This is a genomic window from Curtobacterium sp. MMLR14_006, from assembly GCF_001864985.1.
Lineage (GTDB): Bacteria > Actinomycetota > Actinomycetes > Actinomycetales > Microbacteriaceae > Curtobacterium.
Window position 1 is genome coordinate 196930 of sequence record NZ_MJGU01000022.1, and the last position, 227823, is coordinate 424752.

Below are 227823 nucleotides of genomic sequence, written 5' to 3' on the forward strand. Positions count from 1 at the left end.
GCCGTCGGACAGCCAACGCCGCGACGTCCAGGACGACCCGCAGGATCCCGGTCCGGCGTGCGGCAAGCGGACACCACGGGCCGCACGCGCCGGGCGCCGGGCGCCGGGCCGTCACGGTCGGGGCGCGGCGAACTCCAGGTTGACGTCGTCCGGGTCCTGCACGGACAGGACCACCAGGCCGAACGGGGGCAGGTCGGTGACCTCGCCGTGCTCGATGCCGGCGGCGTCGAGCCGGGCGACGGCTGCGTGCAGGTCGTCGACCGAGGCGACCCGGAACGACACGTGGTCGAGCCCCACCCGGTCCGGGTCGAAGCGGTCCCCCGCCGGCGCCACCGGCCGCAGCCCGAGCGTCTGCCCGCCGAAGGTGAAGGAACAGCCCCCGTACGTCCGCCAGGGGTCGTCGCGCACGGTGGGGTCGTCGGCCTGGTCGCTGAAGTCGCTCCCCGGCGGCATGCCGAACAGCTGCTCGTAGAACGCCTTGCTCCGGTGGACGTCGGTGACGGTGAGCCGCACGTGCGAGAAGCCGAGCGGCGTGACGATGGGATCGGCCATGACGCCAGCGTCGTCCCCTGCGGCCTGGACCACCTCCAGGCCGAACCCCCGTCCGGGGGACGGACTGGTCCACCGATGCGCCGACTGCCTGAACCGACGGACAGGTCTACCGTCTGTTGCGTGCGGCAACGGAGCCGTACGCGGACGAATCGAGCATCATGCAACGACGGATGAGCACGCTCCTCGCGATGGCCGTGAGCGTCGGGATCGTCGGGGTCGTGGCCCCCGCGGGCCCGGCCCAGGCGGTGACCACGAGCGACACCCCGGACTTCGGGAGCAGCGTCACGATCTACGATCCATCGGTACCGGCGTCGACCATCCAGGCCGACGTCGACGCCGCGTTCAACGCCCAACTCCGCAACCCGAGCGCACAGTTCGGGCAGCAGCGGCACGCCTTCCTGTTCAAGCCCGGCTCCTACGGGCGCGTCTGGGCGAACCTCGGCTTCTACACCTCGGTGGTGGGGCTCGGGAAGAACCCCGACGACGTCACGATCAACGGCGCCGTCAACGTCGACTCCGGCTGGAACGCCGGCGACGAGAAGAACGCGACGCAGAACTTCTGGCGCTCGGTGGAGAACCTGGCGATCGTGCCGGAGGGCGGCACGGACCGCTGGGCGGTGTCGCAGGCCGCGCCGATGCGCCGCGTGCACGTCAAGGGCAACCTGACGATGGGGCCGTCGAACCAGGACGGCGGCCAGGGCTACTCGTCCGGCGGCTACATCGCCGACTCGAAGGTCGACGGCACGGTGACCTCCGGGTCGCAGCAGCAGTGGTACACCCGCAACTCGACGATCGGCTCGTGGCAGGGCGGCAACTGGAACATGACGTTCTCGGGTGTGCAGGGCGCCCCCGCGAACGACTTCTCGAAGAGCTACACGACGCTGGCCACCACGCCGACCACGCGTGAGAAGCCGTACCTGTACGTCGACTCGTCGAACAAGTACCACGTGTTCGTCCCGTCCCTCCGGCAGAACTCGTCCGGCGTCACGTGGCCGAACACCGGCGGCACCGACATCCCGATGCGGAACTTCTACGTCGCCCATCCGGGTGACTCGGCGGCGACCATCAACAGCGCGCTGTCGCAGGGACTCAACCTGTTCTTCACCCCGGGCACCTACCAGCTCGACGCCCCCATCGCCGTCACCCGTGCCGACACCGTCGTCACCGGCATCGGCTTCCCGACCCTCGTGCCGACGAAGGGCAACGCGGTCCTGACCTCGACGGACGTCGCCGGGGTGAACGTCTCGAACCTCGTCGTCGACGCCGGCACGCAGAACAGCGCCCAGCTCGTCCGGCTCGGCACGAGCGGCTCGCACGTCGACCACGCCGCCGACCCGCAGAGCATCCAGGACGTGTTCTTCCGCGTCGGCTCGAGCATCCAGGGCAAGGCCACCACGACGCTGCAGGTCAACGCCGACGACACCCTCGTCGACCACATCTGGGCCTGGCGCGCCGACCACGGCGGTGCGGCCACGGGCTGGACGGTGAACACCGGCGCGACCGGTGTCGAGGTGAACGGCAACGACGTCCTGGCCACCGGCCTCTTCGTCGAGCACTACCAGAAGTACGAAGTGCAGTGGAACGGCAACAACGGCCGGACGATCTTCTTCCAGAACGAGATGCCGTACGACGTGCCGGACAACGCCTCGTGGCAGAGCCCGACCGGTGCCGGCTACGCGGCGTACAAGGTCGCGTCGGACGTCACGAACCACGAGGTCTGGGGCGGCGGCGTCTACTGCTTCTTCAACACGAACCCGTCGGTGCACGCCGACCGGGCGTTCGAGTTCCCGCAGACGGCCGGCGTGAAGGCGCACGGGCTCGTCACGGTCTCCCTCGGCGACACCGGGACCATCTCGAGCGTCGTGAACGGCGTCGGCGGTGCCGTGCCGACCCCCGCGGGCAACACCGCTCCGAACCGACTCGCCTCGTACAACTGATCCCGGGAGGGACGATGACGAACACCAGCAGCAGGACGCGACGTCTGGTCGCACTCACGGTCGCCGGCGCGGCGGCCCTCGCACTCGGCGTCACCCCGGCTCTGCAGGCGGCGTCGCCGGCGAGCGCGGCCGCAGGCGACGTCGTGTGGTCCCAGGACTTCGACGGCCCGGCGGGCAGCGCCCCGGACCGGTCGGCGTGGACGAACGAGACCGGCGCCGGCGGGTGGGGCAACAACGAGCTCGAGAACTACACCGACTCGCGCGACAACTCGGCGCTCGACGGCCAGGGCAACCTCGTCATCACGGCGAAGCGCGAGTCGGACGGCTCGTACACGAGTGCCCGCCTCACCACGCAGGGCAAGTACACGCCGCAGTACGGCCGGGTCGAGGCCCGCATCCAGATCCCACGCGGGCAGGGCATCTGGCCCGCGTTCTGGATGCTCGGCGCCGACCTGCCCCAGGTGGGCTGGCCGAACTCGGGCGAGGTCGACGTGATGGAGAACGTCGGGTACGAGCCCGCGACGGTGCACGGCACCGTCCACGGCCCCGGGTACTCCGGCGGCGCCGGGCTCACGTCGTCGTACCAGCACCCCCAGGGCTGGTCGTTCGCAGACACCTTCCACACCTTCGCGGTCGACTGGAAGCCGGGGTCGATCACCTGGTCCGTCGACGGCGTGGCGTACAAGACGGTGACCCCGGCCGACACCCGCGGCAACCCGTGGGTGTTCGACAAGCCGTTCTTCATCGTGCTGAACCTGGCGGTGGGCGGCAACTGGCCCGGCTACCCGGACGGGTCGACGCAGTTCCCGCAGCAGATGAAGGTCGACTACGTCCGCGTGATCGACAACTCCTGACCGCACACGGTCCACGGAACGGGACAGGAGGCGCGGTGCCGTCGGGCACCGCGCCTCCTGTCCGTCGGGTGGTCGCCGCTACTGCGGGGCAGCGCTACTGCGGGTCGGCGGGCTCGCCGCCGGAGTCCGTGTCGCTGTCCTGCGCGGGGTCCTTGGTCGCGTCGCCCGTCGGCGACCCGTCCGGCAGGTCCTCGGTGTACTGCTGCTGTGCGTCGGTGGGGTCGCTCGAACCGTCCGGTGTCGTGTCGCTCATGCGGCGCACGCTACGCGGACCCGCACGACCGCCGTTCAGCAGGCCGTCCGGTCGGGCGGCGAGCGGGCGGTCGAGACCAGCCACACGGCGGACGGGAGGCACGGCGCGGCGCCGCCACGGGCCTCCCGTCCGGAACGGGTCGCGTCCTCGACGCGAGTCGGCCGGGAACGGAGAAGGCCCCCGGATTCCTCCGGGGGCCTTCTCCGTTCTGCCTGGTGCGCGAGGGGGGACTTGAACCCCCACGCCGTTTCCAGCACACGGACCTGAACCGTGCGCGTCTACCAATTCCGCCACTCGCGCCAGCCCCGAAACACTATCACGCACAGACGGTGCCCGACGCCAACCACTACCATGCAGTGGTCAGACGACCGAGACACTGGAGACGCATGGGCCTGTTGGACAACTTCGAGCGGGGGTTGGAGCGTGCCGTCAACGGCGCCTTCGCGAAGACCTTCCGCTCCGGTGTGCAACCCGTCGAGATCTCCAGCGCACTCCGTCGCGAGCTCGACACCAAGGCCGCGGTGGTCTCCCGCGAGCGGATCCTCGTGCCGAACGAGTTCACGGTCCGCCTCGCCCCGCCGGACTTCACCCGGATGCACGACGTCGGCCAGCCGCTCGTCGACGAGCTCACGCAACTCGCCCACCAGCACGCCGTCGCCCAGAACTACTCGTTCTCCGGCCCCGTCACGATCCGGCTGCAGCAGGACGGCACCCTGTCGACCGGCATCCTGCAGATCGACTCCACGACCGTGCAGCGCGACGTCGCCTGGATCGCCGTGCTCGACATCGGCTCACAGCGGCACCGGCTGCAGCGCGGCCGCACGGTGATCGGCCGCGGCAGCGACGCCGACATCACGATCGCCGACACCGGGACGAGCCGGAAGCACGTCGAGGTGCTCTGGGACGGCAAGCACGCGCAGGCCACCGACCTCGGCTCGACGAACGGCTCGAAGCTGAACGGGCAGCACTTCCAGCAGGCGATCGTGGAGCCGGACTCCACCATCGAGATCGGTCGTACCCGTATGGTGTTCCGGGTGATCCCCGAGAACGACGGAGGTAGTCGATGACAACAGGGCTGACCCTGCTCGTCCTGCGCTTCGCGTTCCTCGCGGTGCTCTGGCTGTTCGTCTTCGTGATCGTCTTCGCGCTCCGCAGCGACCTCTTCGGTCAGCGCGTGCGCACGATCCCCACCGATCCCAAGGCCGCCCCGTCGGGGCCGACCACCCCCACCATCCCCGCCGCGGCCGCTCCCGGCCCCGTCTCCAGCGGTGCGTTCACCGACCTGATCGGCCAGCCCGGCACCGCGCAGCAGTCGTCCGCGCCGGCCGCGACCCGGCTCGTCATCACCGAGGGCGCCCGCGAGGGCATGGAGATGCCGCTCGGCGGCGGACCGATCACCATCGGCCGCTCCAGCGAGTCGAACGTCGTCATCCGCGACGACTACACGTCCACCAACCACGCCCGCCTCGACCTCCGGGCCGACGGCTGGCTCCTGACGGACCTCGAGTCCACGAACGGCACCTTGGTCAACGGTCAGCAGGTGAGCGCTCCCGTCGTCGTGCCGGAGCGCACGCCGATCACGATCGGGACGACGACGTTCGAGCTGCGGCGGTAACCCGGCATGACCGCTCGGACGCTGAGCGCCGCTGTGTCCCACGTCGGGCGCATCCGCGCGAACAACCAGGACTCCGGCTACGCCGGCGCCCACCTGTTCGCGGTCGCCGACGGCATGGGCGGGCACGCCGGTGGCGACGTCGCCTCGGCCATCGCCATCCGGCGCATCCGTGAGGTCGACCGCGAGTTCCCCTCGGCGCACGACGCCGAGTTCGCCCTGCAGTCGGCCCTCATCGCGGCCAACCAGCTCATCACCGAGACGGTGTTCGAGCACCAGGAGCTCACCGGGATGGGCACCACCGTCTCCGCGATGATCCGGGTCGGCGACCAGATCGCGATCGCGCACATCGGTGACTCCCGCATCTACCGGCTCCGCGACGGCGACCTGCAGCAGATCACCTCGGACCACACCTTCGTGCAGCGGCTCGTCGACAGCGGCCGCATCACGCCGGAGGAAGCCGCCGTGCACCCCCGCCGCTCCGTCCTCATGCGCGTGCTCGGCGACGTCGACGCCGCGCCCGAGGTCGACACGGCGATCATGGACATCCAGCCGGGCGACCGCTGGCTGCTCTGCTCGGACGGGCTCTCGTCCTACCTCGCCGAGGAGCGCATCCGTCACGCGCTCGCCTCGACGATGGACGCCAACCAGGTGACGCAGCGCCTCGTCAAGGAGACGCTCGACCACGGCGCACCGGACAACGTCACCGTCGTCGTGATGGACGTCACCGCCGAGGACGTCGACGACGAGGACGACGCCGCGACCACCGTCGGCTCGGCCGCCGCACCGCTGACCTTCGAGGCGTCGACCGGCCGCAAGCCGATCCGCCTCCCCACGATCCTGCTGCACCCGCTCAAGGTCACCACGGCCCCCGAGGACTCGCACTTCGAGCCGGAGTCCGACCAGTTCTTCGCCGAGCTCATCGCGGAGGACCGCCGGCGGCGCATCCGTCGTCGGGTCTCGTGGACCATCGCCCTCGTGCTCGCCGTCGCCGTCCTGGTCGGCGCGGTCTTCGTCGGGTGGCGGATCACGCAGGACCACTACTACGTCGGCACCGACCGCGGGACGGTCGCCATCTACAAGGGCGTCCAGCAGTCGATCGGCCCGATCGCGTTGTCCGACGTCTACGAGGACACCGACATCACGGTGTCGTCGCTGCCCGACTACACCCGCGAGAACGTCCGCTCCACGATCAACGCCCAGTCGCTCACCGACGCCCGCGACATCGTCGACCGCCTGCGGAAGGCAGCCGAGACCGGCCAGGACCAGGCCGGCACCGGTGGTGACGGGAACGAGACGGCGTCGCCCACCCCCACGTCGTCGCCGACGTCGACCCGGACCCCGCGGCCGACCTCGACCCGGAGCCCGCGATGAGCGCCGCGACCGCGCAGTCCTTCACGCAGGCGATCACGATCAAGCTCCGCGAACCGGCACGCGCCCGCAACCTCGAGCTCGTGCTCCTGGTCATCGCGTGCGGCATCTGCGCCGGTGCGATGGTGCTCGTGCAGCTCGGCACCAAGGGCGAGCTGTTCGACACGTCCGTGCTCTGGGTCGGTGCGGGGATCCTCGGACTCGGCCTCGTGATGCACGTCGTGCTGCGGGTCGTGGCGAAGAACGCCGACCCGTTCATCCTGCCGATCGCCCTCGTGCTCAACGGCATCGGGATCGCCGAGATCTACCGCATCGACGTCCACAACGGCCTGTCCGGCTGGGACGCCATCGGCGTCAAGCAGATCGTCTGGACGATGCTCGCGATGGTCCTCGCGATCGCCACCCTGCTCCTCGTCCGGAACCACCGGTTCCTGCAGCGGTACCGCTACATCTTCATGGCGCTGACGATCGTCCTGCTGCTCCTGCCGATGCTGCCCGGCATCGGGACGAACATCGGTGGCGCCCGGGTCTGGATCAGGATCGGCCCGTTCTCGTTCCAGCCCGGTGAGCTCGCGAAGATCACCATGGCGCTGTTCTTCGCCGGCTACCTCGTCACCGCACGCGACTCGCTGTCGATCGTCGGCAAGAAGTTCGCCGGCATGACGTTCCCCCGTGCCCGCGACCTCGGTCCGATCCTGGTGATGTGGGGCGCCGCGATGGCCGTGCTGGTGTTCCAGCGCGACCTCGGCACCGCGCTGCTGTACTTCGGCCTGTTCCTCGTCATGATCTACGTCGCCACGGCCCGACTGAGCTGGGTGCTCATCGGCCTGACGCTGTTCATCGGCGGCGCCCTCGTCGCGCAGAGCGTCCTCGAGTACGTGCACGGCCGGTTCGAGCAGTGGCTCGACCCGTTCAACCAGGAGATCTTCGCCCGGCAGACGCAGGGCAGCTACCAGCTCGTGCAGGGCCTGTTCGGCTTCGCGAACGGCGGGATCACCGGCACCGGGCTCGGGCAGGGCCGGCCATACATCACGCCGGTCGCCAACGCCGACTACATCGTCGCCTCGCTCGGCGAGGAACTCGGGTTGATCGGTGTCTTCGCGATCCTCGCGCTCTTCATCGTGCTCGCCTCGCGCGGCATCCGCGTCGGCTTCATGGCCCAGGACGACTTCGGCAAGCTGCTCGGCGTCGGCTTCGGCTTCATCATCGCCCTGCAGGTGTTCGTCGTCGTCGGCGGCATCACCCGGATCATCCCGGTGACGGGTCTGACCACGCCGTTCATGGCCGCGGGTGGTTCCTCCCTCATCGCGAACTGGATCATCGCGGCGATGCTGCTGCGCCTGACCGATTCCATCCCAGCCGAACAACGCGTCCAGCAGGGCGCGATCCCCGCCGCGAGCGGGCGGACCAGGAAGGAGCGTCGTCGATGAACCGGCAGCTCCGCGGTGTCTCGACCGTCATCGTGCTCATGTTCGTCGCGCTCTTCGTGTCGACGACGTCCATCCAGTTCTTCTCGGCCGAGCAGCTCCGCGCCGACTCCCGCAACTCCCGAACCATCCTGGCCAGTTACTCGACGAAGCGCGGGGCGATCCTCGTCGACGGCAGCCCGATCGCCGAGTCGACCCCGGTGGACGACCAGTACCAGTACCAGCGCAAGTACACGAACGGTGCCCTGTACTCGGCCGTCACCGGTTACTTCACGATCGGCCAGGGCAACACCGGCATCGAGAGCGCCGAGAACACCGTGCTCTCCGGCAACTCGGACGCCTCGTTCTTCCAGAACCTCAACTCGATCCTCACCGGCCAGGACGTCCAGGGCGACAACGTCAACCTGACCATCGACCCCGACGTGCAGCAGGCCGCCTACGACGCGCTCGGTGACAACACCGGTGCCGTGGTCGCGATCCAGCCGAAGACCGGCAAGATCCTCGCCATGGTGTCGAAGCCGGCGTACGACCCCAACGCGCTCACCTCGCACGACACCGCGAAGGTCAAGGAGCAGTACGACGCCCTGCTCGGCGCCGAGACCGCGCCGCTGCAGAACCGCGCCATCGGCGGCGACCTGTACACGCCCGGATCGGTCTTCAAGCTCGTCGTCGCGTCGGCCGCGCTCAAGGACGGCAAGTACGACCTCGACTCCGAGTTCCCGAACCCGTCGCGGCTGCAGCTGCCCGGCACGAGCACGTACATCAACAACGCCGAGGGCGGCACCTGCGGCGGCGGCGACAAGGTGAAGCTGCGGACCGCCATCCAGTACTCGTGCAACATCCCGTTCGCCGAGCTCGGCCAGAAGCTCGGGTACGACGCCATCAAGAGCATGGCCGACGAGTACGGCTTCGGCGACGCCATCGAGGTCCCGATGCGTGCGACGGCCAGCCAGTACCCGGATGTCGACTCGACCGCGACCCTCATGCTCAGCGCCTTCGGCCAGGCGAGCGTCCGCGTCTCGCCGCTGCAGATGGCCATGGTCTCGGCCGGCATCGCGAACGGCGGCACGGTGATGCAGCCGTCCCTGGTGGACTCGATCACCACGAGCGACCTGAAGACGGTCGAGTCCTTCTCGCCGAGGCAGTACAGTGATCCGCTGTCGTCCTCCGAGTCGGCCGACCTGACCGAGGCGATGCAGAGCGTCGTCAGCGGCGGGACCGGGACCAATGCGAAGATCGACGGTGTCGACGTCGCAGGGAAGACGGGCACGGCCGAAGGTGGCACGGGTGCCCCCTACACACTCTGGTTCACGGGGTTCGCGCCCGCCAAGGACCCCGAGGTGGCCGTCGCGGTCGTCGTCGGGAACGGTGGCGGGCTCGGGCAGTCCGGAGTCGGCAACACGGTCGCGGCCCCGGTCGCGAAGAAAGTCATGGAGGCGGTGCTGAACAAATGAGACCCACCAGCGGACTCACCTTCGGTGGGCGGTACCAGCTCTCGTCCCGGGTCGCCATCGGCGGCATGGGAGAGGTGTGGCAGGCGACCGACCTCGTCATCGGCCGGACCGTCGCACTCAAGATCCTCAAGGACGAGTACCTCGGTGACCCAGGGTTCCTCGAGCGCTTCCGCGCCGAGGCCCGGCACGCCGCCCTCGTCAACCACGAGGGCATCGCCAACGTCTTCGACTACGGCGAGGAGGACGGCAGCGCCTACCTGGTGATGGAGCTCGTCCCCGGCGAAGCGCTCTCGACCATGATCGAGCGCGAGCACACGCTGCCGGTCGACAAGGTGCTCGACATCGTGGCGCAGACCGCGAACGCCCTGCAGGCCGCCCACGCCGTCGGGCTCGTCCACCGTGACATCAAGCCCGGCAACCTGCTCATCACGCCGGACGGCCGCGTCAAGATCACCGACTTCGGCATCGCCCGCATCGCCGACCAGGTCCCGCTCACCGCGACCGGTCAGGTCATGGGCACCGTGCAGTACCTGTCGCCCGAGCAGGCGAGCGGCCACCCCGCCTCGCCCTCGACGGACATCTACTCGCTCGGCATCGTCGCGTACGAGGCGCTGGCCGGCCGTCGTCCCTTCACGGGCGAGTCGCAGGTCGCGATCGCGATGGCGCACATCAACGAGCAGCCGCCGGCACTGCCCGGCGACATCCCGGCGCCCGTCTCCGCCCTCGTGCTGTCGTGCATCGCGAAGAAGCCCGCGGACCGCCCCGCGACCGCGGCGAACCTCGCCCGTGCCGCGCAGGCGCTCCGCCGCGGTGACGTCGCGGCCGCCACGGTGGCCGTGCCGGCGATCGCCCAGGACGGCACGGTGGCGTTCAACCCGCCGCCCGCCCAGGGGAACGACGCCGCGACCGCGCTCATCGGCACCCAGGCGGGTGCGATGGTCGGCGGCCCAGGGACCCCTCGATCGCCCGTCACCGACGACCCCGAGGAACCGAAGAAGAGGCGCGCCTGGATCTGGTGGCTCGTCGGCATCGTGGTCCTGCTCGCCATCGCCGGCGGCATCGCCTACGCCGTGACGAGCTCGGAACCGGAGCCGGAGCCCACCCGGTCGTCGGCGGCGTCCCGTCCGCCCAAGCCGACGCCCACGCCGTCGGAGACCCCGTCCCAGACGCCCGTCGACACCCGGATCACGGTGAACGCCGCCGACTACACCGGCCAGAACGCCCAGGACGTCGCGAACCAGCTGCGCGCCAAGGGCCTGCAGGCCGACGTGGTCGACGGTTCGAACGCCACCTCGTCCGACCAGGTCGGCACCGTCGAATCGCTCGGTCCGGAGGGCAGCCTCGAACCCGGCACGACGGTCACCATCAAGGCCTTCGGCGAGGTACTGACCGCCGAGACGCCCGAGCGGGCGAGCGGCGGCGACGTCAGCGCCTCCGGCCGCACGACCTTCAGCTGGCCCTCGTACGACAAGTGCCCCGCCGGGTACACCGACGTGACCTACACGTACACGATCGACAACGGCACGGTCCCGTCGACCGGCAGCAGCTCCGGCACGACGTCGGGCACGGCCGTGACGGTCGCCGCTGCCCAGCCCGGCACGGTGACCCTGTCATACAAGGTGACCTGCAAGTCGCCGCAGTCGAGCACCACCGTGGTCTCGGAGTCGTCGCCGGGAGCCCAGGTCGAGTGGACCCAGGCGACCGAGGAGCCGGCACCGACGGACCCCGAGGAGGGCACCAACCCGAGCCAGGGCGGCCCGATGGACGGCAACTGAGCGACCCCCGTTCGGGGCTGTTGACACTGTTCGGTAACGGTTCGGCCGACCCCTCGGTGGCCAGCGTTCGACCAGGTTCGGCTGCCGTACACTGGCTCGGACCGACAGACGGAGGAGTACGTGCCAGAAGGTGTGACCGCGGGGATCACGCTCCTCGCCAACCGCTACGAGATCGGTGACGTCATCGGTCGTGGCGGCATGGCCACGGTGCACCTGGGCAACGACACCCGCCTCGGGCGCAAGGTCGCGGTGAAGCTGTTGAAGCCGAGCCTGGCGAACGACCCGGCGTTCCGCACCCGCTTCCGGCAGGAGGCCCAGGCGGCCGCGCGCATGGCACACCCCACCGTCGTCCGCGTGTACGACGCCGGCGAGGAGACCGTGCGCGAGTCCTCCGGCGCCGAGGTGCAGGTCCCCTTCATCGTCATGGAGTACGTCGAGGGCCGTCCGGTCTCCGACATCATCGCCGAGGGTGCGGTCGCGCCGGCCGAGGCCGTGCGCATCACCGAGGGCATCCTCACCGCGCTCGAGTACTCCCACCGCGCCGGCGTCGTGCACCGGGACATCAAGCCCGCCAACGTCATGGTCACGCACAGCGGCCAGGTCAAGGTCATGGACTTCGGCATCGCCCGGGCCATCACCGACACCTCGGCCACCGTCGCGCAGACCACCTCGATCCTCGGGACGGCGTCGTACTTCTCGCCCGAGCAGGCCCGCGGCGAGACCGTCGACGCCCGCACCGACCTGTACTCGACAGGCGTGGTCCTGTTCGAGCTGCTGACCGGGCGTGCGCCGTTCCAGGGCGACACCCCGGTGGCAGTCGCCTACCAGCACGTCAGCGAGCAGCCCGTCGCACCGTCGACCATCTCGCCCGAGGTCTCGCCCGCGCTCGACGCCGTGACCCTGCACGCGCTCGTGAAGGACCGGACGCGCCGGTTCCAGAACGCCGCCGAGTTCCGCACCGACCTGCAGCAGGCCGCCGCCGGTCGGATCCCGACCTCGACGAAGAAGCTGCAGCAGAACGCGGCGAACGACGCGTCCACGATGCTGTTCGGCGTTGACCCCCGGACGACGACCAACGCCGCGTCCGCCTTCCGCGAGCTCGACGACGACACGGCGGAGCACCGGCCCCAGCGCACGCAGAACCGCCCGCCGGTCGCGTGGATCTGGGTCGGCATCCTGCTCACCGTCGCGGTCATCGTTGCGGTCGTCTTCTTCGTCGCCAACCTGCAGCCCGGCAAGCCGCCCGTCTCCTCATCGGTGAGCGTGCCGAGCGTGGCCGGCCAGACGTTCGACGGAGCGAAGGCCGCACTCGCGAAGAAGGAGCTCACCGCCGTCCGCGTCGAGGAGAACTCCGACGACGTCGACAAGGGCCGCGTCATCAGGACCGATCCCGGTTCCGGTGTCAACGTCGGGCGGCGCACCAACGTCAACGTCGTCATCTCGATCGGGCCGGAGCGGATCGCCGTGCCGTCCGTCGACGGCCAGTCACAGGCCGACGCCGAGCAGGCGCTGACGGCGGCCGGGTTCCGCGTCGGAGCCATCACCACCGACTACTCGAAGGACTCGCCCGCGGGCACGGTCCTCAGCGCCGACCCCGGGTCCGGCACGCTGCACAGCAAGGGCCTCGTGATCGACCTGACGGTGTCGAACGGCAAGGTCCAGTTGACCGACGTCCGGCAGAAGCCGTTCCCCGACGCCCAGAGCGAGCTGCAGCAGCTCGGGCTGACGGTGAACCCGGCGCCGGACACCTCGTGCGCGGGCAACCTGGTCACCCAGCAGGACACCCCGGCGGGCGATGTGCCGCAGGGTAGCTCCGTGACCCTGACCTACTGCGCGGCACCGGACGAGCCGGCGCAGGCGCCCACCTCGGACGGCGGGTCGGGCAACGACCGCGGCCAGGGGAACGGGCAGGGGAACAACAACAACGGTCCTGGCGACCGTGGCGGCGACGAGGACTGACCCGACCACCCGTGGGACGGTGTCCGCTCGTCGGACGCAGGGCGGGCCTCCCGACCGGAACCCGCCGGACCGGTTCCCGACGTTGACGCGGAGCGGCCGCCGAGCCTGACGCAGGCCGAGGCCGTCCCCGTCGGCTCGTCAGCCGCGGTGTGCGGCGATCAGCGGACCGAGTCCGTCCGCCCGCTCGACGGCACCGTCGAGGCCGGCCGTCTCGAGCCAGTTGCCGACCATGCGGTAACCACCCTCGGTGAGGACCGACTCCGGGTGGAACTGCACGCCGTAGACCGGGTGGTCCCGGTGCTGGACGCCCATGATGACGCCGCCGCCGGTGCGGGCCGTGACGGTGAGCTCCTCCGGCACGGTGCCGTCCACGATCGCCAGCGAGTGGTAGCGCGTGGCGGTGAAGGGGTGCGGGACCCCGGCGAACAGCACGCTGTCGTCGTGGTCGACCTGCGACGTCTTGCCGTGCATGAGTTCCTCGGCATGCGTGACCGTGGCGCCGAGCGCCTCCGCGATGGCCTGGTGGCCGAGGCAGACACCGAGCAGCGGCGTCTCGGCCTCGATCGCGGCGTGGACCGTCGCGATGGACACCCCGGCCTCCGCCGGCGTGCCCGGACCCGGGGAGAGCAGGACACCGTCGTACTCGGCGAGGCGGTCGGCGATCTCGGACTCCGGGAACGCGTCGTTCCGCACCACGTCGGTCTCTGCACCGAGTTGCTGGACGTACCCGTTCAGCGTGTAGACGAAGCTGTCGTAGTTGTCGACGACGAGGATCCTGGTCATGGTCGATCACCGTACTCGTGGGGGAATGTGTGGTCCGTCCGCGGATGGACCACGGACGCCGTCACGGTAGGATACCGGCCATGGCCAAGGACAAGGACCGCACCAAGCCCGCCCGGAGGACCCGAGCCGACTCGGTCGATACCGCGGGGGACGCCCCCAACCCGGTGTGGTTCAAGCCGGTCATGTTCGGCTTCATGCTCCTCGGGCTCATCTGGGTCATCGTCTTCTACATCTCGAACGCGATGCTGCCCGTCCCGAGCCTCGGCTCGTGGAACATCCTCATCGGCTTCGGCATCATGTTCATCGGCTTCCTCATGACCACTCGGTGGCGCTGACACCGAAGCACCACACCTCCGACGCCCGTCGCACCGCAAGGTGCGGCGGGCGTCGTCATTCTCCACAGCTTCACGAACGCTCGTCCGCCAGGTTCCGTGCCGAACGGCTGGTTGTCCCCATCTGTCCACAGTTGTGCACACTCTCCACAGCTCCCTCCACACCCGAGTCCGGGAGTTATCCACACCTGATTCCACAGTGGGGATAATCACACCGGTGTAACTCACCGGGTTGTCCCCAGTTGTGGATAACTTTGCTGGGACGTGTGGAAAGTGAGTCCGACGTACCGCTGACGACTCTGCACGCCGCCGACCGCGGCGGGAACGACAGGCGCCGCAGCCGCTCTCTTGCGGTGCGTCACCGCTGTCCGCGGTGCCGGCGACGCAGAGGGCGCCCGGAGCGCGCTGCGGCACCGACGGACGCCCGTGGACGACGAACGCCCCGTCGCGCGGAGCGACGGGGCGTTCGAGGAGCTCGAGGTGTGCGGCTCGGTGGCCGGTCAGCCGACCGTGACGGCGTACCCCATGACGGTCAGGGCGACCGCCACGACGGCCGCAGCAACGAGCAGTGCGATCTGCAGTGGTCGCTGGCGGATGTTCCGGGTCTGCGCGAAGACGAACCCGACGAGGAAGCCGCCGATGATGCCGCCGACGTGCGCCTGCCACGAGATGTTCGTGCCCGGGATGAACCCGATCAGCAGGTTCAGCCCCATGATCACGAGGAGCTGGACGGCGTTCTGCCCGAGACTGCGCTGCAGGACGAAGAACGCCGCGAACAGGCCGAAGATCGCACCGGAGGCACCCACGACCCACGTGCCGGGGGCCAGGAACGTGACGAGCATCGTGCCGAAGACCCCGGTGATGAAGTACAGCGCGACGAACCGCCAGGTACCGAGCATGTTCTCGAGGATCCGACCGAAGATCCACAGCGCCCACATGTTGAACAGGATGTGGAGGAAGCCCGAGTGCACGAACAGCACCGTCACCGCCCGCCACGGCTGCACCGGCAGCAGCAGCGAGTTGTAGGCGAGCAGGTTCGTCAAGGCACCGCGACTGAGCTCGTCGAACAGCCAGACGAGCACCGAGATCGCCACGAGGACGACGGTGCCCTTCTGGTCGAGCATCGCGAAGCGCCGTCGGGCGACCGTCAGGCCGCTCGGGCCTCCGGACGCCCGACGGTTCGCCGCGAACTGTGCGCGCTGTTCACGCACGCACTCCGGGCAGTGCACCCCGACCGCCGCCGGCGTCTGGCACTCCGGGCAGATCGTCCGCCCGCACCGCTGGCACAGCACGAAGCTCTGCCGGTCGGGGTGCCGGTAGCAGGTGTTGTTCGGGTTGTACGCCTGGTCGGTCACGTGGGGATCAGACGTCCTCGACGTCGATGCTCTGGATGACGACGTCCTCGAGGGGCTTGTCGCGGCCGTCGGTGGCCACGCCCTCGATCCCGTCGACGACCGCGCGCGACTCGTCGTCGGCGACCTCACCGAAGATGGTGTGCTTGCCCTGCAGCCACGGCGTCGCCACCGTGGTGATGAAGAACTGCGAGCCGTTCGTGCCACGGCCGCCCTGGATGCCGGCGTTCGCCATGGCGAAGATGTAGGGGTTCTGGAACGTGAGCTCGGGCGAGATCTCGTCGTCGAAGCGGTAGCCCGGGCCACCGATGCCCTGACCGAGGGGGTCGCCGCCCTGGATCATGAAGTCCTTGATGATGCGGTGGAAGATGACGCCGTCGTACAGCTTGTCGGTCGACACCTTGCCCGTGCCCGGGTGGGTCCACTCCTGCTGGCCCGTGGCGAGGTCGACGAAGTTCTTGACGGTCTTCGGAGCGTGGTTGCCGAACAGGTTGACGCGGATGTCGCCCTTGTTGGTGTGGATCGTTGCGACAGCGGTGTGCAGAGACATGTTCCGATTCTCGCATGTACTCCTGACATGCAGACGGATCCCACAGCGGAGGTTCCGTGACCTGTCAGGGAGTGTGGTGGCAGGATGGGGTCACGCCGATCCGATGGAGGAACCAGATGACGACGATCGAGATCCCGCGCAAGCGTCGGAAGCAGATCAAGAAGCTCAAGGGCCAGACCGCCACGCTCCTCGGAGAGCAGCGCAAGGTCCTCGAGCACGCGAACGCGATCCTGGCCGAGGCCCGGTCGAACGCAGCAGACGCAGCCCGCAAGGACATCGCCCCCCGCGTGCAGAACGCGATCGACAACGGCATCCGCCCGGCCGTCGCGACGGGGGTGCACGCAGCGACCTCGGCAGCGCAGAGTGCATCGCACCGCTTCCAGTCGGAGGTCGTGCCCGGCCTGGTCTCGACCGCCGGTTCGGTGCTGAGCATCGGTGACCTCGCGAAGGACCCGCGGGTGAAGAAGATCGTGAAGAACGCCCAGAAGAAGGGCAAGCAGGCCAAGAAGGCCGCGGGCAAGTACGTGCCGCAGCAGAAGAAGGGCCTCGGCTTCGGTGGCGTCGCGCTCATCGTCGTCGGTGTGGTCGCCGTCGCCGGCGCCGCGTACGCCGCGTACCAGACGCTCCGTGCGGACGACGACCTCTGGGTCGCCGACGACACGGACTCGGCGGAGAAGCCCGCCGCCTGACCTCCCGGTTCGTACGAAGGGCCCCGGCACTGCGCCGGGGCCCTTCGTCGTTCCCGGGTACTGGCGTTCGTGCACCCGCCCGCCGCGTGCTCTGAACGCACCCGTCCACCTGCCTGGAGGCACGCGGCGGCCCGCCACCGCGCCTCCCGTCCGCCACGCGGACGTGCGGTCGTGCGGTCACGCGGTCACGCAACGCGCCACGGGAACACCGCCGAGCGGCCGCAACCTGTCGCCCAGACATCGCGCAAACGACAGTTCCAGCCACCTCGGCGAACCGCACGCGGCGTGTCGTGACCACTCGACGAAGACGATGCGGAGTGGTGAGTGCCGGACCCGGCCACCGCCGAGCGGCGCGTCGCCGAAGCCGCGCAGACGAACACGGCCACCGAGACCGGCGGAGCGAGGAACGAGCGAAGCAGCGTTCGCCCTGAGGGAGTGGAGCCTGGGAGAATCGAACTCCCGACATCCTGCTTGCAAAGCAGGCGCTCTACCAACTGAGCTAAGGCCCCTGGACACCTGTGGTGCAGATGTTGGAGGGAAGTGGTGGGGCTACAAGGACTTGAACCTTGGACCTCTTCGTTATCAGCGAAGCGCTCTAACCGCCTGAGCTATAGCCCCTCAGACCGGATGAAAGCCTACCGCACGATCCCGCCGGAACGAAATCGAGCACTGGCGCCATCCGGCCCGGGTGTGTCAGTTGTTCGTGAAGCCGACGAGCAGGCCGCCGGTGATCCGCACACTGAGGTTGTAGAGCACGCTCACGATCGCGCCGAGCACGGTGCCGACGACGACGTTGAGGATGCCCACGACGATGGAGAACCCGAGGACCTGGCCCAGTGAGAACTGGTCCATGATCGAGTAACTGTTCTGCCCGGTGACGTCCTTGAGCAGGGCGTCGACCTGCGTGAACACGCCCGTCTGGTTGAGGATGACCCACACCAGGGCGGTGGCGACCACGATCACGATGCTGCCCGCGAGGGCGATGAGGAAGCTCAGCTTCACCATCGACCAGAAGTCGAGGTAGACCAGCCGCAGGCGGACCTGGCGGGTGCCGACGGGACGCTTCGCCTTCTTCTGGAGCTTCTCGGCGACACTACTCATTGCTTGACTGGTCCTCTCCGGCCTCGTCGTCGACGGGCGCGGGGTTGGTGGGCGCGTTGTCGATGGAGTCAGTGGGTTCCGGCGCCGCTTCGGCCGGGCTGACCGTCTCGACCGGGCCCGCTGGCTCGATCTCGGCGTCGTCCTGGTCGACCAGGTTCCGCTCGGTGTTCTGGGCCACGGCGATGATCCGGTCGTTCTCCGCGAACCTCGCGAAGACCACGCCCATCGTGTCTCGGCCCTTGGCGGGGACCTCGGCCACGGCAGACCTTACCACCTTGCCCGATTGCAGCACGACGAGCACCTCGTCGTCCTCGCCGACGATGAGCGCGCCCACGAGGTCGCCACGGTCGAGCGCCAGCTTGGCCACCTTGATGCCCAGACCGCCACGGCCCTGCACCCGGTACTGGTCGACCGAGGTGCGCTTGGCGTAGCCACCCTCGGTCATCACCCAGACGAACCCGTCGTCGGACACGACCCGGGCCGCGAGCAGCGAGTCGCCGTCGCGGAAGGACATGCCCTTCACGCCCGAGGTCGACCGACCCATGGGTCGCAGGGTGTCGTTCGTCGCGGTGAAGCGGAGCGACATGCCCTGGCGGGAGACGAGCAGCAGGTCGTCGTGCTCGTCGACGAGGAGCGCCTGCCGGAGCTTGTCGCCGTCGCGCAGGTTGATCGCGATGATGCCGCCGGTGCGGTTCGTGTCGTACTCGGTGAGCGCGGTCTTCTTCACCAGGCCGTGCTCGGTGGCGAGGACGAGGTACTGCGCGACCTCGTAGTCGCGGATGTCGAGCACCTGCTGGATCTGCTCGTCGGGCTGCATGGCGAGCAGGTTCGCGACGTGCTGCCCCTTCGCGTCGCGGCCGGCCTCCTGGAGCTCGTACGCCTTGGCGCGGTAGACGCGGCCCTGGTCGGTGAGGAACAGGAGCCAGTGGTGCGTCGTCGTCACGAAGAAGTGCTCGACGATGTCGTCGGCGCGGAGCTGGGCGCCACGGACGCCGCGGCCACCGCGGTGCTGCGACCGGTACTGGTCACTGCGGGTGCGCTTGACGTACCCGCCGCGGGTGATGGTGACGACCATCTCCTCTTCGGGGATGAGGTCCTCGATGGACATGTCGCCGTCGTACCCGAGCATGATCTCGGTCCGGCGGTCGTCGCCGAAGCGGTCGACGATCTCCTCGAGCTCGTCGCGGATGATCGTGCGCTGCCGGGTCTCGGACGCCAGGATGTCCTGGAAGTCGGCGATCTTGCGCTCGAGTTCCTCGGCCTCGTCGTGGATCTTCTGCCGCTCGAGGGCGGCGAGCCGGCGGAGCTGCAGCTCGAGGATCGCGCGCGCCTGGATCTCGTCGACGGACAGCAGGTCCATCAGGCCGGTCCGGGCTTCCTCCACGTCGGGCGAGCGACGGATGAGGGCGATGACCTCGTCGAGGGCGTCGAGCGCCGCCAGGTAGCCGCGCAGGATGTGCGCCCGCTTCTCGGCCTCGCGCAGACGGAACTGCGTACGGCGCACGATGACGTCGATCTGGTGGGCGACCCACGCCGAGATGAAGCCGTCGAGCGGCAGGGTGCGCGGCACGCCGTCGACGATCGCGAGCATGTTCGCGCCGAAGTTCTCCTGCAGCTGCGTGTGCTTGTACAGGTTGTTCAGCACGACCTTGGCCACGGCGTCGCGCTTGAGCACGATGACCAGGCGCTGGCCGGTGCGACCGGAGGTCTCGTCGCGGATGTCGGCGACGCCCGCGAGCTTGCCGTCCTTGACGAGCTCGGCGATCTTGATCGCCAGGTTGTCCGGGTTCACCTGGTACGGCAGCTCGGTGACGACGAGGCAGGTGCGGCCCTGGATCTCCTCGACCGCGACGACCGCGCGCATCGTGATCGACCCGCGACCCGTGCGGTAGGCGTCCTGGATCCCCTTCGTGCCGAGCACCTGCGCGCCGGTCGGGAAGTCCGGCCCCTTGATGCGCTGCATGAGCGCGGCGAGGAGCTCTTCACGCGTGGCGTCGGGGTTGTCGAGCGACCACTTGGCGCCCTCGGCGACCTCGCGCAGGTTGTGCGGCGGGATGTTCGTCGCCATGCCGACCGCGATGCCGACCGAACCGTTGACGAGCAGGTTCGGGAACCGGGCCGGCAGGATCGCCGGCTCCTGCGTGCGGCCGTCGTAGTTGTCCTGGAAGTCGACGGTGTCCTCGTCGATGTCCCGGACCATCTCGAGCGCGAGCGGCGCCATCTTCGTCTCGGTGTACCGCGGGGCGGCGGCGCCGTCGTTGCCGGGCGAGCCGAAGTTGCCCTGCCCGAGCGCGAGCGGGTAGCGGAGCGACCACGGCTGCACCAGGCGGACCAGGGCGTCGTAGATCGCCGAGTCACCGTGCGGGTGGAACTGACCCATCACGTCGCCGACGACACGGGAGCACTTCGAGAACGCGCGGTCCGGGCGGTACCCGCCGTCGAACATGGCGTAGATCACGCGGCGGTGCACCGGCTTGAGGCCGTCGCGGACCTCCGGCAGGGCACGGCCGACGATGACCGACATCGCGTAGTCGAGGTACGACCGCTGCATCTCGAGCTGCAGGTCGACCTGCGAGATGCGGTCACCGGAGACGACGATGTCCCCGCTGTCGCCGTGGACGATCTCGGGCTGCTCGTCGGCGCCGTTCTCGTTGTCGTCAGCCATGTGGCTTCGTTCCCTTTCTGGACAGCCCGGAGGCTGTGGTTCCGTTGGTCGCGCCGGGCGCGACCACAGGTGGTCAGGACTGGTCGACGCGGCGTGCGCCGCGCCTCCTGGCCGTTAGATGTCGAGGAAGCGCACGTCCTTGGCGTTCTGCTGGATGAACTGGCGACGCGACTCGACGTCCTCGCCCATCAGCGTCGAGAAGACGCTGTCCACCGCGGCGGCGTCCTCGAGCGTGACCTGCAGGAGCGTCCGGGTGTCCGGGTTCATCGTGGTGTCCCACAGCTCCTTGTAGTCCATCTCGCCGAGGCCCTTGTAGCGCTGGATCCCGTTGTCCTTCGGGATCCGCTTGCCGGCTGCCAGGCCGGCCTGCATGAGGGCATCGCGCTCCCGGTCGCTGAAGACGTACTCGTGCGCCGAGTTCGACCACTTCAGGCGGTACAGCGGCGGCTGCGCGAGGTACACGTAGCCACGCTCGATGAGCGGCCGCATGTAGCGGAACAGCAGCGTGAGGAGCAGCGTCGTGATGTGCTGGCCGTCGACGTCGGCATCGGCCATCAGCACGATCTTGTGGTACCGGGCCTTGTCCGGGTCGAAGTCCTCGCCGATGCCGGCGCCGAACGCCGTGATCATCGACTGGATCTCCTGGTTCGCGAGGGCGCGGTCGAGCCGGGCCTTCTCGACGTTGAGGATCTTGCCGCGCAGGGGCAGGATCGCCTGGGTCATCGGGTTGCGGCCCTGCACGGCGGAACCGCCGGCGGAGTCACCCTCGACCATGAAGATCTCCGACAGGGTCGGGTCCTTCGACTGGCAGTCCTTGAGCTTGCCGGGCATGCCGCCCGACTCGAGCAGGCCCTTGCGACGGGTGGTCTCGCGCGCCTTGCGGGCAGCGAGCCGTGCCTGCGAGGCCTGGATCGCCTTGCGGACGACGTCGCGCGCCTGGGTCGGGTTGCTCTCGAACCAGTGCGTCAGCTCGCTGCCGACGACGCGCTGGACGAAGCCCTTTGCCTCGGTGTTGCCGAGCTTGGTCTTCGTCTGGCCCTCGAACTGCGGCTCGCCGAGCTTCACGGAGATGACGGCCGTCAGGCCCTCGCGGATGTCGTCACCCGTGAGGTTGTCGTCCTTCTCCTTGATGATCTTGGCTTCGCGCGCGTACTTGTTCACCAGGTACGTCAGGGCGGCACGGAAGCCCTCTTCGTGGGTCCCGCCCTCGTGCGTGTTGATCGTGTTCGCGAAGGTGTGGACGCTCTCCTGGTAGGAGGTGTTCCACTGCATCGCGACCTCGAGCGCGATCTTGCGCTCCGGGTCCTCGGCCTCGAACCCGATGACGTCGGGGTGGACGAGGTCGGCCTTCTTCTGCGAGTTGATGTACTCGACGTAGTCGGCCAGTCCGCGCTCGTAGTGGAAGGAGTCCTTGCGGGCCTCTTCCCCTTCTTCCGGGGTGCGCTCGTCCAGCAGGTTGATCCGCAGGCCCTTGTTGAGGAACGCCATCTGCTGGAACCGGGTGCGCAGGGTCTCGTAGTCGAACTCGACGGTCTCGAAGATGTCGGCGTTCGGCCAGAAGGTGATCGTGGTGCCGTGGTCGTCGGACGGTTCGTCCTGCGAGACCGGGGCGACGGGGACGCCGTCGGTGTAGCTCTGGCGCCACACGTGGCCCTGGCGGCGGACCTCGACGTCGAGTTCGCTCGACAGCGCGTTCACGACGGAGGACCCCACGCCGTGCAGACCACCGGAGACCGCGTACCCGCCGCCGCCGAACTTGCCGCCGGCGTGCAGGACGGTGAGCACGACCTGCAGCGTCGAGACGCCCTCGGCCGCGTGGACGTCCACCGGGATGCCGCGGCCGTTGTCGACGACGCGGACGCCGCCGTCCTCGCGGATGGTGACGTCGATCGTGTCGCAGTAGCCGGCGAGGGCCTCGTCGACGGAGTTGTCGACGATCTCCTGGACCAGGTGGTGCAGACCGCGCGGGCCCGTCGAGCCGATGTACATGCCGGGGCGCTTGCGCACGGCCTCGAGCCCCTCGAGCACCTGGATCTGGTCCGCGCCGTAGGATGGTTCGCTCTGCGGGGTCTCCGCGTCGAGCGGGTTCTGCGGTTCGTCTTCAGATCCTGATGCCATGTCGAGCGTGCTCCTGCCTGCGCGCGGAACGCCCGCGCACTGCACCTCCCAGTCTACCGCAGGGACCCCTCTTCCGAGGCGTCATCCGGCCCTCAGACGGGCTTTTTTGGCACCGCAGGATGATTTCGTCTGGTCACCCGTAGGTGTCGCGGGGGCCGCGCCCCTGGACCGTCCTGGGACCGCGTTTCCAGGTGGGGGCGTCCGGCCCCGAAACCCGGATCGACTCGACCCCGGCCTCCGGGTGCCGCTCGGCGATCGTCGTCGTGACCGACGCGCGCATGAGTCGGAGCTGCGTCGCCCACGCGGTCGAGTCGCAGCGGATGACGAGCGCGCCGTCGTCGATCGTCACCGGGGTGGAGTGCTTCGCGAGCTCGTCACCCACGACGCTCGGCCAGTCCACGAAGAGCTCCGAGCGGGCGAGCGGCTCCGTCCAGCCGAGCTCCTGCGCGAGCGAGCCGACGATGTCGCCGAGGCCCCTCGGCTCGCGACCCCGCCCGTACGGCACGGTGTCCGCGTCGAACTCGCGCGCCCGCCGCCGACGGGCGTCGGTGCCGCGCTTCGACGGGTCGCCGAACACGGCACGGAGGTGCCGGTAGACCCGTGCGGGCTCGGTCGGCTTCCAGGGGCGGGGCATCAGGAGCCGGTCCTCGGTGCGGCCGTGTCCGGGGTCGGGGTCGGGGTCGGGCCGGCGGTGCCGGCCGCGTCCGGCGTGCCGGCCGCATCCGCGGTCGGGGTCGGGTTTGCATCCGAGGTCGAGGTCGCGGTCGGGATCGCGTCCGCGGTGCTGGCCGCATCCGCGGTCGGGGTCGTCGCGTCGGTCGCGTCCGCCGTCGGGGTCGCGTCGTGCTCCGGACGGGAGGCTCGACCCGCGTCCGCCTCGTCGGTCACGATCGTGCCCGCCTCGATGCGCACCGTGTGCGCCGCCAACTGGCCGGGCACGTCACCGAAGACGGCGGCCGTGATGAGCACCTGCTCGTAGTCGGCGACCGCGTTCCCCAGCCGTTCCCGCCGCGACTCGTCGAGTTCGGCGAAGACGTCGTCGAGGATGATGATCGGGTCGCCCAGGCTCGACTCGGCCCGCAGGATCGAGGCACTCGCCAGCTGGATGGCGAGCGCGAACGACCACGACTCTCCGTGACTGGCGTACCCGCGGGCTGGTAACCCGTTCAACTGGAAGAGCACGTCGTCCCGGTGGGGTCCGACAAGGGTGAGCCCGCGGTCGAGTTCGTCCCGCCGCCGCCGCTCGAGCGCAGCCGCGAACGCCTCAGCCGCAGCCGGGACGGACACCGGCTCGTCGGGCGTCCCGAGCACCGGGTCGGTGGCGGCCGCCGACTCGGGGTCCCCGCCGCGGATCGACAGCACGCCCGCGATCGACGCGTCGTGGTGCTCGCCCGCGACGGTCGCGTAGGCCTCGGCCACGAAGGGCGCGAGCCGCCGTGTCAGGTGGTCGCGCGCCGCGACGATCTCGGCGCCGAGCCCGACCAAGCGGTCGTCCCACACGTCGAGCGTCGACAGTGCGTTCGCCTTAGCGCCCGTCGCCCGGGCCGACTTGAGCAGCGTGTTCCGCTGCCGCAACGTGCGGTCGTAGTCCGCGAGCACGCCCTGCATCCGCGGGGCGATCTGCCCCAGCAGCTCGTCGAGCATCCGTCGGCGACCGGCCGGTTCCCCACGCACGAGTGCGAGGTCCTCCGGGGCGAAGAGCACGCTCGTGCAGTAGCGCGGCAGCTCACGCGGCTTGATCGCCGACCGGTTCACCTGGGCACGGTTCGCGCCGGTGCGGTTGATCTGCACCTCGGCCAGGATGCTGCGCTCCTCGTGCGCGAGCCGCGCGCGGACGATCGCCGCGTCGCAGCCCTGTCGCACGAGTGCCGCGTCGGTGGGGACGCGGTGCGAACCGAGGGTGGAGAGGTACCCGATCGCCTCGACCAGGTTGGTCTTGCCCTGTCCGTTCCGCCCGACGAACAGGTTCGGCCCGCGTGCGAGGTCGACGTCCGCCTCCCGGTAGTTCCGGAAGTCGGTCAGTTGGAGGTGGTCGACGTGCACGCGGGCCGAGGCCGGGTTTCCCCGGGAAGTCCTAGGACTTCTTGACGGCGTGACCGCCGAACTGGTTGCGGAGCGCCGCGACGGCCTTCATCGTCGGGGACTGGCTGCCCTGACGCGAGACGAAGCGGGCGAACATCGCCGCGGACAGCGCCGGCATCGGGACGGCGAGCTCGATCGCCTCTTCGAGGGTCCAGCGACCCTCGCCCGAGTCGTCGACGTAGCCCTCGAGCTCGTCGAGCTTCGGGTCCTCGTTGATCGCGAGCACGAGCAGGTCGAGCAGCCAGGACCGGACGACCGTGCCGCGCTGCCACCCGGCGAAGACCGCGGGGACGTCGTGGACGATGTCCTTGGCCTCGAGGAGCTCGTAGCCCTCGCCGTACGCCTGCATGATCGCGTACTCGATGCCGTTGTGGACCATCTTCGCGTAGTGACCCGCGCCGACGCCGCCGGCGTGCGAGAAGCCCTCTTCGCGGGGACCCTCGGGACGGAGTGCGTCGAAGACCGGCATCGCGAACTCGACGTCCTCGACGGCGCCACCGACCATGAGGCCGTAGCCGTTGTCCTTGCCCCAGACGCCACCGGAGACGCCGGCGTCCATGTAGCGGATGCCCTTGGCGTCGAGCTGCTTGGCGTGCACCTCGTCGTCGAGCCACTTCGAGTTGCCGCCGTCGATGACGAGGTCGCCCTCGCTGAGGACCTCGGCGAGGTCGGAGATCACGTCGTCGGTGATCTTGCCGTGCGGGACCATGACCCACACGAGCTTCTTGCCCTCGGGCAGCGCCGCGGCGAGTGCGCCGAGGTCGGCGACGTCGGAGACGGCGGGGTTGGCGTCGTAACCGGTGACCTCGATCCCAGCGTTGCGGAGACGGGCACGCATGTTGTTGCCCATGCGACCAAGGCCGACAAGACCGATGTGCATGATTTCCTCTTCTGTTCGTCGTCGCGCTGATGCAGCGGGGAGCGCGTCAGCGCAGTGTTCGGCTGTTGCGCTTACCGCAGCAGGAGATTGGGCTGCAGCAGGTACCGGTAACCGTCGGTCGCTGCGGCCTCTTGCGAAGTCTGGCCGGTGATGAGCACCGGGCCCGGCTTGTTGGGGTTCTCCGTCTTGGTGAAGGAGATGCGGACGAACTCGGAGTGCACCGCGTTCAGTCCGTCCAGGAGGAACGCGGGCTTCAACGAGACCACCGTTTCCTCTCCGGTCAGCAACGCACTGATCGACTCTGACGCCTGCGCTTGTTCGGATCCGATCGCCTCGAGCGTGAGCCCGTCGACCGAGAAGGAGAACCGGAGGGCGGCTTCGCGCTCCAGGACGAGGGAGACCCGTCGGACGGCCTCGACCAGTTCCGCGGTGTTGATCACCGCGTGGTCGTTGACGGTCTCCGGGAAGAGCCGGCGGACCGGCGGGTAGTTGCCCTTGATGAGCAACGACGTCACGGTCTTGTCGTCGGCGTGGAACGCGATGAGCTCGCGGTCGGAGCTGCCCGAGATCGACACCGACACCGTGGACGCCGAGCCGAAGGTGCGGCCGACCTCCTGCAGGGTGCGCGCCGGGACGAGCGCGTGCAGCGGGTCGGAGCCGACGCGGCCGGAGTCCCAGGCGATGGTGCGGACCGCGACGCGGTAGCGGTCGGTGGCGATGAGCGACAGGTCGTTGTCGCCGACCTCGAGCTGCACACCGGTGATGACCGGGGTGACGTCGTCGCGGCTCGCGGCGACGGCCACCTGCGAGACGGCCTCGGAGAACGCGTCGCCCGGGATGACACCGGTCTGCGGACCGATCTCCGGCAGGGTCGGGTACTCCTCGACCGGCATGGACAGGAGCGTGAAGTGCGCGGAGCCGCAGGTGACCGAGATCTTCGAGTCCTCGGTGGTGAACGACACCGGGGCGTTCGGCAGTCGGCTCGCGATGTCGTTCAGCAGGCGACCCGAGACCAGGACCGTCCCCGGGTCGTCGATCTGCGCCGAGATCGAGGTCTGCGCCGAGACCTCGTAGTCGAACGACGAGAGCGTGAGTCGGTCGCCGTCCGCGTGGATGAGGACACCCGAGAGGATCGGGAGGGTCGTGCGCTGTGGGAGGAGCTTCACCGCGAAGGAGACGGCTTCGGAGAAGACGTCCCGGTTGACCTCGAACTTCACAGCTGGAACCCCTGTCGATCGGCTTGGACTGTCCGGCCGCCCCATTGTGGCACAGGCGGACGGAGCCCGGATTTCTTGTCATCCCGCCGTCCACAAGGTTGTCCCGCGGAGATGGATCGTTAACCAGGAGTAATGGTGTTAACGCCTGTGCACACTGTGGATAACCCTGTGCATGCCGCGCTGCCGTTGGGAACTACACGATTGTGACTTGTTGACGGCCTGTGAGCGCTGTCTGGATGACGAAATCTCGTCTATCCACTTCCATCCCCAGTTTCCACAAGTGCCCCCTCAGCTGTGAACAACCGGGCGGCGTGTCCTCCACAGTTATCCACAGGCTTTCCACACTGTGAAGAGTCCGGCCACTGGAACCGTCTCAGATGGTGGACGGGGCCGCGACGGGGCCGATCTCAGCGGTACCGGCGGTCCTGCTTGATGCGGCTCGTGAGCTCGGTGACCTGGTTGTAGATCGACCGTCGCTCCTTCATGAGCTCGGTGATCTTCTTGTTCGCGTACATCACCGTCGTGTGGTCTCGGTTGCCGAACAGCTGTCCGATCTTCGGCAGCGACAGGCTCGTGAGCTCTCGGCAGAGGTACATTGCGATCTGTCGCGCGGTGGCGATCGCTTGCGACCGCGAGGAGCCGTAGAGGTCGTCGACGGAGAGCTTGAAGTACTCCGCGGTGTGGTTGATGATGTCCGTCGGCGCGACGACGTTGTCCTCGTCGAGGGTGATGAGGTCCTTGAGGACGGTCTGCACGAGGGCCATGTCGACGGCCGTCCGGTTCAGGCTCGCGAACGCCGTGACGCGGATGAGCGTGCCCTCGAGCTCGCGGATGTTGCTCGACACCTTCGAGGCCATGAACTCGAGGATGTCGTCGGGCACCTGCAGGTGGTCGGACTGCGCCTTCTTGCGGAGGATCGCGATGCGGGTCTCGAGCTCGGGTGCCTGCACGTCGGTGATGAGGCCCCACTCGAACCGCGAACGCATGCGGTCCTCGAAGCCGGTCAGGTGCTTCGGCGCGACGTCGGACGTGATGACGACCTGCTTGTTGTGGTCGTGCAGCGTGTTGAACGTGTGGAAGAAGGCCTCCTGCGTGGAGTCCTTCCCCTGCAGGAACTGGATGTCGTCGATGAGCAGGATGTCGATGTCGCGGTACCGCTGCTGGAACTGGTTCGAGCGGTTGTTCGCGATCGAGTTGATGAAGTCGTTCGTGAACTCCTCGCTCGACACGTACCGGACGCGGATCCCCGGGTAGAGGCTCTCGGCGTAGTGACCGATGGCGTGGAGCAGGTGGGTCTTGCCGAGACCGGAGTCGCCGTAGATGAAGAGCGGGTTGTAGGCCTTCGCCGGCGCCTCGGCCACCGCGACCGCTGCGGCGTGGGCGAACCGGTTCGACGAGCCGATGACGAAGTTGTCGAAGTTGTACTTCGGGTTGAGGCGGGACTCCGGTCGTCCGCTCGTCCCCGGGGAGTCGATCTGGCTCGGCACGAACGGCGCTTCGATGTACTGGCGCGGGGCGGCGCTCTGCTCGACGATCTCCTGCACGGGCTCGGCGTACTCCGGCACGTTCGGGTCGACGCGGGGCTCGGAGGCCATGTCCGGGTTCACCGTGATCGCGAAGTTCGCGACCGAGTCGTCGCCGATGCGGGTCACGGCCTCGGTGATCGGGATCCGGATGCGCTGCTCGAGCATGCCGCGGGTGAGGTCGTTCGGCACCTCGAGGTAGAGGGTGCCGGCGAGGACGCCCTTCGGCTCGACGAGGTTGAGGAAGCCGTGCAGCTGCGGCGTGATGCGGGGGTCCTCGGCGAGGAGTCCGAGTACGGATGACCAGAGGTCCTCGACGGGGTCGGCCGGCATCGTCATGCGCGCTCGTCTCCAGGTGTCGTGTCGTGCGGTCGCCGCCGGACGGTGGTGCGGCAGCGGGTCGGACAGGCCGAGGCACCGGGGCGGTCCGCGCCGGATCAGGGTCGACGCGGGCGGGTCGTCTGCGGCTCCGCGGGCTTCGTCGGCGCCTCGTTCCACCGTGGTTCCCAACAGGGTTGTCCACAGCGTTGTCCACGAGCGTCCCGCGTCGCGCGACAGGAGTACTTCCCTGTCGTACCGGGGCACGGAGCCGATCGATCACCCCACTGTAAAGGACCGGACCGACGTGCACCGAACGGAAGTTGTCCCCAATGTGGAGAATCGTGGTCGGCCACCCGTCCGTCGGAGGGGTCGCCGGCGGGGTTTGACCTGGTCGCCGCTGTCACGTACCGTTAACCAGTTGACTGCGGCCTCTTGGTCGCGCCCATCTGCGTCGTTCGACACCCGGACGGCTACACATACGTGACGGCTCGCCGCGAGCAGCCGTGTGGAGAACATCATGAGCAAGCGCACCTTCCAGCCGAACAACCGCCGCCGCGCCAAGAAGCACGGCTTCCGCCTCCGCATGCGGACGCGTGCCGGCCGTGCCATCCTGTCGGCGCGTCGCGCCAAGGGCCGCACCGAGCTCTCGGCCTGATCAGGCTCACCGCCTGATCCGGTCATCGGTCTGACCCCGGCGTCGCAGTGTTGGCCAGCGCCAACCGCGTCGTGCGCGGGGACGACTACCGGAACGTCGTGCGTCGTGGTCGCAAGAGCGCCACGGCGCACGTCGTCGTATCCGTCGTCCGTCAGCCCGGGGATCGATCCGCGCCGACGCGGTTCGGGTTCATCGTCGCGAAGACCGTGGGCAACGCCGTGACCCGGAACCTGGTCAGGCGACGGCTCAAGGCCATCGCGCACGACCTGCTCGTCGAGCACCCCGAGGGGTACGACGTGGTGGTCCGTGCACTGCCAGCCGCATCGCAGGCCGGATGGCCTACCCTGCTCGAAGACGTCACGCGCTCCTTCGCGCGCGGGGTGGAGAAGGCAGCATGAACCGCACTCTGTGGACCCGGCTGGCCTGGGTCGTCGCGTTGCTCCCACGCAACGCGTGCGTCGTCGTGCTCCGGGCGTACCGCGCGGCGATCTCGCCGCTCTACGGGAACGTCTGCCGCTACCACCCGTCGTGCTCGCGGTACGCCCTCGAGGCGATCCAGCAGTACGGCGTCGTCCGCGGATCGGCCATGGGCGCCTGGCGAATCGCCCGCTGCAACCCCTGGGCTGCTGGTGGCATCGACGACGTCACGGAACGTCGTCACCCGTTCGTCGTCAACCGGTTCGGGTTCGTCCTCGCGCCGATCCCGCAGCAGCCGCACCCCGCGGTCGGAACGGCCCGGCCGGTCCTGCTCCCCCAGCGCACTCGAAAGGCGTAGCCGTCCCCATGGACATCATCGGAACGATCCTCTGGCCGCTCAAATGGGTGGTCTCCGCCATCCTCGTCGGCTTCCACTGGATCTTCGAGAACCTCGGCATGGATCCCGGAGCGGGCATCACCTGGGTGCTCTCCATCATCTTCCTGACGTTCGTGGTCCGCGCCGCGCTCATCCCGATCTTCGTGAAGCAGATCAAGTCGCAGCGTCGCATGCTCGAGGTCGCGCCGCAGCTCAAGAAGATCCAGGACAAGTACAAGGGCAAGAAGGACCAGTTCTCGCGTGAGGCCATGAGCCGCGAGACCATGGCGCTGTACAAGGAGACCGGGACGAACCCGCTGAGCTCCTGCCTGCCGTTGCTGCTGCAGATGCCGATCTTCTTCTCGCTGTACTCGGTGTTGCACGAGGCGCAGATCAACAAGACCGGCATCGGCCTGCTGACGAACGACCTCGCGGCCTCCTTCGGCAACGCGGCGCTGTTCGGGGCTCCCCTGCACGAGACGTTCACGAACGCCTCCGGCTGGGAGGTCCGCGCGATCGCCGGCTTCATGATCGTCGTGATGACGGCCTCGCAGTTCGTCACCCAGCTGCAGCTCGTCGCCAAGAACATGTCCCCGGAGACCAAGGAGTCTCCGATGTACCGCCAGCAGAAGATGATGCTGTACATCCTCCCGCTGGTCTTCGTCATCTCGGGCCTGAGCTTCCCCCTCGGCGTCATGTTCTACTGGCTCGCTTCGAACATCTGGACGATGGCGCAGCAGTACTTCGTCATCCGCAGCATGCCGACGCCGGGCTCCGAGGCCGCCCTCGCCCGCGAGGCACGTCTGGCCAAGAAGGCCCAGCGTCGCGGCGTCGCCACCCCGGTGCTCGCCGAGGCCGGCGCCGGCGCCGGTGCGGCCGAGGTCGAGGCCGTGCGCGTCACCACCCAGCGTCAGCAGCCGGTTGGCAAGCAGCGCTCGAAGAAGAACGGGAAGAAGTAAGTGACCGAGCAGGACACCGCCGCAGCCGTCGACACCCCCGAGTCCGAGGACACGCGTGACGAGGCCGACATCGCCGCGGACTACATCGAGGAACTGCTCGACATCTGCGACCTCGACGGCGACATCGAGATCGAGGAACGTGCCGGTCGGGTCTACCTGTCCGTGACGGACGACGGTGAGGCCCTGCGGGTGCTCTCGAAGCCGGACACCGTGACCGCCCTGCAGGAGCTCACGCGCATCGCGGTGCAGGCCGAGACCGGCGAGTTCAGTCGGCTCATCCTCGACGTCGGTGGCTCGCGGGACGCCCGTGCCGGCGAACTCCAGCGGCTCGTCGACACCGCGGTCGAGCGGATCGAGGCCGGCTCGTCGTCGGCAGCACTGCCCCCGATGTCCTCGTACGAGCGCAAGCTCGTGCACGACCTGGTCGCCGAGAAGGGCTTCCACTCGGAGTCCGAGGGTGAGGGTCGGGACCGCCACACGGTCGTCACCCGATGACCGATCCGGACACCAGGACCGAGGACGCACTCGCGGTCGAGGCCGAGCCGGCGGCGGCGGTCACCCTCTTCGGTGCACGGATCGACCTCGCGCGGTCGTTCACCGCGGAACTCGCTCGTCGTGGCGAGGAGCTCGGGTTGATCGGCCCTCGTGAGTTGCCGCAGCTATGGACACGACACATCCTCAACTCTGCGCTCTTGGCACCCCTCCTGGAGGCCCGTGGCCGGGTCGCCGACGTCGGCTCCGGCGCTGGGCTCCCCGGCCTCGTGCTCGCCATCGCCCGGCCGGATGTCTCCTTCACGCTCATCGAGCCGATGGAGCGCCGTGTCGATTGGCTGACGAGCGAAGCTGCTCGTCTCGGCCTCGAGAACGTGACGGTGCTGCGCGCACGCGCTGAAGACGTCGCTGACGACGTGGTGGTCGACCAGGTCACCGCACGTGCCGTGAGTGCCCTGTCGAAGCTCATTCCGCTGACGGTGCCGCTCGTCCGCTCGGGTGGACAGCTCATCCTGATGAAGGGTGCGCGGGTCGACGACGAGATCGAGAAGGCCCGCAAGGTGATCCTCCGCAAGCGACTCTCCGACGTTGAGGTCCTCGAGCTCGGGGAGGGCGTGGTCGACGAGACCACCCGCGTCTTCCGGGCTACAGTTGACTGACGCTGCGGATCGGGTCGGGACCACCGACCGCCGGCGGCTCCGCGTTTCACGTGAAACACCGAACCGGGGAAGAGGCACTCGTTGAGTTCATCGACCGACTACGACGCGTCGACACCGCTCGCACGCGAGATCGCCGACCTGAACCGTCGTCGACGGGCCATCGCCACCCAGCAGTTCCCGCTGCCGGCCGAGACGCGGATCATCACCGTCTCGAACCAGAAGGGTGGCGTCGGCAAGACGACCACCACGGTCAACCTGGCGGCAGCGCTGGCACACGGTGGCGCCCGCGTCTTGGTCATCGACCTCGATCCGCAGGGCAACGCGTCGACGGCGCTCGGGGTGGACCACCAAGCCGAGGTCGCGAGCATCTACGACGTCATCGTCGATGAGGCGTCGATGGCTGACACCGTGCAGGCCTCCCCCGAGTCGGACACGTTGTGGTGCGTCCCGGCGACCATCCACCTCGCAGGCGCCGAGATCGAGCTGGTGTCCCTCGTCGCACGCGAGCAGCGGCTGCGCACTGCACTCGACCTGTACCTACAGTCGCTCGACGAGCCGTACCACTACGTCTTCATCGACTGCCCGCCGTCGCTCGGGTTGCTGACGATCAACGCGTTCGTCGCCGCGCAAGAGGTCCTCATCCCCATCCAGTGCGAGTACTACGCACTCGAGGGGCTCAGCCAGCTGCTGCGAAACATCGAACTGATCGAGCGGCACCTCAACCCGAAGCTCAGGGTCTCGACCATCCTGCTGACCATGTACGACGGCCGAACGAACCTGGCGAACCAGGTGGCCAACGACGTCCGTGAGCACTTCGGGAGCCAGGTGCTCACCGCCATGATCCCGCGGTCCGTCCGCGTGAGTGAAGCGCCGAGCTACGGACAGAGCGTCGTCGCGTACGACGTGAATTCGTCGGGATCGCTGTCCTACCTGGAAGCAGCAGCCGAGATCGCAGCACGAGGAGCGCAGAACTGATGGCACCGAAGCGAACCGGACTGGGCCGAGGCATCGGCGCGCTCATCCCGACGGCGAACGAGCAGCAGGACCGACCGGTCGACGTGTTCTTCCCGACCGGAGGATCGCCGTCCTCCGCACCGACCGCCGACGACCTGGTGGCCGTGCCCGGGGCTCGCCTGGCGAACCTCAACCCCCTCGACGTGATCCCGAACGCGCAGCAGCCGCGCAAGGAGTTCCGTGAGGAAGAACTCCAGGAGCTCGTCCACTCGATCCGGGAGATCGGCGTCCTGCAGCCGATCGTGGTGCGGCCGATCGCAGGTGCCTCCGGGACCGAACCCCAGTACGAGCTCATCATGGGCGAGCGTCGACTGCGAGCCACCAAGGAGCTCGGCCTCAGCACGATCCCGGCCATCGTCAAGGACACCCCCGACGACGCGATGCTCCGGGACGCGTTGCTCGAGAACCTGCACCGTGCGCAGCTCAACCCCCTCGAGGAGGCGTCCGCCTACCAGCAGCTGCTCGCCGACTTCGGCATCACCCAGGAGCAGCTGGGCCAGCGCATCGGCCGATCGCGGCCGCAGATCACGAACACGATCCGCCTGCTCCGCCTCCCCTCCCCCGTGCAGCGGCGCGTGGCGGCCGGTGTGCTCTCCGCCGGCCACGCCCGTGCCATCCTCGCGGCGCCCGACGCAGATGCGATGGAGTACCTGGCGGAGAAGATCGTCAACGAGGACCTGTCGGTACGCGCCGCGGAGGCCATCGCCCAGCAGCTCTCGTCGAAGACGCCGCCGAAGGCCGCTCCGCAGCCGAGCAAGCGCCAGGCGCACTTCAACGACCTCGCTGACCGCCTGGGCGACCGCCTCAACACCCGGGTGAAGATCGCGGTGGGCGCTCGGAAGAGCTCGGTCTCCATCGAGTTCGCGAACGGCGACGACCTCAACCGGATCCTCGGCGAGCTCGGTATCGAGGACGTCGCGGGCTGACGTCTCGCGGCGATCCGCAGCAGCGGCATCGGTGCGGCGCTGTGCGGCCGTCTGTGGGCCGATCGGCGGTGCGGTGTCCACGGATCCGGGTGACGGTCTGTTGCGTCCTGTGTGAGCCCGCTACGGCCCATCGAGCACCTCCGTCGTCTCGAGCCTGAACCGGCGGGCCGCGTTTCACGTGGAACATCGGCCGACGGCCGGAAGTGGCGGTGTTGGGCCACCATCTGCCCGATCCTGCCGATGTGCTGCCACCGCTGGCATCATCAAATCCAGCGATGCCGCCCGTGCCTCCGGCCATCAGGAGCGGACATACCCTCAAGCACTTGGTGCGGCGCACGCCGACACCGTGGTCCTTCCAGCAAGCTGCTCGCGCTCGGGGTGTCCAACGGCCGCGCCTCAGCTCACATCCCGCCCTGCTCCGAGTTGCACCTGCACACCGGCCCACGGGCTGGAACGGTCGCGTGCGCGGTGCCGAATGGTGCGCACTCCACGAGGAGGAGCTCGTCGCCGAGGTCCTCTCGTCGCTGCAGTGCATTCGATGACGGGGCGGCGCTCTGGTCGGTTCGCTCCCTCGCTGGACGTGACCCGTGCGCGTTCTCCTCGGCGCTCGGTATCGGCACCTCGGCCGGCGAACTGGTGCGGCGGTTGTCCGGTGGAGAGGGAGTGCGGAGCAAGCGGACGGACCTGCCGCATCGCGGTTCAGCGTTGTACGCGGCGACACGTGATCGATCTGGTGACGTGCGGGTTCGGGGTACGGGCTGACGCGAAGGCAGCCAGCTCGCTCTGTGTCGGTGTCCCGGCTGGCGAGTGTTCCGGGCAGATCGAGGCCAGGGTGGCGATGCCTCCTGTCTTGCTCGTCGCGCAGGCCAGGTCGAGCGTGCTGCCCGCGGACCAATGCGACGACGTTCTCCGTGAGAGCCGACGACCGACGCCGGAGAGTCCAACGCGAACACGGCACGCAGCGAGTCGCGACCGCTGACGCCGAGGGAGATACGCGCGGAGACGCCGTGGAGTCCGTTCGGGCGAAGGCGACCCAGTCCAGCGACTCAGTCCGTGGCACCGCGTCGTGAACGTTGGCCCATGTCGAACGACTTCCAGACCCGATCGATACCGGGCCGTCCCGCCCGAGGGAGCGCTCGATGGAGTCCCGCAGGAGCGCCCCCTCGGCGACCGGTCTGCGCACCGCTCCCCCGCTGCGGAGGATGGACGGCAGTGTCGCTTGTGCGGACCATGGTGCAGTGCGGACCGCTGTTCGAGCCCGCAACCGGTTCGCAACGTTGACGCGTCGCCGTGATTGCCGATCCCCAGGACGACGACGAGTCCACACCAACCCGCCTCAGTCCACGGGAGTCGTGCAGCCCGACGATCGGCCCGCCGGTGCGCGGCTCCGCACGCTTCCAATGTCACCAAGAAGACGGCTGCCGGGGCGGCAGCACGGGATGTTCCACGTGGAACGTGTGAGAAACCCGGGTGCGGGACGCCTCAGGCGTGGTGGTCCCGGATGGCCTGCTCCGCGAGCTCGGCGTACGTCCATCCGAGGTCGAAGCCGGACGCTGACAGGGCCTGCGGTAGCAGCGACGTCTCGGTGAGGCCCGGCAGCACGTTGGCCTCGAGGAACCAGGGCGTACCGGCAGCGTCGATGATGAGGTCGACGCGGGAGAGGTGACGGAGGCCGAGCGCCGCGTGTGCAGCGACAGCGGCCTCGGCAGCCGCTCCCGCGAAGGACTCGGACAGTCGCGCGGGCGTGTAGAAGGTCGTCTCCCCTGCGTTGTACCGCGCCTCGAAGCCGTAGATGCCGTTCCGGGGAACGATCTCGACGGCGGCGAGCGGAACCGGCCCGTCGCCGGTGTCGATGATGCCGACCGCGACCTCGGTGCCCCGGATGAGCTGCTCGACGACGACGTCGTCGCAGTACGTGTAGGCGGTCACCATGGCTCGCGGCAGGTCCTTGACGTCCTCGACGAGGGTGACGCCCTGGGCGCTCCCGCCCCGGGCCGGCTTCACCGCGAGGGGCACCGGGTGTTCGGCAGCGATCGCCTCGAGGACGCCGACGGCGCCGAGTTCGCGGAACACGTCGTGGGACAGCGTCACCGATCGTGGGGTGCGGACGCCATCCCGCGCGACCAGCGCGGAGGCGGTGGGCTTGTCCCAGGCGAGGCGAGCGGACGTGGAACGTGAGCCGACGAACGGGATGTCCACGGCCTCCAGGATGCCCCGCAGGGCGCCGTCCTCACCGGAGGCGCCGTGCAGCGCCGGCCACACGACGTCCGGGCGGGACTCGGTGAGGGCCGGCAGGAGCATCGCGTCGGCGTCGCGCAGGTCGACCTGCCAGCCGTACCCGGTGAGTGAGTCCGCGACACGACGGCCGGAGCGGAGGGAGACGTCTCGCTCGTGCGAGATGCCGCCGGCGACGACGACGACGTGACGGCGGGTGAGCTCGGCCATGCTGGGTCCTCAGGTGTGGAGCGGGGTTGCGCTGTAGCGCGGAAAGCGCTGGTCAGGAGATGTTCGGCGGCGGAGCACTGACCGACGACGACTCACGCGTGACGGCGTTCGGCCGGGTCGCGGGGCCGAAGGTCTCGATGAGCTCGAGCTCGTCGTTCACGACGTTGGCGAGGCGCTTCACGCCGACGCGGATCTGTTCCGGCGTCGGGTAGCAGAACGACAGGCGGATGTGTCCGCCGCCCCGACCGTCGGCGTAGAACGCGGTGCCGGGCGTGTAGGCGACGAGCTCCTTCACGGCGCGGGGCAGCATGCCCTTCGAGTCGAGCGACTCGGGCAGCGTCAGCCAGACGAAGAACCCGCCGTTCGGCTTCGTCCAGGACAGGTCCGGCAGGAACTCCCCCAGGGCGGACAACATCGCGTCGCGGCGCTCGGCGTAGAGCCCGCGGAACGTGTCCACCTGGCCCTTCCAGTCCGCGGCGTCGAGGTAGGCGTTCACGACGTACTGGCCGAACGAGTTGGGCGCGAGCACGGCGGACTCGTTGGCGAGCACGAGCTTCTCGCGGATGGCGTGTGGTGCGAGTGCCCAGCCGACACGGAAGCCCGGCGCGAGGGTCTTCGAGAAGGAACCCAGGTAGACGACGCCCTCTTCGTCGATCGACCGGATCGCCTGCGGCGCGGGCTCGTCGAACCAGAGCAGCCCGTACGGGTTGTCCTCGAGCACGAGGATGTTGTTCGACCGGCAGATGTCGAGCACCTCGATGCGGCGCTCACGGCTCATCGTGACGCCGGCCGGATTGTGGAAGTTCGGGATCGTGTAGAGGAACTTGATCCGCTTGCCCTGCGTCCGCAGCGCCGCGATGGCCTCGCGCAGGGCCTGCGGGACGAGGCCGAGCTCGTCGGTGGCGACGTGCACGGTCTCCGCCTGGTACGACCGGAAGACCCCGATGGCGCCGACGTACGAGGGCGACTCGGCGAGCACGACGTCGCCCGGGTCGATGAAGAGCCGGGTGACGAGGTCGAGCGCGTGCTGCGACCCCGTGGTGACGACGACGTCCTCGGCGCTCGCACGGATGCCCTCGAGGCTCATGACGTCGACGATGTGCTCGCGCAGGGAGCGCAGACCCTGGCCGCCGCCGTACTGCAGCGCCATGGCGGCGTCCTCGTTCATGACACGGTCCAGGGAGCCCGTGACGAGCTCTCTGGGGAGCGCGGAGACGTACGGCATGCCTCCGGCCAGGGAGACCACTTCCGGGCGCGAGGCGACGGCGAACAGGGCTCGGACCTCGGAGGCGCTCAGCCCGGCGGTGCGCTGGGCGTAGGAGTCGTACCAGGGGTCGAGGCTGTTGCCGTTCGTCATCGAGTGCTCCGTTCAGTGGGACATTCCCGCCACACTACGACATCGACCTCCGGAAGCCGGGCTGCGGGGTGGGGCCGATCGGGAACGAGTGGCATGCACGACGCCCCCCGTCACCGTGTCGGTGGCGGGGGGCGTCGGGTGGATCGGGGTGACCTACGCGAGGAACTCGGCGAGGTCGGCCTCGAGCGCGGGCTTCGGCTTGGCGCCGATGACGGTCTTGACGACCTCGCCGCCCTTGAACACCTTCATCGCGGGGATCGAGGTGATCTGGTAGTTCATGGCCGACTGGGGGTTGTCGTCCACGTTCAGCTTGACGATCTCGATCTTGCCGGCGTGCTCTTCGGCGATCTGGTCGAGGATCGGCGAGACGGCGCGGCACGGGCCACACCACTCGGCCCAGAAGTCGACGAGGATCGTCTTGTCGGACTGCAGGACCTCGTCCGAGAAGGTGGCGTCGGTGACAGCCTTGGCGTTGGACATGGGTGTCCTTTCGTGTGGAGTCGGTACAGGGTGTGCAACCGACCGGCGGGCTCCGGCATTCCGGGTGCCCGTGCGGCCGGTGCGGGTCAGGCGGAGATGGTGACCGGCTCGACCGGGGTGACGCCCTCGGCCTGGTCGGTCAGGGTGTCCTCGAGGTCGGCGAGGTACTTCTCGGCGTCGAGCGCCGCGACGGCACCGGAACCGGCGGCCGTGATGGCCTGGCGGTAGGTGTGGTCGAGGACGTCGCCGGCGACGAAGACCCCGGGGACGCCGACGGCCTTCGAGGTGCGGCCCTCGACCGCGATGGTGCCCTCCGGCGCCAGCTCGAGCTGGCCGTGCACGAGGTGCACGCGCGGGTCGTTGCCGATGGCGATGAACAGGCCGTCGAGGGCGAGCTCGCTCTCGGTGCCGTCGACGGTGTCCTTGAGGGTCACACCCGTCACGGCGGAGTCACCCTGGATGCCGATGACCTCCTTGTTCCACGCGAACTCGATCTTCGGGTCGTTGTGGGCACGGTCCTGCATGATCTTCGACGCGCGCAGGGTGTCCTTGCGGTGGATGACCGTCACCTTGTCGGCGAAGCGCGTGAGGAAGGTCGCCTCCTCCATGGCGGAGTCGCCACCGCCGACGACGGCGATGTTCTTCTGACGGAAGAAGAAGCCGTCGCAGGTCGCGCACCACGAGACGCCGTGGCCGGACAGGCGCTCCTCGTCGGGGAGTCCGAGGTGGCGGTACGCCGAGCCGGTGGCGTAGATGACCGCGAGGGCCTCGTACGTCGTGCCGGACCCGACGGTGACCTTCTTCACGTCGCCCGTCAGGTCGACGGACACCGCGTCGTCGTACAGGACCTCGGCACCGAAGCGCTCGGCCTGCTCCTGCATCTTGATCATGAGGTCGGGGCCCTGGATGCCCTCGGGGAAGCCGGGGAAGTTCTCGACCTCGGTGGTCTTGGTGAGCTCTCCGCCCGTCTCGACGCTCGAGGCGACGATGAGCGGCTTGAGCTCGGCGCGTGCGGCGTAGATGCCGGCGGTGAACCCGGCCGGACCGGAACCGATGATGATGAGCTGGCGCATGCCTGAATGCCCTTCCGTTGCGTGCTGACCGGGTCAACACATGGTACCGGCGCGGCATTCCACGCCGTACGGGAAGCGTGCGGTCAGCGGCCGAGGCGCTTGCGCAGGAGTCCGACGGCGTTCCTGATCTCGCCGTTCTTCGCGACGACGAGGACCCCGAAGTACACGACGGCCATCACCGCACCGGTCAGGACGATGGTGATGAGCGCGCCGGTGCGGTCCGACATCGCGAACCCGCTCGGGCTGAACGCGCCGAAGAACAGTGCCACGGCGGCACCGACCGCGCCGGCGACGAGCGCTGCGACGACGAACTGCAGGTGCGACCTGGTCACGACCGGTCCCTCGATGCTGCCGAGCTTCCGACGTACGAGGACGAGCGCCACGATCGTCTGCGCGGTCCCGGCGAGGGTCGTGCAGGCTGCGACCCCGATGCCGATCGCCGCGTTCGGGAGCGTGGAGGCCGCCAGTGCGCCGACCACGAACAGGACCGACTGGATGCACTGCATGAGGAACGGCGTGCGGTGGTCGTGCATCGCCCAGAACACGCGCTGGAGGATGAACAACATGCTGAACAGCACGAGCCCGGGCATGTAGGCGACGAGGACCGCACCGACCTGCAACGCGCTCTCGAAGGTCCCCTCGTAGAGCCGGCCGAAGGGGACGGCGACGACGACGAGCGCGACCGACGAGAAGACGGTGAACAGCCCGACGATGCGGAGCGACAGCGACAGGTTGCGGCGGACGGCGTCGAGGTCGCCACGTGCGGCGTCGTGGCTCATCCGGGTGAAGTACGCCGTCGCGATCGAGACCGCGATGATCGAGTGCGGCAGCATGAAGATGAGCCACGCGTTGCCGAGCACCGCGTTGCCGGGGCCGTCGTCCTGGCCCTTCCACGCGACGCTCGACTGCACGATCCCGGCGATCTGCGTCACCAGGATCATCGCGAACAGCCAGCCGGCGGCCGTTCCGGTCGACTTGAGACCGACGCCGCGCCACCGGAAGTCGGGGCGGAAGGACAGCCCGGCACGCTTCCAGAAGAGCGGCAGGAAGGCCGCCTGGGCGAAGACGCCGAGCGAGGCGCTGCCGGCGAGCAGGGCGATCTTCGCCGGCGTCCAGTCGTCCACTGCGGCGCCGCTGTTGCCGTACAGGGCGATGAAGACGACCAGGCCGGCGATGGCGATGACGTTGTTGAGCAGCGGCGCCCACGTGAACGGGCCGAAGACCTGCTTCGCGTTGAGGACCTCGCCGAGCAGCGAGTACATCGCGTAGAAGAGGATCTGCGGCAGGCACCAGAACGCGAACGCGATCGCCAGGTCGGTGGCGGCCGGCCCCCGGGAGTCCGAGGAGGTCGTGTAGAGGCGCACGAGCAGCGGCGCCAGGGCGGTCGCCGCGATCGTGATGACGATGAACGCGGAGCCGCCCAGCGTGACGATCTTGTTGACGTAGGACTGCCCGCCGTCGGCCGAGTCGCGCATCGAGCGAACGATCTGCGGGATGAGCACCGCGGACAGCAGGCCGCCCGCGATGAGCGCGTAGATGTTGTTCGGCAGCTGGTTCGCCACGGCGAAGGCGTTCGCCGAGGGGCTCGCGTTCTGCCCGATCGCGTACGCCAGCACGAAGGTCTTCGCGAACCCGAGGATGCGACTGACCATCGTGCCCGCCGCGAGCAGGGCGCTCGCCCGACCGAGACTGCGCTCGGCCACCGGCTCGGCGTCGACGTCTGGCTGGATCTGGGGGGTGCTCACGGTCGGCTCCTCGGGGTCGCGCGGCGGCGCGACGGTGCTCGTCGGGGCAGCGGCGGCCGGGAGGCCAGGCGCACCTCCGGCGCGGTCGGTCACGTCCCGCAGGTGGTCGCTCCCGGACCCCGGGGTCGGCCCGGCAGCGGTCGCAGGGGCGGTCGCATGCGCGCCCGCCACGGTGGGCTGCACCGCGAGCGGCCGGTTCGGGTCGTCGTCATCGTCGTCCGGCTCGCCGTTCCGGCGACGTGCGCGCTTGCGGATGCTGCGGAAGATGCCGAACCCGAAGATCAGGACGAGGGCCGCCGCGGCCGCCGCGGTGATGAACGTCTCCCACTGGGCCTGCACGTTGAGCTGCACGACGGCGGGGTCGGCGACGGCGACGCCGCTCGGGCTCGACAGCGACATCGTGAGCTCGACCGTGCCGTTGGCCACGGACTGCACCGGGACGGTCGCACGCGTCGACGACTTCGGCTGGACCTCGACCTCGATGTCGTTGCGGACGACGCGCAGGGCGGAGTTCGACGGCTGCACGAACAGGTGCACCGTCACCGGGTAGTCGGAGCGGTTCCGGATCGACACCGGGAGCGACGAGCGGTCGCCGAGCAGGGTGAGGCTGCTCGAGTCGACGATGCCGACCTTCTTCGTGGTCGCCGCCCAGGCTGCGGTACGCGCGTCGATCGCGGCGCCGAGTGCGTCGTCGTCGCCGCGCCAGGCGTTGGAGGCCAGGGCGAGCAGTCGGAGGCGCGCCGGTGCGGTGACCTGCTGCGGCGTCTCGAGGATGGTCGAGAACGCGGTCAGGCCCTGCTCGCCGCGGACGAGGCGTCGGAGCTGGTCGATGCGGTCGTCCCCGGTCGAGGACCCGTCGAGGGTGAGCGACCCGGCGACGGAGCCGACGGCCGTCGACAGGTCCGACGGGGCGACCCAGGCGGTGTTCTCGAGGGCGTCGAGTGCCTGGCTGAGCCGCTCGGAGTCGGAGGGCCAGTCGCGGCCGAGGGTCAGCAGGACCGGGCTGGTCGCGGTGCCGGCGCTGGCCGCGGTGGCGAGCGTGGCGGTCAGCTCGGACATCGCCGTGGCCCAGGTCTGCCGGTCCGAGGCGTTCGCGGCGGTGCGGAGCAGCCGGGACATCGTCTGGTCGGCGACGAGCACGTGGTCGTCGCCGATCTTCTCGGACGCGGCGATGGTGGTGTCCGCGCCCGCCGAGGTGTTGCCGCTGGCGACGATGGTCGTCTTCGTGCCGGCCCGGCGGAGGGCCGGCAGGTCCTTCGTCGAGACGGTGCCCTCGTCCGGCCAGGCGATGGACTGCAGCGAGTACGGGAAGTCGAGCAGGGACGCGGTGGTGGGGAGCGTGGTCGTGGCGTCGGTGGTGCCGGCGCCGGGCGTGGCGTCGTCGCCGGGGGCGGCGGTGGCGGTCGGGCTCGTGGTCGCACCCGGGGTGCCCGTCGGGGTCGGCGGCGCGGTCTCGGCGCCGGGGAAGTTCTCGTCCTTCACGGACTGGTCGAGGGAGATCGGTCCGAGGACGCCGTCCGAGCCGGCCTGCCGCAGCCCGGTGACGTCGGCGTCGGCGTACGGCAGCGCGAACGTCTCGTTGCGCAGGGACTCGAGGCGCTGCAGCCAGGTGGACGCGCTCGACGGGGCGTTCTCGCCGAGGATCCGGATCGAGGCGATGATGCGGGGGTCGACGGCGACGGCGACGTTGTGGTCCTCGGCGGCGTCGAGCTGCTGCGTCAGGGTGCCGTCGACGGAGGTCGCCGCGGCCAGGACCGCGGGGGTCAGGATGCCGTCGGTGGACTGCGGGACGGTGACGGGCATCGCGACCGAGACGCTGATCGGGGCCTGCTCGAAGTCCGGGTACCAGGTGATGGCGGAGCGGTCGACGGCGACGGTCTCCCCCGCGGTGTACTCGGCGGCGATGCGTCGTGCGCCGAACCCGGGGTACCCGCCGAGGGCGACGTTGCCGGACACGATCGACACCGAGTCGATCGTCACCGAGCGGTGCGCGGGGACGGCCGGGATGTCCACGGAGTCCATGTGCGCGCCGAGGTAACCGGCCGTGGTGGTGTCCTGCAGCCATGCGGCAAGCGCGTCCCGCGTGCTCGCGGAGCGGAAGATGTCGAACTCGGCGGTCCCTGCCGGCAGTGCCGCGTCGGTGTCGTTCGTGACCGTGACGGACAGGGTGAGGTCCTGGTCGCGCTGCACGACGCCGCGGTTCGCCGGGGCGATCGAGATGGTCGCCTTGCCCGCGTCGGCGGCGGCCGGGTCGGCGACGTGCGACTTCGGGGCCGAGACCTCGGCCGCCGAGGCGTGGTCGGCACTGACGGGCGCGACGACCAGGCCGAGCGCGACGAGGGTCGACGCGGCTGCGGCGAGCGTGGTGCGGAGGATCTGCATACGAGGAAGCGGGCCACGGGGTCGGTGCGGGCCGAGCACGAGTGTACGAGGGGCGACGATGAACACAGCCCGTGCGCGCGGGACCGGTGGAGAACTCCTGGCCTCGATCTGGGAGGATGAGGACCGTCATGCAGTCCGTTGCCCAGGCCGTCGAACGACTCGACGCACTCGCCGCCACCGAGCCCGTCGCCCTCCTCGCTCGGGTGTTCGCCGACGCCGGGCACGAGCTGGCGCTCGTCGGCGGCCCCGTGCGCGACGCGTTCCTCGGTCGCCCGGTGACCGACCTCGACTTCACGACCGACGCCCGTCCCGACGAGATCCTGGCGGTCGTCGAACCGATCGCGACCACCACGTGGGACGTCGGGCGGCAGTTCGGCACCATCGCCGCCCTCGTGCGGGGCGAGCAGGTCGAGATCACGACGTACCGCAGCGACGTCTACGACGGCGAGACCCGCAAGCCCGAGGTCGCGTTCGGCGACACCATCCAGGACGACCTGCTGCGCCGCGACTTCACCGTGAACGCCATGGCGCTGCGCCTGCCGGCCCGCGAGCTCGTCGACGTGCACGGCGGCGTCGAGGACCTGCTGGCCGCGCGCCTGCGCACCCCCCAGGCGGCCGTGGTGTCGTTCCGCGACGACCCGCTCCGGATGATGCGGGCAGCGCGGTTCACGGCGCAGCTCGGGTTCACCGTCGACGACGACGTCCGCGCCGCGATGCAGGACCTCGTCGACTCCATCGACATCGTGTCCGCCGAGCGGGTGCGCGACGAACTCGTCAAGCTCCTGAACACGAGCGACCCGGTGCCCGGCATCCGGCTGCTCGTGGACACCGGCCTCGCCGAGCGGTTCCTGCCCGAGCTGCCGGAGATGCGGCTCGAGATCGACGAGCACCACCACCACAAGGACGTCTACGAGCACTCGCTCACCGTGCTCGAGCAGGCCATCGGGTACGAGGCCGAGCGGCACGCCGGCGACCCCCCGGACACCGTCCTGCGGCTCGCGGCGCTGCTGCACGACATCGGCAAGCCCGCCACCCGCAAGCTCGAACCCGGCGGCGCCGTGAGCTTCCACCACCACGACCTCGTCGGCTCCAAGCTCGCGAAGAAGCGGCTGCGGGCACTCCGCTTCGACAACGACACGATCGCCGCGGTGTCCCGGTTGATCGAGCTGCACCTGCGCTTCTTCGGGTACACCGAGGGCGCCTGGACCGACTCCGCCGTGCGCCGGTACGTCCGCGACGCCGGGCCGCAGCTCGAACGGCTGCACGAGCTCACCCGCTCCGACGTCACCACCCGCAACCGCCGCAAGGCCGACCGCCTGGCCTTCGCCTACGACGACCTCGAGGCACGGATCGCAGTGCTCGCCGAACAGGAGGAGCTCGACGCGATGCGTCCAGACCTGACCGGCGACGACATCATGCGGATCCTCGACATCCCGCCGGGCCGTGCCGTCGGCGACGCGTACCGGTTCCTGCTCGAGGCCCGGATGGACGACGGCCCGCTCGGTGCGGACGAGGCCGAGGCCCGCCTCCGCGAGTGGTGGGCGGCCCGCGACACCGGCTGACGGGCTCGCCCGCAGTCTCCGGAACCAGGTTCCGGACTCCGAACCGCGCGATTTCACGGTGTGGTGTCCGGAACCTGGTTCCGCGAGCCGACCCACGGGCCGGTGGCGCGCCTCCAGGCAGTCCGCTAAGCTTGCGGGGTTGTGCCCGCGCTCCTGCGCACCGGTACACATGCATCAACCCTCCTGTCCCGGGAACTGCCCGGGGCCGCTGAGACCAGAGGAGGTGGGTTCCGCATGCACCAGTACGAACTGATGGCGATCCTCGACCCCGAGATCGACGAGCGCACCGTCGCTCCGAGCCTGGACAAGTTCCTGGCCGTGATCCGCAACGACGGTGGCACCGTCGACAACGTGGACGTCTGGGGCCGTCGCCGGCTCGCCTACGAGATCGCCAAGAAGTCCGAGGGCATCTACGCCGTCGTCGACTTCACGTCGACCCCCGAGGCCGCCAAGGAGCTGGACCGTCAGCTCGGTCTCTCCGAGGCCGTGCTCCGCACGAAGGTCCTCCGCGCCGAAGAGGGCATCGCGCAGGTCGCCGCCCAGAAGCAGCGTGACGAGGCGCGTGCGGCCCGCAAGGCCGCCAACGCCTCCCAGGCCGCGACCGCGAGCGCCGAGTAGCCCGTGGCCGGCGAAACCGTCATCACGGTGGTGGGCAACCTCACCGCGGACCCCGAGCTGCGCTACACGCAGAACGGGCTCGCCGTGGCGAACTTCACCATCGCGTCGACCCCTCGCACGTTCGACCGTCAGGCGAACGAGTGGAAGGACGGCGACGCGCTGTTCCTCCGTGCGAGTGTGTGGCGCGAGTTCGCCGAGCACGTGGCGGGGTCGCTGACGAAGGGCTCGCGCGTCATCGCGCAGGGCCGTCTGCGTCAGCGTTCCTACCAGGACCGTGAGGGTCAGCAGCGCACGAGCATCGAGCTCGAGGTCGACGAGATCGGCCCGTCGCTCCGGTACGCGACCGCCCAGATCACCCGCGCAGCGGGTGGCAGCGGCGGCGGCGGTGGCCGTGGTCAGGTCGGCGGGGGCAACTCCGGCGGCGGCAACGGTGGCTGGAACGGCGGCGGCAACACCGGCGGCGGTCAGTCGGACGCGCCCTGGTCCCCCCAGGGCGGCCAGCAGGGTGGCGGGAACGCACAGTCGAACGACGTGTGGTCCACCCCCGGCGGCAACTTCGACGACGAGACCCCGTTCTGATCCTCAGCGATCCAACGGACACAACTTCTTCTTCTTAAGGACACACAATGGCTGGAAAGAGCACCGGCGATCGCCGGAAGCCTCGCGGTAAGGGCGGCAAGAACGCCGCTCCCGCGAAGTCGATCAAGGTCGGCGTCATCGACTACAAGGACGTCGCGACCCTTCGCAAGTTCATCTCGGAGCGTGGCAAGATCCGCGCCCGTCGCATCACCGGCGTCTCCGTCCAGGAGCAGCGCCTCATCGCCCGTGCCGTGAAGAACGCCCGTGAGATGGCGCTCCTCCCCTACGCCGGCTCCGGCCGCTGATCGGAGGTCGACACATGTCGAAGCTCATCCTCACCCACGAGGTCTCCGGCCTCGGTTCCGCCGGTGACGTCGTCGACGTCAAGAACGGCTACGCCCGCAACTACCTCATCCCCCAGGGCTTCGCTGTCGCGTGGTCCAAGGGCGGCGAGAAGCAGGTCGAGTCGATCCGTGCCGCGCGTACCGCGCGCGAGCTCGCCACCATCGAAGAGGCACAGGACCTCAAGATGAAGCTCGAGAACGCCACCATCCAGCTGTCGGTCAAGGCCGGCAAGGACGGCCGTCTGTTCGGCTCCGTCCGTCCGGGCGACGTCGCTGACGCCGTCCAGGCGCAGGGCGTCGGCTCGCTCGACAAGCGCAAGGTCGAGGTCCCCGCGACCATCAAGACCGTCGGTGACCACGAGGCCACCGTGCGTCTGCGCGAGGACATCACTGCCGTGATCTCGCTCAAGGTCGTCGCCGCCAAGTAGCGCGACCTCGTTCCGTCGGAAGGCGGGTCTCCCCTCTCGGGAGGCCCGCCTTCCGTCGTTCCCGGGCGTCACGTCGTCGACACGGCTGGTTCTCCTGCTCGACGCACGTTCTTCTCGTGCGCGCACCGCTGGTGGAAGTTGCGGTGAACACCACGCGAACACCCCCGTTCGGGGGTCGACGAGCCGATAGCGTCATCGCGGCCTCCGAACCCGGGGGTGTCGAACACCGTGAACAGGAGCTGGCCATGCCCAACTTGAACGTGACCTACGGCGAGATGCAGGACGCCGCGACCCGCCTCGTCAACGGCGAGCAGGACATCACCTCGAAGCTGCGTGAGCTGAAGTCGCTGGTCGACTCGCTCATCTCCGGCGGCTACGTGACGGACCAGTCCTCCGTCGCCTTCGGCAACTCGTACCAGGAGTTCAACGACGGTGCGACGAAGACCATCGAGGGTCTCGAGGGCATGTCGATGTACCTCAACAAGGCGTCCGAGGCGCTGCAGCAGACCGACCAGGAGCTCGCGAACGCGATCAAGTAGTCGGTCCGCCCGGGGTCGCGCACGCGCTGCGACCCCGGGCGCCACTCGCGTCCAGCACACCGACCGGGAGCACCCATGGCAGACCTCATCATCACCCGCGCCGTCCTCGAGGACTCGGCGACCAAGCTGCAGCACATCTCCGACGAGCTCGAGCACCAGAAGTCGGACGACCGTGCCCTGACCGAGATCTACGGCCAGCACGACGTGCAGAAGGCGATGCACGACTTCTCCGGTGACTGGAAGATCCACCGGAACAAGATGAAGGGCGCCGTGAAGGATCTGCACGAGAAGATGCAGAAGTCCACCGAGCACTGGACCGGGCTCGAGCAGGACCTGACCGACAAGCTCGACACCGAAGCGCACCCGACCGACGGACAGGCGGCCTGATGCCCGCCCGCGGCGGGGACTGGGGACTGCTGCACGAGGGGTCCGACCCGATCGTGGCGGACGTGCCGACCGTGCACGAACTCGTGAACTACTACACGACGATGGCCCAGGAGATCACCTCCGAGGCGGACGTCCTCCGGAAGATCGGCGAGGGGGACGACAGCCAGTTCAAGGGCGAGTCCGCCGACGCGGTCCGGAAGAAGAGCAAGGAGGTCGCCGAGTCCCTGCAGCGGATGTCCGGCCGGTACGACGCGATCCGCGACGCCCTGACCGGCTACCTGCCCGAGCTCGAGACGGCCTTGACCGAGTCGGCCGCAGCGCTGCGCGACGCCGAGGACGCCTCGGCGGCGGGAGCCCGGGCCGGCGCGATGCCCGACCCCGGTCAGGGCCGTGCGCAGGACGCGCCGCCGCTGACCGACGACGAGCAGGGTGCGATCGACGCCAAGGCGCGCGCCACGAGCAGTGCGAAGGACGGCGCCGACGCCGCGGTCGCCCGGCTGCGGCGCGCAGTGGACGGGGTGAACGCGGCCGGCAAGGCGGCGGCGTCGACGATCCGGGCCGCGTGGGACGACGGGTTGCACGACACCCTCGGCGACAAGATCAAGGCGTTCTTCTCGAAGCTGCTGAAGATCCTCGTCAAGATCTTCACCTACATCGGCATCGCCCTCGCAGCCCTGGCGATCCTCATCCCCGGCGTCGGCATGCTCACGTTCATGGCGGCGGTCACGGCCGCGGTCACGCTCGTGCTCAACATCACGCTGGCGGGGATGGGTGAGGGGTCGTGGCTCGACGTCATCACGTCGGCGGTCGGGCTGGTCCTGGTCGGGGTCGGGGCCGGGCTCACCAAGGTCGCGTCCCTGGCGAAGACGGCCGGCCTCGGCAAGGGGATGCAGGGCTTCGCGAAGACGAACCTCGACAAGATCAAGAAGCTGCAGGACGTCCGGGCCGTCGCGATCAAGGACACCCTGCGGGACCCCGGCGCGCTGCGGACGGTCACGACGATCAACCGGCACATCAACCGGTTGACGGACGCCCGCATCGCGACGATGGGGAAGAACACGCTCGGCGGCTTCAAGGAGAAGCCGAACTGGTGGCGGCCGAACCGCGCGCTCTGGAACGACGACAAGGCCAAGATCCGCGACGTCCTGTCGAAGGACGGCAAGGGCTGGCAGTGGCAGCGCCTGATGAGCGTGGACCGGCAGATCGAGATGGACGCCATGAAGGTCGCGATGAAGCGGGACTACGGCGTCGACATCGCCGCCCTGCCGAACTGGCACAAGTACGCCGCCGGCGGCCGGGTGGTGGCGAGCTGGATGAACACGTTCTCGTACGGCCAGGGCATCAAGCCGACCGGGTGGGGCTCCGACCAGGAGCGGGTCCCGGGCTACAAGGACGCCTCGGGGCAGCTCGTCCACGGGTTCTGACGGACGTCGGGTGTCCCCCATCGGGGGGACCCCCGCCGTCCGCCGGCCCCGCGACACGCCGATGACCAGGATTTTCGTGCAACGGTGACATGTGAATACCGACGGGGATCGACCGCGCGGTGCTGCCGGAATACTGGAATGTGCACATCGGTGTGCACGGCTCCGGCACCCCCTGCTGCGAAAACGTACCCCGCGAAGTGGTTCCGGCCTGAAATAACCTCGGTCCTGTCCCTCGACCGGGGGGTGCAGACGAACAACAGGAGCAGGCCATGCCCAACTTGAACGTGACCTACGGCGAGATGCAGGACGCCGCGACCCGCCTCGTCAACGGCGAGCAGGACATCACCTCGAAGCTGCGTGAGCTGAAGTCGCTGGTCGACTCGCTCATCTCCGGCGGCTACGTGACGGACCAGTCCTCCGTCGCCTTCGGCAACTCGTACCAGGAGTTCAACGACGGCGCGACGAAGACCATCGAGGGTCTCGAGGGCATGTCGATGTACCTCAACAAGGCGTCCGAGGCGCTGCAGCAGACCGACCAGGAGCTCGCGAACGCGATCAAGTAGGTCCCACGGCACCGGTCCCGGCCCCCGTCGACAACGACGGGGCCGGGGCCGATCCGGTTCCGATCCCGTTCACCGACCAGGAGCACCCATGGCAGACCTCATCATCACGAAGGCCGTCCTCGAGGACTCGGCCGCGAAACTGCAGCACATCTCCGACGAGCTGGAGCACCAGAAGTCCGACGAGCGCGAGCTCCAGGACGTCTACGGCCAGCACGACGTGCAGAAGGCGATGCACGACTTCTCCGGTGACTGGAAGATCCACCGGAACAAGATGAAGGGCGCCGTGAAGGACCTGCACGAGAAGATGCAGAAGGCGTCGGAGAACTGGGCCTCGCTCGAGCAGGACCTGCACGACAAGCTGTCCACCGAGGAGCACCCGGCAGACGGGCAGGCCGCCTGATGCCGGCACGCGGAGGGGACTGGGCGCTGCTCGGGGAGTCCACGGACCCGGTCATCGCCGACGTGCCCGTGGTGAACGACCTCGTGCACTACTACACGACCATCGCCGACGAGATCACGAGCGAGGCCGCCGTGCTGAAGAGCATCGGCGAGGGCGACGAGTCGCAGTTCAAGGGCGAGACCGCGAACGCCGTCCGCAAGAAGAGCAAGGAGGTCGCGGAGTCCCTGCAGAAGATGGCCGGCCGCTACGAGGCCATCCGCGACGCCCTGACCGGGTACGTGCCGAGCCTCGAGCAGGCCCTCGACGAGTCAGCGGCCGCGTTGCGCGACGCCGAGGACGCCTCGGCCGCCGGCGCGCGTGCGAGCGGCATGGCCGACCCCTCGCAGGGCCGCGCCTCGGATGCTCCCCCGCTGACCGACGACGAGCAGGGACAGATCGACGCGAAGCACCGTGCGGAGTCCTCGGCCAGCGACAGTGCCGACGCGGCGAAGGCCCGCCTCCGGCGCGCGGTCGACGCCCTGAACGCCGCGGGGAAGGCCGCCTCGGCGACCATCCGCGGCGCGTGGCACGACGGGTTGCACGACACCCTCGGCGACAAGATCAAGGCGTTCTTCTCGAAGCTGCTGAAGATCCTCGTCAAGATCTTCACCTACATCGGCATCGCCCTCGCAGCGCTGGCGATCCTCATCCCCGGCGTCGGGGTCCTCGCGATCATGGGTGCGGTCGCGGCCGGGGTGAGCCTGGTCGCGCAGATCGGGCTGACGGCGCTCGGCGAGGGCAACGTCTTCGACCTGGTGATGGCGGTCGTCGGCGTCGTGACCCTCGGCGTCGGCGTCGGGATCACCAAGGCGACCTCGATCGCGATGAAGCAGGGCATCGCGAAGGGCACGGCGGGCTTCCAGAAGGTCGTCAACGCCAAGCTCGAGAAGCTCTCGACGCAGCGGTTCGCGTTGCTCGACAAGCTCGGCAAGCCGGGCACGTTCAAGAAGCTGACGGCGATCAACAAGCAGAGCGAGCAGGTCATCGGCAAGTTCGACGGCTTCGTCGACACCTTCAAGAACAACCCGAACTGGTGGAACCTGTCGAAGTTCTCGACGGTCGCGAAGAACGACTGGAAGACGATCTCGACACAGTTCGGTTCCGATCTGTTCACCCGCAAGGGCTTCACTAGCTGGGCCGAGCGGATCGGCGGCGTCGACTTCCAGGTGCACCGGAACTTCCTCAACAAGTGGGGTTCCGCCACCGGCATCGAGACCGTCTCGCAGGCGCCGAAGTGGCACACCTACGTGAACGGCGGCATGAGCGTCTGGGGTCGGAACTACTCGATCGCCGGCCTCGTCCTCAACCCGATCGGTGACGGCGCCGACACGAAGCGCCCGTGGACCGACGACTGGAACGAGACGAAGCACCCGATCTCCGTCTGAGCCGGGGACCCGCCCGGCCCGACGTCACCCGAGACAAGCAGTGGAGCACATGAGCCCGACACCCGTCCTCACCTCGCGCATCGACGTCGAGATCCCGCAGTGGCTCGTCGTCCCGGACACCGAGGGCGCGACACCCGCGTGGCGCGCCGAGGTGCTCGAGCTCTTCGCCGCCATCGTCCGCGTGGACGACGCGGCGGAGGGCGAGGACCGCGTGTTCGACGACGGCCGGCAGGTCGACCCGGTCGCGGCGCTCGACACCCTGCTCGAGTTCCGGGCGGCGCTCGGCGCCGAGGGTCGCCTCGTCGCGGGGCTCGGTGTCCCGAACCGGTGGCCGCTGCCGGTGGTGGTGTCGGTGGGCGTGGCGGAGCCGGGCGGCGAGAGCCTGCTCGAGCTCGCGGGCGCGGAGGGCGGGCTGCCGGTCGAGCGGCCGGCCGTCGACGAACTGCCGGACGACGTCGGCGGCGAGGGGCCGATCGTCACCCGCTACGACCTCGACGACAGCGGCGCGATCTGGGCCACCGTCTGCGCCGTCCGTCGCGAGACGCTCGTCGGGGCCGACGGACCGGTGGACGTCGACACCCGCGTCATGTGGCGCACGAGCGACCTCGACGTCGTCCCCGTCTTCGGCGGGGAGCTCGTCGGCCTGATCGGAGCCATCCGGAACGAGGTGCACGCATGACCGACCTGACCGCGTCCTTCTTCATGGTCGTCCCGCCGGGGTGGGCGCGCCTGCCCGCCCGCGAGGAGGACCGCCAGGAGCTCGGCGCGATGGTCCGCGAGGTCATCGCCCGCGCGCTCCCCGACGACCTGCCCCGCGACCGGGCCGAGCCCCTGCGCCAGGAGATGCGCAAGCGGCTCGTCGCCACGGTGGCCGAGGCCGGCGACAACGGTGCGACGGCGGTCTACCTGCCCGTGCAACCCGTCGACGGGTACACGCCGCCGGTGTCGATCATCGAGACCGAGGCGGAGGACGAGTCCGAGGAGGTCCCGGAGCAGGTGATCGCCCAGATCCTGGCGGACGCGCTGCCCGACCGGCGCGACGACGAGGACCCGGGGATCCGCGAGGTCGACGGCGGGATCGCCGCGCGGACCGAGACCGTGATCCGTCGCGCCGACCCGGCTGCGGAGCTCGCGGAACTCGGCGCCGGGCTGCCGGTCGTGGACGACCGGCAGGTCGTGTACACGATCCCGGTGCCGCACCGTCCGGGGCGGTGGGTCGTCCTGTCGTTCTCGGCGATCAGCCTGCCCGACGCCGACGACCGGCTCACCGACGCCCTGGTCGCACTGTTCGACGCGATCGTGACGACCTTCCGCTGGACCGACGTGCCCGGGGTGGAGCCGACCGCGCTGGAACGTCGGCTCGCCGAACTCGGGGGCGCCGCGTGAACTGGTCGTTCGTCGAGCCGCAGTCGCACCTGCTGCTGACGATGGCGGTCGTGCTGTTCCTCGGCGCGCTCGCCTTCGTCATCCCCACGATCGTCGCCGTCCGTCGGCGGACCGCGACCGACGCGCTTGCGTGGGCCGACCAGGTGCGTCGCGACCCGGCCGCGCCGTGGGCCGTCGACCGGGTGCTCCGCTCCGTCGACGCGTCCTGCGCGAACGCCGGGGTCGTCTTCCCCGGAGCGGTCCGGATGACGGTCGGCACGACGGTGCGGCTCGACCTCGCCTCGCCGACGATCGCGCCGCCGGAGCCGTGGACGGCCACGCCCGACGGACGGTCCTGGACCGCGCCGATGTGGGCGCTGCAGGCCGTACCGCTCGTGGCGGCGGCGCCGACGGAGTTCGCCACCGTCGTCTCGCTCGGCACCGACGGGGACGAGACCGTCCTGGTCGACCTGCGCCGGGTGCGCGGGGTCGTCGCGCTCCGTGGGGAGCGCCCGGCACGCGACGCGCTGATCCAGCGGGTCGTCGACCAGGTCCGGACCGATCCGTGGGCGACGGGGACGGCCGTGCTCAGCGTGGGCGGCGCGTCGGACGCGGGCACGGCGGTGTCGGTGCGCGACGCGATCGCGGCCGTCACGGCGGACGCGACCCCGGGCCTCCTGGTCGTCGCCCGCGTGCCCTCCGGTGCGGACGGCCGTGAACTCGTCCGGCTGCTCGAGCGGCCGGGCGGTCGCTGGGCGTGCGTCGCGGCCGAGCCGCACACGCTCGCGCGCTGGACGCTCGAGGTCCGTCGCGACGGGACGCACGTCTCGGACGTGCTCGGCACGGTCCAGTGGACCGGGCTGGGGCTGTCCGTGCCGCTGGCGGCATCCGTCACCGCCGACACCGTGACCGAGCGCGACGGCGCCGAGGCGGACGCCTGATGCGCGTCGTCGTCACCGTCGTCGACGACGTCACCGGGGAGTCCTCGGACGTCCTGGTCGACGCGTCCGGACAAACCCCCATGCGGGGTGTCGTGGATGCACTCGCCCGCCGGACGGGCGGTGCGCCGATGCCGGCGGACGCGCCGGACGGCGACGTGCCGTTCGCACGGAGCGGCCTGGTCGACGGTGCGGTGCTGCACGTCGGCGGCGCGGACCGACCCGAGTCCGAGCGCGGCATCGTCCACCTGCTCACCGTCGGTGGTGCGGACGCGGGACGAGCGCGCCGGCTGTCGCCCGGCACGTACCGGATCGCGGTCGCCGACGACGGCTCCCCGGTGGTCGGTGCCGACGCCGACGAGATCGCCGGTCTGGAGGCGCGGATCGCCTTCGACGGCACCGTGACCGTCCGGCGGGCAGAAGGCTCCCGAATCGTAACCGGTTCGGCAGGTTCGGTCACGCCGACCCTGGAGCAGGAGCCGGTCGGGGCGGAGTGGGTGCCCTGGACCCCCGACGCCCTCGTCCGGATCGGGGACACGGCCCTGACGATCCGCCCGGTCGCCGTCGTCGACCGCATGCTGCTCCGCCCGCCGGACTCGGGCCAGCTCGACTTCAACCGGCCGCCACGACTGCTCCCGCCGTTCCTGACGACGAACTTCCGGATCCCGAAGCCGCCGGTCCCCCCGCAGCGCTCGGCGATCCCCTGGATCATGGTCTTCGTGCCGGCGATGTTCGGCATCGTGATGGCGACGGTGTTCCACTCGCCGTTCTACCTGCTGTTCGCGGCGATGACGCCGATCATGGTGGTCGGCCAGACCGTCACCAGCCGGCGCACCGGCAAGAAGAGCCACCGCAAGCAGGTCGCCGAGCACAAGCAGCGCGTCGCCGCGCTCGAGGCCGCGATCGACGCCGCCGTGCTCGCGGAACGCGACCAGCGGAGGACCTCGGCGCTCGACGCCGGGTCGCTCCGGGTCGTGGCGAGCACGCCCGGCCGGCGCCTGTGGGAGCGGCGACCGTCCGACACCGACCACCTGCACGTCCGAGTGGGCATCGGCGACCTGCCGTCCACGGTGACCGTGGTCGACGACCGCGACCTCGACGGTCTGGCCGACGTGCCGCGCACGACCCTCGGCGTCCCGGTCACGGTGCCGCTGGCCGAGGTCGGCGTGCTCGGGATCGCCGGCGCCGGGGACGCCCCCCGTGACCTCGGCCGGTGGGTGCTCGGACAGCTCGCCGTGACGCAGAGCCCGCGCGAGGTGCAGTTCGTCGTGCTCACCGCACAGCAACACATGCCGGCGTGGGCATGGACGACCTGGCTGCCGCACGTGCGGCCGACGGCGGGCCAGGAAGCCCTCGCGCTCATCGGCGCTGACGGTGAGACGATCGGCCGGCGGCTGGCCGAGCTCACCCAGGTGCTGGCCGAACGCCGGGCGGAACGCGCGAAGAACGGGACGAACCGCTCCCGGTTCTCCCCCGAGATCGTCGTCGTGCTCGACGGCGCCCGCCGGCTGCGCGCCATGCCCGGCGTCGTCGGCCTGCTGCGGGAGGGCCCCGCGTGCGGCATCCGCCTGGTCTGCATCGACGACGAGGAGTGGCAGCTCCCCGAGGAGTGCGTCGCCACCGTGACGCACCGCACCCCGACCGAGCTCGTGCTGCGCCGCCAGCTCGCCGCCCCCGTCGAGCTCGTCCTCGCCGACCGGGTCCGCGACGACTGGTACGACGACGTCGCGCGGGCGGTGTCCCCGCTGCGCGACACGAGCGGCTCCGACGGCGACGGGCTCGTCCCGGACGCCGCCCGGCTGCTCGACGTCGTCGACCTGCCGCAGCCCGACGGGCGCCTCGTCGCCGACCGCTGGTCGGAGGGCGGCACGAGCACCTCGGCCGTCGTCGGCGTCGGCATCGACGGGGCCTTCGAGCTCGACCTGGTGAAGGACGGCCCGCACGGCCTGGTCGCCGGCACGACCGGGTCCGGCAAGTCCGAGTTCCTGCAGACGCTCGTCGCGTCGCTCGCCCTGCGCAACCGTCCGGACCGGATGACCTTCGTGCTCGTGGACTACAAGGGCGGTGCGGCGTTCAGCGTCGCCTCCGACCTGCCGCACACCGTCGGCCTCGTCACCGACCTCGACCAGCACCTGGTGGAACGTGCGCTCCGGTCCCTGCGTGCCGAGCTCACCCGCCGCGAGCACATCCTGGCGGCGTCCGGCGCGAAGGACATCGAGGACCACGAGGCGCACCTGGAACGCGGCGGCGCCGGCGAGGCGATGCCCCGGCTCGTGCTCGTGATCGACGAGTTCGCGGCGATGGTCACCGAGCTGCCCGACTTCGTCACGGGCCTCATCGGCATCGCCCAGCGCGGGCGCTCGCTCGGTGTGCACCTCATCCTGGCGACCCAGCGGCCCGGCGGGGTCGTCGGCCCGGACATCCGCGCGAACACGAACCTGCGCGTCGCCCTGCGGATGACGGACTCCGGGGAGAGCAGCGACGTCATCGACGTCGCGGACGCCGCACGGATCCCGAAGAGCGTGCCGGGGCGCGCGTACGCACGCCTCGGGCACTCGTCGGTGGTGCCGTTCCAGTCGGCTCGCGTCGGCGGTCGGTGGGCCGGTGAGGAGGACCCGGCCACGGGCCTCCCGTTCGTCCGCGTGCTCGACTGGCGCGACTTCGCGACCGCACCACCCGCACGACCGGTCCGGAGCGACCGCGCGACGGCCGCGACGGACCTGTCCGTCCTGGTGCAGGCGATGGTCGACGCCCGCGACCGGCTCGGGATCGGCAGCGTGCACAGCCCCTGGCTGCCGCCGCTCCCAGAGCTCCTGCCGCTCACCGAGGTCGCGTCGGCGGCGGTCGGCGACCGCCGTCGGGCGACCGCCGCGACCGAGAGCCTGCGGTTCCCGTTCGGCCTCGAGGACCTGCCGGACACCCAGGAGCAGCGCGCCGCCGAGATCGACCTGGCGAAGTTCACCCACCAGTTCGTCGTCGGTGCGCCCGGGTCCGGCCGGTCGTCGGCACTGCGCGGGATCGCGGCGTCGGCCGCGCGCTCGATCGCCTCGTCGGACCTGCACCTCTACGCCATCGACTGCGGCAACGGCGCGCTCGCCTCGCTGCAGCAGCTGCCGCACTGCGGAGCCGTCGTGCAGCGCACGCAGGTCGAGCGCGCGACCCGGCTCGTCGACCGGCTGACGCGCGAGATGGCTCGCCGGCACGACCTCATCGCGGCGGCGTCGGCGGCGGACATCACCGAGCAGCGCCTGCTCGCCGCGGCCGGGGAGCAGCTGCCGCACGTGCTCGTGCTCATCGACCGGTGGGAGAACTTCACCACCTCGCTCGGCGAGGTCGACGGCGGGGCCCTCACCGACTCGATCCAGTCGATGCTCCGCGACGGTGCCGCGGCCGGCATCCACGTCGTCGTCTCCGGCGACCGGACGCTGCTGTCGTCGCGCATGTCGACGCTCACCGACGACAAGATCGTGATGCGCCTGACCGACCGGCTCGACTACTCGCTCGGCGGGATCAACCACCGGAAGCTGCCCGCGTCGATCCCGGCCGGACGCGGCTTCCGCGCCGACTCCGGGATCGAGGTGCAGTTCGCCACCCTCGGCACCGACGTCTCCGGGCAGGGCCAGACCACTGCCGTGCGGGACCTGGCGAACGAGCTGCGCGCCGCCGCACCCGTGCCGCCGTCGCCGCGGCCGTTCCGGGTGGACGCCCTGCCGAAGGACCTGGACCTCGACGGCGCACTCGAACTGTCGTCGGCGCCGGAGCCCGCACCGATGGTCGCCGTCACCGGCATCGGCGGCGACGACATGGAGCTGCAGACCGTCGACCTGTCCACCGGGGGCGGCACCTTCCTGGTCGCCGGGCCCTCGCGGTCGGGCCGGTCCACCATGCTCGCCGCGATGGCGCGCTCGCTGCTCGTCGGCGGGACGACCCTCGTGGTGCTCGCCCCGCGACAGGGAGCGGTCCGGGACCTCGCCGGTCTGCCCGGCGTCCGCGCGGTGTTCACCGGCGACGACGTCACGCAGGAACAGCTCGAACCCGTGCTGACGCCGGACGGCACGCCCGTCGTGCTCGTCGTCGACGACGGGGAGCTCCTCATCGACTGCTCCGCCGCGCGGTGGCTGCGCGACTGGGGCCGGGCCGCCGTCGACAACCGACAGGGCATGCTGCTCGGCGGCAACACGACCGGGCTCGCCGCCGGCTTCGGCGGGTGGCAGGTCGACGCGAAGAAGAACCGACGCGGGGCGCTGCTCTCGCCGCAGGACACCCTGGCCGGCGACCTGATCGGCGTGCGGATCGCCCGGTCGTCGATCTCGACGCGGATCGTGCCCGGCTCGGCGCTCGTCCACCTCGGGACGGGCCTGACGTCGACGCTGCAGGTGCCGATGGTGTCGGCGACGACGCGGGCGGGCTCCGCGGCGGCCGCGGCGACGCGGTCGGAGTCGACGGCGTCGTCGTCGCTGGCGGGGTGATCGGCCGCGTCGGCGGCGGCTCCCACCGCGCCGTCGGCGTCGCGGCGGCTTCGACCGCGGGTCCTGCGACCGATGCCTGCGCGGGCTGAGGACGGTGCTGGGCGGTTACGAGCAGCGGGGGTACGCGCTCGCCTGGGAGCCAGCCGGGAAGGTTCTCCCCACGGAGCGGTTTGTCAAGTCGTTTTACACAGTGGAAACGTCAAATCGAAACCTTCAACTGCACGTTGAACTCCAGTTGTCCACACACAGTGTGGAAACGAAAACCCCAGTTCAAACGGTCGAAAGTATGTTCGCTCGACCAACTTTCCACACCTCTTTTCACAGTTGTGCACACACTGTCCCGGCGTGTTCGGCGCGTCCTCCACAGAGTTATCCACAGGGGCGTTTTGTGGGGATAACTCTGCCCCCCTACGTTGGCCCAGCGACCCGGACCAGGGGTGTGGTGTCGGACGTGGGCGGTAGAACGTCGTGTGGAGCTGGACGGTCGTGGGCCGGACGGCGTGGACCGAACAGTAGGGAGAACGTGTGTCGATCGCGCATCTGGACCCGGCGCCGCAGGACTACGCCGAGCGCGGCGGGATGGAACGCACTCCCCCGCACGACCTGCTCGCCGAACAGTCGACCATCGGCGGCATGCTCCTGTCGAAGGACGCCGTCGCCGACGTCATCGAGACCGCCCGCGGCGTCGACTTCTACGTGCCCAAGCACGAGGTCATCTTCGACGCGATCCTGTCGCTCTACTCGCACGGCGAGCCCACCGACGTCATCGCCGTCACCGACGAGCTGACCAAGACCGGCCTGCTGTCCCGCGCCGGCGGCGCCGAGTACCTGCACAGCGTCACCAGCATGGTGCCGACCGCCGCGAACGCCGGCTACTACGCCGGCATCGTCGCCGAGAAGGCCGTGCTCCGCCGCCTCGTCGACGCCGGCACCCGCATCGTGCAGATGGGCTACGCCAGCGAGGGCGAGGTCACCGACCTGGTCAACAGCGCCCAGGCCGAGGTCTACAACGTCGCCGGCGGGGTGCAGACCGAGGACTACGTCCCCCTCACCGACGCCATCTCCGCCGCCCTCGACGAGATCGAGGCCGCGAAGGGCCGCGACGGCCAGATGACCGGCGTGCCCACCGGCTTCGCGCAGCTCGACGGCCTGACCAACGGCTTCCACCCCGGTCAGCTCATCATCATCGCCGCGCGACCCGCCCTCGGGAAGTCGACCCTCGCGCTCGACCTCTGCCGCGCGGCCGCCGTCAAGCACAACGAGACCGCCGCGTTCTTCTCGCTCGAGATGGGGCGCGCCGAGATCGCCATGCGCCTGCTCTCCGCCGAGTCGAGCGTCCCGCTGCAGAACATGCGCAAGGGCACCGTCGACTCTCGCGACTGGACCACCATCGCGCAGACCCGCGGCCGCATCAACGACGCCCCGTTCTTCATCGACGACTCCCCCAACATGACCCTCGTCGAGATCCGGGCCAAGTGCCGCCGCCTCAAGCAGCAGCACAACCTGCGCATGGTCGTCATCGACTACCTGCAGCTGATGACCTCGGGCAAGAAGGTCGAGAGCCGCCAGCAGGAGGTCTCCGAGTTCTCGCGTGCGCTGAAGCTCATGGCGAAGGAGCTCCAGGTCCCCGTCGTCGCACTGTCCCAGCTGAACCGAGGCCCCGAGCAGCGAGCCGACAAGAAGCCGCAGATCTCCGACCTGCGCGAGTCCGGCTCGATCGAGCAGGACGCCGACATGGTCATCCTGCTCCACCGTGAGTCGGCGTACGAGAAGGACAACCCGCGCCAGGGCGAGGCGGACCTCATCGTCGCCAAGCACCGCAACGGGCCGACGGACACCATCACGGTGGCGTTCCACGGCATGTTCTCGCGGTTCGTGGACATGCCGCAGTAGCGGCCTGTCTGTGACTGCTCCCCGAGACGGTCGCCTGCTCTCGGAATGTGTCGCTAGGGGCCTGTTCGCGACAGCTTCATTGAGCAACGCTGTTCGGCCGAAAGCAGGACGGGGCTTTACGGCCGAAGGCAAGCCGCGCAGATTCCGCGCCGGCGGCCACATGCCGGTCCCGATCAGGGCGCGGGGCTTCATGCCTCCGCTGGAGGTGATGACGAGCATCGACCCGGCCGACTGCTCACTCTCAGGCGCCGATAGCCGAGCCGGCGCTCAACTGCACGAATGCAACTGCTCGCGCGGCACCTGCCCTCGTCGGGAACGTGCTGCCGGAACGCGCAAGGTTGAGGTGGTGACGGCATGCCCGCCAACGCCACTCCCCAATTGTATTGACGTGGACCACGGACCGAACGTTCGAGGAGACGGCTTTGAAGGTAGACGCTGCTTGTTGCGCGCCGACGAACGTATCGAACCCGGTCCCGGCGCGAGCCACCAGTTCATTTTCGGGTGAGTGCAGGCGCCAGATGTACTGCCCATTCTGCGTTGGGACCGAGGTGAATCCGTTCCGGGGTGTGCGCTTTGCGGGAGCGCATCGATAAGCCCGGAGGAACACTCCGCGCCGACCGAGTGATGCACGCAAGTTGCGGGTCTGGGCGAGGGTCTCATGCACAGGCCGTGCCGCCGCAGCGTTGGCCGACGAGCGCTGCACCGGGTCAGCGGGACATGATGATGACGTCGTGCGTGGCGGTGGCGACGGCGACTCCGTCCTTCACGATCCATGCCTGCACCCAGTGAGCGCCGGGGAAGTCGCTGGTCTCGCGGATGAGCTCGCCACGCTTGAGGACCTCGCCACGGAAGGCCTTCCTACTCGCAGCCTCAGGCCCGGCGTTGCGCACCTTCCAGTACACGTCGTAGGGGCCGTCCACCGTGCAGTCCGTGATCTGAAACTCGAGGGCTCGGCCGATGGGGACAAGGTTGCCATTCATCGCCAGCGGACGGAAACGACCCCGGCCTCTCTTCGTCGGCGACATCTTCCCGACAATTCGGAACGTCGATGCGGGATTCCGCCGCTCCGGGAAGCCGTACTGCTCCGTCAGGGTTTTCTCTCCGGGAAACATCTGATGCTCGTACGTGGGCAGGGTAGCTGCGGCGGCCGAGGCCGACAGGGCGAGAGACGATGTCGTGCTCGCACCGAACGAGACCCCGAACAGCTTCTGCCATTTGGTGACGCTGTCAGATGCTTCAGCATCGAGGGCTTCGCGAGCGAGCCGAGCCCACCGCTTCAGCTGGCTCTTGAGATTGTCGAACCCTGTCTGTGTGAGACGATCCGCGAGGTTCTGGCCGGTCCGGTCATCCACCCACGGCGGGGTGGAGTGCATGTTGAGGTAGTCGCGGAGGTCTTCGAGCAAGGCAGTGAAGGTCGTCGCGATGTTGCCGTAGTCATCGATTCCTGCGTAGCTCTTCACCCGCTCGGCCAGCAGCGCACCGAGCACGACGGAGGGGCAGTCGATGGAACTGCGGTCGCGAAGCCACTTTGCAAGGCGGATGACGCGAACGAGATGGCCGTTGGTCGTGCTGTTCTGGTCCTTGAGCCAGCGGGTGAACTCCGTCGGGTCCTGGAGCAGGAACTCGTTCTTCGTGCGATGAGTGATGTAGGTCCTGCCGTCGGCGCGTTCCACGAACGGTACGACGTCGATGTGGAAACTGTTCGCGAACTGAATGGTCACGCATCGCTTACCGAGAACGGTCTTGTCGGCGTAGCGCGGCAACACATCGAGCGCCTTCTTGAGCTCCACGGTGTATTTCTTCGGTTGCCAGTCCACCTGCTCGACCATCGGCAGGAGGACGTCAGCGTCAAAGTCGTTGCCGGAGAGCGGCTTGATGATGGTGCCGTGAGCGAACGAGCCCTGTGGGATGAGGCTTCCGTCGAGCTTGTCCTCGAGCAGCGCGCTTTCCTCCAGTGCCGAGTTCAGAGAGGACGTCCGGGTATGGAGGAGGTCGAGACGAGTCTGGTTGAGGTTGACGTGGTCGCGGAGGAAGAGGTTGAACTCCTTGATGCGCGCGGTCATTCGCCGACCTCCATAGCCGTCTCGTATGCGTCGTGTCTGAGCTGGTAGACGACGATGTTCGGCTGCGCACCGCGCATCCGATGCCGTCCCATCGTGATGGCCGCGGGCGCGGGTACGGCCGCGATCAGATGCAGGACGCGCACGCTTGGAAGTTCACTCTCGATGCGCGCGAGCGCATCCCGCCATACGAGCGCGAACGACTCCATGGCCGCGCGACTGCCCAGAAGGTCCGGACGCGGCGACTCGTCCTTCGGCGCGATGGTGACCCGGGGGAGCTCCCTTAGGCGGCCGGGGAGACGCTCTTCTTTCACCGATCCGCTCAGCTCGACGAGAACTGTGACCTCATTCGAGTCGCCAGTGTGCAAGACGATGTCGAATGCGGGGACGTCACCGTCGTCATCACTCCACGCCCAGGCGGTCACCTCATCGGTGCGCTTCCGAGCGAAGAGCCGAGTCTCCGTCTTGTCGTCGAGTTTAGAGCCCAGGTAAACGAGCGACGGGATAGGAGCGAGAGCGAAGACGCTGAGCGACTCGACGTCGCCAGCGATTACCGCCTCCCCGATGCGAGCAGCGAACCGGTCGATCTCCGTTCGATGAGCGTTCCACGCCCATCCGTCGTCGTCGTTGCCAGGGAGATGAACGGAGAAGGCCCCATTGCGCGTGTCTTCCCCCATACCCGTGTATCCGTCGGCACGTAGCGCCTCCGCAACCTGCGGAAGCGAAATTGGTGCTCTTGTCCCGCGGACGTCAGCGCTCACCGTCACAACGGAAGTCGGCCGAAGCGTCGCGAAGTCGGTGACCTGCCGCACCCGGTTCTCGTGCAGCAGCTTCTTGGCGCTTAAGAATTCGACCGTGTACTGGTCGCGGTAGGCCTTGTCGTCGATCCTCTTGTGGCACGAATGGCAGAGGAGCATCAGGTTCTTCTCGAACGCGCGCTCGTCGGCGGCGAGCGCAGAATGGCCTCGAGGAGAATCCTTGCCCGATCCTGCTCCGACGATGTGTGCGATCTGCCCGTTGGGGATCGCATGCCAAGTCCAATCGGCGGCGTCCAAGAGGTAGGTCGCACAGAGGACGCACCGTCCTGCGGCTTTGGCCCAGAGCCGCAGGCGTGTGCTCTCCGGTACAGCCGTCCGACGCACCGCGGTGTCGCAATCCCGGCCCTCGCTCGGCCCCTTCGTCGTCTGTTTCGTCATACTGCGCCGCTTCCTCGCGAATCGAAGCAGCCGGATGTCGCTTATTGAGGGCAGAACGATTGCTTTGTCATCCCAGCTGCGCAATAGACGGCTCCCTGCATCCCGGATCTCGAGATGGTGCTACTTCGGGGACCTAACAGTACAAGCGGGTACCGACACTCGCTAGCACCGGTCTCTCGCCGCCTGACGTTAGCGGCAGCGGTCGTCGAGACTGGGGTCCCTGAGCGCAGGGCTACGTGGATTCAGAACAGCAGAGGATTCCCGTAATCGTTGAGAAGCATGCTTCCCTGCTGCAGCATCCCTTCCGGATAGATCGAACGCGGCCACGGGGTCGCCCTGCCTGACGATGCGTCTGCGCCGAACATGGCTTCCAACGTTGCGAGGGACGAGGCTCCCAGCGGGAGCAGTGTCTGGCTCAGCCACGTGACGAACTGAGCCAAGGGCGCTCCGGGGAGATCTGCCGTTGCTCCGTGATAGCTGTTGAACGACGACATTGGCTGCCAATTGGCCGCGGTACCAGGAACGCCCGCCGGGGCCAATGACACGCGTCGTGCGCTGAAGAACGCGCGATCGGCGACGAGTAAAGCGTCTAGTTCCTCCCGCGGCGACCGGACCAGCGGGTCCGTCGAACTGTAGGCGGTCCTCTCATGGAAGTCCTGAATCGCAGCGCGGAAGTCTGTCGCGTTCCGGGCAAGCTCGCTACTGTGCGCGAGAAGTCCGAATGGGAACGGACCGCACAGTGCCTCGCGGACTGACGCCGGTGACGCCCCGGCAACCTCGAGCAGCCGACGTTTTTGCAGCAAGGCCTCGCCTAGGTGCCGAGGTCGCAGCGTGAGTTTCACAGAGAAGGCAGCCGCTACGCCGCTTGCGAGGACTGACGGGTCGTCCATCAAGTGCCTCGGGTAGTCGGGCTTCAGGACGAGGAGGTCAACCTCGTTTGAGTCACCGCCCGGCCCAACGATGTACTTCCGGGAAACGACGGGCCAGGACGGTCCCCAATCGCTTAGCAACCGAATCCAGGTGGCCTCACCTTCATGGCCCGACCGCTGAGGGTCGTGCTCGCGCGCGTGCTGACGAGCTTCCTCATAGTCGGCTTGCACCTGATCCGCGACGCGACGAATCAAACCCTGGAACCTGTTTTCGGACACCTGCGCGAACCCCGTTCTCTTCTTCTCCGGTGTAGCTGACTGAGCTCGGGCCGACCATATCCGAGCCAGCGAGTAGAAGCGACGCTTTTCGTGAGCAGACGCCGCGACAGTTTTGTGAGCGGGCGCGCATCTAGAGAGACCCCGGGCGACCGATTCAGTGAACAGTCATATGTCGCTCGTCAGCCGAGCAGATCGTCTCGCTCGCACGCGACGTCGCTGAACGACGGCGCCTGACTGGCTGTTCGGCAGCACCGAGCGGCTACGCGGAGGTGGGTCGGCTGACCGTGCGTTCGGCGCGAGGCGTCCGTGTGCTGTGCGTCCACTGCGGATGACAGCGGAACAGCTTTCCGAGGGGGCGTTCGACCCGCTGAACGGCTGTGGAAGGCGGGCCCGGCACTCGCACGGTCGGATGTGCACGGGGGACCGGTCTCCGAGCGGTCAGTGTGGGGCGGGGTGGTCGCTGGCAGCGGCCGTCATCAGTCCTCTGAGCCACTGGGAGGCGGGGTCGCTGTGGTTGCGCTGGTGCCAGCGCTGTTCGGCGGTCGCGTCGGGGAGCGTGGCTGGCACTCGGTACGCGCGGATCGGGACGCCGCGGTCCTGGAGGTGCGCCGCGAGCCGGGAGGGGAGAAGGCAGATGACATCGTGCTCCAACGCCATGAGGGCCCCCACGGCGTAGGAGGGCACGATGGCTGCGACCCGGCGTTGGTAGCCCTCGCGTTCCAGTGCGTCGTCGAGCGGCCCGCGGTCCAAACCGCGTCGGGATGCTGAGACGTGCGGCACGGAGCAAAGGTCTTCGAGCGTGAGGACGGGTTTGCGTCCGAGGTCCGATCCGGTCGAGACGACGGCGACGAACACGTCGGTGAACAGGACAGAACTGCGGATGTCGGGCGGGGAGGGCACACGCACCCCGACATCCAGATCGAGCGTGCCGTTCCGGAGCAGGTCCGCGTCCTTGGAGTCCTGGGCCACGAACCGGAGCTGGATGTGGGGCGCTTCTGCGGCGACGAGACGAGTCAGACGGGGCGCGAGGACCGGGGTGAGAGCGTCGTTGATGCGGATGGTGAAGGTCCGCCGCCACGTGGCCGGGTCGCCCAGGGTTTCGAGTCGCAACCTGTCCGCGTCGTCGAGAAGTGCTTTGACGCGAGCGGCCGCGCGCAACGCGAAGGGTGTCGGAGTCATCCCGCGACCCGCCCTCACGAGGACAGGGTCACCCATCGCTAATCGAAGCCGACCGAGCGCGCGACTGGTAGCCGGGACGGACAAGTGCAGGACCTCAGCAGCCCCGGACACGCTGCCGGCGTCGAGGAGTGCGTCGAAGACGCGCAGGAGGTTGAGATCGAGTTGCTCGGCCGGCATCCTCGGATTGTGTCGCACGCAACAACGGTTTGCCAATGTTGCGCTTCCCCGAGACAACGGCGTGCAGGAAGCTTCGTAGGGGCTGATCAGCTCAGCAAGCGAGGACACATCGGCGAGATGTGTCGCAGGTACAGGAGGACCGATGGCCAGGATTGTGCGTCCCCGGAACCACGGCGGGCCCGACATGCTCACCGTGGTCGACGTCGAGGTGCCCACCCCGCGCGCGGGTGAGGTGGTGGTCGAGGTCCGCGCAGCGGGCGTGAACCCGGTCGATTGGAAGCTCTACAGCGGTGCGTTCCATGCTGTCGACGACGAACACCAGGACGTGGCCGGGGTGGCGGAGTCGATGCCGGACCTCGGGATGGAGTGCGCTGGCGTGGTCACCGCGGTCGGCGACGACGTGGACGGTATGCAGGTCGGCGACGAGGTCATCGTCTACCCCGTGACTGCCGCCTACGCCGATCACGTCACCGTCCCCGCGTCCTCACTCATCCCGAAGCCGGAGCGGCTGAGCTGGGAGCAGGCAGGGGGGCTGATGCTCGCCGGCTTGACCGCCGCGCACGCGCTCCACGCAGCAGACGTGCGAGCGGGCGAGACGGTCCTCATCCACGGCGGTGCCGGTGGCGTGGGCCTGATGGCTGTGCAGCTCGCGGTGCAGCTCGGGGCCACCGTCGTCGCGACCGCTGGCGAACGGAACCACGAGCTGTTGCGCGGCTTCGGTGCAATCCCCGTCACGTACGGTGCGGGCCTCGCAGGCAGGGTCGAGGCCGCCGCACCCCAGGGCATCGACGCGGCGATCGACACGGTCGGCACCGACGAAGCACTCGACGTGTCACTGCAGTTCGCACCGGATCCGGCTCGGGTTGCTTCGATCGCCGGCTCGGACCGGCGGTTCGGCACCGGGATCAAGCTCCTCGGCTACGGACCCGGACAAGACGCCGGCACCGAGTACCGCGCCTCGGTGCGTCAGCACCTCGCAGACCTGGCCGGAGCAGGTGACATCCGGGTCATCGTGGCCGCCGCGCTCCCGCTGGCGGGTGCCGCTCGAGCACACGCCTTCGGGCAAGCAGGTGGCTTCACCGGAAAGATCGTTCTCCTTCCCTGACCGTGGTCGCCTGGGTCGCGGCCGTCTGCGCCGTCGTCATCCTCGTGAGCGCCGCGGTCGGCCACCGACGCTCTCGGCTCCGTCCGTGATCGCAGAGCGATCGGCTCTCGGACGCGATCGTCGCAAGCATGCAGTGCTCTCGTCGTGCGCTACGGCCTGATGAACGAGTACGGCGTCGATCGGCCGTTCTGGAGCGAGGACGGGCCCTGTGATCAGGGCGTCCCGTCGCTTCCGACGCGGCTCGTCGTCGAAGTACCGGCGTGGGCGGATGACTTCGACACCAACTACTCGATCGAAGCGGGCTGGCCGACCGAGGTCGCCGCGCGTTCCCACGAGCGCCGGGGCCGTCGCCCCCTCCGGCTGGTTCGACGGGGGCTGGAACCCGAGGGTGAAGTGGTGTTCGACCACTGGGAGACGAACAGGCGCACGGGCCTCTAGCGGCCTCTGTTGTGGGCGTCCAGGCGACCATGGCTCGTCGGACGTCGCTGTTGATGACCTCCGACATCGCCCGCAGCCAAGTGAGGCCTACGGACCCGGCCCGGCTCGAACGGGCAGGCACCCTCGCCGAGCTGCGGGCAGGACGCACCCGTACCGGGTAGATGCGCCTTGGGCGGGTTCCCGTGGATGCTCCAGGCCCTCGCCAACCGGTCATCGTCTCGATGGACGATCGCCTGTCGAGATGGCCTCTCGTCGAGCACCACGAGTACGCCGGCGCCGACCACGACGTCATCGCTGGACGGCACAGCGCCTGCAACGGTGGTGCGCACCACCGTTCCCGGGGTTCAGGCGCTGGGCTGACCGACCGGGGCGAGCTCGATCCCGAGCTGGCGCATCGTCTCGAGGTTGTCGTACTGCACCCACTCCTCGGCGAGCTTGCCGTCCTCGTCGTAGCGGAACATGTTGATCAGTGTCAGCGTGAACTCCCCGCCGTGGGGTTGAACCGTGCCGAACGGCGACGGCTCGAACGGCCCGTCGAAGATGCCGCCCATCTCCGTCCGGCATCCGACGAGGGAGCCCGACGAGACGATCTCGTGACGCTCGCAGTAGAAGCCGCTGAACGCCGCACGCATCTGCGCGAAGAAGACCTCGAGTCCAGCGAAGTCGAGATCGACGCCAGGGCCGTGGAACGTGAAGTCCTCGCTGAAGTACTCCCGCAGCACGGCGGGGTTCTCCTGAGCGATGGCATCGCGACCGACCTGGACGAGCGCGCGCGAGCGCTCGTCGTACCGGGTGTCATCGGGCTCGATGAATGCAGACATGTTCTTCCTCACGGTCATTGGTTGCTGGCTTCGCTCGAGGCTCGTCAGGAGCACTCGATGGCGAACGTCGCAACCGTAGGACCTGGAGTCGACTCCAGGTCAACCTCGGCAGCCGGTGCGCTCAGGAAGTCGAAGTGCACCGCTGCGACGACGCCTCGCTCCTCGCGGCGAAGTAGGCGTCATCGGCATCATCGCTGACGAACAATCCACTCGCGGTTCCCATCGACACGGCCTCGGTGTAGGCGGCCACCTTCGTGGAGATGAGATCGAGCGCGTCCTGCAAGACCGCCATCTGGGCTCGCACCTGCGCTTCGTGACGCTGCAACAGCTCCAGGCGCTCGCCCTCGTTGCCCGACCCTGCTCGAACCATCGCGGCGTACCGGGCGATCTCCGGGAGCGGCATCCCGGAGGCGCGCAGACGCTGACAGATGCCGATCCAGCCGAGGTCGGCCGCCGAGAAACCTCGACGCCCGCCCGCACTCCGCTGGGGAGGTGGGAACAGGCCCTCGCGCTCGTAGAAACGGAGCGTGTCGACGCTGAGGCCAGTGCGGGCACTGACTTCCCCGATGGAGAGCAGATCGCGGACCGGAGGCATGCGACCAGGCTACGTTCACGCCGGTGCACCCTCTCGCCCCTGAGCACGAGCCGCCCGAACGCGGACCTGGAGCAGCGGAGCCTGCCCGCACGAGCGCCCGCTCAGCTCACGGCCCCCCACGCCGCAGCGTCGCCGACGGCAGCTCGCCGAAGCGCTCCGCGTAGGCGCCGGCGAACCGGCTGACATGCAGGAAGCCCCACCGGGCGGCGACCTCGGACACGGTGACGGCGCCCGGGGCCGCGGTGAGCAGGTCCTCGCGGGCCCGTTCCAACCGGAGTCGTCGCAGGTAGCCCGTGGGCGTGGTGTCGAGGGTCCGCCGGAAGCTCTCCTGCAGGCTGCGGACGCTCGTCGAGACGGCGGCAGCGAGCTCCCCGACGGTCCACGGTCGTGCCGGGTCCTGGCGGAGGAGCTCGACGGCCTGCGCGACCGACCGGGCACCGGCAGCCCCTCTCGGCACGGCGAGTGCCGCCGAGTGGTTGTGCGGCTGCCCGAGCAGCAGGCTGTGCAGGAACACCTGCTCGAGGCTGCGCACCGCGAGTGGATGTGCGAGGAGGCCCGTCGTCCCGCGGGAGCCTTCGTCGACGAGCCGCACGGCCTGTGACACGGCCCGTCCGCCGCCGGTGGTGAGGTCGAACTCCGCGTCGAACTCGAGCGGTGTCGGGGCCGGTGCGTCCAGCAGGAGCTCCAGCTCGGTCTGCAGGTCGCGGTGCGGGATCATGACGGCGACCTGGGCGAACCAGTCGCTGCAGTCGAGCTCCACCGACCGGCCCGGCATGAACACGCCGGCGGTCTGCTCGGTCCCCCGGAAGCGCGTCCCTCGGTCGGCCCGCATGGTCGACTGCGACCGGACCGGGATGTCGAGGTGGTAGTTGACGGGCTCCGCGGTGCACAACCGGACGGCCTCGCGGAAGCACATCCAGCCGAAGGTGATCCGACCGACCGTGAGGGCGTTCAGTTGCATGCGCAGGCTCGACGAGCCCTCGGTCGGCGAGACCTGCACCGGCAGGAACACCTCGCCCAGCACGGCGGCGGCCTCGTCGACGGTCGTGCTGGCGGCCACCCGGTGCAAGCCGAACAGCTCGGTCGTGGCCCCGGTCATGGCGTGACTCTACCGGCCACGCCCACGCCCGCCGGACACGGATCCGCGCGCAGCGACGGTGACTCCGCGCGCAGCGGATGGCGCCCGGACCGGCGCCTGCCTACGGTCGTCTCCAACCGGTGCGCGACGGTGACCCACCCGGACTGCTCCCGGGGACCAGCGAAGTCCAGGAGGCGACGATGACCATGACGGAAGCCCCACGACTGCCCGACCGTTCGCTGCCGCCGCGCGTCGTGACGGCGTCGGCGAGCGGCCCGGACCCGGACCGGGTCCTGGTGTTCGGTGACGCGGTCCTCACGCCCGACGAGTCGCTCCACGGCGCCGCACGCACGATGGCCCAGGCGCTGGCCGGGCGGTCCGGGCGCGGTGCCGACGTCACGGCGGTGCCGTGGTCGAGCTGGTCCGGCCAGACGTTGGTCTCCGCCGGGAGCGGGACCCACGTCGCCAACTACGACGTCGTGGTGGTGTGCCTGTCCGGCAGCGTCGTCCACAGCCGCACCACGAACACCGCGGTCGCCGCCGCGGCCGAGGAAGCGCTCGTGCTGGTCGACCAGCTCCGACCACAGCTGGCGCCGACCGCGGAGGTCGTGCTCGTGCTTGCGCACAAGGAGGACCAGCTCGCGCTCGTGACGGCGCTGCAGCAGGCGCGACGGGACCTGGTCGTGCTGGGCCTCGACACCGACACCGACACCGACACGGTCACGTGCACGCCGCCGCTGTTCCTCGAGGTCGTGCACCTGTTGCTCGAGCAGCAGCGGGCCCGCGCCGGGAGTCCCCAGTGGCTCCGCTCGACGCCGCAACCGTTCGAGCACCGGTACGAGGCCATCCGTCGCCTGGGCGTCGTCGACGCTCCGGCCGACGCCGCCCTGGACCGGATGGTGCAGCACATGACCGAGCTCTTCCGGACGCGGGGCGCTGCGATCACCTTCCTGCCGGCGGGACGGCAGTGGTCCGCCGCGAGTCTCTGGCTGCCGCGTGGGACGGGAGCACTGCAGGACTCCTTCTGCCGCACGACCGTGCTGGGCTCCGGCCCGACGGTCATCGGGGACGCGTGGGACAGCAGCCGTCCGCAGGTCGCCCGACGCGGACGGATCCGCTTCTACGCGGGGCACCCATTGGAGGACCTGGACGGGACCCGCGTCGGCGCGGTCTGCGTGTTCGATCCTGCGCCGCGCAGGGAGGACGCCGTGGAGCGCGACCTCCTGCGCGACTTCGCCGTCCTGGCCAGGGACACGCTGTACCGCCGTTGAGACTCCACCGGTTTCGGGTCCGGTGGAGCGCCCCGCGCCGGAAGGCGCGGTGCGCGAGGTGGACGGGAGGCGCGGGGCCGGGTCCCCACGCGCCTCCCGTCCGCAACGGCCGTACCGGACGGCGGCCGCACCAGCGGTCGCGGTGGGCCGAGCAGAACCTCGCCGCGACGCCCTCCCGGCCTACGCCAAGCTGGTGACGGTCGGGTAGGTCCGCGGCCCCGTCGAGACGGACAGGAGGCGCGGTGCCAGCTGGCACCGCGCCTCCTGTCCGTCCATCCGTCCCGTCCACGACGAGACGCAGGAGCGAGCGTCTGCTGCGCTCGTCACCCGTCGGCGAGCCGCTCGAGCACCCGGCGCGACGCGGCCGACATCTCCGGACGCACGCCGAGGCGCTCGAGGTACTCCGACACGGACTGCATCTCGTGCGCCCGTCGCACGGCGTGCTTCCGGCTGCCCGACTCGTACCGCTCGATCTTCGCGTCCGCGTCGCCGGAGAGCTGCGCCGCGATCTGCGCGTGCACCCAGTCCTCGCAGCCCGCGGCGCGGCCGGCCTCGAGCGCCTCGACGACGACGGTCGCCAGGCTCTTCATGAGCACGCTCCGGAGCAGCTTCCGCGAGGTCGCGGTACCGGCCGGGCCGTCGACGTGCTCGACGTCGGACCCGAGTGAGGTGAGCAGCTCCCCGACGACGTCCGCTGCCCCGCCGGACACGATCGTCTCCGTCGCGGCGCCCTTCAGCGGCACCGGCCCGAGGATCGCGACGTCCGCGAACCGGCCACCGGCCGCGACGATGCCCTGTTCCGCGATGACCATGTCCTCGGGGGAGGCGGTCGTGAAGTCCGCGTAGACCGCGCCGGGGGTGATCGCCCGCGCGGCGTCCTCCGCGATCGAGCGGCTGAGGGCGGCTCCGGTCAGGACGATCGTCAGCTCGCTGGCGGCGACGACCTCGCCGACGGAACCGAGCCGCTCGACCCCGTCCGGAGCCGGTGCGGGGGCGGGGTCGAAGCCCCGGACCTCGTGACCGGCGGCGACGACGGCCGCCGCGTAGATGGACCCGGCCTCGCCGAGACCGATGAACCCGACTCGCATGGTGTTCCTCTCCTGCGAGCCGTGGCTCGCTTCCTACCGACCGACCGCCTGCGCGGCCCGACGGACCTCCGGGACCAGTGCCTCCAGTCCCGCTCTGTCGTTGTGTTCTGCCGGACCGGACGCCGAGACGGACCCGATCACGGCTCCGCGCTGGTCGAAGACCGGCGCGCTGACCGCGGCGACGGCGACGTCACGCTCGGCGATCGAGACGTGGAAGCCGTTCCGGTGGATCTCGTCGAGCGACGAGCGCAGCTCGTCCGCGGGCACCGTCCGGCCGTTCGCGTCCGTCGTGTCGCCGTGGCGCGCGAGGACGTCGTCGCGTTCCTCCGGCGTCGTGAAGGCGAGGATCGTCTTGCCGGCGCCGACCACCAGGGGGAGCCGCCGACCGACCGGCAACTGGTAGCGCAAGGGGTCCCGGCCGTCGACGCGCGCGGTGAGGATGCGCTCCTCGCCGGTGCGCACGTAGAGCGACGTCGTGAGGTGCGTCGAGTCGGCGAGCTGCTGGAGCACCCCGCGTGCGCGGGTCGTGAGCGGGTCGCCGACGAGGTAGCCGTGTGCCAGACCGAGCGCTCCCGCTCCCAGTCGGTACTCGCCGCCGTCGTGCTGCACCAGGCCGCGGCGTTGCAGCACACCGACGATGCGCAGCGCCGTGGCGGCGTGCAGGCCCGTGCCCCGGCTCAGGTCGACCAGCCGCAGCGGGCGGGCACTCCGCTCGAGGAGTTCGAGCACGTCGAGCGCACGTTCGACGCTGCGGACCGTCGGCTGGGAGGTCTGCCCGTCGGTTGCCATGACGCCATTGTGACGGACCGCCCCGCCGCACCGTCACTCGGACCTCGACGCGGCGACGATCTCGTCGCGGATCCGGGTCTCGTCGGCGTGCTTCGCCTCTGCTCGGGTGAGCACCTCGGTGGCCTCGGCTGCGGGCACCACCGCGACGCCGTCCCCGTCGGCGACGACGACGTCGCCGGGGTGGACCACGACACCGCCGATCGCCACCGGCCGTCCGACGCGGAAGGGTCCGTTGCGGTAGGGGCCGGCGGGGGTGACGGCGCGGGCGAACACCGGGAAGCCGATCTCCTCGAGGTCGCCGACGTCGCGGACGGCGCCGTCGACGACGAGTCCGACGCACCCGCGTGCACGGAGGCGCTCCGCGATGAGCTCGCCGACCAGGGCGCGGTCACGGACGGCGTGGCCGTTCACGACGAGGACGTCGCCCGGCCGCAGGGTGTCGAGCGCCTCGTGGACGCCGGCGTTGTCGCCGCCCGCGACCTCGACGGTGCGCGCGGTCCCGGCGGTGCGCGCACCGCGCCAGACGGGCCCGATCTCCGCGTCCACGACGCCGAGGCGCTGCATGGCGTCGCCGATGTTCGCGACCGGCAGGGCGCCGAGCCGGTCGACGACGTCCTGGGTGACGGTGTGCCCGGTGTGCTCGATGTGCTGGGTGTGCTGGGTGTGCTCGGTCATTCGTTCGACTTCCATCCGTGTGCGTAGGCGAGGAGCAGGGTCCAGATGCCGAGGGCGCCGCCGACCCCGAACGTCCACGGGGCGAGGGCGGCTGCGGCCGCGGAGACGAGCGCTGCGTCGAGGACCAGGACGCCGACGAGCTGCAGCAGCACCATGACGGTGCCGAGCGCGAGCATCGAGACGAGCAGGACGACGAACACGGCCGTCATGCCGGTGGCGATGCGCTTCCGGGTCGGACCCGTCGTGGGTCCCGTGGGGTCTGCCATGGTGCAGTCCTTCCGATCGGTGGGGACGGGTTCAGTGGGGGACGGGCAGCCAGCCCGGCCCGATGAGCGCGGCGATGAGCAGGATGGGGACGACGTACAGGACCACGAGCGGGACGAACGTCTTCACCGGGTTCACCCCGGCGATCCCGGTCGCGATGTAGATGGCCGACGCTCCGGGCGGCGAGGCTCCCTCGGTCGAGGCCGCCACCAGGACGACGCAGGCGGCCAGCACGGGGTCGACCCCGGCGACGACGAGGACGCTGAACCCGATGCCGCCGATCGTGGCGATGGTCGCGGTGGAGCTGAGCGGGCCGGCGACCAGCACGACCATCACGGCGACGATCACGCTCATCACGACGGGGGAGGCGTCCAGTCCGTTGAGCACGGCCGCGAGCTGGTCGGCGAGCCCGAGCTCGGTCAGCACGGCACCGCCGGCGAACGCGAAGACGAGGGTCGCACCGATGTCGCGGTAGCGCGGCGCGGTCCCCGCGACGAAGTCGTACCACTCTCGGGTGCCCTTCGGCAGCTTCTTCCGGCCGAGGAGCAGTGCCAGCAGGCCGAGGAGCACGGGGATCCAGACGACGATGCTGATGGTGTCGGCCGCGTCCTCGCCGAGCGCGTCCGTGACGAACGCACCACTCGGGCCGAGCGTCACGAACACCGGGACGAGGATGCCGAGGAACACGAGCAGCGACGTCCACCCGTGTCGGAAGGACTGGCGGAAGGGGCTGATGTCCTCGGCCGGGACGCGCTGGATGCGGTGCCGACGGACGAAGTAGGCGATGACGATCAAGCGCCACAGCACGCACCACCCGGCGGCGACGAACATCGCGGGCAGGAGCTCGCCGATCGTGACGAGCGGTGCGACCGTCGCGGTGCCGATGAGGATGAAGAACGAGGCGCTGGGCGGGATCACCGTGCCGTTGCCGGCGTTCCCCGCGACGACGGTGGCAGCCACCGGGGCGGGCCACTGCGACCGCTTCATCCACGGGATGGTGACGGTGCCGAGCGTCGCCGCGTTCGCGGACCCGGAGTGCGCGACCGAACCGAACAGTGCCGAGCCCACGGTCGCGACGTAGCCTGCCCCGCCGGGCAGCCGGCCGAGCAACGAGTTGAGGATCTCGACCTGCCGGTCGATGACCCCCGTCGACGCCAACAGGAACCCGACGAACGTGAAGGCGAGCGCGGCGAACACGATCTCCTCGTTGAAGGCGTCCTGCAACCCGAACACCAGCAGCTCGAGGAACCGGGTGCCGCCGAACGCGCAGACGACGAGGAACCCGACGACCATCCCCTCGCCGATACCGCGGCGGAGCGCCACGCTCCAGACCACGATCGTGCCGATGTAGGCGATCAGCGCCCAGACGGCCAAACCCATGTGCGACTCACTCTCCGTTGAGGGTCATTTCACCTGATGCAACTTTCTTGCATCTGTTGATAGAGCAAAGCAGCAGCGACGGCACACGTCAAGGTCTGGACCCGCTGCTGACCGTCGGGCGTGGGCGCGGTCGGACTGCGTGCAGCTCGCGCTCGACGTGGCCGGGTCGCGGTCGCGGTTGCGGTCGTCGTCGGTCCTGAAGGCTCACCGCGGTCGCCGTCAGACCCGGTGGGACCCCGCACCGCGCAACCGGTCGAGCTTCGCCGCCGCGTCCGATCCCGGCGCCGCGTGGAACACCACGAGTCGCACGTCCGCCGCCCCGTCGACGGCCAGCCGTTCGCGTTCCAGCCTGAGCGGCCCGACTTCCGGGTGGTGCAGCAGGACGGTCCCGCCGGTCTGCCCCTGCACGTCGTGCCGGTCCCAGAGCTGCCGGAACCGGTCACTGACCATGCGGAGCTCCTCGGCGAGGTCCGCGGACCGTCCCGCGCCGCCGCCCGCGGTCTGCCGGAGGTTCCCGACCAGGCACTGCGCCACGGCGTCGTGGTCGGGGAACAGCGCCCGGTCCTCCGGCACCGTGAGCAGGTCGCGCAACTGGTTCCGCCCGGGGGTCAGTCGCGGTGAGAGCCGCTGCGCGAGGGGGTTCGCGGCCAGGACGTCGAACGCCGTGGTCTCGATGACGGCCGGCTGCACGAGCTGGTCGAGCAGGCGGCGGGCGCCGTCGGGCACGACGGGTGTCGACGTCGCCGCACGGTCGGCGCGGAGCGGTCCGGCCACGATCGCGTGCATGTGCGCCAGGTGCTCGTCGTCCAGTCGCAGCACCCGTCCGAGCGCCTCGAGCACCTGGGTGGACGGGTTCCGGTCGCGGCCCCGCTCCAGTCGCAGGTAGTAGTCGGCGCTGATGCCGGCGAGCATCGCGACCTCCTCACGACGGAGACCGGCGACCCGGCGCTGGCCCCGGACCGCCAGCCCGGCCTGCGCCGGCGTCACCTGCGCCCGTCGCGCGCGCAGGTACGTCCCGAGCGGGTTGCGTCGACCCGGAGCGGAGGCCCGGCTCGCGTCCGTCATCGGGGGTCCTGTCAGGACCTGGTCACGAGAGGGCTCTGGGGCGGCGACGAGATCCTGCATACCTTCTGGAACGGGGCGCCCGCCCCGTCTGATTCCCGTCCGGAGGACCCATGACCGTCACGCTCATCACCGGTGCCAACAAGGGCATCGGGTTCGAGACCGCACGCCAGCTCGTCGACCTCGGGCACGAGGTCTGGGTCGGCGCACGCGACGCCGACCGCGGCGCCGCGGCCGCCGCGGCGATCGGTGCCCGGGCCGTGCAGCTCGACGTCACCGACGACGCCTCGGTCCGCGCCGCGCTCGCGACGGTCGAGGCCTCGGGCACCGGACTCGACGTCCTCGTGCACAACGCCGGCGTCCTCACGACGGAGCTCGACGGACCCGCGGCACTGCGCTCCTTCGACACGAACGCGGTCGGCATCGTCCGGGTCACCGAGGCGGCGCTGCCACTGTTGCGTCGGTCGTCGGCACCGTCCGTCGTCACGGTGTCGAGCAGCGCGGGGTCGTTCTGGGCCGTGACGAACCCGGAGCGTCCGGAGCACGGGCTGCCCGTCGCGCTCTACTCCGCGTCGAAGGCGGCCGCCACGATGCTCACCGTGCAGTACGCGAAGGCGAACCCCGGCATCCGCTTCAACGCCGTCGAGCCGGGTGCGACGGCGACCGACATGACGGCGGCGTTCGGGATCGGGCGCTCCGTCGCGGAGAGCGCCCGCGTCGTCGTGGCGCTCGCGACGACGGGCCCGGACGGCCCGACCGGCACGTTCACCGACGAGTCGGGCACCCTGCCGTGGTGACGGGCGTGCACGGCGGGACGCCGTACCTCGGTCGCGACCTGGTCCGACGTGCACGACGCGCCCGTGTCGCAGCCCGCGGAGGGCATCCGCCGCTGGTCCGTCCGGGCCGGCAGTAGCCTCGTGCGCGTGGGCATCCCGGACTTCGACGTCGAACCCGCGGTCGGGCCGCGGTCGTGGGCGGTGGTGCTCGGTGTGGTGAGCGTGCTCGCGGGTGTCCTCGCCGTCATCGGCTGGCCGTTGCCCGTCGTGTCCGGCCGGTACACCCAGGACCCGCTCGCGTGGGAGCTGACCGTCGGGGCCGTCGAGGACTGGCTCGCGCACGACGGCTGGCGGATGTCCGGTACGTCCTGGGTCCACGGGGCTGTGGCCGTCGCCGCGCTCGCGGGCGCGGTCGTGCTCCTCCGGCCTGCCTGGAGCGGCGTGCGGAAGGCGGTCGTGGTCGTCGTCCCCGCCGGCCTGCTGCTCGTCCTCGGCCCGGCGGTGCAGTGGGCGCTCGGGCTGCCCTGGTCGAACTACGAGGACCGATCCACCGGTGCGATGGCCCTCGGCATCCTCGTCGCGGTCACCGTCGGCGTGGGGGCGGCCGTGATCGCTGCTGCGGTCCGGCGTGGCCGCCCCGACGACGTGGACGCACCGTTCGGCGGTCGTCGGCGACCCTGATCCGAGACCGTCGTGGCACAGGAGCGACCGCGTCGTCCCCGGCCGGGCTACCGGTCGTCCCTCCGCTGCCGGCCGCGGAGCGCACGACGCCAGAGCCACACCCCGACGACGAGCAACAGGACGCCGAGGGCGGCGTTGAGCACGACGAGGAGCACGTCGACGTCCGGACGCCAGAACCGCACGACCGACGTCACGACGAACACGAGGCCGAGGACGATCGCGCCGGTGCCGAGGACCTTCGCGCTCACGGTGTCCACGCGGTCAGCGGGAGCGTCTGCGTCGGACGAGGACCACGACGAAGGCGGCCTCCGCGATCAGCACGGCGGCGAGCGGCCACAGCGCCCACGACTCGCCCAGGAGCACGGCGACCAGCGCTGCGAGCGCCACGAGCGGCGCGAGGACGACGCCGGTACCGACGAACCCGCGTCGCATCTGTTCGAGCTCGTGCTCGGTCACCATCAGCGCACCTCCACGTCGCAGTGTGCCAGGGCTGCCGGCACGGCGTCAGCGGTCGTGCGCGCTGGGTCGGCAGGAGCGTCGTCCGTGTGGGCATCGGACTGCAGGGACCGGCTTCTCCGGCTCGCTGACGGTCGCGGTTGGCCGAACCCGGAACTCGTGAACCGGAACCGTCGCTGTGCAGGAGCAACTGCGTCGTCCCCGGCCGACCTGGCGGGGTGCGGAAGGCGGGCGTGGTCGTCGACCCAGCCAGCGTGTTGCTCGTCCTCGGTCCGGCGGTGCAGTGCGCGATCCGGCTGCCCTGGTCGAACCACGAGGACGGGTCCACCGGCGCGACGGCCCTCGGTGTCTGCGTCGGGGCTCGGGCCGCCGCGGTCGTCGACGCAGTCCGGCGCGGCCGCCCCGACGACGCGGACCCACCGTCCGGCGGCCGACGGCGACCCTGATCCCGTGCTGGCTGCGGCGAAGATGGAACTCTTCCCCCAGGATCGGGCAACACCAACTGTGACCACCGAGAACCCCCCACCAGGAGCCGCGGAGCTCGGTCGACTGTTCGACGAGCACGGTCGACGCATCCTGCTCTACCTCGCGCGTCGGACCGACCTGCAGAGCGCCGAGGACATCCTCGGCGAGACGTTCGTGACGGCGCTCGTCCGGTGGGGGTCGTTCGACCCGGACCGGCAGGAGCCGCTGCCGTGGCTGTTCGGCATCGCGTCGAACCTGCTGCACCGGCACTGGCGCTCGCAGCGGCGGGCGGACCGGGCGATGTCCCGGGTCGCCGTGCCCGAGCGCCTCGAGGACGCCACCGGCGACCTGCTCGACGCACAGCGCGCCGTGCAGACCGTCGTGCGCGAGCTCGACCGGATGCGGCCGGCGGTGCGGGAGACCGTGCTGCTCCACGCCTGGGCCGAGCTCACCTACGACCAGATCGCGGAGGCGACCGGCGTGCCCGTCGGCACGGTCCGCTCCCGACTCAACCGCGCCCGGACGGCCCTGCGCGCCGTGCCCGGCACCACCGACTTCCTGAACGGACCCCTCCATGTCTGACGACGACCTCAGCGCACTCCGGCTGCTGCGCCGCGACCACGACCTGCCGCCCGAGGTGGTCGACGCGTCGCTCGAGCGGGCACGCCTGCGGTTCGACGCGGCCGCGACGGCGACCGAGGCCCCCGCCGCGGCCACCCGCCCCCGCACCCCCCGTGCGCTCCTGCGACGACCGGTCCTGCTCGCGGGTGCCGCGGTCGTGGTGGCCGGCGGACTGGTCGCGTCCGGCGTCGGCCTGACCCACTGGTCCGCACCGGAGCCGGCGGCGGCCGCCACCCTGCACGAGGCCGCCCGGGCCGCGGCCGCCGACCGGACCCCGACCGGCGCGTTCACCCGCGTCGTCGAGAAGGAGGTGGCGATGGCGTACACCACCTCGGACGGTGAGCACTACGACGAGGGCTACCTCGTCCCGACGACGACGACCACGTGGGTGCCGGCGGACGTGTCCGGGACCTGGGTGCGGAAGACCGTGACGGGGGAGCCGACGACCTTCTTCGGCGGCGAGTCGGCGCGCGAGGCGGCCGAGCAGGAACGCGCTGCCGACGGCGGCAGCAGCGGTCCGGTGTGGGAGCGCGGCGCGGGCGGCGACTTCACGGTCGGCGAGCTCGGCGGCGAGCAGCCGGGCTGGATCACGCCGGCCGACATCGGGGACCTGCCCCGCGACCCGGGTGCGCTCGTCCGGCGCATCGAGGCGTCGACTCGCCCGGTGGACACAACCGACGCCGAGCACGTCTTCGACACCGTCCGGCAGCTCCTGCGCACCGGGTTGGTGCCGGCGGACCTCCGCGCGACGATGTTCGAGGCGCTCGCGACGCTGCCGGGCATCGTCGTCACCGAGGAGCAGGCGTCCCTCGACGGGCGGACGGGCACCGCGATCGGGCTGCCGTCGCGGAACGGCGCGGAACGCGACGAGATCATCGTCGACCGGTCGAGCGGCGCCTACCTGGGCGAGCGCAGCCTGCAGACGGAACGGCTGGGCAGCATCCCGGCCGGCACGGTGGTCGCGTCCGTCGCCCTGCGTGTCACCCCGGTGGACGACCGTCCCTGAGCGACGACCGGGTCGCGACCGCGACCACCCGTCCGTGGTCCCGTCGACCGCTCCGTGGCTCAGGCGGCGTCCTCGCCGCGGGCGGCTCGGGCCGGGACGATCCGCCGCTCGGCGATCCGCCAGCCGGCGGGCTCGCGGCGCACGACGTCGTGGTTCACGACGGCGGTCACCGATCCGTCGGGCATGAGCATGAGCCCCTTCGAGTCGACGGTCGCCTCGTCGCCGCTCCGGCCGGCGACGACCACGTTCGTGACGAGGTGCGCGACCGGGCCGTGCTCGGCCATCGCCCCGGCCGCGGCCCGCGCGCCGTCGATCCCGGTGATGACGGGCATGCCGAGTGCGCTCATGTCGTACACGACGTCCGCGGTGAAGACGGACCCGATCTCGTCGAGCCTGCCGTCGTCGAAGACGTGGCCCACCAGGGCCAGGACCTCGCCGATCGCCACGTGGTCGTTGGTGTCCATGAGCCTGTCGTCGTCCGTGTGCACGGCCATGTCGTTCGTCCTTCCGTCCCGACGGCCCCGGTGACCGTCACGGGTTATGGTACTCAGTACCAGACGGAACGCAATACCCTTGCGCTTCGTGTGGGCGGTACCCTGTGCACGTGCCTCAGACGCCCCCGCTCATCGAGCGCAAGCAGCGTGCCGCCCGGGACCGCATCGTGCGTGCCGCTGGCGAGCTGTTCGCCGAGCGCGGCTTCGCGGACGTCTCGGTGTCCGACATCGCCGAGCGGGCCGAGGTCGGGCGGACCACGTTCTTCCGCCACTTCGGCGACAAGCAGGAGGTCGTGTTCGCCCGCGAGCAGTCGCTGCTCGAGGCCCTCACCGCGGAGCACCTGGGCGAAGTGGACCCCGGTGACCGGTCGGCGCGGAGCGCGGTCGCAGCGCTGCAGCCCCTGGTGCTGCGTCTCTGCGCGCACGTCACCGAGGACCCCGAGGACTTCGCCCGGCACGAACGGCTCGTCGCGGCGAGCACCGAGCTCCGGGGACGCAGCGCCGCGAAGGCACAGCTCGTCGCCGAGCGGTTGAGCGCCCTCCTGGTGGACGGCGGCTGGGACGAGCCGACGGCGCGCTTCGCCGGGCAGATCGCCCTGGCCTGCTCCGCCACCGCCCGGGCCTCGTCGGGCCGCCCCGAACGCCTGGTGGACGACACGCGTGCGGCGTTCGAGCGGGCGCTCACCCTGGGTGCCGATCCGACCTGACGTCCGCTGCCCGGTGGTCGGTCTGCGCGCTTTCCGGCCGCTCAGCGGTCGATGCTGCGGTGGTCCGGCCGGAAGCCGTGTTCGGATCCCCACAGGACCGCGTCGACCCGGTTCACGGCGCCGATCTTGCTGTAGAGCGTGCGGATGTGGGTCTTCACCGTGTTCGGGCTGAGGTGGACCAGTTCGGCGATCTCGGCGTTGCGCTTGCCCTGCGTGATGAGGGCGAGGATCTCGGACTGCCGGTCCGAGATGCCGTGCTCCCGACCGGGCCAGTCGACGCCGGGGCCGCTCGGCACGCGTCGCCTCGGCGACCCGATCACCGACTCGCCGGCGGCCACGCGCAGCAGGCCGTCGGCGAGCTCCGCGCCCGAGATGCTCTTTGCGAAGTACCCGGTCGCCCCGCGTCGCGTTGCCGCGCTGATCAGGGATTCGTCCATCTTCCAGGTGAACACGGCGACCGCGCGGATCCTCGGGTTCGCCACGAGTCGGGACACGTCCTCGTCGTCCGGCTCCGGCTGCGCGAACGTGTCGTAGAGCGCGACGCCGACGTCCACCGAGACCCGCTCGCGGGCGTCGAGCTGCACGATCTCGAGCCGGTCGGAGAACGGCGCGAGCATGTCGGCGAGACCGCGGAGGACGAGCTCGTAGTCGTTGACGAGCGCGACGCGGATGCGTTCCGGCACGGTGGATCCTCCCTGTTTCACCCCTGGGGGTGAGACGACTCGTCGAGCGCGGGCGTTCGCTCGGTGCTGTCAGGCTACGGCCGCGCTCGTACCCCGTTCGCAGCCGTACCTGGAGATCGGTCGATCCGGGCGGGAGCACGTTCTCCTCGGCGGACAGCTCGATCGCCGCCCGCCCACACCTCGAAGGACCCCCACATGCCCGATGCACTCGCTCCGTGGAACGCGACCCTGTCGCTCGCCGAGCACTCGATCATCGTCTACGCACTCTCCGTCGCCGGCCTCGCCCTCTTCGCGTTCTTCGTGAAGTCGTGGGTGTCGGCGAACGAGATCACCGGCCGGTTCCGGTCCGGCGTCTACGCCGGCATGTGCATCACCGGCATCGCCTTCCTGTCCTACGTGCTGCTGGTCGTCGAGTTCGCACTCGGTTACGAGCGCAAGGGCGACTCGTGGGTCCCGAACGCGAACGCGATCCTGTCGTGGGCCCCCCGGTACTTCGACTGGACCGTCACCGTCCCGCTGCTCGTCATCGAGCTCCTCGCCGTCGCGACCCTCGTCGGCGCCGCGGCCCGCCGCCTGCGCGCCGCCGGCATCGCCGCCGCGTTCCTGATGATCAGCACCGGCTTCATCGGCGGTGTCGTCATCGACTCGGGCACGAACACCGGTGCCCTGTGGCTCTGGGGCATCATCTCCGGCATCTTCATGGTCGTCCTGTACGTGCTCGTGGTCTACGTCGTCGTCAAGGGCAGGCGGGACCTCAAGGGCACCGCCGCCGCTGCCACGCTCCGCAACGCCGGCATCCTGCTCATCGTCACGTGGCTGGCCTACCCGATCGTCTTCGGCCTGCAGGGCTGGGGCCACGGCGGCGCCGTCATCACCTGGATGCAGGTCATCCTGTCGGCCGCGGACATCGTCGCGAAGGTCGGCTTCGGCTCGATGATCCACAAGATCGCCGAGCTCCGCTCCGCCGAGGACGTCCGCGCCGGGGCCGACACCCTGCCCGAGGCGCTCTGGATCTCGTCCGAGAAGCTCTCGGACGGCACCATCCCGAACACCGCCACGGTCCACCACACGCAGCACTCCGCCAGCGCTGCCGGTGAGCACCTTCACCGCCACTGACCGACAGGGAGCTGACGGACCGCCCCTCGGCGGTCGACCTGCACCACGGCCGGCTGGCCGCGCCGTTCCTGCGGTTCATGCGACAGGCGTGGCCGATCACCGCGATCGCCGTCGCGATGCTCGTCGTGCTCGCGGTCGTGCTGCGGCGCGCCGACCTCGGCGTGTACCTCGCCCTCATCGCGGCGCTCAGGACACCGCACGCGGTCGTCGTCACCTGGATGGACCGGGTGCAGCACACGTGGCGTGGACGCGTCCTGCGACGCCGGCCCGCCGCGCCGGTCCAGCTGGCAGACTGGGCGCGACACGGAGGGGAACGGTGGTCGACATGGTCTGGATCGCTGCGGTCATCGCGGGGCTCGTCGCCGTCGCGTTGCTGGCTCGGACGCGGCGCTGACGCCGTCTCCGCCGCACCACCCGCCGGGCGGCAGGCGCGCTGCCGACCCGCACCGCGCCTCCCGTCCGACGGACCGGTGCGTCGACGGACGCGACCCGACCTGGTGACGTCGGGGCCGGCCCGGCACGCCCGGCGCCGCGGGACCGGCGCGCGGTCTGACAGCATGGCCCCGTGGACGACGCTCTCGACGTGACCCCCGTGCGGGCCCCCGACCGGACCGCGGCGGCGGCGATGTGGGCGGAGTACGTCAGCTCGCGACCGCTCGGCCAGGTGGACGACGAGCACACGGTGGAGCACTTCGGCGACACGGCGCGGCTCGCCGACGAGCTGCTGCAGATCGTCCTGGACGGCGGCAAGCGCGCCACCGCCGAGCTCGTCGCCGAGTTCGCCCACCGCGGGGACCCGCTGCCGCGCATCGGCTCGCACTGGATCGCCTGCGACAGCACCGGCGCACCGCGCATCGTCATCCGGAGCACCGCCCTGCGCATCGGACCGTTCGACAGCGCGGACGCCGCCTTCGCCCACGCCGAGGGCGAGGACGACCGGTCGCTGCCGAGCTGGCAGCGCGAGCACCGTCGCTACTGGGAGCGGACCTGCCGGGCGCGCGGCGCGGTGTGGTCGGAGCACGAGGACATCGTCTTCGAGTACTTCTCCGTCGTCTGGCCACCGGCCCGCGCCGACTGACGGTCCGCGCACCGCGGCGGACGGTACCCGGGTTCTCCGGTACCGGGTCGGGGGCTGGCCGGGTGTCACCGGTGCGCTGCCGTCGCGAAGCTGATCAGGCCCCGCAAGCCCCTGGACGTCACGAAGAGGTCGCATGTCCCACACGCCCGTTGCCCACCCGGCACCCACTCCTCCCCGGTTCCGCTTCGCCTCCGGGTTCTTCGCGGCCGCGACGTGGCGGCAGTTCGCCTTCCACGCGGCCCACCTGCCGATCGCGATCGGCGGGCTGGTGTGGTTCGCGCTCACCGTCGGTCTGGGGCTGCCGTCGGCGCTGACCTGGGTCGGCATCGTCGTGACCGCTTTCCTGGTCGGCGGCTCGGCCTGGTTCGCGGCCGTCACCCGGCGGATGTCCGCCGCCCTGCTCGGCCAGCGGGTCGCCGCGCCCACGCTGCGTCCGCGTCGGGGCGGACCGCTCGCCTGGGCGACGACCCGCCTGACGGACGGATCGACCTGGCGGGCGGTCGCCTACCTGGTCGTCGGCTTCGTCGTCACGACGACCACCTTCGCCGTGTCGGTCGCCGTGCTCGTGACGGCGCTCGGTGCCGTCACCCACGCCGTCTGGGGCGGGTTCCTGCCGGAGCAGATCGGTGCCGACGGTCGTCCGCACCGGGGCGCGCAGTTCCTCGGCGTCTTCGTCGACACCGTCCCGCTGCAGGTGGCCTTCGCCGGTCTCGGTGTCGTCGTGCTCCTCGCGGTCTGGCCCGCCGTGAACCACGGTCTCGGCTCGGTGCAGCGTCTGGTGATCCGGTCGATGCTCGGAGCGGGGTCGCGTCGACGTCGGCTCGCCGAGGTCACGGCGTCGCGCGACGCCGCCGTCGTGGACGCCGACATCACGCTGCGACGGATCGAGCGCGAGCTGCACGACGGCACGCAGGCGCGTCTGGTCGGCCTGGCCATGACCCTCGGCGACGCACGCGACCGCCTGGAGAGCGGCGCGGGCGACGACGTCGGCGTGCTGGTCGCGCAGGCGCACGCGTCGACGAAGGAGGCACTGGTCGAGTTGCGCGCGCTGGCTCGCGGCATCCACCCCCCGGTCCTCGACGCGGGCCTGGAGGCGGCGCTCGCCTCCGCCTGCTCGCGCACGCCGTTCCCGGTCACGCTCCGGGTCGACCTGCCGGTCCGTCCGGCGCCGGTGATCGAGGGGGTGGCGTACTTCGGGGTCCTGGAACTCCTGACGAACGTGTCGAAGCACGCGCAGGCCACCGGCGCCTCGGTCGACGTCGCGACGGACGGGCCGGACCTCGTCGTCACGGTCCGCGACGACGGCTCCGGCGGGGCGCACGTCTCGATGCCCCGTGCGGACGGCCACGGCACCGGGCTGGGCGGCCTGCTCGAGCGCCTCCGTGCCGTCGACGGCGGGCTCGTCCTCGACAGCCCGGCGGGCGGCCCCACCACGGTGACCATGACGATGCCGTCCGGTGGACCGTCGTGAGGATCGTCATCGCCGACGACAACACGATCGTCCGCGAGGGCCTGGCGGCGCTGCTGCAGGGCCGGGGCCACGACGTCGTCGCCGCCGTCGGGACCGGTGAGGCCGTGCTGCCCGCGATCGCGTCCGAGCAGGTCGACGTCGCGGTGATGGACATCCGCATGCCGCCGACGCACACCGACGAGGGCGTCCGGGCGGCCGTCCGGCTGAAGGCCGCCCGCCCGGAGGTCGGCGTGCTGCTGTTCTCGCAGTACGCCGAGGTCGGGTGGGCGCGTGCGCTGCTCGACGTGGCGACCGTCGGGGTGGGCTACCTGCTCAAGGACCGGGTGGCCGAGGTCACGACGTTCATCGACTCGCTGCAGCAGGTGGCCGCCGGACACGTCGTGCTCGACCCCGAGGTGGCGGCCGCGCTCGTGCAGGCACCCCGTCCGCTCCGGGACCGGCTCGACCAGCTGACCGCCCGCGAGACCGACGTCCTGCGGCTCATGGCGGAGGGGCGCTCGAACGCGGCGATCGCCGAGGCGCTCTTCCTGTCCGGTGGCACCGTCGAGAAGCACGTGACGGCGGTCTTCGCGAAGCTCGGGCTCGAGGCGACGCCGTCCGACCACCGACGGGTGCTCGCCGTCCTGCGCTTCCTGTCCGCCTAGTCGGCGGCGTCCCGCCCGGTCAGGCCCGCTTCCGGGCCTGGTGCCGCGCCACCCGGTTGCGGTTGCCGCACCCGGCCGCGGTGCACCAGACGCGGTTGTGCCGCGGCGACGTGTCCAGGTAGACCCAGCCGCAGGCGTCGTCGCCGCACTGCCGTGCCGCGCTGAGGTCGGAGGTCACCAGGTCCTGCGCGAGCATCGCGACCGCCGCGCGGGGACCCGTCAGGTCGGTCGGGACACGCCACGACCAGGACCGCTCGTCCGGACCCCGGACGAGCGAAGCGCGCCCGAGGGCGGCGACGTGTTCCCGCGCGATCAGCCCGACGGCGGACGGGGACGCCGCGAACACCGCGTCGTGGACCGCCTCGCGGAGGGCGAGGACGGCGGCGTGCTCCTCCGCGGCACCCGAGGGATCCCGTCGGGCCAGCGACCGCAGGGCGTCCGGCTCGTCGGCGAGGACACCGAACTGCGCGCACCAGGCGACGACGTCGTCGAACGACGCCAGCGTGTCGGTGGCACGCCGCTCGTCGAGGCGCCAGTGGACCGTGTCGACGAGGTCGAACGCGGGGTGCCCGCCGACCCGGGGGAACGGCGCCGCCGTGTCTGCCGTGACCATCCTCCAACACTAATGCGCGATCAGCTCTTGCGCCATTAGTCCTCCGCCTGCCACTGTCTAACGCGTGATCGACGACGAGAGCATTAGTGCACGCCGCCCCGGGCTCGGCCCCGACTTCGCGCGCTTCTGGGTCGCCCAGGGGGCGTCCTCGGTGGGGGCACAGGTCAGCGAGCTCGCGGTACCGCTGCTGGCGGTGATCGTGCTGCACGCGTCGGCTGCCGAGGTCGGGTTCCTCGGCGCCGCCCGGTGGGTGCCGTTCCTCGTGCTCGCGCTGCCGCTCGGCGTGCTGGTGGACCGGTGCCGACGGCGGCCGGTCCTCGTCACCGCCGACGTCGCACGCGCCGTCCTGACCGTCGCGGTCGTCGTCCTCGCGTTCTCCGGTCGGCTCACGCTGCCGACCCTCGTCCTCGCGGTCGGTCTGCTCGGGGCCGGCACGGTGGCGTTCGAGGTGGCCTACCAGTCCTTCCTGCCGACGGTCGTGCACCGTGCGCACCTGGAGCGGGCGAACGGACGCCTGCAGGCGACGGCCTCGGCGGCAGAGGTCGGCGGCCCGGGCCTGGCGGGTCTCCTCGTCCAGGTGTTGTCCGCGCCCTGGGCGCTGCTCGCCCACGCGGTGACGTACGTCGTGTCCGCGGTGTCGCTCGTCGGGATCGCGACGCCGGAGCGCCGGCCGGAACGCTCGGGGCGGAGCGCCCTGCGGGACCTCGGCGACGGGCTCCTGTTCGTCCGCCGGGACCCGTACCTGGTCGGGCTGCTCGGGTTCGCCGGGATCTACAACCTCTTCGCGCAGTGGGTGATGGTGCTCTTCACCGTCCACGCCGTCCGGACGCTCGGGCTGACGGCCGGCACCCTCGGGATCGTCCTGGGACTCGGCGCGGTGGGAGCCGTCCTCGGAGCGGCCGCCGCCCCGTCGAGCGTGCGCCGCTTCGGGGCCGGTCCGGTGATGGTCGCCTGCGCGGCGGCCGAGTGCCTCGCCCTGGCGGTCCTGCCACTCGTCGACGTGTCCTGGACGGCACCGGTCGTCCTCGGGGTGCTCGTCGCGGTGTTCGCGGTCAACGGCGCCGGCACGTCGCTGTCGAGCGTCGTCGCCCTGACCCTGCGGCAGCTCCGCACACCGGACGAGCTGCTCGGCCGCGTCAACGCGACGATGCGCTGGTTGTCGTACGGCGTCGTCGCGGTGGGTGCGGCGGTCGGCGGCGTCGTCGGCGAGGCCCTCGGCACGCGGACCGGCATCGCGATCGGCTGCGCCGGCACGCTCCTGACGGTCGTCTGGGTCGTCGCGTCGCCGCTCCGGCGGATCGGTGACCCGGCACTGCTCGCGGTCGGCCCGTCGGCGGGGGCGACGCCGCCGAGCGGGCGGTGAGCCGACGGGCACGCCCGCGAGCGGGTGCGGGTGGCGTCGCCGATCCGGTGCGGCGTGCCGCTACCCGGCGCCGCCCACGCGCACCGACGCCGCCGCGGTCCGGACCACCCGCGGCAGGGGCGACGAGACCACGTTCACGAACGGCCGCTCGGTCGCGCCGAGGGACGTCTTGAACCGGGCGATCCCGTCGTCGACGTGCCCGACGAGGTCGACGGCCGTGTGCCCCCGCCGCAGCGACCACACGAGCAGGTCGTGGAAGAGCGCGGTGCTCGGGTTCGCCGCGCGGTGTGCACGGAGGGTGCCGCCGGCCCACCCGGTCACGACCGGGTGGCTCGCCAGTGCCACGATCACGCCGGCCGGCTCCCCGGCGACGACCGCCGTGGTGACGAGGACGTCGTCGCGGCCGGCCGCCCAGCGTTCGACCCGTGCGCCGATCTCCTCCGGGTAGGGCGAGGGCACGCCACGGCTGCGGTACGACTCGCCAAGGACCTGCGGCAGCAACGCGGTGAGCTCGCCCGGGAGCGCGGGACGGACCTCGACGGCGTTGCGACCCGCGGCGCGGAGCGAGTACCGGGCGCCCTTCTTCATCGAGGCGACGATCTGCTCGGGCGACGCGCCGACGAGGTCGACGACGTACGTCCGGTCAGCCGTCTGCTCGACCCCGGCGCGGGCCAGGTCGACGCCCGCGGCCGCGACGACCGCCGGCCCGAGGTCGAACCGCGCCACCGGGACGGCGTGACCGACCTGCCAGCGCCGGAACGCCCGGAGGGTGCTCGTCAGGAGCGCGGGGGGCACGAGCGGTCCGACGAACGGGAAGGGCGGCTCCGCCGGTCGACGCGTCCACCCGGACCGCAGGAGCACCGGGAAGACCCCGACCGGCTCGTCCCCGTCGGAGACGACGAGGGGTTCGAACCGCCACCCGAAGACGTCGGCCTGCAGCTGCAGCCAGGACCAGTCGTGGAAACCGGTGGCGCCCGGGCTCAGGGCGACGAGCGCGTCCCACTCCTCGGCGTCGCGAGCGGTGCTGAACCGGATGGGTGCCACGACGAGTGCCTCCTGGGGTCGGGAGCGGTGCGGTCGCGAGCGTATCCACGGGGGCGGGACCGGCGGGGTCGGACGGCGCCGAATGGCGGGGGCGTCGACGTCGAATGGCGGGAGTACGCAAGCGGTCCGCCGCGTGCGGGTCCGCGCGCGGCGAGCGTCGCGCCCGACCGGGGCCGTCAGCCGCGCGGGCCGCGCAGACCGTCGAGGTGCAGTCCGACCAGCGCCAGGACGCGCTCGGCCGACCGCGCCGTCGGGTCCCAGGTGTGCTCGACCGCGAGGCCGTCGACCACCGCGTGCAGCCGGTCCGTCTCGTCCGCCCGGTCGCGTGCGGGGTCGAGGGCGCCGGCCTCCGCCAGGGCGTCGAGCGCACGTGCGCAGACCAGGCCGACCCCGGCGTTCAGTCGCCGCGCGCTGCGTGCCAGGTGCTCGTCGGTGCGCGACAGGACGCCGAGCTGCACCTGCGCGAGGATCTCGGTCGTGCGCTCGGCGTCGAGCGGCAGGACCTGGGCGAGCGTCTCCACCGCGAGCTCCCGCCCGGTCGACCGCAGCGCCGCGAGCCGCGCGGTGACGCGGGCCTCGATGATCGTCAGGCAGTGCTCGCGGAGTGCGTGCTGGGTGGGGAAGAGCCGGCGCAGCGACGCGGCGGCGAGTCCTGCCTCGTCGGCGACGTTCCGGACGGACAGCGATGCCAACCCGTCGCGCTCGAGGATGCGGAGACAGGCCGCGGTGACCACGGCGCCCCGTTCCTCGAGGTCGACACGGCGTGGCACCCGGTCAGCCTACGGCGGGGTCGGTCGACGACGCGGCCGGCTTGCGCGGCCAAATCGTGTAGCTGACCGCCCAGAGGACCTCGATGCCGAGGACCACGGCGAGCAGCCCGAGGGTGCCCTGGAACTCGGCGGTGCGCTCCGGGTCGCCGACCACCGCGACGAGTCCGCCGATGATGCCCCCGGCGATGAGGACGGCGAGGCCGGTGCGCAGGACGTCGCCCCAGCAGTGTGCGGTGTGCCGCCGACCCGACAGGCGGAGCGGAGCCGGACCGCCGGCGAAGCGGTGCTCGAAGCGGACGTCCGCCCACGCGATCATCCGGTGCCCGTAGGCGACCGACATCCCGATGTACACGGCGGCGAGCCCGTGGTGCCAGCTCGCCGTCGCACCGCGGAGCAGGTCGAGCGTGACCAGGGCGAGCAGGACGACGTCGACGGCGGGCGCGGCGACGAGCAGGGCGGCACCGAGGCGTGGTCGGCGCAGCAGGTAGCGCGCGACGAGACCCCCGACGATCGCGACCCAGAACGCGACCTCGCAGACGATGATGGCGACGAGTGTCACTGGTTCCCCCCGAGTGTTTGAGTACAGGTGTGCTCAAACACTACGACACCGAGCCGGCGACCACCACTGGCGCCGAGCCGGACACCGCGCCAGACTCGAACCGTGAGCACCGACCCCGTCGTCGTCGCCGTCAGCACCGACGGCGGCCACCACTTCAGCAAGCCCGTCGTCGACGCGATCACCCTGGTCGAGGGGTGGGGCGTCGAGGGTGACGCCCACGCCGGCACGACGGTGCAGCACCGGTCCCGTGTGGCCCGCGACCCGTCGCAGCCGAACCTGCGGCAGGTGCACCTGCTGCACGCCGAGCTCTTCGACGAGGTCGCCGACGCCGGGTTCGCAGTCGCGCCGGGCCAGATGGGCGAGAACGTCACGACCCGCGGGGTCGACCTGCTCGCGCTGCCGACCGACACCCTGCTGCACCTGGGTGACGAGGCCTGCGTCCGCGTCACCGGGCTCCGGAACCCCTGCCAGCAGATCAACGGCTTCGAGCCGGGTCTGCTGCGCGCGGTCCTCGGTCGCGCCGACGACGGGACCGTCGAGCGCAAGGGCGGTGTGATGGCCGTCGTCGTCACGGGCGGGACGATCCGGGCGGGCGACACCGTCCGCGTCGAGCTGCCGACCGGGGAGCGCGTGCCGCTCAGCCCCGTCTGACGACCCGTCGTCCCCTGCTCACTCGGTGGACCGCGGAACCCGCCGCGGCACCCCCGCCAGGTACGCGGTCAGCACGGCCGCCGGGTCGAGCGGGCCCGCCTCGGCCACGCGGTAGAGCAGGAGCGCGTCGACGACCCCGACGAGGTCGACGGCCGTGCCCTCCGGGTCCTCGGCCCCGACCGCCTCGAGCAGCACACGGGCGGTGTCGACGAGGCCGACGCGGACCGGTGCCGCTCCGGTCAGCGGTGCGCGCAGGTCCGGGTCGTCGCGGAGTTCGAGCAGCAGGGCGAAGCGTGCGGCCTGGGCGTCCCGACGCGTGGCCAACCCGTCGAGGAACCCGATCGCGACCCCGACCACCGCCGCGTCGTCGAGGTGTTCGGGCAGCCGGAGCCCCGACAGGTCGTCGGCGAGCTGCGCCGTGATGCGGTCGACCACGAGGGCGGTCAGCTCGCGCCGCGTCCGCGCGTAGTAGGTGGTCGACCCCGGCGGCAGACCTGCCTCGGCGTCGACGGCACGGTGGGTGAGCGCCCGGGCACCGCCCCGTGCGGTGAGCCGGACGCCCGCGTCCGCCAGGTCCTCGCGTCGTCCCATGCTCGCCTTCCCGCCGCTGTCAGCGTAGTGTCCTCTACAAACGTAGAGGAACGGTGGGGGACATGCGGGTGGCAGTGGTGGGTGGCGGGATCTCCGGGGACGCGATCGTGCGGGCGGTCCGGCAACGCGGGTGCTCCGTGGTGCAGCGGTCGCGGTCGACGGGGTTCGACGTGCTCCGCGACGACGCGAACGCGGCGTTGGCGGACGCCGACGTGGTGGTCGAGGCGACCGGACGGTTCACGACGAGTCGCCGACGGGCCACGGCGTTCTTCACCGGGTCGACCGGGGCGGTCGCCGCCGCCACGGCCCGGACCGGCGCCCGGCACGTCCTGCTCTCGATCCTGGGCTGCACGCGGCCGGAGGTGCAGGGCTACGGCTACTTCGCCGGCAAGACCGCTCAGGAGGCCGCCGCGCGGGCATCGGGCGCGCGGCTGACCGTCGTGCGGTCGACGCAGTGGTTCGAGTTCGCCCGGCAGAACCTCGAGCGCCTGCGGGTCGGCCCCGTCGCGCTGGTGCCGGGCATGACGATCGCGCCGGTCGCCCTCGACGCCGTCGCCGCGGTGGTCGCGGACGTCGTGGTCGGCGACCGCGGCGGACCGGTCGTCGAGGTGGCCGGCCCGGAGCGGACGACGCTCTGGTCGATGACGACCGCCCTGCCCGACCCGGGGGTGCGCCCGGTCCCGCTGTGGATCCCGGGTCGGACGGGCCGGGCCTTCCGGGACGGCGCCCTGCTGCCCGCGACCGGGACCGAGGTGGTCGGTCCCCGGTTCGACGACTGGCTGCTGGCAGGATGACGGCATGGCCAGTGCCGTCCGACTCATCCGTTCCGGGACCCTGAGCGACATCGCCGAGTACGCGTACGCCGCGACCGTGCCGGCCGACGCCCGCTTCGTGTTCCTCGCCGGGGCGTGCCCGCTCGAACCCGACGGGACGACGGCCGCGGTCGGCGACCACCGCGGTCAGGCGGCGAAGTGCGTCGAGACGCTGACCCAGGCGCTGCACGCCGCGGGGGCGACGCTCGAGGACGTCGTCAGCACGCGCGTGCTCGTGGCGTCGTCGCGGCAGGACGACCTGGTCGCGGCGTGGGAGGTCGTGCGTGACGCGTTCGGGGCCCACGACGTGCCGAGCACGTTGTTCGGCGTCACCGTGCTCGGGTACGACGACCAGCTCGTCGAGATCGAGGCGGTGGCGGCGGTGCGCGACGAGCCGGTGCCCGGACCCCCGTCCGGCGCGGTCGACCGGTCAACCGCCGAACCGGGCGACGTACGCGACGGCGGCGACGAGCGGTAGCGCGACGACGACGGCGGTCACCGCGGCTCGCGGTCCCCGCTGACGGGTCCACGGCGCGAGCCGGACGACGACACCGCCGAGCAGCGCCCCGACGCCGGTGACGACGAACGCGACCGTCGTCTCGACCGCGTACCGAGCGGGGTCCGTGGCGGCGCACCGCTCGGTCCCGCACCACGCGAAGAACGCCGTGACGAACGCGACCGCGCCGACGGCGAGTCCCGCCGGCGCGCTCCACGCCAGGTGCCACGCGGACACCCTCGTCGTCGTGCTGCGCATCGCGGCCTCCCGGATCGATCGTGCCCGGGGGGCCGACCCGTTGACAGCCCGAGAACGGGTGACGCGACGAGCACCCGGTGAGCAGAAGACGTCGGGTGTCGACCTCGCACCCGACGTCTTCTGCTCACTCGAGCGGCGACACGACTCGTGAGGCGCCACGACTCGAGCGGCGACACGACTCGAGGCGACGGGTCAGACGCGCGCGGCCACGGTGCGGAGCGCCTCGACGACGCGCTCCACGGTCATGCCGCGTGCCGCGAGTGCGTCTGCTGCCGGCGCGGAGACGCCGAACTCGTCGATGCCGACCACGACGCCGTCGGGGCCGGCGATGCCCTCCCAGCCGAAGGGCGACGCCGCCTCGACGACGACCCGGGCGCGCACGGAGCGGGGCAGGACGCGCTCGCGGTGGTCGGCGTCCCCGGCCTCGAACCACTCGCGGCAGGGCATCGAGACGACCCGGACGGCCAGGTCCGGCACCTGCTCGGCGGCCTGCAGGGCGAGGGCGACCTCGCTGCCGGTCGCCACCACGACGACGTCGGGCGCACCGTCGGTGTCGCGCACGACGTACGCACCGCGGGCGACGCCCTCCCGCACCGCGTCGACCGGGGTGTCGGCGACGGGCAGCGGCTGGCGGGCGAGGACGAGCCCGGCGGGTGCACGCCGTTCGAGGACCGCCGCCCACGCCGCGACGGTCTCGTTGCCGTCCGCCGGCCGGACCACGGCGAAGCCGGGCATCGCACGGAGGCTCGCCAGGTGCTCGATCGGCTGGTGCGTCGGACCGTCCGCGCCGAGCGCCACCGAGTCGTGCGACCACACGTACGTGACGGGGAGCTGCATGAGCGCGGCGAGGCGGGTCGCGGGGCGCTGGTAGTCGCTGAACACCAGGAAGGTGCCGGCGAAGAAGCGTGACCCGCCGGCGAGGGTGATGCCGTTCATCGCGGCGGCCATGGCGTGCTCGCGCACGCCCCAGTGCACGTTCCGGCCGGTCGGCGACGACGGCAGGAACGAGCCGCCGTCGACGATGGCGGTGCGGTTCGGCTCGGCGAGGTCGGCGGAGCCGCCCCAGAGCTCGGGCATCCGCTCGGCGAGCGCCTGGATCACCCGGCCGGAGGCGTCGCGGGTCGCCAGCTGCGTGCCGGGTTCGAAGGTCGGGAGGCCCGTGGTCAGTCCGGCGGGCAGCTCGCCCCGTGCGGCACGTGCGTGCTCGGACGCCGCCTGCGGGTGCGCGTCGGTCCAGGCCGCGAACGCGGTGTCCCACGCGGCGCGGAGCGCCTCGCCCCGGTCGACCGCGCGGCGGGTGTGTGCGAGGACCTCGGCGGGCACGTCGAACGGTTCGCGGTCGATGCCGAGCGCCGCGCGGGTGGCGGCGGTCTCGGCGGCGCCGAGCGGGGCGCCGTGCGACGCGGCGGTGCCGGTGGCGTTCGGTGCCGGCCAGGCGATCTGCGAGGCGAGCACGACGAGGTGCGGCCGGTCGTCGCGCTCGCCGGAGAGCACGCGGTGCAGGGTCGCCAGGTCGACGTCGCCGTCGGGGGTGGTGGCGACGTGGTCGACGCGCCACCCCTGGGCGGCGAAGCGGGCGCCGGTGTCCTCGGACGAGGTCAGGGTGGTGCTGCCCTCGATCTGGATGTCGTTGTCGTCGTACACGACGGTGAGGTTGCCGAGTCCGTGCCGGCCGGCCAGGGCGCCGGCCTCGTAGGAGATGCCCTCCTGCAGGTCGCCGTCGGACGCGAGCACCCAGACGCGCTGGTCGAAGGGCGACGTGCCGGCGGGGGAGTCGGGGTCCAGGCGTGCCCGGTCCCGCTTGAGCGCCATCGCCATGCCGACCGCGGTGGCGAGGCCCTGGCCGAGGGGGCCGGTCGTGGTCTCGACCCCGGGGGTGTGCCCGAACTCGGGGTGCCCCGGCGTCCGTGAGCCCGCCGAGCGGAACGCGCGCAGGTCGTCGACGGTCAGGCCGTAGCCGGTCAGGAACAGCTGCGTGTAGAGCAGGATGCTCGCGTGCCCGCAGGAGAGCACGAAGCGGTCGCGCCCCGGCCACTCCGGCGACGCGGGGTCGTGCCGGATGTGCTCCTGGAACAGCAGGTGGGCGACGGGGGCGAGTGCCGCCGCGGTGCCGGGGTGGCCCGACCCGGCCGCCTCGACGGCGTCGATCGCGAGCATCCGGGCGGTGTCGATGGCGTTCCGGCCGACGTCCGTGGTCATGCGTACTCCTTCATCGGGGCGTGGTGGGACGCTCTCGACGGTAGGACATGGATCATGACGTCATGACGAATCAAGACCAATCGGCGTCGTTTTGCGATCCCGGTTCGAGCGGGGTACCGTCTCAGACGTCAAGTCGTCATGACGAATTGACGGTCCAGCCCTCGGCCCGCCCTGCGAGCCACACAACGACGTGGAGGAATCCGTGCGCACGATCAGCGGGACGAGCAAGTACGTGGCCGTCCGCGAGCACCTGCTCTCGCGCATCGTCAAGCTCGCGCCGGGCACCCGGCTCGCACCCGAACCGGTGCTGTGCGAGGAGTACGGCGTCAGCCGGATCACCCTGCGGCACGCGGTCGACGGGCTCATCGCGGACGGGCACCTCGTGCGCGAACAGGGCCGCGGCACCTTCGTCACCGAGCCGCAGTTCCGCACCCACTACCGGGAGCGCTTCGCCGACGAGGTGAAGGGCTTCTACGTGCAGCAGACGGAAGAGGGCTTCGCCGTCTCGAGCCAGGTGCTCCGGCACGACGTCGTCGTCGCCGGCGAGACGGTCGGCGCGCGCCTCGACGTGTCCTCCGCCGACCGCGTCGTCGAGCTCGTCCGGCTCCGGTTCGTCAACGGCACCCTGCACCACCGGGTCACCACCTACCTGCCGGTCGAGCGCTTCCCCCTGGCGGCGACGACCGACTTCACCGACGGGTCGCTGTACGGCTTCCTGCGCGAGGCCTACGGCGTGACCCTCGTCCGGAACGACCTGCTCGTCTCGGTCAGCGCCGCGGACGGCCCCACGTCCGACGCCCTCATGGTCGACCACGGCGAGAAGCTCCTGCGGGTCGCCTCGACGGTCTTCGACCAGGACGACCAGGCCGTCGCGTACGGCGTCTCGGACTTCACGCCGCAGAACTCCGAGATCTTCTTCGGACTGCACAGCTGACGGAACAGGAACACCATGCTCAGAGAACGTCTCACCCCCGACCGGATCCGCTTCGCCGCGGACGTCGACTCCTGGCAGCAGGCGGTCGACCTCGTGTCCGCGCCCCTCGTCGACGACGGGTCGATCACCCCCGACTACGTCGAGGCGATGAAGACCGCGGTCGCGGCACCCGGCGGCACGTACATCGACCTCGGGTCCGGCGTCGCCCTCGCCCACGCCCGCCCCGAGGCCGGCGTGGTCCGACCCGCGCTGTCCTACCTGCGCGTGCGGCCCGCCGTGCTGCTGGCCGACGACCCGGCGCACCCGATCGACCTGTTCCTGTGCCTCGCCGCGAGCGACTCGAGCGAACACATCCAGACGATGCAGGAACTCGCCGTCCTGCTCACCGACGAGGACGCCCGCGCCGGGCTCCTCGACGCCACCACCCCCGCCGACGTCACGTCGGTCCTCTCACAGATCGGACAGAACGCATGAAGATCCTCGCCGTCTGCAGCACCGGCCTCGGCTCCAGCTTCATGACCCACATGAACATCGACAAGGCGCTCAAGGAGCTCGGGGTCAGCGGGGTCGACGTCGACCACACCGACCTCGGTTCGGCCTCGTCCACCTCGGCCGACGTCGTCTTCGTCGGCAAGGACATCGCCGAGGCCGCCCAGGACCTCGGTGACGTGGTCGTGCTCGACAGCCTCATCGACTTCTCCGAGATCAAGACGAAGACCGCCGCGGCCCTCACCCGCCACGGTGTCGACGTCCCCGCGGGGGCCTGACGATGAACGGGTTCGTCTCGATCCTGCTCGACCTCTTCCGGCAGCCGTCGATCATCGTCGCGCTCATCTCGCTGATCGGGCTCGCGATCCAGCGGAAGAGCGGCAGCGACGTCTTCAAGGGCACCGTCCGCACCCTGGTCGGCTTCCTCGTGCTCGCGGCCGGCGCCGGGGTGGTCAGCGCCTCGCTCTCGCCGTTCGGCGACATGTTCCAGCACGCGTTCAACGTGCAGGGCGTCGTGCCGAACAACGAGGCGATCGTCGGCCAGGTGCTGCTCGAGTACGGCTCCGCCGCCGCGCTCATCTTCTTCTTCGGCATGATCGTCAACGTCGTGCTCGCCGCGACGACGCAGTTCAAGTACATCTACCTGTCCGGCCACGTCGCCTTCTACATGGCGGCGATGGTCGCGGTGATCTTCGGCGTCGCCGGCTTCAGCACGTGGCAGGTCATCCTGTGGGGCTCGATCGCCCAGGGCATCGTCATGACGGTCTCCCCCGCCGTCGTGCAGCCCTTCATGCGCAAGGTCACGGGCACCGACGACGTCGCACTCGGGCACACCGGCGGCGCCGGCATCGCCCTGAGCGGTGTCGTCGCGACCCTGACCCGCAGCAAGAAGAAGCCGTCGAAGTCGACCGAGGACATCGCGTTCCCGTCCGGCCTCGGCTTCCTGCGCGACACCACCGTCATCGTGGCGCTGTCGATGGGCGTCATCTACGTCGTCGTCGCACTGTTCGCCGGTGCCGGGTACATCGAGTCCGAGCTGAGCGACGGCCAGAACTTCATCATCTTCGCGGTGATGCAGGCCGCCACGTTCTCCGCCGGTGTCTTCATCATCCTGGCCGGCGTCCGCGTCGTCCTGGCCGAGATCGTGCCGGCCTTCAAGGGCATCAGCGAGCGGCTCGTCAAGAACGCCAAGCCGGCGCTCGACGTGCCGATCGTGTTCACGTTCGCCCCGAACGCCGTGCTCATCGGCTTCCTGTCGAGCTTCGCCGGCGGCATCGTCGGCATGGTGGTCATGGCCGTGAGCGGCACGGCGATCATCATCCCGGGCGTCGTCGCGCACTTCATGACCGGCGCGGCCTCCGGTGTCATCGGCAACGGCGCGGGCGGTCGACGCGGCGCGGTGCTCGGCGCGTTCACGAACGGGCTCGCCATCACGTTCCTGCCGCTGCTGCTCCTGCCGGTGCTCGGCGACGTGGGCCTGGCGAACTCGACCTTCTCGGACGCCGACTTCGGCGTCGTGGGCCTGGTCTTCGGGCACCTCGCCGGTGCCGGTGGACAGGTCGCCGTGATCGTCGGACTGCTCGCCGCGATCGTGCTGGTGTACGGCGCGTCGATCGTGATGCGCGGCCGGGCGAAGCGCCGGACCGAGGCCGAGGCCGCCGAGCGCGACCAGGAGGTCGCAGCCGCGCGCTGAAGACGAGCGGACACGCGCGTCACGCGCGGTCCGTGAGCAGGGATGGTCGGGTCGCGTTCGCGCACCCGACCATCGCTGTTCCGGGTGCGTCCGGTGGTGGACGCGACCCGGCGTCGGACGGGAGGCGCGGTGCAGCGCCGCCACGGGCCTCCCGTCCGACCCGACGCGGCCCACGGGCCGTGGCTGGGTGCGCGCACATCGTCGGGTCCCACACTGGCGTCACGGTGTCAGCAGGACGGAGCCGGGGTCTTCCCGGCGTCCCCCTGCGGAGCCGCCAAGGGAGTCATCATGACGAACCGATCCGAGGCGGCCTCGACGCCGCTCGCCCTCACCAGCGTCGTGGCCTCGGGCCTGCCGACGGAACTCGGGTCGCCCTCGGCGGCGGCCACCTACGACGTGCCCGCCGTCTTCAACCGGCGACCCGACACCGCCGAGACCACCGCGCTGCGCGGCGAGCTCGGGCACGCCCGCCTCGTCGCGGCCGGGTACCCGGAGGTCACGCTCGACGTGCAGGACCGTCGACTCGTCATCGGCAACACGAGCCTCGGGCAGCTGGAACGCGGACTCGCGACGGTGGTGGCGACCATCGTCGACACCGTGAGCCGGACGGTGCTCGCCGACCAGGAAGAGGTGCGCGACGCCGCGCGCCTGGCGTTCGACGACCGGACGGCGCGCGCCCGCGAGGTCACGCGCGCGGCCGAGCGGATCCACTTCGTGCCCGAGCCGGCGCGACCGCGTGCGATGTGACCGCCGCAGCGGCCGCGGTCGCCGACTGCGCTAGCGTGACAACACGCGGTGGACGATCGGTCACCGTCCGAGGGTGCAGCGGTCGTGGACCAGGAACGAGGGCGTCGGATGGGTGACTTCACCATCGCCGCGTCCGCGCTGCAGACCGCGCCGGACGGCAGCGACATGTGCCCGCCGTTCCTGACGACGTTGCCGGTGAGCGCGGTCGGGATCTCCACGCTCGGCGACCCGATCGGCTCGCTCACCGTGTGCGCGAGCAGCCGCCTCGCCGAGCGCGTCGACGAGATCCAGCTCGACCTCGGCGAGGGGCCCTGCTGGCAGGCGCTCGTCAGCCGCAGCCCGGTGCTCGAACCCGACCTGGCCGCCTCGGACAACGCGGGCTGGCCGCTGGCGCTCGAGGAGCTCCTGCGCGCCGGCGTCGGCGCGGTGTTCTCCTTCCCGATGCACGTCGGGACGATCCCCGTCGGTGCCGTCGACCTGTCGGTCGAGCACGGTCGGGAGCTCACCGCCGGCCAGGTCCGCGGCGCGGTCCAGCTCACCGAGGTCGCCGCGCGCCGCGTGCTCCGCCAGGCCCTGCTCGCCGCCGCGGCCGACGGACGCGCCGACATGCACACCGGCCGGTACTCCCGTCGCGAGGTGCACCAGGCCACCGGCATGGTCGCCGCACAGCTCGGCGTGGACGTCTCCGACGCCCTGCTCGTCCTGCAGGCGCACGCCTTCGCCACCGAACGAACCGTCCGCGACGTCTCGAACGACGTCATCGCCCGCCGCATCGACCTCACCCGGCCGTACGGTTCCGAGAACTGAGGAGCACGCACCATGGCACCGACCCGCGAGCACCGTCTCGTCGACACGTTCGTCGCGCTCACCGACACCCTCGTCGACGACTACGACGTCGTCGACCTGCTGCAGACCCTGGTCGACAACGTCGTGGACCTGTTCGACGCGTCGGCGGCGGGCATCCTGCTCGTCAACCAGCACCAGGAGCTCGAGGTGCTGGCGTCGACCAACGAGCGGTCGGGCTTCGTCGGCCTGCTGCAGCTCGACTCCGGCGAGGGCCCCTGCGTGGAGTGCTTCTCGACCGGTCGCCTCGTCTCCGTCGAGGACCAGGCCGAGATGCGCCGCCGGTGGCCGACGTTCGCGGCGGCCTCCGCCGAGTCCGGGTACGCGTCCGTCCACGCGATCCCGATGCGGCTGCGCGACACGACGCTCGGGTCGCTCAACCTGTTCCGCGAGGCCGAGGGGCGGCTCAACGCCGACGACGCCCTCGCCGCGCAGGCCCTGACGGACGTCGCGACGATCAGCATCCTGCAGCAGCGGACGGTCGAGCACGCGAAGGTCGCGCAGGACCAGCTGCAGCGCGCGCTCGACAGCCGGGTCGTCATCGAGCAGGCGAAGGGGTTCGTGGCGTACACGCACCAGGTCGACATGGAGACGGCGTTCAGGATGCTCCGGCAGTACGCCCGGTCGCACCAGGAGCGCCTCGCCGACGTGGCACGGGCCGTGGTGGAGCGCCGGCTGGTCATCCCGGCCTGAGCGTCGCCGCGGTCGCCGTGGTCGCTGCCGTCGCCGCGGTCGCCGCGGTCGCCGTGGTCGCCGCGCAACGCACTCGTCGTCGGTCCCGGTGTGCGCACCGGCCGGCGGGCGTATCGTCGGGGACACCACGTAGCCCCTGACCCCGGTTGCAGCAGACCGCTGGAGCCAGGAGGCAACCATGGGCGACGACCAGGCCGTCCCGACCGGGTACACCCGGACCGGACGACGATCCGACCGCACCGACACCACCTCGAGCTACACCGCGCTGCTGGCCCGGGTCCGGACCGCCGGACTGCTCGGCCGCCGCACCCGCTGGTACTGGGGACTGATCGCGGTGCTCACCGTGCTGCTCGTCGGCACCGGCGGCGCGTTCGCGGTGCTCGGCGGCTCCTGGTGGCAGCTGCTCGTCGCCGGGGTGCTCGGGGTGCTGTTCACGCAGTTCGCCTTCCTGTCCCACGAGGCCGCCCACCGCCAGGTCTTCGCCTCGCAGCACTGGAACGACCGCTCCGCGCGCTACGTCGGCACCTTCCTGACCGGCGTCAGCTACGCGTGGTGGACGAACAAGCACACCCGTCACCACGCCAACCCGAACACGGTCGGCAAGGACCCCGACATCTCGTTCGACGCGATCTCGTTCCGTCCCGAGGACGCCGCCCGCCGCACCGGGTTCCTGCGCGTGCTCGTCCGGGTGCAGGGGTGGGCATTCTTCCCGATGCTGCTCGTCGAGGGGGTGAACCTGCACTGGCAGTCGATCCGCACGTACACCCGGCGCGGGCCCGTGAAGCACCGCTGGGCCGAGGGCTCGGTGTTCGCCGCACGGTTCGTGCTCTACCTCGGCGTGGTGTTCTGGTTCCTGCCGGTCGGGATCGCCTTCGCGTTCCTCGGCGTGCAGCTCGCCGTCTTCGGCTTCTGCATGGGGATCGCCTTCGCGCCGAACCACAAGGGGATGCCGGTCATCGAGCCCGGCCGTCGGGTGGACTTCTTCTCGCGGCAGGTCCTGACCTCGCGCGACATCGGCGGTGGCGCCTGGGTGGAGTACTTCATGGGCGGCCTGAACCACCAGGTCGAGCACCACCTGTTCCCGAACATGGCGCGGCCCAACCTGCGCGCGGCGCGGGACATCGTCCGGCGGTACTGCGCCGAGCAGGGCGTGCCGTACACCGAGACGACGCTCGTGCGCTCGTACGTCATCGTGGTGCGGTTCCTCAACGAGGTCGGACTCGCGGCGCGGGACCCGTTCGCCTGCCCGATGGTGGAGCGCTTGCGGTAGCTGCCGGCTGCCCGCAGTCGACCGTCCGCTCTCGGTTTCCGGATCGGACGGCCGTCGTCCCGACGAACCGCTGGACCCGGGCGGGGTGCATCCGCGAGCATGGACCCGACCAGGGACGGCGGGCACAGGGGTCCGCCGCGGGAAGGCAACCATGCGACCTGTCCGGAACGGCTTCACCGCGGGGGCGGTCATCGCCCTCGCCGCGGGACTCACCATCGGCGCGGCACCGGCTCAGGCGGCGACACCGACCGCCGCGGAGCACTGCGCCGGCGGCACGCTGACGCTGCGGGCGCTGCAGAGCGGCTGCACCCTCACGTCCGGGTCGGTCACCCTGCCGGACGGCCGCACGTTCGCCGTGCCGGCTCCCGGCGAGAGCGTCGCCGCGACCAGCTCCTCGGTCCCCGGCGCCGCCGAGCTGCCCGAGGTGGTCGTCGCGAACACCGGGGCGTCCGGCGTCGCGGTGCGGGTCGACGACGTCTGGCAGGGCTCCTCGGCAGCGGCGTCGGCGGCGTCCCGCTCCGCCGCGGCACGGACCGCCGCGGCCCCCGCCGCCTCGACCCGGGCCGCCGCCGACCCGAAGTGCACGAACACGTCGTCCGCGACGACGGGGTACCGGTGGTCGGGGTCGGTGCAGTGGTACTACAACGAGTCCGGGCAGAAGTCGACGTACGCGAAGGACGCGCTGCGCAAGGCGGCGAACGCCTGGACCGGCACGATCACCGCGTGCGGGACCACCGCCACCTCCACGGCGCGCAACGCCTACGTCCGCCTGGCCACCCAGGCGCCTGCCCTGACCGACCGCGGCGGTTGCGGCAGGAGCAGCGGGTACAGCGTGATGGGTTGGGGGAAGCTGCCCGCCGGCACCCTCGGCGTGACGTGCGTCTGGTACGACGGCAACGGCGTCGCCAAGGAGTCCGACCAGCGGTACGCGACCGGGTACAAGTGGAGCTCGACCGCGACGTGCGCCGGCGGACGGTTCGACACCCAGGCCGTCGCGACACACGAGTGGGGGCACGTCTACGGCCTCGCGCACGTGAAGACCGGCACCGGCCAGGTCATGCAGCCGTCCGGTGGGTACTGCGACCTCGACGCCCGCACGCTCGGCCTCGGCGACCTGCAGGGCATCGCGGCCCTCTACTGAGCCCGGTGAGCGTGCTCGCCGAGGCGGCCGCCACCGCTGCGGTGGTGGTGGCCGCCGCTGCGATCGGTCAGACGCCGCCCTCTCGCACGAAGTCCGCGATCGGCGTCGAGCCCTGGTTGAAGCGGTAGGTGCGACCGACGGCCTCGGGGCGCTCGACGGCGTCGGCGACCACGTGGGCGACGTCGCCGCGGGCGACCTGCGACGACGAGCCGTCCCAGTCGACCGACCCGGTGGCGTCGTCGTCGGTCAGGGTGCTCGGCGCCACGACGGTCCAGGACAGCCCCGAGTCGCGGAGCACGGCGTCGGCGACCATCTTGGACTGGGCGTAGGCGAAGAAGTCGTCGTCCTGCGGCACCCCGTGGTCGAGCACCGAGCCGGCCCAGGAGACCATGACGTACCGGTCGACACCGGCCTGCGCGGCGCCCTGCATCGAGAGCACGGCCGCGTCGCGGTCGATCGCCCACGTGCGGTCGGCGGAACCGCCGCCGGCACCGGCGGACCACACGACGGCGTCGTGCCCGCGCACCAGGTCGGCGAAGTCGGTGAGGGACTGCTGCTGGACGTCGGCGACGCGGGGCTCGCCGCCGTGCGCGCGGACCTCGTCGGACTGCTCGGCCTTCCGGATGACGGAGGTGACCGAGTGGCCGCGCTCGGACAGGATGCGGGTGGCGAGGAGTGCGACCTTGCCGTGGCCGCCGAAGACGATGACGTTGCTCATGGACCGGACGGTACTCGCCGCGGCTCAGCGCCCGGGGGACGCCGTCGACGAGTCTCGGAGCGCACCCGGTCGCGGTGGGTAGCGTCGGCGGCGACACGTCAAGGAGACACGATGAGCAAGCAGCACGAGCAGCACACCCTGGTCCGGACCCTGGTCCTCGGCATCCTCAGCGGTGGGCGCAGCGCCACGCCGCTCGCCGTGATGGCCCTCAACCACGACCGGTCCTCGCTGAAGGGGGCGTGGCAGGACTGGAAGGTGTTCAGCACGCCGATCGGCCGCGGGCTGCTCGTCGCCTCGGCCGTGGGCGAGCTCGTCGGCGACAAGCTGCCGAAGACCCCGAACCGCATCTCCCCCGCCGGACTCGTCGGCCGGATCGGTTCCGGCGCGCTCGTCGGCGCGGCCCTCGGCACCACCGGTCAGCGCGACCTGCGCATCGAGGGCGCGATCCTCGGTGGCATCGGTGCCGTCGTCGGCTCGTTCGTCGGTTGGGGCCTCCGCAAGGCCGTCGGCGCCACCACCGGTCTGCCGGACCCGGTCGTGGCGCTCGCCGAGGACGCCGCCACCGTGGCCGGCTCGGTGAAGGTGATCACCACAGCCTGAGTCCCGGGGCGCGCGCTCGTCGCGCTCCGTGAGCAGGAACGGTCGGGTCGCACCCGCGCACTCGACCGTTCCTGCTCACGATCGTCCCTCCGCGCCGGCCCGCGCCCGCCCCGTGCCGCGCCCGCCCCGTGCCGCGCCCGGCCCGCGCCGCGCACGCCGGTCAGGCCGCTGCGACCACCCCGGCGGTCGCGAGTCGGACCCGCTTCCGCGCACGCGCCTCGTCGTCCCCGAACCGGTCGAGCCCCCACGACACCGCCGTCAGGAGCTCGAACACGGTCGAGGCGTCGACCTCGTCGTCGGTGCCGCTCGCCGTTCCGCGCGCCCGCTCGAGGAACTCCGCCGTCCGGGCCGTGAGTCGCGAGCAGATCGTCCGGACGGGCGAGTCCTCGTCGTCGACGGCGTCGGCGATGCAGGTCGGCAGGTCCTGCCAGACCCGGAGCCCCCACGCCAACCGGAACATCCACTCCTGCAGGGCCGGTACCGGTTCCCGGTCCTCGAGCTCCGCGGAGTCGTCGATCACCCGGTGCACGGTGTCGGTCATGACCGCCGCGAGCAGGTCGTCCCGCGTCGGGAAGTTCCGGTACAACGTCGCGTTGCCCACCCCGGCGCGGGTGGCGATGCCGTCGATGGGCGCCAGGATGCCCTCGGACTCGAACAACTCGCGCGCCGCGGCGAGGATCGCGTCGCGGTTGCGGCGGGCGTCGGCGCGCACGGGACCTCCTGGACTTGACGGATGTGGGGAGTATCCCCACATACTGTTCCGGGGAGCATCCCCGTTTCCACCGAGCCTACCGCAGGAGTCACCATGACCGAAGAGTTCACCGACCGCACCGTGCTCGTCACCGGCGCCAACGGAGGGCTCGGCACCGAGTTCGTCCGCCAGGCCCTCGAGCGCGGTGCACGACGCGTGTACGCCGCCGCCCGCTCGCCGCGCACCTGGGACGACGAGCGCGTCGTCCCGATCGCACTCGACGTGACCGACCCGTCGTCGATCGCCGCGGCCGTCGCGACCGCGTCCGACGTCGACCTGCTCGTCAACAACGCCGGCATCGCACCCGAGGCCGACGCCTCCCTCGTCTCCGTCGCCGACGACACGCTCGAGCACGTGTTCGCGACGAACACCTTCGGCGTCATCCGGGTCTCGGCGGCGTTCGCACCGGTCCTCGCGGCGAACGGCGGCGGTGCCGTGCTCAACGTGCTCTCGCTGGCCGCCTGGATCCCGCTGCCCACGGTCTACGCGGCGTCGAAGGCCGCCGCGCTGGCCGCGACGAACGGCCTGCGGACCGAACTCGCCGGCCAGGGCACCGCGGTCACCGGGCTCATCGTCGGCATGATCGACACCGCCATGGGCGCTCGGTTCGACGTGCCGAAGTCGACCCCGGAGCACGTGGTGACCCAGGCGTACGACGGCGTGGCCGCCGGCGCGTGGGAGGTGCTCGCGGACGACGACTCACGCTTCGTGAAGGGCCTGCTCAGCGCTCCCGCCGAGGACCTCGCCGCAGCGACCCGGGCCGCGATGGAAGCCGTCGTCGACTGAGGTCGCCCGTCCGACCGCTCGCCGGTCGCGCGCGCTTCGCGCTTCGTGTGCAGGAACGGTCGGGTCGCACCGCCGCACCCGACCGTTCCTGCTCACGATCCGCACGCCTCGGCCTACGGTGGGCCGCATGCACATCGTCGTCATCGGAGCCACCGGCCACATCGGCTCGTTCCTCGTCCCCCGTCTCGTCCGCGCCGGCCACCGGGTCGTCGCCGTGAGTCGCGGCACGAGCACCCCCTACGCCGACGCCCCGGAGTGGCAGCAGGTCGAGCGGGTCACGGCCGACCGCGAGCAGGAGGACCGCGACGGCACGTTCGGCGCCCGGATCGCCGCGCTCGGCGCCGACGCGGTCGTCGACCTGGTCTGCTTCACGGAGTCGTCCGCCGCCGCGCTCGTCGCAGCCCTGCGCGGCACCGACACGCACCTGGTGCACTGCGGCTCGATCTGGCGTGCCGGCGTCTCGCACGTGCTCCCGATCACCGAGGAGAACGCGACCCCGCCCTTCGGTGACTACGGCGTCCAGAAGGACGCCATCGCCCGGATGCTCAAGGAGGAGACCGCGTCAGGGGGTCTGGTCACGACGTCGCTCCACCCCGGCCACATCAGCGGTCCGGGCTGGACGCCGATCGGCCCGCTCGGCAACCTCGACACCTCGGTGCTCACGAAGCTGTCCGCCGGCGAACCGCTCGAGGTGCCCGGTCTCGGCGCCGAGACGATGGCCCACGTGCACGCCGACGACGTGGCGCAGGCCTTCCAGCTCGCGGTCGAGCACCGCGACGCGGCGGCGGGCGAGGACTTCTCCGTCACCGCCCCGACGGCGCTCACCGTGCGCGGGTACGCCCACCTGGCAGCGTCCTGGTTCGGTCAGGAGGCCCGGCTCGACCCCGTCTCGTGGGACCGGTTCCGCGAGTCCACGGCCCCCGAGCACGCCGACGCGAGCTGGCAGCACCTGTCCCGCAGCCAGGTCTTCAGCGTCGAGAAGGCGACTCGTCTGCTCGGCTACGCACCGGCGTTCACCGCCGAGGAGACCGTGCTGGACGCCGTGCGCTGGCTCGTCGACCACGGTGGGCTCGAGGTCGCGAACCCCCTGGTCGGCTGAACTCGGCGCCCGACGCCGGTGACGAACTCCTCGCACCTGATGTCAGTTACGGCGCGACGTCCGGCGGGAGCGAGGGGCTGCGGGAACCCCTCTCACGTGCGGGTGAACGGTACCGAGACGATCCGGTCGTCACCGCTCGCCGGGGTCCCGCGGCCGTCGGTGTTGTTCGTCACGAACCAGAGCGTGTCCGACGGCCCCTCGAGCACGGTCCGGATGCGGCCGAAGTCGCCCGCGAAGTACTCGGTCGCGGTGCCGGGGTCGTCGGCGGGGACCGCGCGGAGGACACGGCCCTGCAGGTTCGCGATGAAGACGGTGTCGTCGACGACCGCGAGGCCGCTCGGCGATGCCTCGTCGGTGGACCACTGCTGCACGGGGTCGACGAAGCCCTGGTCCTCGCCGCCGGTGCCCTCGACCTCGGGCCAACCGTAGTTCGAACCGGGCTCGATGACGTTGAGCTCGTCGTGGGTGTCCTCGCCGAACTCCGACGCGAACATCGTGCCGTCCGACGACCACCCCATGCCCTGCACGTTGCGGTGCCCGAGGCTCCACACCGGCGACCCGTCGATCGGGTTGTCGGCGGGGACGTCGCCGTCCGGGGTGAGCCGCAGGATCTTGCCCGCGAGCGAGTCCTCGTCCTGCGCGTCCGTGCTCGCACCGGCGTCCCCGACGCTCGCGTAGAGCATGTCGTCCGGGCCGAACGCGATCCGGCCGCCGTCGTGGAAGGTGTTCTTCGGCAGCCCGTCGATGATCGTCGTCGCTTCGCCGAGGCCCCACGACCCGGCGCTGCCGGTCAGCTCGTACCGCTGGATCCGGTTGCCGTCGTCGGCGGTCGAGTAGACGAACAGGTCGTCGTCGTGCAGCGCGAGTCCGAGCAGTCCGCCCTCGCCGCCGTGGCTGACACCGTCGACGGTGCCGACCTGGCGGGTGGTGCCGTCGGACCGCAGCTCGAGCACCCGGGCCGAGTCGCGCTCGCTGACCAGCGCGTCGCCGTCGTCACCGGTCAGGACCACCGACCAGGGGGCCTCCAGACCGGTGACCACGTCGGTGGTGTCACCGTCGAGCGCCACCTGACCGGCCGACAGGTCGGCGGGCGCGGTCGCGCGCGCCGACGGCGGACCGCCGCGGTCGGACCCGTCCTGCTCTGTCCCGCCCCCGCTCGTGCAGCCGCTGAGAGCCAGCACCAGGGCCAGTGCGGCGACGGCGGCGAGGCCGGCCGCCGACCAGAGGCGGCGGCTGCGGGGCGTTCCGGCGGGTGTGTCCACGATGATCCTCCCGGGGTCGTGCGTCGATCCCACACGCCGTGTTCGGGAAACGCCTGGGGGAGCACGGTCCCCGGCTTGGTTCAGTGGGTGTCGGTCGGCACCACGTCGTCCCGGAAGGACCAGCACATGACCACCATCGCCATCGTCGGCGCCGGCAAGGGCCTCGGCATCGCCGTCGCCGAGCGCTTCGCCCGTGAGGGCTTCGCCGTCGCCCTGATCTCCCGCAACCAGGACCGCCTGGACGGCCTCGCCGCGGAACTGCGCGAGCGCGGCCACACCGCCGCCGGGTTCGCCGCGAACGTCCGCGACGGGGACTCGCTGCGCGCCGCACTCGAGCGCGCGACCGAGCAGCTCGGCCCGATCGAGGTGCTGCAGTACAGCCCGCTCCCCGCCAAGGAGTACATGCGACCCGTCCTCGAGACCACGGCGGACGACCTGGTCGGTCCGATCGAGTTCTCGGTCTACGGCTCGGTCAACGCCGTCCGCCAGGTGCTGCCCGGCATGCGCGCGATCGGCCACGGCACGATCCTGTTCGTCAACGGCGGCAGCGCGGTCCGCCCGGGTGCCCGCGTCACCGGCACGTCCGTCGCCTTCGCCGGCGAGAGCGCCTACGCCGAGCTGCTCCACGACGCCGTCCGCGACGAGGACGTGCACGTCGGCCAGCTCATCATCCCGTTCGGCATCGACGACGGGCAGCCCGAGCACTCCGGCGAGTCCATCGCCGACCGCCTCTGGGCGATCCACACCGAGCGCGGCGACTTCCGCACCTACGCGGAGCCGATGCCCGAGCTCGGTTGAGCGCGATGCGCACCACGTGACGGACGGGAGGCCCGTGGCCACGCCGCCACGGGCCTCCCGTCCGTCGCCGGTCGCCACCAGGGCCGCGATGGGCCGGGGGACACAGTCGCGACGGCGGAGGGCGGGCCGTACCGCCGCGCGCCCCTAGCGTCGAGGCGTGGATCCGGAGGCCTTCGACGGGGCGGCGGGCATCGCCCTGCTGCTCGTCATGCCGCTGTCCGTGCTGTTCGTCGCCGCGGCCCTGCGGCGGGCGGGCGCACCGCGGTGGACCTGGGCGCTGTACCTGCTCGGGGCCGCCGGGGCGCTGGCGCTGCTGCACGTCGCCGGGCACACCCGGTACGACGGCCCGTCCGACGGGCACTTCCCGTGGGACGTCGGGCAGTTCGCGGCGCTCGGCCTCGGCCGGATCGGCGTCGCCGTCAACGCGGTCGCCGCGACACTGTGGATCGCTCCGGGGCGCCGTCCGTACACGGAGCCGTTGCCCCGTCGCGAGAACCGATTGGTCGTCGCCGCGTACTGCTCGGCGGCGCTCGCGACGGTCGTGCCGGCGACGTGGTGGAGCGTCGGGCTCGGCATCGTGCCGGTCGGCGTCGAGCTGCCGGTCGTGCTCGCCGGGGTCGGGTTCCTCGCCGCGGCGGTGCTGCTCCGGCGGCGGCGTCAGCGCGCATCGGGCGACCACGAGCGTCTGCCGGAGACGGTGTGGCCGGTGGACGCGGTCGTCGCGATCGGCCTCGCCGGGGTGCTCGCGGTCGGGCCGTCGTTCTCCGGCAGCGGTCTGCCGGACCCGTCGTCCGAGCGCGACCCGGCCGTGGCGACCGACCGCCCCGCCCCGACGACGGACCCGGAGTGGCCGGGGCCGACCCCCGCGACCCGGACGTCGCTCGGCCCCGCTGCGGTCGAGGCGGGGACGCGTGCCCTGCTCGAGGACACGGTCCGCTGGGCCGGCCCGCTCGACGACCTGTCGTCCCCGACGCCGCCCGCCGCCGAACCGCCGGCAGTCGCGCTCGTACCGGAGCGGTGCGACGACGGCGGACGGCGCTGGACCGGCTCGCTCGTGCTGCCCTCGGTCCGGCCGCAGGACCTGGCGCCCCGGGTGCTCTCGGGCTGGAAGGCGTCCGGCTACGCCCCGGTCGACCGGGCGATGGGGACCGACCTCGTCATGCCGCTGCGGGGGGACGCCGCGGTCGAGCGGATGCGCCTCGGCGGGGGCCCGGACGGTGTGCACGTCACCGTCGAGTCCTTCTGCGTGCCCGACTGAGCACGGCGCTCGCCGCTTCGTGAGCAGGAACGGTCGGGTCCCCCGCAGCGACCCGACCGTTCCTGCTCACGATGTGACGGACGGGAGGCCCGTGGCGGCGCCGCCACGGGCCTCCCGTCCGTTGAGTGCGCCCGTCCGTTCAGTGCGCCCGTCCGTCAGTGCGCCCGTCGCACCGCGACCCGGCGCCGGCTCCGGGTGGTCAGCCACGCGCCGGCCGACACGACCAGCGGCAGGCCGATCGCCAGCAGCCCGAGCACCGGCCAGTCGGGCACGAACGGCAGGTGGTTCGCCCCGACGGGCTGCTCACCGAACCGGATCGTGAGCGCCCGGATCGGCAGCAGCCCGAGCAGCGTCCCGATCACGGCCCCGACCGTGGTGAGGATCGCCGCCTGCCAGGTCGACACCTGCCGGCGCAGACGGGGTGCCGCGCCGACGGCGTCGAGCACCTCGTCGTCGCGGCGGCCGTCCGACCGCGCCAACCCGAGGGCGACCGCGGTCGCGCCGATCGTGACGGCGGCGGCCAGCGCGAGCACGATCGCCCGGACGAGCGCGCCGTTGTCCACCGGGCCGGTCTCGTAGAAGAACTGCGGTCCGTACCACCGTTCGCGGTCGGCCCCGCCGTACGACTGCCACGCGGAGCTCAGTTCGTCGTACTGCTTCGGCGTGAGGTCGCCCGGCAGCGTCGTGACGAGCAGGCCGTCCACCGCCGGCACGTGGTACCGCTCCGCGGTCGCCCGGGTCATGAACACCGCGACCTTGATCCGCGGCGACTGCACGTCGGTGACGGCCGGGATCGTGACGCTGGAATCCGGACGGGTGCGTTCGGTGATGGTCGGGCTCTCGTACGTGCGGTTGCGGAACGTGTCGATGCGGACCGCGCCGTCGCGGGCGTACTCGGACCAGAGCGACACGGCCTCGCCGCCCTCCAGGGCGTCCCGCACCGCGGCCGACGGCCGGTGCCCGGTGAGCACGGCGTAGTCGTCGACGGTGCCGGTCAGGATGTGCGGGTCCGACGAGGCGCTCGTGTCGAGGAACCACGAGCACGAGGTCGTGTCGTTCACGGTGCAGCCGTACGGCGTCCACCGGTGTGGGATCGTCATGGTCGTCGGCGTCTCGCCCGTGCCGCCCTTCACCACGCCGAGCACGCGGATCCGGTCGTGGCGCAGCACGCCCGCGGTGACCTTCGCGGCCCGTGCGGTGAGTTCCGCGTCGTGGTCGCCGAAGGACGCACCGTCGGCGTCCGAGACCTGGACCTCGGTCGTGGCGACCCCGACGGCGGTGGCGTAGTCGTAGCCGCGGACGTACCGGGCCTGGCTCGAGGCGTTCCAGGTGATGACGAGGGAGGCGACGAAGACGACGCTCATCACGCTGGCGAGCACCGGGACGGTGCGCACCGGGTTCCGCAGGGCGTCGCGGGCGGCCATGCGCGCGGCCAGTCCGAGACGCGACGACAGCCGCGCCACCAGGGCGAGCAGCCACGGGGAGCAGATCGCGACACCGAGCTGCATGAGGCAGGGTCCGATCGCGACCCCGGCACCGACGACCCACGCCAGGTGGTCCTCCTGCACCTCGCGGTCGTTCAGCACGAGGACGCCGATGCCGCAGGCCAGCGTCATCACGGCCCCGCCGACGATGAGTGCGGGACCCCAGATCCGGCGTCGGCGCCGTGCCGGACGGCTGACCGCGACCGGGCGGAGCGAACCGCGCAGGGCGGCGAGCACGTTGATGCGGGTCGCCGTGCGCGCCGCGACCAGGGCGGAGACGAGGCCCGCCAGCACGCCGGCACCGCCGATCGTCAGCAGCAGGGGCAGCGGCACGTGCAGGCCCGGGAACGACACGACGTTGCCGTCGTCGATGATCCGGTAGGTGAACATCCCGATCCCGGTGCCGAGCAGCACGCCGAGCACGGCGCCGGTCGCCCCGAGCACCAGCCCGGACCCGGCGACGATCGTGCGGACGAACCGCTTCTCGCCGCCGACGCTCGTGATGATCGCGTACGAGCGGGTGTCCGCCCGGGTGCCGACCAGGAACGCGGCACCGGCGAGCAGGGCCACCTCGAACATCGCGAAGACGCCGAGCAGCGCGAGGCCGCCGAGGTACCAGCCGAGGTTCGACCCGGAGGAACCGCCGGTGACGCGCTCGTCCGGCGGGTCGAGCACGACGGGGCGGGACTGCACGGTGATGCCGTGCGCGTTGAGCTGCCGGATCTCCGACCAGGTCGGTGCCGTCGTCGGCAGGTAGACCGTGACGTCGGGCGGGCTGCCGGGAGTCGTCGCCGCGGTGTCCGTCATGGTGGTGCCCCACGGCACGAACACGCCCTGCGTGTCGGGCGCCGACCCGAGGTCGCGCATCGTGCCCGTGATCGTGAAGCGCTTCGTCACCGGGTCGGTCAGGTCGACGGTGTCGCCGACGTGCGCCCCGAGGCGGTCGAGCGTCGCCGGGGTCACCATGAGTTCGTCGCGTGCCGTCGGCCGGTCGCCGGCGAGCACCCGCCAGTGCCCGTCGAGCGAGCGGTCCCACGTGCTGCCCTCGACCGCCGTGATGCCGACCGGTCCCTTCGGCCCCTGCAGCACGACGGGCGCGCTGCCCACCGGGATCGCGAGCGCCCCGTCCGGGACGAACGACAGCGGGTCCGCGAAGGGGGCGTCGCCGTCCGCCTTCGTCACCGGGCTGTTCCGCGCCGACTCGGTGGACTGCCACTGCACCGGGTCCTGCCGCATGCCGGGCAGGTCGGGACCGGACACGCGCATCTGCGCGGCTGCCCCACCGAGGTCGTAGGCGAGCGACTCGGCCTGGGTCGGCTGGGTCGACTGCACCACGACGGCCACGGCCGCGAACCCCGCGGTCGGGATCCCGATGAGCGCCACGATGAGCGCGGCCCGCCCGGCCTTCGCGAAGGCGAGTCGGCGGCCGAGTCGGAGCGCGGGACGGAGCGCGAAGGGCGTCCGGACGCGCTGGGCGGTCCCGGTGGAGCGCCGTCGCCCGCTCACGACGCGGCCCGGTCGGCGAGTGCCTGTTCGACCCCGGTGTAGACGGCCTCGTCGACGACGCGACCGTCGCGCAGGAACACGATCCGGTCCGCCCAGGCGGCGTGCCGTGCGTCGTGGGTGACGAGCAGCGCGCCCGCGCCCGCGTCGACGTGGCGGCGGAGCATGCGGAGGACGACCTCGCCGGTCTGCGAGTCGAGCGCCCCGGTCGGCTCGTCCGCGAGCACCAGGCGGCGCTCGCCGACGACCCCGCGGGCGATGGCGACGCGCTGCTGCTGGCCGCCGGACAGGTCGTCGGGGTAGGCGGTCAGCCGGTGGCCGAGCTCGACGTTGTCGAGGGCGAGCTCGGCGGCGCGGCGGGCCTGCGAGGCCTTCCACCCGTCGAGTTCGAGCGGCAGCGCGACGTTCTCGACCGCCGTCAGCGAGGGGATGAGGTTGAAGTCCTGGAAGACGAAGCCGAGCAGCCGACGGCGCAGCGCCGCGAGCTCCTTCGCCGGGCGCTCGGACACGAACTCGCCGTCGATGACCACCTCGCCGCTCGTCGGCGGCAGCAGGGTGCCGGCGACCGCCAGCATCGTCGACTTGCCGGAGCCCGACGTGCCCATCACCGCGACCATCTCGCCGCGCTGGACCGACAGGTCGATCCCGGCGAGGGCGGTGACGGCCTTGGCGCCGGACCCGTAGTGCACGCTGACGGCGTCGAGCCGCAGCAGCGGTGCGGCGCTCACCGGACACCCCGGGCGGCGTCGGCGGCGGGCGCGGTCGCGGACTCGGGAGCGGCGGGGTGGTCGTCCGGTCGGTACCGGGCCACGCTCGACTCGACGTGGTCGAGCCAGCGCACCTCGGCCTCGGCCTGGAACACCATCGACTCGAGCACGAGCGACCACGCCAGGTCGGTCGCCGGGTCGGCCGTGCGCTTGAGCCGCGTCAGGTCCTGCAGGTTGCGGATCGCGGCCCCGCGCTGCACCTGCACGAGCTTGGCGACGTCGACGCCGGGCACGGTCACCGCGAGGGCGAACTTGATCGCCAGCTCGTCCCGGCCGCGCTTGGCCGGCACCGGCTCGCTGAACCAACGCGCCACTTCCTCGTGCCCCGCGGGGGTCGCCGTGTAGACGACGTGGCCGTCGTCGTCGGCGTCGCCGCGGGCCACGAGGCCGTCGCGCTCGAGCCGGTCGAGGGTCGTGTAGACCTGGCCGATGTTCAGCGGCCAGCTCCCGCCGGTGCGGTGCTCGAACTCCCCCCGGAGCTGGTACCCGTACCCGGGTCCGCCCACCAGCAGCGCGAGTACGCCCATCCGTACGCTCATGACACTTCCTCGTTCCGTTCTGCGAACGGGCATACTCGGTATGCCCATACCGAGTATGCAGGTGCACGCGGAACGACGCAAGCGCGGCTCGCGACGTGCCCACACAACGGACGGGAGGCGCGGTGCCCGCTGGCACCGCGCCTCCCGTCCGCTTGCTGGTCGCGTCAGGAACCGAGCTTCGACAGCTCCTCGAACTCATCGTCGGTGAGCTCGATGGTCGCGCCCTGCAGGTTGTCCTCCAGGTGGGCGACACTCGACGTGCCCGGGATCGGGAGCACGACGGGCGAGCGCTTGAGCAGCCAGGCGAGCGCGAGCTGCGCCGGCGTGGCGTCCTTGCGCTCGGCGATCTCGGTGAGCGGCGAGTCCTCGCCGGTCAGGCCACCGGTCGCGAGCGGGAACCACGGGATGAACGCGATGCCCTGCTCGGTCGACCAGTCGAGGAGCTCCTCGGCGTCACGCTTCTGCAGGTTGTACAGGTTCTGGACGGAGACGATCGTGGCGATCTCCTGCGCGGCCTGCACCTCGTCGACGGAGACCTCGGACAGGCCGATGTGGCGGATCTTGCCCTCGTCCTGCAGCTTCTTCAGTTCGCCGACCTGGTCCTCGAGGGGGACCTTCGGGTCGATGCGGTGCAGCTGGAACAGGTCGATGCGCTCGAGGCCGAGGCGGCGGAGGCTCATCTCGGCCTCCTGCCGCAGGTACTCCGGGCGGCCGACCGGCGGCCACTCGTTCGGACCGGTGCGGGTCAGACCGGCCTTGGTCGCGATGACGACGTCGTCGCCGTACGGGTGCAGGGCCTCCTTGAGCAGGTCCTCGGCGACGTAGGGGCCGTAGCTGTCGGCGGTGTCGAAGAAGTCGACGCCGAGCTCGACGGCGCGCTTGAGCACGCGGACGGCCTCGTCGTGGTCCTTCGGCGGGCCCCAGACGCCGGGGCCGGTGAGCTGCATGGTGCCGTAGCCGAGGCGGTGGACCTCGAGGTCGCCACCGATGCGGAAGGTGCCGGAGGCAGCGGCCGGACGGTTCGTGGTGTCGGTGTCAGTGGTCATGACCCCGGTCTACGCCTGGTGCGTCGCCGGTCCCTGGACGGGTGTCCCCCGGCGCTGACCGCGGGAACGGTGTCTCGCCGCGCTCGAGTCCACCGACGAGCTTCGTCAGCCGGTTCGTCCGCGCTGCGGCGCTCGGCGCCGTCGCGATCCGGTGCAGCACCGCGTACCGGTTCGCCGCGTCGAGGCCGGCGAACAGCGCGGCAGCGGCGGGCGCGGCGTCGAGTGCCGCCCGCAGGTCCTCGGGCACGGTCGCGCTCGCCGCACCGGCGTAGGCGCGGTCCCACCGGCCGTCGCCCTGCGCCCGGTCGACCTCGGCCTGGCCACGCGCGCGCATCCGGCCCTCGGCGGTGAGCGCGGCGACGAGCCCGACGTTCCGCTGCGACCACAGCGAGGCGCGCCGGCGCGGGGTGAACCGCTGCCGGAAGGTGGCGGCGTCGCGTCCGCGCTTCTGCCCGTCGATCCAGCCCGAGCACAGCGCCTCGTCGAGTGCCTGGTCGTAGGTCAGGGTCGTCGGCTCCGTCGTGCCCTTCTTCGCCAGGACGAGCCACACACCGTCGGTGTCGTCCTCGTGGGCGTCGAGCCAGGTCCGCCAGGCCGCGGCGTCCGGCAGCACCAGGTCGACGATGTCCATGCGGTCATCGTAGGGGCGACCTCAGACCCAGTTCGGCTGCGACAGCACGCCGGCGGGGTCGGCCTGCTCGGCGATCCGGTGCAGCCGCGAGGTGTTGTCGCCGAAGTACGCCGACGGGTCCGTGATCGCTGCGTCGCAGTAGTTCGCGTACGCCGCGTCGCCCCACGCCGGCCGCATCGCCCGGCGGAACCCGCGCACGTACGCGTCGAACGGTGCGGGGTCGGCGCCGTCGGTGAAGACCGCCGTGTACTGCACGGTCATGAGCGCGGACCGCCACGGGAACGCCGAGTCGGTGCGGCCGACGTCCGCCACGACGCCGCCGAGGGCGTCGAGGGCGACCCCGCCCTCCAGGTTGCCGTCGACGTCGCCCGCCGCTGCCGCCTGCGCGACGAGCACGTCGATCTGTGCGTCGGTGAGCCTCGTCGATCCGATCGACGAGGTCGCCGCCTCGGACACCCGCTGGGGCTTCCCCGCCAACGCGGACATGGCGGCACCGTAGGTCAGTTCCCGTCCGGAGTGCGCCAGCGGATTCGCACCCGTGGCGGCGATGAAACCGTCGACGGAGGTGTCGGCGCCGGTCTTCGAACCGGTCCACACGCCGGTCACGGTGACCGTCGGGGCGGTGTGCCGACTGCCGTTGAGCAGCTTGAGCGTCGACCACAGCTCCGGGTCGGCGGTGGGCGCCCAGTCCTGCCAGGCGCGCACCACGGCAGCGGCGGCCGACCACGCGAACGTGATGGTGAAGAGCAGGACGGGAGGCGCGGCCTGCGTCCGGTACGTCAGTGCGGTCACGACGCCGACGGTTCCACCGCCCCCACCGCGGCAGGCCCAGAACAGGTCGGGTTCGCGGGACGTCGAGACCTCGTGCACGGAGCCGTCCGGGGTGACGAGCGTCACGCCGGTGAGCTGGTCGCAGGTCAGCCCGAACGAGCGGACGAGCACGCCGACCCCACCGCCGAGGGTGAGCCCGCCGATGCCGACGGTCGGGCACGAGCCGGCGCCGATGGCCCGACCGGCCTTCGCGAGCGCGGCGTAGACGTCGCCGAGCTGTGCGCCCGGGCCGATCGTGACGGTGTCGTCGTCGTGCAGTTCGATGTCGTCGAGGTCCTGCGTGCTGATCACGAGCGACCGCGGGACGTCGGTGCCCGGGGCGCCACCGGCCGACCACCCCGTGTACGAGTGCCCGCCCGCTCGCAGTGCGACGGGCGTGTGGGTCGTGCGCGCGAACGCGAGGGCGGCCTGCACGTCGGGGATCCCCGCGACCCGGAGGATCCCCTGCGGGTCGGCGTCGTCGTAGCGCGGGTTCTCGAGCACGCGTGCGCCGTCCCACCCGTTCGACCCGGACCGGAGCAGCGTCCCGGAGACCGCGGCGGCGAGGGCGTCCCACGAGTCGGGGCCGCCCGGCGTCGGCGTGCTCGTCGGCTCGGCGGAGCCGCTGGCAGTCGGGCGCGGCGCGCCCGAGGGAGCGGGGCCCGGCCGGGTGCACGCTGCCAGGACCCCGGCGAGCCCGAGTCCGACGCCCCCGGCGAGCAGGGCGCGCCGGGTCGACGTGCGGCTCACGAGCCGGCGAGCCCCCCGCTGGCACCGCTGATGCCGGGGTGTGCGGACTTCGCGAGGCCCTCGGTCATCGAGTGCGCTGCCTCGGCGTCGGCGAGGGAGCGGGCGCCGAGGGTCGGGTCGACCGGTTCGAGGTGGGCGAGGCGCTTCGCACGACGGCGGTTCTGCACCTCGAGCACGGTGAGCAGCGCGGCGATGGCCACGACCACTCCGACGACGATCCACACGACGACCATGACGTTCCCCTTCCGTCCCGGGGCGTCCACCCCGTGCTCGCAGCGTAGCGCCGGCGGTGCGACGCCATCCGACGGAGCCGGGATCTGTCGCCGTTCCGTGACCGTCAGGCGGTGCTGCTGATCCGGACGGCGCCCGCCCACCCGTGCACCCACTCGGGCAGTTCGCGGTCAGCTGGTGCTCCGCCCACGGCGTCGAGCAGGTCCGTCATCGGGACGGTCCCGCCGGAGCGTCGCAGGAACCGCGCCTGCACGACGGCACGGGCGACGACGGCTCCGCGACGGACGAACGTCTGCTCCAGGTACACGGCCCGGTCGTCGACGCCGAGCACCCGGGTCACGAGCTCGAACCGTTGCCCGAGCGTCAGGGACCGCTTGTACGTGATGGTCTGCGCCGAGACGACCGGGTACCAGGCGCGCTCCGCGATCGCGCTCCAGAACCCCGACCGCAGCATCAGGTCGAGCCGCCCGAGGTCGAGCATCGACAGGTACTTCCCGTTGTTGACGTGCCGCAGCGGGTCGAGGTCGGTCAGGGTCACGCGGAACGGTGTGCGTGCCGCGTCCCAGAGCGACGGCCGCCGCCCATCCGTCGTCGGGCGGAGCCGGACACGCAGGCGCAACAGGAACAGCCGGAAGTACAGGTTCACGCGCCGATCACACCAGAAGGCCGCGCTGCCCCGCGTGGACCTTGGAGGATCCACACGAACGGTGTCCGTGTCTGACCGGCACCGGCAGTGCCTTCCTCCGAGCGGCGCACCCGGAGTAGACCTGCAGCATGCAGACACGCAAGCTCGCAGACCTCGAGGTCGGACCCGTCGGCCTCGGAACCATGGGCATGAGCGCCTTCTACACGGGCGCCGGCACCGACGACGACGAGTCGATCCGCACCGTCCACCGCGCGATCGACCTGGGCGTCACCCTGTTCGACACGGCCGAGGCGTACGGCCCCTACACGAACGAGGACCTGCTCCGCCGGGCCCTCGCCGACCGCCGCGACGACGTCGTGATCGCGACGAAGTTCGGCCTCATCACGCACACCGCCGGCGAGGAGACCCCCGCCACCGGTCGCGGCATCAGCTCCGCCCCCGAGTCCGTGCGCGAGGCGCTCGAGGGCTCGCTCCGCCGCCTCGGCACCGACCACATCGACCTCTACTACCAGCACCGGGTCGACCCGGCCGTCCCGATCGAGGACGTCGTCGGCCAGCTCGCCGGCTTCGTGCAGGAGGGCAAGATCCGGCACATCGGGCTGTCCGAGGCCGGAGCCGAGACCATCCGCAAGGCCCACGCCGTCCACCCGATCACGGCCCTGCAGAGCGAGTACTCGCTGTGGACGCGCGACCCCGAGGGCGACGTGCTCGACACCCTGCGCGAGCTCGGGATCGGTCTCGTGCCGTACTCGCCGCTCGGCCGCGGCTTCCTGACCGGTGCGATCACGAAGCCGTCCGACCTGGGCTCCGACGACTTCCGCCTGGCGAACCCCCGCTTCCAGGAAGAGGCGTTCGCGCTGAACATGCGCATCGTCGACGCGGTCAAGGAGATCGCGACCGAGGCCGGGGCCACCCCGGCGCAGGTGTCCCTCGCCTGGCTGCTGGCCCAGGGCGACGACATCGTCCCGATCCCCGGCACGAAGCGGGTCTCGCGTCTCGAGGAGAACGTCGGCGCGGCCGACCTGACCCTCACCGCGGACCAGCTGTCGCGCCTGTCGTCGCTGCCCGTGCCGACCGGCGACCGCTACCCGGACATGTCGAGCATCGGCCGCTGACCCGGCGGGGTGCACTTCCGCGCGTAGGAGGCCGTTCCGCGCGTCGGAGGGCCTTCCGCGCGTGGGAGGCGGGATCTTCCGGCCTCCCACGCGCGAATCCGCTTCCCATCCCACGCGCGATGGGACGGACCGTCCCGCGCGACGGACCGTCCCGCGCGACGGACCGTGCCGTCGTGACGGAACTGCCGTGCGCGGGTCAGACCTCGGCGGCGAACGACGCGGCGCGCAGCTGCAGGTCCTCGATGCGCCGGAGCCGCGCCGCCTCGACGTCGTAGCCCTCGTACGCCGGCGGCGGCAGCTTCCGGACGTTGCGCGAGCACTGGAAGTCCTGGCAGACCAGGGTGCCGACGGTGTTGCCGTTCCGACCGGCAGGCCCCGAGCGCTTCGCGCTGTAGAACACGACGTCGTTCGGCAGCTGCACGTCCTGGCACCACGAGCACTGGGCGCGTGCGCGGGACGAGGCCTCGGCCTGCCGGAACAGGATGCCGACGAGCGTGCCGTCGAGCGTCGGCACGACGGCGTACGCGCGCCGTCCGATCTTCGGGTCGCGCCACCCGAGGTAGTCGAGTGCGTCCCAGTCGGTGGTCGCGAACTCGGCGGGCAGCGTGATGTCGGACGTCTCCTTGCGGGAGGCGTTGACGAAGGACGTGCGGAGGGTCTTCTCCGTGATGGGGAGCATGGTCGTGGCTTTCGTGCGGACCCGGGGCGTGCGGACGCACACCGCACCGGGCGGAGGAGGTCAGGGGACGACGAGGTCGGCCGCGCCCGAGGGCACGACCGGGGGCCTCACGCCCTGATGCCGGCGATACGGGCGCCGACCACCTCCTGGAAGCTCACCGGTCCAGCCTACGACGACGTGTCAAGCGGTCGGGGTCGCGGTGACGAGCAGGAGCGACCCCTGGTGCGTCGGGCTGATCCGGAGCGCGCCGTGGCGCCGGTCCCACTCACCGGACTCCAGTGCGGAGCGGAGCGCCGCGACCGACCGTCGCACGGTGAACGGGTCGACCTGCGCCCACGCCGGGTCCGCGTGCCGGACGCCCGCGTCGAGCAGCCGCTCGGGTCGGGCGGAGTACGCCTCGGCGAACCCGTCGACGCACGTGAACGGGATCGGCAGCGGCACGACCGTCACCGTGTCCCCCGGCAGCGCCGTGGCGACCTCGGCCGGCGACGGGTGGCGCCGGGCCGCGGCCGCGACGACCTCGGGTGCGTACTCCGCGAGCCAGTGCTCCTGCGCGCGCTCGCGGTCGACGCAGAACAGCACGATCGGCCCACGGGTCACCCGGCGCAGTTCGGCGAGCACGGCCCCCGGGTCGACCGGTCCCGGCAGGGGCGCCGTGGCGAGCGCGGCGTCGAACGCGCCGTCGGCGGACGGCAGGTGTGCGGCGGCGTCGACGACCGTGACGATCCCACGGTCGGTCGGCGCGTACGAGGGTGCGGCGTCGTCCTGCGACCACCGCAGCTCGAGCAGTGAGCCGATGTCGCCGAGCACCTTCGACACGGCTCGGGCGAACACCGGTTCGGCGCGACGGTACCGGCGTCGGTCGTCGTCGGTGGCGGACCGGTCCGGTGGGGTCGTCACGAGGCGCTCGCGGTGGGGGTCAGTCGACCGACTCGGTCTCCGCCGCCCGCAGGGCCGCAGAGCGCTCCGCCCGCTCCGTCGCCGCCCACGAGCCGAGGAGCGACAGCGAGCGCTCGGACTCGCTGCCCGGCTCCGCCGAGTACGTGAACAGCACGAGTCCGGGGTCGGCGACGAGGTCGAGGGCCTCGTAGGTCAGACGGAGCTCGCCGACGATCGGGTGCACGATGCGCTTGCCGCCGCCGCGGTGCACCCGCACGTCGTGTTCCGCCCACCAGGTGCGGAACTCGTCGCTGCGGGTGGAGAGCTCGCCGACGAGCGTGATGAGCCCCGGCTCGCAGGGGTTCGACACCGCGGCGGCGCGCAGGACCGCGACGGCGTCCCGCGCGGTCTGCGCCCAGTCCGGGAAGAACTCGCGGGCGGACGGGTCGAGGAAGGTGAAGCGGGCGGTGTTCACCGGGCGTCCGGGGCCGGCGAACATCGGCGCGTAGAGGGCGTGGCCGAGCTCGTTCGTGGCGACGACGTCACCGCGCTCGTTGCGCACCCACGCCGGCGCGCCCGTGATCGCGTCGAGCAGGCGCTGCACCCCCGGCCGCACCCGGGTCGGGACGGTGCGGTGCATGTCCTTCACGCCGGCGTTCGCCAGGCGGGTGAGGTCCCAGAGGTGCACGCGTTCGTCCTCGTCGAGCTGCAGTGCGCTCGCGAGCCCCTCGAGCACGCTCTCCGAGACGCCCTTCAGCGAGCCCCGTTCGAGCCGTGTGTAGTAGTCGACGCTCACGCCCGCGAGCATCGCGACCTCGTGCCGCCGCAGCCCGGGGACCCGTCGGACACCGCCGCCGAAGGACGGCATGCCGACCTGCTCCGGCGTGAGCCGGGCCCGTCGCGAGGACAGGAAGTCGCGGATCTCGTTGCGCACGTCGATACCCATGCGTCGAGCGTACGTGTCGCGTCGGTGCCGCGGGCGCGGCGGACGGGAGGCCCGTGGCGGGGCCGGCACGGGCCTCCCGTCCGTCAGGCGGGGACGTCGGCCGCGATGCGGACGCGCGCCACGCGGTGACCGTCCATGGCGGTCACCTCGAGCCGGTGGCCACCCACGAGGATGACGTCGCCGACCGCGGGCACGCGGTCCAGGTGCACCTGGACGAGCCCGCCGACGGTCTCGTAGTCGCCGTCCGGCAGCACCGGGCCGCCGTCGGCGGCGAGGTCCTCGAGGACGGTCGCGCCGTCGACACCGTCGCGCTCGGCGGTGGACCCGTCGTGCTCGACGGCGTCCCACTCGTCGCGGATGCGGCCGACGAGGTCCTCGAGCAGGGCCTCGAGGGTGACCATGCCGGCGCTGCCGCCGTACTCGTCGACGACGAGGGCGATCTGGTGCCCGTCGGTGCGCATGTCCGCGATGGCGCCGGACAGCGACTTCGTCTCGGGCAGGGCGAGCACGGGACGGACGAGCGTCGACACCGGGGCGTCGGGGTCGACCGGGCGCAGCAGGTCGCGGAGGTGCACGAACCCGTCGACCTCGTCGCGTCCGCCCGAGGTCACGAGGTACCGGGTGTGCCCCGCCGTGATCGCCCGGTCCGTGGCCTCGGCGACGGACAGCCCCGCGTCGATCGTCGACACGTCGTACCAGGGGCGCATCGACTCGCGCAGGATCCGGTCGCCGGCGTCGAGCGCGCTGCGGGCGATCCGGCGGCCCTGCGCGTCGATGGCGTCGTGGTCGTCGACGAGGCCGCGGAGTTCCTCGGTGCTCATCGACTCGCTGCGGGCGTGCGGGTCGCCGCCGAGCAGGCGCACGACGGCGTCGGTCGACGTCGAGAGCAGCCAGATGACCGGCCGCATGAGCACCGCGAAGCGTTCGAGCGTCGGGGCGACGGCCATCGCGAAGCCCTCGGCGCGCTGCAGGGCGAGGCGCTTCGGCACGAGTTCGCCGAACACCAGCGACAGGTACGCGATGACGAGGGTCATGAGCACCAGGGCCACCGCCTCGGCCGCTCCCCGGTCGAGTCCGATGCCGAGCAGCAGCGGGGCGACGTCCGGCGCGATCGACGAGGCGCCGTAGGCGGCGGAGAAGAACCCGGCCACCGTCACGCCGATCTGCACGGCGGACAGGAACCGGTTCGGGTCACGGCCGAGGGCGGCGACCCGGGCGCCGCGGGACCCCCGGCGTTCGAGCTGCTGCAGTTGCGACTCGCGCAGCGAGACGAGGGCGATCTCGGCCGCGGCGAAGACCCCGCCGACGAGCACGAAGAGGATGACGAGCCCGAAGGCGATCCAGGTGTCGGCGCCCATCAGCGGGCAGTCCGGGCGGATCGGGATCGGGCGGGCGGTCTGTGACAGTCGTCCATGCTGTGATCCTGCACAGGTGGACTGGGACGGCACCGCGTCGGTGCTCGGCGAACGCTGTGGATCCGGTGTGGCCGTGCTGCGCGCGGTGCCACCCGGCATCTCTCGGCCGCTCCCCGTCAAGCAGGCCTCGTGCTGTGCGTACCGACGGGGCGACCGTCACTTTGTCGGGAGCCGCCAGACGTGTGATGCGGGCGGCTGCTGCTCCTGCAACACGGTCACTTCATCCGCGACGCGCTCGGTCGCTCGGATCACCAGTGTCGCTCGATGGCGTCCCATGAGCGTCTTGACGCTCGATCCACTCGGCCACCGGTTCAGGACCACAGCGAGCGGGATGATGTTGAGCGCAGCGCCGAGGACGACGGTCCACGGCAGTCCGTGCGCCGCGAAGATCACGGCTGGCGCGATCGCGAGGGCCACAGCCCAAACGCCCGCGACCACTTGGCGTACAAGAGCCTGCTGCTGAGGTCTCCCGGTCCACTTCGTTCGCCAGTTCCACGCGAGAGCGGAGACGGCACTGAGGACCAGGGTCAGCCACGCCGCTTCGAACAGCAGCATCGCGGGGTAGGAACTGGGCTCTCCGCGGAACGCGATGGTGAACAAGAGGATCACTGCACCGTAGGTGGCCGCGAGCGTCACCACCGCGATCAGCAGGAGCGTGCGGCCTGCTGAAGGATGTTCCGCCTTGCTCCACAGGGTCGGACCAGCGGCTTCGAGGCGTTCGAGATCGGCACTGGCCATCCGGAGGCGTTCGGACACGGCGCCGAACACCGTTGTCCCTGCCATGGTTGCGGCGGCCACGACGCCGGCCCAGAACAGCGTGGCGATCCAGATGTCGGGCCAGAGGCGTGGACGGGCGATCGCGCTGCTCACCGCCAGTGCGAACGCGCCGGTGAGGACCCCGGCTATGACACGCTCGAGGATCACTGTGGCTCGGCGCGTGCGTGCGAGCGTGTCCTCGTCGGCGTTTGCGCGGAGTTGCACGTACGGAACACCGAGAAGGGCCAGAGCCACAGTGACGGCTGTCTGGAACAGACCGAGGCTCTCTGCGATGTGTTGCCCGAGGTTGACGACGTCGTTGCCGACGAAGGAGAGCCGGCCGCCGTTGAACAGTGCTGAGGCCGCGGCCATCGACAGGATGGTGACGTACAGCAGTACGACGGCGATGAACGTGATCTGTCCGAACGCCGCTCGTCGGACCTGACGACGGCGGACGGTCTCGTGATTGCGCTGATCCATGAGGACTCGACTGTAGGGAGGGCGGCCGACATCACGCGGCAGCGGGCACCGATCGCAACGCCTGTGGAAAGCTGGTTTGAACGCTGAACGCTGAACGCTGAACGCTTCGGTCCGGCACCCTGGCGGGTCGGGTGGGGATCACGTTGGTACGGCGCCCACTCCCGGACCGTGCTGCGGGAGGGCGTCAGATGGTGAGCGAACGACCGATGCGGGCCTCGAGCCACGCTTCGGGGTCGATCGGGGTGATGCCGTCCATGAGGACCTCGAGGTGCAGGTGCGCACCGGTCGAGACGCCGGACGAGCCGACCAGCCCGATGAACTCGCCCGCCTCGACCTGGTCGCCGACCTGCAGCGGCGACGATCCCGGGATCATGTGCCCGTAGAGCGTCGAGACCTGGCGGCCGTCGATCACGTGGTCGATGACGACCGCGTTGCCGTACGAGAAGTACGTGCCCGAGACCCGGACCGTGCCGGCGGCGACCGCGCCGATCGGCGTGCCCATGCCCGGCGTGAAGTCGAGGCCCTGGTGCAGCGACGAGCACGCGCCGCACGGGGCCGCGCGGTACCCGAAGCCGGAGCTCATCTGCACCGGACCGGGGAACGGCGACCGGACGGCACCGCCGTACGACACCGCGTCGTCGGACGAGTCCGGGCCGCTCGCCGTGCGGGCCGAGCCGCCGCCGACGGTGAACCCGTCGCGGGACAACCCGGAGGCGGTGACGGCCTGCGTCACGGCGTAGTCCTGCGTGCGGACCATCGGCGCGATGGTCGAGGTCGCCATCGAGGTGCCGGCGCTGGCGTGCGCGGGCATCGCGGACGCGGCGAACAGGGCGATGGCCGCTGCGGCGCTCGTGAGCGTGATGCGGCCGGCCCGACCCGTCCGCGAGCGACGCGGGGCGGGTGCGGGGGCTGGCGCGGTGACGGAGGGGCGGCGGACGACGCGCGTGATGCGGCGGTCCACGTGCTCGGTCGTCGAGCGGGCGGTCGTCGCACGACGCCCGGTCGGCACGGCGGCGGCGGCCTGCACGGCCGCCGCGGGCTGCACGGCGACCGGCTGCTGCACGGCGACCGGCTGGTGCGCGGCGCGCTGCTCGGAGCGCTTCTCCGGGCGGGGCGTGCGGGCTGCGCGACGCTCGGGCTTCCGCGCCGCGGCGCGCTCCGCCTCGAGTGCAGCACGACGGGACAGGTGCACCACCGGGGTCGCCGGGTGCTGGTCGGGTTCGTGTGCAGTCGTCATGGCCGCCCACCATTCTGCACGACTCTGTCGCTTTGTACAGAGACTTTCGTGATCTTCTCGTTACCGAACCGGGTCGCACCGATGACCCGCCGTCCTGGGAAGGGCCTGGCCGTCGGGCGGTCGGCGGCCCCCCGCGTCCGAGGATCGGTAGCGTCGGGACGGAGCGACGGAAGGACCCCCACCATGGCCCGATCGCCGCACGAGCGGCCCGGACCGGTCGACCTGGCGTCGGCCGACGTCGTGCTCGCCGGTACCCAGGAACTCCTGCCCGTCCTGCGCGCCGCCGCGGTGCGCGCGGGCATCGACGCCGCACGGATGCGGGTGGTCGGCGTCGACGACCCACCGGACCCCGACGAGACCTGGGACGCGACGCTCGCGGTGATCGCCATCCGACGACCGGGCGACGACCCGGCGTTCCACCGCGCGCAGGCGGCGGCCGAGTCGATCGACCCGCTCCTCGCCCCCGGGGCCGTGCGCGTCGTGGTGACGGTGTCGGGGCTCACCCGGCTCGCGCCGAAGCTCGAGCGCACCCTGACGTCCGAGGTGCTGCACCAGATCGGCGTCGCGTCGGCGTGGTCCGGGTTCCGCCGACCGTTCCGCGGGCTGCGGATGCGGCTCGGGCTCGCAGGTCTGCGTGCGTCCGGGGTGCGGGTCTTCCGGATCTCGATCGGCACCTGACCGGCGTCCGGCCGGCGCGGACCGCCGGTCGTCCCCGTTCCGGTCCGCCGGTCGTCAGTACTGCGCTCCGCCGGTCGTCAGCGCTGCGGTCCGTCGGTCGTCAGTGCTCCGGTCCGCCGCGGAGCTCCAGGGCGATCTGCTCGGCGTCCAGGTTCTGCAGCATCGACTCGAGCACCTCGGCGTCGAACGTGCCGTCGTCACGGGCGTCGAGCACCGCGGCGCGCTGCGCCTCGAGCACCGCGAGGCGCCGGGCCTTCTCGCGGCCCATCCACGCACGGAGCTCGACGGGATCGGCCGCGCGCAGCTCCTGCTCGGTCGCCGGGGGCCGTTCGCGTTCGGCGGGCACCTGCGTCGCCGCGTCCCGCATGAACTCGAGCAGCCGGTGGCGTTCCTCGGTGTCCTTCGCGTCGGTGTCCGTCGCCGGCGCGGCGATCCGGCGGAGCAGCGGGCCGATCGTGCCGCCCTGCACCACGAGCGACAGCAGGGCGACGGCAAAGGCCACCAGGACCAGCAGGGATCGCTGCGGGGTGCCCTCCGGCAGCGTCTGCGCCGCGGCGACGGTCACCGCGCCGCGCATGCCCGCCCACACCACGGCCGTGCCCTCCCGCCACCCGAGCGGCGCCTGCGTGTAGTACGCGATGTCGGCCAGGGTCCGGCGGATCCGGGTCGAGAACCGGTCGAGCTCGCGTTCCGACGGTGCGCGACCGCCCGGGCGGTGCTCGCGGATCACCTCGCTCATCGCGTCGCGGTCGCCGGCGTGCATCTCGGCGAAGCGGTCCCGCATCCGCTCACCGCGGGCGGCGCCCTTCGACAGGGCGAACAGGAGCGGGGCGACGTACGCGGCCCGGACGAGCACGGTGAGCACGAGGGCGCCGACCGCGACGAGCAGCGCCGGACCGATGCCGGTGTGCTCCCGTTGCACGTCCCCCAGGATCCGCGCGAGCTCGAGCCCCATCGTGAGGAACACCGCGCCCTCGAGCACGAGCTCGACGGTCCGCCAGTTCTGCGCGTCCGACAGTCGGTGGCCCGGCGGGAGCCGGCGCGGTCCGACGATCCCGGTGAACAGGCCGGCGACGACGGCGGCGACGAGCCCGGAGCCGCCGAAGTGCTCGGTCGGCACGGCCGCGACGAACGGCACCGCGAAGGACAACGCCGTGTTCACCGCGGCGCTCGGCACCCGGGCGCGGACGGACACGTTCAGCCAGCCCACGAACCAGCCGATGACGACGGCGACGGCGACGGCCTTCGCGAAGTCGCCGAGCGCGCCCCAGAACGAGAACGTGGTGCCCGCGGCGACGATCGCCGTGCGCAGGAGCACGAGCGCCGTGGCGTCGTTGAGCAGCGACTCCCCGTCGAGGATCGAGATCGCCCGCCGTGAGATCGAGGTCTGCTTGACGATCGAGGTCGCGACGGCGTCGGTCGGGCTGACGATCGCGCCGAGGGCGATGCCCCACCAGAACCCGAGGTCCGGCACCACCCAGGCGAAGAAGAGCCCGAGCACGAGGCTGCTCGCGACCACGAGCACCACCGACAGGCCGCTGATCGCGCCGAACTCGCGGCGGAAGTTCATCGACGGCATGGACACGGCCGACGAGTACAGCAGCGGTGGGAGCAACCCGGCCAGGATCCACTCCGGCTCGATCGTCGCGTCCGGCACCCACGGCAGCAGGCTCGCGACGATCCCGACGGCGACGAGCACGAGCGGGGCGGCGACGCCGATCCGGGGCCCGAGCACGGCGGCGCCCGCGATGGCGATGAGGGCGATGACGCCCACGGCGAGGAGTTCGGTCACCGTTCCAGGGTGGCACCCCACCGGCCGTCGGGGGCGGTGGGAACGCGTCGGGGCGGCGCGGAGCACCCCCATGTATCTTGATGTCGAGACATCCTGCGCCACGAGTACCGTGGACGTACCGACGGTCGAACAAGGGAGTACCCGCCAGCATGGCCAAGATCATCTACACCCTCACGGACGAGGCGCCGTTCCTCGCCACCCACTCCTTCCTCCCGGTCATCAAGGCCTTCGCCGGCACCGCCGGGGTCGAGGTCGAGACGCGCGACATCTCGCTCGCCGGCCGGATCATCGCCCAGTTCCCCGAGCGGCTCACCGACGAGCAGCGCGTGGACGACGCCCTCGCCGAGCTCGGCGAGCTCGCGAAGAGCCCCGAGGCGAACATCATCAAGCTGCCGAACATCTCGGCGTCCATCCCGCAGCTCAAGGCGGCGATCAAGGAGCTGCAGTCCCAGGGCTACGACCTGCCGGACTACCCGGACGAACCCGGCACCGACGCCGAGCGCGACGTCCGCACCCGCTACGACAGCGTGAAGGGCAGCGCCGTCAACCCGGTCCTGCGCGAGGGCAACTCCGACCGCCGGGCGCCGCTGTCCGTCAAGAACTACGCCCGCAAGCACCCGCACCGCATGGGTGCGTGGTCGCACGACTCGAAGACGAACGTCGCCACGATGGGCGCCGACGACTTCCGGTCGAACGAGAAGACCTGGGTCGCCCCCGCCGACGACGCCCTGACGATCACCTTCGTCGCCGAGGACGGCTCCGAGCAGGTGCTCAAGCAGTCGATCCCGGTGCTCGCGGGCGAGGTCGTCGACGGCACCGTGCTGCACGTCGGCGCGCTCGAGCAGTTCCTCCGCCGCCAGATCCAGCGCGCGCAGGACGAGGGCATCCTGTTCTCGGTGCACCTCAAGGCCACGATGATGAAGGTCTCCGACCCGATCATCTTCGGCCACGTGATCCGCGCCTTCTTCCCCGACGTGTTCGACCGCCACGGCGCCGACCTCGCGGCCGCCGGGCTCACCCCGAACGACGGCCTCGGCTCGATCCTGGCCGGCCTCGACGCGCTGCCGAACGGCGCCGAGATCGCGAAGGCCTTCACCGACGGCATCGCCGCGGGCCCCGAGCTCGCCATGGTCGACTCGGACAAGGGCATCACGAACCTGCACGTCCCGAGCGACGTCATCGTGGACGCCTCGATGCCCGCGATGATCCGCACCTCGGGTCACATGTGGGGTCCGGACGGCGACGAGCACGACACCCTCGCCGTCATCCCCGACTCGAGCTACGCCGGCATCTACCAGGCGGTCCTCGACGACTGCCGCGCGAACGGCGCCTTCGACCCGGCGACGATGGGCTCCGTGCCGAACGTCGGCCTCATGGCGCAGAAGGCCGAGGAGTACGGCTCGCACGACAAGACCTTCGAGGCGCCCGGCGACGGCACCGTGCGCGTGACGAACCAGGCGGGCGACGTCGTCATCGAGCACCGGGTCGAGCAGGGCGACATCTGGCGCGCCTGCCAGACCAAGGACGTCGCGATCCGCGACTGGGTGAAGCTCGCGGTCACCCGCGCCCGCGCCACGGGGGTCCCGGCGGTGTTCTGGCTCGACCGCTCCCGCTCGCACGACGCCGCGCTCATCGAGCTCGTGCACCGGTACCTCGGCGAGCACGACACCGAGGGCCTGCAGATCGAGGTGCTCTCCCCCGAGGACGCCATGCGCTTCTCGCTCGAGCGCATCCGCCGCGGCGAGGACACCATCTCGGTCACCGGCAACGTCCTGCGCGACTACCTGACCGACCTGTTCCCGATCATGGAGCTCGGCACCTCGGCGAAGATGCTCTCCGTGGTCCCGCTGCTCGGCGGCGGTGGCCTGTTCGAGACCGGTGCCGGCGGGTCGGCCCCGAAGCACGTGCAGCAGCTCGTGCAGCAGGACTACCTGCGCTGGGACAGCCTCGGCGAGTTCCTCGCACTCGCGGTGAGCCTCGAGCACCTCGCCGGTGTGACCGGCAACGAGCGGGCGAAGATCCTCGGCGAGACCCTCGACCGCGCCACCGGGACCTTCCTCGAGGAGGACAAGTCCCCGGGTCGCAAGCTCGGCTCGATCGACAACCGCGGCAGCCACTTCTACCTGGCGAAGTACTGGGCCGAGGAGCTCGCGGCGCAGACCCAGGACACCGACCTGGCGGCGTCCTTCGCCGCGATCGCGGCGGAGCTCGGCGAGCAGGAGCACACCATCGTCGAGGAGCTCGTGTCGGTGCAGGGCCACCCGGCCGACATCGGTGGTTACTACCGTCCCGACGACGCCAAGACGAGCGCGGTCATGCGCCCGTCGGCCACGTTGAACGCGACCCTCGCGGCCCTGTAGCCGCGCCGACGACGGACGGGAGGCCCGGTGCCAGCTGGCACCGGGCCTCCTTTCTGTCCGTGGTCGCGACCACCACACCGAGTGAGCAGAAGACGTCGGGTCCCGACCGCGGACCCGACGTCTTCTGCTCACTCGGCGGCGCTGCGCCGCCGCGCGCGTCAGCCGCGCGGGACCGGGGGCCCGACGGCGAGCAGCACCGCGAAGACCAGGGCGACCGCGACGACGCCGACGCCGGCGGCGAGCCACGGGTGCCGCACCACGACGAACAGCAGGCGGTCCCAGGCCCCCGACCGTGCGTCGGGCGAGCGGCGCCAGGGCCCCTCGAGCATGCCGCGCCGGGCGACCGCGACCTCGAACGGGACGGTCGCGTACGGCACGACGGCGCTCGCCCAGCCGAGCACGAGGGTGCCGACCGACCAGCGCTGGTTGACCGCGACCACCGTCGTCACGACGAGGTAGGCCAGGAAGACGAACCCGTGCACGCTCCCGCCGATGCGGACGGGCAGGTCACCGAGTCCGAGCGCGTACTTCATGAGCATGCCCACGAGCAGCATGGTCCAGGTCACGAGTTCCGCGACGGCGAGGGCGCGGAACAGGGATCGAGGCGTCATGCCCGTCATCGTTCCGCACCCCGCCTGGGGAACCGGCGTCAGCGCCGGACGGTGACCGTCTGCCCGAGCCGGTTCACACCGGTGCGGGCGTCCCACGTGCCGACGTTCGCGGTGCGGATGGCGAACGCCGGGTCGTCGGCGATCGTCCGTTCGGGTGCCGGCAGGGCCAGCGCGACGTGCCAGGTGCCCCGCGGGACCCCGCGCAGCGACGCGGAGACGGTCACGGACCGCCCGGGCTGCCAGTCGCGGGCGTCGGCGCGGGTCGGCACGGTCACGGTGCGGCGGCCGTCCGTCAGGACGAGGTCGACCGGACGCGTGTTGTACGGCGCCGCCCAGCCGTCGTTCCGCAGGGTGACGGACACCGCGGCGGAACGCCCGGACGTGACGGTGCTCGAGGTCATCGTGAACCGGTAGCCGAGCTTCTTCGCGGCGTCCCGCACGCCCTCGGCGCCCCAGGTGGCGAGGACGTCCCGGTTGTAGTCGAGGTTGAGGTAGCTGTAGTGGTACCGGGCCATCTCGGCCGAGGCCGACGGGTACTCCGAGCGCGGGGCGTTCACGGCGCAGGTCTCCCCGCCGACGGGGACGTACCGCGACTCGGCGGCCAGGTAGTCCTGGTCGAGCGACAGTGGGTCGCTCAGGAACGTGCCGAAGTCGTCGGGGGACGCCAGGAAGCAGTCGTTGTGGTGCCCGATCCGTGCCGCTGCCGACCCGTCGTGCGCCTGCGCGGGGGTGAGCGCCCCGGCGGTGCCGGACGGCGTGCGCAGGGCGTCCTGCTTCATCTGCATCGTGCGGACCTGGATCGAACGCGAGGACGGCAGCGCCCGGAGTTCGGCGCGGACCACCTGGCGACGCGCGGCCTTGTCCGCCTCGGTCAGGACGCCCGGGTTCGCCGGGTCGCTGGCGAAGTGGTCGGTGTAGTAGCCCTCGCCCCAGAGGCCGATGAAGCCCTGCTGCAGGGTCGGGATGACGTCGGCGTTCCGGCGGAGCGTCGGGGTGAGCTGCTCGATGTGGGCGAGCACGGTGGGCAGGTCGGCGTCGCCGTACGGCGCCGTGTACGGGTAGTCGCCGCCCTGCACGTAGGCGAAGCGGGTGATGACCCCGATGCCGGCGTCGCGGGCGGTGTCGTAGTCGTGCTGCACGAGCCGGAGCCAGGCACGGCTGAGGTGCCGCTGGTCGACGAAGGCCTCCATGTAGAAGACGCGGACGATCTGCGTCACGCCCTCGTCGCGGTACCCGGCCAGGGTGGTCGCGTCGAGCGGCGTGTACCCGGTGCCGTCGGCGCGGTAGTGGGTCTCGGTGGTGTGGTCGAACCCGCGGGAGGGGTTCGCGATGACCGCGTCGCTCGCCGTGTACCGCACGGTCGAGGTGGACGGGTGACCACCGGGCGAGGCCGCCGCGGTGGTCGGGACGGCGAGAGCGATCACGGTCGCGGCGGCGACGGTGAGGATGGTGCGGTGCAGCATCGAGCGGACCCCTGTCCTCGGCGCGGGCGGTCGTCCGGCGCCCCTGGCACCGCCGCTCTGCGCGTTCGTGATCACAAACTAGGCGAACCGATCAGGAAACGCCAGGGTCGATCACCGGACCGTGGACGACGGTGTCCAGTAGCGTGGCTGGCATGTCGACGCCGACCGAGCCCCGTGACCTGCACATCGTCGTCTGGAACGAGAACGTGCACGAGACCCGCGGTGACGCGACGGTCGTCGAGCACTACCCGCACGGCATCCACACCGTCGTCGCCGACGGCCTGCGCGAGCACCTGCCGGACGCCGACGTCTCGACCGCGACCCTGCAGGAACCCGACCACGGCATCAGCGCCGAGCGCCTCGCCGCCACCGACGTGCTGTTCTGGTGGGGGCACGCCGCCCACGACGAGGTGAGCGACGCCGTGGTCGACCTGGTCGTCGACGCCGTGCACGCGGGCATGGGCCTCGTCGTGCTGCACTCCGGCCACTACTCCAAGCCGTTCAAGCGCCTGATGGGCACGACCTGCTCGCTGAAGTGGCGCAACGACGGCGAGCGCGAGCTCGTCTGGACGATTGCGCCCGAGCACCCGATCGCCGCGGGCGTCCCGCACCCGATCGTCATCGACCGCCAGGAGATGTACGGCGAGTACTTCGACGTCCCCCGCCCCGACGAGGAGGTCTTCCTGTCGACCTTCGCCGGCGGCGAGGTCTTCCGTTCGGGCGTCGCGTACCGACGCGGCCTCGGCCGGGTGTTCTACTTCTCGCCCGGCGACCAGGAGTACCCGGTGTACCACCACCCGGACATCCGTCGGGTGCTGTCGAACGCCGCACGGTGGGCCGCCCCCGTGTCCGGGCGACGCGAACTCACCGCCGACCCCCACCCGCGGGACTGGTTCCTGACGGACGGTGCGGGTAGACAGGGGGCATGACCGACCTGGAGTCCGCAGCGCGCCGAGCCGCCGTCGTCGAGGCGCTCGGCGTCCTCGGCAGCGGCCCGGAGGAACGCTTCGACCGGATCACACGGATGACGCAGGAGGCCTTCGGCGTGCCGCTGAGCTTCCTCAACCTGGTGCACGACGGACTCGTCACCGCGCAGTCCACCCAGGGCTGGAACCAGGGGCAGAGCGTCCCGGCCGAGTGGGTGTTCTGCGCGACGACGGTGCTCACGCCCGAACCGCTCGTCGTGCCGGACACCGTCCTCGACGAGCGGTTCCGCCACATGCCCGCCGTCACGGACGAGGGCATCCGCTTCTACGCGGGCGCGCCCCTGTCCATGCTCGACGGCACCCGGGTCGGCACCCTCTGCATCATGGACGCGGCCCCGCGGACGTTCTCCGACGAGGACCTCGCCCTGCTCGGCGACCTCGCCCGGTGGGCGGAACGCGAGCTCGGCCAGGCGATCGACCGCGGCCGGGTGCGCCGGGTGCTCGACGGGCTCGTGCCGGAGCCGGTCGTCGTGCCCGGCCACGACCTGGCCACCCTGGTGACGCAGCGCGAGGACGGCGGCGGCGACGTCGCCGACTGGCGCCTCGTCGCCGAGGACGTCCTGCACGTCACGGTCGGCCGCGTGGCCGCTCCGGGGCGCGCCGCCGGGCTGCTCGCGGCCGGGGTGCGCGGCGCCGTGGTCGCCCGCACGGACACCGCCCTGCCCGATGCGGTCGCCGGACTGGAGGCACAGGTCACCTCCGACCTGTCGACCGGCGGCGCCGTCGGTTCGCTCTTCCACCTGCGGCTCGACACGACGTCGGGTCACGCCGACTTCGCCGACGCCGGGCACGGACTCGCGGTGCTCGTCCGGGCCGACGGCAGCAGCCGGGCGCTGCACTCGCTCGACCTGCCGATGGGCCTGCAGCCCGACGCCGTCCCGCGCTCGTCCGGGGCGATCGACCTCGGTCCCGGCGACCGGCTCGCGATCTGCACGCCCGGCGTCCTCGCACTCGACGGCATCGGCCACCTGGACGCCCTCGCCGACCTCGTCCGGTCCGCGCCGGACGGTGCCGCGGTCGTCGACCACGTCCGGACCCTGCTGCCCGCCGGTGAACCGGCGCACGACGTCACGCTCGTGGTCCTCACCCGGCGCTGACGCCGTCGCCGACGCCGACGGGGCGGTACTGCACCCGTCGCGGTGCGGTCAGCGGCGCGGCGGGTGCTCCTGCCCGCGCGGGGCACCCGTCAGCGAGACCACGAGCAGTGTCGCGAGCGCGGCCAGCCCGGACAACCAGACGCCGAGCCCGGCGAGCTGCCAGTAGGCGCTGCCGACGCGCTGCGGCTGGGTGATCGCCTCGGGCCACCACGGGTCGACGAGCGGGAACGACCCCGGGAACGGGTCGAGCCCGAACACGACGAGACCGCCGAGCAGCATCACGACACCGACCGCCGCCGTCGCGCCGCGGCCCCGCCGGAGCAGGGCGACGACGAGTGCGGCCGCCATCCCGGCGATCCCGACGACGGCGAGCAGGAACGCGAGCACGACGACCGTCTGCGGGGCGAGCGCGACCCAGTCGAGCACCGCGATCGGCAGCAGCAGCCACCGCCCGGTCCGGGCCCAGCGTGCGGGGTTCCGCCATCCGTCCATGCGGGAACCGTAGGGCACCAGGCCGAACGCGTCCCGAGCGCCCAGCGACGCGGGTCCCCCCAGGGTCACACCCGCGTCACCGCTCCCTCGAGGATACGCAGGGACCACGGCCCCGCACCGGCCCCAGTTCGCGGGAGACGGGCAAGGACGAAGTGCTGGACGGCTGGCTCCCCGCGGGGCTATCGTCTCCTCACCATCCGTGCACAGCCGATCGGAGGGGCCATCATGACCCTCGAGTTCCGCGTCCAGCACGACGTCGCCACCGACGCCTCTCCCGCCCCCACCCGAACCGCCCGCACCGGTCTCCGCGGTGTCCTCGACCGCTGGGGCGACCGCCGTGCCGCGGCACGCGCCCGCCGGGTCGACGACCGCATCCGCGAACTCGGCGAGCTCGGCCACCTGCTCTCCGAGGCACGTGGCGTCGTCGAGCGCGGCTGGATCCAGCACGCCTGGTTCACCTACGTCGACGAACGCGGCCGGACCCGCACCGCGACCAGCGCCGCCGCGCTCGACGTGCAGGGCCGTCCGCTCGTCGGCGCCTGCCTGGTCGGCGCCGTCGTGTCGGCCGCCGGCGGGCCGCACGCCGTGCACTCCCCGCGGGTGCAGCACGCGCTCGACCTCGTCTGGCACGCGCTCGCGGCGGACGAGGGCACCCCGGTGCTGTGGTGCCCGGCACCCGACGTCCGGATGGGCCGCGTGCGGGACCTGACGAGCTGGAACGACGCGTCCGCGCGGACCTCGGCCGACGTGGCGGGGCTCCTGCTCACCGCGGAACGTGTGGCCGTGCAGGAGTCGACGCGCCTGCGCGACGGACAGGTGGCACGATCGAGGGCATGAGCAGCGCCGACGCCGTCCCCGAGGTCCACCCCGCCACGGCCGGCGGTCCGGCGTCGAGCGGCAACGCGGTGCTGTCCGACGAGGGCTCGACGCCGCACCCCGACGCCGCGGCCGTCAAGCAGACGCTGCACCGCTACCTGCAGAAGCACCGCGCCGCCCTGCTCGCGAAGCTCGACGGCCTGGCCGAGCGGCAGGCGCGGTGGCCGGTGACGCCGACCGGCACGAACGTGCTCGGCCTGGTGAAGCACGTCGCGGGGGTGCAGGCCGGGTACTTCGGTGCGGTCTTCGGGCGGCCGCTGCCGGACGCCCCTGCGTGGCTCGACGCCGAGGACGGGTCCGACATGTACGCCGCAGCCGACGAGACCCTCGACGACGTCGTCGCCTTCCACCACCGCAGCGCCGCGCACGCCGACGCGACCATCGACGCGCTCGACCTCGACGCCCGCGGCACGGTCCCGTGGTGGCCCGAGGAGCACCGCGAGGTCACGCTGCACCGGATCCTCGTGCACATGGCGTACGAGACGGCCCGGCACGCGGGGCACGCGGACATCGTGCGCGAGATGCTCGACGGCCTGGCCGGTGACGGCGACGGCAACCTGGCCGAGAAGACCACCGAGGAGTGGGCCGCCTGGCGCGAGCACCTTGCCGACATCGCCGAGCGCGCCGGCCTCCGCGGGTTGCACGCGTAGCCGACGCCGCCTCACGATCGTTACCGTTCTCCCAGGGTGGCGCCGACCCACCCCTCCTGACCGGGGGTTCCTGTCTGGGTGATCGTGCAGGATCCGCGCGGATCCGCCGATCCCGGTTGTACAAGCGCCTGCTCTGCTGCGTAGCCTCGGCCGGGTTCGTGCCCCGATCCGTGGGCAGTTCGGCCGACCGGAAGGGGAGCACCCACCCGTGTTCCAGTACGTCGTGGAGCGATGGAGCCAGATCTGGTTCGCATCGTGGCAGCACTTCTCACTGGTGGCCCAGTGCACGGTGCTCGCCACGGTCATCGCCGTGGTGCTCGCCACACTCGTCTACCGCAGCCCCCGGCTCACCGGGATCGCGAACGGGGTGTCGGCCATCGGACTGACCCTGCCGTCGTTCGCCGTCATCGGTCTGCTCATCGTGCCGCTCGGCTTCGGCGTCCTGCCGTCGGTCGTCACCGTGGTGTTCTTCGCCGCCCTGCCGATCCTGCGCAACGCGGTCGTCGGGCTCGCCGAGATCCCGCCGACGGTCGTCGAGTCGGCGCGGGGGATCGGCATGAGCCGGTTCCGCACGCTCGTGCAGGTCGAACTGCCGATGGCGTGGCCGATCATCCTCAGCGGCGTCCGCGTGTCCGCGCAGATGGTGATGGGCATCGCCGCGATCGCCGCCTACGCGCTCGGCCCCGGGCTCGGCGGCTTCATCTTCTCCGGACTCTCGCGCCTCGGCGGCGCGAACGCCCTGTACTCCGTGGTCGTCGGGGTGGTCGGCGTCGTCCTGATCGCCTTCGTCCTCGACCTGCTCCTCATCGGCCTCGGCCGCCTGACCATCTCGAGAGGTATCCGTGTCCAGCACTGACCACGCCACCACCACCGCACCCGACGGCGACGTCACCGGCCGGAGCATCCTGCTCGACGAGGTCACCAAGCGCTACCCGGGCCAGCAGAAGCCCGCGGTCGACGGCATCACGCTCGAGATCCCGGCCGGCAAGATCGTCATGCTCGTCGGCCCCTCCGGCTGCGGCAAGACGACGACCCTCAAGATGATCAACCGGCTCATCGAGCCGACCGAGGGGCGCATCGTCGTCGGCGACGACGACGTCACCGGCATCGACGGCGACGAACTCCGTCGCCGCATGGGCTACGTCATCCAGGCCGGCGGGCTCTTCCCGCACATGACGGTGGCGGCGAACATCGCGATCGTGCCGAAGATGCTCGGCTGGTCGAAGGAGAAGATCGCCGCGCGCGTCGACGAGCTCCTCGACCTCGTCTCGCTCGACCCGGACACGTACCGCGACCGCTACCCGCGCGAGCTCTCCGGCGGCCAGCAGCAGCGCGTCGGCGTGGCCCGGGCGCTCGCCGCCGACCCGCCCGTCCTGCTCATGGACGAGCCCTTCGGCGCGGTCGACCCGATCACCCGCCAGCGCCTGCAGGACGAGCTGCTCCGCATCCAGGAGGAGCTGCACAAGACGATCGTCATCGTCAGCCACGACTTCGACGAGGCCGTGAAGCTCGGCGACTGGATCGTCATCTTCACCGAGGGCGCGCACATCGTGCAGTACGACACCCCGGAGCGGATCCTGGCCGAGCCGGCGAACGAGTTCGTCGAGAACTTCATCGGTTCCGGCGCCGGGCTCAAGCAGCTGACGCTGAACCGCGTGCGCGACGTCGAGGTCGTCCCCGCCGTGACCTGCTCGCCCGGGGAGGAGGCGAAGGCGGTCCTGCAGCGCATGCAGGAGGCCGGTGGCCACGGGCACGCCGTCGTGCTCGACCGCCGTCAGCGTCCGATCGGGTGGCCGTCGCGCCGCCAGCTCGAGCGCCTGGAGCGCATCCCCGAGGGCATCGACCCCGACCTGCCGATCGTCGGCGAGGCCTCGACGCTCAACGACGCCCTCGACACCATGCTCGTCTCGAGCGCCGGCGCCGCCCTGGTCACCGGCCGGGGCGAGGCGTTCCGCGGCGTGATCACCGTCGAGGTCGTCATGGACGCCATCACGCGCTCCCGCGCCGAGGCGGCCGAGCACCAGCAGTACGCGCCGGTCGGCACGAACACGAACCCGATCCAGACCCTGCCGTCGACGCCGCCCGTACCGACGGTGGCCGCCTCCGGGGAAGACCTGTGAGCGCAGTCGCCGCCGGCCCCGCGACCGGGTCGAGCACGTCCTGGAAGGGTCTGCTCGGCCAGCCGATCGCGATCCTCGTCGTGCTCGCCGCCTTCGTGGTCTGGCTCAACACGGCCGACCTCACGGCGACCGAGCGCGGCACGCTCAACCCGGCGAGCATCCTCGACCTGACCGGCCAGCACCTCGTGCTGACGCTGCAGGCGACCGTCCTGGTCCTCGTCATCGGGATCCCGCTCGGGATCGTGCTGACCCGCGGTCCGCTCCGCCGGATCAGCCCGGCGGTCATCGCGGTCGCGAACTTCGGCCAGGCCGCGCCGGCCGTCGGCCTCATCGTGCTGCTCGCCGCCTGGCTCGGCCTGAACTCGTGGTCCGTCGTCGTGGCGCTCGTCGTGTACGCGATCCTGCCGGTGCTGCGGAACACCATGATCGGCGTGCAGAGCGTCGACGCGCGGCTCGTCGAGGCCGGGCGGGGCATGGGCATGAGCGCGTTCAGCGTGCTCGTGAAGGTCGAGCTGCCGCTCGCCGTGCCCGTCATGCTCTCCGGCATCCGCACCGCGCTCGTCCTGCTCGTCGGGACCGCGAGCCTGGCGACGTTCGTCGGGGCGGGCGGCCTCGGCCTCCTCATCACCACCGGCGTGACGCTGTTCCTGCCGAAGGTGCTCGTCTCCGGGGCGCTGCTCGTGGCACTCCTCGCGCTCACCATCGACTGGCTCGGCCGCGTGGTCGAGACCGTCGCACGACCGAAGGGCCTCCGATGAACCGCCGTACCCGTCGCGGTGCCGCCGTCCTGCTCGCCGGGACCACCGCGCTCGTCCTCACCGGCTGCGGGCTCCAGCCCGCGACGTCGTTCGTGCCCGCCGCGGACCCCGGCTCGATCGAGCGCATCGACGACCTGCCCGAGGGTGCCCACCTCACGGTCACGTCGAAGAACTTCACCGAGCAGCTCGTGCTCGGCAAGATCGCCGTGCTCGCCGCGAAGGCCGCCGGGTTCGACGTCACCGACGAGACGAACGTGCCGGGCAGCGTCGCGGTCCGCGAGCTGATGACGTCGCACGCCGCCGACTTCACGTACGAGTACACCGGCACCGCCTGGCTGACCTTCATGGGCCACGCCGAGGGGATCCCGGACAAGACCGAGCAGTGGACGGCGGTGAAGGACGAGGACGCCGGCAACGGGCTGACCTGGCTCGAGCCGGCACCGATGAACAACACGTACGCGTTCGCGGTGCGCGACGAGGCCGTCGAGGAGCTCGGGAACATCGAGACGCTCTCCGACATCGCGAAGCTGCCGGTCGACCAGCGGACGTTCTGCGTCGAGTCGGAGTTCAACTCGCGTGCCGACGGCTTCAAGCCGATGCTCGAGAAGTACGGCCTGGAGCTCGGTGGCTCGGGCGACAACGGGATCCCGAGCAGCAACGTCAGCATCCTCGACACCGGCACGGTCTACACCGCGACCGACCGCGGCAAGTGCAACTTCGGCGAGGTCTTCACCACCGACGGCCGCATCAAGTCGCTCGGCTTGACGGTGCTCGAGGACGACGAGGGGTTCTTCCCGGCGTACAACGTCGCACCCGTCATCGACTCCGAGACGCTGCAGGAGTACCCGCAGCTCGAGGGGATCTACGACCAGATCTCGCCGAAGCTCACCGACACGGTGCTCCAGGAGCTCAACCGCCAGGTCGACGTCGAGGGGCGCGAGCCGGCCGACGTCGCCTTCGACTGGATGGTCGACGAGGGCTTCATCGCGAAGCCCTGACGCGCGCAGCGCGTCGCGCGCGCGCATCGTGAGCGGACGGGAGGCACGTTGCGGCGCCGCCACGGGCCTCCCGTCCGTCCGGTGGTCGCGTCAGCCGGCCGCGATCCGGGCAGCCGTGTCGCGGATCGACGCGACCACCGCGGCCCGGACGTCGTCCGGGTCGGAGCCCTCGTGCCGGGCGGAGCTCCGCAGGCCCGTCATGCACATGCCGAGGAGCATCTCCGCCGCCTGCGGGGTCGCCGCCTCGGGCCCCCAGGCCGGGTCCCGCTCGAGGACCGTGCGCACCGCACCGGTCATCGCCTCGGCGACCGTCGTCATCCGGGTGACCTGGCGGCGCATGAGCTGGGGGAAGCGCACGATGACCTCCTTGCGGGCGGTCCGCTCGTGCTCGTCGCCGAACGAGTCGCCGAAGACCAGGAACGCCAGGTCGACGACGGCCAGCGCGGCGGGCTCCCCCGCCACCGCCGTCAGGTGCGCGTCGAGCGTCTCGGGCGTCAGGTCGAGCTCGGTGTGCCCGAGGACCGCGTCCTCCTTGCTCTCGAAGTAGTTGAAGAACGTGCGCGGCGAGACGTCCGCCCGCGCGGCGATCTGCTCGATGGTGGTCCGGTCGACGTCCTGCTCGAGCGCGAGGGACCGCGCGGCCTCGGCGATGCGGCGGCGGGTCGCCCGCCGCTTGCGGTCGCGCAGGCCCGGCTCGGACGAGGACGCGGAGTCGTGCATGGCCCGACTGTAACGGGATCGCCCGCGACGGTGACCGCGGGGTGTGCATAGTGTCGGACCGGTGACGGCTTTCGGACGGGACCTGGGCGGCGGTGCCACGCTGACCCTGCGCGACCTGACGACCGTCGACCCGGTGCTGGAGCTCGTGCTGGCGAACCTGGACCGGCTCCGGGCGGCCGAACCCTGGGCGTGGGGGCCGCAGACCCGCGAGCGCTCCGCCCTGCAGACCGAACAGCTGCTCGCGCAGTTCGCGATGGACCGGGCGCTGCCGTGCGTCATCCGACAGGACGACCGCATCGTCGGTGCGGCCTCCCTGGCGTTCGACCCGTACCTCGGGCAGGCATCGCTCGGCTACTGGGTCGACGCCGCCGCCGAGGGCCGGGGACTCGTGCGCCGCGCCGCGACCGTCCTGGTCGACGTCGCGCGGGTCCGGGGGGTCGCCCGGCTCGAGATCCGCACGGCCGTCGGCAACGCGCGGAGCCGGGGGCTGGCGGTGCGGCTCGGCTTCACCCACGAGGGGACCCTGCGCCGCGCGCTGCCGCTCGGCCCGGAGCGGGTCGACGTCGCCGTGCACGGCCTGCTCCTCTGAACGGGGTGCGGCGCCGTGGTGCGACCGGTCGTCAGCGGCCCTGGGTCAGGCCGTGCCAGGCGGCGACGGCCCCGCCCGCCACGAGGAACACGCCCACCAGGATCCAGACGGCCAGTGCGACGAGGTTGAGCAGGATGCCCCAACCGGCGCGACCGCGGGCGTACGGCTCGCGGCCGCGCGACGCGATGCCGAGGCAGAGCCCGACCACGGGGGCGACGAAGGTCCAGCCCGCCAGCAGCGAGCAGATCCCGAGGACGAGGCTCGCGGTGCCGAGGCCGGTGCGGAGGGACTGCGTGGAGGTGACCATGCCGTCGACGCTACGAGCGGTCGCACCCGGGCGTCGTCCGTCCACGGCGTGACCCCGGGTCCTCCCTCAGACGGACGGCGGTGTTCCGCCGGTATCGTCGGAGCATGGCCTTGTTCGGACGACGCAACCACGACGTGCGCGATCGACCCGTCAGCCAGGTCGAGCTGAAGCGGGCCGTCGACGAGGGCTTCCTCATCGCGAAGGCCGCCGTCACGATCGCCGTGGGGAACCGCATCATCACCAACGCCCTGCGCGACCAGGGCTACTTCGACCACGCGCTCATCGCCGAGGCCGCGCGCGAGGAGCTCCACCGGATGGCCGAGGAACAGCGCGGCGACGCGGCCCGCATGCGGGCGATCCGGTCGACGTCGAGCAAGACGAAGGGCCGGTCGCGGCACCAGCACGACTACCGCCGGGGCGACGACCTGAAGCTCCGCACCCGCGAGGCGACCTACGAACAGCTCGCGACGATGCTCGACCGGCGTCGCGACGACCAGCACTTCGTCGACGGCATCGTCCTCGCCGCGCGCGCCCGTGCCTGGGACGACATCGGCACCACGGTGGTCGGGCGGCTCGGCTGGGCCCAGCGCCCGGCGGACGACTACGAGATCGGTCGCGACGACCGGTTGCAGCAGATGCTCGACGAGGACTTCGCCGCGCTCGTCGCCGAGCACCCGATCGGCCCGGGCACGCCGGTCGACGTGGACGAGCCCGACGACGCCGACGGCGACGAGGACGGCTCGGACCCCGCCGACGCGGACGTCGCGCGACCCTGAACCGCACCACGTGCCGCGCCGGGTCCTAGGCTCGGACCATGGTTGATGCGGTGGTCGTCGGGGCAGGACCGAACGGACTCGCGGCGGCGGTGACCCTGGCGCGGGCCGGGTTGTCCGTCGAGGTCGTCGAGCGGAACGACACGATCGGCGGCGGCGCCCGCACGGCGGAGCTCACGCTGCCCGGGTTCCTGCACGACGTCTGCTCCGCCGTGCACCCGATGGCGCTGCAGTCCGAGTTCTTCCGGCTGTTCCGGATGGAGGACCGCATCGAGCTCCGCCTGCCCGAGGTGCAGTACGGCCACCCGCTCGACGGCGGCCGCGCGGGGATCGCGTACCGGGACATCGACCGCACGGCGGACGGGCTCGGCGTCGACGGAGCAGCCTTCCGGCACCTGATGGGGCCGCTCGCCCGGAACGCCGACCAGGTCGCCGACTTCGCGACCGACGCGCTCCTGCACGTGCCCCGCCACCCGCTCACCGTCGCGCGCTTCGGGCTCCGGGCGCTCGAGCAGGGCACCGCCGCCTGGAACGTGCGGTTCCGCGGGGACGCGGCACCCGCGATGGTCTCCGGCGTCGCGGCACACTCCATCCAGCACCTGCCGTCGCTGTCCACCGCGGCCGCGGCGCTGTCGCTCGGCTCGTACGCGCACGCCCGCGGCTGGCCGGTGCCGATCGGCGGCAGCCAGGCGATCGTCGACGCGCTCGCCGCGGACCTCGTCGCGCACGGCGGCCGCATCGTCACCGGGCACGAGGTCCGGACGCTCGGCGACCTGACCCCGGCGAAGGCGGTGCTGTTCGACACGAGCGTGCCCGGCATGCTCCGGATCGCGGGCAAGCAGATCCCGACGCCGAAGCGCGGGGCGCTGCGTCGCTTCCGGTTCGGCAACGCGGCGGCGAAGGTCGACTTCGCGCTGTCCGACGCCGTGCCGTGGACGAACGAGGACCTGCGCCGTGCCGGCACCGTGCACATCGGCGGCACCCGCCAGGAGATCGCCGCCGCCGAGCACGCGGTGGCGCACGGACGGCACGCCGAGCGTCCGTACGTGCTCGGTGCGGAACCGACCGTCGTCGACCCGAGCCGCGCCCCGAGGGGGAAGCACGTCTTCTGGGCCTACGCGCACGTCCCGGCCGGCTCCGACGTCGACCCGACCGAGGTGGTCACGCGGCAGATCGAGCGCTTCGCCCCGGGGTTCCGCGACACGATCCTGTCGTCGAGCGCCCGCACCGCGGTGCAGATGGGCGAGTACAACCCGAACTACGTCGGCGGCGACATCGCCGCCGGGGCCGCGAGCTTCTGGCAGCTCGTCAAGCGGCCGGTCCTGTCCAGCGACCCGTGGCGGATGGGCGGCGGCATGTACCTGTGCTCGGAGGCCTCCGCCCCGGGCCCCGGCGTGCACGGCATGGCCGGCTGGCACGCCGCCAAGAGCGCCCTCCGGCACACCTTCGGGCTGCCGGCCGACGTCGACCTCACACCGGAAGGCTGATCACCATGGCGAAGAACGTCCGCATCTTCCACTGCGCGCCCGAGGCCGTGTTCGACGTGCTCCGCGACGGCTGGCTCTACCCGACGTGGGTGGTCGGCGCCTCGCGGATGCGCGGAGAGGACCGCGGGTGGCCGGCGGTGGGCACCCGGATCCACCACTCCTTCGGCATCTGGCCGTTCGTCATCAACGACACGACGACGGTCCTGGAGTACGACGAGCCGCGACGGCTCGTCATCCAGGCCCGCGGCTGGCCGGTCGGCGAGGCCCGCGTCGAGGTCGAGGTCGAACCGCACCCCCGCGGCTGCCGCGTCACCCTGCGGGAGAACCCCGTCGAGGGACCTGGATCGCTCGTCCCGGGGTTCATCGCGCAGCCGGGCATCTGGTTCCGCAACCGCGAGAGCATCCGCCGGCTCAGCTGGGTCGCGGCCGGGCGCGCGGCGAACGCCTGAGACGTCCCCACGAGACGGACGGGAGGCCCGTGGCGGCGCCGCCACCGGCCTCCCGTCCGTCGCCGGTCGCGTCGACTACGCCCGACTGAACGCGCTGGCGCGCGCCACCTGGTCGTCGGTCAGGGCGACGCCCGTGTAGCGCTCGAACTGGCGTGCCGCCTGCAGCGCGATGACCTCGGCACCCGTGATGACGTGCCTGCCGGCGTCGCGTCCGGCACGCACGAGCGGCGTCTCCGACGGGAACGCGACCACGTCGAAGACGGTGTGCGCGGCCTCGATCCGCTCCCGGGCGAAGGCGAGCGCGTCCTGCTGGTCGCCGCGCATGCCGAGCGGGGTGACGTTGACGACGACGTCGGTCTCCCCCGCCTCGCGTTCCTCGGCGACCCACTCGTAGCCGTACTGCGCCGCGAGCGCCGGACCGGTCCGCTCGTTGCGCGCGACGACCGTCAGCCGGTCGAAGCCGGCACCACGGAACGCCGCCGTGACGGCCTTCGCCATCCCGCCGGAGCCGCGGAGCAGCACGCGCGACCCGGGATCGACCCCGTGGGACGCGAGCAGGGCGGCGACGGCCTCGTAGTCGGTGTTCGACGCCGTGAGCACGCCGTCGTCGTTCACGACCGTGTTGACCGACTGGATCGCCGCGGCGGAGTCCTCGACGTGGTCGACGAGCGGGATGATCGCCTCCTTGAAGGGCATCGACACCGAACAGCCGCGGATCCCGAGCGCACGGATGCCGGCGACGGCACCGGGCAGGTCGGTCGTGGTGAACGCCTTGTACAGGAAGTCGAGCCCCAGCTCGTCGTAGAGGAAGTTGTGGAACCGGGTGCCGATGTTGCTCGGCCGGGCGGCGAGCGACATGCAGACCTGCATGTCCTTGTGGAGGATGGGCATGCCGCCAGTCTCCCATGAGTACGCCGATGGAGCGGTCCACACGGACCGGGTGCGGCACTCCGGGGTAGCGTCGGAGCGGATGACCGAGATCCCGGAGACCATGCGCGCTGTCCGCTTCGACGAGTGGGGCGACCGATCGGTCCTGCACGTCGCCGAGGTACCCGTTCCCGAGGTGGCCCCCGGGAGGGTGCTCGTCCGTGTCCGTGCCGCCGGGATCAACCCCGGTGAGTCGGCGATCCGCCAGGGTGTCTTCGGCGGCGACCTGCCGTCCGGGCAGGGCACCGACTTCGCCGGCATCGTCGTCGCGGTCGGCGCCGAGGTCGACGGCGTCGACGAGGGCGAGGAGGTCCTCGGGTGGTCGTGGGACCGCGCCGGCCAGGCGGAGTACGTCGCCGTGCCCGCCGTGCAGGTGGTGCAGAAGCCGCGCCTGCTCGACTGGGCGGTCGCCGGCGGCCTCGACGTCGTCGCCACCACCGCTGCCGCGGCGGTCCGCGCCGTGGACCCGCGCCCCGGCGAGACCGTCGTCGTGTCCGGCGCGGCCGGCGGCGTCGGCGGGTTCGTCACGCAGCTGCTCACGAACGAGGGGATCGACGTCATCGCGATCGCGTCCGAGTCCAACCACGACTGGCTCCGGTCGAAGCGTGCGCGGCCCGTGGCGTACGGCGACGGGCTGCGGGAGCGGATCACCGAGCTCGCGACCAACGGGGTCGACGCCGTGATCGACACGTTCGGCCCGGAGTACGTGCACCTCGGCATCGCGTTGGGCGTCCCCGCCGAGCGCATCGAGACGGTCATCGCGTTCGAGGCGGCGGCCGAGGTGGGGGCGCGGACCGCCGGCAGCGCCGACACCGCCGACCCGGAGATCCTCGGGGCACTCGCCCTGCAGGTCGCCGACGGCTCGATCGAGGTCCCCGTCGCGGCCACCTTCCCGCTCGAGCGCGTGCAGGACGCCTACGAACAGCTCGAGCAGCGGCACACCCGCGGCAAGATCGTCCTGGTGCCCTGAGTACCGTGGGCCGCATGAGCACTCTCTCCCGCCCCCGCCGGGGCCGCGTCCTCGCCGGCGTCTGCGCCGGACTCGCCGACCGCTTCGGGCTGTCCCGCACCCTCGTCCGGATCGGCTGGGTCGTCCTCAGCCTGTTCCCCGGACCGCTCTGGATCGCCTACGTGGTCCTGTGGGCCGTGATGCCGTCCGAGGGCCGCCCCAGCCGCTGAGCACCGCCCCGTCCGGACGGGTTAGTGTGTCGGGCGTGCCGGTCTCCGTCTTCGATCTGTTCAGCGTCGGTGTCGGCCCCTCGAGCTCGCACACCGTCGGGCCGATGCGGGCCGGGGCCGAGTTCGCCGCCCTCGTCGCCGGGACGCCCGTCGCGACGATCGCCGTCGACCTGTACGGCTCGCTCGCCTCGACCGGGCAGGGCCACGGCACGCTCGGAGCCGTCGTCGCCGGCCTGATGGGCTCGCACCCCGAGACCGTCGACCCGGACGCGATGACCGCCGCGCTCGCCGCGGTCGACCGCGACGGCGAACTGCCGCTCGACGGCGGGGCACGGGTGCCGTTCCGGCTCGCCGACATCGTGCTGCACCCGCTGACCATGCTGCCGCGGCACCCGAACGCGATGCGGCTGCGCGCGCGTGACGCGACGGGCACCGACCTGGCCGACGAGACCTACTACTCGATCGGCGGCGGGTTCATCGCGCGCGACGACGAGGCCGAGCCCGCGGCCGACGCGCCGGCAGCCGTCGCCGGTGCCGCGATCCCGGTCGGCGACGCCGTGCCGTTCCCGTTCTCGAGCGGCGCCGAGCTGCTCGCGGCCTGCACCGGTTCCGGGCTCCCGATCAGCGGTGTCGCGATGGCGAACGAGTCCGTCACCCGCAGCGAGGCCGACGTCCGGTCCGGGCTGCTCGGCATCCACGCCGTGATGGAGTCCTGCGTCGAGCGGTCCGTGCGCCGCACCGGACTCCTGCCCGGCGGCCTGACCGTGCGCCGTCGCGCGGCCACCTGGCACGAGCAGCTCACCCGCGAGGACCCGGACCACGACCCGCTGTTCGCCATGGAGTGGGTGAACCTCGTCGCGATGGCGGTCAACGAGGAGAACGCCACCGGCGGCCGGGTCGTCACGGCGCCGACGAACGGTGCCGCGGGCATCATCCCCGCGGTCCTGTACTACGCGTTGACCTACGTGCCCGCGGTCACGCCGGCGGACCGCGACGACGCGGTGGTCCGCTTCCTGCTCACCGCGGGGGCGATCGGGTCGATCTACAAGGAGCGCGCGTCGATCTCCGGCGCCGAGGTCGGCTGCCAGGGCGAGGTCGGGTCGGCGGCGTCGATGGCGGCCGCCGGGCTCGCCGAGGTCCTCGGCGGCACCCCCGAGCAGGTCGAGAACGCCGCCGAGATCGCCATGGAGCACAACCTCGGCCTGACCTGCGACCCGATCGGCGGCCTCGTGCAGATCCCGTGCATCGAGCGGAACGCGATCGCGGCGAACAAGGCGATCAACGCCGCCCGGATGGCGCTGCGCGGTGACGGCGTGCACCACGTCTCGCTCGACCAGGTCGTCGAGACCATGCGCCAGACCGGTGCGGACATGTCCACGAAGTACAAGGAGACCGCGATGGGCGGTCTGGCGGTGAACGTCCCGCTCTGCTGACCGGCTCAGCCGTGCAGCAGGGTGAGCAGTCGTGCCGTCTCGGTGGCGATCGCCTCGCGGCCGGCGGACACGTACCCGCGCGGGTCCACGAGGTCCGGGCGCTCGTCGAGGACGCCCCGGAGCGCACGGGTGAACAGCCCGTTGAGGTGCGTCGAGATGTTGATCTTCGTCATGCCGGCGTGCACGGCGCCGCGGAGCTCGTCGTCGGACAGGCCGGAGGAGCCGTGCAGCACGAGCGGCACCGGCACGGTCTCCCGCAGCCGCTCGACCAGGTCGCGGTCGACCGAGGCCTCGCGGGTCTGCATCGCGTGCGAGGTGCCGACGGCGACGGCGAGGGCGTCGACGTCGGTGTCGGCGACGAAGGTGGCCGCATCGGTGGGGTCGGTGCGGACGCCCGGGGCGTGCACGCCGTCCTTGCCGCCGACCTCGCCGAGCTCGGCCTCGATCGCGACGCCCGCCGCGTGGCACCGGGCCGCGAGGTCGCGGGTGGCGGCGACGTTCGCCGCGAAGTCGAGGTGCGACCCGTCGTACATGACCGAGTCGACACCGAGGTCGATGCCGGCGGCGACGAGTTCCGGGTCCTCGATGTGGTCCAGGTGCACGAGCACGTCGACGTCGGCGGCGCGGGCGATGGCCTGCGTCGCCGCCGTGATCGGGGCGAGGCCGCCGTGGTAGCGGACGCAGTTCTCGCTGATCTGCAGCACGACGGGCAGACCGGCGCGCTCGGCCCCGGTGACGATGGCCTCGGCGTGCTCGAGCAGCACCACGTTGAAGGCACCGACGCCGCGGCGGGCGGTGCGGGCGGTGTCGAGCAGCCCGGTCAGGGCGAGGTCGGTGATCATGCGGGGGTCCTCGTTCGGTCGGTGTCGGCGTGGTCGTGGTCGGGGTGCAGGAACCGGGCGACGTCGGCGGGGTCGACCTCGCCGGCCACCGGGCGCAGGACCGCGGCGGCACCGTGCGCCGCAGCGGAGCGGAGCGCGTGGAGCAGGACGGCGTCGTCGAGCACCGCGGTGCTGCCGGGGCTGCCGTCGGTCGCACGGTCGAGGGCACGGTCGAGCGCACGGTCGAGGGCACCGACGAGCGCACCGACGAGTCCGGCGGTCGCGGCGTCGCCGGCACCCGTCGGGTTGCCGCTGACCCCGGGGACCGCCGGCACGTCGAGCACGCGGTCGGCGGTGTGGGCAGCGATGCCGTCCGAGCCGCGCGAGACGACGACGACGGTCGCGCCGCGCTCGAGCAGGAGCCGCGCACCGGAGCGTTCGTCGTCGGCGCCGGTGGCGTCGAGCAGCTCCTCGCGGTTCGGCTTGCACACGGTCGCCCCGGCCGACGCGGCGGCGAGGAGCGCGTCGCCCGAGCAGTCGACGACGCTCGGCACGCCGTGGTGCCGCGCCGCCGCCACCCACCGGGCGACGACGCCCGGGTCGGTCGCGCGCGGCAGCGAGCCGGACACGACCAGCGCGTCGGCACCGGGCAGCAGCGCCGTGACGGCCGCGGTGACGGCGTCCCACTCGTCCGCCCCGAGTTCCGGGCCGGGTTCGCCGAGCATCGTCGGGTGGGCGAGGTCGTCGACGACGGTGACCGTCGTGCGGGTCTCGCCGCCGATCGCGACGTCGGTGTGGGCGAGGCCGAGGGCGTCGAGCGCCTCGGCGATCCACCGCCCGGCGGCCCCGCCGAGCGGCAGGACCGCGTGCGTGCCGGTGCCGGTGGTGTCGAGCACCCGACCGACGTTCAGGCCCTTGCCGCCCGGTCGCCGGGCGACGTCGAGGACGCGCTGGGTCTCGCCGATGCGCTGTTCCGCGACGCGGTAGGTGACGTCGACGGCGGGGTTCGGGGTGACGACGACGATCACGCGGCCACCGCCCTCGGCAGGGGCCGCACCGTGCCCGCGTGCGGGTCGAGCACGAGGAGCTCGGCCGGGGCCCCGACGGTCAGGGGTGCCGGGCGGCCGAGCAGCTGGGCGGCGCGGGCGGACGACGCGGCGACGACCTCGGGCAGCGGGACACCGGCGGTGAGCAGGGTCCGTGCGGCGTCGGCCACGGTGATCGTGCTGCCGGCGAGGGACGAGCCGTCGGCGGTCATCGCGATGCCGCCCCGGACCGACACGGCCGACCCGGCGACGGTGTGGTCGCCGTCGGGGCAGCCGGTCGCGGACATGGCGTCGGAGACGAGCACGGTGCGACCCGGAGCGGTGCGCTGCACGAGCGCGACCGTCAGCGGGTCGAGGTGGTGGCCGTCGACGATGCACTCGAGCAGCACGCGGTCGTCCGTGAGCGCCGCACCGACCGGCCCGGGGGCGCGGTGGTGCAGCGGCGGCATGCCGTTGAACAGGTGCGTGACGAGCGAGGCCCCGGCGTCGACCGCCCGGCGGGTCTGCTCGGCGGTCGCGTCGGTGTGGCCGATCGCCACGACGACCCCTGCGGCGACGAGCCGGGCGACGACGTCGAGTGCGCCGGGGAGCTCCGGCGCGAGCGTCACGATCCGGAGCGCGTCGCCCGCGGCGGCGAGGAGGGCGTCGACCTCGGCCGCGTCCGGTGCGTGCAGCAGGTCGGCGCGGTGCGCACCGCGCCGGGACTGCGCGAGCCACGGCCCCTCGAGGTGGATGCCGGCGAGCGTGCCGTCCGCCACGAGCGGTCGGAGTCGGGCCAGGGCGGCGACGGTGTCGTCGTGCCGGCCGGTGGCCACGGACGCGACGAGCGTCGTCGTGCCCCGGGAACGGTGGTGGTCGGCGGCGGCACGGGCCTGGTCGGCGGTGCAGGACGCGAAGTCGTGGCCGAGGGCGCCGTGGGCGTGCAGGTCGACGAGGCCGGGGACCAGGGCGCCGTCGGGCACGGTGACGACGTCGTCGGTGTCGGGCGGGGTGCCGACCCCGGTGGCGCGCACGGTGCCGGAGCCGTCGACGACGAGCCAGGCGTCGCGGAGGTCGTCGGTCGCGGTCACGACACGGGGAGCGCGGATGAGCGTCGTCACACGAGGACCCGTCCGTCGAGGGCACGGCGGGCGAGCAGGCCGGCGCCGATCGCCCCGGCGGCGTCGCCGTGCCGGGCCGGCACGACGGCGGGCACCCGGACCCCGACGAGCCGTCCGGCCAGGGCCGCGCGCAGCGGGTCGAGGAGCAGCGGACCGGACTCGGCCAGTCCCCCGCCCACGACGACGGTGTGGCAGCCGGCGACCGCGGTGGTCCAGGCCAGAGCGTCGGCGAGGACGTCGACGCACTCGTGCCAGACGGTGGTCGCCACGGGGTCGCCGTCCCGCACCCGGAGCATCGCCGCGTGGGCGGACGGTGCGCCGGACCGGCGGGCGACGGCCCCGGCCGAGGCGATCTCCTCGACCCGGAGCCCGGCGTGCGGCCCGGTCGGGATCCGCACCTGGCCGATCTCCCCCGCCCAGCCGTCACCGGACACCACGGCGCCGTCGACGACGAGCGTGCTCGCGAGGCCGGTGCCGACGGGCACGAACGACACCGAACCGGTCGCCAGGGCCGGTCCGCCGGCGGCGACCTCGGCCAGGGCACCGGCACGGACGTCCTGGCCGAAGGCGACGGGAACGTCGACGCCCCGCGCGAGCAGGGCCGCGCGGACCCGCTCACGGGCGGGGACGTCGCGCCAGCCGAGGTTGACGGCGAGCACGACGGTGCCGCTCGTCTCGTCGACGACGCCGGGGGTGACGAGTCCGACCGCGGCCAGCGGGCCGTGGTCGGCGGCGCGCACCGCCAGGTCGGCGACGAGGGCGGCGAGTGCCGTGCCGTCCGGGTCCTCACGCGGTGTCGGGACCCGGTGGTCGTCGAGGACGCGTCCGTCGGTGTCGGTGAGCCGTGCCTTCACGCCCGTGCCGCCGACGTCGACCCCGAGCACCGCGCCTGCGGCCGCCATCAGGTGAGGATGACCGACCGCGTGAGCGACCGGGGGTTGTCGGGGTCGAGTCCGCGGCGCTCGGCCAGGGCCACGGCGAACCGGTGCACGACGACGAGCCCGGCCAACGGGTCGAGGTCGTGCTGCACCAGGCGGGCGCCGGTGGCGGCGACCTCGTCGGCCAGCCCGTCGGGCGTCGGGCCGAGCGACCAGACGAGGCGGCCGGGCTGGGCGATGGCGATGGGCCCGTGCCGGTAGTCCATCGCCGGGTACGACTCGGCCCAGAACTGTGCGGCCTCGCGCGTCTTGAGCGCTGCCTCGGCGGTCAGGCCGACCGCGGCTCCGCGACCGAGGAAGGTGACCTGCTCGGCGTCGAGCAGGTCGTCGATCGGGACGGACAGGGCGGTCTCGGCCTGGGCGGCGAGGGCGTCGACGTCGTCGCCGAGCGAGGCGCGGAGGAGCGCGAGCGTCGTGGTCGCGAAGCGGGTCTGCACGACGGAGCGCTCGTCGGCGAAGGGCAGCGCGACGACGTCGTCGGCCGCGGCCGCGGCGGGGCTGTCCGGCACGGCCGTGACGAGCACGGTGCGTCGGGACGGCAGGGCTCGGAGCAGGTCGACGACCTCGGTCGTCGTGCCGGAGCGGCTGATGGTGAGCACCCGGTCGTACTCGCGCGACGCCGGGTACTCGGAGCCGGCGAAGGCGTCGGTCACGCCGAGGCCGGCCTGCTCGCGGGCGACGGCGTAGGACATCGCGACGAACCAGCTCGTGCCGCAGCCCACGACGGCGACGCGTTCACCGGGCTGGGGGAGTGCGTCGGCGACGGTCGGCAGGAGTGCGGCGGCGGCACGCCAGGTCTCCGGCTGGGACGCCAGCTCGGCGCTCACGAAGGTGTCGGTCATGGGAGCCTTCCGTTCCGGTCGGGGTGATCGATGCCACGAATCGTAGCGAGCGATCGTGCGCGACGGAAGACGAACGCGTCATTTCCGATCACGGGAGCGTCGGACCGACGCCGTAGGATGACCGTCATGACCCCCCAACAGCGGCTGAACGCCCTGCTCGAACTCGTGAGCGAGCGCGGCAACGTCTCGATCGCCGAGATCGGCGAGCTGCTCGGGATCTCGCCGGCGACCGCGCGGCGCGACCTCACGACGCTGGCCGACCAGCGGCTCGTGACCCGCACCCACGGCGGGGCGGCGGCGCTCGGCGCCGGCTACGAACTGCCGCTGCAGTACAAGATCGCCCGGCAGGCCGAGGCGAAGACGGCGATCGCCCGCGCGACCGCCCGTCTCGTGCAGCCCGGCGAGACCGTGGGGCTCAACGGTGGGACGACCACGACCGAGGTCGCGCGCGAGCTCGGCAAGAGCGAACGCTTCATCCGGGCCGACGGCGAGTTCGGCATCACCATCGTGACGAACGCCCTGAACGTCGGGTACGAGCTCTCCGTCCGGGCGAACGTCAAGATCGTCGTCACGGGCGGGGTGGCGCGCCGTCAGTCCTACGAGCTCGTCGGCCCGCTCGTCCGCGACACCCTCGACGAGTTCGCGCTCGACCTCGTGGTGCTCGGCGTCGACGGCCTGACCGGGCAGTACGGTGCCACGACCATGCACGAGGGCGAGGCCGAGGTGAGTCGGCACTTCGCCGCCGTCGGGCGCCGGGTCGTCGTGGTGGCCGACTCGACGAAGATCGAGCGGTCGACGTTCGCGCGGATCTGCCCGCTCGACCGGATCGACGTGCTCGTCACCGACCAGCCCGTCCCGGCGGCCTTCGCCGCGGACCTCGCCGCCGCCGGGGTGGAGCTCATCGTCGCGGACTGAGCACCCGACCGCAGCACCCGACCTCCGCCATGGACGGCCACCCGCACGGCCGACCCTCCCCGACCACCTCCCCCGGCCCGCGCCTGGTGCCCGACCGACGGAGCGCCCCGCCCGCCGTGTCGTTCCGGACGGCGACGGCCGTGACGGACGCGAGGCGTGCCTCCCGGCCGACGCGTCGGCGACGCCCGCCCGCGGACGTTACCGGCATGTAAAACCATCGCATCTCGCCACATGAGCGTTCCGTGAGCGCCTATTGTGCATCCATGATCGATTCGGCATCATGGACGTCACAATCACGCAAGGGAGCGAGATGAGCATGCGCGCTGACGACGGGACCCTCCGGGTCGCGGTGATCGGGATGGGACAGCGGTCCGCCATCGCGGGGCACGTGGCCGAGGCCAGTGCCGCGGACCCGGCGCTGCGCGCCGAGGTCGTCGCCGTGGCCGACGTGACCGAGGCTGGCCGCGAGCGCGGCCGGGCCGAGTACCCCGGGGCCACCGTGGTCGAGCACCACCGTGACCTCACCGGGGTGGTGGACGCGGCGATCGTCACGACGCCCGACTGGACGCACGCCGAGATCGCGATCGACCTGCTGCGCGCCGGCATCGCGGTCTACCTCGAGAAGCCCCTGGCCATCACGGTCGAGGACGCCGACGCGGTCCTCAACACCGCCGCCGAGACCGGCACGCCGCTCTACGTCGGGCACAACTTCCGGCACGCGGCGGTCGTCCGGCTCATGCGCCAGGTGATCGAGCGCGGCGAGATCGGCGAGGTGAAGGCCGTCTGGGTCCGCCACTTCGTCGGCAACGGCGGCGACTACTACTTCAAGGACTGGCACGCGGACCGCACGAAGGTGAACTCGTTGCTCCTGCAGAAGGCGAGCCACGACCTCGACGTCATCCACGCCCTCGGCGGCGGCGACACCGCCCGCGTCGTCGGCATGGGGTCCCTGTCGGTCTACGGCGACGTGACCGACCGGCGCGACCGCAGCGGCGAGCTGATGGGGGACTGGTTCTCGTTCGACAACTGGCCGCCGCTCGCCCAGACCGGCCTCAACCCCGTCGTCGACGTCGAGGACGTCTCGATGGTCATGATGACGCTCGACAACGGTGTGCAGGCGAGCTACGAGCAGTGCCACTTCACCCCGGACTACTGGCGGAACTACACCGTCATCGGGACCGAGGGGCGGCTCGAGAACATCGGCGACACCGGCGGCGGCGTCGTGAAGGTGTGGACGCACCGCCGCGGGTGGGACACCGCGGGCGACCGCGAGTACCCGATCGACGGCGTCGAGGACGGCCACGCCGACGCCGACCTGCTCACCATGACCGAGTTCCTGCGGTCCGTCGCGCTCGGCGAACCCGCGCAGCTCTCGCCGATCGCGGCCCGCGCCGCGGTCGCCGCCGGCGCGCTCGCGACCCGGTCGCTGCGCAACGGCTCGGTCCCCGTCGACGTCCCGCCCCTGCCGGCCGCGACGATCGCGCACTTCGCGGCGCCCGTCCACCCCGCGCACACGCACCCCTCCGACACCGACCCCTCCCACCCCTCCCAGACCGTCACCTCCTGACGGCCGTGCGAAAGGACCTCCCGATGACCGCACACATCCCCGCCCGAGGAACCGGCGTGCGCCGCGTCCTCCTCGGCGCCGTCGCCGCCCTCGGTGCGGCCGCACTCCTCGCCGGGTGCTCCTCGTCGTCCGGGGCCTCCGGCTCCGGCGGCGACTACGCCGCCCCGGCGAAGGACACGAAGGCGAACCTGACCTACGCCGTCTGGGACGAGAACCAGGTCGACGCGATCAAGGCGAACCTCAAGGGCTTCAACGAGGAGTACCCCGACATCAAGGTCAGCGTCGACGTCACGCCGTACGCCAACTACTTCACGAAGCTGCAGACGCAGGGATCGAGCAACACGCTGCCCGACCTGTTCTGGATGAACGGCCCGAACTTCCAGCTCTACGCGGCCAACGGCAAGCTCGCCCCGATCACCGGCGAGGTGAAGGCGGGCGACATCGACCCGTCGAAGTACTCGAGCGCGCTCAACGACCTGTACACCTACGACGACACCCAGTACGGCGTCCCGAAGGACTTCGACACCATCGGCGTCTGGGTGAACAAGTCGCTGTTCGAGCAGGCCGGCATGGACCTGCCCGACAAGGACTGGACCTGGGACGACTTCCAGCAGACCGCGGCCGAGCTCCGCGAGAAGCTCGAGGGCAAGGGCGTCTACGGCGCCGCCGCCGGCATGGACGGCCAGACGACGTACTACAACACCATCTTCCAGGCCGGGGGATCGGTGCTGAACGCCGACGGCACGAAGTCCGAGTACGCGTCGAAGGCCTCCGAGGAAGGCCTGCAGTTCTGGACCGACCTGATCGACTCCGGTGCCTCGCCGTCCATCAAGCAGCTCACCGACACCACCGCCGACCAGTGGTTCACCTCGGGCAAGCTCGCGATGTACCAGGGCGGCAGCTGGTTCCGGTCCGCGCTGACCGGCACCGACCTCGAGAAGGACGTCGTCGTCTACCCGCTGCCCACCGGCAAGAAGCAGGCGACCGTCATCCACGGGGTCTCGAACGTCGTCGCCGAGGGCAGCAAGGACAAGGCCGCCGCGCAGGCGCTCCAGGTGTACCTGGCCAGCAAGGACGCCCAGCAGCAGCAGGGCGACATGGGTGCGATCATCCCCGCGTACGAGGGCACGCAGGACGCCTTCACGAAGACGATGCCCGACGCCGACCTGCAGGTCTTCCTCGACGCGGTCGACTACGCCGAGCCCCTGCCCGTCTCGAAGAACACCGCAGCGTGGAACACCCTCGAGACGAACATGCTGCCGGGCGCGTTCGACGGCTCGACACCGGTCGACGACGTCGCCGAGCAGCTGGCGCAGAAGATGGACGCCGCGCTCGCCAAGGAGCAGTGAGTCCCGAACCGATGGCGATCAACACCGAGCGGCCCCCCGCCGCCTCCGCCCCCGCCCGGACGCGTTCGTCCGGGCGGGGCGCCCCCGGTCCCGCGGCCGGTGGCACCCGCGCCCCCCGACGCACCGACGGGTGGTGGCCGTGGCTCTTCGTCCTCCCGCTGCTCCTCGGCGTGGGCACCTTCTACATCTGGCCGATCATCCAGACGTTCTGGTACTCGTTCACGAGCTGGGGCGTCTTCGGCGGTGCGACGTTCAGCGGCGTCGAGAACTACGTCCGCCTGTTCGGCGACCCGCAGCTGTACCAGTCCCTCCTCAACACGATCGTCTACACGGTCGTCGTGCTCGCCGGCATCCCGATCGCGGTGTGGCTGGCGAGCCTGCTGAACACCCCGGGGCTGCGGTTCGCGCAGTTCTACCGGGTGCTGTTCTTCCTGCCGTACGTCGCCATGCCGGCGGCCATCGCGCTGGTCTGGCGCATCATGTTCAACGGTGACTTCGGCATCGTGAACTGGTTGCTCGGCCGGTTCGGGATCGACGGCCCCTACTGGATCTCGACGCCCGGGTTCGCACTCGTGGCGGTGAGCCTGGTCGGCCTCTGGTCGTCCCTCGGCTTCTCGATGATCATCCTCGGCGCCGGGCTCAAGGACATCCCGCCGGAGCTCTACGAGGCAGCCGAGCTGGACGGCGCGAGCCGGTGGCGGCAGTTCCGCTCGGTGACCGTGCCGCTGCTCAGCCCGAGCATCTTCTTCGTGGTCATCATCACGACGATCTCGAGCTTCCAGCTCTTCGACCTGCTCTACGCCATCCTCGGCAGCACGAACCCGGTGATCCCGAAGACGATGTCGCTCGTCTTCTACTTCTACAGCGCCGGGTTCATCGACAACGACAAGGGCTTCGCGGCCGCGATCGCCATGGTGATCTTCGTGCTCATCGGCATCATCACGCTCGTGCAGTTCCGCGTCCAACGGAAGTGGGTGCAGTCATGACCGCAACGGTCACCCCGCCCCGGGCCGCGCGCCGGCCCGGTCGCCGAGGCGGCAGCCACTGGTGGATCCACGTCGTCCTGGGCGTCGGCGGGTTCGTCATGGCCTTCCCGTTCCTGTGGCAGATCATCATGTCGCTGTCCACGAACACGCAGGTGCAGTCGGTCACCCCGGTCTTCTGGCCGGGCGAGCTGCAGTGGCAGAACTACGCGCAGGTCTTCGAGCGGCTGCCGTTCCTCAGCCAGCTCGGCACGTCCGTGTGGGTCACGGTCATCCGCACGATCGCGCAGATCGTCTTCTGCACGCTCGCCGGGTACGCGTTCGCCCGGATGCGGTTCCGCGGCCGGATGGTCCTGCTCGGGATCGTGCTGTCGATCCTGCTCGTGCCGTCGCAGGTGTACCTCATCTCGCAGTACCAGATCGTGCAGGGTCTCGGCTGGCTCGACTCGCTGATGGGCATCGTGGCGCCGGGGCTGTTCAGCGCGTTCGGCACCTTCCTGATGCGGACCGCGTTCCTCAACATGCCGCCCGAGCTCGAAGAGGCAGCGCGCATGGACGGCGCCAACCCGTTCCAGACCTTCTGGCGGATCATGCTGCCGCTCGCCCGTCCCTCGATCAGCGTGCTCGCGATCACCACGGTGCTCTGGTCGTGGAACGAGTTGCTCTGGCCGCTCGTGGTCTCCACCCGCGCCGAGGACATGCCGTTGGCCGCGGGCCTCGCCACCCTGTCGAGCGACCGCACGATCGACTACCCGGTGCTCATGGCCGCCAGTCTGATGGCGATGGCCCCGGTGCTCATCATGTTCGTCGTCCTGCAGCGGCGGGTGATGGACGGGCTCGCGTCGTCCGGTCTGAAGTGACGACCACCGGCCTGGAGGCCCGCCCCGCGTCCGTCGCGCTCCTCACCGCCGCCGTGGGGACCGACCAGGGCGCGGCGACGGTGGCGACGGCGCTCGCCGCCACCGTCGCCGACGCGGAGCCCGCGGAGCGCGACGCCCTCGTGGTCGCAGCGCTCCGCGCGGCGGTGCCCGGCAACGCCGACGCGCTCACGCGACGCGGGCTCCCGCGCGACGTGGCCGAGGCGACCGTCGCGGACGTGGGCCGCAAGCTCGACCGGTACGGCCTGCGCGGCGCCGACGTGGACTGGCTCGTCGCGGTGGTGACCGGTCGCGTGGTGGCCGTGGGGCGCCTCCAGTTCGAACTCGGCGACCACCTGGCCGACGGTTCCCCGGCGTGGGGCGTGCACGTCCCGGAGACCGGACCCCTCGATCCCGACGACTGCGACCGGTCCTTCGCCCGCGCGCCCGGACTGCTCCGACGGCTCGCACCGGACCGCGTCGCCGAGCGGTGGCGGTGCCGCTCGTGGCTGCTCGACCCGGGGCTGGCGGCCGTGCTCGGGCCGGACGCGAACACGGTGCGCTTCGCGCGGCGTTTCCGGCTCGACCCGCCCGGTCCGCACGACGCGGCGGAGGGCGACGACAGCGTCGCGAAGTTCGTGTTCGGCGTGCCGCTCGCGACCGCCCGCGCCTCCGCGCCGACCGGCCGGTTGCGTGCCGCGGTCCTCGACCGCTGGGCGAGCGGTGGGCACTGGACGGAACGTACCGGCACCGCTCCCGTCGCCTGACCGTTCCGGGGCCGGGCCGCGTACCGTGCACGGCATGACGAAGCCCGACCACGACCACCTCGACGACGGCGTCGACATGACCTTCGAGGAACGTCGACAGGACACCTTCCGCCGGATGTCCGGGTCCGACGCGCACGACGCCGACCCCCGTGTCGAGGTCTCCCACGCGCCGGACGGCGACGTCCGGATCGACATCGCCGACACCGCGGCCGTCCGGCCGGGGCCGCCGCAGGAGGACTGACCCCGCCGCCGTCGGACGGTGACGGTGGGACACGGCATGATCGTTCCGTGCACCTCGTCCTGCGCCGTGTCGACGGCGGCGTCTCCGCGACGCCCCTGACCGACGCCGGGGCGCCGGACGGCGAACCGACCCGGTTCGCCGAACCGGACCTGCCGGCGTTCGTCGCTGCGCACGACGGGCCGGCCGTGCGCTGGGTCTGGGACGACACGGCGCGGTGGTACCCGGCCGTGCTCGCGGCCGGTGGGCGGGTCGGGCGTTGCGTCGACCTGCGGCTGGGCCGCCGGGTCCTCCGTGCCGCGCTCGCCGCCCGGGGGTCCGCCCTCGCCGCGGCACCCGCCGACGCCCTCGACGCACCGCCGACCGAGCCCCGGGCGACCCGGCCGACGCAGGCCCAGCTGTTCGACGACGCCCTGTTCGCCGTGTCCGTCGCCGACGACGCCGTGGACCCGGTGGCCGAGTTCCGGGCGCAGACCGAGGCGATCGCCGGGTCGACGGCGCCGGGCGCCCTGCGGCTGCTCGTCACCGCGGAGTCCGCCGGGGCGCTCGTCGCGGCGGAGATGCTGCACGCCGGGCTGCCGTGGCGGGCGGACGTGCACGAACGCCTGCTCGAGGACGCCCTCGGCCCCCGCGTGCCCTACGGCGTGCGGCCCCGCCGGCTCGAGGAGATCGCCGCCGTGGTGCGCGAGCGGCTCGACGACCCCGCGCTCAACCCGGACTCGCCGGCCGACGTGCTCCGTGCCCTCCGCCGGGCCGGGCTCATGGTGACGAGCACCCGGAAGTGGGAGCTGCAGGAGATCGAGCACCCGGTCATCGAGCCGCTGCTCGAGTACAAGCGCCTCGTGCGGCTGCTCACCGCCAACGGCTGGACGTGGCTCGACGAGTGGGTCCGCGACGGCCGGTTCCACCCGAAGTACGTCGTCGGCGGCGTCGTCACCGGGCGGTGGGCGGCCGACGGCGGGGGAGCGATGCAGCTGCCGAAGGGCATCCGCGCCGCGGTCGTGGCGGACGACGGCTGGCAGCTCGTCGTCGCCGACGCCGCGCAGCTCGAGCCGCGGGTGCTCGCGGCGATGGCGGGGGACCGGGCGATGGCGTCCGCCGGCGACGGCCGCGACCTGTACGACGGCGTGGTCGCCTCCGGCGCGGTCGAGACCCGGCAGCAGGCCAAGGGCGCGATGCTCGGCGCGATGTACGGCGCGACCCAGGGCGAGGGCGGGCGGCTCGTGCCGCGGCTCGAACGGGCGTTCCCGGCCGCCCTCGGACTCGTGTCCCGAGCGGCCCGGGCGGGCGAGCGCGGCGAACCGGTGACGACCCTGCTCGGTCGGACCTCGCCCGTGCCGGACGACGCCTGGTTCGCGGCGCGCAACCAGGCGTACACGGTGGACGGCACCCCGGCGATGCAGCGGGCCGTGGAGTCCCGGGCGCGCAGCTGGGGCCGGTTCACCCGCAACTTCGTGGTGCAGGGGACCGCGGCCGAGTGGGCGCTCGCCTGGATGGGGTCGCTGCGGTCCCGGCTCGCCGCACGGTTCCCGGGTCCGGTGACGGACGGTCCGCACCTGGTGTTCTTCGTGCACGACGAGATCGTGGTGCACACGCCGCAGGAGCACGCCGAGTGGGTCGCGACACAGGTCCGCGCCGCCGCGGTCGACGCCGGACGGCTGCTGTTCGGCGACTTCCCGGTGACGTTCCCGCTCTCGGTGGCGGTGGTCGGCGCCTACTCGGACGCGAAGGACTGACCCGGCCGTCCGGGGCACGGTCCCGCGGCCCCTACGCTGTTCTGCGTGCTCGGCGACCTCAGACGATCGAACCGGAGGACGGCCCGGCTCGCCGTCGCAGGCGGCGCGACCCTGTTCGGGACGCTCGTGAGCGTCATCGCGCTCACCCACCGGACGATCTGGCTGGACGAGACGGCGACGATCGCCGCCTCGACCCGGTCCTGGCACGCGTTCGGCGAGCTCGTGGGCGAGATCGACCTCGTGCACGCGGCGTACTACGTGCTGATGCACTGCTGGTTCGACCTCGTCGGGTACAGCCCGTTCGCCCTGCGGTTCCCCTCCGCGCTCGCGATCGGCGTCGCCACCGGGCTGCTCGTGCTCCTCGCCGAGCGCCTGACCTCGCTCACCACCGCGACGGTCGCGGCGGTCGTGCTGCCGTTCGTGCCCGTCGTGGCCGCCGCCGGCACCCTCGGACGGTCACCGGCCTTCGAGCTGCTGCTCGCCGTCGCCGCGACGCTGCTGCTCGTCCGGGCGCTCGACGCCGCCGACGCCCGGCGCCACCCCGCCGTGGTCGTCGCGTGGTGGGTCGCGTACGCCCTGGTCGCGTACCTGTCCGTGCTCGTGTTCCTCTGGGCGGCCCTCGTGGTCGCCTGCCACGCCCTCAGCGTCCTGCTGCGGTTCCTGGCCGCCCCGCGGGTGCGCTGGGTCGGCCTCGTGGGCGCCGCGGCGGCCGTTGTCGCGGCGGCGCTGGCGGCGGTCCCGTTCGCGCGGGCCGCCGTGGGCCAGGCGGCGCAGATCGACTGGCTGCGGCCGCCGTCGCTGCGCGGGGCCGTCGAGAGCGCGTGGCGGTTGCAGTTCTTCGACTTCAGCCTCGTCGAGACGAACCGGTCGTTCGTCACCGCGGTCGCGGTGGTCGCCTGGCTGCTCGTCGCCGTCGGCGTGGTCGCCGCGCTCCGCCGCCGGTCCGACGCGCTGGTCGTGCTGCTGCCCTGGCTGGTCCTGCCGACGGTCGCGCTGCTCGCGGCGTCCCGCTTCGTCACCCCGGTCTACGTCGGGCGCTACCTGACGTTCTCGGCGCCGGCCCTGGCGGTCCTCGTCGCCGCGGGCGTCGTCGCGCTGCTGCCGTTCGCGCGGGGCATCGTGAGCGGCGTCCTGCTGCTGGCCTTCCTCGTGCCGGCCGGTCAGGTCTGGTGGAGCATCCGGACCGCGCCGCCGAAGACCACCGACCTGGCGAGCGCCGCCCGGCAGCTCACCGAGGCCCGCCGTGGTGAGGCCGAGCCGGCCGGGTTGGTCCTCGGCAAGATGCGGCGGCCGGCCGACCAGCTGACGACGGCGTACCCGGCGGCCACGGACGGACTCCGCGACCTCTGGACGAAGACGAGCGCCGCCGACCAGGGCTACTTCTTCGCCCGGCTGCACGGTGCCGTGAACTCCGCGGCGGACACCGAGGGGCTGCGGACCGTCTGGTACGTCGGCGACGACCCGGGCGAGGGCGAGAAGGTCGCCGCGGTGCTCCGCGGCGAGGGGTTCACCGCCCACGAACCGCTCGGCTTCGGCGGTTCGAACGTCATCGTCGAGTACACCCGGTAGACCAGCTCCGAGCGACGACGACGACGACGGCGACGGTGCTCGGAGCGCCGCCGCCGTCGGGCCGGGTCGTCGTCCCGGTCAGGGAGCGCTGTCCACGACGGTCGAGGAGACCGCGGTGGAGTCGATCACCGTGCCCGCCGGGAGCGTCCCGGTGGCGGCGCCGGTCAGGGTGCGCGTGCCGATGAAGTCGCCGGTGTCCGGGTCGATGACGACCTCGCTGTGCTCGCCGTCGCGGTTCGGCTCCGCGCGGCCGATGCCGATGCCGCGGCGGCCGTCGAGGGTCACGGCGTCGTGGGTGACGGCCGTGCCGGGGATCCGGGCGAGCACCCGGTACATGGCGCTGCGCAGGTCGGCGGGCACCATCCCGGTGGACAGGTCGTCGGTGATGAGGACGGTCATCGCCTCCTCGTGGCTCGCAGACCCCGTCGCGTGCTCGGACACCCACCGGTACAGGGCGTCCGGGTCCCGCGGCATCGATGCCAGTTCCGCCGGGGTCCACGGGGTGTCGTAGAAGGCACCGTCGGCCGCTCGGATGGTCCCGGTCGGCCAGCCGGCCGGCTCGGCGTCCCACGCCGCCTCGGCCGCCGCCGCCTCGCTCGCCGGGAAGAACGCGACGGGGTCCTCCGACGTCCGCACGAGGGTCCAGTCGGCCCCCGGGTCCCCGGGGCGGTAGACCGTCAGGGAGTACGGCACGAGGGCCGAGTACCGCTGTGTGAGGAACGCCTGGCTCTGCTCGGCGATCCGGACCTCGAGGAACTGGTCGGGGCCGACGACCGGGTCGCTCGTCCGGACGGTCTCGTCGGCTGCGTGCCGCAGGACCTCGGCGGCGCTCGCGGCCTGCGGCTCGGTGCCGACGAGCGGGACGGAGTCGGTCGCGCCGGTGACGTTCCCGGCCACCAGGACGGTCGCGAGCGCGGTGACCGCGGCGACCGAGCCGACGGCACCGAACGTCCAGCGGGTGCGCCTGCGGCGCCGGTCGACGGTCTCGGCGAGCACGGCTCGGCGGACGGGGGCGAACGCGGCGTCGAACTCGACGCCCTCGGGCGGGGGTGCGGTGATCACGAGGTGGACTCCATCTCCTGTGCGGCGCGGCTCACACGGAGCCGGGCGCGGGTTCGTTGGATGCGCTTCCGCGCGTTGCTGGTGCTGAGGCCGAGCACGGCTGCGGCCTCGTCGTAGGACCGGTCCTGCAGCAGGCAGAGCTCGCAGAGCTCCCGGTCGGGGGAGTCGAGCGCGGCGATCTCGTCGCGGACCCACCGCAGCTGCTGGACGGCCTCGGCGTGGGCGACCTGGCGGTACCAGGCCTCGCTCGCGCCGGTCGTCTCGTCGACCTCGTCGAACCCGACCGCGCGGCGTCGCCGGTTCGTGTTCATCGCGACGTACCGCGCGCTCGTCAGCAGCCACGGCAGGGCGGACGACCCGACGATGCGGACGTCCTTCCGCCGGCGCCAGGCGACGAGGAACGTCTCCTGCACGATGTCGTCGACGTCCGAGCGCTCGTCGGCGAGCCCCCACGCGTAGCGGAACACCGCCCGCGAGTGGCGGTCGAGCAGCGTGGTGTACGCCGCCGCGTCACCGCGTGCGATCGCCGCGATGAGTTCCCCGTCCGGGATGACGCCCGGCCCCCTTGGTGTGTTCACGATTGCCTCCGATCATGGAGTGTCGAAGGCGACGCGTCTGTGACAGACCCGCAGGAACCGGACTCAGCCGAGCTGGGCGGGTCGGAGCGGGGCGCGGCCCGCGTCAGCGCGTTCCTCGACGAGTGCGGACGGGCGGACGGGACCGGGCGCTGACCCTCCCAGCCCGGCGCGAGCAGGCTGGTCCGATGCACACCGAACGGGGCGAGGCCGCCGACCGCACGCTCGGACAGGTCGACCTGACCCGCTGGCGCACCCGCGCCGGCCGTGCGGTGGCTCGCGGGTGGACGGCGCTCGGGCAGCGGTACGGCGCGATGCCGCTCCTGCTGCTGACCCTGGCCGTCGGGCTCGCCGTGGCGGTCGTCGCGACCTGGCTCGCCTCGGCGGTGTTCGACGCCGTCCGCGAGGCCGACGACGTCGCCGTGCTCGACCGCCCGGTGCTCGACTGGGCGATCTCGCTGCGGTCGCCCGCTGCCGACCGTCTCGTGACGTGGTGGACCGACGTGGCCGGCACGATCGGCATGCCCGTCGTCGCGGTCGGGTTCCTGGTCGGCTTCACGATCCAGCGCCGGGCGTGGACGCCGGTGGTCCTGCTCGTCGCGGCGAGCGGCGGGTCGCTCCTCATGACGATCGCGGGCAAGGACCTCATCGGCCGGGCCCGTCCGCCGCTCAGCGACGCGGTGCCGCCCTACGAGCACTCGCCGTCGTTCCCGTCCGGGCACACGCTGAACGCCACCGTGATCGTGGGCACCATCGTCTACCTGCTGCTCCTGCGGGAGTCGCGGGCGGTCACGCGGGTGTGGACCATCGTCGCCGGCACCCTGTTCGTGCTGTCGGTCGGGGCCTCGCGGGTGTTCCTCGGGCACCACTGGCTCACCGACGTGCTCGCGGCCTGGGCGCTCGGGCTCGCCTGGTTGTCACTGGTCGTCACGGCGCACCGGTTGTACCTGACCGCGCTCCGCCACGGTGCCGAACCCGCACCGGACCCGGCCGCGCGCGCGGGGTGAGCAGGAGCACCACGCCGGGCACGCACACGCCGGCACCGGGCCACCCCGTCAGGAGTTGCCGGTAGGTTGCCGGGCATGGAAGAACGGGTCTTCGGCGGCAGGTACCGCGTCACGGGCACGCTCGGACACGGTGGCATGGCCACGGTGTACCGCGCGGTCGACGAGCAGCTCGGTCGCGAGGTCGCCGTCAAGGTGTTCCGGATCGGACCGGTCGACCACGGTGAACGCGCCCGTGCCGAGGCCGAGATCCAGACCCTCGCGACGCTCCGCAGCCCCGCCCTCGTCACCCTCTACGACGCGGCACTCGACGACGCCGACGGCGACTCGTACCTCGTCATGGAGCTCGTGCCGGGCAGCGACCTCGCCACCCGGCTGCGCGAGGGCCCGCTCGACCCGACGACCGCCGCCCGCGTCGGCGCCCAGGTGGCGGACGGGCTGAGCGCCGTGCACGCCCAGGGCATCGTGCACCGCGACGTGAAGCCCGCCAACGTGCTGCTCGAGCGCGACGGCAGCCACGTCAAGCTCGCCGACTTCGGCATCGCCCTGCTCCGCGACGCCTCGCGCGTGACCGGCACCGGCACCGTGATGGGGACCGCCGCCTACCTGGCTCCGGAGCAGGTCACGGCGCAGGAGATCACCGGCAAGGCCGACGTCTACGCGCTCGGTCTCGTGCTGCTCGAGTGCCTGACCGGGGAGCGGCCGTTCCCGGGCAGCGCGATCGAGTCCGCCACCGCGCGCCTCACCCGCAGCCCCGCCATCGACCAGCACCTGCCGACCGCCTGGCGCACGCTCCTGCACGTGATGACCGCGCAGGACCCGGCCGTCCGGCCCTCGGCAGCAGAGGCAGCCGAGCGGCTCCGGGCCCTCGGCCGCGACGACCCCGGCACGGCCACCCAGCTCCTGCCCGCCGCCCCGGGTGCGCTCACCGCCGCGGGCGCCGGCGCCGCAGCCGCAGCCGCGACCGCGGCGTTCCCGACCGCCGACGCGGACGCCGCGACGCGCGCGATGCCGACGAGCCGCGCCGCCGCTGCGGACGACGCGACGCGGGTCCTCGACCAGCACCCGAACGCCTCGGACGACGTCGCGACCACGGTGATGGGGGCGCAGTCGGGGCGCAGTCCGTCCGGCGGTGGCGGGGCGACCGTGCCGCCGCCGACCGCTCCGGCGCCGGGCGCCACGGAGGACCCCCGCGAGCGTCGGCGCAGGGGGCCGGTCATCACCGCGATCGTCGTGGTCGTCCTGGTGCTCGTCGGCATCGCGGTCGCGGTCGTCGCGCTGAACGGCGACGACGACACCGCCCCCGCACCGACCGGGTCCTCCTCGCCCTCCACGCCGACGGACGAGCAGCCGAGCGAGCAGCCGAGCGACGAGCCGAGCGAGGAGCAGCAGCCCAGCCAGCCGGTCGAGCAGCAGCCCTCCGAGCCGGCGGAGCAGCCCTCCCAGCCCCAGCAGCCGAGCGAGGAGCCGAGCGAACCGGCGGCCCCGAGCCAGGCGCCGGTCGGACCGGAGCCGAGTGCCCCGGCCTCCAACCCGGTGCAGACGCCCCAGGACGGCACGGGCGCCGCCGACCAGGCCCCGGTGGACGCCCCGGGCGCCGCCGACGCCGCGCCGGGTCAGGACACGGCCGCTCCGGGCAGGGGCTGACACGCCGACGGTTTCCTCCACACGCTGGAGCAAATACGCTGGGTCCGTGCGAGAACTGCAACGGAGCGGTGGGCCCACGACGGCCCTCGCAGCGCGGAACGGTGTCGGCTTCGGCTCGGTCGAGGGGTGGCTGGTCGAACGGCCGTCCGGAGCGGGCGCGGTCAGCGCCGTCGTGCCAGGGTCCGCCGGGCACACCGTGGCGGCCGGCGAGGAGCTCTCGTGGGTGTGGTTCCCGGAACGGACCCTGCCCGACGGCGCCACCGAACCCACCGAGGCGGACCTGCCGCACTTCTGGGACGCCACGGCCTTCGCCGTCGACGTCGTCTTCACCGACGGCACCCGGCTCAGCGAGCACGACGTCGGCCACGACCAGCACGGCGACGCCGTGACACCGGCGGCGCAGGACGCCGCCCGCAAGGCGTGGGTCGACCAGTGGAACCGTCGCGCGGTCGACCTCACGCCGTTCGCGGGCCGGGTCGTGGACCGTCTGGAGGCCCGGCTCGGCTCCGACGCGGCCGCCGCGGACGACGACGGCGTACGCCCGGCGCTGCGGGGCTGGCTCGACGAGGTCGTCGTCGGCCCGGCGCGCCCGACGCCGACCACGCCGCTCGACCACGTCCGCACGACCCGTGGCACGCAGGCGTCCTCGCGGTTCTCCCGCGGGAACAACGCGCCGCTCGTCGGGTTGCCGCACGGCGGGGTCTTCGGACTGCCGATGACCGACGCGTCGAGCAACCGGTGGCCGTACGCGTACCAGGAGCACTCGCGCACCGACGACGCGGGCCGGGTCCGCCCGGCGATCCAGGCGTTCGCGACGAGCCACATCCCGTCGCCGTGGATGGCGGACCGCGGTGTGTTCCAGGTGATGCCCTCGCCGCTCGACACCCCGGACGTCGACCGGGCCGCCCGCGCGCTCGGCTTCGACCACGACGACGAACACGACGGCCCGCACCGGTACCGGGTCGCGCTCGACCAGGGCGTCACCGCCGAGGTGACCGCGGGGGAGTTCGCCCTCGGGTTCCGCTTCACCGGCACGCGCAGCGTCGTCCTCGACCACCACGGCCGGGTGTCCGACGTGTCCGTGACCGTCACCGACGGCACGGCCGTGGTCGAGGCGCTGCTCGACGACCGCCCGGGCACGCCGCCGCACCACGTGCACGTCCGGGTCGCCGGCGTGACCGCGGACCACACCATCGTCGGCGAGCACGAACTGCGCGGCTGGCTGTCGGTCGCCGGGGACGTCGACGTCCTGCTCGGCATCTCCACGGTCTCGATCGAGGACGCCCGCGCGAACCTCGACGCCGCCGGCACCGTCGACGCGATGCGCGCGCACGCCGTGCAGGCGTGGACCGAGGTGCTCGGCACCATGTCGTTCGAGGGCGCGATGCCCGACCAGCTGACGTCGCTGTACTCCGGGCTCTACCGGGTGTTCCTCTACCCGAACCGCGCCGGCGAGACCGCGCTGACGGGCACGCCACGGCACCGCTCGCCGTACGGGGCGGTGCTGGCGGAACCGATCCGCGACGAACCCGGCCCCGAGGTCGTCGAGGGGCCGTTCACCACGACGCACGGCTTCTGGGACACCTACCGCACCGCGTGGCCGCTGCTGGCCCTCCTCACGCCGGAGACCGCCGGGGAACTCGCCCAGGGCTTCGTCGAGCACCACCACGACGGCGGGTGGACGCCCCGGTGGAGCGCACCGGGCGCCGAGGACTGCATGACCGGCACCACGGCCGACACCGTCTTCGCCGACCTGGCCGTCAAGGGCGTCACCGGGTTCGACCTGGCCGAGGCGTACCGGAGCGCGGTGCGGAACGCGACCGTCCCGCCGCGCGACGAGCGTGTCGGGCGCAAGGGGAGCCTCCCGGGCGCCTTCCGCGGCCACGTCGACACCCGGACGTCCGAGGGGATGTCCTGGACCCTGGACGCCGCCATCAACGACTGGGGCCTCGCCGTCATGGCGGGCCTGCTCGCGTCGCGCGCGGAGACGCCGGCCGACCTGTCCCGGTACGAGGCCGAGGCCGAGTGGTTCGCCCGACGGTCCCTGCAGTACCGGAACGTGTTCGACGCCGAGCGGGGCTTCTTCATCGGCCGCGACCCCGACGGCTCGTGGCGCGTCGGCACCGACTTCGACCCGCGCGACTGGGGCGACGACTACACCGAGACGAACGCGTGGGGCACGGCCTTCACCGCCCCGCACGACGGTGCCGGCGTCGTCGACCTGCACGGCGGCCCGGAGCGGTTCGACCGGACCCTCGACCGCTTCTTCGCGACGCCGGAGACGGGTGCGTCGGTGTTCTCCGGCTCCTACGGGTTCCCGATCCACGAGATGACCGAGGCCCGCGACGTCCGGATGGGCATGCTCGGGCTGTCGAACCAGCCCGCGCACCACATCCCGTTCTTCCCGATGTTCACCGGGCGCCACGACGACGCCCACCGGGTCGTGCGGGAGTGCCTCGAGCGGCTGTTCGTCGGCTCCGACCTCGGCCAGGGCTACCCCGGCGACGAGGACAACGGCGAGATGAGCGCCTGGTACGTCTTCGCGACCGTCGGTCTGTACCCGCTGGCGCCGTCGACGGGCACCTACGTGCTCGTGCCCCCGTCGGTCCGCCGGACGGTGCTGCGGCAGCCGGGAGGAACCGAGACCGTCATCGAGGTCGCCGCCGGTTCCACGGGTGCGTACGTCGCGTCGGTGACGGTCGACGGTGCGCCGTGGACGTCGATCAGCATCCCGCACCAGGTGGTCGTCGCGGCGTCGCACATCGTCTTCACGCTGTCCGACACCCCGCAGGGCTGGGCGGCGGACACGCGTCCGGTGTCGGCGTCCGAGGTGCACGGGTACCGGGACACCCCGGTCGACGTGCTGCCCGTCGGCGCGTCACCCCTGACCGACGACGAGGGACGGACCGTGACCGTGCTGCCGGCCGGGGCGTCGGTGGCGTTCGACGTCGCGTGCCCGGCCGCAGCGCTGTACACGGTGACCGTCGCGGAGCCCGGCTCGTACTCGTGGCAGGTCGGCCTCGGCGACCGCACCACGGCGGTCGCCGGCGCGGAGTTCGCGTGGGCGGGTCAGAGCCGCGTGTTCCGGGTCACGGGCGGCGGCTCGACGTTCTCGTTCACCGCCGGCACCGACGTGCCCCTCACCCAGCTCGAGCTCGTCGCGGCGGACGGACAGCGTTGACCCGGCGTTCACCGACGGGGAGCATGCTCGGCCCATGTCGATGAGCGCACCGTTCGATCCCGAACAGCAGGGCACGTCCACCCCGGTGGACGGCAGTGACGAGACCGAGGTCGAGGTGGAGGCGGACCGCGGGGCGGACGTCGGCCCCGACTCCGCCGACCCGAGCGTCTCGCCCGCGGACCACCACGACGAGGACGAGGCCGGCGGCGGCCCGGTGTTCCGGCGCCCCGAGGCCGGCGACCGCCTGCACCCGGAGGACCTCGCCGACTGACCGGCGCTGCGGAGGCGACACCGAGCCGCCGCCAATGTACGACCGGCATGCTCGTCGGCATGTCGATTGCGAACTCGTTCGATCCGTCCGGTGGCCGCGCGATCCCGGAGCGCCAGGCGCGCCAGGACGGGCTGGAGCTCGACGAGGACCCGGCCGACATCGGGATCTCGTTCGACGTGGTGGGCGGCGCCTCCGCCGACCCGACGGCCGTGTCGCCCGTGGACGTCCGCGTGCCGGAGCCGCGGTCCCCGGACGCGCAGTCCGACTCCGACGACTAGCGCCGCCGTCCGCCCGGTTCGGGCCTGGTTCGGGAACGGTTTGCACAACCAAAATGTCCCCGCGCCGCGCAGGTTCGCGGTTCCGGATCACTTCGGTTGTGCGCCGCCGCCTGCCTCCCCGCCGGGCGCTGCGCCGGGGGCGGACCCGGGGACACGGTACTTGAAGCCGACGTGCGACCCGGTGAACCCGAGCCGCTCGTAGAACCGGTGCGCGTCGGTGCGCGCCGCGTCCGAGGTGAGCTGCACGAGCGGCGTGTCGAGCGCCGGCGCGGCCACGTCGGTGACCCACCGCATCACCGCCGTGCCGATGCCGCCGGAGCGGACCGTGCTGCTGACCCGGACGGCCTCGACGAGCAGGCGGCGTGCACCGCGCCGGGCCATGCCGGGGATCCGGGTGAGCTGGAGGGTGCCGACGAGCCGCCCGGTCTCGTCCTCGACGACGAGCAGGGCGTTCGCCGGGTCGTCGACGACCGAGCGGAGCGCGGCGGCGTACCTCGGTCGGTCCCCCGGCGCGGCGACGTCCCCACGTGCGGCGCTGACCGGGTCGTCGGCGAGGAGCGCCACGAGGGCGTCGAGGTCGTCGTCGACGGCGTTCCGCAGGGTGACGGTCCCGGATCGGGCGGTCAGGAGGACGGGCAGGGCGAGGTCGTCGAGCACGACCCCACCCTGCCCCATCCGCTCACGCGACGGGGCGCTCGCCGCGGGTCATCAGGGGACGAGGTGCCCCGCGGCCGAGGTGATCCGGTACCACTCCTCGCGCGACAGGCGGACGTCCGAACCGGCCGCCGAGTCCCGCACGCGCTGCGGGTTCGTCGTGCCGAGCACGACCTGGAACTGCGCCGGGTGCCGGGTGATCCAGGCGACCGCGATGCCGGTGGGGGTGACCCCGTGCGCGGCGGCGACCTCCTCGAGCACGTCGTTCAGCTCGGCGTACTGCTCCCGGTCGCCGAGGAAGACGCCGTCGAAGAAGCCCTTCTGGAACGGCGACCAGGCCTGCAGGGTGACGTCGTGCAGCCGCGAGTCGTTGAGGATGTCGTTGTCGCGGTCGATCGACTGGTCGACGGCCGCCATGTTCGCCGCGAGGCCCTGGGTGATCACGTTGGCGTGCGTGATGCTCAGCTGCACCTGGTTGAACGCGAGGGGCTGCCGCACGGAACGGCGGAGCAGCTCGACCTGGCCGGGGGTGTGGTTCGAGACGCCGAAGTGGTGCACCTTGCCGGCGGCGTGCAGCTCGTCGAAGGCCTTCGCCACCTCGTCCGGTTCGACCAGGGCGTCGGGACGGTGCAGCAGCAGGACGTCGACGTACTCGGTCTGCAGCGCGGCGAGGGACTCCTCGACCGACTCGAGGATGTGCTCGTACGAGAAGTCGAAGTAGGCGCCGTTCGCCGTCGGCCGGATGCCGACCTTCGTCTGCAGGACGATCTCGCTGCGCTCGGCCGGGGTCAGCGTGACCGCGGAGCCGAAGCGCTCCTCGCAGCCGTGCCACCCGCCGTAGACCGCGGCGTGGTCGAACATGGTCACGCCTGCGTCACGCGAGGCGGCGTAGAGCGCGCGGATGTCCTCGTCGCTCATGTCGTTGATCCGCATCAGTCCGACGACGACGTCGGAGGCGGTGAGGTCCGTCTGTGGCAACTCCAGTGTCTTCACGACACCGATCCTGCCATCGACGCGGTGGGGCAGGCAGGCCCTGCCCGTACCCGCTAGGGCACCAGCACGGCGAGCACGCCGGACCCGTCGGCCCACGTGCCGGTGAGCGTCTCGCCGTCGGGCAGGGGTGCGCCGACGACGCGCGGCACCGCGAGGCTGCCGTGGTCGGTCGCGATGGTGGTCGTCGTGCCGGCGGTGGTGTCCCGCACGGCCGTCACCGTGGGGGAGTCGGACGCCGAGCCGCTGCCCGACACCGTGCCCTCCTTCACCGGGGCGCCGCCGCCCTCGCCGGGTGCCGCCTCGAGGTCGGCCTCGCGTCCGCCGGTCGCGACTGCGCGGCGGAGCACGTCGGCGTAGACGGGGTCGCCGACGGCGTCGTAGACCCAGCGGCGACCGAGCACGGAGTGGTCCATCTCGGTGACGAGGTGGTCGTCCGCGCCGTCGAGCGGTGCGCCGCGGTAGGTGAGCGGCACCTGCAGCACCGGACCGTCGCCGACCCGCACCAGGTACGTCTCGACGCCGACCTCGCCGTCCGGGTCGTCGAACCGGAACCGGCCCGCGACGACGAGCGACCCGTCGGCGGCGGGGTCCGTCGTGACGCCGCTCCACGGCCGGGTCGGCAGCCAGGCGCCGATCGCGTCGGTCTTCGACGGGCGGAGGACGGCGTTGTGGATGACGGCCATGCCCCGACCGTACCGGCTCGCGACGCCCGTACGCTGGTCCGGTGCGAGACGACCTGCTGCCGATGCTCGCCTGCCCCGTGTGCACCGAGCCCCTCGCCCGCACGGCCCCGGGTCAGGCCGGCTGCACGACCGGCCACCGGTTCGACGAGGCGAAGCAGGGCCACCTGACGCTCCTGCCCGCGAAGCGTCGTGCCCTCACCGCGGACACCCCGGCGATGGTCGACGCGCGGCTGCGGTTCCTGGGTCGCGGGCACTACGCGCCCGTCGAGCGGGCGCTCGCCGTCGTCGTCGTCGAGGCCTCGGCGCCCGGCATCGTGCTCGACGTCGGGTCCGGTCCGGGCACCTACCTGGCACACGCGCTCCGCGCGGCGGGGACGGACGGGAGGCCCGTGGTGGCGCCCGGTGCGTCCGGCACCGCCGCCGGTGGGCCGGGCCCGGAGCCGGGGACGCGGCTCGGCCTCGCGCTCGACCTGTCCGCCGTCGCGATCCGGCGTGCGGCGCGCATCCACGAGCGGGCGGGGGCCGTCGTCGGGGACGTGACCGAGCGCCTCCCGGTCGTCGAGGACGCAGCCGCGGTCGTGCTGGACGTCTTCGCACCCCGCAACCAGACGGAGTACGCCCGGGTCCTGCACCCGGACGGCGTGCTCGCCGTGGTGACCCCGCGGACCGGCCACCTGGCGGAGCTCGCCGAGGCGACGATCGCGGTCGACCCGGAGAAGGAGCGTCGCCTGCACGACTCCCTGACGCCCGCCTTCACCCGGCGCTCGTCCGACGACCTGACGTGGACGATGGAGCTGTCCGCCGAGGACGTCCACGACGTCGTGCACATGGGGCCGAGCCACCACCACGTCGACCCGGAGCGGGTCTTCGCACCGACCCGCGTGACGGCAGCGGTGACGGTCAGCACCTGGGCCCCGGTGCGCTGAGGTCCCCGGCTCAGCCCGCGGCCGGACGCTCGCGCGGGTACCGGCCGACCCGGGCCTCGTGCAGGCGGCGGAGCACGAAGCCGAGCCCGACCCCCGCCATGCCTGCGGTCAGCGTGATCGGCAGCGCGTGCACACCGGCGGAGCCCCAGGCGTTGAACAGCAGGCCCCACTGCGCCGCCGCGAACGGCGCACCGGCGGCCGCGTGGTGGCTCCGCACCATGCCGGTCCACCAGCCCACCGGGCCGGACCACGCGAGGGTGACGAGGACGAGCACGAGCCAGGTGCCGAACGCACCCGGTGCAGGGACGAGGAGGAGGAGCGCCGGGACGACGACGGCCAGGACGCCGGAGACCCCGGTGGCCACGAGCTGCGAGCGCTCGCCGGGGGTGATCGGTGCCGCGCGTCGTGGGCGGCCGCGATCGACCAGGCGGGCTCGCTCGGGCGGCCGTCGGCGACCGACGACCAGGTACCGGAGCTGCATGCCGAGCAGCCAGCCGGCGACCGAGGCCACCAGGCTGGCACTCACCGCTCCCGGCCCGAGCGGCCCGACCAGCACGAACCCGCAGAACACACCGGCAGCGACGAGCGGGACCGCGACGAGCGGCGGCGCGCAGGCGAACAGCAGTGCACCCCAACCGACGCCGATCGCCGCTCCGGCGACGGCAGCACCGAGGGCATCGGCACCGAGGGCATCGGCACCGGGCCCACCGACCCCGGGGTCCCCGGCGTCGGTGGCCCGGCCGTAGAGGACCCCGAGGGCGACGGCGAGCACGGCGAACCACCACGCGCCGGCGGGGACCCGGCTGCCGCGCCAGTCCATGCGCTGCCGCAGGGTCCGGCGGAGCCGCTGCCGACGGCGGCGCGTGCGCTGCGCGCGACGGCGCCGCCGCCGCTCACGCTCGTCGTCGCGGACGTCCGCTCGGTCCGCGGCGGTCGCCTGCTCCCCCATGCGCCCAGTATGCCGAGCGCGCGGGCGCCGGGTCAGCCCTGCGCCGGTTCAACCCCGCGGACCCGCGACGTCGAGCTGCCACACGACGCCGAAGCGGTCGCGGAGCTGCCCGGCGAGCGGCGCCCAGGCCGAGGGGGCGAGGGGCTGCCGGACCTCGGCGCCCTCGGACAGCGCGGCCCAGTACCGCTCGATCTCGGCGGTGTCGTCGCCGTGCACGAAGACGTAGAAGGCGTTCGATCCCTGGTCGTAGGGCTGCCCGGGCCAGACGTCGAAGGCCATGATCCGGAAGCCCGCGGCGGTGGCGACCTGACCGAAGACGATGCGGTCGGCCCAGGCCGGGTCGTCGAGGGCGCCCATCTGGCCGTAGGTGGCGGCGGTGACCTCGCCGCCGAAGACCGCTGCGTAGAAGTCGAGCGCCTCGCGGGCGTCGCCGTCGAAGTTGAGGTGGGTTGTCGTTTCGATGCTCATGAGACAAGGCTGTCCGGCAATGCGGTCAGATCGTGACCGCTTCTTCGACGAGGATGATCGACATGGCCGGACCCTCCGCACGCATGCTCGCGCTGCTCTCCCTGTTGCAGGTGCACCGCGACTGGCCGGGCGACGAGCTCGCCGGGCGGCTCGAGGTCAGCCCCCGCACCGTCCGCCGCGACGTCGACCGGCTCCGCGGCCTCGGATACCGGGTCGAGGCGCTCCGCGGCCCGGCCGGCGGCTACCGGCTCGAGGCCGGGTCCGACCTGCCACCGCTGCTCTTCGACGACGACCAGGCGGTGGCGATCGCCCTGGCGCTCGCCGTCGCCCCGGCATCGGGGGCGGACGTCGCCGAGTCGGCGGCCCGCGCCCTGGCGACCGTCCGGCAGGTGATGCCCGCGCGCCTGCGGTCCCGGGTGGACGCCGTGCAGGCCGTGACCGCGACGAGCCGGACCACGACCGACCCGGACGTCCTGGTGGCGGTGAGCGAGGCCGTCCACCTGCGAGAGGTCTTCCGCTTCGGGTACGGCGAGGACGAGACCCCGCACCGGGTGGAACCGCACGCCGTCGTCGCCCGGAACGGCCGCTGGTACCTGCTCGACTGGGACACCGACCGCGACGACTGGCGCACCCACCGCGTCGACCGGATCACGCCGCGGATGCGCACCCGCGTCCCCTTCACACCGCGGGCGGTCCCCGGCGGCGACGCGGCGGCCTTCGTGTCGGCGCGCTTCAAGGGGTCGGCGGTGGACGACGTCTGGCCGTGCACCGGGTCCGTGACCACGACGCCGGCTGATGCGCGGACGATCACGCCGTACCTGCCCGATGACGCCGTGGTCGAGCAGGCCGAGGGCGCCCGGACCCGCATCACCCTGGGATCGTGGTCGTGGCAGGGGCTCGCGGGTGTCGTCGCGGGCTTGGCCGTGCCGGTGCGGGTCGAGGGCCCGGACGAGCTGCGCGGGGCGGTCCGCGACCTGGCCGGACGGCTGCGGGCGGCAGCGCGTTAGGACCGTGCATGCGTCCGTCCGGGCGGCGTGAGGGAACCGTTAGGACCGGCCGGGAGGCCCGGCGCAGGACCCAGCATCGGTTCGGCACCACACGTGGTGCCGTCCCGCGCCGCCCGGCGCGGGTACCGCAGACCTTCTGGAGTCCCTCGTGTTCGACGTGTTCGTCGTCGCCGGTGTCCTCGCCGTGTTCGGCGTGGTGGCACTGATCGCCAAGGGGGTGGAACGGCTGTGATCGGCATCACCATCGCGGCCGCCGTCCTCGGCATCGCCGCTGTCGTGTACCTCGTCTGGGCGCTCGTGCGTCCTGAGCGCTTCTGATGGGCGCCGCAGACGTCTGGGCCGGCATCGTCCAGGTCGCGACGCTCGTCCTGCTGCTCGTCGTCGCCTACCGGCCGCTCGGCGACTGGATGGCGAAGGTCTTCACCCCCGTCCGGCACAACCGTGTCGAGCGCGGGGTCTACCGGCTGATCGGGGTCGACCCGGACGCCGAGCAGTCCTGGCCCGTGTACCTGCGGGGCGTGCTGCTCTTCAGCGTCGTCGGGCTCCTGCTCGTCTACCTGCTGCAGCGCATCCAGGTCGTGCTGCCCGGCGACCTCGGGCTGCCGGCCGTCGGACCCTCGCTCGCGTTCAACACCGCGGCGTCGTTCGTCGCGAACACGAACTGGCAGTCCTACTCGCCGGAGGTCACCGTCGGTTACGCCGTGCAGATGGGCGGCCTCGCGGTGCAGAACTTCCTGTCCGCCGCCGTCGGCCTCGCCGTCGCCGTCGCCCTGGTGCGCGGGTTCGCCCGCCGGAAGTCGGGCACGCTCGGCAACGTGTGGGTGGACGTCGTCCGCGGGCTCGGCCGACTGCTGCTGCCCGGGGCGTTCGTCTTCGCGATCGTGCTCGTCGCCGGCGGAGTGATCCAGTCGTGGGGGAGCGGCACCGACGTCACGACGCTCGTCGGTGGCACGCAGCACATCCCGGACGGGTTCGTCGCCTCGCAGGAGGCGATCAAGGAGCTCGGCACGAACGGTGGCGGCTACTTCAACGCGAACTCGGCGCACCCGTTCGAGAACCCGCAGGCGTGGACGAACCTCGTCGAGGTGTTCCTCATGCTCGTCATCCCCTTCTCGCTGCCCCGCACGTTCGGCCGGCTGGTCGGCGACGACCGCCAGGGCTACGCGATCCTCGCCGTGATGGGCGCGATCTTCCTGGTGTCCCTGTCGGTGATGTCGATCGCGGAGCTCGGTGGCGCCGGTGCCGCGACGCACGCCGCAGGGGCCGCGATGGAGGGCAAGGAGACCCGGTTCGGGATCCTCGGCACGACGCTGTTCGGCACGACCTCGACCGCGACCTCGACCGGTGCGGTGAACGGCATGTTCGACAGCTTCACGCCCATCGGCGGCATGATGGCGTTGCTCAACATGATGCTCGGCGAGGTCACCCCCGGCGGCGTCGGCTCCGGCCTGTACGGCATGCTCGTGCTCGCCGTCATCACGGTGTTCATCGGCGGCCTGCTCGTCGGCCGCACGCCGGAGTACCTCGGCAAGAAGATCCGCGCGAAGGAGATGACCTTCGCGGCGCTGTACATCCTCGTCACGCCGACGCTCGTGCTCCTCACCACCGGGCTCTCGCTCGTGATCCCCGGCGTCCGCGAACAGGTGCTCGGCACGTCGATCTACAACCCCGGCAACCACGGGCTGTCCGAGCTGCTCTACGCCTTCACCTCGGGTGCGAACAACAACGGTTCCGCCTTCGGCGGGCTCACCGCGAACACCACGTGGATGAACTCCTCGCTCGGTGTCGTGATGCTGCTCGGCCGCTTCGTGCCGATGGTGTTCGTCCTGGCGCTCGCCGGGTCCCTCGCCGCCCAGGACCGGGTGCCGGAGACCGCGGGCACGCTGCCCACCCACCGCCCGCTGTTCATCGGGCTGCTCGGCGGCGTCGCCGTCATCGTCACCGCCCTCACCTACTTCCCGGTGCTCGCACTGGGCCCGCTCGCAGAAGGACTGTCATGACCTCCGTGACCACCGAGCCGGAACCGCGCACCGCCGTGGAGCCGACCACCCGCTCGTCCGCGTTCGGACCGCGCCAACTGGTGGCGGGCCTCCCGGGCGCCCTGCGGAAGCTCGATCCGCGACTCATGTGGCGGAACCCCGTCATGTTCATCGTCGAGGTCGGCGCGGCGCTGACGACGGCGGCCGCCGTCGTCGAGCCGTCCGCCTTCACGATCGCCATCGCCGTCTGGCTCTGGCTCACCGTCGTCTTCGCCAACCTGGCGGAGTCGGTGGCCGAGGGCCGCGGCAAGGCGCAGGCCGACACGCTGCGGAAGACCCGCTCGACCACGAGCGCCCGCCGGGTGCTCGGGTACTCGCAGTCCGATGCGGCCGCGACCGGCAACGCGACCGAGGAGGTCGCGTCCGTCGACCTGGCCAAGGGCGACGTGGTCGTGGTCGTCGCCGGCGAGGTCATCCCGGGTGACGGCGACGTCGTCGACGGCATCGCGTCGGTCGACGAGTCGGCCGTCACGGGGGAGTCCGCACCGGTCATCCGCGAGTCCGGCGGCGACCGCAGTGCCGTCACCGGCGGCACGCGGGTGCTGTCCGACCGGATCGTGGTGCGCATCACCTCGACGCCGGGTGAGACCTTCATCGACCGGATGATCCGCCTGGTCGAGGGCGCGGCACGGCAGAAGACGCCGAACGAGATCGCGCTGAACATCCTGCTCGCCTCGCTGTCGATCGTCTTCGTGATCGTCTGCCTGACGATGCAGCCCATCGCGGGCCTCGTCGGTGCGACCGTCAGCGTCCCGGTGCTCATCGCCCTGCTCGTCTGCCTCATCCCGACCACCATCGGCGCGCTGCTCTCCGCGATCGGGATCGCCGGCATGGACCGGCTGGTGCAGCACAACGTGCTCGCGATGTCGGGCCGTGCGGTCGAGGCCGCCGGTGACATCACGACGCTGCTGCTCGACAAGACCGGCACGATCACCTACGGCAACCGCCGGGCGTCGCGCGTGGTGCCGGTGCCGGGTGTGCCCGAGGCCGAACTGCTCGAGGCGGCGGCGCTGTCGAGTGCCGCGGACAGTACCCCGGAAGGACGCTCGATCGTCGACCTTGCGCGCGAGGACGGGGTGGCCGTCGGTCTGCCGGACGGCGCCGTCGAGGTGCCGTTCACCGCGCAGACCCGCATGTCCGGTCTCGACCTGCCGGACGGGTCGCAGATCCGGAAGGGCGCTGCTGCTGCGGTGCTCGCGTGGGCGAACACCTCCGACGCCGGTGTCGTGTCCGCCATCGACGGGTCGGTCGCAGAGATCTCCGACCAGGGCGGCACGCCGCTCGTCGTCGGGCGTCGGTCCTCGACCGGTGCGGTCACCCTGCTCGGTGTCGTGCACCTGAAGGACGTCGTCAAGGACGGCATGGCGTCCCGCTTCGCCGAGCTCCGGTCGATGGGCATCCGCACGGTGATGATCACCGGCGACAACCCCCGCACCGCGAAGGCCATCGCCGCCGAGGCCGGTGTCGACGACTTCCTCGCCGAGGCCACCCCGGAGGACAAGCTCGCGTACATCAAGCGCGAGCAGGAGGGCGGCAACCTCGTCGCCATGACCGGTGACGGCACGAACGACGCCCCGGCCCTGGCGCAGGCGGATGTCGGCGTCGCGATGAACACCGGCACGACGGCGGCGAAGGAGGCGGGCAACATGGTCGACCTCGACTCCGACCCGACCAAGCTCATCGACGTCGTCCGCATCGGCAAGCAGCTGCTCATCACCCGCGGTGCCCTGACCACCTTCTCCATCGCCAACGACGTCGCGAAGTACTTCGCGATCATCCCGGCGATGTTCCAGGCGGCGTTCCCCGGGCTCGCGGCGCTCAACGTCATGGGGCTGCACAGCCCGTCGTCCGCGATCCTGTCGGCGGTCGTCTTCAACGCGCTCGTCATCGTGGCGCTCATCCCGCTGTCCCTGCGTGGCGTCACGTACCGCGCGGCCGCAGCGTCGTCGATCCTCGGCCGCAACCTGCTCGTCTACGGGCTGGGCGGCGTGGTCGTCCCCTTCATCGGCATCAAACTGATCGACCTCGTGGTCGGTCTCATCCCGGGGTTCTAGTCATGGCATCTGCACGTTCCACCGTCCGTTCCGCCGGTGTGGCGATCCGCCTCACCCTGCTCGCCACCGTCGTGCTCGGCGTCGGCTACCCGCTCGCCGTCTGGGGCGTCGGCCAGGCGGCGTTCCACGACCAGGCCAACGGCTCGATGGTCACGGACTCGTCCGGCGAGGTCGTCGGTTCCTCGTTGATCGGGCAGTCCTTCACGGGCAAGCAGGCCGATCGCTGGTTCCAGTCGCGGCCGTCGGCCGCCGGCGAGGACGGCTACGACGCCGGTGCGTCCTCCGGCTCGAACCTCGGGCCGAACAACCCGGACCTGCTCGACGCCGTCGAGGACCGTCGTGCGGCGCTCGCTGCGGCCGACGGCGTCCCGGCAACGCAGGTGCCGGCCGACGCCGTGACCGCGTCGGGCTCGGGCCTCGACCCGGACATCAGCCCGGAGTACGCGGCGCAGCAGGTGTCGCGGGTGGCTGCGGCGCGGGGCCTGTCGGAGGACACGGTGCGGGCGCTCGTGGCGACGCACACCGAGTCGCGGCAGCTCGGGTTCCTCGGCGGCCCGGTCGTGAACGTGCTCGCGCTCAACCTGGCCCTGGCGAAGGCGTCCTGACCGTGCCCGTGAACCAGGTTCCGGACACGACACCGCGGAAGAGCGTGGTGCTGTGTCCGGAACCTGGTTCCGGCACACGCTGCGAGACCCGACGCGAGAGGATGAGCACGTGAAGCGCGGCAAGCTGCGGGTCCTGCTCGGTGCGGCGCCCGGCGTCGGCAAGACGTACACGATGCTCGAAGAGGGGCGTCGGCTGCTCGACGAGGGACACGACGTGGTCGTGGCCGTCGTCGAGACGCACGAGCGCGCCGCCACCGCGGCCCTGGTCGACGGGCTGGAGGTCGTCCCCCGCCGCACCGTCTCCCACCGCGGGGTGGAGCTCGACGACCTCGACCTCGACGCCGTCCTCGCCCGGGCCCCCGAGATCGCACTCGTCGACGAGCTCGCGCACACGAACGCCCCCGGGGGTCGCCACGACAAGCGCTGGCAGGACGTCGAGGCGCTCCTCGCCGCCGGGATCTCGGTGGTGAGCACCGTCAACGTGCAGCACATGCAGTCCCTCGGCGACGTCGTCCGCGAGATCACCGGCACCGTGCAGCGAGAGACCGTCCCCGACGCCGTGGTGCGTGCGGCCGACCAGATCGAGGTCGTCGACCTGGCGCCGGCAGCGCTGCGCGAGCGCCTGTCCGACGGACTCGTGTACCCGGCGGCCCGGATCGACGCCGCCCTGTCGAACTACTTCCGCCTCGGCAACCTGACCGCCCTGCGCGAGATCGCCCTGCTCTGGCTCGCCGACGAGGTCGACGACGCGCTCAAGGCCTACCGCGCCGAGCACGGCATCGAGCACCGGTGGGAGACCCGCGAGCGCGTGCTCGTCGCCCTGACCGGCGGCCCCGAGGGCGAGACCCTGCTCCGCCGCGGGGCCCGGATCGCCGCCCGCAGCGCCGGTGGCGAGCTCGCCGCCGTGCACGTCACGACGAACGACGGCCTGCGCGAGCGGCACCCCGGCGCGCTCGGCACCCAACGGACCCTGCTCGAGCAGCTCGGCGGCACGTACCACCAGGTCGTCGGCGACGACGTGCCGAGCACGCTCGTGCGCTTCGCGCGCTCGATCGACGCCACCCAGATCGTGATCGGCGTCAGCCGCCGGAGTCGGCTCGCCGCCGCGATGACCGGCCCGGGGATCGGCAACACCGTGATCCGCGAGTCCGGCGACATCGACGTGCACGTCGTCACGCACGAGCGCGCCGGCGGCGGGATCGCCCTGCCGAAGCTCGGCGGCAGCCTGTCGCGCGGCCGGGTGGTCGCCGCGTTCGTGCTGTCGCTGCTGCTCGGGCCGCTGCTCACCTGGGCGCTGTCCCTCGGCAGCGACCCCGACGCCATCACCGTCGACGTGCTGGCGTACCAGCTGCTCGTGCTCGTCGTCGCGCTCGTCGGCGGCATGTGGCCGGCGGTCTTCGCCGCCGTGCTGTCCGGGCTGAGCCTCGACTACTTCTTCGTGCAACCCCTCTACATGGTCACCGTCCAGCAGCCGTGGCACCTCTTCGCCCTGGTGATGTACGTGATCAGCGCGGTGCTCGTCAGCTTCGTGGTCGACCGGTCGGCCCGCCGCTCCCGTGCGGCGCGCCGCGCGTCCGCCGAGTCGGGCCTGCTCATGGGCATCGCGGGCAGCGTGCTCCGCGGCGACGACGCCCTGCAGGCCCTGCTCGACCGCACCCGCGAGGCCTTCGGCTTCGCCGGGGTCCGGATCCGCCAGGGCGACGAGGTGCCGGCCACATCCGGGACGTTCGGTGCGACGCCGGACGCGACCACGAGCCTCCCGTCCGGCGCCGTCCTGGAGTTCGCGGGCGCGCCCGACGACCCGACCCAGCGCCGGCTGCTGCGGGTCGTCGAGCAGCAGCTCGACGCCGCCGTCGAGCACCGCGAGCTGACGCGCACCGCCGTCGGTGCCGAGCGCATCGCCGCCGCCGACCGTGTCCGCAGCGCCCTGCTCGCGGCCGTCGGTCACGACGTGCGCCGCCCGATCGCGGCGGCCTCGGCCGCTGTGCAGACCCTCCGCGCGCCCGACATCGACCTGTCGCGGTCCGACCGGGAGGCCCTGCTCGCGACCGCCGACGAGAGCCTCGGTCAGCTGGCGGTGCTGTTGGCCGACCTGTTGGACGTCAGCCGCGTGCAGGCCGGTGTGCTCGCGGTCGCCCCCGCGTCGATCGCGCTCGAGACGGTGGTCGCCCCCGCACTCGACGAGCTCGAGCTCGGCCCCGACGACGTCGACCTCGACCTGCCCGCCGACCTGCCACCGGTGCTCGCCGACCCCGTCCTGCTGCAGCGGGTCGTCGTGAACCTGCTCGCGAACGCCGTCCGCTACGCGCCGGACGGCACCCACGTCCGGGTCGGCGCGAGCGCCTTCGCCGGCGGGGTGGAGCTCCGCGTCGCCGACCACGGCCCCGGGATCCCGGAGGACCGCCGCGGCGAGGTCTTCCAGCCGTTCCAACGCCTCGGCGACACCGACAACGACACGGGCCTCGGCCTCGGTCTGGCGCTCGCCCGCGGCTTCACCGAGGGGATGGGCGGCACGATCGAGGTCGACGACACCCCGGGCGGTGGCCTCACCGTCGTGGTGCGTCTGCCGATCGCAGGGCACGTGGGAGTGGAGATCCGATGAAGGTCCTCATCGCGGACGACGACGCCCAGCTCGTGCGGGCGCTCGCCGTGACGCTCGCCGCGCGCGGGTACGACGTCGTCACCGCCAGGGACGGTCGCGAGGCGATCGACGCCGTCATCACCGAGCGTCCCGACCTCGTGCTGCTCGACCTCGGCATGCCCCGGCTCGACGGCATCGGGGTGCTCGAGGGCGTGCGGGCCTGGTCGCAGGTGCCGGTCCTCGTGCTCTCCGGGCGCACCGACTCGTCCGACAAGGTCGACGCACTCGACGCCGGCGCCGACGACTACGTGACGAAGCCGTTCCAGATGGACGAGCTGCTCGCCCGGCTGCGCGCGCTCGGTCGGCGCCGGGTGGTGGCGTCCGAGGAGACCCCGACGATCGCGATCGGTCCGCTGCTCGTGGACCTCGTCGCGAAGCAGGTCACCCCGGCCGAGGGTCCGGCGATCCGGCTGACCCCGACCGAGTGGCGTCTGCTCGAGGTCCTCGTGACGAACCCGGACCGGCTGATGACCCGCGAGATGCTCCTGACCGAGGTCTGGGGCCCGACGCACGGCAACGACTCCGGGTACCTCCGGCTGTACATGGCGCAGCTGCGCCGGAAGCTCGAGCCCGACCCCGCGCACCCCCGCTACCTGGTGACCGAGTCCGGCATGGGGTACCGCTTCGCCCCCGGCGCTTAGCGTCCGTCGCGCCGGTGCCGTCGCGCTGTCGGGCTGCTGTCGGGTGACCGGCGGGGGACTGTCGTGTCGGTGTCGGGTCGCTGTCGTGGTGCGCCGTTCCGCGGTTCCCTAGTGTTCAGGCCATGAACGAGATGCGGATCGGGGAACTCCGACGACTGCGGGGCTGGACCCAGGAACGACTGGCCGAGACGAGCGGCATCGCCGTGCGGACGGTGCAACGGATGGAGAGCGGCAACGACGCGAGCCTCGAGTCGCTGTCCGCGGTGGCCTCGGCCCTCGAGGTCCCCGTGCGCGACCTGTTCGTCACCGCGGAACCGGCGGCACTCGAACCGGGCGTCCGCGGCCTCGACGAGCGGGCGGAGCGGCAGCAGACCCAGCGTGACGCGGTCTCCCGCGGGTGGCGGTACCTGTACTCCGGGCTCGGCATCGTCGTGACGCTCGGCACCCTGGCGCTCATCGGTTCGGACGTCTGGGCCGGCGCGGCGATCTTCGTGATCCCGGTCTACTGGGCGGGTGGGCGGTTGCTCTCGCAGTTCCTCATGGCGACGGTCGTCGAGCCGTCACTCGACCGCCGGTACCCGTCGTCGCGGTCGAACCGCGTCACGCGCGGGAGCTGAACGCGGCGAGCTCGGCCCGGGTCCGGGCGCCGTGCTTCCGGAGCAGGTTCGCCACGTGGTACTTGACGGTGTTGACGCTGATGCCGAGACCGTCGGCGATCTCCCGGTTGCCCACGCCCGTCGCCACGAGCCGGAGCACGTCGCGCTCGCGCGGGGTGAGGTCGTCGTCGTCGACCGCGTCCACCTCGGTCGGACGGGGGTCGAGCGGCAGCGTGATGTCGAGCACGGATCCCCAGCCGGGCGTGCTCGCGACGTGCACCGTCCCGTCGAGGGTGACGACCCGTTCGGCGATCGGGCGCACGGCGTCGTCGTGGACGTCGAGCGTGCCGGAGCCGTCGTCGCGGAGCTGCATGAGCAGGTTCCGGCCGTCGCAGTCCCACTGGATGCGCACCCGTTTCGCGGCACCGTCGTCGACCAGGGCGAGCACCGCGGTCCGGACGATCGCCCGGGCCGCGTGCGCGACGTCGCCGGGCAGCGCACGGCCGGTCGTCGGTGGTTCGACGAACTGCACGTCGAGGTCGCCGAAGCGGACGAGCGGCCGCAGGTCGGCGCGCAACCGCGAGAACGCTCCGGTGACGGGTTCGAGCAGGGTGCTCCGCTGCTGGTCGGTCACCGTCCGCAGGTCGACGAGGGCCGCCGACGCGATCTCGACGGCCTCGGCCCGGGCGGCGGCGTCGGTCACCCGTGCCGAGCGGAGCACCGCGAGGACCGACTCCAGGGTGAGGGCGTGCCGGTCCGCCTGCTCGGCGACGGTCCGCGCGTGCTCGGCGGCGGCGAGCCGGATGGCGGAGCCGCCCCGGGCCTCCTGGGTGTCGACCGGAGCGTCCATGCTGCCGAACCTACCCGTCCCACCCGAGCGGGCAGGCCCACCCGATGGGGTGGGGGCCCCGCCGGGGCGGGTAGCAGTGCCGGACACCCGTCGACGGGAGGATCGACACATGGCAGCAACCACCGTCTCCGCAGCGCTCGACCTCGTCGTCCGCGAGGTCGGCGACCTGGCGGCCCGCCTCGACGACGCCCCGGCGCAGCGCGCCCTCGACCTCATCGAGGGCGCCGACCGGGTGTTCGTGCACGGCGCCGGCCGCTCCGGCCTCGCCCTCCGGATGACCGCGATGCGCCTCATGCACCTCGGGCTCGACGCGCACGTCGTCGGCGAGGTCACCACCCCGGCCATCCGACCGGGTGACCTGCTCCTCGTCGCGAGCGGCTCCGGCGCGACCACCGGGATCGTGCAGGCGGCGCGCACCGCGCACGAGGTCGGGGCGTCCGTCGTGGCGCTCTCGACCACCGACGACTCCCCGCTCGCCGAGCTGGCGGACGTCACGATCGTGCTGCCCGCCGCGACGAAGACCGACCGCTCCGGCACGGCCTCGGCCCAGTACGCCGGCAGCCTCTTCGAACAGGCGGTCGCCCTGGTGGGCGACGCCGTGTTCCACGCCCTGTGGGCCCGAGGCGGGCAGTCCGCCGACGACCTCTGGCCCCGTCACGCCAACCTCGAATGAAAGGCATCCCCATGCAGCTCCAGTTCGCCATGGACACCCTGACCACCGAAGCCGCCCTCGAGCTCGCCGCCGCGGCCGCGCCGCACGTCGACGTCCTCGAGCTCGGCACGCCCCTGATCAAGAGCGCCGGCCTGTCCGCCGTCACCGCGATCAAGGAGGCGCACCCCGACAAGATCGTGTTCGCCGACCTCAAGACCATGGACGCCGGTGAGCTCGAGGCCGACATCGCCTTCTCGGCCGGTGCCGACCTGGTCACCGTCCTCGGTGTCGCCGGCGACTCGACGATCGTCGGTGCCGTCAAGGCCGCGAAGCAGCACGGCAAGGGCATCGTCGTCGACCTGATCGGCGTCGCCGACAAGGCCGCCCGTGCCCGCGAGGTCGTCGCGCTCGGCGCCGAGTTCGTCGAGGTCCACGCCGGGCTCGACGAGCAGGCGGAAGAGGGCTTCACGTTCTCGACCCTGCTCGACGCCGGCAAGGACTCGGGCGTCCCGTTCTCGATCGCGGGCGGCGTGAACGCGTCCTCGGTCGCCTCGGTGCAGCAGGCCGGCGCCCGCATCGCCGTCGCCGGCAGCGCGATCTACAGCGCCTCGGACGTCGGTGCCGCCGCCGCCGAGATCCGCGCGGCGATCACCGAGTAGCGCGTCCCGGTCGCGCGGTCGTCGCTCGCCGCGCGACCGCGGGCGACATCGAGTGAGCAGAAGACGTCGAGTGTGAACACCACACCCGACGTCTTCTGCTCACTCGCGGCCCGTCCCGCACCGCCCACCGGGCGGTACCGTCGTGGCGTGACGATCACGCTGCGCCGGGTGACGGCGGACGACTGGGAGACCTGGCGTCCGGTCCGACTCGCGGCGCTCGCCGACTCCCCGGGGGCCTTCGGTTCGACGCTCGCCGAGTGGGCAGACGCTCCCGTACACCGGTGGCGAGCCCGGCTCTCGATCCCGGGAGCGCTCGACCTGCTCGCCCAGACCGAGGACGGCTCCGTCGTGGGCATGGCGAGCGGTGTGCCGGGCGAGGACCCCGGCACCGCAGGACTCATCTCGATGTGGGTCGACCCCGTCGCCCGGGGCCGGGGAGTCGCCACCGCGCTCGTCCGTGCCGTCGCCACCTGGGCCGCGAGCGCCGGAGCCCACCACCTCGAGCTGTCGGTCGTCCCGGACAACACCACGGCCCGCCGCACGTACGAGCGCTGCGGCTTCACCGTGGTCGACGAGCCCGTGGCCGACGAGCCCGGAGACGCCCTGCCCGACGGCCGGCGCGAGCTCGTGATGCGCCGTGACCTCACCGCCGAGCGCACGCTGGACGCCTACGAACGCGCGGCCGACCGCTATGCCGAGCGCACCGACGACCACCGGGCAGGACTCGTCGACGACCTGCTCGCGCTCGTCCCCGTCGGGGCGCGGGTGCTCGAACTCGGGTCCGGCCCGGGGCGGGACGCCCTCGCGCTCGAGGCCGCCGGGCTCGTGGTCGACCGGACGGACGGCGCCCGGTCGTTCGTCGAGGCGCTGCGGTCCGGGGGCCGTGACGCGCGCCTGCTCGACGTGCGCTCGGACGCGTTCGGCGGCCCGTACGACGCCGTGTTCGCGAACGCGGTGTTGCTGCACGTCGCACGGACGGAGCTCGGGGCCGTCCTCGTCCGGCTCCGTGACGCCGTACGGCCGGGCGGCGTGCTGGCCGCGACCCTGAAGCACGGCGACGGCGATGCGTGGAGCACCCGGAAGCTGGACCACGCCCGGCACTTCACCTACTGGACACCAGAGCCCCTCGCCGCGCTCGTCGCCCGCTCCGGGTGGGTCGACGTCGACGTCCGCGAGACGACGCGACCAGGGGCCGACGAGCGGTGGCTGACCGTGACCGCACGGCGCCCCCGGGAAGCAGGGACGCCGTGAGCCGAGCACTCCGCTGGACCGCCTGGGTCGTCACCGTCGTCGTGCTGCTCGCGGTGGTGTTCCTCGTCTGGGCGCACACCGTCATGGAGGGCACCCGCAGCGCCGCCCTGCAGGTCTGGCGCGACGACCGGGTCGCCGTCCGGGACGCCGGTGACTCGGTGGTGATGACCCCGACCGGCCAGGCCGACGGGGTCGGGATCGTGTTCATCCCCGGGGCCAAGGTCGACCCGTACGCGTACCTGGCGACCTTCCGGCAGGTGGTCGCGAACGGCACGACGGTGGTCATCACGAAGCCGACGCTCAACCTGGCGTTCTTCGACACGCGTCCGCTCGCCACGTTCGAGGCGCACGCCCCCTCGGTCGCCCGCTGGGCGGTCGGCGGGCACTCCCTCGGCGGGGTCCGTGCGTGCCAGCTCGCGCAGGACGCCGACGGCCTGCTGCTGCTCGGCAGCTACTGCGCGAACGACGTCAGCCGCTCGTACATCGACGTGCTGAGCGTCTCCGGTTCGCGTGACGGACTGTCGACCCCCGCGAAGGTGGACGCCGCGCGGCACCTGCTGCCGTCGACCGCCACCATGACCGAGGTCCAGGGGGCGAACCACGCCGACTTCGGTGCCTACGGCGACCAGCCGGGCGACGGGACGGCGACCATCAGCCGTGCTGGTGCCCGCCAGCAGATCGCGGACGCGATCGGGGCCTGGGTGCGCGACCTGCGCTGACCACGCACGCGGACGGTCTGCCTGGAGGCCCGTGGTGCGTGCCGGTCAGCGGATCACGCCCGCCTCGTGGTCGCGTCCGGAACGGCGTCCGGTGAACCGGGCGACGAAGTACAGCACCACACCGACGGCCAGCAGGATCGCCGCGTACAGCCAGACCTGACCGCTCTGCTGCGTGAGCAGCAGGATGCACGACAGCACGCCGAGCACGGGCACGACGGTCCAGACCTTGAAGTGGTCGTGCTCGACGCGGTCGCGGCGGAGCACCAGGACGGCGACGTTCGTGCTGATGAACACGAAGAGCAGCAGGAGCACGACGGTCTCGGCCAGGACGCCGACGTCCCCGACCAGGGTGAGGAGCATCGCGACGACGGTCGTGGCGACGATGGCCGTCCACGGGGTCTTCCGGTTCGGCAGGACCTTCGCGAGCAGCGCGGGCAGCAGACGCTGCTCGGCCATGCCGTACGTCACGCGGCTCGCCATGATCATCGTCAGCAGGGCGCCGTTCGCGACGGCGACCAGGGCGATGAGGCTGAACACCCAGTCCGGGATCGGCACGCCGGTGGCCGAGACGACCGCGAGCAGCGGACCGCTCGACTCGGTCAGCTCCGAGGCCGGCAGGGCGATCGCGCTGGCGAGGGCGACGAGCACGTAGACGACGCCGGCCGTGGCGAGGGCACCGAACAGGGCCTTCGGGTAGACCCGACGGGGTTCGCGGACCTCCTCCGCGATGTTCGCGGAGGTCTCGAAGCCGACGAACGAGTAGTAGGCGACGATCGCGGCACTCAGCGTCGCCAGTGCCGGGTTCGCCTCGGCCGGGAACGCGCCGATCCGCGAGACGTCGCCGCCGCCGCCGCCGAGCATCACGGCCACGACGACGATCACGATGACGAGGCCGGAGACCTCGATGATCGTCATGACGACGTTGCTCTTCAGCGAGTCGGAGATGCCGCGGGCGTTCAGGCAGGCGATCAGGGCGAGGAAGACGATCGCGGTCGGCACCGGCGGCAGGTCGACGAAGGTGCCGAGGTAGTCGCCGGCGAAGGCGAGCGACAGGCCGGCGGCACTCGTGACGCCGGCGGCGAGCATGCTGAAGCCGACCAGGAACGAGACGATGGGCGTCTTGTAGGCCCGCTCGGCGAAGACGGCGGCGCCGCCGGCCTTCGGGTACTTCGTCACGAGTTCGGCGTACGAGCCCGCGGTGAGCAGGGCCAGCAGGAGCGCGAGCACGAGCGGTGCCCAGAGCGCGCCGCCGACGTCCTTCGCCAGGGTCCCCATCAGGGCGTAGATGCCGGCGCCGAGGACGTCGCCGAGGATGAAGAGGAACAGCAGGGGGCCGGTGATCGCCTGGCGGAGCTTCGACCCCTCGCCGTCGTGGGGTGCGGTCGTGGTGTCGCTGGTCATGGTGGTGCCTTCCGTCCCGGGACAGCGTGCCGGTGGGGCCATCGGTGGACGCACAGGAGAGCCGGTGGACGCGGCACTCCTCCCCACCGGGCCGGGGCGCCGGCGCGCTCCACAGGCTGTCGGCCCGACTGAACGTGCCGTCTGGAGCGGTCCTAGACTCATCGGGAGCCACACGTCCACCACCAGTCCCCGGAGGACCGCAGATGACGACGCAGGACCAGCGCACGCCCGCGCGACTCGGAGACCAGCGAGCGCTCCTGTTCGACCTGGACGGGGTCCTCACCCCGACCGCCGACGTGCACATGCGTGCGTGGAGCCGCCTGTTCACGTCGTACCTCGCCGCGCACGGGGCCGACCAGTACACGGAGCAGGACTACTTCGCGCACATCGACGGCAAGCCGCGGTACGACGGTGTGCGGTCGCTGCTGGCCTCGCGCGGCATCGAGCTGCCCGAGGGCACGCCGGACGACGCCCCCGACGCCGAGACCGTGTGCGGCCTCGGCAACCGCAAGAACGCCGAGTTCACGGCCGAGCTCGACGAGCACGGGGTCGAGCCGTACCCCGGCTCGCTCGCGTTCCTCACCGCGGCGATCGACGCCGGACTCGACGTCGCCGTCGTGTCGAGCTCCGCCAACGCCACCTCGGTGCTCCGGACCGCCGGCATCCTCGACCGCTTCCCGGTCGTCGTCGACGGCCTCGTCGCCCGCCAGGACGGCCTCGCCGGCAAGCCCGCCCCCGACACCTACCTCGACGCCGCGAGCCGGTTCGGGCTCACGGCGGCCGAGTGCGTCGTGGTCGAGGACGCCACCAGCGGGGTCGAGGCGGGCCGCAACGGCGGCTTCGGGCTCGTCGTCGGCGTCGACCGCGGTGCGGGGGCCGACGCGCTCCGCGCGCACGGGGCCGACGTCGTGGTGACCGACCTCGCCGACCTCGTCGCCGACCTGCCCCGGCCGGCCGCCAGCACGACGTAGGCCGACGGTCCGGAGGCGAGCCGCGCCTCCCGTCCGCCCCTGACGTCCCACCCACCCTTCCCCGCCACGGAGCCCCATGAACCCCATCACCTCGGACCCGCTCGACCGCGTCCGCTACCCGATCGACGAGTGGGCGCTGGTCGAGACGGAGTACGCGCCCGACGAGCAGGGCGTCGCCGAGACGAACTTCGCCGTGGGCAACGGGTACCTCGGGCTGCGCGGCAACCTCGACGAGGGCCGTGGCGGCGTGCAGTACGGCACGTACATCAACGGCTTCCACGAGACCTGGCCGATCCGGCACGCCGAGGACGCCTTCGGCTTCGCGAAGACCGGCCAGACGATCATCAACGCCCCCGACGCGAAGGTCATCCGGCTCTACGTCGACGACGAGCCGCTCGTCCTGGCCGAAGCAGACATCCTGCGGCACACGCGCCGGCTCGAGTTCCGCGGCGGGTACCTGTTCCGCGAGACCGAGTGGTCGACGCCGTCCGGCAAGCGGGTGCTCATCCGCTCGCGCCGTCTGGTGTCCTTCACCGACCGGCACCTGGCGGTCATCGACTACGAGGTCACCGTGCTCGACGCCGACGCGTCGATCCTGCTCTCGAGCCAGATCCTCAACCGGCAGGACGTGCAGGACGAGTACCACGCCGGCATGCGGGCGGCGGCGAGCGCCTTCGACCCGCGCAAGGCCGAGTCCTTCACCGAGCGCGTGCTCGAGCCGAAGCTGAAGCGGAGCACCGGCGGGCGGTCGCTGCTCGGCTACCAGGCGTCGAGCTCCGGGATGACGGTGTGCGTCGGCGTCGAGCACCACCTGGAGACCGAGAACAGCTGGGACGAGTCCTCGTCGATCGACGACGACCTCGCGAAGCACGTCTACCGCGTGCAGGCCCGGGCCGGGCAGCCGATCCGACTCGTCAAGCACATCGTCTACCACACGTCGCGCGGGGTCCCGGTGCGGGAGCTCGCGGACCGCTGCGACCGCACGCTCGACCGGGCGCACGCCGAGAACATCGACGAGACCTTCGAGAAGCAGCGCACCTGGCTCGACGACTACTGGGTGCGCACCGACGTCGAGATCGCCGGCCAGCCGGCCATCCAGCAGGCCGTCCGGTGGAACCTCTTCCAGCTCGCCCAGGCCACGGCGCGCACCGACGGACACGGCATCGCCGCCAAGGGCGTGACCGGCTCCGGCTACGGCGGGCACTACTTCTGGGACATGGAGATCTACGTCCTGCCGTTCCTGTCGTACACGGCACCGGTCGTGGCGCGGAACGCCCTGCGCTTCCGTTACAACATGCTCGACCCCGCCCGGGCCCGGGCCCGGGAGCTCAACCAGCGGGGCGCACTGTTCCCGTGGCGGACGATCAACGGCGAGGAGTCGAGCGCCTACTACGCCGCCGGCACCGCGCAGTACCACATCGACGCGGACATCGCGCATGCGCTGATGCAGTACGTCCGGGCCTCGGGCGACACCGAGTTCCTCAAGCGCGGGGCGATCGACATCCTCGTCGAGACCGCCCGGCTGTGGGCGGACCTCGGGTTCTGGCGCTCGAACGGCGACCAGAAGTTCCACATCGACGGGGTCACCGGACCCGACGAGTACACGACCGTCGTCGACGACAACCTCTACACGAACGTGATGGCGCGGGCGAACCTGTGGTTCGCGGTGAACGCCTGCCGGGAACTCGCCGCGGACGACCGCGAGGAGTACGACCGCATGGTCCGCCGGACGGGTCTGCGCCCGGACGAGGTCCGCGAGTGGGAGCACGCCGCCGAGTCGATGGAGATCCCGTTCGACCCGCACCGTGGGATCCACCCGCAGGACGCCCAGTTCCTCGACAAGGAGCTCTGGGACCTCGAGAACACGCCGGAGTCGAAGCGGCCGCTGCTGCTCCACTACCACCCGCTGGTGATCTACCGGTTCCAGGTGCTCAAGCAGGCCGACGTCGTGCTGGCCCTGTTCCTGCAGGGGCACGAGTTCACGGCGGCCGAGAAGCGTCGGGACTTCGACTACTACGACGCGCTCACCACGGGCGACTCCACGTTGTCCGCGGTCGTGCAGTCGATCATGGCGGCCGAGGTCGGCTACCACGACCTGGCCGACCAGTACTTCCAGACGGCGCTCTACGTCGACCTGGCGGACCTGCACGGCAACACCTCGGACGGCGTGCACATCGCGTCGACCGGTGGCATCTGGGGCGCGCTCGTCAACGGCTTCGGCGGCATGCGCGACCACGGCGGTCGGATGACCTTCAACCCGCGCTTGCCGCGGCACTGGGAGCGCCTGACCTTCCGCATCACGGTGCGGGGGTCGCGGGTCCGGGTCGACCTCGACGAGTCAGCCCTGACGTTCACGGTGGAGACCGGCGAGGGCTTCACGGCGTGGGTGCACAACCAGCAGTGGGACATCGTCGCGGGTGCCCCGACGGTCGTGCCGCTCCCGCACCAGGGGCCGCGCATGACGGGGCACGCGCCGACGACGAGCGACATCCAGGGCACGCTGCGGGCGGACGGGTCGGTCGTCACGGCGTCGATCCCGACGATCTCCCTCGAGCGCGACTTCGACGTCGACGAGACGACCGCGTAGCGCCGGCCGCCTTCGTCGCTGGCCGCGTCCGTCGCCGGCCGCTGAGGTCGCACTCCGCCCCGGTTCCGCTGAGCGGTGCCGGGGCGGACTGCGATCTCAGCGCGAGGTGTGCACCTCCGAACGTGTCCAGGCGGTCCCGGGCACCGTGGTCCGACGTGCCCCGACGGGCCGATGGCGTCTCCCGGGCACGGATCGTGCAACGAAGAGGAGACACCATGGGCAACAGGTTCGAGGGCAAGGTCGCGATCGTCACGGGCGCAGGCTCGGGCATCGGTGAGGCGACCGTCCGGGCGCTCGTCGACGAAGGCGCGTCGGTCGTCCTGACCGACAGCGTCGAGGAGAAGGTCCGTGCGGTCGGCGACTCGCTGCCGACCGACCGGGTCGTGGTGCTGCACGCGGACGTCGCCAGCCCCGAGGACTGGGAGACCGTCGTCTCGGCGGCCATCGACCGGTTCGACCGGCTCGACGTGCTGGTGAACAACGCCGGGACCTTCAGCTCGGGCGACATCACCGAGATCAGCACCGACGAGTGGCGTCGGGTCATCGAGACGGACCTCTCCGGGGTGTTCTACGGCACCCGGGCAGCGCTGCCGTTCCTGCGCGAGACGAAGGGGTCGATCGTCAACACCTCGTCGGTGTCGGGCGAGGCCGCCGACTGGCGCATGAGCCCGTACAACGCGGCGAAGGGTGGCGTCTCGAACTTCACGAAGGCCGCGGCGCTCGACAACGGGAACTTCGGCGTCCGCGTGAACGCCGTGGCGCCGGGCCTCATCTGGACCGACCTCACGACGGAGCAGGCAGAGGACGAGTCCCTCAAGGCGAAGTTCGCGGAGCGCATCGCCCTCGGGCGCGGTGGTCGGTCCGAGGAGGTCGCCGCCGCGATCCTGTTCCTGGCGAGCGACGCCGCGTCGTTCGTCACGGGTGCCGTGCTGCCGGTCGACGGCGGCACCCTGGCGAGCAACGGCCAGCCGCCGCAGGCGTAGCAGCCCGACGGGGCGGGGCGCGGTCACGTCCCGCCCCGCCCGGTCGCGTCAGTCGGCGACGAGCTCGACCTTGAACCGTTCGCCGTCCTCGAGGAAGGCGGCGTGGTGGTCCGGCCCACCGGCGAAGGGGTGCCGGTCCTCGTAGAGCCGTGTCCAGCCGTTCGCCGGTGCGTCCTGCCAGAGGCGCTCGACGTCGGCCGCCGAGCCGGCGTGGAACGCCAGGTGGCTCAGCCCCGCACGACGCCGGTCGTGCGCCCCGTCGAGCGGAGCGGCCTCGAGCACGACGTACAGGTCGCCGAGTCGCCAGCTCCGGCCGTCCTCCCAGCGCTGGAACGGTTCGTGGCCCAGCGCACCGAGCAGCCACCCCCACGCGCGCTCGGCCCGGCCCAGGTCCGCCGTGCGCAGTTCGACGTGGTGCAGCGCTCCCCGCGTCACAGCAGCTTCCGGAGCGTGTTCGCGTTGCGGGTCGTGGTCGTGCGCTTGAAGCGGGCGGCGCCGGCCCGCTTCGCGAACACCGTGTCCGTGCTCGACCCCTTCGGGCAGGACCAGTAGACGACGCCCCGTCCACGCGCGACCTGCTCCACGGCGGTGTCGAGCACGAGGTCGGCGAGCAGGTCGTCGAGGGCGGCGTCGTCCGAGCCGAACAGCACGTAGTCGTGGCGGTCCGGTGCCGAGGCGAACGGGAACGCGTCGAGGACCGCTCGCAGGTCGTCGTGCCGGACGAGCACGATCCACGCGTCGTAGCCGAACCGGTCGCGCAACGCCTGTTCGATCGTGCCGGAGAGCCGGGCGACGTCCTGCTCGTCGTCCGTGCTGAAGACCACGTTGCCCGAGGCCAGCACGGTCCGGACGTCCGCGTAACCGAGCCCACGGAACAGCGCACCGAGGTCGGCGCTCCGGATCGTGATGCCGTTGACGTTCACCCCGCGCAGCAACGCGATCCACTTCGCCATGCCGGAACCGTAGCGCGGTCGCCCGTCCGCCGGTACGGCGACATCGACAAGAACCATTGCGCAATGACTCTTGTGCATCTATGGTCGTGCCGTGACCGTTCGCAGACTCGACGATGCCGCCCACATGCGCGCACTCGCCCATCCCACCCGGCTCCGGATCGTCGGCCTGCTGCGCACCGGTGGCGCGCAGACCGCGGCGATGCTCGGCGACGTGATCGACGAGGCGCCCGGCACCATCAGCTACCACTGTCGGCGTCTCGCCGAGGCCGAGCTCATCGAACCGGCGCCGGACCTCGGGGCCGACCGCCGCGAGCGGTGGTGGCGTGCGACGGCCGACCGCACGTCGTGGGACCTGGCCGAGGCGTTCGGCGACCCGCAACGGCTGGTCGCCGCGACCGAGCTCGGCCACACCGTCGCCCAGGCCTACGCGACCGAGTACCAGCGCTTCATCGACCAGGCGCCGGTGCTCGGCCGCGAGTGGGTCGCAGCGTCGACCAGCTCGGACCAGGTGCTCCGGCTCACGCCGGACGAACTCGCCGGCCTCGGCGCGGAACTCGCCGCCGTCCTCGACCGGTGGACGGCCGTCAGCGACGCCCACACCACGGACGACGGGGCCGAGCAGGTCATCGCCGTCACCCAGGCCTACCGGACGACGCGACGGTGACGCCGAAGGCACGGCTGCGAGCCCTGCTCGCGGTCCACATCCTCTCGCGGACCGGGAACGTCGTCACGACCGTGGCGGTGCCGTTCGCCGTCCTCGCGCGGGGCGGTTCGGCGACGGACGTCGGCATCGCCGCCTTCGCCGCCACGGTGCCGATCGTCCTCGGCGGCCCGTTCGGCGGGGCGCTCGTCGAGCGGGTCGGCTTCGTCCGTTCGAGCGTGGTGTCCGACCTCGTCAGCGGCGTGACGCTGCTCGCGATGCCGGTGCTGGCGTGGACGGTGGGGCTGCCCTTCTGGGCGCTCCTGGCGCTCGTCTTCGTGAGCGGTCTGCTCGACCTGCCCGGGGAGTCCGCGCGCCGGGTCCTGCTGCCGGGACTGGCCGGCTCGTCCGGGGTGCCGCTCGAGCGTGCGGTCGGGCACTTCGAGGCAGCGCAGCGACTCTCGGTGCTCATCGGTGCACCGCTCGGCGGTGTGCTCGTCGCGGCCGCCGGGCCGATGGCCGCGCTCGTCGGCACCGCGGCGGCGTTCGGCGCCGCCGCACTGCTCGCCGCGGTGCTGGTCCGGCCGGCCGACGCCCCGGCGCCAGCGGCCGCCGACGCCGACGCCGAACCGGCCTCCGGGTACTGGCGGGACATCGCCGAGGGCTTCCGGTTCTGCGTCCGTGACCCGTTCTTCCGACTCGTGGTCGCCCTCGTGCTGGTCACGAACCTGCTCGACGCCGCCCGGTCGACGACGCTCCTGCCGCTCTACGCCGCGGACGTGCTGGGCGGGGCACAGGCGCTCGGCTTCGCGACGGGGACCTTCGGCGGTGCGGCCTTCATCGGGTCCGTGGCGTTCGGGTACGTGGCCCACCGGGTCCCGCGTCGTGCCACGTTCGTGGTGTGCTTCGTGCTCGCCGGCGGTCCGTCGCTCCTGGTGCCGGCGCTCGGCCTCGGACTGCCGTGGATGCTCGGCGCCGCCGCGCTGTCCGGACTCGCGGCCGGGGCGCTCAACCCGATCCTCGGGGCGGTCGAGCTCGAGCGCATCCCGGAGCACATGCGTGCCCGGGTGTTCGGGCTCCTCGGCGCGGGTTCGTGGGCGGGCATCCCGCTCGGCGGCCTGCTGGCCGGCTTCGCGGCGGAGGGCGTCGGGGTCCAGACGACCTTCGGTGTGGTCCTCGTGCTCTACACGGTCGTGACGCTCGCGCCGCTGACCGGTGGTGCGTGGCGGCTCATGGAGCGCCCGGTGGCGACGGAGCGCGCACCGGCCTGACCCGTCGCGCCGACGACGTCGGGTGGACCGTTCACGTCCACGTCCGCGCGACGCCCCAGCCGTCCCCCTCCGGCACGATGTCGACGACCAGGGCCTCGCCGTCCTCGGCGGTCGCCTGGAACCGCCAGCCGACCGTGCGCTCCGGCGCGTGCGTGATCGCGGTCGGCAGTTCGGCGCGCGTCACGGTGAGGCGCGTGGGGGTGTCGGACACCCGCCAGCGTCGTCCGGCCCAGACCAACCGGGCCGGTGCCCCCTCGGACCACCACACGGTGGCGGTCGTGTCGGTGATCATCATCGGCTTCTCCGTTCGAACGTGTGTTCGAATGCTAGGTCGCCCGCGTCCTCCGCCGCAAGCGCCCACGACGCGCACGGCGGGTCGTGGACGATGCCGGTCCCGGGGCCAGGTCCGGTCGTGTAGACGAGGGTCCATGACGAACGACGCACAGGGTCCCGACGCGCAGCACCAGGTTCCGGAGGGGGTGTCCGAGGCCACGGTCGAGGCCCTCGGCAGTCTGTCCGCCGCGGTCGAGGTCATCGAGCACGCCCGTGGTCTGCTCTACGGCTTCCACCGCCTGACCGGCACCGCCGACCTCGACCTCGGCGAGGCGGTCGAGCAACTGCGGAAGGCCGGCCACACCGACCTCGCCGACCGGATCGACACGGAGCTGGTGGGCCGCAACGTCATCGCGGGGCGCTGGACGTTCCAGATCGTCGAGGACTACGACGACGGCTACTACGCCCTGGCCAAGGAGCTCGAGCGCACCGCGCGCGACGAGCTCGTGCAGGGCCGCCGCCACCTGTTCGAGGCAGGCATGAAGGAGGACCGGCGCACCCCGGACCAGCGCCACCACGAGGCGACGCCGGGTGACCTGCCGGACTGAGCCCGGGCCTCCAGGCCGCCCGAACGCGAAAGCGACAGTTCTCCGCGGATGGTTCGCGGACAACTGTCGCTTTCGCGGACCGCCCTTTGGCGGCCCCACGGGAACTGTCGCTCTTGCAGACCGACCGGCCCGACCAGCGGGGCCCAGCCGACCGGCCCGACCAGCGGGAGCCGGCCGACCGGCCCGCCGAGCGGGCGTCAGCCGGCGCCGACCGCCACTCGCCCCAGGCGTCAGCCGACGCCGAGCAGCGCCTCCAGCGGTCCGCGCGCGAAGTACAGCAGGAAGCCCGCGGCGACCACGTAGAGCAACCACGAGACCTCGCGGCCGCGGCCGGACAGCAGCTTGATGAGCACCCAGCTGATGAAGCCGGCGCCGATGCCGTTCGCGATCGAGTAGGTCAGCGGCATGACGACGATCGTCAGGAACGCCGGCAGGGCCGACCCGAAGTCCGTCCACGAGATGTCGGCGACCTGCGCGACCATGAGCGCGCCGACGACGACGAGGCCGGCGGCGGCGACCTCGAGCGGGACGACCTGGGTGAGCGGCGTCAGGAACATCGACGCCAGGAACAGCAGACCGGTCACGACCGAGGCCATGCCCGTCCGGGCGCCCTCGCCGATGCCGGAGGCCGAGTCGATGAACACGGTGTTCGACGAGACCGAGGCACCGCCACCGGCGATGGCACCGACGCCCTCGACGACGAGCGCCGACTTCAGGCGCGGGAAGGTGCCGTCGGGCTTCGCGACGCCGGCGGCCTTGGCGAGGCCGGTCATGGTGCCCATCGCGTCGAAGAAGTTCGTGAACACGAGGGTGAAGACGAGCATCGACGCGGCCAACGGTCCGATGCGGCTGAACGCGCCGAACAGGTCGGCGTGCCCGACGAGCGACAGGTCGGGGAACGCGAAGAGCGCACTCGGCAGGCCGGGGGCGTTGAGGTTCCAGCCGGTCTTCGAGTCGACCGAGGTCGGCACCTGGAAGACCGCCTGCAGGATGATCGCGATGATCGTCGTCGCGACGATGCCGATGAGCAGCGCACCCTTGACGCGGCGGGCCATGAGCGTGCCGATGATGATCAGGCCGATCAGGAACACGATGGTCGGCAGGGCGCCGACGGAGCCGTCCTCGCCGAGCTGCAGCGGCGGCGACGACAGGCCGGAGGACCGCACGAAGCCGGAGTCGACGAGCCCGATGAACGCGATGAACAGGCCGATGCCGACCGTGATCGCGGCCTTGAGCTGCGCGGGCACGGCGGTGAAGATCATCGTCCGGATCCCCGTCAACGCCAGGACCACGATGATGACGCCGTTGATGACGACGAGGCCCATCGCCTCGGCCCACGTGACCTGCTGCACGACGCTGACGGCCAGGAACGAGTTGATCCCGAGGCCCGCGGCGATGCCGAACGGCAGGTTCGCGATGACGCCCATCGCGATGGTCATCAGCCCGGCGACGAGACCGGTCGCCGCGGCGACCTGTGCGTTCTCGAGCCAGCCACCGCTGACGTCCTTCGCGGCCTGGTCGGCGCTGAAGCCGCCGAGGATGAGCGGGTTGAGGATGACGATGTACGCCATGGTCACGAACGACACGAGGCCGCCGCGGACCTCGCGCGGGATCGAGGACCCGCGTTCGGTGATCGAGAAGAAGCGGTCGAGGCCGGTCGCGAAGCGGTTCCGGTGTGGGGTGTCGGTCTTCGTGGCGCTCACCGACTGAGTTTAAAGGACGCTGGGTTTCGCGCGTGTCACAGGATCCTCACAGGGCTTCCGGACAGGAGGCCCGGCGCGCGTCCCCGGGGACGTCATGGCGGGCGGCCGCTCGCGTCCACGGCGCGCGGCTGGTGTTGGATGAGCGGGTGACGTCTCCCCTGGACCGCGCCCGCGTCGAGGCCGCGGTGCGCGAACTCCTGCTCGCCGTCGGCGAGGACCCCGACCGCCCCGAGCTGGTGCGCACGCCGTCCCGGGTCGCCGACTCGTACGCCGAGTTCTTCAGCGGCATCGGCACGGACGCGGTCGCGATCGCCCGCGACGGCACGGTGCACGCCGAGGACGGGGAGCGCGGTCGGCTCGTCGTCGTCCGCGGCATCCGGTTCCGCTCGGTCTGCGAGCACCACCTGCTGCCGTTCCTCGGGGTCGCGCACCTGGCGTACGCCCCGGGCGAGCGGCTCATCGGCCTCGGCACCCTGTCGCGCGTGCTCGACGCGGTGGCCTCCCGCCCGCAGCTGCAGGAACGGCTCGGCGAACAGGTCGCGGCGACCATCGCCGAGGGCCTCGGCGCAGCGGGCGTGCTCGTGGTCCTCGACGCACAGCACCAGTGCGTCACGAGCCGCGGGGAGCGCCAGAACAGCTCGACGACCGTGACGGTCGCGGCGAACGGCACGCTGGCCGGCGCCGCGGAACGGGCCGAGGCGATCGCGCTCATCGGTGCCGGGTCGGCCACGCCGCCGGCCGCCGAGCCGGGGGCGGACGCGTGACGAGCCCGCCCGGGTGGGTCGTCCCCGAACTGCGCGACCCGGTCCGCACGATCGGACGGCGGACCGTCGACTTCGACCACCGCATCGCCGTCATGGCGATCGTGAACCGGACGCCCGACTCGTTCCACGACCGCGGCGCGACGTTCGCGCTCGACCGTGCGGTCGCGGCGGCCGTGCGCGCGGCGGAGCAGGGTGCGGACTGGGTCGACATCGGCGGGGTGAAGTTCGCGCCGGGGCCCGAGCTCCCCGCGGCCGACGAGATCGACCGCGTCGTGCCCGTCGTGCGGCAGCTCGCCCAGGAGTCCGACGTCACGATCAGCGTCGACACCTTCCGACCCGAGGTCGCGGCCGCGGCGATCGCCGCCGGCGCGAGCGTCGTCAACGACACGACCGGACTCCGCGACCCGCGGATGGCGGACGTGGTCGCCGACTCCGAGGCGACGGTCGTCATCACGCACTCGACCGCCGAACCGCGCCGTCCGCTCGCCGCGCCGCCCCGGTACGACGACGTCACCGCGTCCGTCGTCGGGTTCCTGCGCGAGCGGGTCGACCGGGCGCTCGCCGCGGGGATCCCGGAGTCCCGGATCGTCGTCGACCCCGGCCACGACCTCAACAAGAACACGGTGCACACGCTCGAACTGACCCGGCGGTTGCCCGAGGTCGTCGCACTCGGCTACCCCGTGCTCGCGGCGGTGTCGAACAAGGACTTCGTGGGGGAGTCGCTCGGCCGCCCCCGTGGCGAGCGCCTCGCCGGGTCGCTCGCCGTCGCCACCCTCAGTGCGGTGCTCGGCGCCCGGATCGTCCGGATGCACGACGTCGCCGAGAGCGTCGACGCGATGCGCATGGTCGAGGCGACGCTCGGCTGGCGGGCACCGGTGGAGTCGAGGCACAACACGTGAACCCGCTGCCCCCGTCCGTCGCCGACCTGTCGGACGACGACCTGCTCGCGCTCTACACCGACGGCGTCGGCGACCGCTGGCTCCGCGTCAACTTCGTCGCGACCCTCGACGGGTCGGCGACCGCGGCGGGCCGGACGGGTGCGCTCGGTGGTGCCGACGACCTGCGTGTGTTCGACCTGCTCCGCCGGGTGGCCGACGTCGTGCTCGTCGCCGCCGGCACCGTCCGTGACGAGGGCTACGGCCCGATGGTCCTGCACGACGCCGACGTCGCCTGGCGGCGGGCGCGCGGCCTGTCCGACCACCCCGTCTTCGCGATCGTGACGAACTCGGCGTCGCTCGACGCGTCCTCGCGGGTCTTCACCGAGGCACCGGTGCGGCCGGTCGTCCTGACGTCGGCGTCCGGCGCGGCGTCGTCGTCCGGTCGTGCCCTGGCCGAGGTCGCCGACGTCGTGGCGTGCGGGGCTCCGTCCGTCGACGTCGCCGCGGTGCTCGGCGCGCTGGCCGCCCGTGGGCTCGGGAGCATCCACTGCGAGGGCGGTCCGTCGTTCCTCGGGGCGCTCGTCGCCGCGGACGCCGTCGACGAGCTGACCCTGACGATCGACCCGTCCCTCGAGGGCGGCGCCGGACCCCGCATCGCGACAGGGTCATCGCCCGAGCTGCGGCGGATGCGGCCGGCACACGTGCTGCTCGGCGAGGGCGGGGTGCTGTTGACGCGGTGGGTCCGCGCACGCTGACGGGCCGTTCGGGCACCGAGTGAGCAGGAGACGTCGCCCCGGCCCGCTCGACCCGACGTCTCCTGCTCACTCGACACCGCCCCGGGCCCGTCGGACACGCGGGCGCTAGGGTCGGGCGTGTGATCGACATCGTGGCGTCCGGGGTCCTCTTCGACATGGACGGGACCCTGGTGGACTCGACCGCGGTGGTCGAGGCGACCTGGACGCGCTTCGCCGAGGAGCACGGCATCGACCCCGCCGAGATCCTCGCGTTCTCGCACGGCCGCCAGGCGATCAGCACGATCCAGCGCTTCCTGCCCGACCTGGACACCGACGAGCAGCTGCGCATCGCCGCCCGCCTGGTCGACGAGGAGAGCGCCGACACCGAGGGCATCGCCGAGATCCCGGGCGCCGCGGCGTTCGTCGAGCGGCTCCTCGCGGCCGGCGTGCCCGTGGCGCTCGTGACGAGCGCGCCCCGCGACCTCGCCGTCGGGCGGATGGCCGCCGCCGGGCTGACGATGCCGCCGGCGTTCGTGCCCTCGGAGGACGTCGAGCACGGCAAGCCGCACCCCGACGGCTACCTGCGCGGCGCCGCCCTGCTCGGCGTCGACGCCGCCGACTGCGTCGCCTTCGAGGACGCGCCGGCCGGGCTCGAGTCCGCGATCGCCTCCGGTGCGACGACCGTCGTGGTGGGCGGGCACGAGTCGGACGTCACGGCCGGGTTGCACCGCGTGCCGGGGTACGACGGCATCACCGTGACGGCCGACGGGGCCGCTTTCCGCATCCGAGGCTGAACGTCGGCTCCGTCCTGCGGACGTGCCCAGCCGTCGGCGACGACCCTGGACGAGCGGCCGGGACACCGACCGCGCAGGAAGTGCGGCCGGAACCACCGGGCCGCGGAAGGAGCGACCATGGCAGCCCTCGACGGCAAGAAGATCCTCGTCATCGCGACGAACTACGGCGTGGAGCAGGACGAGATCGTCGTCCCCACCGACCAGCTGCGCGAGCGCGGTGCGACCGTGACGGTCGCGGCGCAGGAGTCCGGCTCGATCGCGACCCTCGTCGGCGACAAGGACCCGGGCAAGTCGGTCGACGTCGACACCACCATCGACGGTGTCACGGCGGCGGACTACGACGCACTCGTCGTCCCCGGCGGCACCATCAACGCGGACACCCTGCGCACCGACGGCCAGGCCGTCGCGCTCGTGAAGTCGTTCGTCGAGGCGGGCAAGCCCGTCGCCGCGATCTGCCACGGTCCGTGGACCCTCATCGAGGCCGGTGTCCTCACCGGCAAGACGATCACCTCGTACCCGTCGCTCCAGACCGACGTCCGCAACGCCGGCGCGGAGTGGGTGGACCAGGAGGTCCAGGTCGCCGACGGCTTCGTCACCTCTCGCAACCCCGACGACCTGCCCGCCTTCGTCGACGGCATCGAGCGCGTCCTCACCGCGTAGGACCGCACCCGCCGGTCAGCGCAGCGCGACGGGGCGGGTCGTGCGGAGCACCGCGGGTCCGAGGGTGAGCACACCGTCGGACTCGGGGTCGCACCGCACGCCGCCCCGTCCGCGCATCGCCCGGAACGCCCCCGGCGCCACCTCGTGGTCCATCCAGGCGCAGGGGTTCGCCGGCCGGTGACCCCGGAACAGCACCGGGACCGACCCGTCGGCCGTGCTCGTCAGCGAGAACGGCTCCCCGCGGAGCGCCTCGACGTCGGCCCCGCGCAGGAACACGTTCCGCCGGGTCGCGACCGGGTCCACCGGTACCCCGAGCTCGGCGCCGACGGCCTCGAGCGACTCCAGGCCGATCACCGTCACGGACGCGTGCACGTGCGCCCGCGAGGCGAAGTACCGGTCCCCGACGATCCCGAGGCCCGCGCGCAGCTCGACACGGTCGCGGCGCTCGTCCGGATCGGTCGGCAGCACCGGTTCGGCGCCGTCCGACGGCCGCCCCAGGTACCGGTGCCGCCGTGACACCAGGAGCAGCGCGACCTCGACCTCGGTGGCGTACGGCAGGTCGCCGGGACCGGCCGCGTCGTCTCCGGAACTCACCCGCCCAACGCTAGTCGGGCCTCCCGGTCGACCGCCCCGCTCCTGACGCGACCCGCACTGCCCCGTCCGATTCCCGCCAGAACCGCGTCGGTGGTGCGTGCCACGCTGGACCGGTGTCCACCCCCGTCACCGACCCGCTGCACGCCGAACGGCACCGCGTCGTCGCCTCGCGCGACGCCCGGTTCGACGGCCAGTTCGTCACGGCCGTGCACTCGACCGGCATCTACTGCCGGCCGTCCTGCCCCGCCAGGACCCCGAGCGAGGCCGGCGTCACCTTCTACCGCACGAGCGCCGCGGCACACCTCGCCGGCTTCCGTGCGTGCAAGCGGTGCCTGCCCGAGGCCACGCCGGGCAGCCCCGAGTGGGACCTGCGCGAGGACGTCGCCGGACGCGCCATGCGCCTCGTGCTCGACGGCGTCGTCGAACGGGACGGCGTTCCGGGCCTCGCCGCCCGCCTCGGCTACTCCGAGCGACAGCTCAACCGGATCATGACCGCCGAGCTCGGTGCCGGCCCGAAGGCGCTCAGCCGGGCGCACCGCGCGCAGACCGCACGCACGCTGCTCACCTCGTCCGACCTGCCCGTCGCCGACGTCGCCTTCGCCGCGGGGTTCACGAGCGTCCGGCAGTTCAACGACACCGTCCGCGAGGTCTTCGCCGTCACCCCGACCGAGCTCCGCGCCCGGCGCACCACGCGCGCGACCCCCGACGGGGACCTGCACGTGCACCTGCCCGCCCGCGAGCCCTTCGACGCGCAGGGCCTGCTCGACTGGCACGCGCTGCACGCGCTGCCGGGCACGGAGCAGGTGGGGCTCGACCCGGCCGGCCGGGTCACCTCCTACGGTCGGGTGCTCTCCCTGCCAGGAGGCCCGGCCCGCTTCACCGCGACGGCTGCGGTCCCCGGGACGGCCGGGTCCACGGCGTCGGGTCGCGGCACCGGCATCGACCTGCGGGTCCGGGTCACCGACCTGTCGGACCTGCCCGCACTCGTCGCGCGGGTCCGTGCCGCCTTCGACCTCGACGCCGACCCGGTCGCCGTCGACGCCGTCCTCGGGTCGGTCCCCGAGCTCGCCGAGGCCGTGGCCCGCGTGCCGGGCATCCGGCTGCCCGGGGTGGTGGACGCGCACGAGCTGGTGGTGCGCACCCTCATCGGGCAGCAGGTCTCCGTCGCGGCGGCCCGCACGGCGCAGGGCCGGCTCGTCGCGGCGCTCGGCAGCCCCGTCGACCCGGCCGTCGCACCCGACGCGGTGCTGTTCCCGTCGGCGGCCGTGATCGCGGAACGGGGCGCCGAGGTCCTGCGCGGTCCCGCGGCGCGGGTGGACACGATCCTGCGCGTGACCGCGGCGCTCGCCGACGGGTCGCTCGTCGTCGACGCGGCGCAGTCGGTCGACGAGCTCCGCGCCGGGCTGCTCGCCGTGAAGGGCATCGGACCGTGGACCGCCGACTCGGTGGCGCTGCGGGTGCGGCACCACCCGGACATCCTCCTCCACAGCGACCTCGCGGTGCGGAACGGTGCACAGGTCCTCGGCCTGCCCGGAACGGCGCGCGAGCTCTCCCTATGGTCGGAGCAGGTGGCGCCCTGGCGGAGCTACCTGACGATGCACTGCTGGCGACCGGTCATCGACCGCGCGATGGCCGCGGCAGCCGTGCGCCCCACCGACTCCCGGAAGGACGAACGATGACCCACGCGACCATCCAGACCCTGGACACCCCCGACGGACCCTTCACCGTGCTCGAGGACACCGAGGGGCGCGTGCTCGCCTCGGGGTGGACCGACTCGGTCGACCGCGTCCTCGGCCGCATCGCCGACCGGCACCGGCCCCAGCACGTCACCGTGGGCCGGGTCGCCTCGGCCGGGGCGGTCGACGCCTTCTACGACGGCGACGTCGAGCACGCGATGCAGGTGCCGGTGCGGCAGTTCGGCACCGAGCTCTTCGCCGAGGGCTGGCGCCAGTTGCGCCGCATCCCGGCCGGCACGACCCTGACGTACACCGGCTTCGCGGCGGCGATGGGCCGACCGGACGCCGTCCGCGCCGCCGCGAGCGTGTGCGCACGGAACGCCCCGGCCCTGTTCGTGCCGTGCCACCGGGTCCTCCGCTCGGACGGCACCCTCGGCGGCTTCGCGTGGGGGCTCGACGTCAAGCGCTCCCTGCTCGAGCGGGAATCGGTCGGCACCTCTGCGCTCGTCTGAGCCGGCCGGCCACCGGAGCGCCGCCCGGGGCCGCGGTGGCAGACCGACCGTTCCGCCCTTCCCCCTGGTTGCGGGTGTCGACGTGGGAGCGCTCCGCTGTCACGATGAACGGACCGACCCGCACGGTCCGACCCGAGGACCCGACGCAGCGCCGTCGACCCACCTCGCAAGGACACCATGGACCAGCACGTCGACCGCACCGTCGTCTCCGCCGACGGGACCGTCATCGCCGTCACCGACTCGGGGACCGGGCCGGCGCTCGTCGTGCTCGCCGGCGCCTTCGACCACCGGGACAGCCACTACCTCGGACGGGTCACGACCGCCCTGCGCGACCGCTACCGCGTCATCACCTACGACCGCCGTGGCCGCGGGGCGAGCGGGGACACCCGGCCGTGGTCGGTCGACCGCGAGGTCCAGGACCTCGCCGCCGTCGTGGCGAGCGTCGACGGCCCGGTGTCCGCGCTCGGCATCTGCGTCGGCGCCGGTGTGGTCCTGCGCGCCCTCGCCGCCGGTGTGCCGATCGACGCAGCCGTGCTGTACGAACCGCCGTACCGGGCGAGCGTCGACCCACACGCCGACGACGTGGTGTTCGCCGACCTGCTCGACGAGCACGTCGCCGCCGGTCGCCGTGCCCAGGCGGTGCGCGCCTTCCTCGCGCACGTCCTCGGGGTGCCGATGGGACAGATCTCGGCGCTGCGCCTGCGGAGCGGGCTCTGGCGGTCGCTCGTGGCCGACGCGCACGTGCTCGGCCGCGACGTCCGGGTCATGAACGGTCTGGCGATCCCGGAGCGCGTGGCCTCGGCCGTCGGCGTGCCGGTGCTCGTCGCCGCGGGGTCGGACAGCCTCGAGTGGATGCGTCGGGCGGCACGCGCCGTCGTCGGGGCCGTGCCCGGGTCCGAGTACACCGAGGTCGCCGGGCAGGGCCACGTCCCCGACCCCGCGGCCGTCGGTCAGATGCTCGACGCGTTCCTCGCCCGGGTCGGCTCGCCGAGCAGCTGACTGCGAGAGGATGGAGGGGTGAACGCACCCCGCCTCGGTCTCCTGCTCGACGTCGACGGACCCATCGCGAGCCCGGTCTCGCGCACCATCGCGATCCCGAGCATCGTCGACGACATCGTCGCCCTGGCCGCCGAGGGCATCCCCGTCGTCTTCAACACGGGTCGGAGCGACGCGTTCATCCGGAGCGAGGTCGTCGGCCCGCTGCTCGCGGGTGGCCTCGCCGAGGGCGGCCGCGTGCACGCCGTGTGTGAGAAGGGCGCCGTGTGGTGCTCGATCGGTCCGCAGTACGACGGCGGGATGGGCGAGCTGACCGTCGCCGAGGACCTCGCGCTCCCGCGGGACTTCGCCGACGAGATGCGCGACCTCGTGCGCGCCGAGTACGCCGACCTGGTGTTCTTCGACGAGACGAAGCACGCGATGGTCTCGATCGAGCAGCGCGTCGAGGTGCCGAACGCCACCTACCTCGCCCGCCAGGCCGAGTTCGACGCGAAGGCGATGGCTGCGCTCGAGCGTCGTGGCCTCGGCGTGCGCCGCCTCGACGACGTCCGCCCCGATGCCGACGGTGCGGTGCAGTGGCGCATCGACCCGACCATCATCTCCACCGACGTCGAGTCGGACCGCAGCGGCAAGGACCTCGGCGCGGAGCGGTCGCTCGAGCTCCTGGCGCAGGACGGCGACCTGCCGACGGCCTGGCGCACGATGGGGGACTCGCGCAGCGACTACGCCATGGCGGACTGGCTGCACGCGAACGGCCACGAGGTCGCGCACGTCGACGTCCGTCCCGCCGACGGTGTCCCGGCGACGCCGTACCCGGTGCTCACGGCGCCGGACGGCGTCATCCACGACGAGGCGGGCGCACGCTTCCTGGCGGACTGGCGAGCGGCCCGCTGAACCGACCCGCCGCCGGGCCGGGAGTCGGACGTCGGAGCCGCACCGCGCCTCCCGGCCGTCCTGCCTGCGGTCCTGCGGTCCCGCGGTGTCGCGGTCGGCACCGGGTTCCCGGGACCGCACCGTCCGGGCGGACGCTTTGCGTGACGCGGTGGTACACCAGTACCCTTCCGAGGTCCGCCGCCCAGTCGATGACGGGAACCACCCCATGGCACCGAAGCTCCGCATCAAGTCGATCGAGGCCAGTCTGGCCGACTCCGAGGAGCAGGGCAGGTCCCTGAAACGCTCCCTCCGGACGTTCGACATCGCCGCGATGGGCATCGCGGTCGCCGTCGGCGCCGGCATCTTCTCGGTCGGCGCGAACGCCGCCGCGAACTTCGCAGGGCCCGGCGTCATCATCTCGTTCCTGCTCGCCGCCGTCACCTGCGGCCTGGCGATCATGTGCTACGCCGAGTTCGCCTCGACGATCCCGGTCGCCGGCTCCGCGTACACGTTCACGTACGCGACGATGGGCGAGCTGCTCGCCTGGATCGTCGGGTGGGACCTCATCCTCGAGACCCTCACCGCCAGCGCCGTGATCGCGAAGTACTGGGGCATCTACCTCAGCACCGCGTTCGACGTCTTCGGCGTGACCCTGCCGAGCACGATCCAGCTCGGCCCGATCCCGTTCACCTGGGGTCCGGTCCTGATCGTCGGGATCTTCACGGTGCTCCTGGCCTTCGGCACCCGCCTGTCGTCGCGGGTGTCGGCGGTCATCACGGTCATCAAGGTCGCGATCGTCGTGTTCGTCATCGTCGCCGGCGCGTTCTTCGTCAAGGCCGCGAACTTCACGCCCTTCATCCCGCCGGCCTCACCCGCCCGTGGTTCGGAGGGCAGCGTCTGGACCCAGTCGCTCGTGTCCTGGTTCACCGGCTCGGAGCCCGCGCAGTACGGCGTCTTCGGCCTGCTCGCCGCGGCGTCCCTGGTGTTCTTCGCCTTCATCGGCTTCGACGTCGTCGCGACGAGCGCCGAGGAGACCGAGAACCCGCAGAAGACCCTGCCCCGCGGCATCTTCATCGGCCTCGGCATCGTGACCCTGCTCTACGTCGGCGTCAGCATCGTCATCACCGGCATGGTCTCGTACCAGCGCCTGGCAGAGGAGAAGGCGCCGTCCCTGGCCTCGGCGTTCGACATCGTCGGGCTGCCCTGGGCCGCCGGCATCATCGCGATCGGCTCGCTCATCGGCCTGACCACCGTCGTCATGGTGCTGCTGCTCGGTCTGTCCCGCATCGTCTTCTCGATGAGCCGCGACGGCCTGCTGCCCCGCTGGTTCTCGAAGACCAACGCGAAGACGCAGACCCCGGTCCGCGTGCAGGTCGTCGCCGGCGTCGTGGTCGCACTGCTCGCCGGGTTCACCGCTGTCGACAAGCTCGAGGGCATGATCAACATCGGCACGCTGTCCGCGTTCGTCCTGGTGTCGATCGGCATCGTCGTGCTGCGGAAGTCGCGGCCCGACGCCCCGCGGGCCTTCCGGGTGCCGTGGTCGCCGGTCCTGCCGATCATCTCGGCGGTGCTGTGCTTCTGGCTCATGCTCAACCTCGAGGTCGAGACGTGGCTCCGGTTCGTCGTCTGGCTCGTCATCGGCTTCGCGATCTACTTCGGGTACAGCCGCCGCCACAGCCGCGTCGGCCAGGGCATGCAGTAGGTCCGTTCCGTCACGCCACGTCCCGTCCCCGCCGGAACCAGGTTCCGGACACAGCACCGCGCGGTTGCGTGGTGCTGTGTCCGTTTCACGGTGTGGTGGCCCGCCGGGGGTGCGGTGGCCTGCCTCCTAGAGGCCGACGAGCAGCAGGACGCCGAAGGTGAGCATCACGACGGCGACCAGGCCGTCGAACACCCGCCAGGTCCCCGGCCTCGCGAACAACGGCCGGAGCAGCCGTCCACCGAACCCGATGGCGGCGAACCAGAGACAGCTCGCCGCGACGGCGCCGACGGTCCACAGCCAGCGGTCGTCGACGCCCTGCTGGTTCGCGACCGATCCGAGGAACACCAGCGTGTCCAGGTACACGTGCGGGTTCGCCCACGTGAAGACGAGCATGGTGAGGACGGCCGTCCGCACGGTCACGTCCCGGTCGCGCCGGTCGGCGGCAGCCGCTGCTCGGGGCGCACCCGCGTCGCGCCCCCGCACGGGCACCGCGCCCGGATGAGTCGGGGCGCGATGCCCGTCCACGGGCGCGGCGGACGCGGGCGCCGTCACCGCTGGCACGCCGTCGTCGGCCGCCTCGGACCCCACGCGCATCGCGTCGCCCGAGGGGCGCAGTGCCCGCCGTGCCGCCAGCACCCCGTACGTCACCAGGAACGCAGCGCCCACGAGCCGGATCACCACGACCGCGGCCGGGAACCGCTCGACCACCGCCCCGACCCCGAGGACTCCGGCGACGATGAGCACGGCGTCCGAGGCCGCGCACACCACGACCGCCGCGGCCACGACACGGAGCCCGGCACCCACCGCGAGCCGGAGCAGGTACGTGTTCTGCACGCCGATCGCGACGATGAGGGCCAGGCCGGTGCCGAGGCCGGAGAGCAGGGGGATCACGCTCCGACCATAGGGGCGTGATCGTGTGTAGACCAGCTCACGTTCCTGCAGCGCCGTAAGCTCAGCTGCATGCTCCGGCTGCAGCGCGACCACCTCGAGACGCTCCTCGCCGCCGTCGACCACGGCACCCTCGACGCCGCGGCTCGCGCGCTGGCGGTCACCCCCTCCGCGGTGTCGCAGCGCATCAAGTCGATGGAGCAGCAGCTCGGCCGGGTGCTCCTGCAGCGCACCACCCCGGTGCGGCCGACCGCCGACGGCGAGGTGGTCCTCCGGCACGCGCGGCAGGCCCGACTCCTCGACGAGGAGACCGCCCGGGCCCTCGGCGACGGCGGGTCCGTCGTGCCGTCGATCCCCCTCGCGGTGAACGCCGACTCGCTCGGCACCTGGTTCCTCGACGCCCTCGCCCTGGTCCGCGCCGACACCGAGGTCGTCTTCGACCTGCACCGGGAGGACCAGGACCGCACCGCCGAGCTCCTGCGCGCCGGCACGGTGATGGGCGCGGTCACGGCCGAGGCGGACCCGGTGCAGGGCTGCTCCTCGGTGCCGCTCGGCATCGACCGGTACCGGGCCGTCGCCTCGCCCGCGTTCGTCCAGCGGTACCTCGGCGACACCGGGACCGAGCGGCGGATGCTGCGACGGCTCGACGAGGTCCCGCTCGTCGACTACGACCGCGACGACGACCTGCAGCAGGGCTACCTGCGCCAGGTCCTCGGCCACGCACCGGGTGGCCCGCGCCACTTCGTGCCCACCTCGGCCGACTTCGCCCGTGCCGTCGCTCTCGGCTTCGGCTGGGGGTTGCTGCCCGAGGCGCAGTGCCTCGGAGCGATCGCGCGCGGGGACCTCGTCGAGCTGGCGCCGGGGCGGCAGGCCGACGTGGCGCTGTGGTGGCAGCGGTGGAACCTGGCGTCACCGCTGCTCGAGCGGGTGTCCGAGGCGGTCCGGGCGACGGCGGCCGACCGGCTGCACCCGCCACGGGGGCGACGGGTCGCGGGCGCCTAGACCGTCGCGCGGTAGCGGAGGCCGTCCACGAGCAGCCCCACCATGAGCAGGCTCTGTTCGGCGGTGGGTGCGCCGTGGCACAGGTTCGCGACGGCGTGCAGGAGCTGTGGGGCGTCGACGTCGGCGCGGATCGTCCCGGCGTCGGCCGCGGCGGCGAGCAGGCCGGCGAGTGCGCCGCCGAGGTGTGCGAGGAAGTAGTCGGGGAGCGCCTCGAACGCCGGGTCGCCGGAGTGCAGGGCTGCGGCGAGGCCCCGCTTCGTGGCGACGAACTCCGTGAACCGCTGCAGCCAGCGGGCGAGGGCCTCGTCGGGTGCGTGGGTGGCGGCGAGCTCCGGAGCGGCGGCGGCGCAGGCGTCCACCGCCTGCTGGAAGACCGCGACGACGAGGTCCGAGCGCTGGGGGAAGTGTCGGTACAGCGTCCCGACGCCGACTCCGGCTCGATCGGCGATCACCTTCGCCGGGGCGTCGACGCCGTCGCTGGCGAAGACCGCCTTCGCGGCGTCGGTCAGGGCGTCGGCGTTGCGACGGGCGTCGGCGCGCACGGATCCTCCTCTTGCGGAAACGGAAAGCCCTTCCGTATCCTTCCGGAAGGGTGTTCCACTTGGTGCCACGATACGGTACCGACCCGCGGAACGCCACCGACAGGAGGCACGCACATGCAGTACCGCACCCTCGGCCGCACCGGCATCCAGGTGAGCCCCTTCGCCCTCGGCGCCATGATGCTCGGCACCGACGGCCGCATCGGCAACGGCGACGAACAGGACTCGATCCGGATCGTCCACCGGGCCCTCGACGCCGGCATCAACTTCATCGACACCGCCGACCGTTACTCGCAGGGCGGGTCGGAGTCCCTCGTCGGGAAGGCGCTGGCAGGCCGTCGCGACGACGTCGTCATCGCGACGAAGTTCAACGGGCCGATGGGCGACGACCCGAACCGCCGCGGGAACTCGCGACGGTGGATCACGACCGCGGTCGAGGACTCGCTCCGCCGCCTGCGGACCGACCACATCGACCTGTACCAGGCGCACCGCCCGGACGACACCGTCGACCTCGAGGAGACCCTGTCCGCGCTCACCGACCTGGTGCGGAGCGGCAAGGTGCGGGCGATCGGGTCGTCGGACTTCCCGGCCTCGATGCAGGTCGAGGCGCAGTGGACGTCGGAGCGCCGCGGTCTCGAGCGCTTCCGCACGGAGCAGCCGACGTACTCGATCCTCAACCGCGGCATCGAGCGCGAGGTGCTCCCCGTCGTCCAGCGCTACGGCATGGGGGCGCTCGTCTGGAGCCCGCTGGCGGGCGGCATGCTGACCGGCCGGTTCCGCAAGGGGCAGGAGAGCGACCTCGCCCGTGTCGGCATGTTCCGGCACAACAGCGACGAGCGGCGCATCGACGCGGTCGAGCAGGTGGTGGCCCTGTCCGAGGAGACGGGGATCCGGATGACCCACCTCGCGATGGCGTTCGCGATCGCGCACCCCGGGGTCACGAGTGCCCTGATCGGCCCGCGGTCGATGGAGCAGCTCGACGATCTGCTCGCGGGCGCCGACGTCGTGCTGTCGGACGAGGTGCTCGACCGGATCGACGCCATCGTGCCGCCCGGGTCCGACGTCGGTCGGCTCGACCAGCAGTACGACCCGCCGGCCGTCCTCGACCCTGCGCTGCGCCGTCGCACGGTCGCGGACCGACCCGCGAGCGCCTGACCGCGACAGCCCGCGCTGCCGGTCAGGTCTGGCAGCGCGGGCACCAGTAGGTGTCCCGCAGGGTGAGTTCCGAGTCCCCGAGCTCGCCGTGCCGGACCGGGGTGCCGCACCGCAGGCACGGCTTGCCGGCCCGTCCGTAGACCCAGAACCGCCGCCCGGGGCGGTCGACGCCGGTGGTCACCCGGTTGCTGCGGTCGCGGTTCGCCGTGATGAGCCGGCTCGCGAGCGCGATCGTCCGCGCCGGGTCGGGGACCTCGCTCACGGGGCGCGTCGGCAGCACACCGCGCAGGAAGCAGAGCTCGTTCCGGTACACGTTGCCGAGCCCGGCGAGCACCCGCTGGTCGAGCAGGGCGAGTCCGACCGGGCGGGACGGGTCCCGCAGCAGGTTCTCGCGTGCCAGGTCGGCGTCCCAGTCGGGTCCGAGCAGGTCCGGTCCGAGGTGCCCGACGACCTCGGACTCGCGGTCGCGCGGCACGATCTCGAGCACGCCGAGCGTGAAGCCGACGGTGGAGACGTCCGCGGCGTCGAGGACCGCACGGGCCTGGTGCGCTGGTCGTCGCCAGCGGTCACCGGGGGCGTACACGTCCCACCGCCCCTCCATCTTGAGGTGCGAGTGCACGGTGAGATCACCGATCCGGTGGAGCAGGTGCTTGCCGCGGGGCACGACCTCGTCGACGGTCCGGCCGACCAGGTCGACCGTCGCGAACGCGGGCACGCGGAAGTCGCTGCGCGTCAGCACCTTGCCCGCGAGCGCGGCGTGCAACCGACGTGCCGCTCGGTAGACGGTGTCGCCCTCAGGCACGGAGCCGGAGTCCCTGCGGGGTGGCGGTGAACCCGGCCTCGCGCAGTGCGCCGCCGAGCGGGGTCTCGAGGACGAAGTCGCCGTCGACCCGTTCCACGGCGAGCTTCCGCAGCCCGGTCCGCACGGTCGTCGCGATCGACGCGGCCGCGACCGCGAGGTCCGCCGGGTCGTCGGTGAACGTCAGCACGGACTTGCCGCCGCGCTCGACGTAGACCGCGAGTCGACCGTCGACCGTCGTCACCAGGGCGCCGGCCTTGCGACCGGGGCGGTGACCGCGAGCCTTCGTCCCGACGTCGTCGCCGCCCGCAGAGCCGCCAGAGCCGCCGGAGCCGCCGGAGCCGTCGGTGTCGTCGGTGTCGCCCGTCGGCGCATCCGTCGGCCACGGCAGCGACGCTCCGAAGGGGTTCGCGGGGTCGGTCGCCGCGAGCGTCAGTGCCTCGCGCTTCCGGTCCGGGTCGGTGCGTTCGTCGTCGTCGAGGTCACGGGCGTAGGTGCGCAGCCGGTCGATGGTCGGACCGGTCGCGAACTGCGCCGCCCCGAGTCCCTCGATGAAGTACCCGCGGCGGGCCCGGCCGGACTCCTCGAACCGGGAGAGCACCCGGTAGACGCCGGCGAACCCGCCCCGGACCCCCTCGACCTGCACGGCCCCGCGGGTCACGACGCCGTAGCGCTCGAGCAGTTGTTCGGCGGTCGCGGCGGCGCGCAGCGTCGAGTCGGACTCGGCCAGGGGCAGCAGCGACCAGCGGCCGCCGACGGACGGCGGTCCGGACTGCGTCGGCAGGGTCGGACGGCGACGACCGCGGTAGGCCCGTGCCCGGGGCGTGCTCGTGCTCTTCGCCGCACCGCCGAGCATGGCGCGGAGCGGCGCGAAGGTGTCGTTCGTGATCTGCCCGGCCCAGACGAGGTCCCACAGGGCGGTGGTCAGTGCCTTGTCGTCGGTGCTGCCGACGGCCTGTCCGAGCTGTCGGAAGAAGTACGCGCCGCCGCCGGCCAGGGCGCCGAGCACGTCGCGCTGCAGCTCGGTCGTCTCGTCGCCGGAGGGCTCGGCGAGCGTCGTCGCGGCGGACTCGGCCAGGTGCAGGCGCACCCACCCGTCGTTGCCGGGCAGGGTGCCGCCGCCGGACCAGAGGACCTCGCCCGTGGCGGTGAGCTCGTCGAGCATGCTCGTCGAGTAGTCGGTCACACGGGTCGGCAGCACCAGGGTCTCCCACGCGCTGGCCGGCAGCGCGACGCCGGCGAGCTGGTCGACGACCTGCAGCACGCCGTCGACGCCGCGCAGGCCGCCGCGGGTGCCGGGGGCCTGCACGTGCTGCCATGCCGGCAGGAAGCGGGCGAGCGTGTCCGGTGAGACCGGCTCGACCTCGTGGCGGAGGGCGGCGAGCGACTTGGTGCGGATCCGGCGGAGGACCTCGGAGTCGCACCACTCGGCGCCCTGGCGGTCGGGTCGGAACTCGCCCTCGACCACCCGGCGGTCGGCGACGAGCCAGCGCAGGGTGTCCTGCACGACGGCGATGCCGAGCCCGAGCCGTCCCGCGGCGTCCTGCGCCGAGAAGGGCCCGTGCGAGCGGGCGTACCGGCCGATCAGGTCGCCGAGGGGGTCGGCGACGGGTTCCACGAACGCCGTCGGCACCCCGATCGGCAGGGGCACGCCGAGGGCATCGCGGAGTCGGGAGGCGTCCTCGATCACGGCCCACCGGGTCGACCCGGCGTGCGAGAACGACAGGACGCGGCGGTCGCGTTCCAGGGCGGTGAGGGTCTCGCGGACCTCGGTCTCGGCCGCCGCGCGGTCCGGGGCGTCGGAGAGCCAGCTGCGGTCCACGGCCTCGGACAGCTCCAGCGCCCCGACCAGGCGCAGCACGTCGACGAGCCCCTCGGCGTCGCGGGCGCGACGGTCGGGCGAGAGCCGTTGCAGGTCCTGCTCGACGGACGCGATGACGGCGGGGTCGAGCAGCTCGCGCAGTTCGGCGCGGCCGAGCAGCTCGCCGAGCAGGGTGGAGTCGAGCGACAGCGCCGCGGCCCGTCGCTCGGCCAGGGGCGAGTCGCCCTCGTACATGAACGCCGCGACGTACCCGAACAGGATCGACCGGGCGAAGGGCGACGGGGTCTCGGTCTCGGTCTCGACCAGGCGGATGCGGCGGCCCGCGATCTCGTCCGCGATGCCGAGCAGGGCCGGCACGTCGTACACGTCCTGCAGGACCTCGCGCACGGTCTCGAGCACGATCGGGAACGTCGGGTACTTGCGGGCGACCTCGAGCAGCTGCGAGGCCCGTTGCCGCTGCTGCCAGAGCGGCGACCGCTGCCCCGGGTTCCGGCGCGGCAGCAGGAGCGCACGCGCCGCGCACTCGCGGAACCGGGCCGCGAAGAGTGCCGAGCCGCCGACCTCGTCGGTGACCAGGGCTTCGAGGTCGTCGCGCTCGAACACGAACAGGTCGGCGCCGGGGGGTTCGGCGTCGGTCTCGGGGATCCGGACGACGATGCCGTCGTCGGCGGCCATGGCGTCGCCGTCGATGCCGTGCCGCTCGTGCAACCGGGCACCGACCGCGAGCGCCCACGGTGCGTGCACCTGCATGCCGTACGGCGAGTGCAGGATGAGCCGCCAGTCGCCGAGTTCGTCGCGGAACCGTTCGACCACGAGCGTGGTGTCGTTCGGCACGTGCCCGGTGGCGACGCGCTGGTCACGCAGGAAGGTCAGCAGGTTCGTGACGGCGCGCTCGTCGAGGCCGCCCGCCGCGACCCGGGCACGGGCGTCGTCGTCCGAGGCGCCCTCGACCTCGCGCACGAAGGCCCCCGTCGCACGCCCGAGCTCGGCGGGGCGGCCGATGCCGTCGCCCTTCCAGAAGGGCACCCGACCGGGCTGCCCGAAGGCGGGGCTGACGATGACGCGGTCGTGCGTGATCTCCTCGATCCGCCAGCTCGTCGCACCGAGTGCGAAGACGTCGCCGACGCGGGACTCGTAGACCATCTCCTCGTCGAGCTCGCCGACGCGGGACGCCTTCTCGCCCACCATGAACACCCCGAACATGCCGCGGTCGGGGATGGTGCCGCCGCTCGTCACCGCGAGCCGCTGGGCCCCTGGCCGGCCGGTCAGGGTGCCGTGCACGCGGTCCCAGACCAGCCGCGGGCGGAGTTCGGCGAACTCGTCGCTCGGGTAGCGGCCGGTCACCAGGTCGAGCGTGGCGTCGAACGCCGAACGCGGGAGTCCGCTGAAGGGGGCGCTGCGGCGGACCAGGTCGAACCAGTGCTCGACGTCGACGGTGTCGATCGCCCCGGCGGCGACGGTGTGCTGGGCGAGGACGTCGAGCGGGTTGGCGGGGACCGAGATCGACTCGATCTGCCCGGAGACCATCCGCTCGACGGTGACCGCGCTGTTGACGAGGTCGGCGCGGTGCTTCGGGAACAGCACGCCTCGGGAGATCTCGCCGACCTGGTGGCCGGCGCGGCCGACGCGCTGCAGCCCGCTGGCGACGGACGGCGGCGCCTCGACCTGCACGACGAGGTCGACCTCGCCCATGTCGATGCCGAGTTCGAGCGAGCTCGTGGCGACCACGCACCGCAGTCGTCCGGACTTCAGGTCGTCCTCGATGATGGCGCGCTGGTCCTTCGACACCGAGCCGTGGTGGGCGCGGGCGAGCGCGGGGACCGTGGCGTCGGACCCGCCGCCGCCCGTCTGCCCGGACGCACCGATGAGCTGCGCGGGCGGCCGTTGCGGAGCGACGGCGTGCGCCGACGTCCGCGCGGGGGACTGCGGACGGCCGCCACCGGCCGACGGACCACCCGCCGGCACGAGGGACGCTGCGGCCTCTGTCGGTGCTGCGGCCGCGAGCACGCGTTCCTCGTGGATCTCGTTGAGCCGCGCGGTCAACCGCTCGGCCAGTCGCCGCGAGTTCGCGAACACGATGGTCGACCGGTGTTCCTCGATGAGGTCGACCACGCGTTCCTCGACGTGGGGCCAGATCGAGCCGTTCGTCGGCGCGTCGGTGGCGTCGGCGCCGACGGGCGGTGCGCCGAGCTCGGTCATGTCGTCGACCGGCACGACCACACGCAGGTCGAAGGTCTTCTGGGCCGGCGGCGCGATGATCGTCACCGGGGCGCGGCCACCGAGGAAGCGGGCGACCTCTTCTGCCGGGCGGACGGTCGCGGACAGCCCGATGCGCTGCACGGGCTTCTCGAGCAGGTCGTCGAGGCGTTCCAGCGAGACGGCGAGGTGGGCGCCGCGCTTGGTCGACGCGACGGCGTGGACCTCGTCGACGATGACGGTGTCCACGTTGACCAGCGTCTCGCGCGCCTGCGACGTGAGCATCAGGTAGAGGGACTCGGGGGTCGTGATGAGGATGTCCGGCGGCTGTCGCAGCAGCTTCTGCCGGTCGGACGACGGGGTGTCACCGCTCCGGACGCCGACGGTGACGTCCGGGGGTTCGAGTCCGAGGCGTCGCGCGGTCTGGGTGATCCCGACGAGCGGGCTGCGCAGGTTGCGTTCGACGTCGACACCGAGGGCCTTGAGCGGGGAGACGTAGAGCACGCGCGTGCGCTGCTTCGCCGGCGGGCGGTCCGTCGCGCTGATGAGCCGGTCGATCGACCACAGGAACGACGCCAGGGTCTTGCCGGAGCCCGTCGGGGCGATGACGAGCGCGTGCTGCCCCGTGGAGACGGCGTCCCATGCGCCGGCCTGCGCCGGGGTGGGGGCGTCGAAGGCGCCGCGGAACCACTCGGCGGTGGCGGGGGAGAAGCGCTCGAAGACGTCCGTCATGGTCCGACCCATCCTGCCCGTCACCACCGACAGCGGCCCGTGCGGACGTACCCCTTGACGAAGCGATAGGTAACGATCTATCGTTGAGACATCGCGATACGACGAAGACGATCCTGTCACACCGTCCGCGAGCCGACTCAGCACGACGGAAGGACGCACCATGCGACCCATGCACGACCACTTCGACACCGACCAGCACCCGCGCGGCCCCCACTTCGGCGGCGCGCGGCACCACCACGGCGCCGGCTTCCCCGGCCGCGACCGCGGCGACCACGACCACGGCGGACGCGGCGGCTTCGGTCGCGGCTTCGGCCCCGGATTCGGACCCGGCTTCGGCGGTCCGGGGTTCGGCGGTCCCGGCTTCGGCCGGGAACGCCGTCGCCGCGGCGACGTCCGCCTCGCGATCCTCGGCCTGCTGGCCGAGGGCCCGCAGAACGGCTACGCCGTCATCAAGACCATCGCCGAACGCACCGACGGCGCCTGGAAGCCGAGCCCCGGCTCGGTCTACCCGACGCTCCAGCAGCTGGTGGACGAGGACCTCGTCGTCTCGACGGGCGACGGCCGGAAGACGCTCTTCGAGCTCACCGACGCGGGCAGGGCCGAGGCGCAGGCCAAGGCGGACGACATCGCCGCGGCCTTCGACGCGCCGGGCCTGCCGGACTCGTCGCGCGAGTTCGTCGAGGCGCTCCGGAAGACCATGGGCGTCCTGCACATGTACCGCACCAGCGCGACGGAGGAGCAGGCGAAGGCCGCCACCGCCAAGATCGACCAGCTCCGCAAGGACCTGCTGCAGATCCTCGCCGACTGACGGACAGCAGGCACGGTGGCGGCCCACCCCGCGCCTCCCGTCCACATCGTGAGCAGCAACGGTCGAGTCCGCACACCGGACCCGACCGTTCCTGCTCACCGAGCGCCTCGAGCGCCTCGAGCACCTCGAGCGCCTCGAGCGCGCCGAGCGCGCCGACTACGCCCCGATGAACGCGGCCACGTCCGCCAGCTCCGCCGCCGACACCGCGTGCGGCAGGCCCGCGTACGTCCGGTCGGTCACGTCGGTGTGCGTCACCGCCCACGCCTGCGTGCGCGCGGTGGCCTCGACCGGGATCACCGGATCGAGGTCGCCGTGCCCGAGGAACACGCGCGGCCGGACGGCTGCCACGGCCTCGTCCCGTGCGTCGGTGACGCCGGGCACCACGAACCCGGACAGCGACACTGCGAAGGCGAAGCCCGCGGGCCGGGCACGCAGGAGCTGGAGCGCCATCGAACCGCCCTGCGAGAAGCCGAGCAGTCCGATCCTCGGGTGGTCGGCGGCGACGGCGTCGACCCAGCGGAGCACCCCGGCGACGGCGTCGTCCACCGGCGCGAGCGCGGGGGAGCCCTGCGTCCCGAGCGGGTACCAGCTGAACCCCTGACCCCACGGCATCGGGGCGCGCAGCGACGCGACCGTCCAGGCCGGCGGCAGTGCGGGTGCGAGGCCGAGCAGGTCCTGCTCGTCCGACCCGACCCCGTGCATGGCCACGAGCAGGGGCGTCCCGGCCCGTTCCGACTCCGGTCTGGTCCACCGCACCACGTCCGCATCGATCACGGTGACCACGCTAACCGTCCACAGGTGCCCGCGCCGTGCGCCGAACTCGCCGCCGGCCCTGGTAGACACGGTGCATGGCCACGCTGCGAACCCCCGACCCCGATCCCGACTCCGGTTCCGGCTGGCTGTCCGACGAGGAACTCGCGACCGTCCGACGCCGGCTGCCGATCTGCTACGTCGAGGCCGTCCCGGTCCGCACCGACGGTCTCGGCGTCGTGACCGAGGTGGGCGTGCTCCTGCGGGTCTCCCCGAGCGGTTCGATCGCCCGCACGCTCGTCTCCGGCCGCGTGATGTTCGGCGAGTCCATCCGCACCGCCCTGTTCCGGCACCTCGAGAAGGACCTCGGTCCGATGGCGTTCCCGCAGCTGCCGTCGAGCCCGACCCCGTTCACCGTCGCCGAGTACTTCCCGCTGCCGGGCGCCTCGGTCTACACCGACGAGCGCCAGCACGCGATCTCGCTCGCGTACGTCGTCCCGGTCACGGGCACGTGCGAGCCGCGCCAGGACGCCCTCGAGCTCACCTGGATGAGCCCGATGGAGGCCGCCTCGGACGCGGTCGCCAACGAGATGGAGGGCGGCCGTGGTGCACTGCTCCGTGCCGGCCTGGCCTCGGTCGGCGCGTTGCCCTGACCGGTCCCCTGGACCCGACACGACGAAGCCCCCGGATCCGATCGGATCCGGGGGCTTCGCAGCGCGGTGCGGGACCGGCTTACTTGTTGTCGTTCTTGAAGCTGTCGGCGACGCCGTGTGCGGCGTCCTTGACGTCCGTGACGCCCTGCTTCGCCGAGGCCTTGCCCTGGTCGGTCTGGCCCTCGGCCTTGAGGCGGTCGTTGTCGGTCGCGTTGCCGACGGCTTCCTTGACCTTGCCGGCCGCCTTCTCGGCGGCGTTCTTGATGTCTTCGATGCCTGCCATGGGCACTCCTTCCAGTAGCTGACGTTTCCCCGTCAGCCGCTCGCGCGGCATCCGGTGCCCTGGAAGGTACCCGGTGACGTGCGCCGCTTCGCAGCGCACGTCAAGGTTCGCCGAGGCCGGTCGAACGGGTCAGTGGCGGTCGGCGGCACCGGCCGGACGGGAGGCGCGGCGCGAGTTCCCGCGACGGTTGCCGCCCGACTCGTTGCCGGCGCCACGGCCGGCGGCGTAGCCGCCGTCCGAGGACCAGACGGCCGACGAGCCACCGCGCACGACGTCGCTGCTGCCCGAGCGACGGGCACCGCCGCCGCGACGACCACCCGTCGAACCGGCGGCCGGGGCGCCCGAGCGACCGGCGCCCTCGGACCGGGTGCCGCGGGCCGGACGACCCTGACGGCCGCCGGCGGTACCGGCGGGCTCGGTGGCCGAGCCGGCGCGCGCGGGCTGCCCCGCGCCTCCCGACCGACCGCCGCGACCACGGCGACGACCGGCGCCGTCACCGGCGGACTCGGCGGAACGCTGGCGGGGCTGGCGCTGCTGCTGCACGGGCTCCTCGGCCACGTGGCGGACCGGGGCGACCTCGCCGACCAGGGTGGTGACGGCGGGCGACTCGGCGGTGACGCGCTGCGGCTGGACGGAGATCGCTGCGGCGCGCATCATCTGCGCGACGTCCCGACGCTCGGCGGGCATCGTCACCGTGACGACGTCGCCGGACGAGCCGGCACGAGCGGTGCGGCCGGAGCGGTGCAGGTACGCCTTGTGCTCGGTCGGCGGGTCGACGTGCACGACGAGCTCGACGTGGTCGACGTGCACACCGCGGGCGGCGACGTCGGTGGCGACGAGGACGAGGGCCTCGCCGGACGAGAACTTCGCGAGGTTCCGCTCACGGGCGCCCTGGGACAGGTTGCCCTGCAGGTCGACCGCCGGGATGCCCTGACTGGTGAGCTGCTTGGCGAGGCGCTTGGCGTGGTGCTTCGTGCGCATGAAGAGGATGCGGCGGCCGGTGCCCGAGGCGAGCGTCGTGACGAGCTGCTTCTTGGCGTCGGCGTCGGCGACCTCGAACAGGTGGTGCGTCATCGCCTCGACCGGGCTGGTCTCGTCGTCGACCGAGTGCATCACCGGGTCGTGCAGGAACTTCTTGACGAGCTTGTCCACGCCGTTGTCGAGCGTCGCCGAGAACAGCAGGCGCTGCCCCTTCGTCGGCGTGGCCTGCATGATCTTGGTGACGCCGGGCAGGAAGCCCATGTCGGCCATGTGGTCGGCCTCGTCGAGGACGGTGACCTCGATGTCGTCCAGGTGCACGTGGCCCTGCTGCATGAGGTCGGCGAGACGACCCGGGCACGCCACGACGACGTCGACGCCGCCGCGGAGGGCGTCGACCTGACGGCCCTGCCCGACACCGCCGAAGATCGTCGTGGTGTTGAGGCCCATCGCCTTGGCGAGGGGAGCGAGGGTCGCGTCGATCTGGGTCGCGAGCTCACGGGTGGGGGCGAGCACCAGGGCGCGGGGGCGACCGGCGCGGCGCTTGCGGCCGCTGGCGGCGAGGCGGGCGGCGAGCGGGATCGCGAAGGCGATCGTCTTGCCGGAGCCGGTGCGACCGCGGCCGAGGACGTCCTTGCCCTGCAGGGAGTCGGGGAGCGTGTCCGCCTGGATCGGGAACGCGGTCTCCTTGCCCTGCTGTGCGAGGACGTCGGCCATCGGCGCGGGGACGCCGAGGTCGGAGAAACGGATGTCTTCGGTGGTCATGGTGACCTTTCGAGCCGGAGGGGTCCGGCTGTGGGCGCACTTGCGAGGCAGCGCGCGGGCGGGATGCGCGCCAACGGAGGTGGCTGGCGCAGTCGCCGCAGCAGAGAAGCCTGGGCACCTTCGTGAGGTGCTCGATCATCGACCGCGATCCGTGGGATCGGTGGTCGGGAGTTCGGGGCGTCCGTACGACGCACGAGGCGATCGGCGCCTCGAGTACGTCCAGCATAGCGCGCCGAGGCCGGATCGCCGAGGACCGGGCCGTTCGCCGCGCGCGTGCGAGGATTCCGGGGTGCGCACACGAACCGTCCTGCTGACCACCGCGATGGCCCTGGTGGCCGTCCTCGGCACCGCCGGGTGCGCCGAGGCCGCGCCGGCCGGGGGCGCCGGCACCGCCCGGGCGGCATCGACGGCGGGGTACACGAACCTGCCGACGTCGGGTCGCCCGGACTACCAGCTCGGCGGGGCGTACGCGCCGCCGTCCGGTGTGACGATCGTCGAGCGCGACAGCACCGCGAAGCCCGCGAAGGGCACGTACGACATCTGCTACGTCAACGGGTTCCAGACCCAGCCCGAGGCCGCGCGCACGTGGACGAAGTCGTACCCGTCCGCGATCCTCCGCGACCGAGCGGGCAAGCCGGTCTCGGACCCGGGGTGGCCGGACGAGATGCTCCTCGACACCCGGACCGCCGCGAAGCGCGCCCTCATCACGAAGGTGCTCGCGAAGACCATCGCCCGCTGCGGTGACCGCGGCTTCGACGCCGTCGAGTTCGACAACCTCGACTCCTGGACGCGGAGCGGGAAGCGGCTCACCCGGGCCGGCAACCTCGCGCTCGCGAAGTCGCTCGTCACGACCGGCCACCGGCACGGGCTGGCCGTCGGGCAGAAGAACACCCCGCAGCTCGGCGCGTCCGGCCGCGAGCAGACCGGGTTCGACTTCGTCGTCGCCGAGGAGTGCGTGCAGTACCGGGAGTGCGCGGCGTACACGAAGGCGTACGGCGGGCGGGTCATCGACGTCGAGTACGCCGACACCCTCGAGCGCTCGTGGGGGTCGGTGTGCCGCCTGACGAGCCGCCCGGCCATGACGATCCTGCGCGACCGCGATCTCGTGACCCCGTCGAGCGACGAGTACGTCTTCGAGCACTGCTGACGGCGGACGCCGGGCCGCGGCGAGGGGCTCCCCGTCTAGGCGGGCCAGGCGTCGCGGAGGGCCGTCGCGGCCTGCTCGGCGGACAGGCCGGCCGCCCGCGCCGCCGCGGCGAGCTCCCGCGCCGCGTCGGCCACGGCGTCCGGCACCTCGGCCGGGCGCACCACCCGGGTGCCGGCACCGCGCGCCGTGTGCACGAGTCCGGCCTCCTCGAGCAGCTGGTAGGCCTTCGCGACCGTCCCCGCCGCCAGCCCGAGCTCGT

223 protein-coding genes, 3 tRNA genes and 2 pseudogenes (1 of these 228 only partly in view) are annotated in these 227823 nt (G+C 72.1%); 132 read left to right on the forward strand and 96 right to left on the reverse strand.

Annotation, left to right across the window (positions count from 1 at the left end):
- Positions 1–111: 111 nt before the first annotated feature.
- Positions 112–552, reverse strand: coding sequence for a VOC family protein (locus BIU94_RS10000; protein ID WP_071258528.1), 441 nt, complete (start codon positions 550–552; stop codon positions 112–114).
- A gap of 170 nt (positions 553–722) precedes the next feature.
- Here BIU94_RS10000 and BIU94_RS10005 point away from each other — a divergent pair, with 170 nt between their 5' ends.
- Both BIU94_RS10005 and BIU94_RS10010 read left to right on the forward strand, forming a co-directional pair.
- Complete coding sequence (locus tag BIU94_RS10005) at positions 723–2489, forward strand: hypothetical protein (protein WP_071258531.1); 1767 nt, start codon at positions 723–725, stop codon at positions 2487–2489.
- 14 nt (positions 2490–2503) lie between these two features.
- Positions 2504–3343 (forward strand): family 16 glycosylhydrolase, encoded by an 840-nt coding sequence (locus BIU94_RS10010; protein ID WP_071258534.1) that lies wholly within the window; start codon positions 2504–2506, stop codon positions 3341–3343.
- Between the two features lie 94 nt (positions 3344–3437).
- Here the strand turns inward: BIU94_RS10010 and BIU94_RS17835 are convergent, their stop codons facing one another.
- Both BIU94_RS17835 and BIU94_RS10020 read right to left on the reverse strand, forming a co-directional pair.
- A complete protein-coding gene (locus tag BIU94_RS17835; protein ID WP_175472081.1) occupies positions 3438–3596 on the reverse strand; it encodes a hypothetical protein in 159 nt (52 codons plus the stop codon).
- A 213-nt stretch (positions 3597–3809) separates the two neighbouring features.
- A tRNA-Leu gene (locus BIU94_RS10020) sits at positions 3810–3896 on the reverse strand.
- Between the two features lie 86 nt (positions 3897–3982).
- Here BIU94_RS10020 and BIU94_RS10025 point away from each other — a divergent pair.
- The 7 genes from BIU94_RS10025 (at position 3983) to pknB (ending at position 13194) form a co-directional block, all read left to right on the forward strand.
- Complete coding sequence (locus tag BIU94_RS10025) at positions 3983–4663, forward strand: DUF3662 and FHA domain-containing protein (protein WP_071258547.1); 681 nt, start codon at positions 3983–3985, stop codon at positions 4661–4663.
- Positions 4660–5211: an FHA domain-containing protein gene (locus BIU94_RS10030; protein ID WP_071258550.1), complete on the forward strand. Its 552-nt coding sequence runs from the start codon at positions 4660–4662 to the stop codon at positions 5209–5211. Before BIU94_RS10025 ends, BIU94_RS10030 begins: the two co-directional genes overlap by 4 nt.
- Positions 5212–5217: 6 nt before the next feature.
- Positions 5218–6582: a Stp1/IreP family PP2C-type Ser/Thr phosphatase gene (locus tag BIU94_RS10035; RefSeq protein WP_071258551.1), complete on the forward strand. Its 1365-nt coding sequence runs from the start codon at positions 5218–5220 to the stop codon at positions 6580–6582.
- The gene (locus BIU94_RS10040; RefSeq protein WP_071258552.1) at positions 6579–8009 is read left to right on the forward strand and encodes an FtsW/RodA/SpoVE family cell cycle protein; all 1431 of its coding nucleotides are present in this window, start codon (positions 6579–6581) and stop codon (positions 8007–8009) included. Before BIU94_RS10035 ends, BIU94_RS10040 begins: the two co-directional genes overlap by 4 nt.
- Positions 8006–9460: a penicillin-binding protein 2 gene (locus BIU94_RS10045; protein WP_071258555.1), complete on the forward strand. Its 1455-nt coding sequence runs from the start codon at positions 8006–8008 to the stop codon at positions 9458–9460. Before BIU94_RS10040 ends, BIU94_RS10045 begins: the two co-directional genes overlap by 4 nt.
- Complete coding sequence (locus tag BIU94_RS10050; RefSeq protein WP_071258582.1) at positions 9457–11235, forward strand: protein kinase; 1779 nt, start codon at positions 9457–9459, stop codon at positions 11233–11235. The genes BIU94_RS10045 and BIU94_RS10050 overlap by 4 nt, the downstream gene beginning before the upstream one ends.
- A 120-nt stretch (positions 11236–11355) precedes the next feature.
- The gene (gene pknB / locus BIU94_RS10055; protein ID WP_302846883.1) at positions 11356–13194 is read left to right on the forward strand and encodes a Stk1 family PASTA domain-containing Ser/Thr kinase; all 1839 of its coding nucleotides are present in this window, start codon (positions 11356–11358) and stop codon (positions 13192–13194) included.
- Positions 13195–13332: 138 nt separating this feature from the next.
- On the opposite strand, the gene BIU94_RS10060 is transcribed toward pknB, so the two are convergent.
- Positions 13333–13977, reverse strand: coding sequence for an aminodeoxychorismate/anthranilate synthase component II (locus BIU94_RS10060; protein ID WP_071258591.1), 645 nt, complete (start codon positions 13975–13977; stop codon positions 13333–13335).
- An 80-nt stretch (positions 13978–14057) separates the two neighbouring features.
- On the opposite strand from BIU94_RS10060, the gene BIU94_RS10065 reads away from it, so the two are divergent.
- Positions 14058–14312 carry a cell division protein CrgA gene (locus BIU94_RS10065; RefSeq protein WP_071258594.1) on the forward strand — a complete coding sequence of 85 codons (255 nt, stop codon included), beginning with the start codon at positions 14058–14060 and terminating at the stop codon, positions 14310–14312.
- 497 nt (positions 14313–14809) lie between these two features.
- Here the strand turns inward: BIU94_RS10065 and BIU94_RS10070 are convergent, their stop codons facing one another.
- Complete coding sequence (locus BIU94_RS10070) at positions 14810–15664, reverse strand: rhomboid family intramembrane serine protease (RefSeq protein ID WP_071258600.1); 855 nt, start codon at positions 15662–15664, stop codon at positions 14810–14812.
- Between the two features lie 7 nt (positions 15665–15671).
- Positions 15672–16211: a peptidylprolyl isomerase gene (locus BIU94_RS10075; protein ID WP_071258603.1), complete on the reverse strand. Its 540-nt coding sequence runs from the start codon at positions 16209–16211 to the stop codon at positions 15672–15674.
- 116 nt (positions 16212–16327) lie between these two features.
- On the opposite strand from BIU94_RS10075, the gene BIU94_RS10080 reads away from it, so the two are divergent.
- A complete protein-coding gene (locus BIU94_RS10080; RefSeq protein WP_083404737.1) occupies positions 16328–16900 on the forward strand; it encodes a hypothetical protein in 573 nt (190 codons plus the stop codon).
- A gap of 436 nt (positions 16901–17336) precedes the next feature.
- Here the strand turns inward: BIU94_RS10080 and BIU94_RS10085 are convergent.
- The 10 genes and pseudogenes from BIU94_RS10085 to dnaA form a co-directional block, all read right to left on the reverse strand.
- Positions 17337–17409, reverse strand: a tRNA-Ala gene (locus BIU94_RS10085).
- A 32-nt stretch (positions 17410–17441) separates the two neighbouring features.
- Positions 17442–17518, reverse strand: a tRNA-Ile gene (locus BIU94_RS10090).
- Positions 17519–17593: 75 nt separating this feature from the next.
- Positions 17594–18001, reverse strand: coding sequence for a DUF3566 domain-containing protein (locus BIU94_RS10095; RefSeq protein ID WP_071258606.1), 408 nt, complete (start codon positions 17999–18001; stop codon positions 17594–17596).
- The gene (gene gyrA, locus BIU94_RS10100) at positions 17994–20666 is read right to left on the reverse strand and encodes a DNA gyrase subunit A (RefSeq protein WP_071258609.1); all 2673 of its coding nucleotides are present in this window, start codon (positions 20664–20666) and stop codon (positions 17994–17996) included. Before gyrA ends, BIU94_RS10095 begins: the two co-directional genes overlap by 8 nt.
- A gap of 114 nt (positions 20667–20780) precedes the next feature.
- Complete coding sequence (gene gyrB, locus BIU94_RS10105) at positions 20781–22784, reverse strand: DNA topoisomerase (ATP-hydrolyzing) subunit B (RefSeq protein ID WP_071258612.1); 2004 nt, start codon at positions 22782–22784, stop codon at positions 20781–20783.
- Positions 22785–22917: 133 nt separating this feature from the next.
- Positions 22918–23418, reverse strand: coding sequence for a DUF721 domain-containing protein (locus tag BIU94_RS10110; protein WP_071258631.1), 501 nt, complete (start codon positions 23416–23418; stop codon positions 22918–22920).
- 251 nt (positions 23419–23669) lie between these two features.
- A pseudogene (recF, locus tag BIU94_RS10115) lies at positions 23670–24827 on the reverse strand (DNA replication/repair protein RecF); the annotation flags it as partial.
- A 31-nt stretch (positions 24828–24858) separates the two neighbouring features.
- Positions 24859–25746 carry a phosphogluconate dehydrogenase (NAD(+)-dependent, decarboxylating) gene (gene gnd, locus BIU94_RS10120; RefSeq protein WP_083404738.1) on the reverse strand — a complete coding sequence of 296 codons (888 nt, stop codon included), beginning with the start codon at positions 25744–25746 and terminating at the stop codon, positions 24859–24861.
- Positions 25747–25817: 71 nt separating this feature from the next.
- Entirely contained in the window at positions 25818–26963 is a 1146-nt protein-coding gene (dnaN, locus tag BIU94_RS10125; RefSeq protein ID WP_071258641.1) for a DNA polymerase III subunit beta, read from the reverse strand.
- A 407-nt stretch (positions 26964–27370) separates the two neighbouring features.
- Complete coding sequence (gene dnaA, locus BIU94_RS10130; RefSeq protein ID WP_071260312.1) at positions 27371–28825, reverse strand: chromosomal replication initiator protein DnaA; 1455 nt, start codon at positions 28823–28825, stop codon at positions 27371–27373.
- A 499-nt stretch (positions 28826–29324) separates the two neighbouring features.
- On the opposite strand from dnaA, the gene rpmH reads away from it, so the two are divergent.
- From rpmH to BIU94_RS10170, 8 genes are all read left to right on the forward strand, one after another.
- Entirely contained in the window at positions 29325–29462 is a 138-nt protein-coding gene (rpmH, locus tag BIU94_RS10135) for a 50S ribosomal protein L34 (RefSeq protein WP_022889115.1), read from the forward strand.
- 47 nt (positions 29463–29509) lie between these two features.
- The gene (gene rnpA, locus BIU94_RS10140; RefSeq protein ID WP_071258653.1) at positions 29510–29860 is read left to right on the forward strand and encodes a ribonuclease P protein component; all 351 of its coding nucleotides are present in this window, start codon (positions 29510–29512) and stop codon (positions 29858–29860) included.
- A complete protein-coding gene (yidD, locus tag BIU94_RS10145; protein ID WP_071258658.1) occupies positions 29857–30237 on the forward strand; it encodes a membrane protein insertion efficiency factor YidD in 381 nt (126 codons plus the stop codon). The genes rnpA and yidD overlap by 4 nt, the downstream gene beginning before the upstream one ends.
- 8 nt (positions 30238–30245) lie before the next feature.
- A complete protein-coding gene (gene yidC, locus BIU94_RS10150) occupies positions 30246–31214 on the forward strand; it encodes a membrane protein insertase YidC (protein WP_071258661.1) in 969 nt (322 codons plus the stop codon).
- Positions 31215–31709, forward strand: a complete 495-nt coding sequence (locus tag BIU94_RS10155) for a R3H domain-containing nucleic acid-binding protein (RefSeq protein ID WP_071258662.1) — start codon at positions 31215–31217, stop codon at positions 31707–31709.
- A complete protein-coding gene (gene rsmG, locus BIU94_RS10160; protein WP_071258668.1) occupies positions 31706–32365 on the forward strand; it encodes a 16S rRNA (guanine(527)-N(7))-methyltransferase RsmG in 660 nt (219 codons plus the stop codon). The genes BIU94_RS10155 and rsmG overlap by 4 nt, the downstream gene beginning before the upstream one ends.
- Positions 32366–32446: 81 nt before the next feature.
- Entirely contained in the window at positions 32447–33340 is an 894-nt protein-coding gene (locus tag BIU94_RS10165) for a ParA family protein (RefSeq protein ID WP_071258677.1), read from the forward strand.
- Complete coding sequence (locus tag BIU94_RS10170; RefSeq protein ID WP_071258682.1) at positions 33340–34305, forward strand: ParB/RepB/Spo0J family partition protein; 966 nt, start codon at positions 33340–33342, stop codon at positions 34303–34305. Before BIU94_RS10165 ends, BIU94_RS10170 begins: the two co-directional genes overlap by 1 nt.
- A gap of 1482 nt (positions 34306–35787) precedes the next feature.
- Here the strand turns inward: BIU94_RS10170 and BIU94_RS10175 are convergent.
- The 5 genes from BIU94_RS10175 to BIU94_RS17420 all read right to left on the reverse strand — a co-directional run bounded on the left by BIU94_RS10175 (position 35788) and on the right by BIU94_RS17420 (position 43787).
- The gene (locus BIU94_RS10175; protein WP_071258684.1) at positions 35788–36750 is read right to left on the reverse strand and encodes a D-alanine--D-alanine ligase; all 963 of its coding nucleotides are present in this window, start codon (positions 36748–36750) and stop codon (positions 35788–35790) included.
- A 52-nt stretch (positions 36751–36802) separates the two neighbouring features.
- Positions 36803–38107: a PLP-dependent aminotransferase family protein gene (locus tag BIU94_RS10180; protein ID WP_071258695.1), complete on the reverse strand. Its 1305-nt coding sequence runs from the start codon at positions 38105–38107 to the stop codon at positions 36803–36805.
- Between the two features lie 153 nt (positions 38108–38260).
- A complete protein-coding gene (gene trxA / locus BIU94_RS10185) occupies positions 38261–38587 on the reverse strand; it encodes a thioredoxin (protein ID WP_071258698.1) in 327 nt (108 codons plus the stop codon).
- A gap of 86 nt (positions 38588–38673) precedes the next feature.
- On the reverse strand, positions 38674–39660 hold the full coding sequence (gene trxB, locus BIU94_RS10190; RefSeq protein ID WP_071258704.1) for a thioredoxin-disulfide reductase: 987 nt from the start codon (positions 39658–39660) through the stop codon (positions 38674–38676).
- Positions 39661–39743: 83 nt separating this feature from the next.
- A complete protein-coding gene (locus tag BIU94_RS17420; protein ID WP_139195989.1) occupies positions 39744–43787 on the reverse strand; it encodes a DUF6049 family protein in 4044 nt (1347 codons plus the stop codon).
- A gap of 128 nt (positions 43788–43915) precedes the next feature.
- Here BIU94_RS17420 and BIU94_RS10200 point away from each other — a divergent pair, with 128 nt between their 5' ends.
- From BIU94_RS10200 to dnaB, 16 genes are all read left to right on the forward strand, one after another.
- A complete protein-coding gene (locus tag BIU94_RS10200) occupies positions 43916–45349 on the forward strand; it encodes a CCA tRNA nucleotidyltransferase (protein ID WP_071258713.1) in 1434 nt (477 codons plus the stop codon).
- A 234-nt stretch (positions 45350–45583) separates the two neighbouring features.
- On the forward strand, positions 45584–45967 hold the full coding sequence (gene rpsF / locus BIU94_RS10205; protein ID WP_071258718.1) for a 30S ribosomal protein S6: 384 nt from the start codon (positions 45584–45586) through the stop codon (positions 45965–45967).
- A gap of 3 nt (positions 45968–45970) precedes the next feature.
- Positions 45971–46546 carry a single-stranded DNA-binding protein gene (locus tag BIU94_RS10210; protein WP_071258722.1) on the forward strand — a complete coding sequence of 192 codons (576 nt, stop codon included), beginning with the start codon at positions 45971–45973 and terminating at the stop codon, positions 46544–46546.
- Between the two features lie 47 nt (positions 46547–46593).
- Positions 46594–46851 (forward strand): 30S ribosomal protein S18, encoded by a 258-nt coding sequence (gene rpsR / locus BIU94_RS10215; RefSeq protein ID WP_017887834.1) that lies wholly within the window; start codon positions 46594–46596, stop codon positions 46849–46851.
- 14 nt (positions 46852–46865) lie between these two features.
- A complete protein-coding gene (rplI, locus tag BIU94_RS10220) occupies positions 46866–47318 on the forward strand; it encodes a 50S ribosomal protein L9 (RefSeq protein ID WP_071258725.1) in 453 nt (150 codons plus the stop codon).
- 245 nt (positions 47319–47563) lie between these two features.
- On the forward strand, positions 47564–47857 hold the full coding sequence (locus tag BIU94_RS10225; protein WP_071258728.1) for a WXG100 family type VII secretion target: 294 nt from the start codon (positions 47564–47566) through the stop codon (positions 47855–47857).
- Between the two features lie 75 nt (positions 47858–47932).
- The gene (locus BIU94_RS10230) at positions 47933–48244 is read left to right on the forward strand and encodes a hypothetical protein (protein WP_071258733.1); all 312 of its coding nucleotides are present in this window, start codon (positions 47933–47935) and stop codon (positions 48242–48244) included.
- Positions 48244–49668, forward strand: a complete 1425-nt coding sequence (locus tag BIU94_RS10235) for a hypothetical protein (protein WP_071258734.1) — start codon at positions 48244–48246, stop codon at positions 49666–49668. Before BIU94_RS10230 ends, BIU94_RS10235 begins: the two co-directional genes overlap by 1 nt.
- A gap of 269 nt (positions 49669–49937) precedes the next feature.
- Positions 49938–50231: a WXG100 family type VII secretion target gene (locus BIU94_RS10240; RefSeq protein ID WP_071258728.1), complete on the forward strand. Its 294-nt coding sequence runs from the start codon at positions 49938–49940 to the stop codon at positions 50229–50231.
- Between the two features lie 88 nt (positions 50232–50319).
- Positions 50320–50631 carry a hypothetical protein gene (locus BIU94_RS10245; RefSeq protein ID WP_071258742.1) on the forward strand — a complete coding sequence of 104 codons (312 nt, stop codon included), beginning with the start codon at positions 50320–50322 and terminating at the stop codon, positions 50629–50631.
- Positions 50631–52055 (forward strand): hypothetical protein, encoded by a 1425-nt coding sequence (locus BIU94_RS10250; RefSeq protein WP_071258748.1) that lies wholly within the window; start codon positions 50631–50633, stop codon positions 52053–52055. Before BIU94_RS10245 ends, BIU94_RS10250 begins: the two co-directional genes overlap by 1 nt.
- 49 nt (positions 52056–52104) lie before the next feature.
- Positions 52105–52734, forward strand: a complete 630-nt coding sequence (locus BIU94_RS10255; protein ID WP_139195988.1) for a hypothetical protein — start codon at positions 52105–52107, stop codon at positions 52732–52734.
- Positions 52731–53441, forward strand: coding sequence for a hypothetical protein (locus tag BIU94_RS10260; RefSeq protein WP_071258754.1), 711 nt, complete (start codon positions 52731–52733; stop codon positions 53439–53441). The genes BIU94_RS10255 and BIU94_RS10260 overlap by 4 nt, the downstream gene beginning before the upstream one ends.
- Positions 53438–54361, forward strand: a complete 924-nt coding sequence (locus tag BIU94_RS10265) for a hypothetical protein (protein ID WP_071258760.1) — start codon at positions 53438–53440, stop codon at positions 54359–54361. The genes BIU94_RS10260 and BIU94_RS10265 overlap by 4 nt, the downstream gene beginning before the upstream one ends.
- Positions 54361–58827: an FtsK/SpoIIIE domain-containing protein gene (locus tag BIU94_RS10270; RefSeq protein WP_071258763.1), complete on the forward strand. Its 4467-nt coding sequence runs from the start codon at positions 54361–54363 to the stop codon at positions 58825–58827. The genes BIU94_RS10265 and BIU94_RS10270 overlap by 1 nt, the downstream gene beginning before the upstream one ends.
- A gap of 525 nt (positions 58828–59352) precedes the next feature.
- Positions 59353–60720 carry a replicative DNA helicase gene (gene dnaB, locus BIU94_RS10275; protein ID WP_071258770.1) on the forward strand — a complete coding sequence of 456 codons (1368 nt, stop codon included), beginning with the start codon at positions 59353–59355 and terminating at the stop codon, positions 60718–60720.
- 707 nt (positions 60721–61427) lie between these two features.
- Here the strand turns inward: dnaB and BIU94_RS10280 are convergent.
- The 4 genes from BIU94_RS10280 to BIU94_RS10290 all read right to left on the reverse strand — a co-directional run bounded on the left by BIU94_RS10280 (position 61428) and on the right by BIU94_RS10290 (position 66480).
- Positions 61428–62783: a cyclic GMP-AMP synthase DncV-like nucleotidyltransferase gene (locus BIU94_RS10280; protein ID WP_071258773.1), complete on the reverse strand. Its 1356-nt coding sequence runs from the start codon at positions 62781–62783 to the stop codon at positions 61428–61430.
- Positions 62780–63976 (reverse strand): SAVED domain-containing protein, encoded by a 1197-nt coding sequence (locus BIU94_RS10285; protein ID WP_139196377.1) that lies wholly within the window; start codon positions 63974–63976, stop codon positions 62780–62782. The genes BIU94_RS10280 and BIU94_RS10285 overlap by 4 nt, the downstream gene beginning before the upstream one ends.
- 242 nt (positions 63977–64218) lie before the next feature.
- Positions 64219–65124, reverse strand: coding sequence for a DUF6602 domain-containing protein (locus tag BIU94_RS18270; protein ID WP_368086405.1), 906 nt, complete (start codon positions 65122–65124; stop codon positions 64219–64221).
- Positions 65125–65562: 438 nt separating this feature from the next.
- The gene (locus BIU94_RS10290; protein ID WP_071258779.1) at positions 65563–66480 is read right to left on the reverse strand and encodes a LysR substrate-binding domain-containing protein; all 918 of its coding nucleotides are present in this window, start codon (positions 66478–66480) and stop codon (positions 65563–65565) included.
- Between the two features lie 142 nt (positions 66481–66622).
- Here BIU94_RS10290 and BIU94_RS10295 point away from each other — a divergent pair, with 142 nt between their 5' ends.
- Together BIU94_RS10295 and BIU94_RS10300 are read left to right on the forward strand one after the other, a co-directional pair.
- Positions 66623–67585 carry an NADP-dependent oxidoreductase gene (locus tag BIU94_RS10295; RefSeq protein WP_071258782.1) on the forward strand — a complete coding sequence of 321 codons (963 nt, stop codon included), beginning with the start codon at positions 66623–66625 and terminating at the stop codon, positions 67583–67585.
- 144 nt (positions 67586–67729) lie between these two features.
- On the forward strand, positions 67730–68023 hold the full coding sequence (locus tag BIU94_RS10300) for a hypothetical protein (RefSeq protein ID WP_071258785.1): 294 nt from the start codon (positions 67730–67732) through the stop codon (positions 68021–68023).
- A gap of 344 nt (positions 68024–68367) precedes the next feature.
- Here the strand turns inward: BIU94_RS10300 and BIU94_RS10305 are convergent, their stop codons facing one another.
- The 3 genes from BIU94_RS10305 to BIU94_RS10315 all read right to left on the reverse strand — a co-directional run bounded on the left by BIU94_RS10305 (position 68368) and on the right by BIU94_RS10315 (position 70538).
- Positions 68368–68844: an ester cyclase gene (locus BIU94_RS10305; RefSeq protein WP_071260316.1), complete on the reverse strand. Its 477-nt coding sequence runs from the start codon at positions 68842–68844 to the stop codon at positions 68368–68370.
- Between the two features lie 121 nt (positions 68845–68965).
- Positions 68966–69439 (reverse strand): MerR family transcriptional regulator, encoded by a 474-nt coding sequence (locus BIU94_RS10310; RefSeq protein ID WP_071258788.1) that lies wholly within the window; start codon positions 69437–69439, stop codon positions 68966–68968.
- 106 nt (positions 69440–69545) lie between these two features.
- Positions 69546–70538: an AraC family transcriptional regulator gene (locus tag BIU94_RS10315; protein WP_071258793.1), complete on the reverse strand. Its 993-nt coding sequence runs from the start codon at positions 70536–70538 to the stop codon at positions 69546–69548.
- A 179-nt stretch (positions 70539–70717) separates the two neighbouring features.
- Between BIU94_RS10315 and BIU94_RS10320 the strand changes: the two genes are divergently transcribed.
- The gene (locus BIU94_RS10320) at positions 70718–71788 is read left to right on the forward strand and encodes a GAF domain-containing protein (protein ID WP_071297553.1); all 1071 of its coding nucleotides are present in this window, start codon (positions 70718–70720) and stop codon (positions 71786–71788) included.
- Between the two features lie 323 nt (positions 71789–72111).
- Here BIU94_RS10320 and BIU94_RS10325 read toward each other — a convergent pair whose 3' ends face one another.
- The 6 genes from BIU94_RS10325 to BIU94_RS10350 form a co-directional block, all read right to left on the reverse strand.
- Positions 72112–72876, reverse strand: coding sequence for a DUF1932 domain-containing protein (locus tag BIU94_RS10325; protein ID WP_071258803.1), 765 nt, complete (start codon positions 72874–72876; stop codon positions 72112–72114).
- Positions 72877–72909: 33 nt separating this feature from the next.
- Entirely contained in the window at positions 72910–73665 is a 756-nt protein-coding gene (locus tag BIU94_RS10330) for an IclR family transcriptional regulator (RefSeq protein WP_071258806.1), read from the reverse strand.
- 33 nt (positions 73666–73698) lie between these two features.
- Positions 73699–74340 (reverse strand): RraA family protein, encoded by a 642-nt coding sequence (locus BIU94_RS10335; protein ID WP_071258809.1) that lies wholly within the window; start codon positions 74338–74340, stop codon positions 73699–73701.
- Positions 74337–74606: a hypothetical protein gene (locus BIU94_RS10340; RefSeq protein ID WP_071258812.1), complete on the reverse strand. Its 270-nt coding sequence runs from the start codon at positions 74604–74606 to the stop codon at positions 74337–74339. Before BIU94_RS10340 ends, BIU94_RS10335 begins: the two co-directional genes overlap by 4 nt.
- A 31-nt stretch (positions 74607–74637) precedes the next feature.
- Positions 74638–75984, reverse strand: coding sequence for a TRAP transporter large permease subunit (locus BIU94_RS10345; RefSeq protein ID WP_071258815.1), 1347 nt, complete (start codon positions 75982–75984; stop codon positions 74638–74640).
- 219 nt (positions 75985–76203) lie between these two features.
- Entirely contained in the window at positions 76204–77049 is an 846-nt protein-coding gene (locus BIU94_RS10350) for a helix-turn-helix domain-containing protein (RefSeq protein WP_071258820.1), read from the reverse strand.
- A gap of 110 nt (positions 77050–77159) precedes the next feature.
- Here BIU94_RS10350 and BIU94_RS10355 point away from each other — a divergent pair, with 110 nt between their 5' ends.
- Complete coding sequence (locus BIU94_RS10355; RefSeq protein ID WP_071258823.1) at positions 77160–77843, forward strand: SDR family NAD(P)-dependent oxidoreductase; 684 nt, start codon at positions 77160–77162, stop codon at positions 77841–77843.
- Between the two features lie 126 nt (positions 77844–77969).
- On the forward strand, positions 77970–78503 hold the full coding sequence (locus BIU94_RS10360) for a hypothetical protein (protein WP_139196378.1): 534 nt from the start codon (positions 77970–77972) through the stop codon (positions 78501–78503).
- Positions 78504–78550: 47 nt separating this feature from the next.
- Here BIU94_RS10360 and BIU94_RS10365 read toward each other — a convergent pair whose 3' ends face one another.
- Both BIU94_RS10365 and BIU94_RS10370 read right to left on the reverse strand, forming a co-directional pair.
- The gene (locus BIU94_RS10365) at positions 78551–78760 is read right to left on the reverse strand and encodes a hypothetical protein (protein WP_071258832.1); all 210 of its coding nucleotides are present in this window, start codon (positions 78758–78760) and stop codon (positions 78551–78553) included.
- Between the two features lie 4 nt (positions 78761–78764).
- Positions 78765–78962: a hypothetical protein gene (locus tag BIU94_RS10370; RefSeq protein ID WP_071258835.1), complete on the reverse strand. Its 198-nt coding sequence runs from the start codon at positions 78960–78962 to the stop codon at positions 78765–78767.
- Between the two features lie 501 nt (positions 78963–79463).
- On the opposite strand from BIU94_RS10370, the gene BIU94_RS10380 reads away from it, so the two are divergent.
- Together BIU94_RS10380 and BIU94_RS10385 are read left to right on the forward strand one after the other, a co-directional pair.
- Positions 79464–80006: an RNA polymerase sigma factor gene (locus BIU94_RS10380; RefSeq protein WP_071258856.1), complete on the forward strand. Its 543-nt coding sequence runs from the start codon at positions 79464–79466 to the stop codon at positions 80004–80006.
- Positions 79999–81051, forward strand: coding sequence for a CU044_5270 family protein (locus BIU94_RS10385; protein WP_071258859.1), 1053 nt, complete (start codon positions 79999–80001; stop codon positions 81049–81051). The genes BIU94_RS10380 and BIU94_RS10385 overlap by 8 nt, the downstream gene beginning before the upstream one ends.
- Before the next feature lie 59 nt (positions 81052–81110).
- Here BIU94_RS10385 and BIU94_RS10390 read toward each other — a convergent pair whose 3' ends face one another.
- Positions 81111–81545, reverse strand: a complete 435-nt coding sequence (locus BIU94_RS10390; protein ID WP_083404740.1) for a nuclear transport factor 2 family protein — start codon at positions 81543–81545, stop codon at positions 81111–81113.
- Positions 81546–81655: 110 nt separating this feature from the next.
- Between BIU94_RS10390 and BIU94_RS10395 the strand changes: the two genes are divergently transcribed.
- Positions 81656–82252 carry a TetR/AcrR family transcriptional regulator gene (locus BIU94_RS10395; protein ID WP_071260321.1) on the forward strand — a complete coding sequence of 199 codons (597 nt, stop codon included), beginning with the start codon at positions 81656–81658 and terminating at the stop codon, positions 82250–82252.
- A 41-nt stretch (positions 82253–82293) separates the two neighbouring features.
- Here BIU94_RS10395 and BIU94_RS10400 read toward each other — a convergent pair whose 3' ends face one another.
- The gene (locus tag BIU94_RS10400; RefSeq protein WP_071258862.1) at positions 82294–82935 is read right to left on the reverse strand and encodes a response regulator transcription factor; all 642 of its coding nucleotides are present in this window, start codon (positions 82933–82935) and stop codon (positions 82294–82296) included.
- 195 nt (positions 82936–83130) lie between these two features.
- Between BIU94_RS10400 and BIU94_RS10405 the strand changes: the two genes are divergently transcribed.
- From BIU94_RS10405 to BIU94_RS10425, 5 genes are all read left to right on the forward strand, one after another.
- Complete coding sequence (locus tag BIU94_RS10405; protein ID WP_071258885.1) at positions 83131–84051, forward strand: bacteriorhodopsin; 921 nt, start codon at positions 83131–83133, stop codon at positions 84049–84051.
- 38 nt (positions 84052–84089) lie between these two features.
- A complete protein-coding gene (locus BIU94_RS18275) occupies positions 84090–84638 on the forward strand; it encodes a hypothetical protein (protein ID WP_368086407.1) in 549 nt (182 codons plus the stop codon).
- A 38-nt stretch (positions 84639–84676) separates the two neighbouring features.
- Positions 84677–85129 (forward strand): ASCH domain-containing protein, encoded by a 453-nt coding sequence (locus tag BIU94_RS10415; RefSeq protein WP_071260323.1) that lies wholly within the window; start codon positions 84677–84679, stop codon positions 85127–85129.
- A 133-nt stretch (positions 85130–85262) separates the two neighbouring features.
- Positions 85263–86600 (forward strand): sensor histidine kinase, encoded by a 1338-nt coding sequence (locus BIU94_RS10420; RefSeq protein WP_071258915.1) that lies wholly within the window; start codon positions 85263–85265, stop codon positions 86598–86600.
- On the forward strand, positions 86597–87244 hold the full coding sequence (locus BIU94_RS10425; RefSeq protein WP_071258921.1) for a response regulator transcription factor: 648 nt from the start codon (positions 86597–86599) through the stop codon (positions 87242–87244). Before BIU94_RS10420 ends, BIU94_RS10425 begins: the two co-directional genes overlap by 4 nt.
- A gap of 19 nt (positions 87245–87263) precedes the next feature.
- On the opposite strand, the gene BIU94_RS10430 is transcribed toward BIU94_RS10425, so the two are convergent.
- On the reverse strand, positions 87264–87857 hold the full coding sequence (locus tag BIU94_RS10430; protein WP_071258925.1) for a CGNR zinc finger domain-containing protein: 594 nt from the start codon (positions 87855–87857) through the stop codon (positions 87264–87266).
- A 64-nt stretch (positions 87858–87921) separates the two neighbouring features.
- Here BIU94_RS10430 and BIU94_RS10435 point away from each other — a divergent pair, with 64 nt between their 5' ends.
- On the forward strand, positions 87922–89220 hold the full coding sequence (locus tag BIU94_RS10435) for an MFS transporter (protein ID WP_071258929.1): 1299 nt from the start codon (positions 87922–87924) through the stop codon (positions 89218–89220).
- 60 nt (positions 89221–89280) lie between these two features.
- Here BIU94_RS10435 and BIU94_RS10440 read toward each other — a convergent pair whose 3' ends face one another.
- The 3 genes from BIU94_RS10440 to BIU94_RS10450 all read right to left on the reverse strand — a co-directional run bounded on the left by BIU94_RS10440 (position 89281) and on the right by BIU94_RS10450 (position 91593).
- The gene (locus BIU94_RS10440) at positions 89281–90264 is read right to left on the reverse strand and encodes a GNAT family N-acetyltransferase (protein ID WP_071258932.1); all 984 of its coding nucleotides are present in this window, start codon (positions 90262–90264) and stop codon (positions 89281–89283) included.
- Between the two features lie 176 nt (positions 90265–90440).
- Entirely contained in the window at positions 90441–91034 is a 594-nt protein-coding gene (locus BIU94_RS10445) for a TetR/AcrR family transcriptional regulator (protein ID WP_071258942.1), read from the reverse strand.
- Between the two features lie 4 nt (positions 91035–91038).
- Complete coding sequence (locus BIU94_RS10450) at positions 91039–91593, reverse strand: hypothetical protein (RefSeq protein WP_071258945.1); 555 nt, start codon at positions 91591–91593, stop codon at positions 91039–91041.
- A 102-nt stretch (positions 91594–91695) separates the two neighbouring features.
- On the opposite strand from BIU94_RS10450, the gene BIU94_RS10455 reads away from it, so the two are divergent.
- Positions 91696–92244, forward strand: coding sequence for an MOSC domain-containing protein (locus BIU94_RS10455; RefSeq protein WP_071258953.1), 549 nt, complete (start codon positions 91696–91698; stop codon positions 92242–92244).
- A gap of 18 nt (positions 92245–92262) precedes the next feature.
- Here the strand turns inward: BIU94_RS10455 and BIU94_RS10460 are convergent, their stop codons facing one another.
- Positions 92263–92835, reverse strand: coding sequence for a TetR/AcrR family transcriptional regulator (locus BIU94_RS10460; protein ID WP_071258959.1), 573 nt, complete (start codon positions 92833–92835; stop codon positions 92263–92265).
- Positions 92836–92897: 62 nt separating this feature from the next.
- Here BIU94_RS10460 and BIU94_RS10465 point away from each other — a divergent pair, with 62 nt between their 5' ends.
- Positions 92898–93629: an NADH(P)-binding protein gene (locus tag BIU94_RS10465; protein ID WP_071258962.1), complete on the forward strand. Its 732-nt coding sequence runs from the start codon at positions 92898–92900 to the stop codon at positions 93627–93629.
- Between the two features lie 4 nt (positions 93630–93633).
- A pseudogene (locus tag BIU94_RS10470) lies at positions 93634–94038 on the forward strand (RidA family protein); the annotation flags it as partial.
- Between the two features lie 39 nt (positions 94039–94077).
- Here BIU94_RS10470 and BIU94_RS10475 read toward each other — a convergent pair.
- Positions 94078–94401, reverse strand: a complete 324-nt coding sequence (locus BIU94_RS10475; RefSeq protein ID WP_071258965.1) for a hypothetical protein — start codon at positions 94399–94401, stop codon at positions 94078–94080.
- Between the two features lie 192 nt (positions 94402–94593).
- A complete protein-coding gene (gene tkt, locus BIU94_RS10480) occupies positions 94594–96600 on the reverse strand; it encodes a transketolase (protein ID WP_071258968.1) in 2007 nt (668 codons plus the stop codon).
- A gap of 202 nt (positions 96601–96802) precedes the next feature.
- On the opposite strand from tkt, the gene BIU94_RS10485 reads away from it, so the two are divergent.
- The 9 genes from BIU94_RS10485 to BIU94_RS10525 all read left to right on the forward strand — a co-directional run bounded on the left by BIU94_RS10485 (position 96803) and on the right by BIU94_RS10525 (position 104410).
- On the forward strand, positions 96803–97534 hold the full coding sequence (locus tag BIU94_RS10485) for a GntR family transcriptional regulator (RefSeq protein WP_139196379.1): 732 nt from the start codon (positions 96803–96805) through the stop codon (positions 97532–97534).
- A 15-nt stretch (positions 97535–97549) separates the two neighbouring features.
- Complete coding sequence (locus BIU94_RS10490) at positions 97550–98008, forward strand: PTS sugar transporter subunit IIA (RefSeq protein ID WP_071258971.1); 459 nt, start codon at positions 97550–97552, stop codon at positions 98006–98008.
- Positions 98005–98301, forward strand: coding sequence for a PTS sugar transporter subunit IIB (locus BIU94_RS10495; RefSeq protein WP_071258974.1), 297 nt, complete (start codon positions 98005–98007; stop codon positions 98299–98301). The genes BIU94_RS10490 and BIU94_RS10495 overlap by 4 nt, the downstream gene beginning before the upstream one ends.
- A 2-nt stretch (positions 98302–98303) precedes the next feature.
- Positions 98304–99716 carry a PTS ascorbate transporter subunit IIC gene (locus BIU94_RS10500; RefSeq protein ID WP_071258978.1) on the forward strand — a complete coding sequence of 471 codons (1413 nt, stop codon included), beginning with the start codon at positions 98304–98306 and terminating at the stop codon, positions 99714–99716.
- 288 nt (positions 99717–100004) lie between these two features.
- Positions 100005–100463 (forward strand): hypothetical protein, encoded by a 459-nt coding sequence (locus tag BIU94_RS10505; RefSeq protein ID WP_071258984.1) that lies wholly within the window; start codon positions 100005–100007, stop codon positions 100461–100463.
- 108 nt (positions 100464–100571) lie between these two features.
- Positions 100572–101270, forward strand: a complete 699-nt coding sequence (locus tag BIU94_RS10510; RefSeq protein WP_071258988.1) for a GAF and ANTAR domain-containing protein — start codon at positions 100572–100574, stop codon at positions 101268–101270.
- Between the two features lie 12 nt (positions 101271–101282).
- Positions 101283–101999 (forward strand): GAF and ANTAR domain-containing protein, encoded by a 717-nt coding sequence (locus BIU94_RS10515; protein ID WP_071258992.1) that lies wholly within the window; start codon positions 101283–101285, stop codon positions 101997–101999.
- A 178-nt stretch (positions 102000–102177) separates the two neighbouring features.
- A complete protein-coding gene (locus BIU94_RS10520; protein ID WP_071258996.1) occupies positions 102178–103269 on the forward strand; it encodes an acyl-CoA desaturase in 1092 nt (363 codons plus the stop codon).
- 151 nt (positions 103270–103420) lie between these two features.
- Positions 103421–104410 (forward strand): matrixin family metalloprotease, encoded by a 990-nt coding sequence (locus BIU94_RS10525; RefSeq protein ID WP_071258999.1) that lies wholly within the window; start codon positions 103421–103423, stop codon positions 104408–104410.
- 67 nt (positions 104411–104477) lie between these two features.
- Here the strand turns inward: BIU94_RS10525 and BIU94_RS10530 are convergent, their stop codons facing one another.
- Positions 104478–105128: an SDR family oxidoreductase gene (locus BIU94_RS10530; RefSeq protein WP_071259002.1), complete on the reverse strand. Its 651-nt coding sequence runs from the start codon at positions 105126–105128 to the stop codon at positions 104478–104480.
- Between the two features lie 111 nt (positions 105129–105239).
- On the opposite strand from BIU94_RS10530, the gene BIU94_RS10535 reads away from it, so the two are divergent.
- Complete coding sequence (locus tag BIU94_RS10535) at positions 105240–105728, forward strand: DUF4126 family protein (RefSeq protein ID WP_071259012.1); 489 nt, start codon at positions 105240–105242, stop codon at positions 105726–105728.
- A gap of 160 nt (positions 105729–105888) precedes the next feature.
- Here the strand turns inward: BIU94_RS10535 and BIU94_RS10540 are convergent, their stop codons facing one another.
- Complete coding sequence (locus BIU94_RS10540) at positions 105889–106440, reverse strand: TetR/AcrR family transcriptional regulator (protein WP_254784800.1); 552 nt, start codon at positions 106438–106440, stop codon at positions 105889–105891.
- Positions 106441–106533: 93 nt separating this feature from the next.
- On the opposite strand from BIU94_RS10540, the gene BIU94_RS10545 reads away from it, so the two are divergent.
- Entirely contained in the window at positions 106534–107265 is a 732-nt protein-coding gene (locus BIU94_RS10545) for an SDR family oxidoreductase (RefSeq protein WP_071259039.1), read from the forward strand.
- Positions 107266–107392: 127 nt separating this feature from the next.
- Positions 107393–108364, forward strand: coding sequence for an NAD(P)-dependent oxidoreductase (locus BIU94_RS10550; RefSeq protein WP_071259043.1), 972 nt, complete (start codon positions 107393–107395; stop codon positions 108362–108364).
- Between the two features lie 92 nt (positions 108365–108456).
- On the opposite strand, the gene BIU94_RS10555 is transcribed toward BIU94_RS10550, so the two are convergent.
- The gene (locus BIU94_RS10555; RefSeq protein WP_071259047.1) at positions 108457–109626 is read right to left on the reverse strand and encodes a sorbosone dehydrogenase family protein; all 1170 of its coding nucleotides are present in this window, start codon (positions 109624–109626) and stop codon (positions 108457–108459) included.
- Between the two features lie 126 nt (positions 109627–109752).
- On the opposite strand from BIU94_RS10555, the gene BIU94_RS10560 reads away from it, so the two are divergent.
- Together BIU94_RS10560 and BIU94_RS10565 are read left to right on the forward strand one after the other, a co-directional pair.
- A complete protein-coding gene (locus BIU94_RS10560; RefSeq protein ID WP_071260327.1) occupies positions 109753–110424 on the forward strand; it encodes an SDR family oxidoreductase in 672 nt (223 codons plus the stop codon).
- A gap of 157 nt (positions 110425–110581) precedes the next feature.
- The gene (locus BIU94_RS10565; protein ID WP_071259050.1) at positions 110582–111682 is read left to right on the forward strand and encodes a hypothetical protein; all 1101 of its coding nucleotides are present in this window, start codon (positions 110582–110584) and stop codon (positions 111680–111682) included.
- Between the two features lie 155 nt (positions 111683–111837).
- On the opposite strand, the gene BIU94_RS10570 is transcribed toward BIU94_RS10565, so the two are convergent.
- The 8 genes from BIU94_RS10570 to BIU94_RS10605 form a co-directional block, all read right to left on the reverse strand.
- Complete coding sequence (locus BIU94_RS10570) at positions 111838–114672, reverse strand: ABC transporter permease (RefSeq protein ID WP_071259055.1); 2835 nt, start codon at positions 114670–114672, stop codon at positions 111838–111840.
- Complete coding sequence (locus BIU94_RS10575) at positions 114669–115397, reverse strand: ABC transporter ATP-binding protein (RefSeq protein ID WP_071259064.1); 729 nt, start codon at positions 115395–115397, stop codon at positions 114669–114671. The genes BIU94_RS10570 and BIU94_RS10575 overlap by 4 nt, the downstream gene beginning before the upstream one ends.
- Positions 115394–115975 carry a PadR family transcriptional regulator gene (locus BIU94_RS10580; protein ID WP_071259072.1) on the reverse strand — a complete coding sequence of 194 codons (582 nt, stop codon included), beginning with the start codon at positions 115973–115975 and terminating at the stop codon, positions 115394–115396. Before BIU94_RS10580 ends, BIU94_RS10575 begins: the two co-directional genes overlap by 4 nt.
- 164 nt (positions 115976–116139) lie before the next feature.
- The gene (locus BIU94_RS10585) at positions 116140–117021 is read right to left on the reverse strand and encodes an aldo/keto reductase (protein ID WP_071259076.1); all 882 of its coding nucleotides are present in this window, start codon (positions 117019–117021) and stop codon (positions 116140–116142) included.
- The gene (locus BIU94_RS10590) at positions 117011–117652 is read right to left on the reverse strand and encodes a YdeI family protein (RefSeq protein ID WP_083404745.1); all 642 of its coding nucleotides are present in this window, start codon (positions 117650–117652) and stop codon (positions 117011–117013) included. The genes BIU94_RS10585 and BIU94_RS10590 overlap by 11 nt, the downstream gene beginning before the upstream one ends.
- A 21-nt stretch (positions 117653–117673) precedes the next feature.
- Complete coding sequence (locus tag BIU94_RS10595; protein WP_071259080.1) at positions 117674–119212, reverse strand: FAD-binding oxidoreductase; 1539 nt, start codon at positions 119210–119212, stop codon at positions 117674–117676.
- Complete coding sequence (locus BIU94_RS17425) at positions 119209–119445, reverse strand: hypothetical protein (RefSeq protein ID WP_071259085.1); 237 nt, start codon at positions 119443–119445, stop codon at positions 119209–119211. The genes BIU94_RS10595 and BIU94_RS17425 overlap by 4 nt, the downstream gene beginning before the upstream one ends.
- Positions 119446–119549: 104 nt before the next feature.
- Positions 119550–120089: an acyl-CoA thioesterase gene (locus BIU94_RS10605; RefSeq protein ID WP_071259088.1), complete on the reverse strand. Its 540-nt coding sequence runs from the start codon at positions 120087–120089 to the stop codon at positions 119550–119552.
- 128 nt (positions 120090–120217) lie between these two features.
- Between BIU94_RS10605 and BIU94_RS10610 the strand changes: the two genes are divergently transcribed.
- Positions 120218–121204, forward strand: coding sequence for an aldo/keto reductase (locus BIU94_RS10610; RefSeq protein ID WP_071259091.1), 987 nt, complete (start codon positions 120218–120220; stop codon positions 121202–121204).
- Positions 121205–121400: 196 nt separating this feature from the next.
- On the opposite strand, the gene BIU94_RS10615 is transcribed toward BIU94_RS10610, so the two are convergent.
- The 6 genes from BIU94_RS10615 to BIU94_RS10640 form a co-directional block, all read right to left on the reverse strand.
- Complete coding sequence (locus tag BIU94_RS10615; protein WP_071259098.1) at positions 121401–121883, reverse strand: FBP domain-containing protein; 483 nt, start codon at positions 121881–121883, stop codon at positions 121401–121403.
- Positions 121884–122063: 180 nt separating this feature from the next.
- Entirely contained in the window at positions 122064–122783 is a 720-nt protein-coding gene (locus BIU94_RS10620; protein WP_071259101.1) for an SAM-dependent methyltransferase, read from the reverse strand.
- A 19-nt stretch (positions 122784–122802) separates the two neighbouring features.
- Entirely contained in the window at positions 122803–123708 is a 906-nt protein-coding gene (locus BIU94_RS10625) for a helix-turn-helix transcriptional regulator (RefSeq protein ID WP_071259105.1), read from the reverse strand.
- 83 nt (positions 123709–123791) lie between these two features.
- Complete coding sequence (locus BIU94_RS18115; protein WP_071259108.1) at positions 123792–125066, reverse strand: hemolysin family protein; 1275 nt, start codon at positions 125064–125066, stop codon at positions 123792–123794.
- A 213-nt stretch (positions 125067–125279) separates the two neighbouring features.
- Entirely contained in the window at positions 125280–126359 is a 1080-nt protein-coding gene (locus tag BIU94_RS10635; RefSeq protein ID WP_071259112.1) for a hypothetical protein, read from the reverse strand.
- 184 nt (positions 126360–126543) lie between these two features.
- Positions 126544–127596, reverse strand: coding sequence for a M23 family metallopeptidase (locus BIU94_RS10640; RefSeq protein ID WP_071259115.1), 1053 nt, complete (start codon positions 127594–127596; stop codon positions 126544–126546).
- Between the two features lie 183 nt (positions 127597–127779).
- Between BIU94_RS10640 and BIU94_RS10645 the strand changes: the two genes are divergently transcribed.
- Positions 127780–128274, forward strand: coding sequence for a hypothetical protein (locus tag BIU94_RS10645; protein ID WP_071259119.1), 495 nt, complete (start codon positions 127780–127782; stop codon positions 128272–128274).
- A gap of 100 nt (positions 128275–128374) precedes the next feature.
- Here BIU94_RS10645 and BIU94_RS10650 read toward each other — a convergent pair whose 3' ends face one another.
- Positions 128375–130066: a sodium:proton antiporter gene (locus BIU94_RS10650; protein WP_071259122.1), complete on the reverse strand. Its 1692-nt coding sequence runs from the start codon at positions 130064–130066 to the stop codon at positions 128375–128377.
- A gap of 149 nt (positions 130067–130215) precedes the next feature.
- Here BIU94_RS10650 and BIU94_RS10655 point away from each other — a divergent pair, with 149 nt between their 5' ends.
- Positions 130216–132426, forward strand: a complete 2211-nt coding sequence (locus tag BIU94_RS10655; protein WP_071259125.1) for an NADP-dependent isocitrate dehydrogenase — start codon at positions 130216–130218, stop codon at positions 132424–132426.
- A 158-nt stretch (positions 132427–132584) separates the two neighbouring features.
- Here the strand turns inward: BIU94_RS10655 and BIU94_RS10660 are convergent, their stop codons facing one another.
- Together BIU94_RS10660 and BIU94_RS10665 are read right to left on the reverse strand one after the other, a co-directional pair.
- Positions 132585–133037 (reverse strand): DUF3817 domain-containing protein, encoded by a 453-nt coding sequence (locus BIU94_RS10660; RefSeq protein ID WP_071259128.1) that lies wholly within the window; start codon positions 133035–133037, stop codon positions 132585–132587.
- A 38-nt stretch (positions 133038–133075) separates the two neighbouring features.
- A complete protein-coding gene (locus tag BIU94_RS10665) occupies positions 133076–134500 on the reverse strand; it encodes a DUF4832 domain-containing protein (RefSeq protein WP_071259131.1) in 1425 nt (474 codons plus the stop codon).
- A gap of 152 nt (positions 134501–134652) precedes the next feature.
- On the opposite strand from BIU94_RS10665, the gene BIU94_RS10670 reads away from it, so the two are divergent.
- Together BIU94_RS10670 and BIU94_RS10675 are read left to right on the forward strand one after the other, a co-directional pair.
- Positions 134653–135429, forward strand: a complete 777-nt coding sequence (locus BIU94_RS10670; RefSeq protein ID WP_175472080.1) for a ThuA domain-containing protein — start codon at positions 134653–134655, stop codon at positions 135427–135429.
- Positions 135426–136583: a PP2C family protein-serine/threonine phosphatase gene (locus BIU94_RS10675; protein WP_071259137.1), complete on the forward strand. Its 1158-nt coding sequence runs from the start codon at positions 135426–135428 to the stop codon at positions 136581–136583. Before BIU94_RS10670 ends, BIU94_RS10675 begins: the two co-directional genes overlap by 4 nt.
- A 48-nt stretch (positions 136584–136631) precedes the next feature.
- On the opposite strand, the gene BIU94_RS10680 is transcribed toward BIU94_RS10675, so the two are convergent.
- Positions 136632–137075, reverse strand: a complete 444-nt coding sequence (locus BIU94_RS10680) for a hypothetical protein (RefSeq protein ID WP_071290517.1) — start codon at positions 137073–137075, stop codon at positions 136632–136634.
- Between the two features lie 225 nt (positions 137076–137300).
- Between BIU94_RS10680 and BIU94_RS10685 the strand changes: the two genes are divergently transcribed.
- From BIU94_RS10685 to BIU94_RS10710, 6 genes are all read left to right on the forward strand, one after another.
- Entirely contained in the window at positions 137301–137912 is a 612-nt protein-coding gene (locus BIU94_RS10685; RefSeq protein WP_071259143.1) for a hypothetical protein, read from the forward strand.
- Entirely contained in the window at positions 137909–138601 is a 693-nt protein-coding gene (locus BIU94_RS10690) for a DinB family protein (protein ID WP_083404750.1), read from the forward strand. The genes BIU94_RS10685 and BIU94_RS10690 overlap by 4 nt, the downstream gene beginning before the upstream one ends.
- A 208-nt stretch (positions 138602–138809) precedes the next feature.
- Positions 138810–139457 (forward strand): ABC transporter permease, encoded by a 648-nt coding sequence (locus BIU94_RS10695; RefSeq protein ID WP_071259146.1) that lies wholly within the window; start codon positions 138810–138812, stop codon positions 139455–139457.
- Complete coding sequence (locus tag BIU94_RS10700; protein WP_071259150.1) at positions 139444–140721, forward strand: ATP-binding cassette domain-containing protein; 1278 nt, start codon at positions 139444–139446, stop codon at positions 140719–140721. The genes BIU94_RS10695 and BIU94_RS10700 overlap by 14 nt, the downstream gene beginning before the upstream one ends.
- Positions 140718–141479: an ABC transporter permease gene (locus BIU94_RS10705; protein WP_071259153.1), complete on the forward strand. Its 762-nt coding sequence runs from the start codon at positions 140718–140720 to the stop codon at positions 141477–141479. The genes BIU94_RS10700 and BIU94_RS10705 overlap by 4 nt, the downstream gene beginning before the upstream one ends.
- Positions 141476–142477: a glycine betaine ABC transporter substrate-binding protein gene (locus BIU94_RS10710; RefSeq protein ID WP_071259165.1), complete on the forward strand. Its 1002-nt coding sequence runs from the start codon at positions 141476–141478 to the stop codon at positions 142475–142477. The genes BIU94_RS10705 and BIU94_RS10710 overlap by 4 nt, the downstream gene beginning before the upstream one ends.
- A 90-nt stretch (positions 142478–142567) precedes the next feature.
- On the opposite strand, the gene BIU94_RS18010 is transcribed toward BIU94_RS10710, so the two are convergent.
- A complete protein-coding gene (locus tag BIU94_RS18010) occupies positions 142568–143197 on the reverse strand; it encodes a TetR/AcrR family transcriptional regulator (protein ID WP_071259168.1) in 630 nt (209 codons plus the stop codon).
- Between the two features lie 61 nt (positions 143198–143258).
- Here BIU94_RS18010 and BIU94_RS10720 point away from each other — a divergent pair, with 61 nt between their 5' ends.
- Positions 143259–143786 carry a GNAT family N-acetyltransferase gene (locus BIU94_RS10720; RefSeq protein ID WP_071259172.1) on the forward strand — a complete coding sequence of 176 codons (528 nt, stop codon included), beginning with the start codon at positions 143259–143261 and terminating at the stop codon, positions 143784–143786.
- Positions 143787–143817: 31 nt separating this feature from the next.
- On the opposite strand, the gene BIU94_RS10725 is transcribed toward BIU94_RS10720, so the two are convergent.
- Positions 143818–144093, reverse strand: coding sequence for a hypothetical protein (locus BIU94_RS10725; protein WP_071259175.1), 276 nt, complete (start codon positions 144091–144093; stop codon positions 143818–143820).
- Between the two features lie 104 nt (positions 144094–144197).
- Between BIU94_RS10725 and BIU94_RS10730 the strand changes: the two genes are divergently transcribed.
- From BIU94_RS10730 to BIU94_RS10740, 3 genes are read left to right on the forward strand one after another with little or no spacing between them, the layout of a single operon-like run.
- Complete coding sequence (locus BIU94_RS10730) at positions 144198–144869, forward strand: hypothetical protein (protein ID WP_071259178.1); 672 nt, start codon at positions 144198–144200, stop codon at positions 144867–144869.
- Between the two features lie 38 nt (positions 144870–144907).
- Positions 144908–146353, forward strand: a complete 1446-nt coding sequence (locus tag BIU94_RS10735; protein ID WP_071259182.1) for an NAD(P)/FAD-dependent oxidoreductase — start codon at positions 144908–144910, stop codon at positions 146351–146353.
- Between the two features lie 5 nt (positions 146354–146358).
- Complete coding sequence (locus BIU94_RS10740) at positions 146359–146802, forward strand: SRPBCC family protein (RefSeq protein WP_071259185.1); 444 nt, start codon at positions 146359–146361, stop codon at positions 146800–146802.
- Positions 146803–146877: 75 nt separating this feature from the next.
- Here BIU94_RS10740 and BIU94_RS10745 read toward each other — a convergent pair whose 3' ends face one another.
- Entirely contained in the window at positions 146878–147693 is an 816-nt protein-coding gene (locus BIU94_RS10745; RefSeq protein WP_071259197.1) for a shikimate 5-dehydrogenase, read from the reverse strand.
- A gap of 79 nt (positions 147694–147772) precedes the next feature.
- On the opposite strand from BIU94_RS10745, the gene BIU94_RS10750 reads away from it, so the two are divergent.
- The 3 genes from BIU94_RS10750 to BIU94_RS10760 are packed head-to-tail and all read left to right on the forward strand — an operon-like array spanning position 147773 to position 150341.
- Positions 147773–148699, forward strand: a complete 927-nt coding sequence (locus tag BIU94_RS10750) for an NADP-dependent oxidoreductase (RefSeq protein WP_071259199.1) — start codon at positions 147773–147775, stop codon at positions 148697–148699.
- A 14-nt stretch (positions 148700–148713) separates the two neighbouring features.
- Positions 148714–148908: a PspC domain-containing protein gene (locus tag BIU94_RS10755; RefSeq protein WP_071259202.1), complete on the forward strand. Its 195-nt coding sequence runs from the start codon at positions 148714–148716 to the stop codon at positions 148906–148908.
- Positions 148909–148943: 35 nt separating this feature from the next.
- Positions 148944–150341 (forward strand): L-serine ammonia-lyase, encoded by a 1398-nt coding sequence (locus BIU94_RS10760; RefSeq protein ID WP_071260335.1) that lies wholly within the window; start codon positions 148944–148946, stop codon positions 150339–150341.
- A gap of 5 nt (positions 150342–150346) precedes the next feature.
- On the opposite strand, the gene BIU94_RS10765 is transcribed toward BIU94_RS10760, so the two are convergent.
- Genes BIU94_RS10765 through BIU94_RS10785 form a run of 5 tightly spaced genes read right to left on the reverse strand, consistent with a single transcriptional unit; the run spans position 150347 to position 155088 of the window.
- Positions 150347–151183, reverse strand: coding sequence for a class II fructose-bisphosphate aldolase (locus BIU94_RS10765; protein ID WP_071259205.1), 837 nt, complete (start codon positions 151181–151183; stop codon positions 150347–150349).
- On the reverse strand, positions 151180–152190 hold the full coding sequence (locus BIU94_RS10770) for a 1-phosphofructokinase family hexose kinase (RefSeq protein ID WP_071259209.1): 1011 nt from the start codon (positions 152188–152190) through the stop codon (positions 151180–151182). Before BIU94_RS10770 ends, BIU94_RS10765 begins: the two co-directional genes overlap by 4 nt.
- A complete protein-coding gene (gene nagA, locus BIU94_RS10775; protein WP_071259213.1) occupies positions 152187–153308 on the reverse strand; it encodes an N-acetylglucosamine-6-phosphate deacetylase in 1122 nt (373 codons plus the stop codon). The genes BIU94_RS10770 and nagA overlap by 4 nt, the downstream gene beginning before the upstream one ends.
- Positions 153305–154210, reverse strand: a complete 906-nt coding sequence (locus BIU94_RS10780) for an ROK family protein (protein ID WP_071259217.1) — start codon at positions 154208–154210, stop codon at positions 153305–153307. The genes nagA and BIU94_RS10780 overlap by 4 nt, the downstream gene beginning before the upstream one ends.
- The gene (locus tag BIU94_RS10785) at positions 154210–155088 is read right to left on the reverse strand and encodes an SIS domain-containing protein (protein ID WP_071259221.1); all 879 of its coding nucleotides are present in this window, start codon (positions 155086–155088) and stop codon (positions 154210–154212) included. The genes BIU94_RS10780 and BIU94_RS10785 overlap by 1 nt, the downstream gene beginning before the upstream one ends.
- A gap of 126 nt (positions 155089–155214) precedes the next feature.
- Here BIU94_RS10785 and BIU94_RS10790 point away from each other — a divergent pair, with 126 nt between their 5' ends.
- The 9 genes from BIU94_RS10790 to BIU94_RS10830 all read left to right on the forward strand — a co-directional run bounded on the left by BIU94_RS10790 (position 155215) and on the right by BIU94_RS10830 (position 165069).
- A complete protein-coding gene (locus tag BIU94_RS10790) occupies positions 155215–156003 on the forward strand; it encodes a DeoR/GlpR family DNA-binding transcription regulator (RefSeq protein ID WP_071260337.1) in 789 nt (262 codons plus the stop codon).
- Positions 156004–156313: 310 nt separating this feature from the next.
- Positions 156314–157570 carry a Gfo/Idh/MocA family protein gene (locus BIU94_RS10795; RefSeq protein WP_071259225.1) on the forward strand — a complete coding sequence of 419 codons (1257 nt, stop codon included), beginning with the start codon at positions 156314–156316 and terminating at the stop codon, positions 157568–157570.
- A gap of 23 nt (positions 157571–157593) precedes the next feature.
- Entirely contained in the window at positions 157594–158919 is a 1326-nt protein-coding gene (locus BIU94_RS10800; protein WP_083404753.1) for a sugar ABC transporter substrate-binding protein, read from the forward strand.
- Positions 158916–159905, forward strand: coding sequence for a carbohydrate ABC transporter permease (locus BIU94_RS10805; protein ID WP_254784801.1), 990 nt, complete (start codon positions 158916–158918; stop codon positions 159903–159905). Before BIU94_RS10800 ends, BIU94_RS10805 begins: the two co-directional genes overlap by 4 nt.
- Positions 159902–160762, forward strand: a complete 861-nt coding sequence (locus BIU94_RS10810) for a carbohydrate ABC transporter permease (protein ID WP_071259293.1) — start codon at positions 159902–159904, stop codon at positions 160760–160762. Before BIU94_RS10805 ends, BIU94_RS10810 begins: the two co-directional genes overlap by 4 nt.
- Positions 160759–161526 carry a hypothetical protein gene (locus tag BIU94_RS10815; RefSeq protein WP_071259296.1) on the forward strand — a complete coding sequence of 256 codons (768 nt, stop codon included), beginning with the start codon at positions 160759–160761 and terminating at the stop codon, positions 161524–161526. The genes BIU94_RS10810 and BIU94_RS10815 overlap by 4 nt, the downstream gene beginning before the upstream one ends.
- 34 nt (positions 161527–161560) lie before the next feature.
- Complete coding sequence (locus BIU94_RS10820) at positions 161561–161767, forward strand: hypothetical protein (RefSeq protein WP_071259299.1); 207 nt, start codon at positions 161561–161563, stop codon at positions 161765–161767.
- Between the two features lie 47 nt (positions 161768–161814).
- Positions 161815–163500 carry a bifunctional 3'-5' exonuclease/DNA polymerase gene (locus BIU94_RS10825; protein WP_071259307.1) on the forward strand — a complete coding sequence of 562 codons (1686 nt, stop codon included), beginning with the start codon at positions 161815–161817 and terminating at the stop codon, positions 163498–163500.
- A gap of 45 nt (positions 163501–163545) precedes the next feature.
- On the forward strand, positions 163546–165069 hold the full coding sequence (locus BIU94_RS10830; protein ID WP_071259342.1) for a glycosyltransferase family 39 protein: 1524 nt from the start codon (positions 163546–163548) through the stop codon (positions 165067–165069).
- A 78-nt stretch (positions 165070–165147) separates the two neighbouring features.
- Here the strand turns inward: BIU94_RS10830 and BIU94_RS10835 are convergent, their stop codons facing one another.
- Together BIU94_RS10835 and BIU94_RS10840 are read right to left on the reverse strand one after the other, a co-directional pair.
- Positions 165148–166131, reverse strand: a complete 984-nt coding sequence (locus tag BIU94_RS10835; RefSeq protein ID WP_071259347.1) for a CU044_5270 family protein — start codon at positions 166129–166131, stop codon at positions 165148–165150.
- Positions 166128–166709 carry an RNA polymerase sigma factor gene (locus tag BIU94_RS10840; RefSeq protein WP_175472079.1) on the reverse strand — a complete coding sequence of 194 codons (582 nt, stop codon included), beginning with the start codon at positions 166707–166709 and terminating at the stop codon, positions 166128–166130. The genes BIU94_RS10835 and BIU94_RS10840 overlap by 4 nt, the downstream gene beginning before the upstream one ends.
- Positions 166710–166894: 185 nt before the next feature.
- Here BIU94_RS10840 and BIU94_RS10845 point away from each other — a divergent pair, with 185 nt between their 5' ends.
- The 5 genes from BIU94_RS10845 (at position 166895) to BIU94_RS10865 (ending at position 173087) form a co-directional block, all read left to right on the forward strand.
- The gene (locus tag BIU94_RS10845; protein ID WP_071259351.1) at positions 166895–167713 is read left to right on the forward strand and encodes a phosphatase PAP2 family protein; all 819 of its coding nucleotides are present in this window, start codon (positions 166895–166897) and stop codon (positions 167711–167713) included.
- Positions 167714–167788: 75 nt separating this feature from the next.
- Positions 167789–169357 (forward strand): serine/threonine-protein kinase, encoded by a 1569-nt coding sequence (locus BIU94_RS10850; RefSeq protein ID WP_071259355.1) that lies wholly within the window; start codon positions 167789–167791, stop codon positions 169355–169357.
- A 46-nt stretch (positions 169358–169403) separates the two neighbouring features.
- A complete protein-coding gene (locus BIU94_RS10855; protein WP_254784802.1) occupies positions 169404–172538 on the forward strand; it encodes a GH92 family glycosyl hydrolase in 3135 nt (1044 codons plus the stop codon).
- 34 nt (positions 172539–172572) lie between these two features.
- A complete protein-coding gene (locus BIU94_RS10860; RefSeq protein WP_071259359.1) occupies positions 172573–172809 on the forward strand; it encodes a hypothetical protein in 237 nt (78 codons plus the stop codon).
- A 59-nt stretch (positions 172810–172868) separates the two neighbouring features.
- Complete coding sequence (locus BIU94_RS10865) at positions 172869–173087, forward strand: hypothetical protein (RefSeq protein WP_139196380.1); 219 nt, start codon at positions 172869–172871, stop codon at positions 173085–173087.
- Positions 173088–173174: 87 nt separating this feature from the next.
- On the opposite strand, the gene BIU94_RS10870 is transcribed toward BIU94_RS10865, so the two are convergent.
- Genes BIU94_RS10870 through BIU94_RS10880 form a run of 3 tightly spaced genes read right to left on the reverse strand, consistent with a single transcriptional unit; the run spans position 173175 to position 175417 of the window.
- Entirely contained in the window at positions 173175–173744 is a 570-nt protein-coding gene (locus BIU94_RS10870) for a GNAT family N-acetyltransferase (RefSeq protein ID WP_071260345.1), read from the reverse strand.
- A gap of 51 nt (positions 173745–173795) precedes the next feature.
- A complete protein-coding gene (locus BIU94_RS10875) occupies positions 173796–174734 on the reverse strand; it encodes an aldo/keto reductase family oxidoreductase (RefSeq protein ID WP_111041614.1) in 939 nt (312 codons plus the stop codon).
- A gap of 53 nt (positions 174735–174787) precedes the next feature.
- Positions 174788–175417: a hypothetical protein gene (locus BIU94_RS10880; RefSeq protein ID WP_071259391.1), complete on the reverse strand. Its 630-nt coding sequence runs from the start codon at positions 175415–175417 to the stop codon at positions 174788–174790.
- Between the two features lie 41 nt (positions 175418–175458).
- Between BIU94_RS10880 and BIU94_RS10885 the strand changes: the two genes are divergently transcribed.
- Entirely contained in the window at positions 175459–176343 is an 885-nt protein-coding gene (locus BIU94_RS10885) for a putative RNA methyltransferase (RefSeq protein WP_139196381.1), read from the forward strand.
- A gap of 10 nt (positions 176344–176353) precedes the next feature.
- Here BIU94_RS10885 and BIU94_RS10890 read toward each other — a convergent pair whose 3' ends face one another.
- Entirely contained in the window at positions 176354–177292 is a 939-nt protein-coding gene (locus BIU94_RS10890) for a hypothetical protein (protein ID WP_071259394.1), read from the reverse strand.
- 48 nt (positions 177293–177340) lie between these two features.
- Positions 177341–177760, reverse strand: coding sequence for a VOC family protein (locus tag BIU94_RS10895; RefSeq protein WP_071259397.1), 420 nt, complete (start codon positions 177758–177760; stop codon positions 177341–177343).
- 62 nt (positions 177761–177822) lie between these two features.
- On the opposite strand from BIU94_RS10895, the gene BIU94_RS10900 reads away from it, so the two are divergent.
- The 8 genes from BIU94_RS10900 to BIU94_RS10935 all read left to right on the forward strand — a co-directional run bounded on the left by BIU94_RS10900 (position 177823) and on the right by BIU94_RS10935 (position 187364).
- Positions 177823–178767, forward strand: coding sequence for a YafY family protein (locus BIU94_RS10900; protein WP_071260351.1), 945 nt, complete (start codon positions 177823–177825; stop codon positions 178765–178767).
- 228 nt (positions 178768–178995) lie between these two features.
- Entirely contained in the window at positions 178996–179085 is a 90-nt protein-coding gene (locus BIU94_RS10905) for a potassium-transporting ATPase subunit F (RefSeq protein WP_017887940.1), read from the forward strand.
- On the forward strand, positions 179085–180767 hold the full coding sequence (gene kdpA, locus BIU94_RS10910) for a potassium-transporting ATPase subunit KdpA (RefSeq protein ID WP_071259400.1): 1683 nt from the start codon (positions 179085–179087) through the stop codon (positions 180765–180767). The genes BIU94_RS10905 and kdpA overlap by 1 nt, the downstream gene beginning before the upstream one ends.
- On the forward strand, positions 180764–182860 hold the full coding sequence (gene kdpB / locus BIU94_RS10915; protein ID WP_071259409.1) for a potassium-transporting ATPase subunit KdpB: 2097 nt from the start codon (positions 180764–180766) through the stop codon (positions 182858–182860). The genes kdpA and kdpB overlap by 4 nt, the downstream gene beginning before the upstream one ends.
- 2 nt (positions 182861–182862) lie before the next feature.
- Positions 182863–183465, forward strand: coding sequence for a potassium-transporting ATPase subunit KdpC (gene kdpC, locus BIU94_RS10920; RefSeq protein WP_071259413.1), 603 nt, complete (start codon positions 182863–182865; stop codon positions 183463–183465).
- A 109-nt stretch (positions 183466–183574) separates the two neighbouring features.
- A complete protein-coding gene (locus BIU94_RS10925; protein ID WP_071259416.1) occupies positions 183575–186067 on the forward strand; it encodes an ATP-binding protein in 2493 nt (830 codons plus the stop codon).
- Positions 186064–186747 (forward strand): response regulator, encoded by a 684-nt coding sequence (locus tag BIU94_RS10930; protein ID WP_071259421.1) that lies wholly within the window; start codon positions 186064–186066, stop codon positions 186745–186747. Before BIU94_RS10925 ends, BIU94_RS10930 begins: the two co-directional genes overlap by 4 nt.
- Before the next feature lie 122 nt (positions 186748–186869).
- Complete coding sequence (locus BIU94_RS10935; protein ID WP_071259426.1) at positions 186870–187364, forward strand: helix-turn-helix domain-containing protein; 495 nt, start codon at positions 186870–186872, stop codon at positions 187362–187364.
- On the opposite strand, the gene BIU94_RS10940 is transcribed toward BIU94_RS10935, so the two are convergent.
- Complete coding sequence (locus BIU94_RS10940) at positions 187348–188193, reverse strand: LuxR C-terminal-related transcriptional regulator (RefSeq protein WP_071259429.1); 846 nt, start codon at positions 188191–188193, stop codon at positions 187348–187350. The two genes, BIU94_RS10935 and BIU94_RS10940, sit on opposite strands and share 17 nt — an antisense overlap.
- Positions 188194–188302: 109 nt before the next feature.
- Between BIU94_RS10940 and hxlB the strand changes: the two genes are divergently transcribed.
- The 4 genes from hxlB (at position 188303) to BIU94_RS10965 (ending at position 191474) form a co-directional block, all read left to right on the forward strand.
- A complete protein-coding gene (gene hxlB, locus BIU94_RS10945; protein ID WP_071259433.1) occupies positions 188303–188866 on the forward strand; it encodes a 6-phospho-3-hexuloisomerase in 564 nt (187 codons plus the stop codon).
- An 11-nt stretch (positions 188867–188877) separates the two neighbouring features.
- Positions 188878–189504, forward strand: coding sequence for a 3-hexulose-6-phosphate synthase (gene hxlA / locus BIU94_RS10950; protein WP_071260353.1), 627 nt, complete (start codon positions 188878–188880; stop codon positions 189502–189504).
- Positions 189505–189651: 147 nt separating this feature from the next.
- Positions 189652–190755, forward strand: coding sequence for a bifunctional GNAT family N-acetyltransferase/class I SAM-dependent methyltransferase (locus tag BIU94_RS10960; protein ID WP_071259484.1), 1104 nt, complete (start codon positions 189652–189654; stop codon positions 190753–190755).
- Complete coding sequence (locus BIU94_RS10965) at positions 190752–191474, forward strand: alpha/beta hydrolase (protein WP_071259487.1); 723 nt, start codon at positions 190752–190754, stop codon at positions 191472–191474. The genes BIU94_RS10960 and BIU94_RS10965 overlap by 4 nt, the downstream gene beginning before the upstream one ends.
- Before the next feature lie 45 nt (positions 191475–191519).
- Here BIU94_RS10965 and BIU94_RS10970 read toward each other — a convergent pair whose 3' ends face one another.
- The gene (locus BIU94_RS10970; protein WP_071259490.1) at positions 191520–192875 is read right to left on the reverse strand and encodes an APC family permease; all 1356 of its coding nucleotides are present in this window, start codon (positions 192873–192875) and stop codon (positions 191520–191522) included.
- A gap of 203 nt (positions 192876–193078) precedes the next feature.
- Between BIU94_RS10970 and BIU94_RS10975 the strand changes: the two genes are divergently transcribed.
- The 3 genes from BIU94_RS10975 (at position 193079) to BIU94_RS10985 (ending at position 197416) form a co-directional block, all read left to right on the forward strand.
- Entirely contained in the window at positions 193079–193846 is a 768-nt protein-coding gene (locus tag BIU94_RS10975) for an HAD family phosphatase (protein WP_071259494.1), read from the forward strand.
- Between the two features lie 76 nt (positions 193847–193922).
- Positions 193923–196433 carry a glycoside hydrolase family 65 protein gene (locus BIU94_RS10980; protein WP_071259497.1) on the forward strand — a complete coding sequence of 837 codons (2511 nt, stop codon included), beginning with the start codon at positions 193923–193925 and terminating at the stop codon, positions 196431–196433.
- Positions 196434–196648: 215 nt separating this feature from the next.
- On the forward strand, positions 196649–197416 hold the full coding sequence (locus BIU94_RS10985) for an SDR family NAD(P)-dependent oxidoreductase (protein ID WP_071259500.1): 768 nt from the start codon (positions 196649–196651) through the stop codon (positions 197414–197416).
- A 48-nt stretch (positions 197417–197464) separates the two neighbouring features.
- On the opposite strand, the gene BIU94_RS17435 is transcribed toward BIU94_RS10985, so the two are convergent.
- Together BIU94_RS17435 and BIU94_RS17440 are read right to left on the reverse strand one after the other, a co-directional pair.
- Positions 197465–197851 (reverse strand): VOC family protein, encoded by a 387-nt coding sequence (locus tag BIU94_RS17435; protein ID WP_071259503.1) that lies wholly within the window; start codon positions 197849–197851, stop codon positions 197465–197467.
- Complete coding sequence (locus BIU94_RS17440) at positions 197848–198369, reverse strand: DUF1697 domain-containing protein (protein ID WP_071259506.1); 522 nt, start codon at positions 198367–198369, stop codon at positions 197848–197850. Before BIU94_RS17440 ends, BIU94_RS17435 begins: the two co-directional genes overlap by 4 nt.
- A gap of 91 nt (positions 198370–198460) precedes the next feature.
- Between BIU94_RS17440 and BIU94_RS11000 the strand changes: the two genes are divergently transcribed.
- The gene (locus tag BIU94_RS11000) at positions 198461–199033 is read left to right on the forward strand and encodes a transcriptional regulator (RefSeq protein WP_139195982.1); all 573 of its coding nucleotides are present in this window, start codon (positions 198461–198463) and stop codon (positions 199031–199033) included.
- Positions 199030–200280, forward strand: a complete 1251-nt coding sequence (locus BIU94_RS11005) for an MFS transporter (protein WP_071259512.1) — start codon at positions 199030–199032, stop codon at positions 200278–200280. The genes BIU94_RS11000 and BIU94_RS11005 overlap by 4 nt, the downstream gene beginning before the upstream one ends.
- A gap of 31 nt (positions 200281–200311) precedes the next feature.
- Here BIU94_RS11005 and BIU94_RS11010 read toward each other — a convergent pair whose 3' ends face one another.
- Entirely contained in the window at positions 200312–200575 is a 264-nt protein-coding gene (locus BIU94_RS11010) for a hypothetical protein (RefSeq protein ID WP_071259515.1), read from the reverse strand.
- 133 nt (positions 200576–200708) lie between these two features.
- Between BIU94_RS11010 and BIU94_RS11015 the strand changes: the two genes are divergently transcribed.
- Positions 200709–201161: a hypothetical protein gene (locus BIU94_RS11015; protein ID WP_071259526.1), complete on the forward strand. Its 453-nt coding sequence runs from the start codon at positions 200709–200711 to the stop codon at positions 201159–201161.
- 230 nt (positions 201162–201391) lie between these two features.
- Here the strand turns inward: BIU94_RS11015 and BIU94_RS11020 are convergent, their stop codons facing one another.
- A complete protein-coding gene (locus BIU94_RS11020) occupies positions 201392–202864 on the reverse strand; it encodes an NCS2 family permease (protein ID WP_071259529.1) in 1473 nt (490 codons plus the stop codon).
- A 146-nt stretch (positions 202865–203010) separates the two neighbouring features.
- Here BIU94_RS11020 and folE point away from each other — a divergent pair, with 146 nt between their 5' ends.
- The 5 genes from folE (at position 203011) to BIU94_RS11045 (ending at position 206694) form a co-directional block, all read left to right on the forward strand.
- The gene (folE, locus tag BIU94_RS11025) at positions 203011–203628 is read left to right on the forward strand and encodes a GTP cyclohydrolase I (protein ID WP_071259533.1); all 618 of its coding nucleotides are present in this window, start codon (positions 203011–203013) and stop codon (positions 203626–203628) included.
- Positions 203625–204527, forward strand: a complete 903-nt coding sequence (gene folP / locus BIU94_RS11030) for a dihydropteroate synthase (protein ID WP_071259536.1) — start codon at positions 203625–203627, stop codon at positions 204525–204527. The genes folE and folP overlap by 4 nt, the downstream gene beginning before the upstream one ends.
- Positions 204524–205261: a pyrimidine reductase family protein gene (locus tag BIU94_RS11035; RefSeq protein WP_071259539.1), complete on the forward strand. Its 738-nt coding sequence runs from the start codon at positions 204524–204526 to the stop codon at positions 205259–205261. Before folP ends, BIU94_RS11035 begins: the two co-directional genes overlap by 4 nt.
- 119 nt (positions 205262–205380) lie before the next feature.
- Entirely contained in the window at positions 205381–206034 is a 654-nt protein-coding gene (locus tag BIU94_RS11040) for an HAD-IA family hydrolase (RefSeq protein ID WP_071259542.1), read from the forward strand.
- Positions 206035–206151: 117 nt separating this feature from the next.
- Positions 206152–206694, forward strand: coding sequence for a type 1 glutamine amidotransferase domain-containing protein (locus tag BIU94_RS11045; RefSeq protein WP_071259545.1), 543 nt, complete (start codon positions 206152–206154; stop codon positions 206692–206694).
- A gap of 15 nt (positions 206695–206709) precedes the next feature.
- Here BIU94_RS11045 and BIU94_RS11050 read toward each other — a convergent pair whose 3' ends face one another.
- Entirely contained in the window at positions 206710–207288 is a 579-nt protein-coding gene (locus tag BIU94_RS11050; protein WP_083404755.1) for a molybdenum cofactor biosysynthesis protein, read from the reverse strand.
- Between the two features lie 113 nt (positions 207289–207401).
- Between BIU94_RS11050 and BIU94_RS11055 the strand changes: the two genes are divergently transcribed.
- The 5 genes from BIU94_RS11055 to BIU94_RS11075 all read left to right on the forward strand — a co-directional run bounded on the left by BIU94_RS11055 (position 207402) and on the right by BIU94_RS11075 (position 213047).
- Positions 207402–208967, forward strand: coding sequence for a DNA-3-methyladenine glycosylase 2 family protein (locus BIU94_RS11055; protein ID WP_071259548.1), 1566 nt, complete (start codon positions 207402–207404; stop codon positions 208965–208967).
- Positions 208964–209476, forward strand: a complete 513-nt coding sequence (locus BIU94_RS11060) for a methylated-DNA--[protein]-cysteine S-methyltransferase (RefSeq protein WP_071259551.1) — start codon at positions 208964–208966, stop codon at positions 209474–209476. The genes BIU94_RS11055 and BIU94_RS11060 overlap by 4 nt, the downstream gene beginning before the upstream one ends.
- Before the next feature lie 177 nt (positions 209477–209653).
- Positions 209654–210475 carry an alpha/beta fold hydrolase gene (locus tag BIU94_RS11065; RefSeq protein ID WP_071259554.1) on the forward strand — a complete coding sequence of 274 codons (822 nt, stop codon included), beginning with the start codon at positions 209654–209656 and terminating at the stop codon, positions 210473–210475.
- Positions 210476–210493: 18 nt separating this feature from the next.
- Entirely contained in the window at positions 210494–211366 is an 873-nt protein-coding gene (locus tag BIU94_RS11070; RefSeq protein WP_083404756.1) for a hypothetical protein, read from the forward strand.
- A 205-nt stretch (positions 211367–211571) separates the two neighbouring features.
- Complete coding sequence (locus BIU94_RS11075; protein WP_071259561.1) at positions 211572–213047, forward strand: APC family permease; 1476 nt, start codon at positions 211572–211574, stop codon at positions 213045–213047.
- Positions 213048–213173: 126 nt separating this feature from the next.
- On the opposite strand, the gene BIU94_RS11080 is transcribed toward BIU94_RS11075, so the two are convergent.
- Positions 213174–213938 (reverse strand): LysE/ArgO family amino acid transporter, encoded by a 765-nt coding sequence (locus BIU94_RS11080; RefSeq protein WP_254782954.1) that lies wholly within the window; start codon positions 213936–213938, stop codon positions 213174–213176.
- 69 nt (positions 213939–214007) lie between these two features.
- Between BIU94_RS11080 and BIU94_RS11085 the strand changes: the two genes are divergently transcribed.
- Entirely contained in the window at positions 214008–214937 is a 930-nt protein-coding gene (locus BIU94_RS11085) for a LysR family transcriptional regulator ArgP (RefSeq protein WP_071259564.1), read from the forward strand.
- Here the strand turns inward: BIU94_RS11085 and BIU94_RS11090 are convergent.
- Positions 214934–215479: a TetR/AcrR family transcriptional regulator gene (locus tag BIU94_RS11090; protein WP_071259567.1), complete on the reverse strand. Its 546-nt coding sequence runs from the start codon at positions 215477–215479 to the stop codon at positions 214934–214936. The genes BIU94_RS11085 and BIU94_RS11090 overlap by 4 nt on opposite strands.
- Before the next feature lie 114 nt (positions 215480–215593).
- Here BIU94_RS11090 and BIU94_RS11095 point away from each other — a divergent pair, with 114 nt between their 5' ends.
- A complete protein-coding gene (locus tag BIU94_RS11095; RefSeq protein ID WP_071259570.1) occupies positions 215594–216631 on the forward strand; it encodes an aldo/keto reductase in 1038 nt (345 codons plus the stop codon).
- 22 nt (positions 216632–216653) lie between these two features.
- Here BIU94_RS11095 and BIU94_RS11100 read toward each other — a convergent pair whose 3' ends face one another.
- Entirely contained in the window at positions 216654–217433 is a 780-nt protein-coding gene (locus BIU94_RS11100) for a DNA-formamidopyrimidine glycosylase family protein (protein ID WP_071259574.1), read from the reverse strand.
- On the reverse strand, positions 217426–222180 hold the full coding sequence (locus tag BIU94_RS11105; protein WP_071259577.1) for an ATP-dependent helicase: 4755 nt from the start codon (positions 222178–222180) through the stop codon (positions 217426–217428). Before BIU94_RS11105 ends, BIU94_RS11100 begins: the two co-directional genes overlap by 8 nt.
- Before the next feature lie 169 nt (positions 222181–222349).
- Here BIU94_RS11105 and BIU94_RS11110 point away from each other — a divergent pair, with 169 nt between their 5' ends.
- On the forward strand, positions 222350–222988 hold the full coding sequence (locus BIU94_RS11110) for a PadR family transcriptional regulator (RefSeq protein WP_071259580.1): 639 nt from the start codon (positions 222350–222352) through the stop codon (positions 222986–222988).
- A 156-nt stretch (positions 222989–223144) separates the two neighbouring features.
- Here BIU94_RS11110 and BIU94_RS11115 read toward each other — a convergent pair whose 3' ends face one another.
- A complete protein-coding gene (locus tag BIU94_RS11115; protein ID WP_254782953.1) occupies positions 223145–223762 on the reverse strand; it encodes an alpha/beta hydrolase in 618 nt (205 codons plus the stop codon).
- A 74-nt stretch (positions 223763–223836) separates the two neighbouring features.
- Between BIU94_RS11115 and BIU94_RS11120 the strand changes: the two genes are divergently transcribed.
- Positions 223837–224391, forward strand: coding sequence for an NUDIX hydrolase family protein (locus BIU94_RS11120; protein ID WP_071259587.1), 555 nt, complete (start codon positions 223837–223839; stop codon positions 224389–224391).
- Positions 224392–224470: 79 nt separating this feature from the next.
- On the opposite strand, the gene BIU94_RS11125 is transcribed toward BIU94_RS11120, so the two are convergent.
- Together BIU94_RS11125 and BIU94_RS11130 are read right to left on the reverse strand one after the other, a co-directional pair.
- Positions 224471–224674, reverse strand: a complete 204-nt coding sequence (locus BIU94_RS11125; RefSeq protein WP_071259590.1) for a CsbD family protein — start codon at positions 224672–224674, stop codon at positions 224471–224473.
- Between the two features lie 129 nt (positions 224675–224803).
- On the reverse strand, positions 224804–226417 hold the full coding sequence (locus BIU94_RS11130) for a DEAD/DEAH box helicase (protein ID WP_071259614.1): 1614 nt from the start codon (positions 226415–226417) through the stop codon (positions 224804–224806).
- A gap of 289 nt (positions 226418–226706) precedes the next feature.
- On the opposite strand from BIU94_RS11130, the gene BIU94_RS11135 reads away from it, so the two are divergent.
- Positions 226707–227564, forward strand: a complete 858-nt coding sequence (locus BIU94_RS11135; RefSeq protein ID WP_139195981.1) for an endo alpha-1,4 polygalactosaminidase — start codon at positions 226707–226709, stop codon at positions 227562–227564.
- 35 nt (positions 227565–227599) lie between these two features.
- On the opposite strand, the gene BIU94_RS11140 is transcribed toward BIU94_RS11135, so the two are convergent.
- Positions 227600–227823, reverse strand: the 3' portion of a protein-coding gene (locus BIU94_RS11140; protein WP_071260361.1) for a GntR family transcriptional regulator. 136 nt of this gene lie beyond the right edge of the window; the window shows 224 of its 360 coding nt (coding positions 137–360); its start codon lies off the right edge, out of view; it ends in the stop codon at positions 227600–227602.

Coding starts and splice junctions, on each gene's coding strand:
- BIU94_RS10680 (WP_071290517.1), bottom strand. CDS start 137,075: ATGGACGGATGGCGGAACCCCGCACGCTGGGCCCGGACCGGGCGGTGG.
- BIU94_RS10490 (WP_071258971.1), top strand. CDS start 97,550: ATGCTCAGAGAACGTCTCACCCCCGACCGGATCCGCTTCGCCGCGGAC.
- BIU94_RS10810 (WP_071259293.1), top strand. CDS start 159,902: ATGACCGCAACGGTCACCCCGCCCCGGGCCGCGCGCCGGCCCGGTCGC.
- BIU94_RS11015 (WP_071259526.1), top strand. CDS start 200,709: ATGACGAACGACGCACAGGGTCCCGACGCGCAGCACCAGGTTCCGGAG.
- BIU94_RS10640 (WP_071259115.1), bottom strand. CDS start 127,596: ATGACGACTGCACACGAACCCGACCAGCACCCGGCGACCCCGGTGGTG.
- BIU94_RS10385 (WP_071258859.1), top strand. CDS start 79,999: ATGTCTGACGACGACCTCAGCGCACTCCGGCTGCTGCGCCGCGACCAC.
- BIU94_RS10690 (WP_083404750.1), top strand. CDS start 137,909: ATGAGCAGCGCCGACGCCGTCCCCGAGGTCCACCCCGCCACGGCCGGC.
- BIU94_RS17420 (WP_139195989.1), bottom strand. CDS start 43,787: ATGCAGATCCTCCGCACCACGCTCGCCGCAGCCGCGTCGACCCTCGTC.
- BIU94_RS10225 (WP_071258728.1), top strand. CDS start 47,564: ATGCCCAACTTGAACGTGACCTACGGCGAGATGCAGGACGCCGCGACC.
- BIU94_RS10080 (WP_083404737.1), top strand. CDS start 16,328: ATGACGACGATCGAGATCCCGCGCAAGCGTCGGAAGCAGATCAAGAAG.
- BIU94_RS10530 (WP_071259002.1), bottom strand. CDS start 105,128: ATGAGCAACGTCATCGTCTTCGGCGGCCACGGCAAGGTCGCACTCCTC.
- BIU94_RS10350 (WP_071258820.1), bottom strand. CDS start 77,049: ATGACGGACGCGAGCCGGGCCTCCGCTCCGGGTCGACGCAACCCGCTC.
- BIU94_RS10560 (WP_071260327.1), top strand. CDS start 109,753: ATGACCACCATCGCCATCGTCGGCGCCGGCAAGGGCCTCGGCATCGCC.
- BIU94_RS10175 (WP_071258684.1), bottom strand. CDS start 36,750: ATGGCCGAGCTCACCCGCCGTCACGTCGTCGTCGTCGCCGGCGGCATC.
- BIU94_RS10475 (WP_071258965.1), bottom strand. CDS start 94,401: ATGCGCAGCACGACGACGAGGGTGTCCGCGTGGCACCTGGCGTGGAGC.
- gyrA (WP_071258609.1), bottom strand. CDS start 20,666: ATGGCTGACGACAACGAGAACGGCGCCGACGAGCAGCCCGAGATCGTC.
- BIU94_RS10745 (WP_071259197.1), bottom strand. CDS start 147,693: ATGCCCATCCTCCACAAGGACATGCAGGTCTGCATGTCGCTCGCCGCC.
- BIU94_RS10725 (WP_071259175.1), bottom strand. CDS start 144,093: ATGGTCACCTCCACGCAGTCCCTCCGCACCGGCCTCGGCACCGCGAGC.
- BIU94_RS10780 (WP_071259217.1), bottom strand. CDS start 154,210: ATGGCGGCCGCAGGCGCGGTGCTCGGGGTCGACGTCGGCGGCACGGGC.
- BIU94_RS10660 (WP_071259128.1), bottom strand. CDS start 133,037: ATGACGCCTCGATCCCTGTTCCGCGCCCTCGCCGTCGCGGAACTCGTG.
- BIU94_RS10200 (WP_071258713.1), top strand. CDS start 43,916: ATGCAGTCCGTTGCCCAGGCCGTCGAACGACTCGACGCACTCGCCGCC.
- BIU94_RS10980 (WP_071259497.1), top strand. CDS start 193,923: ATGAACCCCATCACCTCGGACCCGCTCGACCGCGTCCGCTACCCGATC.
- BIU94_RS10495 (WP_071258974.1), top strand. CDS start 98,005: ATGAAGATCCTCGCCGTCTGCAGCACCGGCCTCGGCTCCAGCTTCATG.
- BIU94_RS10790 (WP_071260337.1), top strand. CDS start 155,215: ATGACCCCCCAACAGCGGCTGAACGCCCTGCTCGAACTCGTGAGCGAG.
- rpsR (WP_017887834.1), top strand. CDS start 46,594: ATGGCTGGAAAGAGCACCGGCGATCGCCGGAAGCCTCGCGGTAAGGGC.
- BIU94_RS10515 (WP_071258992.1), top strand. CDS start 101,283: ATGGCACCGACCCGCGAGCACCGTCTCGTCGACACGTTCGTCGCGCTC.
- BIU94_RS10035 (WP_071258551.1), top strand. CDS start 5,218: ATGACCGCTCGGACGCTGAGCGCCGCTGTGTCCCACGTCGGGCGCATC.
- BIU94_RS10405 (WP_071258885.1), top strand. CDS start 83,131: ATGCCCGATGCACTCGCTCCGTGGAACGCGACCCTGTCGCTCGCCGAG.
- BIU94_RS11105 (WP_071259577.1), bottom strand. CDS start 222,180: ATGACGGACGTCTTCGAGCGCTTCTCCCCCGCCACCGCCGAGTGGTTC.
- BIU94_RS10710 (WP_071259165.1), top strand. CDS start 141,476: ATGAACCGCCGTACCCGTCGCGGTGCCGCCGTCCTGCTCGCCGGGACC.
- tkt (WP_071258968.1), bottom strand. CDS start 96,600: ATGACCACGGACGTCGGCCGGAACGCCATCGACACCGCCCGGATGCTC.
- BIU94_RS11120 (WP_071259587.1), top strand. CDS start 223,837: ATGGCCACGCTGCGAACCCCCGACCCCGATCCCGACTCCGGTTCCGGC.
- BIU94_RS10590 (WP_083404745.1), bottom strand. CDS start 117,652: ATGGACATCGTCGACCTGGTGCTGCCGGACGCCGCGGCCTGGCGGACC.
- BIU94_RS10730 (WP_071259178.1), top strand. CDS start 144,198: ATGGCCTTGTTCGGACGACGCAACCACGACGTGCGCGATCGACCCGTC.
- rsmG (WP_071258668.1), top strand. CDS start 31,706: ATGACCGATCCGGACACCAGGACCGAGGACGCACTCGCGGTCGAGGCC.
- BIU94_RS10655 (WP_071259125.1), top strand. CDS start 130,216: ATGGCCAAGATCATCTACACCCTCACGGACGAGGCGCCGTTCCTCGCC.
- BIU94_RS10520 (WP_071258996.1), top strand. CDS start 102,178: ATGGGCGACGACCAGGCCGTCCCGACCGGGTACACCCGGACCGGACGA.
- yidC (WP_071258661.1), top strand. CDS start 30,246: ATGGACATCATCGGAACGATCCTCTGGCCGCTCAAATGGGTGGTCTCC.
- BIU94_RS11110 (WP_071259580.1), top strand. CDS start 222,350: ATGCACGACCACTTCGACACCGACCAGCACCCGCGCGGCCCCCACTTC.
- BIU94_RS10585 (WP_071259076.1), bottom strand. CDS start 117,021: ATGACCACTGACACCGACACCACGAACCGTCCGGCCGCTGCCTCCGGC.
- BIU94_RS10390 (WP_083404740.1), bottom strand. CDS start 81,545: ATGGCCGTGCACACGGACGACGACAGGCTCATGGACACCAACGACCAC.
- BIU94_RS11075 (WP_071259561.1), top strand. CDS start 211,572: ATGGCACCGAAGCTCCGCATCAAGTCGATCGAGGCCAGTCTGGCCGAC.
- BIU94_RS10330 (WP_071258806.1), bottom strand. CDS start 73,665: ATGGCAACCGACGGGCAGACCTCCCAGCCGACGGTCCGCAGCGTCGAA.
- BIU94_RS10665 (WP_071259131.1), bottom strand. CDS start 134,500: ATGCTGCACCGCACCATCCTCACCGTCGCCGCCGCGACCGTGATCGCT.
- kdpA (WP_071259400.1), top strand. CDS start 179,085: ATGGGCGCCGCAGACGTCTGGGCCGGCATCGTCCAGGTCGCGACGCTC.
- BIU94_RS10970 (WP_071259490.1), bottom strand. CDS start 192,875: ATGACCAGCGACACCACGACCGCACCCCACGACGGCGAGGGGTCGAAG.
- rpmH (WP_022889115.1), top strand. CDS start 29,325: ATGAGCAAGCGCACCTTCCAGCCGAACAACCGCCGCCGCGCCAAGAAG.
- gyrB (WP_071258612.1), bottom strand. CDS start 22,784: ATGGCATCAGGATCTGAAGACGAACCGCAGAACCCGCTCGACGCGGAG.
- BIU94_RS10170 (WP_071258682.1), top strand. CDS start 33,340: ATGGCACCGAAGCGAACCGGACTGGGCCGAGGCATCGGCGCGCTCATC.
- BIU94_RS10535 (WP_071259012.1), top strand. CDS start 105,240: ATGAGCAAGCAGCACGAGCAGCACACCCTGGTCCGGACCCTGGTCCTC.
- BIU94_RS10975 (WP_071259494.1), top strand. CDS start 193,079: ATGACGACGCAGGACCAGCGCACGCCCGCGCGACTCGGAGACCAGCGA.
- BIU94_RS10670 (WP_175472080.1), top strand. CDS start 134,653: ATGTCGACGCCGACCGAGCCCCGTGACCTGCACATCGTCGTCTGGAAC.
- BIU94_RS10345 (WP_071258815.1), bottom strand. CDS start 75,984: ATGGGTTTGGCCGTCTGGGCGCTGATCGCCTACATCGGCACGATCGTG.
- BIU94_RS10500 (WP_071258978.1), top strand. CDS start 98,304: ATGAACGGGTTCGTCTCGATCCTGCTCGACCTCTTCCGGCAGCCGTCG.
- BIU94_RS10045 (WP_071258555.1), top strand. CDS start 8,006: ATGAACCGGCAGCTCCGCGGTGTCTCGACCGTCATCGTGCTCATGTTC.
- BIU94_RS10645 (WP_071259119.1), top strand. CDS start 127,780: ATGGCCCGATCGCCGCACGAGCGGCCCGGACCGGTCGACCTGGCGTCG.
- BIU94_RS10625 (WP_071259105.1), bottom strand. CDS start 123,708: ATGGGTATCGACGTGCGCAACGAGATCCGCGACTTCCTGTCCTCGCGA.
- BIU94_RS10250 (WP_071258748.1), top strand. CDS start 50,631: ATGCCGGCACGCGGAGGGGACTGGGCGCTGCTCGGGGAGTCCACGGAC.
- BIU94_RS11125 (WP_071259590.1), bottom strand. CDS start 224,674: ATGGCAGGCATCGAAGACATCAAGAACGCCGCCGAGAAGGCGGCCGGC.
- BIU94_RS10610 (WP_071259091.1), top strand. CDS start 120,218: ATGCAGACACGCAAGCTCGCAGACCTCGAGGTCGGACCCGTCGGCCTC.
- BIU94_RS10930 (WP_071259421.1), top strand. CDS start 186,064: ATGAAGGTCCTCATCGCGGACGACGACGCCCAGCTCGTGCGGGCGCTC.
- BIU94_RS10340 (WP_071258812.1), bottom strand. CDS start 74,606: ATGGCAGACCCCACGGGACCCACGACGGGTCCGACCCGGAAGCGCATC.
- dnaA (WP_071260312.1), bottom strand. CDS start 28,825: ATGACGATGCCGGCCGACCCCGTCGAGGACCTCTGGTCATCCGTACTC.
- BIU94_RS10230 (WP_071258733.1), top strand. CDS start 47,933: ATGGCAGACCTCATCATCACCCGCGCCGTCCTCGAGGACTCGGCGACC.
- BIU94_RS10260 (WP_071258754.1), top strand. CDS start 52,731: ATGACCGACCTGACCGCGTCCTTCTTCATGGTCGTCCCGCCGGGGTGG.
- BIU94_RS10785 (WP_071259221.1), bottom strand. CDS start 155,088: ATGACCGACACCTTCGTGAGCGCCGAGCTGGCGTCCCAGCCGGAGACC.
- rpsF (WP_071258718.1), top strand. CDS start 45,584: ATGCACCAGTACGAACTGATGGCGATCCTCGACCCCGAGATCGACGAG.
- BIU94_RS10180 (WP_071258695.1), bottom strand. CDS start 38,107: ATGACGAACGGCAACAGCCTCGACCCCTGGTACGACTCCTACGCCCAG.
- BIU94_RS10110 (WP_071258631.1), bottom strand. CDS start 23,418: ATGCCCCGCCCCTGGAAGCCGACCGAGCCCGCACGGGTCTACCGGCAC.
- BIU94_RS10290 (WP_071258779.1), bottom strand. CDS start 66,480: ATGCCGGCCGAGCAACTCGATCTCAACCTCCTGCGCGTCTTCGACGCA.
- BIU94_RS10460 (WP_071258959.1), bottom strand. CDS start 92,835: ATGGGACGACGCGAGGACCTGGCGGACGCGGGCGTCCGGCTCACCGCA.
- BIU94_RS10860 (WP_071259359.1), top strand. CDS start 172,573: ATGTCGATGAGCGCACCGTTCGATCCCGAACAGCAGGGCACGTCCACC.
- trxB (WP_071258704.1), bottom strand. CDS start 39,660: ATGCGCCAGCTCATCATCATCGGTTCCGGTCCGGCCGGGTTCACCGCC.
- BIU94_RS10235 (WP_071258734.1), top strand. CDS start 48,244: ATGCCCGCCCGCGGCGGGGACTGGGGACTGCTGCACGAGGGGTCCGAC.
- BIU94_RS11045 (WP_071259545.1), top strand. CDS start 206,152: ATGGCAGCCCTCGACGGCAAGAAGATCCTCGTCATCGCGACGAACTAC.
- BIU94_RS10865 (WP_139196380.1), top strand. CDS start 172,869: ATGTCGATTGCGAACTCGTTCGATCCGTCCGGTGGCCGCGCGATCCCG.
- BIU94_RS10795 (WP_071259225.1), top strand. CDS start 156,314: ATGAGCATGCGCGCTGACGACGGGACCCTCCGGGTCGCGGTGATCGGG.
- BIU94_RS10675 (WP_071259137.1), top strand. CDS start 135,426: ATGACCGACCTGGAGTCCGCAGCGCGCCGAGCCGCCGTCGTCGAGGCG.
- BIU94_RS10545 (WP_071259039.1), top strand. CDS start 106,534: ATGACCGAAGAGTTCACCGACCGCACCGTGCTCGTCACCGGCGCCAAC.
- BIU94_RS10240 (WP_071258728.1), top strand. CDS start 49,938: ATGCCCAACTTGAACGTGACCTACGGCGAGATGCAGGACGCCGCGACC.
- BIU94_RS10315 (WP_071258793.1), bottom strand. CDS start 70,538: ATGACCGGGGCCACGACCGAGCTGTTCGGCTTGCACCGGGTGGCCGCC.
- BIU94_RS10005 (WP_071258531.1), top strand. CDS start 723: ATGAGCACGCTCCTCGCGATGGCCGTGAGCGTCGGGATCGTCGGGGTC.
- BIU94_RS10000 (WP_071258528.1), bottom strand. CDS start 552: ATGGCCGATCCCATCGTCACGCCGCTCGGCTTCTCGCACGTGCGGCTC.
- BIU94_RS10845 (WP_071259351.1), top strand. CDS start 166,895: ATGCACACCGAACGGGGCGAGGCCGCCGACCGCACGCTCGGACAGGTC.
- BIU94_RS10750 (WP_071259199.1), top strand. CDS start 147,773: ATGACCGAGATCCCGGAGACCATGCGCGCTGTCCGCTTCGACGAGTGG.
- BIU94_RS10310 (WP_071258788.1), bottom strand. CDS start 69,439: ATGCCTCCGGTCCGCGATCTGCTCTCCATCGGGGAAGTCAGTGCCCGC.
- BIU94_RS10245 (WP_071258742.1), top strand. CDS start 50,320: ATGGCAGACCTCATCATCACGAAGGCCGTCCTCGAGGACTCGGCCGCG.
- BIU94_RS10270 (WP_071258763.1), top strand. CDS start 54,361: ATGCGCGTCGTCGTCACCGTCGTCGACGACGTCACCGGGGAGTCCTCG.
- hxlA (WP_071260353.1), top strand. CDS start 188,878: ATGCAGCTCCAGTTCGCCATGGACACCCTGACCACCGAAGCCGCCCTC.
- BIU94_RS10010 (WP_071258534.1), top strand. CDS start 2,504: ATGACGAACACCAGCAGCAGGACGCGACGTCTGGTCGCACTCACGGTC.
- BIU94_RS10615 (WP_071259098.1), bottom strand. CDS start 121,883: ATGCTCCCCATCACGGAGAAGACCCTCCGCACGTCCTTCGTCAACGCC.
- BIU94_RS10900 (WP_071260351.1), top strand. CDS start 177,823: ATGGCCGGACCCTCCGCACGCATGCTCGCGCTGCTCTCCCTGTTGCAG.
- BIU94_RS10280 (WP_071258773.1), bottom strand. CDS start 62,783: ATGACCGCGCGCATCAAGGAGTTCAACCTCTTCCTCCGCGACCACGTC.
- BIU94_RS10355 (WP_071258823.1), top strand. CDS start 77,160: ATGACCGTCACGCTCATCACCGGTGCCAACAAGGGCATCGGGTTCGAG.
- BIU94_RS10800 (WP_083404753.1), top strand. CDS start 157,594: ATGACCGCACACATCCCCGCCCGAGGAACCGGCGTGCGCCGCGTCCTC.
- BIU94_RS10095 (WP_071258606.1), bottom strand. CDS start 18,001: ATGAGTAGTGTCGCCGAGAAGCTCCAGAAGAAGGCGAAGCGTCCCGTC.
- BIU94_RS10890 (WP_071259394.1), bottom strand. CDS start 177,292: ATGGGGGAGCAGGCGACCGCCGCGGACCGAGCGGACGTCCGCGACGAC.
- BIU94_RS10255 (WP_139195988.1), top strand. CDS start 52,105: ATGAGCCCGACACCCGTCCTCACCTCGCGCATCGACGTCGAGATCCCG.
- kdpB (WP_071259409.1), top strand. CDS start 180,764: ATGACCTCCGTGACCACCGAGCCGGAACCGCGCACCGCCGTGGAGCCG.
- BIU94_RS11095 (WP_071259570.1), top strand. CDS start 215,594: ATGCAGTACCGCACCCTCGGCCGCACCGGCATCCAGGTGAGCCCCTTC.
- BIU94_RS17425 (WP_071259085.1), bottom strand. CDS start 119,445: ATGGTCGTCGTGTGGATCGTCGTCGGAGTGGTCGTGGCCATCGCCGCG.
- BIU94_RS10295 (WP_071258782.1), top strand. CDS start 66,623: ATGGCCAGGATTGTGCGTCCCCGGAACCACGGCGGGCCCGACATGCTC.
- BIU94_RS10465 (WP_071258962.1), top strand. CDS start 92,898: ATGCGGGTGGCAGTGGTGGGTGGCGGGATCTCCGGGGACGCGATCGTG.
- BIU94_RS10060 (WP_071258591.1), bottom strand. CDS start 13,977: ATGACCAGGATCCTCGTCGTCGACAACTACGACAGCTTCGTCTACACG.
- BIU94_RS10415 (WP_071260323.1), top strand. CDS start 84,677: ATGTGGGCGGAGTACGTCAGCTCGCGACCGCTCGGCCAGGTGGACGAC.
- BIU94_RS10940 (WP_071259429.1), bottom strand. CDS start 188,193: ATGGACGCTCCGGTCGACACCCAGGAGGCCCGGGGCGGCTCCGCCATC.
- BIU94_RS10320 (WP_071297553.1), top strand. CDS start 70,718: ATGACCATGACGGAAGCCCCACGACTGCCCGACCGTTCGCTGCCGCCG.
- BIU94_RS10935 (WP_071259426.1), top strand. CDS start 186,870: ATGAACGAGATGCGGATCGGGGAACTCCGACGACTGCGGGGCTGGACC.
- yidD (WP_071258658.1), top strand. CDS start 29,857: ATGAACCGCACTCTGTGGACCCGGCTGGCCTGGGTCGTCGCGTTGCTC.
- BIU94_RS11060 (WP_071259551.1), top strand. CDS start 208,964: ATGACCCACGCGACCATCCAGACCCTGGACACCCCCGACGGACCCTTC.
- BIU94_RS10420 (WP_071258915.1), top strand. CDS start 85,263: ATGTCCCACACGCCCGTTGCCCACCCGGCACCCACTCCTCCCCGGTTC.
- BIU94_RS10285 (WP_139196377.1), bottom strand. CDS start 63,976: ATGACGAAACAGACGACGAAGGGGCCGAGCGAGGGCCGGGATTGCGAC.
- BIU94_RS10735 (WP_071259182.1), top strand. CDS start 144,908: ATGGTTGATGCGGTGGTCGTCGGGGCAGGACCGAACGGACTCGCGGCG.
- BIU94_RS10635 (WP_071259112.1), bottom strand. CDS start 126,359: ATGGATCAGCGCAATCACGAGACCGTCCGCCGTCGTCAGGTCCGACGA.
- BIU94_RS10755 (WP_071259202.1), top strand. CDS start 148,714: ATGAGCACTCTCTCCCGCCCCCGCCGGGGCCGCGTCCTCGCCGGCGTC.
- BIU94_RS17440 (WP_071259506.1), bottom strand. CDS start 198,369: ATGGCGAAGTGGATCGCGTTGCTGCGCGGGGTGAACGTCAACGGCATC.
- BIU94_RS11130 (WP_071259614.1), bottom strand. CDS start 226,417: ATGACCACCGAAGACATCCGTTTCTCCGACCTCGGCGTCCCCGCGCCG.
- BIU94_RS10075 (WP_071258603.1), bottom strand. CDS start 16,211: ATGTCTCTGCACACCGCTGTCGCAACGATCCACACCAACAAGGGCGAC.
- BIU94_RS10430 (WP_071258925.1), bottom strand. CDS start 87,857: ATGGTCACGGCAGACACGGCGGCGCCGTTCCCCCGGGTCGGCGGGCAC.
- BIU94_RS10580 (WP_071259072.1), bottom strand. CDS start 115,975: ATGAGCGTACGGATGGGCGTACTCGCGCTGCTGGTGGGCGGACCCGGG.
- BIU94_RS10510 (WP_071258988.1), top strand. CDS start 100,572: ATGGGTGACTTCACCATCGCCGCGTCCGCGCTGCAGACCGCGCCGGAC.
- BIU94_RS10335 (WP_071258809.1), bottom strand. CDS start 74,340: ATGACCGAGCACACCCAGCACACCCAGCACATCGAGCACACCGGGCAC.
- BIU94_RS10305 (WP_071260316.1), bottom strand. CDS start 68,844: ATGTCTGCATTCATCGAGCCCGATGACACCCGGTACGACGAGCGCTCG.
- BIU94_RS10525 (WP_071258999.1), top strand. CDS start 103,421: ATGCGACCTGTCCGGAACGGCTTCACCGCGGGGGCGGTCATCGCCCTC.
- BIU94_RS11010 (WP_071259515.1), bottom strand. CDS start 200,575: ATGATGATCACCGACACGACCGCCACCGTGTGGTGGTCCGAGGGGGCA.
- trxA (WP_071258698.1), bottom strand. CDS start 38,587: ATGTCCAACGCCAAGGCTGTCACCGACGCCACCTTCTCGGACGAGGTC.
- BIU94_RS10850 (WP_071259355.1), top strand. CDS start 167,789: ATGGAAGAACGGGTCTTCGGCGGCAGGTACCGCGTCACGGGCACGCTC.
- BIU94_RS11085 (WP_071259564.1), top strand. CDS start 214,008: ATGCTCCGGCTGCAGCGCGACCACCTCGAGACGCTCCTCGCCGCCGTC.
- BIU94_RS10025 (WP_071258547.1), top strand. CDS start 3,983: ATGGGCCTGTTGGACAACTTCGAGCGGGGGTTGGAGCGTGCCGTCAAC.
- BIU94_RS10065 (WP_071258594.1), top strand. CDS start 14,058: ATGGCCAAGGACAAGGACCGCACCAAGCCCGCCCGGAGGACCCGAGCC.
- BIU94_RS10370 (WP_071258835.1), bottom strand. CDS start 78,962: ATGGTGACCGAGCACGAGCTCGAACAGATGCGACGCGGGTTCGTCGGT.
- BIU94_RS10895 (WP_071259397.1), bottom strand. CDS start 177,760: ATGAGCATCGAAACGACAACCCACCTCAACTTCGACGGCGACGCCCGC.
- BIU94_RS10685 (WP_071259143.1), top strand. CDS start 137,301: ATGACCCTCGAGTTCCGCGTCCAGCACGACGTCGCCACCGACGCCTCT.
- BIU94_RS10505 (WP_071258984.1), top strand. CDS start 100,005: ATGACGAACCGATCCGAGGCGGCCTCGACGCCGCTCGCCCTCACCAGC.
- rplI (WP_071258725.1), top strand. CDS start 46,866: ATGTCGAAGCTCATCCTCACCCACGAGGTCTCCGGCCTCGGTTCCGCC.
- BIU94_RS10550 (WP_071259043.1), top strand. CDS start 107,393: ATGCACATCGTCGTCATCGGAGCCACCGGCCACATCGGCTCGTTCCTC.
- BIU94_RS18010 (WP_071259168.1), bottom strand. CDS start 143,197: ATGCACGACTCCGCGTCCTCGTCCGAGCCGGGCCTGCGCGACCGCAAG.
- BIU94_RS10325 (WP_071258803.1), bottom strand. CDS start 72,876: ATGCGAGTCGGGTTCATCGGTCTCGGCGAGGCCGGGTCCATCTACGCG.
- BIU94_RS10985 (WP_071259500.1), top strand. CDS start 196,649: ATGGGCAACAGGTTCGAGGGCAAGGTCGCGATCGTCACGGGCGCAGGC.
- BIU94_RS10740 (WP_071259185.1), top strand. CDS start 146,359: ATGGCGAAGAACGTCCGCATCTTCCACTGCGCGCCCGAGGCCGTGTTC.
- BIU94_RS10050 (WP_071258582.1), top strand. CDS start 9,457: ATGAGACCCACCAGCGGACTCACCTTCGGTGGGCGGTACCAGCTCTCG.
- BIU94_RS10040 (WP_071258552.1), top strand. CDS start 6,579: ATGAGCGCCGCGACCGCGCAGTCCTTCACGCAGGCGATCACGATCAAG.
- BIU94_RS10820 (WP_071259299.1), top strand. CDS start 161,561: ATGACGAAGCCCGACCACGACCACCTCGACGACGGCGTCGACATGACC.
- hxlB (WP_071259433.1), top strand. CDS start 188,303: ATGGCAGCAACCACCGTCTCCGCAGCGCTCGACCTCGTCGTCCGCGAG.
- gnd (WP_083404738.1), bottom strand. CDS start 25,746: ATGCACATCGGTCTTGTCGGCCTTGGTCGCATGGGCAACAACATGCGT.
- BIU94_RS17835 (WP_175472081.1), bottom strand. CDS start 3,596: ATGAGCGACACGACACCGGACGGTTCGAGCGACCCCACCGACGCACAG.
- BIU94_RS10030 (WP_071258550.1), top strand. CDS start 4,660: ATGACAACAGGGCTGACCCTGCTCGTCCTGCGCTTCGCGTTCCTCGCG.
- BIU94_RS10765 (WP_071259205.1), bottom strand. CDS start 151,183: ATGATCACCGACCTCGCCCTGACCGGGCTGCTCGACACCGCCCGCACC.
- BIU94_RS18115 (WP_071259108.1), bottom strand. CDS start 125,066: ATGGGCGCCGACACCTGGATCGCCTTCGGGCTCGTCATCCTCTTCGTG.
- kdpC (WP_071259413.1), top strand. CDS start 182,863: ATGGCATCTGCACGTTCCACCGTCCGTTCCGCCGGTGTGGCGATCCGC.
- BIU94_RS11065 (WP_071259554.1), top strand. CDS start 209,654: ATGGACCAGCACGTCGACCGCACCGTCGTCTCCGCCGACGGGACCGTC.
- BIU94_RS10880 (WP_071259391.1), bottom strand. CDS start 175,417: ATGGCCGTCATCCACAACGCCGTCCTCCGCCCGTCGAAGACCGACGCG.